The organism is Achromobacter sp. Marseille-Q4954 (genome assembly GCF_943737025.1).
In the GTDB taxonomy this organism is placed as follows: domain Bacteria; phylum Pseudomonadota; class Gammaproteobacteria; order Burkholderiales; family Burkholderiaceae_B; genus Achromobacter; species Achromobacter bronchisepticus_A.
Map to the genome: position 1 here is coordinate 1,755,249 of NZ_CALSFQ010000001.1, position 225,758 is coordinate 1,981,006.

Annotated in this window: 210 protein-coding genes and 3 tRNA genes (2 of these 213 cut by a window edge); 102 read left to right on the forward strand and 111 right to left on the reverse strand. The window is 66.2% G+C overall.

Annotated elements, in window-relative coordinates; all coding sequences use genetic code 11:
- On the reverse strand, positions 1-1,031 hold the 5' portion of the coding sequence (locus tag NGK62_RS08215; RefSeq protein WP_251877982.1) for a succinylglutamate desuccinylase/aspartoacylase family protein. The gene continues 43 nt to the left of window position 1, outside the view; 1,031 of the gene's 1,074 nt are visible here — the first part of the coding sequence; the start codon lies at positions 1,029-1,031; its stop codon lies off the left edge, out of view.
- A 107-nt stretch (positions 1,032-1,138) separates the two neighbouring features.
- Between NGK62_RS08215 and NGK62_RS08220 the strand changes: the two genes are divergently transcribed.
- Positions 1,139-2,035 carry a LysR family transcriptional regulator gene (locus tag NGK62_RS08220; protein WP_165867831.1) on the forward strand — a complete coding sequence of 299 codons (897 nt, stop codon included), beginning with the start codon at positions 1,139-1,141 and terminating at the stop codon, positions 2,033-2,035.
- Between the two features lie 104 nt (positions 2,036-2,139).
- On the forward strand, positions 2,140-2,925 hold the full coding sequence (fabI, locus tag NGK62_RS08225; protein ID WP_013391441.1) for an enoyl-ACP reductase FabI: 786 nt from the start codon (positions 2,140-2,142) through the stop codon (positions 2,923-2,925).
- Between the two features lie 48 nt (positions 2,926-2,973).
- Here fabI and NGK62_RS08230 read toward each other — a convergent pair whose 3' ends face one another.
- Positions 2,974-3,372 (reverse strand): OsmC family protein, encoded by a 399-nt coding sequence (locus NGK62_RS08230; protein ID WP_059372921.1) that lies wholly within the window; start codon positions 3,370-3,372, stop codon positions 2,974-2,976.
- Positions 3,373-3,561: 189 nt separating this feature from the next.
- On the opposite strand from NGK62_RS08230, the gene NGK62_RS08235 reads away from it, so the two are divergent.
- Entirely contained in the window at positions 3,562-4,242 is a 681-nt protein-coding gene (locus NGK62_RS08235) for a tellurite resistance TerB family protein (protein WP_059372919.1), read from the forward strand.
- A gap of 22 nt (positions 4,243-4,264) precedes the next feature.
- On the opposite strand, the gene NGK62_RS08240 is transcribed toward NGK62_RS08235, so the two are convergent.
- Entirely contained in the window at positions 4,265-5,251 is a 987-nt protein-coding gene (locus tag NGK62_RS08240; RefSeq protein WP_118932566.1) for a tripartite tricarboxylate transporter substrate binding protein, read from the reverse strand.
- A 78-nt stretch (positions 5,252-5,329) separates the two neighbouring features.
- A complete protein-coding gene (gene nadC, locus NGK62_RS08245; RefSeq protein ID WP_251877984.1) occupies positions 5,330-6,214 on the reverse strand; it encodes a carboxylating nicotinate-nucleotide diphosphorylase in 885 nt (294 codons plus the stop codon).
- Between the two features lie 247 nt (positions 6,215-6,461).
- Here nadC and NGK62_RS08250 point away from each other — a divergent pair, with 247 nt between their 5' ends.
- Both NGK62_RS08250 and NGK62_RS08255 read left to right on the forward strand, forming a co-directional pair.
- Entirely contained in the window at positions 6,462-6,728 is a 267-nt protein-coding gene (locus NGK62_RS08250; RefSeq protein WP_118932565.1) for a CopG family ribbon-helix-helix protein, read from the forward strand.
- Positions 6,728-7,003 (forward strand): type II toxin-antitoxin system RelE/ParE family toxin, encoded by a 276-nt coding sequence (locus tag NGK62_RS08255; protein ID WP_118932564.1) that lies wholly within the window; start codon positions 6,728-6,730, stop codon positions 7,001-7,003. The genes NGK62_RS08250 and NGK62_RS08255 overlap by 1 nt, the downstream gene beginning before the upstream one ends.
- A 44-nt stretch (positions 7,004-7,047) precedes the next feature.
- Here the strand turns inward: NGK62_RS08255 and NGK62_RS08260 are convergent, their stop codons facing one another.
- Entirely contained in the window at positions 7,048-7,977 is a 930-nt protein-coding gene (locus NGK62_RS08260; protein ID WP_118932595.1) for an NUDIX hydrolase, read from the reverse strand.
- Between the two features lie 199 nt (positions 7,978-8,176).
- Between NGK62_RS08260 and NGK62_RS08265 the strand changes: the two genes are divergently transcribed.
- Positions 8,177-8,404: a hypothetical protein gene (locus NGK62_RS08265; protein ID WP_059372911.1), complete on the forward strand. Its 228-nt coding sequence runs from the start codon at positions 8,177-8,179 to the stop codon at positions 8,402-8,404.
- A gap of 51 nt (positions 8,405-8,455) precedes the next feature.
- On the opposite strand, the gene NGK62_RS08270 is transcribed toward NGK62_RS08265, so the two are convergent.
- Entirely contained in the window at positions 8,456-9,361 is a 906-nt protein-coding gene (locus tag NGK62_RS08270; protein WP_118932563.1) for a LysR substrate-binding domain-containing protein, read from the reverse strand.
- Between the two features lie 141 nt (positions 9,362-9,502).
- Here NGK62_RS08270 and NGK62_RS08275 point away from each other — a divergent pair, with 141 nt between their 5' ends.
- From NGK62_RS08275 to NGK62_RS08285, 3 genes are all read left to right on the forward strand, one after another.
- On the forward strand, positions 9,503-10,492 hold the full coding sequence (locus NGK62_RS08275; RefSeq protein WP_059372906.1) for a Bug family tripartite tricarboxylate transporter substrate binding protein: 990 nt from the start codon (positions 9,503-9,505) through the stop codon (positions 10,490-10,492).
- A gap of 63 nt (positions 10,493-10,555) precedes the next feature.
- A complete protein-coding gene (locus NGK62_RS08280) occupies positions 10,556-11,836 on the forward strand; it encodes a hypothetical protein (RefSeq protein WP_251877987.1) in 1,281 nt (426 codons plus the stop codon).
- Positions 11,837-12,017: 181 nt separating this feature from the next.
- Positions 12,018-13,895 carry a PhoX family protein gene (locus tag NGK62_RS08285; protein WP_251877989.1) on the forward strand — a complete coding sequence of 626 codons (1,878 nt, stop codon included), beginning with the start codon at positions 12,018-12,020 and terminating at the stop codon, positions 13,893-13,895.
- 132 nt (positions 13,896-14,027) lie between these two features.
- Here NGK62_RS08285 and NGK62_RS08290 read toward each other — a convergent pair.
- From NGK62_RS08290 to NGK62_RS08305, 4 genes are all read right to left on the reverse strand, one after another.
- Positions 14,028-14,118 (reverse strand) — tRNA-Ser (locus NGK62_RS08290).
- 133 nt (positions 14,119-14,251) lie between these two features.
- A complete protein-coding gene (locus tag NGK62_RS08295; protein ID WP_118932560.1) occupies positions 14,252-15,808 on the reverse strand; it encodes a SpoVR family protein in 1,557 nt (518 codons plus the stop codon).
- Entirely contained in the window at positions 15,805-17,064 is a 1,260-nt protein-coding gene (locus tag NGK62_RS08300) for a YeaH/YhbH family protein (protein WP_059372901.1), read from the reverse strand. The genes NGK62_RS08295 and NGK62_RS08300 overlap by 4 nt, the downstream gene beginning before the upstream one ends.
- Positions 17,065-17,076: 12 nt before the next feature.
- Positions 17,077-18,993: a PrkA family serine protein kinase gene (locus NGK62_RS08305; RefSeq protein ID WP_410469191.1), complete on the reverse strand. Its 1,917-nt coding sequence runs from the start codon at positions 18,991-18,993 to the stop codon at positions 17,077-17,079.
- A gap of 870 nt (positions 18,994-19,863) precedes the next feature.
- Between NGK62_RS08305 and NGK62_RS08310 the strand changes: the two genes are divergently transcribed.
- Together NGK62_RS08310 and NGK62_RS08315 are read left to right on the forward strand one after the other, a co-directional pair.
- A complete protein-coding gene (locus NGK62_RS08310) occupies positions 19,864-21,069 on the forward strand; it encodes a DUF3142 domain-containing protein (RefSeq protein ID WP_251877991.1) in 1,206 nt (401 codons plus the stop codon).
- Positions 21,056-23,536 (forward strand): hypothetical protein, encoded by a 2,481-nt coding sequence (locus NGK62_RS08315; RefSeq protein WP_251877993.1) that lies wholly within the window; start codon positions 21,056-21,058, stop codon positions 23,534-23,536. Before NGK62_RS08310 ends, NGK62_RS08315 begins: the two co-directional genes overlap by 14 nt.
- On the opposite strand, the gene ribD is transcribed toward NGK62_RS08315, so the two are convergent.
- Entirely contained in the window at positions 23,533-24,684 is a 1,152-nt protein-coding gene (gene ribD, locus NGK62_RS08320; protein ID WP_353506916.1) for a bifunctional diaminohydroxyphosphoribosylaminopyrimidine deaminase/5-amino-6-(5-phosphoribosylamino)uracil reductase RibD, read from the reverse strand. The two genes, NGK62_RS08315 and ribD, sit on opposite strands and share 4 nt — an antisense overlap.
- 178 nt (positions 24,685-24,862) lie before the next feature.
- Here ribD and NGK62_RS08325 point away from each other — a divergent pair, with 178 nt between their 5' ends.
- Complete coding sequence (locus tag NGK62_RS08325) at positions 24,863-25,426, forward strand: cysteine hydrolase family protein (RefSeq protein ID WP_118932557.1); 564 nt, start codon at positions 24,863-24,865, stop codon at positions 25,424-25,426.
- Positions 25,427-25,443: 17 nt separating this feature from the next.
- Positions 25,444-26,409: a GlxA family transcriptional regulator gene (locus NGK62_RS08330; protein WP_251877995.1), complete on the forward strand. Its 966-nt coding sequence runs from the start codon at positions 25,444-25,446 to the stop codon at positions 26,407-26,409.
- 49 nt (positions 26,410-26,458) lie between these two features.
- Here the strand turns inward: NGK62_RS08330 and nrdR are convergent, their stop codons facing one another.
- Positions 26,459-26,938, reverse strand: a complete 480-nt coding sequence (gene nrdR / locus NGK62_RS08335; RefSeq protein WP_013391422.1) for a transcriptional regulator NrdR — start codon at positions 26,936-26,938, stop codon at positions 26,459-26,461.
- A gap of 207 nt (positions 26,939-27,145) precedes the next feature.
- The gene (gene glyA, locus NGK62_RS08340; RefSeq protein ID WP_059372890.1) at positions 27,146-28,396 is read right to left on the reverse strand and encodes a serine hydroxymethyltransferase; all 1,251 of its coding nucleotides are present in this window, start codon (positions 28,394-28,396) and stop codon (positions 27,146-27,148) included.
- Between the two features lie 205 nt (positions 28,397-28,601).
- Here glyA and NGK62_RS08345 point away from each other — a divergent pair, with 205 nt between their 5' ends.
- On the forward strand, positions 28,602-29,237 hold the full coding sequence (locus NGK62_RS08345; protein WP_118932555.1) for a LysE family translocator: 636 nt from the start codon (positions 28,602-28,604) through the stop codon (positions 29,235-29,237).
- 55 nt (positions 29,238-29,292) lie between these two features.
- Here NGK62_RS08345 and NGK62_RS08350 read toward each other — a convergent pair whose 3' ends face one another.
- Entirely contained in the window at positions 29,293-29,946 is a 654-nt protein-coding gene (locus NGK62_RS08350) for a YbhB/YbcL family Raf kinase inhibitor-like protein (RefSeq protein WP_059372885.1), read from the reverse strand.
- Positions 29,947-30,018: 72 nt separating this feature from the next.
- A complete protein-coding gene (gene tyrS / locus NGK62_RS08355; RefSeq protein WP_251877997.1) occupies positions 30,019-31,248 on the reverse strand; it encodes a tyrosine--tRNA ligase in 1,230 nt (409 codons plus the stop codon).
- A gap of 255 nt (positions 31,249-31,503) precedes the next feature.
- On the opposite strand from tyrS, the gene NGK62_RS08360 reads away from it, so the two are divergent.
- Together NGK62_RS08360 and NGK62_RS08365 are read left to right on the forward strand one after the other, a co-directional pair.
- Positions 31,504-32,913, forward strand: coding sequence for a M23 family metallopeptidase (locus tag NGK62_RS08360; RefSeq protein WP_059372880.1), 1,410 nt, complete (start codon positions 31,504-31,506; stop codon positions 32,911-32,913).
- A gap of 75 nt (positions 32,914-32,988) precedes the next feature.
- Positions 32,989-34,110, forward strand: coding sequence for an anhydro-N-acetylmuramic acid kinase (locus NGK62_RS08365; protein ID WP_286012351.1), 1,122 nt, complete (start codon positions 32,989-32,991; stop codon positions 34,108-34,110).
- Between the two features lie 69 nt (positions 34,111-34,179).
- Here NGK62_RS08365 and erpA read toward each other — a convergent pair whose 3' ends face one another.
- The 12 genes from erpA to pmbA form a co-directional block, all read right to left on the reverse strand.
- Entirely contained in the window at positions 34,180-34,551 is a 372-nt protein-coding gene (gene erpA / locus NGK62_RS08370) for an iron-sulfur cluster insertion protein ErpA (RefSeq protein WP_013391415.1), read from the reverse strand.
- 86 nt (positions 34,552-34,637) lie between these two features.
- A complete protein-coding gene (locus tag NGK62_RS08375; protein ID WP_251877999.1) occupies positions 34,638-35,384 on the reverse strand; it encodes a DUF6776 family protein in 747 nt (248 codons plus the stop codon).
- A 44-nt stretch (positions 35,385-35,428) separates the two neighbouring features.
- Entirely contained in the window at positions 35,429-36,493 is a 1,065-nt protein-coding gene (gene argC, locus NGK62_RS08380; protein WP_054458385.1) for an N-acetyl-gamma-glutamyl-phosphate reductase, read from the reverse strand.
- A 215-nt stretch (positions 36,494-36,708) separates the two neighbouring features.
- Complete coding sequence (rpsI, locus tag NGK62_RS08385; protein ID WP_006217310.1) at positions 36,709-37,101, reverse strand: 30S ribosomal protein S9; 393 nt, start codon at positions 37,099-37,101, stop codon at positions 36,709-36,711.
- A 9-nt stretch (positions 37,102-37,110) separates the two neighbouring features.
- Positions 37,111-37,539, reverse strand: coding sequence for a 50S ribosomal protein L13 (rplM, locus tag NGK62_RS08390; RefSeq protein WP_013391412.1), 429 nt, complete (start codon positions 37,537-37,539; stop codon positions 37,111-37,113).
- A 299-nt stretch (positions 37,540-37,838) separates the two neighbouring features.
- Positions 37,839-38,549 carry an ABC transporter ATP-binding protein gene (locus NGK62_RS08395; RefSeq protein ID WP_054458384.1) on the reverse strand — a complete coding sequence of 237 codons (711 nt, stop codon included), beginning with the start codon at positions 38,547-38,549 and terminating at the stop codon, positions 37,839-37,841.
- Between the two features lie 55 nt (positions 38,550-38,604).
- Complete coding sequence (locus tag NGK62_RS08400) at positions 38,605-39,393, reverse strand: ABC transporter ATP-binding protein (protein WP_059372876.1); 789 nt, start codon at positions 39,391-39,393, stop codon at positions 38,605-38,607.
- The gene (locus NGK62_RS08405; protein WP_013391409.1) at positions 39,386-40,261 is read right to left on the reverse strand and encodes a branched-chain amino acid ABC transporter permease; all 876 of its coding nucleotides are present in this window, start codon (positions 40,259-40,261) and stop codon (positions 39,386-39,388) included. The genes NGK62_RS08400 and NGK62_RS08405 overlap by 8 nt, the downstream gene beginning before the upstream one ends.
- 3 nt (positions 40,262-40,264) lie before the next feature.
- Positions 40,265-41,146 (reverse strand): branched-chain amino acid ABC transporter permease, encoded by an 882-nt coding sequence (locus tag NGK62_RS08410; RefSeq protein WP_059372875.1) that lies wholly within the window; start codon positions 41,144-41,146, stop codon positions 40,265-40,267.
- Between the two features lie 169 nt (positions 41,147-41,315).
- Entirely contained in the window at positions 41,316-42,470 is a 1,155-nt protein-coding gene (locus NGK62_RS08415; RefSeq protein ID WP_118932553.1) for an ABC transporter substrate-binding protein, read from the reverse strand.
- Positions 42,471-42,726: 256 nt separating this feature from the next.
- A complete protein-coding gene (locus tag NGK62_RS08420) occupies positions 42,727-43,824 on the reverse strand; it encodes a TRAP transporter substrate-binding protein (RefSeq protein WP_251878001.1) in 1,098 nt (365 codons plus the stop codon).
- A gap of 171 nt (positions 43,825-43,995) precedes the next feature.
- Entirely contained in the window at positions 43,996-45,360 is a 1,365-nt protein-coding gene (pmbA, locus tag NGK62_RS08425; RefSeq protein ID WP_059372869.1) for a metalloprotease PmbA, read from the reverse strand.
- 58 nt (positions 45,361-45,418) lie between these two features.
- Here pmbA and yjgA point away from each other — a divergent pair, with 58 nt between their 5' ends.
- The 6 genes from yjgA to NGK62_RS08455 all read left to right on the forward strand — a co-directional run bounded on the left by yjgA (position 45,419) and on the right by NGK62_RS08455 (position 50,365).
- Positions 45,419-45,970, forward strand: a complete 552-nt coding sequence (gene yjgA / locus NGK62_RS08430; RefSeq protein ID WP_059372867.1) for a ribosome biogenesis factor YjgA — start codon at positions 45,419-45,421, stop codon at positions 45,968-45,970.
- A gap of 19 nt (positions 45,971-45,989) precedes the next feature.
- Positions 45,990-46,667: an alpha/beta hydrolase gene (locus NGK62_RS08435; protein WP_059372865.1), complete on the forward strand. Its 678-nt coding sequence runs from the start codon at positions 45,990-45,992 to the stop codon at positions 46,665-46,667.
- A gap of 336 nt (positions 46,668-47,003) precedes the next feature.
- Positions 47,004-48,008 (forward strand): ABC transporter substrate-binding protein, encoded by a 1,005-nt coding sequence (locus NGK62_RS08440; RefSeq protein WP_059372863.1) that lies wholly within the window; start codon positions 47,004-47,006, stop codon positions 48,006-48,008.
- Positions 48,008-48,823 carry an ABC transporter ATP-binding protein gene (locus tag NGK62_RS08445; RefSeq protein WP_059373042.1) on the forward strand — a complete coding sequence of 272 codons (816 nt, stop codon included), beginning with the start codon at positions 48,008-48,010 and terminating at the stop codon, positions 48,821-48,823. The genes NGK62_RS08440 and NGK62_RS08445 overlap by 1 nt, the downstream gene beginning before the upstream one ends.
- A gap of 3 nt (positions 48,824-48,826) precedes the next feature.
- Complete coding sequence (locus NGK62_RS08450; protein ID WP_251878003.1) at positions 48,827-49,663, forward strand: ABC transporter permease; 837 nt, start codon at positions 48,827-48,829, stop codon at positions 49,661-49,663.
- 9 nt (positions 49,664-49,672) lie between these two features.
- A complete protein-coding gene (locus NGK62_RS08455) occupies positions 49,673-50,365 on the forward strand; it encodes a cysteine hydrolase family protein (protein WP_251878005.1) in 693 nt (230 codons plus the stop codon).
- A gap of 12 nt (positions 50,366-50,377) precedes the next feature.
- Here NGK62_RS08455 and NGK62_RS08460 read toward each other — a convergent pair whose 3' ends face one another.
- Positions 50,378-52,819, reverse strand: a complete 2,442-nt coding sequence (locus NGK62_RS08460) for a bifunctional acetate--CoA ligase family protein/GNAT family N-acetyltransferase (protein ID WP_059372856.1) — start codon at positions 52,817-52,819, stop codon at positions 50,378-50,380.
- A 120-nt stretch (positions 52,820-52,939) separates the two neighbouring features.
- Between NGK62_RS08460 and gltX the strand changes: the two genes are divergently transcribed.
- Positions 52,940-54,346 (forward strand): glutamate--tRNA ligase, encoded by a 1,407-nt coding sequence (gltX, locus tag NGK62_RS08465; protein WP_059372855.1) that lies wholly within the window; start codon positions 52,940-52,942, stop codon positions 54,344-54,346.
- A gap of 75 nt (positions 54,347-54,421) precedes the next feature.
- Here gltX and NGK62_RS08470 read toward each other — a convergent pair whose 3' ends face one another.
- The 3 genes from NGK62_RS08470 to NGK62_RS08480 all read right to left on the reverse strand — a co-directional run bounded on the left by NGK62_RS08470 (position 54,422) and on the right by NGK62_RS08480 (position 57,314).
- Positions 54,422-55,621 (reverse strand): MFS transporter, encoded by a 1,200-nt coding sequence (locus NGK62_RS08470; RefSeq protein ID WP_118932549.1) that lies wholly within the window; start codon positions 55,619-55,621, stop codon positions 54,422-54,424.
- A gap of 97 nt (positions 55,622-55,718) precedes the next feature.
- Positions 55,719-56,225, reverse strand: a complete 507-nt coding sequence (locus NGK62_RS08475) for a hypothetical protein (RefSeq protein ID WP_054458355.1) — start codon at positions 56,223-56,225, stop codon at positions 55,719-55,721.
- Between the two features lie 189 nt (positions 56,226-56,414).
- A complete protein-coding gene (locus NGK62_RS08480; RefSeq protein WP_059379045.1) occupies positions 56,415-57,314 on the reverse strand; it encodes a LysR family transcriptional regulator in 900 nt (299 codons plus the stop codon).
- Between the two features lie 85 nt (positions 57,315-57,399).
- Between NGK62_RS08480 and NGK62_RS08485 the strand changes: the two genes are divergently transcribed.
- Together NGK62_RS08485 and NGK62_RS08490 are read left to right on the forward strand one after the other, a co-directional pair.
- The gene (locus tag NGK62_RS08485) at positions 57,400-58,245 is read left to right on the forward strand and encodes an alpha/beta hydrolase (protein WP_251878007.1); all 846 of its coding nucleotides are present in this window, start codon (positions 57,400-57,402) and stop codon (positions 58,243-58,245) included.
- Positions 58,246-58,310: 65 nt separating this feature from the next.
- A complete protein-coding gene (locus NGK62_RS08490; RefSeq protein WP_059379048.1) occupies positions 58,311-59,276 on the forward strand; it encodes a Bug family tripartite tricarboxylate transporter substrate binding protein in 966 nt (321 codons plus the stop codon).
- Between the two features lie 43 nt (positions 59,277-59,319).
- On the opposite strand, the gene NGK62_RS08495 is transcribed toward NGK62_RS08490, so the two are convergent.
- On the reverse strand, positions 59,320-59,769 hold the full coding sequence (locus NGK62_RS08495; protein WP_008159001.1) for an Lrp/AsnC family transcriptional regulator: 450 nt from the start codon (positions 59,767-59,769) through the stop codon (positions 59,320-59,322).
- Between the two features lie 129 nt (positions 59,770-59,898).
- On the opposite strand from NGK62_RS08495, the gene NGK62_RS08500 reads away from it, so the two are divergent.
- From NGK62_RS08500 to NGK62_RS08520, 5 genes are all read left to right on the forward strand, one after another.
- Entirely contained in the window at positions 59,899-63,405 is a 3,507-nt protein-coding gene (locus NGK62_RS08500) for an indolepyruvate ferredoxin oxidoreductase family protein (RefSeq protein WP_251878009.1), read from the forward strand.
- Positions 63,406-63,707: 302 nt separating this feature from the next.
- The gene (locus NGK62_RS08505) at positions 63,708-66,638 is read left to right on the forward strand and encodes a ribonucleoside-diphosphate reductase subunit alpha (RefSeq protein WP_059379050.1); all 2,931 of its coding nucleotides are present in this window, start codon (positions 63,708-63,710) and stop codon (positions 66,636-66,638) included.
- A 20-nt stretch (positions 66,639-66,658) separates the two neighbouring features.
- The gene (locus tag NGK62_RS08510) at positions 66,659-67,858 is read left to right on the forward strand and encodes a ribonucleotide-diphosphate reductase subunit beta (protein WP_054458346.1); all 1,200 of its coding nucleotides are present in this window, start codon (positions 66,659-66,661) and stop codon (positions 67,856-67,858) included.
- A gap of 422 nt (positions 67,859-68,280) precedes the next feature.
- On the forward strand, positions 68,281-68,964 hold the full coding sequence (locus tag NGK62_RS08515) for a histone H1-like repetitive region-containing protein (RefSeq protein ID WP_118934848.1): 684 nt from the start codon (positions 68,281-68,283) through the stop codon (positions 68,962-68,964).
- Positions 68,965-69,145: 181 nt separating this feature from the next.
- Positions 69,146-69,706, forward strand: coding sequence for a YggT family protein (locus NGK62_RS08520; protein WP_054458342.1), 561 nt, complete (start codon positions 69,146-69,148; stop codon positions 69,704-69,706).
- Between the two features lie 27 nt (positions 69,707-69,733).
- Here the strand turns inward: NGK62_RS08520 and NGK62_RS08525 are convergent, their stop codons facing one another.
- From NGK62_RS08525 to NGK62_RS08585, 13 genes are all read right to left on the reverse strand, one after another.
- On the reverse strand, positions 69,734-71,179 hold the full coding sequence (locus NGK62_RS08525) for a D-alanine--poly(phosphoribitol) ligase (protein WP_251878011.1): 1,446 nt from the start codon (positions 71,177-71,179) through the stop codon (positions 69,734-69,736).
- 16 nt (positions 71,180-71,195) lie between these two features.
- Positions 71,196-72,323 carry an MBOAT family O-acyltransferase gene (locus tag NGK62_RS08530; RefSeq protein WP_251878013.1) on the reverse strand — a complete coding sequence of 376 codons (1,128 nt, stop codon included), beginning with the start codon at positions 72,321-72,323 and terminating at the stop codon, positions 71,196-71,198.
- 7 nt (positions 72,324-72,330) lie between these two features.
- Positions 72,331-72,540 (reverse strand): hypothetical protein, encoded by a 210-nt coding sequence (locus tag NGK62_RS08535; RefSeq protein ID WP_059379055.1) that lies wholly within the window; start codon positions 72,538-72,540, stop codon positions 72,331-72,333.
- Positions 72,537-73,724, reverse strand: coding sequence for a D-alanyl-lipoteichoic acid biosynthesis protein DltD (locus NGK62_RS08540; protein ID WP_059379057.1), 1,188 nt, complete (start codon positions 73,722-73,724; stop codon positions 72,537-72,539). Before NGK62_RS08540 ends, NGK62_RS08535 begins: the two co-directional genes overlap by 4 nt.
- Entirely contained in the window at positions 73,702-73,941 is a 240-nt protein-coding gene (locus tag NGK62_RS08545; RefSeq protein ID WP_006226661.1) for an acyl carrier protein, read from the reverse strand. Before NGK62_RS08545 ends, NGK62_RS08540 begins: the two co-directional genes overlap by 23 nt.
- 417 nt (positions 73,942-74,358) lie before the next feature.
- Entirely contained in the window at positions 74,359-74,862 is a 504-nt protein-coding gene (locus NGK62_RS08550; RefSeq protein ID WP_059379058.1) for an outer membrane lipoprotein, read from the reverse strand.
- A gap of 207 nt (positions 74,863-75,069) precedes the next feature.
- Positions 75,070-76,011: a carbohydrate kinase family protein gene (locus NGK62_RS08555; protein WP_118934846.1), complete on the reverse strand. Its 942-nt coding sequence runs from the start codon at positions 76,009-76,011 to the stop codon at positions 75,070-75,072.
- Positions 76,012-76,023: 12 nt separating this feature from the next.
- A complete protein-coding gene (locus NGK62_RS08560) occupies positions 76,024-77,385 on the reverse strand; it encodes a DUF3426 domain-containing protein (RefSeq protein ID WP_251878015.1) in 1,362 nt (453 codons plus the stop codon).
- A gap of 24 nt (positions 77,386-77,409) precedes the next feature.
- Positions 77,410-78,339, reverse strand: coding sequence for a 50S ribosomal protein L11 methyltransferase (gene prmA, locus NGK62_RS08565; RefSeq protein ID WP_059379066.1), 930 nt, complete (start codon positions 78,337-78,339; stop codon positions 77,410-77,412).
- Between the two features lie 103 nt (positions 78,340-78,442).
- Complete coding sequence (gene accC / locus NGK62_RS08570; RefSeq protein WP_059379067.1) at positions 78,443-79,789, reverse strand: acetyl-CoA carboxylase biotin carboxylase subunit; 1,347 nt, start codon at positions 79,787-79,789, stop codon at positions 78,443-78,445.
- 9 nt (positions 79,790-79,798) lie between these two features.
- Positions 79,799-80,257 carry an acetyl-CoA carboxylase biotin carboxyl carrier protein gene (gene accB, locus NGK62_RS08575; protein WP_118933903.1) on the reverse strand — a complete coding sequence of 153 codons (459 nt, stop codon included), beginning with the start codon at positions 80,255-80,257 and terminating at the stop codon, positions 79,799-79,801.
- Positions 80,258-80,344: 87 nt separating this feature from the next.
- The gene (aroQ, locus tag NGK62_RS08580) at positions 80,345-80,779 is read right to left on the reverse strand and encodes a type II 3-dehydroquinate dehydratase (protein WP_013391376.1); all 435 of its coding nucleotides are present in this window, start codon (positions 80,777-80,779) and stop codon (positions 80,345-80,347) included.
- Between the two features lie 89 nt (positions 80,780-80,868).
- Positions 80,869-81,402, reverse strand: coding sequence for a TlpA family protein disulfide reductase (locus tag NGK62_RS08585; RefSeq protein WP_118933904.1), 534 nt, complete (start codon positions 81,400-81,402; stop codon positions 80,869-80,871).
- 127 nt (positions 81,403-81,529) lie between these two features.
- Here NGK62_RS08585 and mpl point away from each other — a divergent pair, with 127 nt between their 5' ends.
- The 3 genes from mpl to NGK62_RS08600 all read left to right on the forward strand — a co-directional run bounded on the left by mpl (position 81,530) and on the right by NGK62_RS08600 (position 85,509).
- A complete protein-coding gene (gene mpl, locus NGK62_RS08590) occupies positions 81,530-82,900 on the forward strand; it encodes a UDP-N-acetylmuramate:L-alanyl-gamma-D-glutamyl-meso-diaminopimelate ligase (protein ID WP_251878017.1) in 1,371 nt (456 codons plus the stop codon).
- Positions 82,901-82,929: 29 nt separating this feature from the next.
- Positions 82,930-83,532: a YqiA/YcfP family alpha/beta fold hydrolase gene (locus NGK62_RS08595; RefSeq protein ID WP_251878019.1), complete on the forward strand. Its 603-nt coding sequence runs from the start codon at positions 82,930-82,932 to the stop codon at positions 83,530-83,532.
- A gap of 72 nt (positions 83,533-83,604) precedes the next feature.
- The gene (locus tag NGK62_RS08600) at positions 83,605-85,509 is read left to right on the forward strand and encodes a ribonuclease catalytic domain-containing protein (protein WP_059379075.1); all 1,905 of its coding nucleotides are present in this window, start codon (positions 83,605-83,607) and stop codon (positions 85,507-85,509) included.
- A gap of 207 nt (positions 85,510-85,716) precedes the next feature.
- Here NGK62_RS08600 and NGK62_RS08605 read toward each other — a convergent pair whose 3' ends face one another.
- Together NGK62_RS08605 and NGK62_RS08610 are read right to left on the reverse strand one after the other, a co-directional pair.
- On the reverse strand, positions 85,717-86,262 hold the full coding sequence (locus NGK62_RS08605) for a hypothetical protein (protein ID WP_251878020.1): 546 nt from the start codon (positions 86,260-86,262) through the stop codon (positions 85,717-85,719).
- A complete protein-coding gene (locus tag NGK62_RS08610) occupies positions 86,262-87,197 on the reverse strand; it encodes a LysR family transcriptional regulator (RefSeq protein ID WP_118933906.1) in 936 nt (311 codons plus the stop codon). The genes NGK62_RS08605 and NGK62_RS08610 overlap by 1 nt, the downstream gene beginning before the upstream one ends.
- A 167-nt stretch (positions 87,198-87,364) precedes the next feature.
- On the opposite strand from NGK62_RS08610, the gene gtdA reads away from it, so the two are divergent.
- The 12 genes from gtdA to NGK62_RS08670 all read left to right on the forward strand — a co-directional run bounded on the left by gtdA (position 87,365) and on the right by NGK62_RS08670 (position 98,439).
- Positions 87,365-88,417 (forward strand): gentisate 1,2-dioxygenase, encoded by a 1,053-nt coding sequence (gene gtdA / locus NGK62_RS08615; protein WP_251878022.1) that lies wholly within the window; start codon positions 87,365-87,367, stop codon positions 88,415-88,417.
- A 78-nt stretch (positions 88,418-88,495) separates the two neighbouring features.
- Positions 88,496-89,194 carry a fumarylacetoacetate hydrolase family protein gene (locus tag NGK62_RS08620; protein ID WP_251878025.1) on the forward strand — a complete coding sequence of 233 codons (699 nt, stop codon included), beginning with the start codon at positions 88,496-88,498 and terminating at the stop codon, positions 89,192-89,194.
- Positions 89,195-89,211: 17 nt separating this feature from the next.
- A complete protein-coding gene (maiA, locus tag NGK62_RS08625) occupies positions 89,212-89,850 on the forward strand; it encodes a maleylacetoacetate isomerase (RefSeq protein ID WP_059379082.1) in 639 nt (212 codons plus the stop codon).
- Complete coding sequence (locus tag NGK62_RS08630; RefSeq protein WP_059379083.1) at positions 89,847-90,230, forward strand: chorismate mutase; 384 nt, start codon at positions 89,847-89,849, stop codon at positions 90,228-90,230. The genes maiA and NGK62_RS08630 overlap by 4 nt, the downstream gene beginning before the upstream one ends.
- Complete coding sequence (locus NGK62_RS08635; RefSeq protein ID WP_059379085.1) at positions 90,223-91,212, forward strand: Bug family tripartite tricarboxylate transporter substrate binding protein; 990 nt, start codon at positions 90,223-90,225, stop codon at positions 91,210-91,212. The genes NGK62_RS08630 and NGK62_RS08635 overlap by 8 nt, the downstream gene beginning before the upstream one ends.
- 46 nt (positions 91,213-91,258) lie before the next feature.
- Positions 91,259-92,611: an FAD-dependent oxidoreductase gene (locus NGK62_RS08640; RefSeq protein ID WP_251878027.1), complete on the forward strand. Its 1,353-nt coding sequence runs from the start codon at positions 91,259-91,261 to the stop codon at positions 92,609-92,611.
- Positions 92,612-92,629: 18 nt separating this feature from the next.
- Positions 92,630-93,841 carry a 3-hydroxybenzoate 6-monooxygenase gene (locus NGK62_RS08645; protein ID WP_118933909.1) on the forward strand — a complete coding sequence of 404 codons (1,212 nt, stop codon included), beginning with the start codon at positions 92,630-92,632 and terminating at the stop codon, positions 93,839-93,841.
- Positions 93,842-93,870: 29 nt separating this feature from the next.
- Positions 93,871-95,046 (forward strand): ABC transporter substrate-binding protein, encoded by a 1,176-nt coding sequence (locus NGK62_RS08650; RefSeq protein ID WP_251878029.1) that lies wholly within the window; start codon positions 93,871-93,873, stop codon positions 95,044-95,046.
- Positions 95,047-95,107: 61 nt separating this feature from the next.
- Complete coding sequence (locus tag NGK62_RS08655) at positions 95,108-96,022, forward strand: branched-chain amino acid ABC transporter permease (RefSeq protein ID WP_082401347.1); 915 nt, start codon at positions 95,108-95,110, stop codon at positions 96,020-96,022.
- Positions 96,023-96,033: 11 nt separating this feature from the next.
- Positions 96,034-97,002 carry a branched-chain amino acid ABC transporter permease gene (locus tag NGK62_RS08660; protein ID WP_251878031.1) on the forward strand — a complete coding sequence of 323 codons (969 nt, stop codon included), beginning with the start codon at positions 96,034-96,036 and terminating at the stop codon, positions 97,000-97,002.
- The gene (locus NGK62_RS08665) at positions 96,995-97,747 is read left to right on the forward strand and encodes an ABC transporter ATP-binding protein (protein WP_059379095.1); all 753 of its coding nucleotides are present in this window, start codon (positions 96,995-96,997) and stop codon (positions 97,745-97,747) included. The genes NGK62_RS08660 and NGK62_RS08665 overlap by 8 nt, the downstream gene beginning before the upstream one ends.
- Positions 97,747-98,439 (forward strand): ABC transporter ATP-binding protein, encoded by a 693-nt coding sequence (locus tag NGK62_RS08670; protein ID WP_059379096.1) that lies wholly within the window; start codon positions 97,747-97,749, stop codon positions 98,437-98,439. Before NGK62_RS08665 ends, NGK62_RS08670 begins: the two co-directional genes overlap by 1 nt.
- Here the strand turns inward: NGK62_RS08670 and NGK62_RS08675 are convergent.
- The 6 genes from NGK62_RS08675 to NGK62_RS08700 form a co-directional block, all read right to left on the reverse strand.
- A complete protein-coding gene (locus tag NGK62_RS08675; protein WP_118933914.1) occupies positions 98,436-98,798 on the reverse strand; it encodes a glyoxalase superfamily protein in 363 nt (120 codons plus the stop codon). The two genes, NGK62_RS08670 and NGK62_RS08675, sit on opposite strands and share 4 nt — an antisense overlap.
- Before the next feature lie 440 nt (positions 98,799-99,238).
- Positions 99,239-100,255, reverse strand: a complete 1,017-nt coding sequence (locus NGK62_RS08680; RefSeq protein WP_059379098.1) for a Bug family tripartite tricarboxylate transporter substrate binding protein — start codon at positions 100,253-100,255, stop codon at positions 99,239-99,241.
- 167 nt (positions 100,256-100,422) lie between these two features.
- A complete protein-coding gene (locus NGK62_RS08685) occupies positions 100,423-101,163 on the reverse strand; it encodes an amino acid ABC transporter ATP-binding protein (RefSeq protein WP_042795434.1) in 741 nt (246 codons plus the stop codon).
- 60 nt (positions 101,164-101,223) lie between these two features.
- The gene (locus NGK62_RS08690; RefSeq protein WP_059379100.1) at positions 101,224-102,324 is read right to left on the reverse strand and encodes an amino acid ABC transporter permease; all 1,101 of its coding nucleotides are present in this window, start codon (positions 102,322-102,324) and stop codon (positions 101,224-101,226) included.
- A gap of 1 nt (position 102,325) precedes the next feature.
- Positions 102,326-103,516 carry an amino acid ABC transporter permease gene (locus tag NGK62_RS08695; protein ID WP_118933915.1) on the reverse strand — a complete coding sequence of 397 codons (1,191 nt, stop codon included), beginning with the start codon at positions 103,514-103,516 and terminating at the stop codon, positions 102,326-102,328.
- A gap of 130 nt (positions 103,517-103,646) precedes the next feature.
- Positions 103,647-104,663, reverse strand: a complete 1,017-nt coding sequence (locus tag NGK62_RS08700) for an amino acid ABC transporter substrate-binding protein (protein ID WP_059379103.1) — start codon at positions 104,661-104,663, stop codon at positions 103,647-103,649.
- Positions 104,664-104,953: 290 nt separating this feature from the next.
- Here NGK62_RS08700 and NGK62_RS08705 point away from each other — a divergent pair, with 290 nt between their 5' ends.
- The 6 genes from NGK62_RS08705 (at position 104,954) to NGK62_RS08730 (ending at position 110,246) form a co-directional block, all read left to right on the forward strand.
- Positions 104,954-105,712 carry a cell division ATP-binding protein FtsE gene (locus NGK62_RS08705; RefSeq protein WP_118933916.1) on the forward strand — a complete coding sequence of 253 codons (759 nt, stop codon included), beginning with the start codon at positions 104,954-104,956 and terminating at the stop codon, positions 105,710-105,712.
- Positions 105,709-106,617: a cell division protein FtsX gene (locus NGK62_RS08710; RefSeq protein ID WP_059379105.1), complete on the forward strand. Its 909-nt coding sequence runs from the start codon at positions 105,709-105,711 to the stop codon at positions 106,615-106,617. Before NGK62_RS08705 ends, NGK62_RS08710 begins: the two co-directional genes overlap by 4 nt.
- Before the next feature lie 288 nt (positions 106,618-106,905).
- Entirely contained in the window at positions 106,906-107,652 is a 747-nt protein-coding gene (gene cheD, locus NGK62_RS08715) for a chemoreceptor glutamine deamidase CheD (RefSeq protein ID WP_059379106.1), read from the forward strand.
- 26 nt (positions 107,653-107,678) lie between these two features.
- Positions 107,679-108,230, forward strand: coding sequence for an RNA 2',3'-cyclic phosphodiesterase (gene thpR, locus NGK62_RS08720; RefSeq protein ID WP_251878034.1), 552 nt, complete (start codon positions 107,679-107,681; stop codon positions 108,228-108,230).
- Positions 108,231-108,277: 47 nt separating this feature from the next.
- The gene (locus NGK62_RS08725; RefSeq protein WP_251878036.1) at positions 108,278-108,838 is read left to right on the forward strand and encodes a 5'-3'-deoxyribonucleotidase; all 561 of its coding nucleotides are present in this window, start codon (positions 108,278-108,280) and stop codon (positions 108,836-108,838) included.
- A gap of 70 nt (positions 108,839-108,908) precedes the next feature.
- Complete coding sequence (locus NGK62_RS08730; protein ID WP_059379109.1) at positions 108,909-110,246, forward strand: NAD(P)H-dependent oxidoreductase; 1,338 nt, start codon at positions 108,909-108,911, stop codon at positions 110,244-110,246.
- 33 nt (positions 110,247-110,279) lie between these two features.
- On the opposite strand, the gene NGK62_RS08735 is transcribed toward NGK62_RS08730, so the two are convergent.
- Together NGK62_RS08735 and NGK62_RS08740 are read right to left on the reverse strand one after the other, a co-directional pair.
- Positions 110,280-111,026, reverse strand: coding sequence for a FadR/GntR family transcriptional regulator (locus NGK62_RS08735; RefSeq protein ID WP_059379110.1), 747 nt, complete (start codon positions 111,024-111,026; stop codon positions 110,280-110,282).
- A gap of 107 nt (positions 111,027-111,133) precedes the next feature.
- Positions 111,134-111,871, reverse strand: coding sequence for an SDR family NAD(P)-dependent oxidoreductase (locus tag NGK62_RS08740; protein WP_059379111.1), 738 nt, complete (start codon positions 111,869-111,871; stop codon positions 111,134-111,136).
- 240 nt (positions 111,872-112,111) lie between these two features.
- On the opposite strand from NGK62_RS08740, the gene NGK62_RS08745 reads away from it, so the two are divergent.
- The 11 genes from NGK62_RS08745 (at position 112,112) to lpdA (ending at position 124,279) form a co-directional block, all read left to right on the forward strand.
- On the forward strand, positions 112,112-112,930 hold the full coding sequence (locus NGK62_RS08745; RefSeq protein WP_118933917.1) for a shikimate dehydrogenase family protein: 819 nt from the start codon (positions 112,112-112,114) through the stop codon (positions 112,928-112,930).
- Between the two features lie 42 nt (positions 112,931-112,972).
- Positions 112,973-114,208, forward strand: coding sequence for a branched-chain amino acid ABC transporter substrate-binding protein (locus tag NGK62_RS08750; RefSeq protein ID WP_059379114.1), 1,236 nt, complete (start codon positions 112,973-112,975; stop codon positions 114,206-114,208).
- Between the two features lie 169 nt (positions 114,209-114,377).
- Positions 114,378-115,319 (forward strand): branched-chain amino acid ABC transporter permease, encoded by a 942-nt coding sequence (locus tag NGK62_RS08755; protein ID WP_054458937.1) that lies wholly within the window; start codon positions 114,378-114,380, stop codon positions 115,317-115,319.
- Positions 115,316-116,584 carry a branched-chain amino acid ABC transporter permease gene (locus tag NGK62_RS08760; RefSeq protein WP_118933919.1) on the forward strand — a complete coding sequence of 423 codons (1,269 nt, stop codon included), beginning with the start codon at positions 115,316-115,318 and terminating at the stop codon, positions 116,582-116,584. Before NGK62_RS08755 ends, NGK62_RS08760 begins: the two co-directional genes overlap by 4 nt.
- The gene (locus NGK62_RS08765) at positions 116,581-117,333 is read left to right on the forward strand and encodes an ABC transporter ATP-binding protein (RefSeq protein WP_059379120.1); all 753 of its coding nucleotides are present in this window, start codon (positions 116,581-116,583) and stop codon (positions 117,331-117,333) included. The genes NGK62_RS08760 and NGK62_RS08765 overlap by 4 nt, the downstream gene beginning before the upstream one ends.
- Positions 117,330-118,049, forward strand: a complete 720-nt coding sequence (locus NGK62_RS08770; protein WP_042795454.1) for an ABC transporter ATP-binding protein — start codon at positions 117,330-117,332, stop codon at positions 118,047-118,049. Before NGK62_RS08765 ends, NGK62_RS08770 begins: the two co-directional genes overlap by 4 nt.
- A 34-nt stretch (positions 118,050-118,083) precedes the next feature.
- Positions 118,084-118,872, forward strand: a complete 789-nt coding sequence (locus NGK62_RS08775) for an SDR family NAD(P)-dependent oxidoreductase (protein WP_059379121.1) — start codon at positions 118,084-118,086, stop codon at positions 118,870-118,872.
- A gap of 38 nt (positions 118,873-118,910) precedes the next feature.
- Positions 118,911-121,094 (forward strand): alpha-ketoacid dehydrogenase subunit alpha/beta, encoded by a 2,184-nt coding sequence (locus NGK62_RS08780; protein WP_251878038.1) that lies wholly within the window; start codon positions 118,911-118,913, stop codon positions 121,092-121,094.
- Positions 121,091-121,576 carry a VOC family protein gene (locus tag NGK62_RS08785; protein WP_251878040.1) on the forward strand — a complete coding sequence of 162 codons (486 nt, stop codon included), beginning with the start codon at positions 121,091-121,093 and terminating at the stop codon, positions 121,574-121,576. Before NGK62_RS08780 ends, NGK62_RS08785 begins: the two co-directional genes overlap by 4 nt.
- Positions 121,577-121,586: 10 nt before the next feature.
- Complete coding sequence (locus NGK62_RS08790) at positions 121,587-122,873, forward strand: pyruvate dehydrogenase complex dihydrolipoamide acetyltransferase (RefSeq protein ID WP_251878042.1); 1,287 nt, start codon at positions 121,587-121,589, stop codon at positions 122,871-122,873.
- An 8-nt stretch (positions 122,874-122,881) separates the two neighbouring features.
- Positions 122,882-124,279, forward strand: a complete 1,398-nt coding sequence (lpdA, locus tag NGK62_RS08795; RefSeq protein WP_251878044.1) for a dihydrolipoyl dehydrogenase — start codon at positions 122,882-122,884, stop codon at positions 124,277-124,279.
- Positions 124,280-124,304: 25 nt separating this feature from the next.
- Here the strand turns inward: lpdA and NGK62_RS08800 are convergent, their stop codons facing one another.
- The 11 genes from NGK62_RS08800 to NGK62_RS08850 form a co-directional block, all read right to left on the reverse strand.
- Positions 124,305-125,186: a LysR family transcriptional regulator gene (locus tag NGK62_RS08800; protein WP_059379131.1), complete on the reverse strand. Its 882-nt coding sequence runs from the start codon at positions 125,184-125,186 to the stop codon at positions 124,305-124,307.
- A gap of 119 nt (positions 125,187-125,305) precedes the next feature.
- A complete protein-coding gene (locus NGK62_RS08805; protein WP_042796274.1) occupies positions 125,306-125,713 on the reverse strand; it encodes a RidA family protein in 408 nt (135 codons plus the stop codon).
- A gap of 42 nt (positions 125,714-125,755) precedes the next feature.
- Positions 125,756-126,181: an acyl-CoA thioesterase gene (locus tag NGK62_RS08810; RefSeq protein ID WP_013391343.1), complete on the reverse strand. Its 426-nt coding sequence runs from the start codon at positions 126,179-126,181 to the stop codon at positions 125,756-125,758.
- 20 nt (positions 126,182-126,201) lie between these two features.
- Positions 126,202-127,842 carry an AMP-binding protein gene (locus NGK62_RS08815; protein WP_251878046.1) on the reverse strand — a complete coding sequence of 547 codons (1,641 nt, stop codon included), beginning with the start codon at positions 127,840-127,842 and terminating at the stop codon, positions 126,202-126,204.
- A gap of 62 nt (positions 127,843-127,904) precedes the next feature.
- Positions 127,905-129,074, reverse strand: coding sequence for an acyl-CoA dehydrogenase family protein (locus tag NGK62_RS08820; RefSeq protein ID WP_251878048.1), 1,170 nt, complete (start codon positions 129,072-129,074; stop codon positions 127,905-127,907).
- A gap of 2 nt (positions 129,075-129,076) precedes the next feature.
- Entirely contained in the window at positions 129,077-129,934 is an 858-nt protein-coding gene (locus NGK62_RS08825) for an enoyl-CoA hydratase family protein (RefSeq protein ID WP_042796271.1), read from the reverse strand.
- 41 nt (positions 129,935-129,975) lie between these two features.
- Positions 129,976-130,767 (reverse strand): SDR family NAD(P)-dependent oxidoreductase, encoded by a 792-nt coding sequence (locus NGK62_RS08830; RefSeq protein ID WP_251878050.1) that lies wholly within the window; start codon positions 130,765-130,767, stop codon positions 129,976-129,978.
- A complete protein-coding gene (locus tag NGK62_RS08835) occupies positions 130,764-133,115 on the reverse strand; it encodes a bifunctional salicylyl-CoA 5-hydroxylase/oxidoreductase (protein WP_059379144.1) in 2,352 nt (783 codons plus the stop codon). The genes NGK62_RS08830 and NGK62_RS08835 overlap by 4 nt, the downstream gene beginning before the upstream one ends.
- 394 nt (positions 133,116-133,509) lie before the next feature.
- On the reverse strand, positions 133,510-135,378 hold the full coding sequence (ilvD, locus tag NGK62_RS08840) for a dihydroxy-acid dehydratase (protein WP_059377972.1): 1,869 nt from the start codon (positions 135,376-135,378) through the stop codon (positions 133,510-133,512).
- 107 nt (positions 135,379-135,485) lie between these two features.
- On the reverse strand, positions 135,486-136,301 hold the full coding sequence (locus tag NGK62_RS08845; protein ID WP_059377979.1) for an AraC family transcriptional regulator: 816 nt from the start codon (positions 136,299-136,301) through the stop codon (positions 135,486-135,488).
- Positions 136,302-136,365: 64 nt separating this feature from the next.
- Positions 136,366-137,256 (reverse strand): LysR family transcriptional regulator, encoded by an 891-nt coding sequence (locus NGK62_RS08850; RefSeq protein ID WP_251878052.1) that lies wholly within the window; start codon positions 137,254-137,256, stop codon positions 136,366-136,368.
- Between the two features lie 113 nt (positions 137,257-137,369).
- Here NGK62_RS08850 and NGK62_RS08855 point away from each other — a divergent pair, with 113 nt between their 5' ends.
- Positions 137,370-137,915, forward strand: coding sequence for a GNAT family N-acetyltransferase (locus tag NGK62_RS08855; protein WP_251878054.1), 546 nt, complete (start codon positions 137,370-137,372; stop codon positions 137,913-137,915).
- The gene (locus NGK62_RS08860) at positions 137,912-139,102 is read left to right on the forward strand and encodes an MFS transporter (protein WP_118931685.1); all 1,191 of its coding nucleotides are present in this window, start codon (positions 137,912-137,914) and stop codon (positions 139,100-139,102) included. The genes NGK62_RS08855 and NGK62_RS08860 overlap by 4 nt, the downstream gene beginning before the upstream one ends.
- Before the next feature lie 33 nt (positions 139,103-139,135).
- Here the strand turns inward: NGK62_RS08860 and queC are convergent, their stop codons facing one another.
- Positions 139,136-139,855 carry a 7-cyano-7-deazaguanine synthase QueC gene (gene queC, locus NGK62_RS08865; RefSeq protein WP_118931684.1) on the reverse strand — a complete coding sequence of 240 codons (720 nt, stop codon included), beginning with the start codon at positions 139,853-139,855 and terminating at the stop codon, positions 139,136-139,138.
- 223 nt (positions 139,856-140,078) lie between these two features.
- On the opposite strand from queC, the gene ppc reads away from it, so the two are divergent.
- The 4 genes from ppc to NGK62_RS08885 all read left to right on the forward strand — a co-directional run bounded on the left by ppc (position 140,079) and on the right by NGK62_RS08885 (position 146,502).
- Positions 140,079-142,928 carry a phosphoenolpyruvate carboxylase gene (ppc, locus tag NGK62_RS08870; RefSeq protein WP_251878056.1) on the forward strand — a complete coding sequence of 950 codons (2,850 nt, stop codon included), beginning with the start codon at positions 140,079-140,081 and terminating at the stop codon, positions 142,926-142,928.
- A gap of 358 nt (positions 142,929-143,286) precedes the next feature.
- Positions 143,287-144,222 (forward strand): 3-hydroxyacyl-CoA dehydrogenase family protein, encoded by a 936-nt coding sequence (locus NGK62_RS08875; RefSeq protein WP_059378003.1) that lies wholly within the window; start codon positions 143,287-143,289, stop codon positions 144,220-144,222.
- Between the two features lie 179 nt (positions 144,223-144,401).
- Positions 144,402-145,742, forward strand: coding sequence for a short-chain fatty acid transporter (locus NGK62_RS08880; protein ID WP_118931682.1), 1,341 nt, complete (start codon positions 144,402-144,404; stop codon positions 145,740-145,742).
- Positions 145,743-145,773: 31 nt separating this feature from the next.
- Positions 145,774-146,502 carry an SDR family NAD(P)-dependent oxidoreductase gene (locus NGK62_RS08885; RefSeq protein WP_042796231.1) on the forward strand — a complete coding sequence of 243 codons (729 nt, stop codon included), beginning with the start codon at positions 145,774-145,776 and terminating at the stop codon, positions 146,500-146,502.
- Between the two features lie 47 nt (positions 146,503-146,549).
- Here the strand turns inward: NGK62_RS08885 and NGK62_RS08890 are convergent, their stop codons facing one another.
- Complete coding sequence (locus NGK62_RS08890) at positions 146,550-147,332, reverse strand: IclR family transcriptional regulator (protein WP_059378008.1); 783 nt, start codon at positions 147,330-147,332, stop codon at positions 146,550-146,552.
- Positions 147,333-147,477: 145 nt separating this feature from the next.
- Between NGK62_RS08890 and NGK62_RS08895 the strand changes: the two genes are divergently transcribed.
- The 6 genes from NGK62_RS08895 to NGK62_RS08920 are packed head-to-tail and all read left to right on the forward strand — an operon-like array spanning position 147,478 to position 151,296.
- Positions 147,478-148,167, forward strand: a complete 690-nt coding sequence (locus NGK62_RS08895; RefSeq protein WP_013396544.1) for a 3-oxoacid CoA-transferase subunit A — start codon at positions 147,478-147,480, stop codon at positions 148,165-148,167.
- A complete protein-coding gene (locus NGK62_RS08900; protein ID WP_013396545.1) occupies positions 148,164-148,808 on the forward strand; it encodes a 3-oxoacid CoA-transferase subunit B in 645 nt (214 codons plus the stop codon). Before NGK62_RS08895 ends, NGK62_RS08900 begins: the two co-directional genes overlap by 4 nt.
- 57 nt (positions 148,809-148,865) lie before the next feature.
- On the forward strand, positions 148,866-149,141 hold the full coding sequence (gene catC / locus NGK62_RS08905; RefSeq protein ID WP_042796227.1) for a muconolactone Delta-isomerase: 276 nt from the start codon (positions 148,866-148,868) through the stop codon (positions 149,139-149,141).
- Positions 149,142-149,154: 13 nt separating this feature from the next.
- The gene (locus NGK62_RS08910; protein WP_251878058.1) at positions 149,155-149,451 is read left to right on the forward strand and encodes a YciI family protein; all 297 of its coding nucleotides are present in this window, start codon (positions 149,155-149,157) and stop codon (positions 149,449-149,451) included.
- A gap of 19 nt (positions 149,452-149,470) precedes the next feature.
- The gene (gene pcaD / locus NGK62_RS08915) at positions 149,471-150,250 is read left to right on the forward strand and encodes a 3-oxoadipate enol-lactonase (RefSeq protein ID WP_118931681.1); all 780 of its coding nucleotides are present in this window, start codon (positions 149,471-149,473) and stop codon (positions 150,248-150,250) included.
- Positions 150,251-150,255: 5 nt separating this feature from the next.
- On the forward strand, positions 150,256-151,296 hold the full coding sequence (locus NGK62_RS08920; RefSeq protein ID WP_251878060.1) for a cyclase family protein: 1,041 nt from the start codon (positions 150,256-150,258) through the stop codon (positions 151,294-151,296).
- Positions 151,297-151,367: 71 nt separating this feature from the next.
- Here NGK62_RS08920 and NGK62_RS08925 read toward each other — a convergent pair whose 3' ends face one another.
- From NGK62_RS08925 to hemA, 5 genes are all read right to left on the reverse strand, one after another.
- Entirely contained in the window at positions 151,368-151,931 is a 564-nt protein-coding gene (locus NGK62_RS08925; protein ID WP_054457626.1) for a UbiX family flavin prenyltransferase, read from the reverse strand.
- 7 nt (positions 151,932-151,938) lie between these two features.
- On the reverse strand, positions 151,939-152,265 hold the full coding sequence (gene grxD, locus NGK62_RS08930; protein ID WP_042797530.1) for a Grx4 family monothiol glutaredoxin: 327 nt from the start codon (positions 152,263-152,265) through the stop codon (positions 151,939-151,941).
- Positions 152,266-152,359: 94 nt separating this feature from the next.
- Entirely contained in the window at positions 152,360-153,184 is an 825-nt protein-coding gene (gene prmC / locus NGK62_RS08935; RefSeq protein WP_251878062.1) for a peptide chain release factor N(5)-glutamine methyltransferase, read from the reverse strand.
- 8 nt (positions 153,185-153,192) lie between these two features.
- The gene (gene prfA, locus NGK62_RS08940) at positions 153,193-154,275 is read right to left on the reverse strand and encodes a peptide chain release factor 1 (protein ID WP_054457628.1); all 1,083 of its coding nucleotides are present in this window, start codon (positions 154,273-154,275) and stop codon (positions 153,193-153,195) included.
- Between the two features lie 90 nt (positions 154,276-154,365).
- Complete coding sequence (gene hemA, locus NGK62_RS08945) at positions 154,366-155,640, reverse strand: glutamyl-tRNA reductase (protein WP_059378015.1); 1,275 nt, start codon at positions 155,638-155,640, stop codon at positions 154,366-154,368.
- Positions 155,641-155,941: 301 nt separating this feature from the next.
- On the opposite strand from hemA, the gene NGK62_RS08950 reads away from it, so the two are divergent.
- The 7 genes from NGK62_RS08950 to NGK62_RS08980 all read left to right on the forward strand — a co-directional run bounded on the left by NGK62_RS08950 (position 155,942) and on the right by NGK62_RS08980 (position 164,474).
- Positions 155,942-156,017: transfer RNA gene (locus NGK62_RS08950), tRNA-Phe, on the forward strand.
- Between the two features lie 169 nt (positions 156,018-156,186).
- Positions 156,187-158,685 (forward strand): mechanosensitive ion channel family protein, encoded by a 2,499-nt coding sequence (locus NGK62_RS08955; protein WP_251878064.1) that lies wholly within the window; start codon positions 156,187-156,189, stop codon positions 158,683-158,685.
- Between the two features lie 35 nt (positions 158,686-158,720).
- Positions 158,721-158,796, forward strand: a tRNA-Phe gene (locus NGK62_RS08960).
- A 112-nt stretch (positions 158,797-158,908) separates the two neighbouring features.
- Complete coding sequence (locus NGK62_RS08965; protein WP_251878066.1) at positions 158,909-160,648, forward strand: ABC transporter ATP-binding protein; 1,740 nt, start codon at positions 158,909-158,911, stop codon at positions 160,646-160,648.
- On the forward strand, positions 160,648-161,457 hold the full coding sequence (locus NGK62_RS08970) for a hypothetical protein (RefSeq protein ID WP_251878068.1): 810 nt from the start codon (positions 160,648-160,650) through the stop codon (positions 161,455-161,457). The genes NGK62_RS08965 and NGK62_RS08970 overlap by 1 nt, the downstream gene beginning before the upstream one ends.
- A 135-nt stretch (positions 161,458-161,592) precedes the next feature.
- On the forward strand, positions 161,593-161,988 hold the full coding sequence (locus NGK62_RS08975) for a hypothetical protein (RefSeq protein WP_251878070.1): 396 nt from the start codon (positions 161,593-161,595) through the stop codon (positions 161,986-161,988).
- 128 nt (positions 161,989-162,116) lie between these two features.
- Positions 162,117-164,474 carry a copper-transporting P-type ATPase gene (locus NGK62_RS08980; RefSeq protein WP_251878071.1) on the forward strand — a complete coding sequence of 786 codons (2,358 nt, stop codon included), beginning with the start codon at positions 162,117-162,119 and terminating at the stop codon, positions 164,472-164,474.
- A gap of 393 nt (positions 164,475-164,867) precedes the next feature.
- Here NGK62_RS08980 and NGK62_RS08985 read toward each other — a convergent pair whose 3' ends face one another.
- From NGK62_RS08985 to NGK62_RS09000, 4 genes are all read right to left on the reverse strand, one after another.
- Positions 164,868-165,560 (reverse strand): RNA polymerase sigma factor, encoded by a 693-nt coding sequence (locus NGK62_RS08985; RefSeq protein ID WP_251878073.1) that lies wholly within the window; start codon positions 165,558-165,560, stop codon positions 164,868-164,870.
- A gap of 21 nt (positions 165,561-165,581) precedes the next feature.
- On the reverse strand, positions 165,582-165,956 hold the full coding sequence (locus NGK62_RS08990; protein WP_240633189.1) for a cupredoxin domain-containing protein: 375 nt from the start codon (positions 165,954-165,956) through the stop codon (positions 165,582-165,584).
- Entirely contained in the window at positions 165,949-166,476 is a 528-nt protein-coding gene (locus NGK62_RS08995) for a DUF4142 domain-containing protein (protein ID WP_251878076.1), read from the reverse strand. Before NGK62_RS08995 ends, NGK62_RS08990 begins: the two co-directional genes overlap by 8 nt.
- Before the next feature lie 116 nt (positions 166,477-166,592).
- A complete protein-coding gene (locus tag NGK62_RS09000; RefSeq protein ID WP_251878078.1) occupies positions 166,593-167,054 on the reverse strand; it encodes an Lrp/AsnC family transcriptional regulator in 462 nt (153 codons plus the stop codon).
- Between the two features lie 194 nt (positions 167,055-167,248).
- Between NGK62_RS09000 and NGK62_RS09005 the strand changes: the two genes are divergently transcribed.
- Positions 167,249-167,893: a LysE family translocator gene (locus NGK62_RS09005; RefSeq protein WP_118931668.1), complete on the forward strand. Its 645-nt coding sequence runs from the start codon at positions 167,249-167,251 to the stop codon at positions 167,891-167,893.
- Positions 167,894-167,936: 43 nt separating this feature from the next.
- Positions 167,937-168,842: an EamA family transporter gene (locus tag NGK62_RS09010; protein ID WP_088143173.1), complete on the forward strand. Its 906-nt coding sequence runs from the start codon at positions 167,937-167,939 to the stop codon at positions 168,840-168,842.
- Positions 168,843-168,879: 37 nt separating this feature from the next.
- Here NGK62_RS09010 and NGK62_RS09015 read toward each other — a convergent pair whose 3' ends face one another.
- The 11 genes from NGK62_RS09015 to NGK62_RS09065 all read right to left on the reverse strand — a co-directional run bounded on the left by NGK62_RS09015 (position 168,880) and on the right by NGK62_RS09065 (position 181,539).
- On the reverse strand, positions 168,880-169,455 hold the full coding sequence (locus tag NGK62_RS09015; RefSeq protein WP_251878080.1) for a hypothetical protein: 576 nt from the start codon (positions 169,453-169,455) through the stop codon (positions 168,880-168,882).
- Between the two features lie 112 nt (positions 169,456-169,567).
- Positions 169,568-170,548, reverse strand: a complete 981-nt coding sequence (locus NGK62_RS09020) for a Bug family tripartite tricarboxylate transporter substrate binding protein (protein WP_251878081.1) — start codon at positions 170,546-170,548, stop codon at positions 169,568-169,570.
- Positions 170,549-170,660: 112 nt separating this feature from the next.
- Positions 170,661-171,446, reverse strand: a complete 786-nt coding sequence (gene otnI / locus NGK62_RS09025; protein ID WP_251878083.1) for a 2-oxo-tetronate isomerase — start codon at positions 171,444-171,446, stop codon at positions 170,661-170,663.
- Between the two features lie 70 nt (positions 171,447-171,516).
- Positions 171,517-172,470 carry a hydroxymethylglutaryl-CoA lyase gene (locus NGK62_RS09030; RefSeq protein ID WP_059378042.1) on the reverse strand — a complete coding sequence of 318 codons (954 nt, stop codon included), beginning with the start codon at positions 172,468-172,470 and terminating at the stop codon, positions 171,517-171,519.
- Between the two features lie 11 nt (positions 172,471-172,481).
- A complete protein-coding gene (locus NGK62_RS09035) occupies positions 172,482-173,672 on the reverse strand; it encodes a CaiB/BaiF CoA transferase family protein (RefSeq protein ID WP_059378044.1) in 1,191 nt (396 codons plus the stop codon).
- A 10-nt stretch (positions 173,673-173,682) separates the two neighbouring features.
- Positions 173,683-174,405: an ABC transporter ATP-binding protein gene (locus tag NGK62_RS09040; protein WP_118931663.1), complete on the reverse strand. Its 723-nt coding sequence runs from the start codon at positions 174,403-174,405 to the stop codon at positions 173,683-173,685.
- 9 nt (positions 174,406-174,414) lie between these two features.
- Entirely contained in the window at positions 174,415-176,181 is a 1,767-nt protein-coding gene (locus NGK62_RS09045) for a branched-chain amino acid ABC transporter ATP-binding protein/permease (protein WP_059378048.1), read from the reverse strand.
- Positions 176,178-177,092 carry a branched-chain amino acid ABC transporter permease gene (locus NGK62_RS09050; RefSeq protein ID WP_118931661.1) on the reverse strand — a complete coding sequence of 305 codons (915 nt, stop codon included), beginning with the start codon at positions 177,090-177,092 and terminating at the stop codon, positions 176,178-176,180. The genes NGK62_RS09045 and NGK62_RS09050 overlap by 4 nt, the downstream gene beginning before the upstream one ends.
- A gap of 78 nt (positions 177,093-177,170) precedes the next feature.
- On the reverse strand, positions 177,171-178,373 hold the full coding sequence (locus NGK62_RS09055; protein WP_118931660.1) for an ABC transporter substrate-binding protein: 1,203 nt from the start codon (positions 178,371-178,373) through the stop codon (positions 177,171-177,173).
- A gap of 43 nt (positions 178,374-178,416) precedes the next feature.
- On the reverse strand, positions 178,417-180,051 hold the full coding sequence (locus NGK62_RS09060) for a GMC family oxidoreductase (protein ID WP_251878085.1): 1,635 nt from the start codon (positions 180,049-180,051) through the stop codon (positions 178,417-178,419).
- A gap of 18 nt (positions 180,052-180,069) precedes the next feature.
- Complete coding sequence (locus NGK62_RS09065) at positions 180,070-181,539, reverse strand: NAD-dependent succinate-semialdehyde dehydrogenase (protein WP_251878088.1); 1,470 nt, start codon at positions 181,537-181,539, stop codon at positions 180,070-180,072.
- Positions 181,540-181,729: 190 nt separating this feature from the next.
- On the opposite strand from NGK62_RS09065, the gene NGK62_RS09070 reads away from it, so the two are divergent.
- Positions 181,730-182,620: a LysR family transcriptional regulator gene (locus tag NGK62_RS09070; RefSeq protein WP_059378055.1), complete on the forward strand. Its 891-nt coding sequence runs from the start codon at positions 181,730-181,732 to the stop codon at positions 182,618-182,620.
- A gap of 95 nt (positions 182,621-182,715) precedes the next feature.
- Here the strand turns inward: NGK62_RS09070 and NGK62_RS09075 are convergent, their stop codons facing one another.
- A complete protein-coding gene (locus NGK62_RS09075; RefSeq protein WP_410469193.1) occupies positions 182,716-184,740 on the reverse strand; it encodes a TonB-dependent receptor domain-containing protein in 2,025 nt (674 codons plus the stop codon).
- A 242-nt stretch (positions 184,741-184,982) separates the two neighbouring features.
- Here NGK62_RS09075 and NGK62_RS09080 point away from each other — a divergent pair, with 242 nt between their 5' ends.
- The gene (locus tag NGK62_RS09080) at positions 184,983-185,690 is read left to right on the forward strand and encodes a FadR/GntR family transcriptional regulator (RefSeq protein ID WP_059378058.1); all 708 of its coding nucleotides are present in this window, start codon (positions 184,983-184,985) and stop codon (positions 185,688-185,690) included.
- A gap of 36 nt (positions 185,691-185,726) precedes the next feature.
- Here NGK62_RS09080 and otnK read toward each other — a convergent pair whose 3' ends face one another.
- The 8 genes from otnK to NGK62_RS09120 all read right to left on the reverse strand — a co-directional run bounded on the left by otnK (position 185,727) and on the right by NGK62_RS09120 (position 192,869).
- A complete protein-coding gene (gene otnK / locus NGK62_RS09085) occupies positions 185,727-186,983 on the reverse strand; it encodes a 3-oxo-tetronate kinase (protein WP_251878091.1) in 1,257 nt (418 codons plus the stop codon).
- On the reverse strand, positions 186,980-187,888 hold the full coding sequence (gene ltnD, locus NGK62_RS09090; protein ID WP_251878093.1) for an L-threonate dehydrogenase: 909 nt from the start codon (positions 187,886-187,888) through the stop codon (positions 186,980-186,982). The genes otnK and ltnD overlap by 4 nt, the downstream gene beginning before the upstream one ends.
- A gap of 46 nt (positions 187,889-187,934) precedes the next feature.
- Positions 187,935-188,909: a D-erythronate dehydrogenase gene (gene denD, locus NGK62_RS09095; protein ID WP_251878095.1), complete on the reverse strand. Its 975-nt coding sequence runs from the start codon at positions 188,907-188,909 to the stop codon at positions 187,935-187,937.
- A complete protein-coding gene (gene otnI / locus NGK62_RS09100; RefSeq protein ID WP_251878097.1) occupies positions 188,906-189,706 on the reverse strand; it encodes a 2-oxo-tetronate isomerase in 801 nt (266 codons plus the stop codon). The genes denD and otnI (NGK62_RS09100) overlap by 4 nt, the downstream gene beginning before the upstream one ends.
- 14 nt (positions 189,707-189,720) lie before the next feature.
- Positions 189,721-190,362 carry a 3-oxo-tetronate 4-phosphate decarboxylase gene (gene otnC / locus NGK62_RS09105; protein ID WP_251878099.1) on the reverse strand — a complete coding sequence of 214 codons (642 nt, stop codon included), beginning with the start codon at positions 190,360-190,362 and terminating at the stop codon, positions 189,721-189,723.
- Between the two features lie 82 nt (positions 190,363-190,444).
- Positions 190,445-191,422 carry a Bug family tripartite tricarboxylate transporter substrate binding protein gene (locus tag NGK62_RS09110; RefSeq protein WP_059378074.1) on the reverse strand — a complete coding sequence of 326 codons (978 nt, stop codon included), beginning with the start codon at positions 191,420-191,422 and terminating at the stop codon, positions 190,445-190,447.
- A 119-nt stretch (positions 191,423-191,541) separates the two neighbouring features.
- Entirely contained in the window at positions 191,542-192,459 is a 918-nt protein-coding gene (locus NGK62_RS09115; protein ID WP_251878101.1) for an NAD(P)-dependent oxidoreductase, read from the reverse strand.
- Positions 192,456-192,869, reverse strand: coding sequence for a carboxymuconolactone decarboxylase family protein (locus NGK62_RS09120; protein WP_059378339.1), 414 nt, complete (start codon positions 192,867-192,869; stop codon positions 192,456-192,458). Before NGK62_RS09120 ends, NGK62_RS09115 begins: the two co-directional genes overlap by 4 nt.
- 209 nt (positions 192,870-193,078) lie before the next feature.
- Here NGK62_RS09120 and NGK62_RS09125 point away from each other — a divergent pair, with 209 nt between their 5' ends.
- The 8 genes from NGK62_RS09125 (at position 193,079) to NGK62_RS09160 (ending at position 200,434) form a co-directional block, all read left to right on the forward strand.
- Positions 193,079-194,296, forward strand: coding sequence for an ABC transporter substrate-binding protein (locus tag NGK62_RS09125; RefSeq protein WP_059378078.1), 1,218 nt, complete (start codon positions 193,079-193,081; stop codon positions 194,294-194,296).
- A 22-nt stretch (positions 194,297-194,318) separates the two neighbouring features.
- On the forward strand, positions 194,319-195,179 hold the full coding sequence (locus NGK62_RS09130) for a branched-chain amino acid ABC transporter permease (protein ID WP_059378080.1): 861 nt from the start codon (positions 194,319-194,321) through the stop codon (positions 195,177-195,179).
- Complete coding sequence (locus NGK62_RS09135) at positions 195,179-196,153, forward strand: branched-chain amino acid ABC transporter permease (protein WP_118931650.1); 975 nt, start codon at positions 195,179-195,181, stop codon at positions 196,151-196,153. Before NGK62_RS09130 ends, NGK62_RS09135 begins: the two co-directional genes overlap by 1 nt.
- Positions 196,146-196,886 carry an ABC transporter ATP-binding protein gene (locus tag NGK62_RS09140; RefSeq protein WP_059378085.1) on the forward strand — a complete coding sequence of 247 codons (741 nt, stop codon included), beginning with the start codon at positions 196,146-196,148 and terminating at the stop codon, positions 196,884-196,886. The genes NGK62_RS09135 and NGK62_RS09140 overlap by 8 nt, the downstream gene beginning before the upstream one ends.
- Positions 196,883-197,596 carry an ABC transporter ATP-binding protein gene (locus tag NGK62_RS09145; RefSeq protein ID WP_251878103.1) on the forward strand — a complete coding sequence of 238 codons (714 nt, stop codon included), beginning with the start codon at positions 196,883-196,885 and terminating at the stop codon, positions 197,594-197,596. Before NGK62_RS09140 ends, NGK62_RS09145 begins: the two co-directional genes overlap by 4 nt.
- A gap of 117 nt (positions 197,597-197,713) precedes the next feature.
- Complete coding sequence (locus tag NGK62_RS09150) at positions 197,714-198,457, forward strand: GntR family transcriptional regulator (RefSeq protein WP_059378088.1); 744 nt, start codon at positions 197,714-197,716, stop codon at positions 198,455-198,457.
- Positions 198,402-199,634 (forward strand): alpha/beta fold hydrolase, encoded by a 1,233-nt coding sequence (locus NGK62_RS09155; RefSeq protein WP_251878105.1) that lies wholly within the window; start codon positions 198,402-198,404, stop codon positions 199,632-199,634. Before NGK62_RS09150 ends, NGK62_RS09155 begins: the two co-directional genes overlap by 56 nt.
- Positions 199,631-200,434, forward strand: a complete 804-nt coding sequence (locus tag NGK62_RS09160; protein WP_251878107.1) for an N-acyl homoserine lactonase family protein — start codon at positions 199,631-199,633, stop codon at positions 200,432-200,434. The genes NGK62_RS09155 and NGK62_RS09160 overlap by 4 nt, the downstream gene beginning before the upstream one ends.
- A gap of 30 nt (positions 200,435-200,464) precedes the next feature.
- Here the strand turns inward: NGK62_RS09160 and NGK62_RS09165 are convergent, their stop codons facing one another.
- Genes NGK62_RS09165 through acnA form a run of 4 tightly spaced genes read right to left on the reverse strand, consistent with a single transcriptional unit; the run spans position 200,465 to position 206,315 of the window.
- Positions 200,465-201,457 (reverse strand): CobW family GTP-binding protein, encoded by a 993-nt coding sequence (locus NGK62_RS09165; RefSeq protein WP_251878109.1) that lies wholly within the window; start codon positions 201,455-201,457, stop codon positions 200,465-200,467.
- A 7-nt stretch (positions 201,458-201,464) separates the two neighbouring features.
- Entirely contained in the window at positions 201,465-202,190 is a 726-nt protein-coding gene (locus tag NGK62_RS09170; protein ID WP_251878111.1) for an isochorismatase family protein, read from the reverse strand.
- A 33-nt stretch (positions 202,191-202,223) separates the two neighbouring features.
- A complete protein-coding gene (locus NGK62_RS09175; RefSeq protein WP_251878113.1) occupies positions 202,224-203,585 on the reverse strand; it encodes a dihydroorotase in 1,362 nt (453 codons plus the stop codon).
- Positions 203,586-203,615: 30 nt separating this feature from the next.
- Positions 203,616-206,315 (reverse strand): aconitate hydratase AcnA, encoded by a 2,700-nt coding sequence (acnA, locus tag NGK62_RS09180; protein ID WP_251878115.1) that lies wholly within the window; start codon positions 206,313-206,315, stop codon positions 203,616-203,618.
- Positions 206,316-206,613: 298 nt separating this feature from the next.
- On the opposite strand from acnA, the gene NGK62_RS09185 reads away from it, so the two are divergent.
- Genes NGK62_RS09185 through NGK62_RS09205 form a run of 5 tightly spaced genes read left to right on the forward strand, consistent with a single transcriptional unit; the run spans position 206,614 to position 210,845 of the window.
- Positions 206,614-207,336 (forward strand): GntR family transcriptional regulator, encoded by a 723-nt coding sequence (locus NGK62_RS09185; protein WP_251878117.1) that lies wholly within the window; start codon positions 206,614-206,616, stop codon positions 207,334-207,336.
- 21 nt (positions 207,337-207,357) lie between these two features.
- Positions 207,358-208,254, forward strand: coding sequence for an isocitrate lyase/PEP mutase family protein (locus tag NGK62_RS09190; protein WP_059378107.1), 897 nt, complete (start codon positions 207,358-207,360; stop codon positions 208,252-208,254).
- Between the two features lie 10 nt (positions 208,255-208,264).
- Complete coding sequence (locus NGK62_RS09195; protein ID WP_251878119.1) at positions 208,265-208,984, forward strand: SDR family NAD(P)-dependent oxidoreductase; 720 nt, start codon at positions 208,265-208,267, stop codon at positions 208,982-208,984.
- Positions 208,981-209,754 carry an SDR family NAD(P)-dependent oxidoreductase gene (locus NGK62_RS09200; protein ID WP_251878122.1) on the forward strand — a complete coding sequence of 258 codons (774 nt, stop codon included), beginning with the start codon at positions 208,981-208,983 and terminating at the stop codon, positions 209,752-209,754. The genes NGK62_RS09195 and NGK62_RS09200 overlap by 4 nt, the downstream gene beginning before the upstream one ends.
- A gap of 59 nt (positions 209,755-209,813) precedes the next feature.
- Entirely contained in the window at positions 209,814-210,845 is a 1,032-nt protein-coding gene (locus tag NGK62_RS09205; protein WP_251878124.1) for a Bug family tripartite tricarboxylate transporter substrate binding protein, read from the forward strand.
- Positions 210,846-210,896: 51 nt separating this feature from the next.
- Here NGK62_RS09205 and NGK62_RS09210 read toward each other — a convergent pair whose 3' ends face one another.
- The 3 genes from NGK62_RS09210 to NGK62_RS09220 form a co-directional block, all read right to left on the reverse strand.
- Complete coding sequence (locus tag NGK62_RS09210) at positions 210,897-213,152, reverse strand: TonB-dependent receptor (RefSeq protein ID WP_059378111.1); 2,256 nt, start codon at positions 213,150-213,152, stop codon at positions 210,897-210,899.
- Between the two features lie 326 nt (positions 213,153-213,478).
- Entirely contained in the window at positions 213,479-213,847 is a 369-nt protein-coding gene (locus tag NGK62_RS09215; protein ID WP_223283298.1) for a hypothetical protein, read from the reverse strand.
- A gap of 128 nt (positions 213,848-213,975) precedes the next feature.
- Complete coding sequence (locus NGK62_RS09220) at positions 213,976-214,458, reverse strand: hypothetical protein (RefSeq protein WP_059378114.1); 483 nt, start codon at positions 214,456-214,458, stop codon at positions 213,976-213,978.
- Positions 214,459-214,654: 196 nt separating this feature from the next.
- Here NGK62_RS09220 and NGK62_RS09225 point away from each other — a divergent pair, with 196 nt between their 5' ends.
- Complete coding sequence (locus NGK62_RS09225; RefSeq protein ID WP_059378115.1) at positions 214,655-215,044, forward strand: SecDF P1 head subdomain-containing protein; 390 nt, start codon at positions 214,655-214,657, stop codon at positions 215,042-215,044.
- A gap of 7 nt (positions 215,045-215,051) precedes the next feature.
- Here the strand turns inward: NGK62_RS09225 and NGK62_RS09230 are convergent, their stop codons facing one another.
- The 7 genes from NGK62_RS09230 to NGK62_RS09260 all read right to left on the reverse strand — a co-directional run bounded on the left by NGK62_RS09230 (position 215,052) and on the right by NGK62_RS09260 (position 223,198).
- Positions 215,052-216,914: a sensor histidine kinase gene (locus NGK62_RS09230; protein WP_251878127.1), complete on the reverse strand. Its 1,863-nt coding sequence runs from the start codon at positions 216,912-216,914 to the stop codon at positions 215,052-215,054.
- Positions 216,911-217,603 (reverse strand): LuxR C-terminal-related transcriptional regulator, encoded by a 693-nt coding sequence (locus NGK62_RS09235; RefSeq protein WP_118931639.1) that lies wholly within the window; start codon positions 217,601-217,603, stop codon positions 216,911-216,913. The genes NGK62_RS09230 and NGK62_RS09235 overlap by 4 nt, the downstream gene beginning before the upstream one ends.
- Before the next feature lie 106 nt (positions 217,604-217,709).
- Positions 217,710-218,495, reverse strand: coding sequence for an EAL domain-containing protein (locus NGK62_RS09240; protein ID WP_059378119.1), 786 nt, complete (start codon positions 218,493-218,495; stop codon positions 217,710-217,712).
- Positions 218,496-218,575: 80 nt separating this feature from the next.
- Positions 218,576-218,950, reverse strand: coding sequence for an Hpt domain-containing protein (locus NGK62_RS09245; RefSeq protein ID WP_118931637.1), 375 nt, complete (start codon positions 218,948-218,950; stop codon positions 218,576-218,578).
- 48 nt (positions 218,951-218,998) lie between these two features.
- The gene (locus tag NGK62_RS09250) at positions 218,999-219,628 is read right to left on the reverse strand and encodes a response regulator transcription factor (RefSeq protein ID WP_118931636.1); all 630 of its coding nucleotides are present in this window, start codon (positions 219,626-219,628) and stop codon (positions 218,999-219,001) included.
- A gap of 13 nt (positions 219,629-219,641) precedes the next feature.
- Positions 219,642-221,321, reverse strand: coding sequence for a PAS domain-containing hybrid sensor histidine kinase/response regulator (locus tag NGK62_RS09255; RefSeq protein ID WP_251878129.1), 1,680 nt, complete (start codon positions 221,319-221,321; stop codon positions 219,642-219,644).
- 23 nt (positions 221,322-221,344) lie between these two features.
- Complete coding sequence (locus NGK62_RS09260; protein ID WP_251878132.1) at positions 221,345-223,198, reverse strand: hybrid sensor histidine kinase/response regulator; 1,854 nt, start codon at positions 223,196-223,198, stop codon at positions 221,345-221,347.
- 522 nt (positions 223,199-223,720) lie between these two features.
- On the opposite strand from NGK62_RS09260, the gene NGK62_RS09265 reads away from it, so the two are divergent.
- The 3 genes from NGK62_RS09265 to NGK62_RS09275 all read left to right on the forward strand — a co-directional run.
- Positions 223,721-224,257, forward strand: coding sequence for a fimbrial protein (locus NGK62_RS09265; RefSeq protein WP_118931633.1), 537 nt, complete (start codon positions 223,721-223,723; stop codon positions 224,255-224,257).
- A gap of 135 nt (positions 224,258-224,392) precedes the next feature.
- Positions 224,393-225,175: a fimbrial biogenesis chaperone gene (locus NGK62_RS09270; protein ID WP_251878134.1), complete on the forward strand. Its 783-nt coding sequence runs from the start codon at positions 224,393-224,395 to the stop codon at positions 225,173-225,175.
- 41 nt (positions 225,176-225,216) lie between these two features.
- Positions 225,217-225,758: the 5' end (the start) of a fimbria/pilus outer membrane usher protein gene (locus tag NGK62_RS09275; RefSeq protein ID WP_251878137.1), read on the forward strand. It continues 1,957 nt past the right edge of the window; 542 of the gene's 2,499 nt are visible here — the first part of the coding sequence; the start codon lies at positions 225,217-225,219; its stop codon lies beyond the right edge, outside the window.

Below are 225,758 nucleotides of genomic sequence, written 5' to 3' on the forward strand. Positions count from 1 at the left end.
ACGATGCCGGGATGGCGCTTGGCGAAGATGACGCCGCTGGTCCCGTAAACCAGTTCAACCGGCGCACGCCGCGGATCGAAGGTCTGGTGGATTCGGCCTGCGGGCTGGCCGGCCTCGACGGCCTCGCCATGCCGATGATAGGCCTCGAACACGCCGCGATCCGAGGCGATGACATAGGACTTCGCGCCGCTGACCTTGCACAGGGGCGCGGGCTGCGCCGCCAGCGGCTGGGCGCAAGCCTGGTCCAGCACACCCCAATGCGCCAGCACTCGCAGCGCGCCGGCGCGGCACAGCGCGAGCGCGCTGTCGGTCACGGTGCCGCGTCCCGCCATCTCGGTGCTGACGCAGGTAAGCCCCGCCGCCACCGCCGAAGCAACGCTGGTGCGCGTGTCTCCCAGCGTGTCCAGCATCACGTTGAAGGGCGCGCCGAAGGCCATCACGGCATCGATGTTGCGCTGGGTTTGCGCGGCATCCTGCGAGGGCTGGACCAGGGCGCTGGGAATGATGTCCAGCGACGAACCGCCGGAATGCAGGCTGAGAAACGCGTCGCCGCGCGAGAACAGTTCGTCGCTGACGTAGGCGGCGATCTGTTCCGTGATGCTGCCCGCATGGTCGCCGGGAAACGTGCGGTTCAGGTTCTTGCCGTCCAGCGGCGAGGTGCGCAGGCCGGCTTCAGCCGCCGGCGCGTTGAGCGCGGGCATGATGATCAGGCGGCCCCGGACGCGGTCCAGCGGCAGGTCGCGGATGAGTTCGCCCAGCACGATCTGGCCTTCGTACTCGTCTCCATGATTGCCGCCTTCCAGAATGACGGTGAGGCCGTCGCCATTGGCCAGCACCGCCATGGGTATGCGCACCGTGCCCCAGGCGTCTTCGTGCGGCGACTGCGGGATGTGCAGGAAGCCCGCCTGGCGTCCAGGCGCGTCGAGATCGATGTCGGTGAACGCCGTCGCGCAGTGCGGGTTGCGCGCCGGCAGATGCGCGACCCGCCGGTCACGCAATAGAGGCGACTCGCGGAATGTCGGTTTCGTCATAGACCTTTTGGGTATACGTTATGGGTTTCGATCGGGAAAATATAGGTATTTGACCGGTCAGCAACAAATACTTTTGATGTTTGCTACATATGCCCAGGAGGCATGGCATGGAGTTGAGACAGTTGCGCTATTTCGCGGCGGTGTGCGCAGCCGGCAGCGTGGCGGGCGCGGCGAAAGCGTTGCATATCGCCCAGCCCGCGCTGTCGCGCCAGATGATGGCGCTGGAAGAGGAGTTCGGCGCGCAACTGCTGGTGCGCTTGCCGCGCGGCGTGGCGCTCACGCGCGCCGGCGAGGCGCTGCTCGCCCAGGCGAAACTGATGCTGGCGGGTTCTGAAACCCTGCGGGCGCAGGTGGCGCTGGCGGCCCACGGCAAGGCGGGCTCGCTGAAGATCGGCATCATGCCCGGCTACAGCTGGCTGCCCGGCCTGGGACAGGCGATCGCCGCCCTGTCGCGCGCCTCGCCCGACACCGACGTGCAGCTGGAATCCGGCCTGTCGGCCTGGCAGCTCGACGCGATCAAGCGCCACGAGCTGGACGCGGGCGTCGTCGCCTGGCGCTCTCCGCTCGACGGCGAAGTGGAAGGAATGAAAATCTATGAAGACCGCATGCTGCTGGCCATGCCCGCGGCGGTGGCGCGCAGCGTCGGCAAGATCCGCACGCTCAAGGACCTGGCGGGCCAGAGATTCATCCTGTTCCCGCGAGCCGGATCGCCCTCGCACTATGACGCGCTGGTCCGCATCCTGAAGGCCGCCGGCATTCCGGTGACACGCCCGGCCGCCGTGGCGACCGATCTTCCCACCATCCTCGGCCTGGTGTCGGCCGGACTGGGCTGCGCCGTCATTCCCGCCTCGTTCCGGCAACACGGCCCGGCCGGCGTCGTCTTCAAGGAAGTCGGCGGCATAGACCTGACGTTCGACCTGGAGCTGGTCTGGCGCGCCGACCAGCGCGATCCCTTGCTCGCCAGTTTCGTACGCCTGTTCCCGCCGCCCGGAAAACCGTCCTGAGGCGCATGCCAGTCGGACGCGCCCCAGGGATTTTCATATCGCGAAACCGCGCAAACTCCTTAAAATAGGCGGATTCCAGAGGGAAAAAATCAAAGGATAGAAATATGGGCTTTCTCGCCGGCAAGCGCATCCTGGTCACCGGGGTGCTTTCCAACCGATCCATCGCCTACGGCATCGCGCGCGCCTGTCACCAACAAGGCGCCGAACTGGCGTTCACCTACGTGGGCGACCGCTTCAAGGACCGCGTAGGCGAATTTGCCGCCGAATTCGGCAGCAAGATCGTGCTGCCCTGCGATGTGGCCGAAGACAGCCAGATCGAAGGCGCCTTCGCCGAACTCGGCCAGCACTGGGACGGCCTGGACGGCCTGGTGCACTCCATCGGCTTCGCCCCGCGCGAAGCCATCGCCGGCAACTTCCTCGACGGCCTGTCGCGCGAAGGCTTCCGCATCGCGCACGACATCTCGGCCTACAGCTTCGCCGCCATGGCCAAGGCCGCCCTGCCGCTGATGGAAGGCCGCAACGGCTCGGTGCTGACGCTGACCTACCTGGGCGCCGAACGCGTGGTTCCGAACTACAACACCATGGGCCTGGCCAAGGCCTCGCTGGAAGCCAGCGTGCGCTACCTGGCGACGGCGCTGGGCCCGCGCGGCATCCGCGCCAACGGCATTTCCGCCGGCCCCATCAAGACGCTGGCCGCCAGCGGCATCAAGGACTTCTCGGCCATCCTGAAGTTCGTGGAAGCCCAGGCTCCCCTGCGCCGCAACGTCACCATCGAAGACGTGGGCAACGTCGCCGCCTTCATGCTGTCGGATCTGGCCGCCGGCGTGACGGGCGAGATCACCCACGTGGACGCCGGTTTCTCGACCATCGTCCCGGGCATGGAAGACTGAGTCCGCGCGCGGCGGGGCCGCCGGCCCCTGCCGCCGCAGCCGGCCTGGTCAGGCCGGCTGCACCACCACGGTCGACACCTGCACGTCCACCGCCGTCATCAGCTTGTGCACCGGGCACTTCTCGGCCACCGCCAGCAATTCGTCTACCTGCGCGTCGGACAACTCGCCGTTCAGCGTCAGCTTGGCCGTCAAGCGGTAGATCCCCTTGCGCTCCTCGCTCGCGTCGCGCACCACCTCCACTCCCACCGACTCCAACGGCAGGCCCTTGCGCTGCGCGTAGACCATCAAAGTCATGGCCTTGCAGCCGCCCAATGCGGTATCGAAGTAGTCGTGAGGATCGGGGCCGGCGCCGGCAGGCTGGGGCATGTCCAGCGGCAGATCGTGGCCTTCGGCCGTGGCGGTGAATTGCAGCGTGTTGGGCGCATTCTGGCGCACGCGGATGCTCATGGGTCCTGTCTCCTGGTAACGGGTCCTGACGGGCGGCCGCCGCGGCCGCCCTCAGACCACGTTGTATCACCTGGCGGGCGCGCCAGGACGACCCAGGCAGAAGCAACTGACTGTAAGCTGAACTTCTGCCGCCCACTCCGGTCGGATATCTCTATCCGCAATACCTGAGCAAACTTTAAAGGGGGCCGCATGAGCGCCAGACAACTCCTCGATCAACTGCTGCAGTCCGGGCAAGGGCTGCTGTCGGACACCACCAGCCGGGTGCAGAACGCCACGGGTGGCAAGGGCTCGTCCTTCCTGACAGGCCTGGGCGGCGGCGCGCTGGGCGCGGGCGCCCTGGGACTGCTGCTGGGGAGCAAGAAGGCCCGCAAGATCGGCGGCAAGGTCGCCATGTACGGCGGCATGGCGGCGCTGGGCGCCCTGGCCTACCGCGCCTATGGCGACTGGCAACGCAGCCAGGCCGGCGCGCCTGCCGCTCCTCCGCAGACGCTGGACCGCCTGCCCGCGCCCCAGGCCGAGCAGCACAGCACGGCGGTGCTGACGGCCATGATCGGCGCGGCCAAGGCCGACGGCCACATCGGCCCGGAAGAACGCGCGCTGCTCGAAACCGAGTTGTCCAAGCTGTCTTCGGACGCGCAAGACCGTCGCTGGCTTGAAGCCGAACTGTCGCGCCCGCTGGATCCGTCCGTGATCGCGCAAGCCGCGCAGACGCCGGAAATGGCGGCCGAGATGTACCTGGCCAGCCTGCTGGTAGTGGACGAGGAAAGCTATATGGAACGCGCCTATCTGGACGAATTGGCGCGCCAGCTCAAGCTGCAGCCGGGCCTGAAGGAACAGCTCGAGCAGCACGCCCGGGCCGCCGCGGCCTGAGGCTGGCCGGCCTGCGCCCCGCTCAGTCGGCGCGTAGGCCGATCGCCTGCGTCAAGGCGGTATAGCGGTCGATATCCGCATCGATCATGGCTTGGAATTCCCGCGGCGTGCTGCTGGCCGGCGTGAAGCCCTGTTCACGCAACGCCGCCTGCACATCGGGGCGCTGGACGATCTTCGCCACCGCCGCATTCAGCTTGGCCACCACCGCGGGCGGCGTGGCCGCCGGCGCCAGCAGGCCGTGCCACTGGTCCAGCGCGTAGCCGGGCACGCCCTGCTCGGCCACCGTCGGCACCGACGGCAACAACGGCGAACGCGCCGGTGAGGTCACGGCCAGCGCCCGCAACTTGCCGGCCGCAATCAAAGGCGCGGCGCTGGACGCGGTGACCACGCCGACCCCGACCTGGCCCGCGGTCACGTCGGTAAGCGCCGGTCCGCAACCCTTGTAAGGCACGTGCTGCAGAGGCGCGCCGGTGGCGCGCGCCAGCATCTCGCCGGCCAGGTGCTGCGGCGTGCCGTTGCCGCAGGACGCGAACGCCAGCGGCCGGTCCGGCGTGGCGGCGGCCAGCGCATCGTCCAGGCTGCGCCAGGGCGAAACCGCCGGCACCACATACACGGACGGCACGAAGGCCACGTTGATGACCGCCGCAAAGTCCCGCTTGGGCGCGAAGCCTAGATTGCTGTAAACCCCGGGATTGATCGCGAAGGAACTGTTGACCATCAGCAGCGTATGGCCGTCGGCAGGGGCTTCCGCCACGGCGCGCGCGCCGATGTTGCCGCTGGCGCCAGGACGGTTTTCCACCACGACCGCCATGCCAAACTGCTCCTGCAGGCTCGCGCCAATGCGGCGCGCCAGCAAGTCGGTGCCGCCGCCCGGCGGAAACGTCACCACGATGGTGATGGGGTGCGAGGGATACGCGGCGTCCTTGGGCGCTTCGCCCGAAGGCGAATTGCCGCAGGCGGCCAGGGGCAAAACCAGGAACGCAAGAACAGAGCTAAGCAGGCGATTCATGATGCGGGCTTGCAAGCGTCCCTGCGCGGCAAGCGCGCGGGGACATGGGCAATGCCGGCCGGCGGCCGGCGGAAAGGCTCAGGCGTCCAGACCGATGTCGAGCACCTTGGCGCTATGGGTGATCCAACCCACCGCGATCTGGTCCACTCCGGTGGCCGCCACCGCGGCGGCGGTTTCGGGCGTGATGCGGCCCGAGGCTTCAGTAATGGCGCGGCCGCGCGCCATGGCCACTGCGCGGCGCAGATCGTCCAGGCTCATGTTGTCCAGCAGCACCACATCCACGCCCAGAGACAGCGCCGTTTCCAGCTGTTCCAGCGTGTCCACTTCCAGTTCGATCTTGACCATGTGGCCGATGCCGGCGCGCGCGCGCTCGACCGCCGTCGCGACCCCGCCCGCCAGCGCGATGTGGTTGTCCTTGATCAGCACCGCGTCGTCCAGGCCGTGGCGGTGATTGCTGCCGCCGCCCACGCGCACCGCGTACTTCTGCACGGCGCGCAGGCCCGGCATGGTCTTGCGGGTGCAGGTGACGCGGGCGCCGTAGCCTTCAATGGCGCGGGCGATGGACGCGGTGGCGCTGGCCACGCCGCTCAGGTGGCACAGGAAGTTCAGCGCCACGCGCTCGGCCGTCAACATGGCGCGCGCGTTGCCGCTGATGCGGGCGATTTCCGTTCCCGGCTGCAGTTCGCTGCCATCGCGCAGCGCGACCTCGAACTTGATGGCGGGGTCCATGGCGCGAAACGCCAGGCGCGCCAGGTCCAGCCCGGCCAGCACGCCTTCCTGGCGCGCGACCAAACGGGTCTGCGCCGTGGCGTCGGCGGGCACGATGGCATCGGTGGTCAGGTCCCCGGCGCGTCCCAGATCCTCGAGCAAGGCCGCGCGCACCAGCGGCTCCAGCATGACTTCCGGCAGAGGGGGAACGGGCAGTCGGGCGGTGGTCTGAGGCGCTTCGGCTTTAATGCTCATTTTGAGTATTTACCAGTTAAAAAAAGGCGCGCGGGGATTGCGCACCACTTATGCTAGAGACGAGCATAAGGCTTGTCAAGCGTCAGCCATTTTCCGTCCAGTTTGAAATGGCTTGCGTGATCGATTAAATTTTAATCACTGTGATTATTTCGAGATCATTAGCGTGTCATCGAGTCCGACATCTGCCTCGCGCTAATCACGGCGTCGCCAGGAGCAGGCAAGATCAAGTTCTTATTAAAGGTGCAACATGACAGCAGCAACCAAAGTTCTAACCACACACGTGCCGCTTCCGCTTGCCGACAAGGTCGATCAGATGGCCACACGGCTTGAACGCTCGCGCGGCTGGATCATGAAACAGGCGCTTTCGGCCTGGATCGCCCAGGAAGAGGAACGCGATCGGCTAACCCAGGAAGCATTGGCCGACGTAGACGCGGGCCGCGTCGTCGACCATCTGGCTGTGCAGGCGTGGGCGGAAAGCCTGGGCACTGACGAGCCGCTGCCGGTGCCACGTTGATGACGCTCAAATGGACCAGCAAAGCGCTGTCCGACTTAGTGCGCTTGTATGAATTCCTGGCCCCAGTAAACAAATCCGCTGCCACCAGGGCTGTGCAGGCGTTGGCCAAAGCGCCAACCATCCTGCAGACCAACCCGCGTATTGGCGAACAACTGTTCCAATTCGAACCACGAGAGGTGAGAAGAATCCTGGTTGGAGAGTACGAGATTCGCTACGAAATCCAGGATGCGGTTGTCCACGTGCTACGGCTGTGGCACACCCGCGAGAGCCGCTAAAACTCTTGGGTGACTTGGACTCTCAAGCGTGACGCATCTCAACGTCACATTGCCCGAGACAACGGCAACTTGCTCCCCGCAATAGCGCGCTCCAGCAGCACGTCACGGCGAAAACGGAACAGCTTGGCCGGCCTGCCGGCCGTGCCCGTGGCCATTTCGCCGGTCTCTTCGACCAGCGCCTGCTGCTCGATGAGGCGGCGGAAATTCTGCTTGTGCAGGCCGCGCCCGGCCAGCGCTTCCACGGCCAGCTGCAATTGCAGCAAGGTGAACTGCGCGGGCATCAATTCGAACACCACGGGCCGGTACTTGATCTTGGCGCGCAGCCGGGCGATGCCGGTGGCCAGGATGCGGCGGTGGTCGTGGCGCATGGGTTCGCCGGGCACCACGGCGCCCTTGCCTCCGCGCCGCGCCGCTTCGGGCACCAGCCCCGCTTCGAACAGCAGCTCGTAGCGCTGCAGCACCATGTCCTCGTTCCAGGGCGAGCCGTCCAGCCCGAAGGTGATGGCGGCGCGTTGGCGGCGGCGTATGCGCACGGCCGCATCGCTACTGTCTTCGCACCAGGCGGCCAGGCGCGGCACGATCATGTCTTCCACCAGCGCGGGCGTGCCTGCGCGCCGGTCCTCCCAGGGGAAGTAGCGGTACCAATCCTGCCAGCCCACTTGCGCCACGCCGGTCTCGCCAGCCTCGCGCGTCAGGCCCAGGTAGCTGACCGACATCACGCGCGCACCCGATTCATCGGAGCGGTCGCCGTCGGCGAAGGTGTAGAGCTGCTCCACGTAACCCAAGGGGTGATGGGTCTGCTCCTCCACCCAGGCGCGCAGGCCGGCCTGCAGCGAACGGTGCGACAGTTCGAAGGGGCCAGCCGGCAAGGCGCGCGCATCGTCGGTCGTCAGCACCCGCGGCTCGCCGTTGGTGACGGCGACCAGCACGGCAACGAGTTCAGCATGGACGGAGCGTTCGACGGATTCAGTCAAGGTAGGCGTATGGAAAGTGAGAAACCGGGCGGCTTGCGGCAAGCCGCGAGGCGTCGGAAATTATAAGGTTCGAGCTCCTGCAACAGCCCCTTGCAAACGTGACAGGCATTCCTGCTCCGGGCAGGCCGCGCGGCCCTAAGATGGAAGTGGCAACCAGGCGCGTCGCCATCCCGGGACGCCCGCAAGCGGAGCAGACATCATGTTGAAAACCGCCCCCGATCCGCAGGCGGCCAAGGCCGCCGAAACGGAACACCCCGTCGCCGTCGACCCGCGCAAAGGCACCGAAATCCTGCCGATGGCGGACCACAGCAAGGAGGTCGCCGGCATGCCGCGGCGCGGACGCGCCGTTGCGGAACCCGGCGAACCCGGCATCATCACCCCGGAAGATGACGTGCTGGATACTTCTTACGAAAACCGCAAGAGCTGAGCCGGCGCGATAGCAAGATGATACGCGAGCCGGGCGCGGCCTCCGCAGCGCTCAGGCCGCGTCGGGCTGCGCCTGGAAGCCGCGCGCCAGGATCTCCACGAAAGCTTCGGTCACCGACGACGGCGCGGTCTGTGCGGGGTAAGCCATGCTGACGCGCACCGGCAGGCGCGGCGTGAACGGCCGTATCGCCAAACGGTCTGCGAACACCTCGGCAATGTAGGGATTGACCACGCCCAATCCGCTGCCGGCGGCAGCCAGCGCGCAGATGGTGGATGAATAGGTGGTCTCGATTTCCGAGGCGGGCTGCGCCCGGTGTTCCTGCATCGCGCCGCGCAGTTGCAGATAGACGTCGTCATCCGCATTGAGCACCAGCAGGCGGCGCCCGTCCAGGTCCATGATGTCGACGGACGGCTGCGCGGCCAGCGGATGGTCCGGCCTCATGACGCAAACCGCCTCGCTTTCATGCAAGACCTGCATTTCCAGCTGCGCGCCGTCCATGGGCGCGGTCGTCACCACCAGATCGTAGGTGCCGTGCAGCAGCCCTTCCCGCAGATACTGGCTGCCCACGGTCTGCATGTTGATGTGGACCTCTGGATAGCGCTGCGCAAAGGTCTCGATCGCGCCGGGCAGCACGCCCAGCCCCAGCGCGGGGGTGCAGGCCAGCCGCAACACGCCGCTGCCGCTGCGCCGCATCGCGGCGACGCGGTCCTCGATGCGCTCCAGCCCCACGAAATGGCGCTGCACGGTATCGAACAAGTCCTTGGCCTCGCGCGTGGGCCGCAAGCGTCCGCGCTCCATGTCGAACAGCTTCAGGCCGCTGGCCTGCTGCACCTGCGCCAGCAGCCGGCTGACCGAGGGCTGGGTGGTGCGCAGCATCTGCGCCGCGCCGGTAGTGGTGCCGGCCAGCATGACCGCGTGGAAGGCTTCGATCTGGCGGAAATTCAGGGGTCGGCTCATGGCGGGGCAATGTATAGCAGACTTGCATAGCCTATGTTGAAAAAAGAATTTTTTCAAATACCCGCCGACTCCTACACTGGTTTTCCCAAGGGCGCCGCCAGATGCGCCCCCCGCGCTACCCAACCTTCCAGGGGAAACCACATGAACCTCCGCCGCTCCTGGCGCCAACTCCTGCAAACGCTGTGCCTGGGCCTGACGGCAGCCGCCCTGCCGCTGGCCGCGCATGCGCAAGCCAACTATCCCGACCGCCCGGTGCGCATCATCGTGCCCTTCACCGCGGGCGGCAGCTCCGACATCCAGGGGCGCCTGCTGGCCGAACACCTGGGCAAGCTCTACGGCCAATCGGTGGTGGTGGAAAACCGCCCCGGCGCCGGCGGCCACATCGGCGGCAAGTTCGTCGCCGACTCGGGGCCGGACGGCTACACCCTGCTGCTCGGCTCCATCGGCCTGCATGCCACCTACGGGGTCTACAAGAACCTCAACTACCAGCCGGCCCGCGATCTGAAGCTGATCACCATCGTGGCCGAAATGCCGCACGTGGTGGTGGCCAACCCCGCGCTGGAAGCCAACACCCTGGCCGAACTCACCGCGCTGGCAAAGGCCAAGCCGGAAACGCTGCACTTCGGCTCGGCCGGCGTGGGTTCGTCCGTGCACATGGTGGGCGAGCTCTACAAGATGGCCGCACAGGCGCCCATCGTGCACATCCCGTACCGCGGCAGTTCCGCCGCCACCAACGACCTGCTGGGCGGCCAGATCCAGCTGCTGTTCGAGAACGTGCCCACCACCATCGGCTACATCCAGGCCAAGAAGCTGAAGGCGCTGGCCATCACCGGCGCCACGCGCTCGCCGGCCCTGCCCGACGTGCCCACCGCCGCCGAAGCCGGCCTGCCCGGCCTGACGGTGACGTCCTGGACCACGCTGGCCGCCAGCAAGGACGTGCCCGATGCGCTGATCGAAAAGATCAGCGCCGACCTGCGCCGCATCTACGCCGACCCGGCATTCCGTGAAGGCCTGGAGCGCCTGGGCATGACCCCGGTGGGCAACAGCCCCGCCGACGCGCGCGCCTTCGTCGAACGCGAACGCGCCCGCTGGAACAAGGTCATCGAGACCGAACACATCACCGCGGGCTGAACGCCCGGGGCGGCGCCTGCGCCGCCCTTTTTTCTTTCCGATTTCATCCTTGCTCCGCCATCCATGAACCGCATGCTCGCCACGCCCATCGCCTGCCGCCGCCTGGGCGCCACGCCGCACCATCATTTCTTCGGCTACTACAACAAGACCGTCTGGCATCGCGACGGCCGCTATCTGCTGGCCAACCGCACGCCGTTCAAGGACGCGCGGCTCACGCCCGAGCTGAGCGCCGAGGTGGGTTACTTCGACCTGCAGGACGGCGACCGCTACCACGCCGTCGGCAGCACCACGGCCTGGAACTGGCAGATGGGCTGCCAGCTGCAATGGCTGGACGGCGAGTCCGAGCCGCAGATGATCTACAACTGCCGCCGCGACGACGACAGCGGCTTCTATCCGGGCTTGCGCTCCGCGGTCCACAACGTCGCCACCGGCCAGACGCGCCACCTGCCGCTGCCCATCTACGTGGCCGCGCCCAACAGCCGCTATGCGCTCTGCGTGGATTACCGCCGCCTCTACATCACGCACGAGACCATCGGCTACAGCGAACACGCGCCCGGCCCGGTATCCAATGCCCCGGCCGACGACGGCATCCATAGCATGGACCTGCAAAGCGGTGCGCATCGCCTGCTGGTCAGCTACGCCGACCTGCGCAACTTCCATCCGCGCGACTCGATGGAACGCGCCATCCACTGGGTCAGCCACATCGAGATCAATCCGTCGTCCTCGCGCATCCTGTTCCTGCACCGCTGGACCGAACGCGTCAAGGACGAGACCTGCTTCCTGCACCGGCTGATCACCATGAATGCCGACGGCAGCGACATGCGCCTGCTGGAATGCTCCGACCATCCGCTGCCGCAACTGGCCAACGACTTCGATCCCAGCGCGGTTGGCACCTTCGACTACGAGAAATCCGAATACCAGATCTCGCATCCGCTGTGGCGCGACGACCAGACCATCATCGTGTGGGGCCCGCATGACGGCAGCATCCACTACCACCTCTACCGCGACGCGCCCGGCGGCGCGGTTCAGGTCGTGGGCGATGGCGTGCTGACCGAGAACGGCCACATGACCTATTCGCCCGTGAACACGCGCTGGCTGCTCAGCGACACCTATCCGGACTCGACCACGCACGAGCGCATCCTGTTCCTCTACGACATGCAGACCGGCCTGCGCCACTCGCTGGGCAGCTTCTACGCCGATCCCGATCTGTCCAAGGAAAACCGCTGCGACCTGCATCCGCGCTGGAGCCGCGATGGCACCCAGGTCTGCATCGACTCCGTGCATGAAGGCGAGCGGCAGATGTATGTGTTGGACGTCACACCCATCGTCGGCACGCGCGGTTAAGCCGTCCTCGACCGCCGCCTCGGCCTTGCGTCGAACCGCAACTCGGCCAGGCGGCGGACTACTCATCCCACCGCAAGGACTTCACACTATCGTCACCCCCTTGTAACGACCGACCTTTAACCTCGCTTTCGTTTTGCTTACAGATAACTGAGCGACTCGTTCGCGACTCTATGAGGTTGGAATGTCCCACTTGACTGATAAATTGCGCGCCCCCTATCGCGAAGCCCAAGGTGAAGTCACCGTCCCCGGGCAGATGTTCGACGAGATCGTCGCCGCGAATCCCCAGCGCCGCACTTTGCTGAAGAACAGCTTCGGCCTGTCAATGTTGTCCGTGTTCGGCGCATCGACCCTGCTGACCGCCTGTGGCGGCAGCGACGATGACGATGACAATGACGCCCCCTCCGGCAACGAACCGGGCGAAGGCGGCTCCAAGCCGACCCCCGGCCCCGACTACTCCGTCACGTTCACCCCGCTGGCCGACAAGATCGTCGCCGACACCGTCACCGTACCCGCGGGCTACGTGGCCGAAGTGCTGTATTCCGCCGGCGACAAGTGCATGATCGGCTCGGTCGGCTACGCCGGCGTGCCGCAGTCCTATCCCGCCACGGAAACCCAATCCGGCGGCCAACACGACGGCATGCACTTCTATGCCCTGCCCGGCGTCGACCCCAACCAGGGCGGCCTGCTGGTGTTGAACCACGAATCACTGGACGACGAGACCCTGGACCAGAGCGTCGAGGGCGTGAAGACCCGCCTGTCCAACGTCGGCGTATCCGTCATCGAAATCGCCCGCGGCGCCAACGGCGCTTGGGCCGTCAAGACCGATTCGCGCTACAACAAGCGCTACACCGGCAACACCGTCTACAACGTCAGCGGCCCGGCCAAGTCGCTGGTCGGCGACACCGTCGTCGGCACGCTGAACAACTGCGCCAGCGGCGACACGCCCTGGGGCACGTACCTGACCTGCGAAGAGACGCTCAACAACTACCACTACAAGACCGGCGACGCCGGCAAGCCGGCCGACCAGGGCTATGGCTGGGTGGTGGAGATCGATCCGCAGAACCCGGACTCGACCGCCGTCAAGCGCACCGCGATGGGCCGCTTCAGCCATGAGAACACGGCCTTCATGCTGGACGAGAACAACCGCGTCGCCTTCTACATGGGCGACGACACCACGCCCGGCTGCATCTACAAGTTCGTGCCCAGCAAACCCTATGACCCGGCCAACCGCGCCGCCAACATGGGCCTGCTGGACGAAGGCACGCTGTACGCCGCGCGCTTCAACGACGACGGCAGCGGCAACTGGGTCGAACTGACGGTAGGCAAGAACAACCTGACCGCCGGCGCCACCGATCCGGGCAACTTCACGCAAGTCGCCAGCGGCACCGTGATCACCGGCAAGCTCGTCAACTTCAATACGCAGGCCGACGTGCTGGTCAACACCGGGGCCGCCGCCCGCGTCGCCGGCGCCACGCTGATGGACCGCCCCGAGTGGATCACGGTGGGCGTGGACAAGACCGTGTACTGCACGCTGACCAACAACGGCAGTCGCAAGCGCACCAGCGCCGCCAACCCGCGCGTCAGCAACTCGCACGGCCACATCATCCGCTGGCACGAGCGCGGCGACTCGCCCCTGGCCACCACCTTCGAGTGGGACCTGCTGCTGCTGGCCGGCCGCGACAAGGCCGACGGCGTTGCCGCCAACCTGACCGGCAACGTCAACGGCGACACCTTCTCCAGTCCCGACGGCATCCGCGTCGACCCCAAGGGCCGCCTGTGGGTCCAGACCGACGCCGGCACCAGCGCCTCGACCACGGACTTCTTCGGCAATAACTCGATGTACTACATCGACCAGAAGACCGGCGAATCCAAGCGCTTCCTGGTCGGCCCGCTGGGCTGCGAGATTACCGGCATCGCCTACACGCCGGACCTGACCACGTTCTTCATCAACATCCAGCACCCGAACCAGGCGTGGAACACCCTGCGCGCCGGCGGCGGCGATGCGCGTTCCGCGACGGTGGTGGTGCGGCGTACTGATGGGAAGCCGGTGGGCGCGTAAGCGTTCCGGTTAAAAACGCCGCCCGGCACGTTGACGCCGGGCGGCGTTTTTTTTATGCCGCGCAAATACAAAAAACCCGCAAGGCTTGGGCGCTTGCGGGTTTTTCGGTGCACGGCATTGCTGTGCGAATCCTGGCGGACAGAGGGGGATTCGAACCCCCGATACGCTTTTGACGTATACACGCTTTCCAGGCGTGCGCCTTCAACCACTCGGCCACCTGTCCTATCTGCGATTTTCGCTGCGGGCAAGCCGCTGCAGAAAATGCGAATCCGCGATTCTAGCAGATTTCGCACAATGCCGACAAGCGCGCAAAGAAAAGGGGACGCTGTAAGCGTCCCCTGCCCCCCGCTCAGCCGTCAGGAGGCCGACGCGGGCGGGTCCTGTTCCCGATAGGAGCTGACGGTGCCGTCCGGCTCGGTTTCCTCCAGCCGCACCCTGAAGCCCCACAACCGGGCCAGGTGCTTCATCACCTGTTCGGCGTCCTCGCCCGCCAGCGGACGGCCGCGGCTCTTCAGATGACGCAGCACCAGCGATCGATCCGAGTCGCGGTTGAACCTCACCACCTGGATGTCCGGCACCATGTTGTCGCGGTTGTGTTGCGCGGCCAGCAGGCGGCGGATGTCGCGGTAGCCTTCGTCGTCGTGGATGGCGGCGACTTCGAGCTTGGGGTTGGCCTGGTGGTCGGAGATCGCGAAGAAACGGAACTCGCGGATCAGGCGCGGCGACAGGTACTGCGAGATGAAGGACTCGTCCTTGAAGTTGCGCATGGCGAAGTCCAGCGTCTTCAGCCAGTCGCCGCCGGCGATGTCGGGGAACCAGCGCCGGTCCTCGGGCGTGGGCGCCTCGCAGATGCGGCGGATGTCGGACATCATCGCGAAGCCCAGCGCGTACGGGTTGATGCCGCCGTAGCCACGCTCGTCGAAGCCGCGCTGGCTGACCACGTTGGTGTGGCTTTGCAGGAACTCCATCATGAAGCCGTCGTTGACCAGGCCCTTTTCGTGCAGCCGGTTCAGGATGGTGTAGTGCCAGAACGTGGCCCAGCCTTCGTTCATGACCTTGGTCTGGGTCTGCGGATAGAAGTACTGCGCGATCTTGCGGACGATGCGCACCAGCTCCTTCTGCCACGGCGCGAGCTTGGGCGAGTACTTCTCGATGAAATACAGCAGGTTCTCTTCGGGCTCCGGCGGGAACACCGAGGCCTCGACGTGCGTGTCCTTGTCGGCCTCCAGGCGCGGCAGGGTGCGCCAGAGGTCGTTGTACTGCAGCCGGGCGTGCTCCTGGCGTTCGGCCTGGCGCGCGGCCTCTTCCTTGTAGGAAATGGGCGTCGGGCGCTTGTAGCGGTCCACGCCGTGGTGCGAGAGCGCGTGGCAGGAGTCGAGCAAGGCTTCGACCGCATCGATGCCGTAGCGGTCCTCGCAGGACATGACGTACTTGCGCGCGAAGACCAGATAGTCCAGCACGCCGTCGGCGTCGGTCCATTGGCGGAACAGGTAATTGCCCTTGAAGAACGAGTTGTGGCCGTAACAGGCGTGGGCGATCACCAGCGCCTGCATCGTCATGGAGTTCTCTTCCATGAGATAGGAGATGCAAGGGTTGGAGTTGATGACGATCTCGTACGCCAGCCCCTGCATGCCGCGGCGGTAGAACTGCTCGTTGCGGATGAATTCCTTGCCGTACGACCAGTGCGGATAGCCGATGGGCAGACCGGCCGACGCGTAGGCGTCCAGCATCTGTTCCGAGGTGATTACCTCGATCTGGTTCGGGTAGGTGTCCAGTCCGTATTCGGCGGCGACCTTGGAGATCGCGTCGTCATAGGACTGGATCAGTTCGAAGGTCCATTCGGAACCCTGGGAGATGGGCCGGGCGCTGCCGGCGGCCTCCGGTTCCACGAGCGCTCCCACGATGGCATTCATGCGGTTTCCTTTTTGAACAGGTCATGGAACACGGGGAAGATCTCGCCGCGTTCGCAGATGCGCCGCATGACGAAATGCGGCTCCAGTTTCTGTTCATATTCCGCCCACAGGCTGCTCTTGCGCGCCTCCTGCGAGTCGGGTACTTCGATGTAGGCAAAGTAGCGCGTGGCCGGCAGCAGGTGCTCGGCCAGGAAGCGCGCGCTCTTGCCCGCGTCGGCGCCGAACGAGTCGCCGTCGCTGGCCTGCGCCGCATACACGTTCCAGGCGGTCGGCGGATAGCGCTTCTCCAGGATCTCGCGCATCAGTTCCAGCGCCGACAGCACGATGGTGCCGCCGCTCTTGGGATCGTAGAAGAAGGTATGTTCGTCGACTTCCTCGGCGTTGTCGGTGTGGCGGATGAAGACCAGGTCCACGTGTTCGTACTTGCGCGACAGGAACAGGTAAAGCAGCGAAAAGAAGCGCTTGGCCAGATCCTTCTTGTTTTCGTCCATGGAGCCCGACACGTCCATCAGGCAGAACATGACGGCGCGCGCCATGGGGATGGCCACCGACACCCGGTTGCGGTAGCGCAGGTCCAGGTCATCCAGGAACGGTACGCGGGCCAGGCGTTCGCGGCAGCCTTCGACATCCTGCTCCAGCGCCTTGATCTCGTCGGCTGGAGCGCCTGCTTCGAGCGCCTTGGCCAGGCGCTCCTCGGCATCCTCGAGATCGGCGCGCGCCTTTACACCCAGCGACACGCGCCGCGCCAGCGAGGACTTGAGCGTGCGGCTGATGCTCAGCATGCTGGGCGAACCCGTGGTCGTGTAGCCGGCGCGTTGCCATTTCTTCTGGCTGACCTCGCCCAGCTGCGTGCGCGCCATGTGCGGCAGCTCCAGGTCCTCGAAGAACAGGTTCAGGAATTCGGCCCGCGACAGGCTGAAGGTGAACTGGTCGACCGATTCGCCTTCGCCCGGCTCGGAGCCGCCTTCCCCCTGCCCGCCCTGCGGCCGGTCGAAGGTGTCGCCCTTGGCAAACTCGCGGTTGCCAGGGTGCACGATCTCACGGTCGCCGCCCTGGCCGTGGTGGAAGGACGGCTCGGAGATGTCGCGGGCGGGCAGGTTGATCTCCCCGCCCTGGTCCATGTCCTGGATGGAGCGGTCACGGATCATCCCGTGTACCGCCTTGCGGATCTGGTTCTTGTAACGCCGGAGAAAACGCTCCCGGTTGACGGCGCTTTTATTGCGCCCGTTAAGACGGCGATCGATGAGTGAATTCATGATTCACCTCGCTCAGGAAGACTTCCTCACACGGAGATACCACTCGCACAGCAGCCTGACCTGCTTTTCCGTGTAGCCCTTTTCGACCATGCGATCGACGAAGCTCTGATGCTTGGATTTGTCCTCGGCCGACGCCTTGGCGTTGAACGAGATCACCGGCAACAGGTCTTCGGTGTTCGAGAACATCTTCTTCTCGATCACTTCGCGCAGCTTTTCATAGCTGGTCCAGGTCGGGTTGCGGCCGTTGTTGTTGGCCCGCGCCCGCAGCACGAAGTTGACGATCTCGTTGCGGAAATCCTTCGGGTTGGCAATGCCAGCCGGCTTCTCGATCTTTTCCAGTTCGTCGTTGAGCGCGCTGCGGTCGAAGCTTTCGCCGGTTTCCGGGTCGCGAAATTCCTCGTCCTGGATCCAGCAGTCGGCAAAGGTCACGTAGCGGTCGAAGATGTTCTGGCCGTATTCCGAGTACGACTCGAGGTAGGCGGTCTGGATTTCCTTGCCGATGAATTCCGCGTAGCGCGGCGCCAGGTAGCCCTTGATGAATTCAAGATAGCGCCGGCGGATTTCCTCGGGATAGTCCTCGCGGCCGATCCGCTGCTCGAGCACGTACATCAGGTGCACCGGGTTGGCGGCGACTTCGGTCTGATCGTAGTTGAAGACGCTGGACAGGATCTTGTACGCAAAACGCGTCGACACCCCGGTCATGCCTTCGTCCGTGCCGGCATAGTCCTTGTATTCCTGCAAGGCCTTGGCCTTGGGATCGACGTCCTTCAGGCTTTCGCCGTCGTAGACGCGCAGCTTCGAATAGATGCTGGAATTCTCGGGTTCCTTCAGGCGCGTCAGGACCGAGAACTGCGCCATCATGTCCAGCGTTCCCGGCGCGCACGGCGCCGTCGACAGCGAACTGTGGTGCAGCAGCTTTTCGTAGATGCGGACCTCTTCCGAGACCTGCAGGCAGTAAGGCACCTTGACGATGTAGATACGGTCGAGGAACGCCTCGTTGTGCTTGTTGTTGCGGAAGGTCTGCCATTCCGATTCGTTCGAGTGGGCCAGGATGGCGCCGTTGAACGGGATCGCGGAAAAGCCCTCGGTGCCCTTGAAGTTGCCTTCCTGGGTCGCCGTCAGCAAGGGGTGCAGCATCTTGATCGGGGCCTTGAACATCTCGACGAATTCCAGCAGCCCCTGATTGGCCAGGCACAGCCCGCCGGAGTAGCTGTAGGCGTCCGGGTCGTCCTGCGAGTGGCGATCGAGCATGCGGATGTCGACCTTGCCCACCAGCGACGAAATGTCCTGGTTGTTCTCGTCGCCGGGTTCGGTCTTGGCGATGGCGATCTGGCGCAGCACCGACGGGTTCAGGCGCACGACGCGGAACTTCGAAATGTCGCCGTCGAACTCCTTCAGGCGCTTCACGGCCCAGGGCGACATGATGCCGCTCAGGTAGCGCCGGGGAATGCCGTATTCCTTTTCAAGCGTGTCGCCGAAACGTTCCGGATGGAACAGTCCGAGCGGCGATTCGTTGACCGGCGAGCCCTTCAAGGCGTAGATGGGATAGGCCTCCATCAGCGACTTGAGTCGCTCCGCGATGGACGACTTGCCGCCGCCCACCGGGCCCAGCAGATAAAGGATTTGCTTGCGCTCTTCCAGTCCCTGCGCGGCATGCTTGAAGAACGCGACGATCTGTCCGATCACGTCCTCCATGCCGTAGAACTCCTGGAACGCCGGGTAGCGTCGGATGGTCCGGTTGGAAAACAAACGGGAAAGACGTGGGTCGTTGCGCGTATCCACGATTTCGGGTTCGCCTATGGCCGCCAGCATGCGTTCTGCGGGGCTGGCGTACGCCATGGGATCGCTTTTGGCGAGGTTGAGGTACTCCTCGAGAGAGAGTTCCGATTCCTGCTCTCTTGCATACTGCGACTTGAAGCCTTCGACGATGTTTTGCACGGAAACCTCCTACAACACGCGAAAAATCCAATACGTCCCTACCTGCCCCCATTGTGCCTCAGCGCTCGCGCATTACTAGACAATCTCGCGATAAGCACTGTCGGCCGGATGGTATGTTGCTTTCGCCACACATCAACCAAAGGCATGATCAGGCCCTTTCCAATTAGGCTGCACTCTTCGGATGCAAGTTCCGTCAGGGAATGCAACTTAAGTGAATAAGTTCACTCGTTCGACTTCAGCATATCGCTGTATGCGTGCGTGCATGATGCGTCCGCACATGAAATGCTCAGCAATGATTTGAAGGGAAGAGCGATGTCCCAGGGATTTTTATGATGCGGGTATAAACCCGATGCGCCCGCTGTGCGATGGCAGCGGACGGTCTGAACGGCGCATGGCGTCTTCGTTCAGCAGCGTGCAGGTTCGGTTGTGAAAAGCACCGATGACACCGCACGAGGATCCGTGGTGACGAGGGCGCGTGGCATTGCACGGTGTAGTCCATCAGTGCGTGGCGCCAAGTCATGTGCCTATGCTAAAGCCAATTGACGTTTTTGTGGCAATTCATTTAGCGCAACGCCAAAAATAGTCATGTCACGCGCTTTCAGATTCATGCAATAGACACGCGCCGCAACTGCGCTGACGTGCGCAAACTTGATGACATATCAATGGCGCCAGCGCATCGCGATTGCCTGCCGGCCGCGGATTACCGACGCCTGCGCGATTGGCAGCCGCAAGCGCAGAGTGCTAATACCCCTTGCGGCGGCGATAGAATCACGCATTCGCAACGCGCCGCGCATCTGGCGCGCATGCTTCCACCACCCGTCGTCGTCGCCGCGTCATGCCTTTCCAATCCTGGCCAGCCGCATGAAAGCCCTCGCCAAACGCTGTTGCGCAGCGCTTTGCAGCGTCTCGCTGCTGCTTCTGGCCGCTTGCGGCAAGCAGACGGATCTGCCGGGTGACGCCTATGTCTGGCAACGCGTCTGGACGCCGCCCGTCAGCCAGGCGCTGGCCGAGAGCGCCGACGTGGTGCGGGCATGGCGCGTGCTGATGGCGGAAATGAACCCGGATGGCAGATGGTTCACTGCTGCGCCCGATCTGGCCGCACTGGCTGCGGCCAGGCGTCCCGTCGTCATGGTTTTCCGCCTGGACGGCCGCGCCGATGCGCTGCCGGCGGCGGACGTGCTTGCGCGGATCAGGGCCGCGCGTCCCGCATGGGAAAGCGCGGGCATCGTCTTGGCCGGCATCGAAATCGATTACGACTGCGCCACCTCCAAATTGCCTGCCTACGCGGCTTTTCTGGAGACCTTGAAGCATGGCCTGGGACCGGACCTGCCTTTGTCGATAACCGCGCTGCCGACCTGGCTTGGCGGGTCCGGGCTCGACGCGCTGCTACGGATTCCCGATGAAGCCGTGTTGCAAGTCCACGCCGTGCTGAGTCCCGAACAGGGGCTGTTCAATGCCAAGCGCGCAAGCGCCTGGCTGGCGGCTTTCGCGGATCGCACCCGGCGGCCGTGGCGCGTGGCGCTGGCCACCTATGGCAGCCGCGTAAGCTGGAACGACGACGGCAGCATCGCGGCGGTCGAAAGCGAGCGCCCCGCCCTGCTGCCAGGCGGCCGCGCCAGCGAACTGGTGGCCACGCCGGCGGCCATGGCGGCCTTCATCGATGAGATCCACCGCTCCCGTCCGCGCGGATTGGCGGGGATCGTCTGGTTCCGCCTGCCCACCGCGCGCGACGAACGCGCCTGGAGCCTGGCCACCTGGCGCGCCGTGATGACGCGCCAGCCCCTGGCGCCGGCGCTGTCCGTCACGGCGCGCGCGGCCGGCGGCAGCGGCGCGCAGGACCTGATACTTGCCAACAGCGGCAACGCCGACGCGGCCCTACCCTTCGTGATCCGCTGGGAAGGCGCTTGCCGCGCGGCCGACGGCATCAATGGCTACACCCTCGAACATGATTCCGGCGGCGCCTTCCTGCGCCGCTCCCAGAATGGCCTGCTGCATGCAGGCGGCCAACGCAACATAGGCTGGATACGCTGTGAAAACGGGCCCACGAGCTTCCATGTACAACCGTAAATCGCTTGCGGCGCTGCTGCTTCTGATGGGCGGCGGCATCGTCATCGCCTGCGGGCCGGAGTTTCCCGCCCAACTGCTCGACGACCGCGCGGCCACGCTGCGCGCGACGCCGGCCAACGCTTTCGGCTATGAAACCGCGCGCCTGGTGGACGCCAGCGATGCGCTGCGGGCCCGCGAAGCCTATGAATTGCCGGACGGCAGCTACCAGCAGAACGCCCTGCCGGAAGACCGCGATCCCGCGCTCACGCCGGCGCAGCGGGCCAGCGCCCGCGCCATGCGCGCGCAGGCCGACGGCGACCGGGCCTATGCGCTGGGCGCCGATTTGCCGGCAGCGGTACGTCTTTACACCGCAGCCGCGGTTGACACGCATGCCGCCCGCGAAGCGCCGGATACCCACCGCCTGCTGGAGCAGGCGCGCGCCCGCTACCGCGCCATCCTCCAACTGCCGCCGCAGCAAGCGGCGGCGCGCAGCGTCTGGGCCGCCTATATGCTGGCGGAAATCGGGGACGAGGCAGAATCGGCCTCTGAAGACGCCGAGGCGCAGCGGCAGGCCGCGGCGCAAGCCTATGGCCGCGTGCGACAGCTGGCGCGCGACGGCGCGCCGGACCCGCTGGGCTTGGCCGTGGCCAGTTACGGCCAGGAGGCGCGCCTGTTCCTCGCCGGGCCGCAAGGACAATGCAGCTATATGGAGCTGGTCAACGCCGAGCCTTGCATGGACGCCATTCCCGCGGCCTCGCTGAAGCATGCGCTGCGCCTCTATGCCGAACAGGCCGCGCGCGACTCCGCGAGCGGCAATGCGTCGCTGCGCATGCTGGCCGAATGGGCCTTGGAAGATCCGGCGCGCACGCGCCGCCTGATCGACGATCCTGTCGCGCAGCGCCTGTTGGTGGCGTACGCGCTGGCCAGGGTCGGCGACATCGTGGATGGCAGGCCGGACAGCGCCAGCGATCCCTACGCCGCCTACGACACGACGGGCCAGGTGGGGTTGGCCGACGCGGCGCAAGGGCACGACGTCACGCCGAATCCGGCGCTGCAATCGCTGGTTGCGGCATTGGAAAGCCAGGATCTGAAGCAGGTGCCGGATGCCGACCGCGTGGCCGCGCTGGCCTACCGCATCGGCCGCTACGAGCTGGCGCAAACGCTGGCAGCGCGGCTGGACACGGCCTTGGCCTGGTGGGTGCGCGCCAAGCTGGCGCTGCGGCAAGGCGACACGTTGGCGGCAGCCCGGGCCTATGCGCAGGCGGCACGCGCGTTTCCGCGCGCCGACGGCAGCCTGGAAGCTGTCGGCGCGGCGCGCCTGCTGGGCGAGCAAGGCGTGTTGACGCTGTCGCGCGGCCAATACGTCGAGGCGCTGGATCAACTGCTGCACGCCACCGTGAAGGACGATCCGGCCAACCCGGCCGAGGGCTTCTGGCTGTCCACCCCGTACTGGAATGATGCGGCCTACGTCGCCGAGCGCGTGCTGACGACCGCCGAACTCAAAGCCTATGTGGACCGGCACGCGCCCGCCACATCGACGCCGGCGGGGTCCGCGCCGCGCGACCCGCAGAATTTCTACGACTGGACAAGACAACACCCCGTCACCGCCTCCGATCGCCTGCGCCTGCTGCTGGCGCGCCGGATGGTGCGCGAAGGTTCGATCGAGCAGGCGCTGCCCTACTTCCCGGCCGATTCGGACGCCCGCTACGCCACACTGGAAAACACCCACGGCAAGTTGGAAGTGCGGCTGCAGGAAACCCGCCGGCTCGCCGCGGAGTATGGCGCGGCCTTGCGCCGTGCCGGCAGCGCCTGGGGCCGCACCGCACGGGCACAAGCCTGGTACGAGGCTTCGCGGCTGGCGCGGCGCGACGGGATGGAAATCATGGGTTTCGAGCAGGAGCCGGATTTCGCAGTCTATGGCGGCAGCACGAGCTATGGCGCGGGGCGCAGCGCGGTCCCAGGCTGGAAGGCGTATGACGGCGATCCCGGCACGCCCGAGACGCCGGCGCTGCGGGCCGCGGCCGCGCTGCCGGGTCCGTTCGTCACCGAAGAGGAACGCCGCCGCTATGCCGCCAGCGAAGCGCAGCCCTACACCCGCTTCCACTACCGCGAGATCGCGGCCAATCATGCGCTGCGCGCGTCCGACGAGCTGCCGCGCCGCTCGCAGGCCTACGCCGCCGTGCTGTGCCAGGGCGCCCGCTACGTCATCGACGATTCCCCGGAACTGGCCGCCACGATCTACCGCCGCTATATAGAACACGGCGCACGGGTCCCGTTCAGCGGCTCTTTCGGCCGCGAATGCGCCGCGCCCGATTTCCAGGCGGCTGCCTGGTTCCATTACACGCAGGCTGGAAAATCGTGGGAACGCCTGCGCCGCGACCATCCCGGCCTGCTGCTGGCGGCCGCGTTGCTGGCCCTGGCCGGCGGCGCCGCTGCGATCCTGGCCTGGCGCTACACCGCGGCGCGTACAGGGCGCCGCCGCCTCTAAGACAACTCAGGGAGCTCCACGCGCCGCGTCAGCTGATTCCAGGTGTCGGCCACCCGGGCGCGCACGCGCAGATCCGCGCCCACCGGGGCGGTCTCGATGAATTCATAGCGCCTGGCGCCGTCCAGGTGCTCCAGCATGGGCAGGCGGACCATGCCGGCGGCGTCGCCCAGCAGCACCGGCGCCAGGTACAGCAGCAACTCATCCACGCAACCCGCGGCGACCAGCGCGCCGCTCAGGCCTGCGCCGGCTTCCACGTGGACCTCGTTGAACTGTTCCTGGGCCAGCCAGCGCATCATTGCCGGCAGGTCGACCCGACCGGGCTCCTCGCCCGGCAGCAGCACCACGCGGGCGTTCCTGGCCTGCAGTCGCGCCGCCTTGGCGGCATCTACACGGGCCGTGAAGATGATGACCTCGGCGCCATCGAACAGCCGTGCGTCCTCGGGGATTTCAAAACGGCCGTCCACCACGGCCTTGCGCGGCTGGCGGGGTGTGTCCACGCCTCTGACATTGAGCTGCGGATCGTCTTTCAGCACGGTACCCATGCCGGTCAGCACCACGCAGGCGCGGGCGCGCCAGCGGTGTCCGTCGGCGCGGGCCTCGGGCCCGGTGATCCATTGCGAGACGCCGTTATGCAGCGCGCTGCGCCCGTCCAGCGAAGCGGCCATCTTCATCCACACCCACGGCAGGCCGCGGCTCATGCGCGAGATGAAACCCGCATTGATCGCCAGCGCCTCGCCACGGCAGACGCCAGTGGTCACCGCGATGCCGGCATCGCGCAGACGCGCCAGCCCCTGGCCGTTGACCAGCGGATTGGGATCGCCCAGGGCCACCACCACCCGCGCCGGCCTGGCCGCGAGCACGGCGTCCACGCAGGGCGGCGTACGGCCGAAATGGCTGCAGGGTTCCAGGGTGACGTAAAGCGTGGCGCCTTCCACCGATTCGCCGCGCGCCTGGACGTCGCGCAAGGCGCAGACTTCCGCGTGCGGACCGCCCGGCGGCTGCGTGGCGCCTTCACCCAGCACGCGGCCGTCGCGCACGATCACGCAGCCAACCCGGGGGTTGGGCGCGGTGGTGTACATGACGGTCTGCGCCAGCGCCAGGGCGCGCCGCATCCAGAAAATGTCGTCGTTGTCGCTGGGAATCATCATGACCAGGATTGTATGTCCGCCGCCGGGCGGGCAGGCGGTTTGGCAGCGGCTCCACGGGGCATCGGCAACCAATGTCCGTTTTAGGCCGATGGCGGTCTTTCGCCGCGCTCGCCGCCGCACCGGATTGCAGTAAAAATAGCTGCACACCCCTACAATTTGCCCTCCAGGAGCGCGGCTCATGAAACAAGCACTGATCGTCATCGACGTACAAGACTCTTTCCGGCAACGTCCGTTTTGGGATGAAGCCGAGTATCCGGCGTTCGTGGAGCAGATCCAGTCCCTGATCGACGCGGCCCAGGCCCGCGACATTCCGGTGCTGCAGGTATTCCACACCAGCGTATCGAACGACCCTGCCAACCCCTTCTCGATGGCCTCCGGCCACGTCAAGACGCTCAAGGAACTGCGCATCGCCCCCACCGCCGTGTTCCACAAGACCGTGCATTCCTCGCTCTATGCCAAGGACGCGGACGGCGCCAGCCTGCAGGACTGGCTGGTGAAGCACGGCATCGAAGGCATCATCGTCAGCGGCATCCGTACTGAACAGTGCTGCGAAACCACTTCGCGCCATGCCAGCGACGCCGGCTACAAGGTGGTGTTCCCCACCGACGCCACCCTGACCTTCGCCATGCAGAGCCCGTCCGGCCAGCACTACACGCCGGCCGAGATCCGCGACCGGACCGAACTGGTGCTGCAAGGGCGTTTTGCCCGCATCGCGCGCGCGGCCGACGCGCTGGCGGCCTGACACTGGCGGGGGGCCGCATGGTTCCGGTGTATTTCGTGCTGACGCGGGGCGTGGTGCTGCTGGACGTGGCAGGCCCCGCGGAGGCCTTCCGCGTGGCCAACAAGCTGGTTCCGAGCGCCTTTGAACAGCATTTCTGCGGCCCGTCCCGGGAGGTCGAAAGCGGCCTGCCCGGCCTGCACCTGGCGCATATCCAGGCCCTGCCGGCCAGTCTGCCGCCCGAGGCCCTGGTCATCATTTCAGGCGTGGTGGGCAAACCCACGCGCCTGGACGACCCCGACTCGCGCGCCATCATCGACTGGCTGGCCGTCCGCCATCCCGCGGACGGCTTCACGCTGATGACGGTATGCGCCGGCGCCCTGTTCGCCGCCGCCGCCGGCCTGACGCGGCAGCGCGACTGCACCACCCACCACACCTGCCTGGAACAGCTGGCCAGCATCGACCCGAGCGCGCGGCTGCATGACAACCGCATCTTCGTCGAGGACGGCAAGCTGGTCAGCAGCGCCGGCATCACGGCCGGCATCGACCTGGCGCTGCACATGGTGTCGCGCCATTGCGGGCCGCGCGTGGCCAGCGAAACGGCGCGCGACATGGTGGTCTACCAGCGGCGCGCCGGCACGGATTCCACGCTGTCGCCCTGGCTGGACCATCGCAGCCACATGCATCCGGGCGTGCACCGGGTGCAGGACGCGGTCATCCGCGATCCGGCAGCGCCCTGGTCGGCCCAATCGCTGGCGGACCAGGCGCACACCAGCGCGCGCCATCTGACGCGGCTGTTCCGCGAACACGCGGGCTGCACGCCGATGGACTACCTGTATCAGATACGCGTGGCGCTGGCGCGCGACCTGCTGCGCGATACCCGGCTGGACCTGGAGCGCGTGGCGGAAAAGTCGGGATTCGGCTCGGCGCAGCACATGCGCCGCGTGTGGCGCAAGTTCCAGCCGCTGACGCCCAGCCTGGCGCGTGCGGCTCCCACCATGCAATGACGGCGCCGCAGCGCCGTCATTTTCCAGCATCGGCTGAACCGCAGCCCTGCTAGTCCTTGCGCAGCTTGCCCGGCAACAGCGGCCCCTGCATCTCGCGGATGGCTTCGACGAATTCGCCGATGTCCTCGAAACTCTTGTAGACCGAAGCGAAGCGCACGTACGCGACCTTGTCGAGCTTGCGCAGTTCGTTCATGACGAGCTCACCGATGTGTTCGCTGGGCACTTCACGCAGTCCGCTGGCCAGCAACTGTTCTTCGATGCGCGCGACCGCGGCGTCCACATCTTCCGTGCTGACGGGGCGCTTGCGCAGCGCCAGGCTCAGGCTGGCGCGCAGCTTGCCGGGATCGTAGTCGCTGCGGCTGCCGTTGCGCTTGACGATGGAGGGCATGGCCAGCTCCACCCGCTCATAAGTGGTGAAGCGCTTGTCACAGGACAGGCAGCGACGGCGACGGCGTATGGCGTCGCCTTCTTCGGAGACCCGGCTGTCTACGACCTGCGTTTCGGCATTGCCGCAAAATGGACACCGCATGTGTGATCCCTAAAGGCACTGAGGGGGGGCAATATTTGAGCATATTGTAACGAGGCGTCCAGCCGCCAGCGCCAATACGGGCTAATCCGCCCCCGTATTTTTTACCAGGACGGCGCCGGCCGCCTGAAAACAAAGGGACGGCGCCTTGCGGGGCCGTCCCTGGTAGACCGCTGCGGCCGGGCCACAGCCCGCCGCAGGGATGCTCGCTTACTTCTTGCCGTAGACCGGCAGGCGCGAGGTCAGTTCGTTGACACGGGCACGCACGGCGGCGATGTTGGCTTCGTCGCGCGGGTTATCCAGCACGTCGGCGATCAGGTTGGCGGTCAGCTCGGCTTCCGCTTCGGTGAAGCCGCGCGTGGTCATGGCCGGCGTGCCCAGGCGGATGCCGCTGGTCACGAAGGGCTTTTCCGGATCGTTCGGGATGGCGTTCTTGTTGACCGTGATGTGGGCCTGGCCCAGCACGGCTTCCGCTTCCTTGCCCGTGATGCCCTTGGAGCGCAGGTCCACCAGCATGACGTGGCTTTCGGTGCGGCCGGAAACGATGCGCAGGCCGCGCTTGACCAGCGTGTCGGCCAGCACCTTGGCGTTCTTGACCACTTGCTGCGCGTAGTCCTTGAAGGCGGGCTCCAGCGCTTCCTTGAAAGCCACCGCCTTGCCGGCGATGACGTGCATCAGCGGACCGCCCTGGATGCCGGGGAAGATTGCCGAGTTGATGATCTTCTCGTGCTCGGCCTTCATCATGATGACGCCGCCGCGCGGGCCGCGCAGCGACTTGTGCGTGGTCGAGGTGACGAAGTCGGCGTGCGGCACCGGGTTGGGGTAGGCGCCGCCGGCGACCAGGCCGGCGTAGTGGGCGATGTCGACCATGAACAGCGCGCCGTTTTCACGGGCGATGCGGGCCATGCGCTCGAAGTCGATATGCAGGGCATAGGCGGAGGCGCCAGCCACGATCAGCTTGGGCTTGTGCTCCTTGGCCAGTTGCTCGACCTGGTCATAGTTCAGGACTTCGTTTTCGTCCAGGCCGTAGGAGATGAAGTTGTACAGCTTGCCCGAAGCGTTGACCGACGCGCCGTGCGTCAGGTGGCCGCCTTCGGCCAGGCTCATGCCCAGCACGGTATCGCCCGGCTTCAGGACGGCCATGTACACGCCCTGGTTGGCTTGCGAACCCGAGTTGGGCTGCACGTTGGCGGCTTCGGCGCCGAAGATCTGCTTCAGGCGGTCGATGGCCAGCTGCTCGACCACGTCCACGTATTCGCAACCGCCGTAGTAGCGCTTGCCCGGGTAGCCTTCGGCGTACTTGTTGGTGAGCTGCGTACCCTGGGCTTCCATGACGGCCGGGCTGGCGTAGTTCTCCGAGGCGATCAGCTCGATGTGCTGTTCCTGGCGGACGTCTTCCTTCTGGATGGCGGCCCAAACGTCCGGGTCAGCCTTGGACAAGGTGAGGTTGCGGTCAAACATGACGGGGGGTTCCTGAGGCGGTAAGAGAGGAGAAAACTGCGCCCGGGTGGGTAAACCCGGAGAATGACGGATAGTTTACCCCGTCGGGCAGGATCAAATGCGCCCAAAATGCAGGGAACCCGGGCAAAATTCCCGGCATGGGCGCGAAAACCACGCCATCCTCCGCGGCCGGAAAAGCCGCCTCAATCCGACTTGAGAAACTTTCATGCAAAGCGCCACACTCATAACCTACTCATTAGTAGCTGCGGTCAGCGTCGTCAGCCCCGGCCCGGCTACCATGCTGGCCATCCGCAACGGCGCGGCGGGCGGGCTGCGGGCCGTCCTTCCGTCCACCCTGGGCAACGTCACCGGACTGTTCCTGCTGTCGGCCGCCGCCATGCTGGGACTGGGCGTGGTGCTGCAATCGTCCGCCATGCTGTTCACACTGCTCAAGCTGGCTGGCGCGGCGTACCTGCTCTACCTCGGCCTGCGCCACCTGCTGGGCCGCTCGACCATCGCACCGCCCGCTGACGCCTCCGCGCCGGCGCCGCGCAGCGCCGGCCGGCTCTATTCGGAAGCCGCGCTCGTTGCCACGCTGAACCCCAAGCCCATCCTGTTCTTCACGGCGCTGTTCCCCCAGTTTCTTAACGCCGCCGAGCCGTTGCTGCCGCAGTTCTTCATCCTGACGGGCATCTTCACGGGCATGTCGCTGGTGTCGCTGCTGGCCTACGGCACCTTGGCTCACCGCGCCCGGCGCCTGCTGCGCCAGCCCCGCATCGTCACCTGGATCAACCGCCTGGTCGGCGCCATCTTCATCACTTTTGGATTGGCGCTGCTGCGGCTCAAGCGCGCAATGGGCTGAGGAAATAGAAAAAGGCCGCAGTCGCAAGACTGCGGCCTTTCGGCGGCGCGGCGGATCAGGCCGAGGTGGCGCCGATCTGCTTGGGAGCCAGTTTCGGATTGAGCGTATACGTGCCGGTCAGCGACGCCTGCGCCAGCACATGCTTCTGGATCGCGCGCAGCGCGTCCTCGCCGGTGAAGGAGCCCTGCAGGTTCAGCGTGGGCACATCCAGCGCATACAGGGTGAAGACGTAGCGGTGCGGGATGGCGTCGTTCCAGGGCGGGCACGGACCGTCATAGCCGAAGTAGTCGCCGCTCATGTCGTGGTCGTTGGCGAACCAGGACGAGTACGAGTTGATGCCCTGGCGCGCATCCATCGGCGCCAACGGGCCGCCCTTGCCGCGCGGCGTGATGCCGCTGGAGAAGGTGCCTTCCTCGATGTCGCGCAGATCGGCCGGCAGATCGACCAGCACCCAGTGGAAGAAGTCCACGCGGGGCAGGCTGGCCGGCACCTCGCGGCCTTCCTGGTTGACGTCGTCGGGCTCGGAGGGCACATCGGGGTCATGGCAGATCAAGGCAAACGACTGCGTGCCCGCCGGAACTTCGTCCCAGGAAAACTGCGGGTTGAAGTTGTCTGCCAGCGCGACGTGCGATTGCGCATCGATCCTGCCGAAGGCATAGCGTTCGGGAATCGACTCGTTATCGGAAAAGGACAAACTCGAAAGTTTCATGTCGTGCTCCTTGATGTGCCGCAAAGGCCCCACTGCCCCTGTCTGTACCCTCAGCGTATCAAAACTTCGCAATCATGGGTTCAAGTTAACACGCGCAAATTTGCGCTTGCCCACCTGAACGACGTAAGTCCCCGCCGGCAATTGCAACGATTTGTCTTCCACGCGATCGCCGTTGACGCGCACGCCGCCCTGCTCCACGTTGCGCTGCGCTTCCGAGCCGGAAGCCACCAGGCCGGCCTCGCGCAGCAGCTTGAGAATGCCCACCGGCGCGCCGCCAATGTTCACTTCGGGAATGTCGTCGGGGATGGCGCCGTCGCGGAACCGGGCTTCGAACGAAGCCAGCGCTTCGTCCGCGGCCTTGGCGGAATGGAAGCGCGCGATGATTTCCTGGGCCAGCATGACCTTGGCGTCGCGCGGATTGCGGCCGCCGTCGATCTCCTGCTTGAGCGCGGCGATGTCTTCCAGCGAGCGGAACGACAGCAGCTCGAAGTAGCGCCACATCAGCGTGTCGGAAATCGACATGAGCTTGCCGAACATCGAATCGGGCGACTCCGAAATGCCGATGTAGTTGCCCTTGGACTTGGACATCTTCTCTACGCCATCCGTCCCGACCAGCAGCGGCATCGTCAAGATGCACTGCGGCTCCTGGCCATACTCCTTCTGCAGATCGCGTCCAACCAGCAGGTTGAACTTCTGATCGGTGCCCCCCAGCTCCAGATCGGACTTCAGCGCCACCGAGTCGTAGCCCTGCATCAGCGGATACAGGAATTCATGCACCGAGATCGGGATGCCGCCGTTGAAGCGCTTGGTGAAATCCTCGCGCTCCATCATGCGCGCGACCGTGTAGCGCGACGCGAGCTGGATCATGCCGCGCGCGCCCAGCGGATCGCACCATTCGGAGTTGTAGCGGATCTCGGTGCGGGCCGGATCCAGCACCAGGCTGGCTTGCGCGTAGTAGGTCTTGGCGTTGGCCTCGATCTGCTCGCGCGTGAGCGGCGGGCGGGTGTTGTTGCGGCCGCTGGGATCGCCGATGGTGGAGGTGAAGTCGCCGATCAGGAAGATGACGTTGTGGCCCATGTCCTGCAGCTGGCGCATCTTGTTCAGCACCACCGTGTGGCCCAGGTGGATGTCCGGCGCGGTCGGATCCAGCCCCAATTTGATGCGCAGGGGCACGCCCGTGGCGCGGCTCCTGGCAAGCTTGCGGGCGAATTCGGACTCGACCAGCAACTCATCGCAGCCGCGCTTCGCTATACGCAGATCTGCTTCGACTTCGGGGGTAATCGGGGCTTCTGAGGGTGACATGGCAGGGGGACCAACTCGGCTTCAGCCGATAAAAAGGTGTAAAAAGTGACGAAAACTATCGAAAATTCTAGCCGAATCAGCTAGGATACCGCCCTAATCATACGCAATTGCCATATATACGCAGTTGTGGTCCGGTTTACACCCCGCTGTTCACAAGATGCGCCCCGCGCCAGCCCTTGCCCCGAAATGTGCGCGCGAGGGCCGTTCGTGTCACGCACCCTGCGAGCTCAAGCCACCTGAGAGGGTATCTTCACGATGAATCGTGGCCTCCACGAACTGGCGAGTAGCATCAAACGCAAAGTTGCTGCCGTGTTTGCGCCCGTCAAGCCCAAGCCTCAGCGCTCGGGACTTTTCCGCCGCACGCTTCTCGTCACCGCAATTGGTCTCTTCGCTGGCGCCGCCGCCCTGGGCATGGTGCAGCAACCCGACCGCACCGAACTCCCCCCTTCGCGCATCATCAGCAGCGTCCTGCCGCTAAGCGCCGAGCAAGTCGAAGTCAGCACCCCCAGCGCCGCCCCCTACATCAGCGAAACCCGGATCCGTGCCGGCGACACGCTGGCCGCCGTGCTGCAACGCCTGGAACTCGACGCGCCCAGCCTGCAGACCTTCCTGACGCACGAAGCCAGCGCCCGCAGCATCTACAAGCTGTACCCCGGCCGCTCCGTGCAGGCCGCGACGGACGAAGCCGGCAACCTGATCTGGCTGCGTTACATCCACACCCCTGGCAACGAGACGGATGGCCAGGTCGTGACGCGCATGCTGCACGTCGCGCCCGCGGGCGACAGCTACAAGGCCGAGGAAATCACCGAAAGCACCGAACGCCAGACCCGCGTCGCCGTGGGCACGATCCGTTCGTCGCTGTTCGGCGCCACCGACGCTGCCGGCATCCCGGACTCGGTCACCATGCAGATGGCCGACATCCTCAGCGCCAAGATCGACTTCCTGCGCGACCTGCGCCAGGGCGATAAATTCCGCGTGGTCTACGAAGTGCGTTCGCACGACGGCCGCTACGCGGGCGCCGGCCGCGTGCTGGCGCTGGAATTCATCAACGGCGACAAGACCTACAACGCCGTCTGGTTCAGCCCCGACGAAAAGAGCGGTTCGTACTACGACTTCGACGGCACCAGCCTGCGCGGCGCGTTCCTGCGCACCGCCCTGAAGTTCAGCCGCATCAGCTCCACCTTCGGCATGCGCATGCACCCCATCCACAAGACCTGGACGGGACACAAGGGCGTGGACTACGCGGCGCCTTCGGGCACGCCGATCCATTCCACCGCCGACGGCACCGTGGAATTCTCCGGCTGGCAGAACGGCTACGGCAACGTCGTCATCGTCAAGCACCACGGCAAGTATTCGACGCTGTACGCCCACCAGAGCCGCATCGCCGAAGGCATCACCAAGGGTTCGAAGATCTCGCAGGGCCAGTTGCTGGGCTATGTCGGCGCCACCGGCTGGGCCACCGGCCCGCACCTGCACTACGAATTCCGCGTGGACAACCAGCCGATCGATCCGCTGTCGGTGGACCTGCCGGTCGCCCGCAGCCTGGAACCCGCCGAAGTCCGCGCCTTCAATCAGGCCGTGGGACCGTACAAGGCGCAGATCCAGCTGCTGACCGAGTTCCAACAGACTCTGCCCGACGCGCTGACCAACGTGGCCAGCCGCTAAAGCCGGTCCAACGTCCCGTCCAAGGCGGCCCCGCACTTTCAGCTGCGCGGCCGCTTTTTTTTTTCGAGGCTCCTCGTGAATCCATCCACCACTAACGCACAGCTCTATATCGGACTGATGTCGGGTACCAGCGTGGACGGCGCGGACGGCGTGCTGGTGCGCCTGGCCGACGGCCAGGCGCCGGCCGTGCTCGCCAGCGCCAGCCTGCCCATGCCGGCGGACCTGCGGCGCGAACTGCTGGCCCTGAACCAATCCGGCGACGACGAGCTGGCCCGCGCAGCGCTGGCCGCCAACGCCCTCGCCCGCCTGTATGCCCAGACCGTGGCGGCCCTGTTGCAGCAAGCCGGCGTCGCGGCCGACGACGTGACCGCCATCGGCGCCCACGGCCAGACGGTCCGGCACCGGCCCGACCTGGGCTACACCGTGCAGCTCAACGCCCCCGCCTTGCTGGCGGAACTGACTGGCATCGACGTGGTGGCGGATTTCCGCAGCCGCGACGTGGCCGCGGGCGGCCAGGGTGCGCCGCTGGTGCCGCCCTTCCATGCCGCCATTTTCGGCTCGCCGCAAGGCCGCGCCGTCCTCAACCTGGGCGGTATCGCCAACGTGACCCTGCTGGAACCGGGGCATGCGCCCCGCGGCTTCGATACGGGGCCCGCCAATGTTCTGCTGGACGGCTGGTGTCAGCGCCACCTGGGCCGGCCTTATGACGCCGACGGCCGCTGGGCGGCGACCGGCCAGGTGCTGGCGCCGCTGCTGGAACAACTGCAGGCCAGTGAACCCTGGTTCGCCCTGCCCCCACCCAAATCCACCGGGCGCGACCTGTTCAACATGCAATGGCTGGACGATCGCCTGGCCGCATTCGACGGCCCCAAGCCTGCGCCGCAAGACGTGCAGGCCACGCTGCAGCGCCTGACGGCGCGCACGGTCGCCAATGCCGTCGATGCGGCCGCGGCGGGCACGCAGGAAGTCTTCGTCTGCGGCGGCGGCGCGCGCAATCCCGGCTTGATGCGCGAACTGGCGTACTGTCTGCAACGGCCGGTGCACGCCACCGATGCGCTGGGCGTGCCGGCGCAAGAAGTCGAGGCCCTGGCGTTCGCCTGGCTGGCGCAGGCCTTCGTGCAGCGCAGGCCTGCGGGCTTGCCGGCCGTCACCGGCGCGCGCGGCGCGCGCATCCTGGGCGCGCTCTATCCGGCCTGAAAGCCGCGCGCCCATGCAAAAAGCCCTTCGGCGCGCCGAAGGGCTTTTTCCTTTTTCCTGCCCGGCTGATTACACCGAGAACGAGGAACCGCAGCCGCAGGTAGTGCTGGCGTTGGGATTGCGGATGACGAACTGCGCGCCTTCCAGGTCTTCCTTGTAGTCGATCTCTGCGCCGACCAGGTACTGGAAGCTCATCGGGTCGACCAGCAGTTGCACGCCGGCCTTGTCCAGCACGGTGTCGTCATCGTTCACGACTTCGTCGAAGGTGAAGCCGTACTGGAAACCCGAACAGCCTCCGCCCTGCACGAAAACGCGCAGCTTCAGCTCAGGATTGCCTTCTTCGGCCAACAGATCCTTCACCTTGGCCGCAGCCGAGTCGGTAAAAACCAGGGGAGCAGGCGGGGCGGCCTGCAGGTCGACGGTTTCGGTCACTGCATTCATGGTTCACTCCTGGCCGGTTCGGCCATATTTCGGTGAGCGGCAACGGCGCTCGCATGGTGTCACTATAGCGCAGGGCTTGCGCAGACTCAAAGTTCGAGCTTGACGCTTCTTGACGCGCGGACGGTATCGCCCTCCAGGACGCTGACCGTCACGCTTTCGGGGACAAATCCCTCGGGTAGTGCCAGGATGCCCTGGCTGCGCTGGTATTGATCGAACTGCAGGGCCAGCGGCGAGGTCGGCGCGCTGTCGCCAGGAATGGCGACAGAGCCGGATTCGGCCTTGACCTGCATGGGCGCCAGATCCACCTTCACGGTTTCGCCCTTCAGGACGCCAGTGGCCTGGAAACGCAAAGCGCCCGAGAATGGAGAGCCGCCATTGCGGCCGCTGCGCATCAACAGGACCTTGTAGCGCAAGCCGCCGCCACTGCGGTCGATCTCGACGCCACGGATGTCCACCGACCCCTCGGGACCCGGCGGCAATAGCTGCTCATAGAACGCCAATTGATCGCGCACCCTGCCGACCTCGGCCTGGACCGTGCGCAGCTGCGCTTCCAGTTCCTGGCGCGCGGCGCGTTCGATGACCAGCTCGCCGTCGGCGGTGTCCAGCTGCCCTTGCGTGTAGCGCAGCTGCGTCGACTGTTGACGCATGGCCTCTTCCTGGACCTCGGCCTGCCGGGCGCTGATCACCACGGCATCCTGCGGCCGGTAGAGCTTGCGGGCGTAGAAGAAGCTGGCGGAACCGCCCAGCAGCACGCCGACCAGCAGGCCCACGAATACGCGCGTCAACCCGCCGGCGGAGCGAGACTGGGGCGTGGTGGAGGAATCGGCGGGCATAAAGAGCGGCGGCTTGCGGCCCTGCGGCCGCAAGCCTGCGTACATCAAGGCAGGATCGCGACCTGATCCAGGCCGGTCGATTCGGGGATGCCGAACATCAGGTTCATGTTCTGCACGGCCTGGCCGGCAGCGCCCTTGACCAGGTTGTCCTGAATCACCAGGACGATCAGTTGGTCGCCATTGCCGGGACGGCTGAGCGCAATCCGCAGGTTGTTGGAGGCGCGCACCGAACGGGTTTCAGGCAGGCTGCCGGCGGGCATGACGTCAACGAAGGGCTCGTCGGCGTAGCGCTGTTCAAACAGGGCCTGGAAGTCGGTATCGCGGGCTTCCGGCAGGATGCGCGCATAGATGGTGGAGAACATGCCGCGGATCATCGGCACCAGATGCGGCACGAAGGTCAGGCCGACCTTGCCGCCGGCGATCTTTTCCAGCTGCGCGACGATTTCCGGGTGGTGGCGGTGGCCAGCCACGCCGTAGGCCTTGAAGTTGTCCGAAGCTTCGGAGAAGAGCGAGCCCACTTCCGCCTTGCGGCCGGCGCCCGACACGCCCGACTTGCAGTCGGCGATCAGGGTTTGCGCATCGATCAGCTTCTTGCCGCCTTCGAGCAGCGGAGCCAGGCCCAGCAGCACGGTGGTGGGATAGCAGCCGGGGTTGCCGATGACGCGGGCCTTGGAGATGGCCTCGCGGTTCAGTTCCACCAGGCCATACTGGGACTCGGCCAGGATGTCCGGGCAGGTATGGGGAATCTTGTACCAGCGTTCGAAGGTGGGGATGTCCTGCAGGCGGAAGTCGGCGGCCAGGTCGATGACCTTGGTGCCGGCATTGATGAGTTCCTGGGCCTGGGCCATGGCCACGCCGTGGGGCGTCGCGAAGAACACGACGTCGCAATCCGTCAGCGTGGCCTTTTCCGGCGCGGAGAAAGCGATATTCACGCGGCCGCGCAGGTTCGGATACATGTCAGCCACCGGCAGCCCGTCTTCCTTGCGGGACGTGATGGCGGTCAATTCCACATTGGGATGCTGCGACAGCAAGCGCAGCAGCTCGACGCCGGTGTAACCGGTGCCGCCGACGATACCAACCTTGATGCGGGTGTTCGATGCTTGGGCCATGATGTGTGCTCTTCGTAGAACGAGGATCGATTGTATCGCTCGGGAAAGCGGGTGTTGCGGCTAAGAGCCCGAAATGGCACCGCAGTCCTTCTTTCCGACCGGAGGGAATGCGCGGAGTTCCGCGCGGGGCGCACAGCGGCCGGACGGGGTCCGGCGCTGGTACAAATAGTGCGAAAAAAAGCCCGCCGAAGCGGGCTTTTTCGTGCAGCAGCGTATTAACGCTTGCTGAACTGCTTGCGCCGACGTGCCTTGCGGAAGCCGACCTTCTTGCGTTCGACTTCGCGGGCATCGCGGGTGACAAAGCCAGCTTGCGACAGTGCGGGCTTCAGGGTCGCGTCGTAGTCGATCAGGGCACGCGTGATGCCGTGACGAACTGCGCCGGCCTGGCCGGTTTCACCGCCGCCGTGCACGTTGACCTTGATGTCGAACGATTCCAGGTGGCCGGTCAGTTCCAGCGGCTGGCGCACGATCATGCGGCCGGTTTCGCGGGCGAAAAAGTCGTCGACGGGCTTGCCGTTGACAACGATCTTACCCGTGCCCTTCTTGATGAAAACGCGAGCCACCGAGGTTTTGCGACGGCCGGTTCCGTAATTCCAGTTACCGATCATGGCGTTTCCTTAGATATCCAGCGTCTTGGGCTGCTGGGCGGTGTGCGGGTGCTCGGCACCGGCGTACACCTTCAGTTTCTTGATCATGGCGTAGCCCAGAGGACCCTTGGGCAGCATGCCCTTGACAGCCTTCTGGATGGCGCGGCCGGGAAAACGCTCTTGCATCTTCTCGAAGTTCGTTTCACGGATACCGCCCGGGTACGTCGTGTGGCGGAAGTACTTCTTGTCCTTCGCCTTGGCGCCCGTAACAACGATATCGGCAGCGTTGACGATGACGATGTAGTCACCGGTATCAACGTGCGGCGTGAATTCAGGTTTGTGCTTGCCACGCAGACGACGTGCGACTTCGCTGGCCACACGACCGAGGACTTTGCCCTTGGCGTCGATCACAAACCAGTCACGTTGGACTTCATGCGGCTTGGCCACAAAGGTCTTCATGATGGTTCCTAAGAATAAAAATTTTCCTGGCTGGACCATCCAGCCAGTTTTTTTTCCCCGAACTAGACCAAAATCGCGGAAAAAACCCAGCGGGTTTTCCAAAAATTCAGTCGATATCAGCGTCTTGCCTAAGCGTTATTACCCGCCCGTGCATTAGCCAAAATGAGGGAAAGCCTGCGATTCTAACACAGCTGCTCAAAAAGTGGGCAACTTAATCCTCGTCGGAAATACGCCAACGGCGCCCTGAGGCGCCGCCGGCACATCCAGACAATCAGGGACGCACGCCCTGGAACGCCGGCTCAGGCGCCCAGGTAGGCTTCCAGAACGCGGGGATGGCCCAGCAGTTCGCGGCCGGTGCCGGTCAGCGCCATGGCGCCGTTCTCCAGCACGTAACCGTGCTGGGCAATCTTCAGCGCCTGGCGCACGTTCTGCTCGACCAGGAACAGGGTCAGGCCATCGGCGTTGATCGCGCGCAGGGAGCGGAAGATCTCCTGCACCACGATGGGCGCCAGGCCCATGGAGGGTTCGTCCAGCAGCAGCAGGCGCGGCTTGGCCATCAGTGCCCGGCCGATGGCCAGCATCTGCTGCTCGCCGCCGGACAGGTTGCCGGCGATGCCGGTGATCCGTTCCTTCAGGCGCGGGAACAGGTTGAACACGTATTCCAGGTCCGAGTCGACGTTCTTGAGGCCGCGGCGGTAGGCGCCCAGCTCCAGGTTTTCGAGCACGGTCATGGTGGTGAGGATGGCCCGCCCTTCCGGCACCTGGACGATGCCTCGCGCCACGAGTTGATGCGGCGGCAGGTTGGTGATGTCCTCGCCTTCGAAGGTGATCTTGCCGCGCGCCTTGGGCAGCAGGCCCGACAGCGCCAGCAGCGTGGTCGACTTGCCGGCGCCGTTGGCGCCGACCAGGGCGGTGATTTCCTTGGCGTTCAGGTCCAGGTCGATGCCGCGGACGGCTTCGATGTGGCCGTAATTGACCTCGAGTCCGCGGACTTCCAGCATGGCGCTCATTGTGCAGCCTCCGCGCAATGCGCTACGGTATTCGTCTTGGGAGCGGCCCGGCGACTCATTTGGCGGCCCCCGCTTGTTCGGTGTCTTCGTCGTCTTCGCGGCCCAGATAGGCTTCGATGACCTGTTCGTTGTTGCGGATCTCGTCAGGCCCGCCGCAAGCGATGATCTTGCCGAAGTTCAGCACCGCGATGCGCTCGCACAAGCCCATGACGAAGCGCATGTCGTGCTCGATCATGAGGATGGTGTAGCCGCGGTCGCGGATGGCCAGGATCTCGCGCATGAGCTCGGCGCGCTCGCCGGTGTTCATGCCGGCGACCGGCTCGTCCAGCAGCAGCAGCTTGGGCTCGGTGGCCAGCGCGCGCGCCAGCTCCAGGCGGCGCTGCTCGCCGTAGGACAGGTTGTCCGCCAGGTCGTTGGCCTTATGGTCCAGGCGCATCCAGGTGAGCAGTTCATGCGCGCGCTCGCGGGCGCGCTTTTCGTGCTCGCGGTAGCCCGGCAGGCCCAGCAGCAGGCTGGGGAAGCCGTAGTTCATGTGGCGGTAGGCGCCCACCACCACGTTTTCCAGCAGCGTCATCTCCTTGAAGAGACGGATGTTCTGGAACGTGCGGGCGATGCCCATGCGCGTGATGCGGTGCGGCTTCTTGTCCAGGACGCTCTGGCCGTTGAACGTGATGGTGCCGCCGCTGGGCGGCAACAGGCCGGTGATGAGGTTGAACACCGTGGTCTTGCCGGCGCCGTTGGGGCCGATCAAGCCGAAGATGGCGCCTTCGGGGACCGACAGGCTGACGTCATGCAGCACATGCAGACCGCCGAAGCTCTTGGAGACGGAAGAAAGCTCAAGCATGGCGCTTGCCTCCCTGGCGTCCTTGGCGCATCCAGCGCTTGAAGCGCGCCGGATCCCAGATGCCTTGCGGCAGGAACAACACAATCACCACCAGAATCACTCCGTTCGCGACCAGGCGCAGATCGGCAAAACCGCGCAGCATTTCGGGCAACACGGTAATGATGAAGCTGCCCAGCACGGGACCGGCCAGGCCGCCGATGCCGCCCAGGATCGCCATGGTCAGGATTTCCACGCCACGGTCGAAACCGTATTCGTTGGGGCCGATGAAGAAGGTCAGGTGTGCGTTCAGGGCGCCGGCCAGACCCGCGATCATCGCGCCGGCCACGAAGGCCAGCATCTTGTTGGCGCGCACGTCGATGCCCATCAGGCCGGCGGCGGTTTCGTCACCGCGGATGGCATCGAACGAGCGTCCGATCTTAGAGGCGCGCACGCGCCACAGCACGAACAGCACGATGACGACGGCCAGCACCACATGCCACCACTGCGTCAGCTGCGGGATGCCGTTAAGGCCCAGCGCGCCGCCGGTGATGGATTCGGTGTTGAGAATGGTCACGCGGACCACTTCGCCAAAGCCCAGCGTGGCCATGGCGAGGTAGACCCCGGACAGCCGCAAGGTGGGCAAGCCGATCAACGCCGCCACCAGCGCGGGCGCGGCCATGCCGCCGGCAAGCGCAACCGAGAACGGCGCGTCGTAGTTCATGGTGAGCAGCGCGGCGGTGTACGCCCCGATGCCCATGAAGGCTGCGTTGGCCATGGCCAGCATGCCGCAAGCCAGGGTCAGCCAGATGGAGAGGGCCAGCAACGCATTGGTGCCCAGCGTGAGCACCAAGTTGCCGTAGATGGCCCAGAAGTTTTCGAATCCGCTCATTCTTTAAGCCTTGCGTTGAACCACTTTGCCGAACAGACCTTGCGGGCGCACCAGCAGGATCAGGAACAGCAGGCCGAAAGCCACCGCATCGCGCATGGTGGAGCCGATGTAGGCCACCGACAGCACCTCGGCGAAGCCCAGGAACAGGCCGCCCAGCATGGCGCCGCGGATGTCGCCCATGCCGCCCAGGATGATGACCGCGATGCCCTTGTGCAGCATCGGCTGGCCCATCAGGGGGAACAGCGCGTTGGAGTACAGCCCGATCAGCACGCCGGCCACGCCGCCCAGGGCGGCCGCGGCGAACGAAGTGGTGACGAACAGTTTTTCGACGTTGATGCCCAGCAGCCACGCGGCCTTGGGCGATTCGGCGATGGCGCGCAGGGCGCGGCCGAATTGCGTGCGGCGCATGACGTACATCAGCACGGCCATCAGCGCGAAAGACAGGAAGATGATGCCCAGTTCAATGACGGTCAGGTGCAGGCCGGCGACCTCGATCACTTCCTCGGGCACGGTGCCGTGCGGGAAGCGCAGGTTGCTCGCGCCAAAGATGCTCTGGGCGGTGTTGTTCAGGATGATGCCCACGCCGATGGTGGCGATCATGGGGATCAGGTGGGGCGCGTTGCGCTTGCGCAGCGGCTTGAGCACCAGGTAGTCGATGATGACCCCGGTGAAGCCGGCGACGAAGAACGCTGCCATCAGGCCGGCCCACAGGGGCAGGCTGAATTGCTGCACCACGAACAGTGCCGCGTAGGCGCCAACCATGAAGACGGCGCCATGCGCCAGGTTGATCACCCCGAGCACGCCGAAGATCAGCGTGAAGCCCAGCGCGAACAGTGCATACACACAGCCCAGCGACAAGGCATTGACGAATTGTTGTTCGAACATGATGGGACTTTCCAAAGCTGTGAGGGCCCCATGCAGCGCCCACTGCATGGCCTTGAGCCTCCCGGCGGGGAGGCATTTCTTTTAGGGTGACGGCCCTGCGATAAAAAGCGCCTTGCGGACGACTCAGCCGCCCGCAAGGCGCATCCCCCCGCGCGGGGATGCGCAGCGCTTACTTTTCGATGACGTACTTGCCGTCCTTCGTCACGCTGACGATGGGGGCCTGGTCGGCATCGTAGCCGGCGGGCTTGCCGGCGCGGTCGTTGGCCTGACGGAACTTGAACGGGCCAGTGGCGCCGGTCCAGGTGACCGCGGGCAGCGCGTCGCGCAGGGCTGCGCGATCCTTGGGCAGGTCGCCCGAGATCTTGACGTTCTTCAGGGCCTGGGCCGCGATGTACATGGCGTCATACGACTGGGCCGCGAACTGGTCGGGCGCGCCGTTGAACTTGGCCTTGTAGGCGTCGATGAACTTGACGTTCTCGGGGGCCTTGTTCTCGATCGACCAGGGGCTGCCGATCCACAGATTGTTCGACGCGCCGCCAGGGGCCAGGTCGAAAATCTTGACCGAGTTCATGCCGTTGCCGCCGATGACGGGCACGTTCAGGCCCAGTTGGCGGGCCTGCACCATGATCGGAGCGCCTTCGGCCAGCAGTGCGGACAGCACGATGGCATCGGGGTTGGTGCCCTTGATCTTGGTCAGCTGGGCCTTGAAGTCCACGTCGCCCTTGGCGAACGTTTCGGTCGTCGTGACCGGGATCTTCTGGTCTTCCAGGGCCTTCTTGAAGTTGTCGTAGCCGCTCTTGGTGAAGACGTCGTCGTTGCCGTAGAGCACCGCCACGTTCTTCAGGCCGGTCTTGGCCTTGACGGTGGAGATGGTGGCCGGCAGCACGTCGGCTTCGGTGACCGAGTTGCGGAACACATAGTTGCCGATGGAGGTGATGCCGTCGGCGGTATTGGAGGTGCCGAAGGCGACCGTCTTGGCGGCCTGGGCGATCGGGTCGGCGGCCTGGGCCGAGTTCGACAGCGTCGGGCCGAAGACCATCAGGACGTTGTCCTTGAAGATCAGCTTCTTGAAGACGTTGATCGCTTCTTCTTTCTTGCCTTGTTCGTCCTCGACCACGAGCACGATCTTGTTGCCGTTGATGCCGCCGGCGGCGTTGATTTCATCAGCGGCCAGCTGGAAACCATTGCGGATCGACACGCCGTACTGGGCAGCGCCGCCCGACAGGGCTTCGGCCACGCCGATCTTGATGTCGGCCGCATGGGCAGCCGGGACGATACCGGCAGCGATCAGCGCGGCCAGCAGCTTCTTGGTCTTGGATTGCATGGTTGTTACCACCTTAAAGTCTGTCTCGGAATATTGGTAATCCGGGCTGATGTAATCCTGCCGGATTGACGTCGGATGCCGCCTAAAGGCGCCATGTTTGCGCGTCAAGACCCGGGATATTACTCCTTTGTATCAGGCGGCTACTCGAACGCCATTCAACAAAAGCCTACAAACCGCCCATTTTTTTGTAAAAAACGTGTGGTTACTAGCAAAAACCCTAACGCCGGCCGAATGTTATTCGGCAGGCGTAAGTGTCCTACGTTCTGGCCGATAGCGCTACGCCCAGGTATTGGTCGTAGGCGCTTTCGGTCAGACGGAACCATGGCATTTCGCTGTCGCGAAAACCCATGTAACTATCGTGCATCGCCTTGAATCTGGGGTCTTTGGCGCCCAAGTCCTTATAGAGCTGCTGCGTGGCCTCGAACGCCAGGTCCATGATGGACCGCGGGAATGTACGGATTTGAGCGCCGTTTGCCGTCAATTGGGCCAGCGCGGCCGCGTTGCGGGCATCGTAGCGGGCGACGGCGGCGGCATGCGCGGCCTGGGCGGCCGCGTCCACCACGGCCTGGTAGTTCTTGGGCAACGCATTCCAGGCTTCGTCGTTGATATACAGCGACAGCTGTTCGCCGGGCGCCCACCAGCCGGGTGCGTAGTAATACTTAGCAACCTTATTAAGACCGAGCTTGTCGTCATCGTAGGGGCCCGCGCCCGCCACCGCCTGCAGGCCGTCTTTCTCGAAGGCCTCGGCCAGCTTGGCGGGATCGGCCTGCTGCGGCGCCACGCCCAGCTTGGCCAGCACGTCGCCGGCCAGGCCGCCCACCCGCATTTTCAGGTCTTTCAGGTCGCCGGCGCGCTTGATTTCCTTGGTGTACCAGCCGCCCATCTGGGCGCCGGTGTTGCCCAGCGGAAAGTTGATGATTTTTTCAGGCTTGAAGAGTTCGCGGGTCAGCCGCAGGCCGCCGCCTTCGCTCATCCAGGCGTTCATCTGCCTGGCGTTCAGGCCGAAGGGCACTGCGGCGTCGAAGCAGAAGACGGGGTTCTTGGCGTAGTAGGCGCGGGACGAGGCATGGCCGCATTCCACCTTCTTGGTGGAGACCGCTTCCATCAGGTCCGCGGCGGGCACGATCTCGCCCTCGGGGAAATGGCGGATGTTGAACTTTCCGCCCGTGGCTTCAGAGACGAACTTGCAGAAGCTTTCGCCAGCGCCAATGCGCAGATCCAGGGTGCTGGGGAAGCCGGAAGACAGGCGCCAGCTCAATGAGGGCATGTCCTGCGCGAACGCGGGCGCGCTGACGGCGGCTCCGGTGGCGACAGCGCCGAGACCGGCGTGCTTCAAGAACGAACGTCGTTGCATCTCTTTGCTCCTTTACAGCAACACCTGGGACATCAAGCGATACCCGGCGGATATTACACGCTGATATCGGCCTGCCTGGCCACACTATCAGGTAAGGGATTGCAAAGACCGGAACGACTGCCGGGTCTGCGTGGCGGCCGCGGCGCATCATGCCGCGGCCAATACGCAGGATCAGATTCCGGCGATCGCCATCTGCTCGATCAGGATCGAGCCGGTGGTCTTGGTGCCGCGCGAAATCGTGTCGGCGCCGACCGCCACGATCTGCTTGAACATATCGGCCAGATTGCCGGCAATGGTGATTTCCTGCACCGCGTGCTGGATCTGGCCGTTTTCCACCCAGTAGCCGAACGCGCCGCGCGAGTAGTCGCCGGTGACGTAGTTGACGCCCTGGCCGATCAGCTCCGTGACGAGAAAGCCCGTGCCCATCTTCTTGAGCATGGCTTCGAAGTCGTCGCCGCGGCGGGTCTGAGTGGAGCTGAACACCAGGTTATGCGAACCGCCGGCATTGCCGGTGGTGGTCATGCCCAATTTGCGAGCGGTGTAGGACGACAGGAAATAGCCTTCCAGCACCCCGGCCGACACCACGCTGCGGCGGCGCGTGCGCACGCCTTCGTCGTCGAAGGGCGAGCTGCCCATCGCGCCGCGGATGTGCGGATCTTCGGTCAGGTTGATATGTTCGGGGAAGATGGGCTTGCCCAGCGCGTCCAGCAGGAAGCTGGCCTTGCGGTACAGCGCGCCGCCGTTGGCGGCCTGGGTCAAGGCGCCCACCAGCCCCAACGCCAGGGGCGCTTCGAACAGGACGGGGAACTTGCCGGTGCGGATGCGGCGAGCCGACAGCCGCGACAGCGTGCGCTCGGCGGCGTAGCGGCCGATGGCTTCGGGCGAAGCCAGCTTGGCGGGATCGCGTTCGGAGCTGTACCAGTAGTCGCGCTGCATGCCGTTGCCGCGGCCGGCGATGGGCGCGACCGACAGGCTGTGGCGCGAGTACGGGTAGCCGCCCAGGAAGCCGCGCGTGTTGCCCATCACGAACTGGCCTTCGTAGGTGCCCACGGTGGCGCCATCGGTATTGGTGATGCGCGGATCGACCTCGCGCGCTGCGCGCTCGGCGCGCAGCGCCAGCTCGGCGGCCTCTTCGGTGGACACGCCCCAGGCGCGGTGCAGGTCCAGGTCGGGGAATTCGGTGGCCAGCTGGTCGGCGTCGGGCAGGCCGGCGGCCGGATCGGCGGCGGTATGGCGCGCGATGTGCCAGGCGGCTTCGACCGTCTGGCGCAGCGCCGCTTCGGAAAAGTCGGAGGTGGAAGCGGAGCCGCGGCTCTGGCCGGCGTAGACCGTCAGGTCCAGCGAACGGTCGCGGGTCTGTTCGACGGTTTCGATGTCGTTCTTGCGTACGGAGACCGACAGGCCCAGGCTTTCCGAGACTTCCGCCGCTGCGTCGGAGGCGCCGATCTGGCGCGCATAGGCGAGGGTTTGTTCGACGAGTTCAGAAAAACGCGCGTGATTCGCCGCCAGCGGCAAGGATGAGGAGGTTTTAACCATTGCTGTCCAATTTGCAGAGACGGTTATCATAGCCAAGTCTGTCATTGCGCAGTTTTCCATGAATTCCCATATTGAAGAAGAATCCGTCGACGACGGTTACGACGAGAACGGCTACGACCGTCCCAGCAAGTCCCAGGTCAAGCGCGAAATGCACGCGCTGCTGGACCTGGGCAAGCAGCTGATCGAACTGTCCCCCGAACGCCTCAAGCAATTGCCGCTGGCCGAGCGTCTCTATGAGGCGATCCGCACGGCGCAGCGCACCACCGGGCGCGAGGGCAAGCGGCGCCAGGTTCACTTCGTGGGCAAGCTGATGCGCGACGCGCCGGCCGACGAGATCCGCGCCCAGCTCGACGTCTGGGAAAACGGCTCGCGCGAGGAAACCGCCGCCATGCACCGGCTGGAGACGCTGCGCGACCGCCTGCTGGACGACGACGAGGCCCTGACCAAGCTGCTCAACAGCAATCCGCAAGCCGACGTGCAGCAGCTGCGCGCGCTGATCCGCGCCGCCCGCAAGGAAAAGCTGGCCAACGCCGCCCTGCTGCAAGGCCAGGAACCGCAGAAGAAGCACTACCGCGCGCTGTTCCAGGCCCTGAAGACCCTTACCCTTTGATTTTCATCGCCCGCCGTCCATGAACGCTCCGACCGACCTGCTCGATTGCATCGAGATCGAAACCGCCCCCAATCCCACGCACGCCGTGATCTGGCTGCATGGCCTGGGCGCCGACGGCAACGACTTCGCGCCCATCGTGCCGGAGCTGGACCTGCCGGCCGGCGCGTCGGTGCGCTTCGTGTTCCCGAACGCGCCGGTGCAGCGCGTGACGATCAATAACGGCATGTCGATGCGCTCCTGGTACGACATCCTGGTCATGGACCTGGTACGCGTCGAGGACGCCCGCGGCATCCGCGCCTCCGAAGCCGCGATCCACAAGCTGATCGCGCGCGAGAACGCCCGCGGCATCCCGACCTCGAAGATCGTGCTGGCAGGCTTTTCGCAGGGCTGCGCCATGACCCTGCACACGGGCATCCGCCTGCCGGAAAAGCTGGCGGGCATGATGGGCCTGTCGGGCTATCTGCCGCTGCTGGACACGGCCGAAGCCGAGCGCAACAGCGCCAACCAGGACACGCCCATCTTCCTGGCCCATGGCCAGTACGACCCGGTGGTGTCGCTGCCGCGCGCCCAGGCCTCGCTGGCCGAGCTGCGGCGGCTGGGCTACGACGTGCAATGGCACACCTACCCGATGCCGCACTCGGTCTGCGCCGAGGAAGTAGCGGATATCTCCAAGTTCCTGAACCAGGTTCTGGTCTGAGGACCATGCAGGGCCGCGCCCGGCGGCCCTGATCGCGGCAGATGGGCGTCCTGCGCCCTGCCCGCCCGCTCGCAGGCCCTGGCGGCCTGCGATTTCATTTTGTATACCAAGTGGTATCCCAGCCTGGAATTTTCCTGGGCTGACTTTCTCTCGTCCATAGAGAAAAACGCCAACTGCAAAAAGCTTGTCGCCTATTTGTATTGAATATAGTATTCGATCCAAGCCTTACCGGCCCGGGCGAGCAGTTCGGGCTTCCCTGTTGTTGTTGTCGATCCATCCCATTGGCCGTGTCGCGCCGGGTTTCGGCGTGGCATTCAAGACGCAGGAGAAAGTCCCGTGAAATCCTTGCCATCGCCCCGTCTGGCGGCTGCGGCGCTGCTCGCGCTGTTCGCCCCCTTGGCCGCCCAGGCCGAAGCCCTCAATCCCCCCGTGAAGGTCCGCTACGAAGAAGTGGTGCGGTCCATTCTTTACGTGCCCAAGTACGTGGCCCTGTCGCAGGGCTATTTCAAGGACGCGGGCCTGGACGTGTCCATGAAGACCTCGCAAGGCACCGACAAGGGCATGACCGCCCTGCTGTCCGGCAGCGCCGACATCGTGCTGATCGGGCCCGAGGCGTCCATCTACGTCCACAACAGCGAATCCCCGGTCAAGCCCAAGATCTTCGCCGGGCTGACCGCCACCGACGGATTCTTCCTTTTGGCGCGCAAGCCGGTGGAGAAGTTCGACTGGTCCATGCTCAAGGGCAAGGAGGTCATCGGCTTCCGGCCGGGCTCCAATCCCATCGTGTTCCTGGAAACGGCGCTGCGCAAGCATGGCGTGGATCCCCAAAAGGACGTGAAGCTGCTGAACAACATCGGCATTCCCGCGCGCGCGGGCGCCTGGATGGCCGGCCAGGGCGAATATGGCATTTTTCTTGAACCCGAGGCCGGCGAATTGGTGCGCAACGGCAAGGGCTACATCGTCGCCTCGGTGGGCCACGAAGTCGGCCAGGTGGACTACACGGTCTTCACCGCCACCGACAAGTACATCCGCGACAACCCCAAGGTCATCCAGGCCTGGACCGACGTGGTGGCGCGCGCCGAAAAATACGTGAAGGACACGCCCGCGGCCACGCTGACGCCGCAGATCATGACGTACTTCCCCGGCATGGACCAGGCTGCGGTGACAGAGGCCATCGAGCGCTACAAGAAGTACCAGATCTGGAAGACCACGCCGCTGGTGACGGCCGAAGCCATGAACCAGTTGCAGGACATGCTGATCGCCAGCGCGGTCATGAAGGACAACGCCCGCGTGAAGTACGAGGACGTGGTGGTGACCGACTTCGCGAAGAAGGCCCAATGATGGGCGCCGTCGTCCACAACCTGAAGCCGGACACCGCCACGGCGAAGATCGAACTGCGCGAGGTCTGTCTTTCCTATTTCACCCAGGAAGGCGAGACGGAGGCGCTGTCGAACGTGTCGTTCACGCTGGCGGCGGGCGAATTCGTCAGCCTGATCGGGCAAAGCGGCTGCGGCAAGAGCACGCTGCTGTCGCTGATCGCCGGCCTGATTCCGCCGACCTCGGGCGCCGTGATGATAGACGGCCAGGCCGTGACCAAGCCCAATCCGCGCATCGGCTACATGCTGCAGCAGGACTACCTGTTCGAATGGCGCACCATCCTGGACAACGTCATGCTGGGCGCGGAGATCCAGGGCCGGCGCGATGCGCGCAGCGAGGCGCGCGCCGTGCATCTGCTGGAGAAATGCGGACTGGGCGCCTTCCTGTCGCACACGCCGCGCCAGTTGTCGGGCGGCATGCGGCAGCGCGCCGCGCTGGCCCGCACCCTGGTCACCGAGCCGGACGTGATCCTGCTGGACGAGCCCTTCTCGGCGCTGGATTCGCAGACCCGGCTGGCAATCTCCGACGAAGTGGTGGACATCCTGCGGCGCGAAGGCAAGACCGTGGTGCTGGTGACGCACGACATCGGCGAAGCCATCGCCATGACGGACCGCGTGATCGTGCTGTCGCGCCGGCCCGGCCGCCTCAAGAGCCAGTACCGCATCCATTACGGCGACGGCCAGGCCCGGCCCACGCCGTTCCAGGCTCGCTCGCGGCCCGAATTCAATACCTACTTCAAACAGCTGTGGGACGAGCTCGATGTCCACGTGGAGGGTTGACCCATGAACGCGCCCGTCGCCAACACCGTTCCGCTGCGTGCCGTGCGCGCGCCCAGCGAGAAGTACCTGAACTACCTGCGGCGCGACCGCACCCGCCGCCGGCACATCCGCATCGCGCAGGCGCTGCTCTTGGCCGTGTTCCTGTGCGCCTGGGAAATCCTGCCGCGCATGCATATCCTCAACCCGCTCCTGACCAGCTACCCCAGCGCGCTGTGGCCAACCTTCATCGAGCTCTGGAACAACGGCAACCTGGGCAAGCACATCATGACCACGCTGAGCGCCACGCTGGTGGGCTTCGGCCTGAGCATGGCGATCGGCATCGTGGTGGCGGCTGCGCTGTGGTGGTCGGACTTCCTGTACAAGGTGCTGGACCCCTTCCTGGTGGTGGCCAACGCCATGCCCAAGATCGCCTTCGTGCCGATCTTCTACCTGTGGCTGGGTTCGGACTACGCGGTGTACGGCATGGCCGTGGCGATCGCGGTGTTCGTGACCATCATGGTGGTGTATGCGGGGTTTCGCGGCATAGACCTGAACAAGGTGAAGCTCGCCCACACCTTCGGCGCCAGCCGCTGGCAGGTGCTGACCAAGGTGGTGCTGCCGGGCAGCGTGCCCACGCTGATCGCGGCGGTGAAGATGAACATCGGCCTGGCGCTGGTGGGGGTGATCGTGGGCGAGTTCCAGTCGGCGGATTCCGGCCTGGGCTTTCTCATCATGAACGGCAGCCAGGTGTTCAAGCTGAACATCGTCATGACCGCCATCGCCATCCTGGCCCTGATCTCCAGCGTGATGTACCTGATCGTCTACCGCATCGAAGCCGCGATCGCGCGGCGCTACGGATAAGGAACCGCCATGGAATTCCCGCAATGGGTAAAGGATCGCGTGATCGCCCGCCAGGGCCGCCTGCACCCCTATGACGAACTGCCCGCCGCGCGCCTCGCGGTGGTAGTGGTGGACATGCAGCAGTACTTCACGCTGCCCGGCTACCAGGGCGAATGCGCGCCGGCGCGCGAGATCATCGCCCCCATCAACCGCCTGTGCGACGCGGCGCGCGCCGCCGGCGGCACCATCGTGTGGGTGCAGACCGCCTCCGATAACGCCGACTCGTTCTGGTCGCACCATCACGGCGTGATGCTGACGCCGGAGCGCAGCGCCAGGCGTCTGGAAACGCTGCGCCGCGATGCTCCGGGGTATGCGCTGCATCAGGACCTGCATGCGCACGACACCGACCTGCGCGTGACCAAACGCTTCTACAGCGCGATGGCGCCGGGCTCGTCCGAACTGGAGCCGCTGTTGCGCGGGCGCGGCGTGGACACGCTGCTGATCGCCGGCACCGTCACCAACGTGTGCTGCGAATCCACGGCGCGCGACGCGATGATGCGCGACTTCCGCACCATCATGGTGGACGACGCGCTGGCCGCCGTCACGCCTGCCGAGCATGAACACGCGCTGCACGGCTGGATGCTGTTCTTCGGCGACGTGCTGTCGGTGGACGAATCGATCGCGCGGCTCAAGCCCGCCCAGGCAGTCAGGAAGACCGCCTGAACGGGCCTGATATCAGGACAGGTTCAGCCAGACCCGGCGCATCGTCGGGTCTTCCGGATCCGCGTCGTTGGTGAAGCCCAGGCTGGTCATCAGCGACAGCATGGGCCGGTTGGTCGACAGCACCAGGCCGTCGATGTATTCCAGCCCCTGCTCGCGCGCCGCGTCGATCAGCGCCGACATCAGCTGGCGGCCCAGGCCGCGGCGTTGCCAGTCGTCGCCGATCACCAGGGCGTACTCGGCACCCCTGCCGTCGGGGTTGCGCAGGTAATGCGCGAAGCCCACCAGCACCTCGCGCGGATGGCCGCGGTTGGCGGGGTTGGGCACCTGCGTGGCGGCCACCAGGGCCAGCTCGCGGTGGTAGTCCACCTGCGTGTAGCGCGACACCATGCGCGGGGTCAGCTCGCGCATCATGGACACGAAGCGCATGTAGCGCGAACGCTCGGACAGGCCGCGGATGAATTCCTGCAGCGGTTCGGCATCCTCGGGGCGGATGGGACGCAACACCCAGGGGATGCCGTCGGCGAAGCGGCGCACCTGCACCAGCCGGGCCGGATACGGGTGGATCGCCATATGCGGGTAGCCCGCCGTCTGCGGCGTTGCGCAGCCGGGCTTCTCCGTCAGCGTCATGCGCAGCCCGCCGGCGCGCAGATGGGTTTCGCCGGCGTATAGCGGATCGATGTCCAGGGATTCGATATCCGGCAACTCCGACACCAGCTCGGACACCAGCACTACCGCCTGCTGCAAGGCCTCGGCGGCCATGTGGCCGATGCGCGGCGCCAGCACCCGGCGCCACAGCCGGCTGCGTTCGATCAGTTGGCGGGCCAGGAAGCCGTTGAGCGGCGGCAGATCGACGCCGCGGTCGGATTGCGACAGCACCGCGTCCGGGCCGCCCGCGCCGAAGCGGATGACAGGGCCGAACTGCGGGTCGCGCCGCACCCGGATCGCCATGGGGCGGGACTCCGGCTCTGCAGCCGCCACGTCCATCGGCGTGTCGCGCAGCGGCACGTAGAACAGCGCCAGCAGGCTGCGGATTTCGGAGGTATTCAGTTCGCGCCGGCATTCGGCGCGCACGCGCGCCAGGATCTCGCGCGCAGCGGCCAGGTCCGGCACGTGGCTGGCCGGCTCCGGCGGCTGCGTCTGCAACAACAGCTGCTGGTTGTAGTGATGGGTCGCCAGCACGCCGAAAGCGTCGGCGGCCGATTCGGGCGTGCGGAAAGCCGAGGTCCCCGCGTCATCCAGCATGCGCCGCAGCGGCCGCATGCCGGCGTCGCCCATGAAGCAGGTGACGACCGGCTTTTTCGCCTTCGGCGCGATCTGCGCCAGTTCGCGCGCCACCGCCTGCATGTCGGCCAGCGCGTCGGGCGCCAGCAGCACCAGCACGCCGTCCACGCCGGCATCGTCCAGCACCGCGTCCAGCATGGCGCGGATGCGCTCCGGGGTCAGCGGCGTGAAGGTGATGACGGGATTGGCGGTGGCGGCGTCGGGCTCCAGCATGGCCGCCAGCGTCCGCTGGGTCGCGGGCGCGAGCTCCGCGCGCAGCACGGCGGCATCGGGGCCGATCAGGTCCATGGCCAGTTGGGGAGGCCCGCTGCCGTTGGAGATCAGCGCCACGCGCCGGCCCTTGGGACGGCGCGTGTAGCCCAGCACCTTGACCGCCGAGAACAGCTGCACGAAGTAGCGCACGCGGACCGCGCCGGCGCGGCGCAAGGCGGCGTCGAAGATGGCGTCGGCGCTGTCGGTATCCGCGCGGCCGGCCTTCAGCACGATCACGGGCTTGATCGAGGCCGCGGCGCGCAAGGTGCTCATGAATTCGCGGGCCGGCCCCACGTCTTCCAGATAGAGCACGATGCTGTCCGTGCGCGGATCGCTGGCAAGATAGTCCAGCACCTTGGACAGGCCCACCACCGCCTCGTCGCCCAGCGACACGGCGGTGGAAAAGCCGATGTGCACATCCTCGGCCCAGTCCATGACCGCGGCCATGATGGAGCGCGACTGCGCCAGCAGCGCCACGCGGCCGGCGCGCGCCAGCACGGGGTGCTGGCTCAGGTTCAGGCCGGCGTGCGGCCGCTGTGCGCCGAAAGAGCGCGGACCGAGCAATTCGCAACGGTTTTCCTCGGCCCAGGCGCGGCACAGCGCCAGCGTGCCGCGCGGATACGGGTCGGGCAGTTCGTGCGGCAGCAGGATTACCGAGCGCGGCGCCAGCGGCGACAGCCGGCGCAGCGTTTCCGGCAGGACGGCGGGCGAAACGCAAACCAGGGCCAGATCAGGCCGTTCGCCCTGGGCCAGGCCCTGCAGCGTGTCCGGCAGGTCCGGCGCGGCGCCGACTTCGCAGGCCACCACCGTGGTCTTGCCCTTGAGCGCGGGCGGCAACGAGGCCGCCGCCGGCAGCGGCCGGTCGGCGACGATCACCAGCGAGGCGGGCTCGAACATCGGGGCGAGAGCGTGTCGCAACATGGTGTTAGCAGGCCCTAATCTAAAATACCCCTCATCGTAACAAGACAACCCTGCCCTACGATTGACATGGGCCCAGCCTGACGCCGATTTGTGGCGCCGCAGCCGCTATCATTGCCACCTATGACTTCCAACGCCTCTACCCCCATTCGTACCCGTTTCGCGCCTTCGCCCACGGGCTTCCTGCATCTGGGCGGCGCCCGCACCGCGCTGTTCTCCTGGGCCTTCGCGCGCCATCACAAGGGCACCTTCGTGCTGCGCATCGAAGACACGGACGTCGAACGCTCCACGCCGGAAGCGGTGCAGGCCATCCTGGACAGCATGGACTGGCTGGGCATGCAGCCCGATGAAGGCCCCTTCTATCAGATGCAGCGCATGGACCGCTACCGCGAAGTGGTCGCGCAGATGCTGGCCGCCGGCACCGCCTACCACTGCTACAGCTCGCCCGAGGAAGTGGAAGCCATGCGCGAAGCCGCCCGCGCCCGCGGCGACAAGCCGCGCTACGACGGCACCTGGCGCCCCGAGCCCGGCAAGACCCTGCCGGCCATCCCGGAAGGCCGCAAGCCCGTGGTGCGCTTCAAGAACCCGCAGGAAGGCGCGACCTCCTGGAACGACATGGTCAAGGGCACCATCAGCTTCGACAACACCGAACTCGACGACCTGATCATCGCGCGCCCGGACGGCACGCCCACCTACAACTTCTGCGTCGTGGTCGACGACTGGGACATGGGCATCACCCATGTGCTGCGCGGCGATGACCACGTCAACAACACCCCGCGCCAGATCAACATCCTGCGTGCGCTGGGCGCCACGCTGCCCGAGTACGGCCATGTACCCATGATCCTGGGTCCGGACGGCGAAAAGCTGTCCAAGCGCCACGGCGCCGTCAACGTCATGGAGTACGACAACGAAGGCTATCTGCCGGAAGCCATGGTCAACTACCTGGCGCGCCTGGGCTGGAGCCACGGCGACGACGAGCTCTTCTCGCGCGACCAGCTGGTGTCGTGGTTCGACACCAAGCACCTGTCGAAGTCGGCCTCGCAGTGGGATCCGAAGAAGCTGAACTGGGTCAACGCCCACTACATCAAGCAGATGGACAACGCCGAACTGGCCGAGCGCGTGGCGCCGCGCGTGGCGAACCGCGGCGGCCATCCGGAAAAGATCGATCTGCCGGGCGTCATGGGCCTCTTGAAGGACCGCGCTGAAACGCTGGAGCAGCTGGCCGACGGCGCCATGCTGTTCTGCGCCGAATTCAAGGGCGCGCCCGCCGAGCTGGCCGAGCAGCACCTGACCGCGCCCGCGCGCGAAGCGCTGGCCGACTTCGCGCAGCGCGCCCAGGACGCCGACTGGACCCGCGAAGCCCTGTCCGCCCTGATCAAGGCCGTGCTGGCCGACCGCGGCATGAAGATGCCGCAGCTCGCCATCCCCCTGCGCGTCGCCGTCACCGGCCAGACCCAGACCCCGGCCGTGGACGCCGTGCTGGCCCTGCTGGGCAAGCAGACCGTGCTCAAGCGCCTGGCCGCAATCTAAGCGCCTGTCCCAAAAACACCGCGGGCCTTGCTCATTCCAGGATGAGCAAGGCCCGCGGTGTTTTCAGCCGTTCCCTCAGGCTTGCTGGATGGCCGCGCGCACCTTCAATGCACGCGCGAAGAACGCCCCCAGCAAGGGCAACAACGCCGCCGAGCCGCCGAACAGCGCGCCCGGCCCGATCTCGTCGACCACCGCGCCCGCCACGGCCACGCCCACCGCCTGGCCCATGAACAGGCAGGATGCGAACCACGCCACCGCCGTGCCGCGCGCCGACGGCACCATCTGCGTCGCATTCGTCTGCAAGGTGGCATGCAGCAGGTAGTAGCCGAAACCGGCCAGCACGCTGGCCAGCAAGCTCCACATCCAAACGGGACCTAGCAAATACGACAGGAACGCCACGCCCAGTACCAGTCCGCCGGCGATCGCCAGCCCGCGTTCGCCCAGGCGTTTCAGGATGCGGCCGGCCACCACCGTATACAGCAAGCCGCCCACGGCATACACGGCCACCAGCGCGCCCGCGGCGGTCAGCGAGATATCGAAGCGTTCGTGCAGGTAGGAAGGCGCGAAGGCCAGTGCGCCGAAAACCAGCAGGCCTTCGACGAATACCGTCGCCAGCACGATGCGCGCCCAGGGCGTGCCCAGCACCAGCCGCGCCTGCGCCACGAAGCCCTGGCGCACCGCGCCCGGGTCCACCTGGCCCAGGCCCGAGGCCTGCTGGCGGCGCACTTCCAGCAACAGCAGCACGCCCACTATCAGGTAGCCGCAGACCAGCGCGGCAAATGCCCAGCGCCAGCCCACCGTGTCGGCAAACAGGCCGCCGGCCAGCTGGCCCGCCGACATGCCGAGAATGGTCCCGGTCAGGAAGCGCGCCAAGGTGGCCTGGCGGCGTTCATAAGGTACGTTGTCGCCGATCCAGGCCATCGACAACGGCACGATGCCCGCCCCCGCCGCGCCCGACAGGACGCGGCAGAACACCAGCACGTCCAGCGACCCTGCGGCCACCGCGCCCGCGCTGCCCAGCGCGCAGGCAAAGGTCGCGATGCTGACGACGCGGTACTTGCCGTAGCGGTCGCCCAGGGGACCGAAGAACATCTGCAACACGCCGTAGGCCACGGCGAACGCGGTCACGGCGCGCGCGGCCTGGCCCGTGGTGGTGCCGAATTCCGCCGCGAGCTGCGGCAACATGGGATCACAGATGCGGAAGGCGCTGGCGCTGACGAAAGCGGCCAGGGCAAGCAGCGCGATGGCGCGCGCTTCGGAGGACAGGGCAGGCATGGATGACCGGCTGCGGGCGATGGGTGAAGACCGCACCTTACCGCAGCCCGGCCATCTTGGCTTTGTCGCGGGGCGGAATGTCCGCCCCGCGCAACGCTCAATAGGGCAGGCGATAGCCCGTGGGCATGCGGCGCGCGGTCATGACCTGGCCGCCGTTTTTCAGCTCGCGCATCGTCAGACGGGTCTTCTCGACCTTTTCGACGCGGTAGCGGTTCAGGTAGATCGGATCGTTGGCGTCCACCAGTTCGCCGGCGGACTTGGTGGTCTGCATCGTGTAGATGCCGTCCGCCACGCTCCAGCAGCCGGTCTCGCGCAACGCGGGACGCGTCTTGCGGCCGATCTTCAGCAGGGATTCATAGGCCATGGTGCCATCGGCGGACAGCACGATCAGCGATTGCAGATCGCCGCTGACGTCGCGCGGGCGGCTGTTCGACAGCCAGGTGCCTATCATGGGATCGCCGGCCTTGGCGGGTACGCAGGCCACCGGCTTGGGTGGTTCCGCGGGCTGGGCTTCGGTGATGGTGGCGGGCTTTCTGGCGGCGCAGCCGGCCAGGATCAGAACGGCGCAGGCGACGCCCGCCGTACGCAAATACACACTGCTCATGACTTCCTCAACACGTCTGTCGACGCGCCGCACCGAGCACCCCGGCGCATCCCTCGCGCAGCAAACATCACGCACTCTAAAGAGGCGTTTGCGAAGAATCAACGGCGATCCGCGACCAGTGCAATTGCGCAACAGTAGGCCCCGGAATTGGCCTGTTTTATGGCCGCAAATCGCAAAAATGCGTTGGTTTCAAGCGACAGTGCGGCCGCGTTTCGCGGCCTTCGCGCGCAGCATTTCCTCCATGCGCGCCGCGGCTGGAGACAGGCTGCGGCCGGCCAGCCGGGTGATGCCCAGTTCACGCTCGATGCGCGGGGCGGACAGCGGCACAAAGGCCAGGCCGCGCGAATCCGGCGGCACGCCCAGCCGCGCCAGCACCGTGACGCCGACGCCGCGTTCCAGCATGGCCAGAAGCGACATCATGTTGGACACGAAGACCTGCCGGTCCAGCATGAAGGCCGCCTGCGGATAGCCCGCAAGCTGGCGATGGGCGATGGTGCCGACCAGAGGCAGGTCCTCGATCTCGCGCCAGCTCACCGATTTGCGCCTGGCCAGCGGATGGCCGCGATGGCAAACCAGGCCGAAGGCGTCGCGCAGCAAGGGCTCGAAGGACAGCCGCCGGTCCTGTGACACCGGGCTGCACACGCCCAGCTCCGCCTCCCCTGCCAGCACCATGCGCTCCACGCCTTCCGAGTTGTCGTCGAACAGGCGCAGCGCCACCGCCGGATAGCGCTCGCGGTATGTCGCCACCAGTTCCGGCAGCCAGTGCGTGGCCACCGTGGCAACCGACGCCATGGTCAAGGTGCCGGCCTCGTTGCTGGCCAGCCCCGACAGCGCGCCCGCCACGCGGTCGTGGTGCTGCACCAGTTCGCGCGCCAGCGGCAGGCAGTCCTGGCCGAAACGCGTGAGCGTGCCGCGGTTGCCTGGTTCGAACAGCGGCTGCCCCAGGCGCTGCTCCATCTCGCGGATGGACAGCGACAACGCCGGCTGCGAGCGGAAGGCTCGCGCCGCGGCCGCGCGGAAGCTGCGCAGCTCGGCCACCAGCAGGAAGTGGCGGTAGTGCGTGATGGAAATTTCAGGCAACGGGCGCATGACTGACTTCGATTAGTGAAACTTATCCAATCATATGAAAAATAAAGTTTTCTGATAGCACCAGCCCACCTAAGATGGCCGCACCATGAATGCCGACTCGCTGCTCCCGCCTCTTTCCACCCGCGCCGATCCGCTGGATTTCAGCCGCATCGACCAATTGCCCGCGCGCCTCGCCGGTCAGGGCCGCCTGATAGTCGGCGCCGATCCCCAGGACGACAGGCCCGGCCTGCTGTTCGTGCCCGGCGCTTATCACGGCGCCTGGTGCTACGCGCACTATCTGGATTTCTTCGCCCGCGCCGGCCTGGCCTGCGCGGCGCTGGACCTGCGCGGCCACGGCGCCCTGCCCCAGGACGCGGCGTTTACGTCGGTTGGCATCGCCGACCTGGGCCAGGATGTCATCAGCGCGCTGGACGCGCTGGCGCGCCCCACGGTCGTCATCGGCCACAGCATGGGCGCGCTGCCCGCGCTGCTGGCCGCCAGCCAGCGGACGGTGGCGGGCGTGGTCCTGCTGGCGCCGTCGCCGCCCGGCGACCTGCCCGGCGCGCAAGCGCTGCCGCCCGTCCCTGAAGGCCTGCCGCGGCGCGCGCCGAACGACGCCGAAATCCGCGCACGCTTTCTGGCGACCTCGCCAGACCGCGACGTCGCCTCGGTATCGCAGCGCCTGTGCCCCGAAAGTCCGCAAGTGCTCAACGACCGTTATCTGCTGCGCGTGCCCGTCGACGCCGCCGCCATCCGCGCTCCGGGCCTGTGCCTGGAAGCCGGCCTGGACACGCATGACCGCCACCCGCCCGGCCAGGACCTGGCGATCGCGCGCCGCTTCGGTTTTTCCCACGCCGTGCTTGCCGGCCAGCCGCATTGCATGATGTACGCGAACCAGTGGCAAGTCAGCGCCGCCGCCATCCTGGTGTGGCACCGCGGCCAGTTCGACTGATCGCCCCCCCGAATACCAACGACAACAACGACAACGACGCGCAACCGCGCCATCAGGAGACAACCATGTTCATACCCCGTTATATCCGTCCGGCCCTGATCGGCGCCGGCCTGCTGCTGGCCGCGGCCTCGCACGCCGCCGGCTGGCCCGAGAAACCCGTGACCCTGATCGTGCCGTCCGCCGCGGGCGGCGCGGCCGACCTCACCGCGCGCACCCTGGCGCAGTACCTGGGCGAAAAGACCGGCCAGACCGTGGTGGTCGAGGACCGGCCCGGCGCGGGCGGCATCGTCGGCACCAACGCGGCCAAGAACGCGGCGGCGGACGGCTACACCTTCCTGCTGTCCACCAACTCCACCCACTCGGCCAATCAGTTCCTCTACAAGAGCCTGCCCTACGACGCGCAAAAGGACTTCCGCCAGGTCGGCATGCTGGGCACCTTCGGCACGGTCGGCGTGGTGTCGCCTGACAGCCCGTACCGCACGGTGCCGGACCTGGTCGCGTACGCCAAGCAACATCCCGGACAGGTCTTCTTCGGCTACTACAGCTCGTCCTCGCAAGTGCCGTCCGAACTGCTGAAGCAGCGCGCCGGCATCGAGATCACCGGCGCGGCCTACAAGAACATCACGCAGATCATCACCGACCTGCGCGGCAAGCAGATCAACTTCGCCTTCGTCGACTACCTGACCGCCATGGGCCAGATCGACGGCAAGGGGCTGATTCCCATCGCCGTCACCGGCGCCCAGCCGCAGCCGGCCTGGCCCACCGTGCCGACCATGGCCACCTACTATCCGGACTTCATCGTCGCTGGCTGGCTGGGGCTGTCGGCCCCGGCAGGCACGCCGCAGGACATCGTGGAAAAAATGAACGCCCACATGCAGGCGGCGGTGAAGGACGAAGCCACCGCCGGCAAGCTGCGCGCCCTGGGCCTGACGCCGGAATCCATGGACGTGGCGCGCTTTGACGCCTTCGTGAAGGAAGACACCGCACGCTGGAAGGAATGGATCCGGATCTCGGGCATCCAACCCCAATAAATCCGCGGCCCTCCCTATATCTATATAGAGAGGGCCCGTTTATCTACAGCGGCAGGCGCTGCTCGTGCTTGATTTCACGCAGCGCGACAATGGTGCGCGTCTGCCGTATGCCCGGCATGTTGAACAGGAAGCGGTGCAGGAAACGATCGTAGGCCTCCGGGCTTTCGACCAGGATCTTCAGCAGGAAGTCCGAATCCCCCGTCACCGCGTAGCACTCCAGGATTTCGGGCGCGTCGCGCACCGAGCGCTCGAAGTTCTCGACCGTATTGGCGGAGTGCCGCTCCAGGCTGATCTGCGCGAACATGCAGCCCAGCCCCACCTTGCTGCGGTCCACCTGGGCGCTATACCCCTGGATCACCCCGCTGGCCTCCATCGCCTTCACCCGCCGCCACACCGGCGCGGCCGACAGCCCCACCTTCTCTGAAAGCTGCTGCGCCGAGGCCCGGCCGTCCTCCTGCAAGGCCTTGAGGATGCCGATATCGGTCTTGTCCATCGCTTAGTCTCCTGGTTTTTGTCGAACACGAAACGTTCATTGCGAATTATAGGGATAGCACGATCCAAAAACGCAATAAACCTGATGGCTCGCGAACCTATCATGGTGCCGAAACCAGGAGTATTCACCATGGACGGTACCCCCGCCGCCGAACCCCAGCTGGACCTCGAGTACCAGCTCGCCGACAACCTCACGCGCAGCTCCGGCCGCATCTTCATGACCGGCACCCAGGCGCTGGTGCGCATCATGCTCACCCAGGCCCGGATGGACCGCGAACGCGGCCTGAACACGGCCGGCTTCGTCTCGGGCTACCGCGGCTCGCCGCTGGGCGGCGTGGACATGGCCATGTGGAAGGCGCAGAAGGCGCTGGACGCCAACCAGATCACCTTCCTGCCCGCCATCAATGAAGACATGGCGGCCACCGCCGTCATGGGCACCCAGCAGGCCGGCGTGCGCGCCGACCGCAACGTCGATGGCGTCTACGCCATGTGGTACGGCAAGGGCCCCGGCGTGGACCGCGCCGGCGACGCCCTGCATCACGGCAACGCCGCGGGCGCATCGCGCAACGGTGGCGTGCTGGTGGTGGTGGGCGACGACCACACCGCCGTCTCGTCCTCCATCCCGCATTCCAGCGAGGCCTCGCTGATCGGCTGGCAGATGCCCATCGTGCACCCGGCCTCCATCGACGAATACGAAACCTTCGCGCTGTGGGGCTGGGCCCTGTCGCGCTACTCGGGCACCTGGGTCGCCTTCAAGGCCGTGTCCGAAACCATCGAATGCGGACACTCGTTCGTTCCCGCCCCTGCCCAGCGCTACGACATGCCCGCGGACCCGGACATGCCGCCCGAATCGCTGGAGTATTCCGCACGCGACTTCCTGTCGCTGGCGATCGAGACGCGCATGAACCTGCGCATGAAGGCCGTGGCCGCGTTCGCGCGCCGCCACAGCATCGACCGCCTGACCTGTCCGGCGCCCAAGGCCACTGTCGGCATCGTCACGGTGGGCAAGGCGCATCTGGACACCATGGAAGCGCTATCGCGCCTGGGCGTGGACACCGTCACCGCCAATGCGCCGGTGCGCATCTACAAGCCCGGCCTGACCTGGCCGCTGGATAGCGAACGTCTGCTGGAATTCGCGCGCGGCCTGTCGCACATCCTCGTGATCGAGGAAAAGGGCGCGGTGGTCGAAAGCCAGATCAAGGACCTGCTGTTCAACCTGCCGGACCGCCCCACCGTCATCGGCAAGAAGGGCTTCGACGGCGAAGCGCTGGTGCCCTCGGCCGGCCAGTTGCGCCCCTCGCTGCTGGCGCAGCCGCTGGCCAATTGGCTCAGCCGCGCCGCCGGCCTGCCGCTGGCGGCGGACCTGTCCGTGTTCGCGTGCCAGGCGCCGCTGTCCAACGACGCCGACGGCATGCGCCGCCGCCCCTACTTCTGTTCGGGCTGCCCGCACAGCACCTCGACCAAGGTGCCGGAAGGCAGCCAGGCGCTGTCCGGTGTGGGCTGCCACTACATGGCCGCCTGGATGGACCGCGACACCGGCGGCCTGACGCAGATGGGCGGCGAAGGCGTGGACTGGATCGGCCTGTCGCGCTACACCAAGATGCCGCACATCTTCCAGAACATGGGAGAAGGCACCTATTACCACTCGGGCTATCTCGCCATCCGCCAGGCCGTGGCCGCCAAGGCCAACATCACCTACAAGATCCTGTTCAACGACGCCACGGCCATGACCGGCGGCCAGCCCATCGACGGCCCGATCTCGGTGCCCAGCATCTGCCAGCAACTGCGCGGCGAGAACGTGGCCCGCATCGTCGTCACCACCGACGAACCCGAGAAGTATCAGGGCGTGGACCTGGGCGCCGGCATCAAGGTGCACCACCGCCGTGAACTGGACGCGCTGCAGCGCGAGCTGCGCGAGATCCCCGGCGTGACCGTGCTGATCCACGACCAGACCTGTGCCGCCGAGAAGCGCCGCCGCCGCAAGAAGAACCAGTTCCCCGACCCGGCGCGCCGCATGCTGATCAACAGCGCCGTCTGCGAAGGCTGCGGCGACTGCGGCGTGCAATCGAACTGCCTGTCGGTGGTGCCGCTGGAAACGCCTTATGGCCGCAAGCGCGCCATTGACCAGTCCAGCTGCAACAAGGACTATTCCTGCGCCGAAGGCTTCTGCCCCAGCTTCGTCTCCGTGATGGGCGGCAAGCCCAAGAAAAGCGCGGCGCCCAAGGCCGACCAGGAACGCCTGCAGAAACTGATCGCGCAGTTGCCCCTGCCGGCCATGCCTGCGCTGGACCATCCCTATCGTCTGCTGGTCGCCGGCATGGGCGGCACCGGCGTCATCACCATCGGCGCCATCGTGTCGATGGCGGCGCACCTGGAAGGCCTGTCCGCCGCGGTGCTGGACCTGACCGGCCTGGCTCAGAAAGGCGGCACGGTGGTCAGCCATATCCGCCTGGCGCCTGCCGGCGCCCCCGCCGGCCCGGTGCGCCTGGACTGGCAGCAGGCCGACGCCGCGATCCTGTGCGACCCGGTCGCCTCCGTGGCGCCGGACTCGCTGGGCGCGCTGCGCCGCGGCCACACCCAGGTCACGGTCAACAGCTACGTCGCGCCGGTCTCCGACTTCACCCGCAACCCGGACGCGGCCATGCGGCCCGAAGCGCTGCTGGCCAAGATCCGCCACGCCGCGGGCGAGTCCAACACCGTCGCGATCGACGCGCACGAAGCCGCGCTGGCGCTGTTCGGCGACAGCATCCTGTCCAATATGTTCATGCTGGGCTATGCCTGGCAGCGCGGCGGCGTGCCGCTGTCGCAGGCCGCCATCAACCGCGCCATCGAACTCAACGGCGTAGCGGTGGCCGCCAACCGTGCCGCCTTCGACAGCGGCCGTCTGGCGGCGCACCAGCCCGACGCGCTGGAAGGCGCGCTGCGCCCGCGCGCCCAGGTCGTGCAACTGCACGTGCCCGAATCGTTCGAGCGCGCCGTCGCCCGCCGCGTCGAAGACCTGACCGCCTATCAAAACGCCGACTACGCCCGCCAGTTCCAGGACGTGGTCGAGGCCGTCGCCGCGCGCGAGCGCGAATTGGCACCCGACGCCAAGACGCCGCGCCTGGCGCTGGCGGTCGCGCGCGGCCTGTTCAAGCTCATGGCCTACAAGGACGAATACGAAGTCGCGCGGCTCTACACGGGCGCCTCCTTCCAGGCGCAGTTGCAGGGCCAGTTCGAAGGCGACTACAGCCTGCGCTTCCACATGGCCCCGCCCATCTTCGCCCGCAAGGACCCGCGCACCGGCGTGCCGCGCAAGATGACGCTGGGCCCGCGCACCATGACCGCGCTGAAAATGCTGGCGCGCCTGAAGGGCTTGCGCGGCACCTGGTTCGATCCCTTCGGCCATACCGCCGAGCGCAAGATGGAACGGGAGCTGGTGCGCGAGTACCGCCAGGCCATAGACCAGTTGCTGGCAGGGTTGACCCGCGACAAGCTGGCCCAAGCGGCTACAATCGCCGGCCTTGCAGAAACCATCCGCGGCTTCGGTCACGTGAAGGCTGCAAACGTCGAGAAGTATCGGACGGAGTTGGGCCGCTTGATGCAAACCTATACGGCGCCTGCCCCGCGCGATATGCCCCTGCGGAAGACCGCATAAACATTCGCTCCGAGCGGCACCTTCCTGGGCGCGCCTTGCTGGGCGCGCCTAGTGCATTTGGTAACAACCTTTTGTGAACTTCGTCTTATTTTTTTCTTGTCCCTGTCGTACTCGATCACTAGAATTAGTGTCCAACGAGGGGTGCTACACTATATGTTGTGGTCGCCTAAGAGCTGATTCCCGTCGGCCACGCCTTTTGGACTAAGCCGTCCTAGCGTTACGACCCCCTCAAAAGATCCGATTTTGTACCTGACATGACGCCGTCATGTCGCTATCTACGCGCTTTTCGCACAGGAGCTTCCATGCAGACTACGATCGCCTCTGTGACCCGGCCCTCGGCCGTGCCGCCCTCCCAAACCGATTCCCCTGCTGACGCCAACGGCGGGCAATGGGCCAGCTACAACATCATTCGCCGCAATGGCTCGGTGGTCGGGTTCGAACCCAACAAGATCGCCATCGCCATGACCAAGGCCTTCCTGGCCGTCAACGGCGGCCAGGGCGCGGCCTCCGCGCGCGTGCGTGAGCTGGTCGAGAACCTGACCGGCCAGGCCGTCAACGCGCTGGTGCGCAACCGCCCCAACGGCGGCACCTTCCATATTGAAGACATCCAGGACCAGGTCGAACTGGCCCTGATGCGCTCGGGCGAACACGACGTCGCCCGCGCCTACGTGCTGTACCGCGAAAAGCGCACGCAGGAACGCGCGGCCGCCGCTGCCGCCGCCGACAACCAGGAAAAGGCCGCCGCCCCGCAGGAACACGTGCTGAACGTGACCGACGCCGGCGTGCGCCGCCCGCTGGACCTGGCTGAACTGCGCGCCACCATCGAAGCCGCCGGCGAAGGCCTGGCCGAATTCATCGACACGGAAGCGATCCTGAAGGAAACGGTCAAGAACCTGTACGACGGCATCCCCGTCGACGAAGTGTTCAAGTCCGCCATCCTGTCCGCGCGCGCGCTGGTCGAAAAGGACCCGGCCTACAGCCAGGTCACCGCCCGTCTGCTGCTGCACACGATCCGCAAGGAAGTGCTGGGCGAAGAAGTCTCGCAGGACGGCATGGCCGCCCGCTACGCCGAGTACTTCCCCACCTTCATCGCCCGCGGCATCGAAGGCGGCCTGCTGTCGCCCGAGCTGGCCAGCTATGACCTGACCAAGCTGGGCCACGCCCTGAACGCCAAGCGCGACCTGCAGTTCGGCTACCTCGGCCTGCAGACCCTGTACGACCGCTACTTCCTGCACATCCGCGGCACGCGCATCGAACTGCCGCAGGTGTTCTTCATGCGCGTGGCCATGGGCCTGGCGCTGCGCGAAACCGACCGCGAAACCCGCGCCATCGAGTTCTACGAGATCCTGTCCTCGTTCGACTTCATGAGCTCGACGCCGACGCTGTTCAACTCGGGCACGCTGCACTCGCAGCTGTCGTCGTGCTACCTGACCACCGTCTCCGACGACCTGGAAGGCATCTACGACGCCATCAAGGAAAACGCGCTGCTGGCCAAGTACGCCGGCGGCCTGGGCAACGACTGGACCCCGGTGCGCGCGCTGCGCAGCCACATCAAGGGCACCAACGGCGAAAGCCAGGGCGTCGTGCCGTTCCTGAAGGTCGTCAACGACACCGCCGTCGCGGTCAACCAGGGCGGCAAGCGCAAGGGCGCTGTCTGCACGTACCTGGAATCGTGGCACCTGGACATCGAAGAATTCCTGGAACTGCGCAAGAACACCGGCGACGAGCGCCGCCGCACGCACGACATGAACACGGCGAACTGGATTCCCGACCTGTTCATGAAGCGCGTCATGGAAGGCGGCGAATGGACGCTGTTCTCGCCGTCCGACTGCCCCGACCTGCACGACAAGTACGGCCGCGCCTTTGAAGAAGCCTACGTGGGCTACGAAGCGCGCGTGGCCAGCGGCGAACTGAAGCTCTTCAAGAAGATGCCGGCGCTGAATCTGTGGCGCAAGATGCTGTCGATGCTGTTCGAAACCGGCCACCCCTGGATCACGTTCAAGGATCCTTGCAACATCCGTTCGCCGCAGCAGCACGTCGGCGTCGTGCACAGCTCGAACCTGTGCACCGAGATCACGCTGAACACCAACGAATCCGAAATCGCGGTGTGCAACCTGGGTTCCGTGAACCTGGTCGCGCACATGAAGCCGGCTGCCGGCGGCGGTTTCGAACTCGACCACGACAAGATCAAGCGCACGGTCAGCATCGCCATGCGCATGCTCGACAACGTGATCGACATCAACTACTACGCCGTCGACAAGGCCCGCAATTCCAACGCGCGCCATCGTCCGGTGGGCATGGGCATCATGGGCTTCCAGGACTGCCTGCAGATGATGCGCGTGCCTTACGCATCGCAGTCCGCCGTCGAATTCGCCGACCGTTCGATGGAAGCCGTGTGCTATCACGCGTACTGGGCCTCGAGCCTGCTCGCTGAAGAGCGCGGCCGTTATCAATCGTATGAAGGCTCACTGTGGTCGCGTGGCATCTTGCCGCAAGACACGTTGAAGATGCTGCGCGATGAACGCGGTGGTCACGTTGAAGTTGATGAGTCGAGCACGCTCGATTGGGATACGTTGCGCGCGCGCATCAAACAACATGGCATGCGCAACTCCAATTGCATCGCAATCGCCCCAACCGCGACTATTTCCAATATCATTGGTGTATCTGCGTGCATCGAACCCACTTTCCAGAACTTGTACGTCAAATCGAATCTCTCCGGCGAGTTCACGGTCGTTAACGATTACCTCGTGCGTGACCTGAAGAAACTCGGTCTCTGGGACGAAGTCATGGTCGCCGACCTCAAGTACTTCGACGGCAGCCTGTCCCGCATCGATCGCGTACCTTCCGAACTCCGCGACCTCTACGCCACCGCGTTCGAAGTCGAACCGAGCTGGCTGGTTGAATGCGCGTCGCGTCGCCAGAAGTGGATCGATCAAGCACAGTCGCTGAACATCTACATGTCGGGCGCGTCGGGCAAGAAGCTGGACGACACCTACAAGCTGGCCTGGAAGCGCGGCCTGAAGACGACCTACTACCTGCGTACGCTTGGCGCCACCAGCGCCGAGAAGTCCACGGGACGCGGCGGCGAATTGAATGCCGTCTCGGCGGGCGCACCGTCCGCGGGTCCTGCTGTCGCTGCTGCACCTGTTTTGCCGGAACCCGAAGTTCTCGGGGCGGTTTGCACCATGCGGCCGGGCGACCCCGGCTTCGAAGAGTGCGAAGCCTGCCAATAACCGCCTCCGGAGAATGAATCATGATTAATTGGGAAGACGACACCATCGCCACGCAACCTGCACAATCGCCCGCACCCGCGGCGGGCGGGCAGGCTGCGCCCGCCGTCCGGGCGGCGACCGGTGTTTTCGGCGACACCGCCATGCCCACGCCTGCCGCGCCTGAACACGCGGCTGGCTTGGCCGCCAGCGGCTCCGCCACCTCGCAACGCGTGAAGGTTGCCGACAAGCGCATCATCAACGGCCAGACCGACGTCAATCAGCTCGTGCCCTTCAAGTACAAGTGGGCATGGGAGAAGTACCTGGCGACTTGCGCCAACCACTGGATGCCGCAAGAGATCAACATGTCGCGCGACATCGCCCTCTGGAAGAACCCGAACGGGCTCACCGAGGACGAGCGCCGCATCGTCAAGCGCAACCTGGGCTTCTTCGTCACCGCCGACTCGCTGGCCGCGAACAACATCGTGCTGGGCACCTACCGCCACATCACGGCGCCCGAGTGCCGCCAGTTCCTGCTGCGCCAGGCGTTTGAAGAAGCGATCCACACGCACGCCTATCAATACATCGTCGAAAGCCTGGACCTGGACGAAGCGGAGATCTTCAACGCTTACAACGAAGTGCCGTCCATCCGCGCCAAGGACGAGTTCCTGATCCCGTTCATCGACGCGATCGCGGACCCCAACTTCAAGACGGGCACGCCCGAAGCCGATCAGACGCTGCTGAAGTCGCTGATCGTTTTCGCTTGCCTGATGGAAGGCCTGTTCTTCTACGTTGGCTTCACGCAGATCCTGGCGCTGGGCCGCCAGAACAAGATGACCGGCGCCGCCGAGCAGTACATGTACATCCTGCGCGATGAATCCATGCACTGCAATTTCGGCATCGACCTGATCAACACCGTCAAACTGGAAAATCCGCATCTGTGGACGCCGGAATTCCGCGAAGAAATTCGAGAACTCTTCCGCAAAGCGGTCGAACTCGAATACGCTTACGCCGAAGACACGATGCCGCGCGGCGTGTTGGGCTTGAACGCACCTATGTTCAAATCCTACCTGCGCTTCATCGCCAACCGTCGTTGCCAGCAAATCGGTATCGAACCGCTGTACCCGCAGGAAGAAAATCCCTTCCCGTGGATGGCGGAAATGATCGATCTTAAAAAGGAACGCAACTTTTTTGAAACTCGCGTGATCGAATACCAAACCGGTGGCACGCTGAGCTGGGAGTAAAAGCAGTACGTCATCAGGCCCGGCGCGGGCACGCTCCAGATGCAAGGAGCGTCGCGTTCGCGACAGGCTTGATGATGTTCTCCCTGGTCAGGGTGTTTTGCCGCCGGGCCGCCCCAAGGCAAAACGCGCCCCCTCGGGGGCAGCAAGCCGAAGGCGCGGCGTGGGGCATTCGAACACACGTAGAACAAGCGGTCGGCGGTCTGTGATCAGGTCGCCTGCCGGCGCCATTTGAAATGGCTCGCGCCAAAGGAGCGGGGGCCATATCAAATGGCTGTGCCGAATTCATTAGCGCAAACCGTAGTAGCTGTTGCTCGCACAGAACAGCGGCTTGCGCCGATGAATAGCCCGGGCACGATGCGCCTTGTTGGCGGATCGGGGCACGGGTTTAAGTTCTGGGACCCCTGAACCTAAGGAGCATGACCATGGCAACAGCCAAGAAAGCCGTAAAGAAAGCGGTGAAGAAGCCCGCCGCCAAGAAGGCAGTAGCGAAGAAGGCCGCACCGGCCAAGAAAGCTGCCGTCAAGAAGGTAGCCGTCAAGAAAGTCGCTGCCAAGAAGCCGGCAGTGAAGAAGGTTGCCGCCAAGAAGCCGGCAGTCAAGAAGGTCGCCGCCAAGAAAGCGGTAGCCAAGAAGGCCGTCGCCAAGAAGGCCGTCGCCAAGAAAGCGGTAGCCAAGAAGGTTGTCGCCAAGAAGGCCGTGGCCAAGAAAGCTGTCGCCAAGAAGGCGGTTGCCAAGAAAGCCGTAGCCAAGAAGGCGGTTGCCAAGAAAGCCGTCGCCAAGAAGGCCGTCGCCAAGAAAGCGGTAGCCAAGAAGGCCGTCGCCAAGAAGGCTCCTGCTGCCAAGAAGGCGGTTGCCAAGAAGGCCGTAGCCAAGAAGGCGCCTGCCGCCAAGAAGGCTGTTGCCAAGAAGGCCCCCGCTGCCAAGAAGGCTCCTGCCGCAGCCAAGCCTGCTGCTGCCAAGAAGCCTGCTGCCGCCAAGAAGCCCGCTGCGAAGAAAGCCGCTCCGAAGAAGCCCGCAACGCCGCCGTCCACGGCTGCTGCTCCGGGCGCGAAGACCGCGCTGAACCCCGCCGCGTCGTGGCCGTTCCCGACGGGTGGCCGTCCTTAATCCGGACGGTTCGAAGCACTAGCTTCGCAGAGCCGCCTGGCCTAGGCCGGGCGGCTTTTTCGTGTCCGCGCGGCCCGGCATCGGCCAGCCTCGTCCAGAACGGCGAGCCAGCGCGGCCCGCAGGCGATTTTTCGCCTGGGCATGCGACAATTGACTCCTCTTTTTCAGGGTGACCGTGTCCATGCTCGATGAAATCTTGCGCTTCCTTCTCGAAATCGTGTTCACGCTGTTCGGCGCGGCGCTGATTGCGCGCGCCTGGATGCACGCGATACGGCTGCACCCGTTCAACCCGTTGTCGCGCTTCATCTACCAGGTCACCAACTGGCTGGTGATGCCCTTGCGCAAGATCATTCCCGCCGGCAACAAGATCGATTGGACCAGCCTGGTCGCCGTGTGGCTATCCGCGCTGGTCTATCTGGTGCTGATCTGGCTGGTGGTGATCGGCGCGCTGATTCCGCTGGATTACCTGCCCAGGGTCATGGGCTCGGCGTTGATCATGGCCGTCAAATGGGCGCTGAATCTGGTGGTGTGGCTGACGCTGATCCAGGCCGTGCTGTCTTGGGTGAATCCGATGGCGCCCATGATGCCGCTGCTGCAGGCGCTGACCGCGCCCATGCTGGACCCCATCCGCCGCCTGCTGCCGCGCACCGCGATCGACTTTTCGCCGCTGGTGCTGCTGATCGTCGCGCAGGTGCTGTTGATGGTGCTGTCCAACATCAGCCAGCGCATGGTGGGCCTGTAAAGCGGCGGGGCCGCGCCCCGCCAGACCTTACGCCGGAATGCCGGCGTAGATCTCGACCAGCTTCTTGCGGTCGATCTTGTGATTGTTCGACATCGGCAGCGCCGGGCAGGCCACCAGTTCGGACGGCACCATGTAAGGCGGCAGGCGCTGTGCCAGCCGCTCTTTCCAGCCCGCCAGCGCCTCAGGCGCCAAAATGCGCGGCGCCTGTTCCGCTTCCGCTCCCGCCACGAATCCGATCAAGCGCACCGCGGTGCCGTCAGGCCGGCGCAACACCGCGCAGGCGCCGCCCTCCACGCCCGGCAGACCATGCAACGCTTCGTCGATCTCCGCCAACTCGATGCGATAGCCGTTCAGCTTGATCTGGTCGTCCATGCGGCCGCGGCAGAACAGCAGGCCGTCGCCCTCCATCTGCCCCAGGTCGCCCGTGCGGAAGGCGCGGCGGCCATCGGCATAGGTGTAGAGCTTGGCTTCGTTCAGGTCCGGGCGATTCAGATAACCGCGCATGACGTGGTCGCCCACGATGCAGATCTCGCCTTCGTCCACGATCAGCACGCTATCCGGCTTGGCATGTCCCACGGGCAGCGGATCGTGCGCGGCCAGGACCGCGTCGGTGACTTCGATCCAGGTGGTCGCCACGGTGGCTTCCGTGGGGCCATAGGTATTGAGGATGACGGCATCCGGGAAACGCTGGCGCAGCTTCTTGGCCAGCGCCGAAGGCAGCGGCTCGCCGCAGAACAGGAAGGTGCGCAGCTTGGGCAAAGAGGCCGGCGAGAAGTCGCGATTGGCCAACTGCTGGTGCGCGAACGACGGCGTGGAGACCCAGACCGTCACGCCGTGTTCGGCCAAACGGGCCATCCAGGCGGCAGGCGCGGCGATCTGCTCGCGTGCGTTCAGCACGCAGCAACCGCCCGCGGCCAAGGTGGCGAAAACTTCGTACATGGACAGGTCAAAGCTGAACGGCGCCTGGTTCATGAACACGGGCGCCTCGCCCAGGCCGAAGCTGCCCAGCATCCAGTCGCCCAGCAGACCCACGCTTTCGCGGCCGATCTGCACGCCCTTCGGGTCGCCCGTGCTGCCGGACGTGAACATGACGTAGGCCAGGCCGCGCTCTTCCAGCATGGCGCCCTCGCCCGCCGTGAAGCGGCCGCTGGCCGCATCGAACACGGCGGCGGCGCGCACGATCTCGACGATGCGGCGCAAACGCTCTTGCGGATAGATGGTGTCCACCGGCACAAACGGCGCCCCGATCAGCAAGGCGCCCACCATGGCGACGAAGAACGCAGCTTCCTTGTGGCCATAAATGGCCACCGGCACGTCCGGCGCCACGCCATGCCTGCGCGCCTCGTCGGCCCAGGCGCCGGCCTCGGCGCGCAATTGCGACCAGCTCAGGCTGCGGTCTGCGGCGACGACCGCAGGCGCGTCAGGCGCATATTCGGTATCCGTGAACAGGAAAGACTTCAGATCGAAACGCATGCCGAAACTCCCGGCGTCAGATGGGACTGCGGCCGCTGAACACATATAGCGCCAGCGCAGCAAGAATCAGGGTGAGCACGCGCCCGAGAAAGCGCATGACGGGTTGCGCCAGCGCAGCCTGCAAGGCCGGACGGGTGCGCGCCGCGTTGATCAGCAGGTTGTGGCCCACCGAGTACGCGCCGAACATCAGGCCGCTGACGATGTAGTGCAGCGACAGGCCGTTCCAGACGCCCATGGCCAGCAAGGTCGCGAAGATGCCGATGTTCTGCGCCGCCATGCGGTGGCGTCCGAAGAACTTGGTCTTGCTCAGCGCCTTGTAGATGGGCATGAACACCACGTCGCGCAGCCACTCCGACAGGCTGATGTGCCAGCGGCGCCAGAAGTCCTGCGGATTGAGCGTGGCCAGCGGATTGCGGAAGTTGATCGGCAAAGTGAAGCCGAACAGCATGCCGATGCCGATCGCCATGGTGGAATAGCCGGCGAAGTCGAAGAACAGATAGGCGCTGTAGAACGAGGCGTTGAGCGCCACGCCGGTGAATGAGTAATCATGCGCGTCGAGCGTCGCCAGGCCGTAACGCCAGATGAGTTCGGCCACGCCGAACTTCTGGATCACGCCCAGCATGATGAGCTCCAGGCCGCTGAGCCAGGTGTTCAGGTTCACGCCTTCATAGCCGCGCTTCAGGTCCGCCTGGAAATTGCGCCAGCGGTACATGGGACCGGCCAGCAGCGTCAGCGGGAAAAACAGGTAGATGAAGTAGTCCAGCGGCGACACGCGCTCGTTGCGCTGCGCGAACAGCAGCACGTCGATGGCGCGGAACGTGGCAAACGACAGTCCCAGCATGGCGCCCAGGTGCGAGACGCCCGTCTTCACCAGCAGCAGCGGCGTCATGGTGATGATCACGGCCAGCCAGGTGGGGATGTAGTTGCGCCGCACCGCCCACAGCGCGCTGCCGGAAATGGCCAGCAAGGCGATGGGTTGATACGGACGCGCCCAGAACACCGCCATCCACACGCCCAGGCAGATCACGCCGATGATGTGGCGGTAGCCGATACGGAACGGCATGCCGAAGGAACGGTAGGCCAACAGTCCCAGGCCACCGCACAGGGCGCCGCCGAAAAAGCTCAAGCTTGCGAACAATTCCATGGCGGGCTCAGAACTGTTGGTATTGGAATTCGACCTTGATCGGCCCGCCGCTGCCCGTGGTGGGCTGCGCCTGCAGCACGAACACCAGGATCACGCCGATATACAGGCACAGGTGCCAGAGAAAGCGGCGGCCCCAGGCGGCAGCCGCCTTGCGGCTTTCCTGCCCTTCAACAGCGCGGCCGGCCTCTGGCGCGGCCGCGGGAAGAATCTTGCTCATCGGGAAAAGTACTCCGCAATACCTTGATCGGCCATGGCCCAGCCGAGTTCGGCCAGGTGCATGTCGTCGCGCAGCATGCCCGGCTCGAAGGGGATGCTGTAGAGATCCAGGCAGCCCATCTGGTAGCGCTCGCACATGCCCGTGATGGCGGCCACCACCGGGTCGAAGCGCTCCACGTCCAGGATGAGCTTGGGATTGAAGGGCTGGATGACGAAGTAGGCGTGGACCTTGCGCTGCTGCAGCAAGGCCATCACGCGCGACAGATCGCCGAGTTCCGTGCGGGTGATCGGGTCAACGTCGGCAAACTCGTTGCGGGCGGGCGAGTACAGCGGCGCCAGGTACTGCTTGTAGTAGTCGTCGCGCACGTCGTAGGGGTTGTGCCCGCCCAGATCCTGCTCGACCGCGCGCGCCTGATGCGTCAAACGCCCCCACTCGCCCTGGTCAAGGCGGGCGGCCGACGGCCACGACACGTAGCGGTGCGCCGGCACGGATAGCTTGGTACGCGGGCGGTCGGGCGCGGGTTCCTTGCGCGCGTGCCACCACAGCGCCAGCTTGTCCTTCAGCTCTGCGACCTGACCGTTGGCGATGAGCCACAACAGGCCCCAGTTGGCGTTGTCGCTGATCCAGGTCTGCATCTGCTCGCGCGTATTGGGCTTGTCCCAAAGGCGATCCCAGACCGGGCCTGTGACATGCTCGGCGAATGCGCTGCGCGGCAACTGTCCGCCCGAAGCGAACCAGGCCGGCGACAGCATGATCACCAGCCGCGTGTTGGGCGTGAGCGAGTCCGCCACCGACTCCAGCACGCTGACGATGCCGTAGGACTGGAACATGGCGTGGCCATAGGCCAGCGTCGGCACCTTCAGTTCTTCGGGGAAGAAGCGGTAAGGCACGAAGCGCAGGTCGTGGCTGGACAGTTCGGACGAGCCGAGCACGACCAGCGTGCCATCGCTCAGGGCGTTGCCCAGGCGGTTCAGGTTGACGTGCTGGGTGCCCCAGTCCGGTCCCAGGTTGGGCAGGTAGTTGCTCTTGGCGGCGGCCGCGGCCGAAGGCGACGACATGGGATTCACGATGCGGCTCAGCAGATCGTCCGCGCCGCAATACGTACCCACCGCCAGAGCCACCGCCGTCGCGGCTGCCGCGACGTGAGACAACAGCCGGGTATTACGAAGTATGGGCAGCGACATAGCCGGCAAGCGTGCGGACCGACTGTAGGTGCTCCGCGATCTCGGGAGCCGGGATGCTGCAGCCGTACTCCGACTCGACCGCCAGCGTGATGTCCACGGCGGCGAGCGAATCGACCAGGCCGGTAGCAATCAACTGCGTATCGGGGGTGACTTTCTTCATGACGATCGACTCGACGATCTCGCCGATCTTGGTGTGGAGTTCTTGCTCGGTATGCATAGATAGTGCGGCGTTACAGGCCTGATCGGCCAACAATCCCCCGCCCCGGGATTCAGGACGATGAGATTACAAAGAAACTGCTGAAACCAGGCTGAACATCCAGCCCCCCGACAAACGACGTTCCGATGCACTCAGTTACATGATTTTCGCAATGCGACGTCGTTCGCAGGCGCAATCATGGCACTACGTTCGTCAAATCTCCATGACGCTTTTGGAGGAAATCGCGAGAAAACGCTGGCAAACGTAACGTTCGCGGGTAAGTCCCTGGGCGCGGCGTTGCGGCCGAGCGACAGATTTTTACGCTTGCGCGGCTTCTACCACCTTGCCCCCGTTTTCGCCCAATGTCGCCGGCAACAAAAAAGCCCCCTGACGGGGGCTTTCTTGCCTGGCCGCGCCGCAAGCGGCGCTGGACAGTAATTACATCGGCGTGACGCGGGTCGGGCCGGCGCCGCTGATCACCTGCACGCGCTGGCCCACGCTGATGGGCACATCGGCTTCCTGCGCGACCACGCGGGTTTCGCCGTTGTCCAGGCGCACGGTGATTTCGTAGCCGGAATTCTTGCCGGTCTGGTTCTCGATGGCATTGCCTGCCAGCGCGCCCAGGATCACGCCACCCACGGTGGCGATGGTGCGGCCGGTGCCGCCGCCGACGGCGTTGCCCGCCACGCCGCCCAGCGCGCCGCCGGCCACCATGCCGACGCCGCTGGACTTGTCGTTCTGGATCACGATGGGACGCACGCCAGTGACCGTGCCGGTACGGACGATCTGCTCGCGCTGCGCCTGGTCATAGCTGTAGACGCCGCTGGACGCGCTGCGGTTGGCGCAGCCACCCAGGACCGCCATCGAGGTCACGACGGCGGCGATCGCGAGCCAGCGCCCCGCGCGCGGCGTCACCAGGGAAAAAGTTTTGCTTTGATTCATTTGGACTCCTCGATCGGCCGTTGCCGACGATGTACTCATCATACCCTGACCCCGAATTGGGGCCAGCGATGCTGCAACACACTGAAACGCACCGCCAGAAGCTGAAAAACCCGGCGAAAAGCTCGGCTGGTCAAGACGCCGGAACAGCGCGTCTTCATCCCTTCCCAACGCTTCGACCTCAGCTCAACTGCCGGGTTCCCGAGGGTCTCAGAGCGGCAGATGAATGCCGTAAGTCGCGTGCAGCACGGCGTCGATCTCGGCGCGCGAGGGTGCATGATTCTGCGGTCCGCGCGAAGCGATCTTGATGGCGCCCATGACGTTGCCCAGACGGCAGCTGTCTTCCCAGCCCCAGCCGCTGGTCAGGCCGTAAAGCAGGCCGCCGCGTTGCGCGTCGCCGCAGCCGGTCGGGTCGACCACCTGCGCCGCGCGCACCGGCGGGATCAGGATGGTCTTGCCTTCGGTCAGCAACGTGGCGCCTTCCGCGCCGCGCGTCACCACCACCGCCTGCAAGCTGCGGGCGATGTCGTCCATGCTGCGACCCGTGCGCTGCTCCACCACGCCGGCTTCGTAATCGTTCACCGTCAACGCCTGCGCCAGCTTGAGCATGCGCTCCAGGTCTGCCCCGTCGAACAGCGGCATGGCCTGGCCCAGGTCGAAGATGAACGGAATGCCGCGCTTATGCAGGCGCTCGGCATGGGCGAACATGCCTTCCTTGGCGTCGGGCGCAACGATGGCCCAGGCCGCATCGGCGTCGCTCAGATCGTTTTCCGCCGCGTGCGACATGGCGCCCGGATGGAAGGCGGTGATCTGGTTGTCGTCCAGATCGGTGGTAATGAAGCACTGCGCGGTGAACGTTTCCGGAATCACCTTCACGCGGCTGACATCGATGCCCAGGCCCGCCATGCGCTCCATGTACTCGCCCGCGTCTTCGCCCACGGTCGCGACGGGCACGGGCTTGCCGCCCAGCAGGTTCATGTTGTAGGCGATGTTGCCCGAGCAGCCGCCGTATTCCTTGCGCATGCTGGGCACCAGGAACGACACGCTCAACGACTGGATGCGGTCGGCGAGAATGTGTTCCTTGAAACGCCCTTCGAACACCGCGATGGTGTCGAACGCCATCGAACCGCAAACCAGAACTGGGGTAGCCATGCGAGTCATCCCTTAAGGAAAGAATTTATTGATTTGAAAGCCATTGACCTGGACGCCAGTCACTTCGATCGGCACGGAAATCTTCAATTCGCCCTGAGGCGCGAAAGGACCGCGCAGCTGCTCGGGCGTCAGATAATCTTCGGGCTTGAGCGCGCGGCGCACCACCACCGTATCCGACAGGTCGTTCAGGTCCAGCATCAGGGCGGGCCAGTGCTGCGGCTTGTCGTGACGGTTGCGCATCACCACCGTCAGCACCAAGCGGCTGCGGCCGTCATCGATTGCTGCCGCGCCGGTCGGCGGCTGCAGCGACGAGGAGGTGATGTGAATGAGTTCCAGGCGGCGCGCGTATCCCACGGTGCAGCCCAGCGGCTGGCACGCCATCTCCAGCGCCGGCCGCAGAATGGGCACGGAATTGGCGATATCGGTGCGGTACGCGTACACCAGCTGCAGGCCCAGCGCGATCAGGCCGACCAGGCAGGCATAGCCCCAGACCTTGCGCAACAGGCCTTGCCGCTCCTCGCGGTCCTGATCCAGGAATTCGGGCGGCGCGCGGCCCACGTCGGTGGCGCTGGAATAACGCGTGCGGGTGTCGCCCAGCACGGGCTCGCCAGCGTCTTCGCGGCCGGGGCCGTGATCGTCGCGGTAGTCTTCCCGGTAATCGCCGGGGTCCTCGTCGCGATGCTCGTCGGCGTATTCGTTGTCGTATTCGTCGTCGCGCGCTTCGTCGCGCACATCGGCGCGAGCGCGGCCTATGGTGAAGGACGGCTCAGCGAGCGGGCCGCGCGCGGCCGTATCGGCATGATGCCCCGCCCTCGAAACGGCGGGCGCAGTCCAGCGCAGCGGATCCTCGTCAGCGTCGATGTCGTCGTCGGCCAGGTCGTCCGACTCATGACGCCCCGCATCTTCCTCGCCTGGTATCGGTTCGGCGCGCCGGCGGATATCGTCGCGGCCGCGCAGCACGGCAGGCGGCACCGCGGGCGCACCATAGGGCGCCGCCACGGGCGCGCGCGGCGGTTCCGGCTCGTCGTCCCAGGGCGGGATCTGTGAAAAATCCACCGCGGGCGCGGGACGCGCAGCCGGCGGCGCGGCGGGAGGCACAGGTGCAATGGGGGCTGCCGGCACCTGCGGCGCAACAGCCGCTGCCGGCGTCGCCAGGACCGGTGCGGCCTGGCTGGCGGCGGGTGTCACCGGCATCGGCGGCGCGGCGGGCGGCACGGCTTGCGGCGCCGCTCCGGCGGCCGGCAATAGGCAGGCGCGCCCGTCGAACACGGTCGAGCAGGCGCCGCAGCGCACCAGGCCATTGCGGACCCGTAGCTGGTCAGGCACCACCTTGAAGGTGGTGCCGCACTGCGGGCAACGGGTGGTCAGGGCCATGGCGCGATCCAGCAGCGGCAGCGCTCAGGCCTTCTGGCCGTGCAAGCACACCCAGCCGTCGCGCGCGCGCCAGACCGACATGGCGATCCAGGGCGCGTAGGCGGCGGCCACTTCCTCGGCCTGCCGCTCCAGCACGCCGGACAGCACCAGATGACCGCCCGCGGCGACGCGTCCGGCCAGCATGGGCGCCAGCACCTTCAGAGGGTTGGACAGGATGTTGGCCACCACCACTTCGAAAGTGCCTTCCGCCAGTCCATCGGGCAGCATGGCTTGCAGCTCGACATGGTTGACCTCGGCATTGAAGATGGTGCTCTGCACCGCCTGGGCATCGATGTCCACCGCCTGGGTCGGGCCCGCGCCCAGCTTGCGCGCTGCGATCGCCAGGATGCCCGAGCCGCAGCCGTAGTCCAGCAGCGTGGCGCCGGCCGGCAACTCGGCTTCCAGCCAGGCCAGGCACAGATGCGTCGTGGGATGGCTGCCGGTGCCGAAAGCCAGGCCCGGATCCAGCTCGATGTGGATCGCGCCTTCCTGGGTGGCGGCGTCCGGCTCGAAGGCCGGCACATCGGGGTTGTCGCGGTGCCAGCTGGGCACGATCCACAGGCGTTCGGCGATATGGATGGGGCCGAACTGCGACTGCGTCAGGCGCACCCAGTCGGCGTCGGGTACGTCGCGCAGGCTCCAGCCCTCGAACACGGCGGGATCGAGTTCGCCCGCGGCGGCGGCTTCTTCCATGATCTGCGCGGGATCGGCTCCGTCGGGCAGCAGGGCGACGACGCGATTGCGGTCCCAGGCCTGCACGTCGGGCTCGGTGCCCGGCTCGCCGAACAAGGGGCGTTCGTCATCGGTGCCCAGGTCGGCATCTTCGACGGATACCGACAGCACGCCTGCTTCCAGCAAGGCGTCCGAGAGGGCTTCGGCCTGCGCCTCCAGGCAATGGAGCACGAGTTCACGCATGATGATTCTTCCATCTGGTCAACGGGCCGCGGCTTGCGCCGCGGCCCGTTGACCGTAAAACAAAACAGGAGCGGCCCGGGAGCGGAAAGCCCCCGGATCGCGGTCAGGGACGCTGAGCCAACTTGTGTTCCAGGTAATGGATGCTGGTGCCGCCTTCGATGAAGCGGGCGTCCTGCAGCATTTCACGATGCAGCGGGATGTTGGTGGAAATGCCTTCCACCACCATTTCCGACAGCGCGGTGCGCATGCGGGCCAGCGCCTGGTCGCGCGTGTCGCCGTAGGTAATGACCTTGGCGATCATCGAGTCGTAGTTCGGCGGCACGAAATAGCCGTTGAACGCATGCGAATCGATACGCACGCCCGGGCCGCCCGGCGTATGCCAGTTGGTGATACGGCCAGGGCTGGGCACGAAGCGGAACGGATCTTCCGCGTTGATGCGGCATTCGATCGCGTGGCCCTTGAATTCGATGTCGCGCTGGCGCAGCGTGAACTTTTCGCCGGCGGCGATCAGGATCTGCTGCTGGACCAGATCGATGCCGGTGATCAGCTCGGTGACCGGGTGTTCGACCTGGATGCGGGTGTTCATTTCGATGAAATAGAACTCGCCGTTTTCATACAGGAACTCGAACGTACCCGCGCCGCGGTAGCCCATCTTGCGGCAGGCGTCGGCGCAGCGGTCGCCGATGCGCTCGATCAGGCGGCGCGCGATGCCGGGCGCCGGCGCTTCTTCGATGACCTTCTGGTGGCGGCGCTGCATGGAGCAATCGCGCTCGCCCAGCCAGACCGCGTTGCGGCCGCCGTCGGCGAGCACCTGGATTTCCACGTGGCGCGGATTCTCCAGGAACTTCTCCATATAGACTTCGGGGTTGTTGAACGCGGCGCCCGCTTCGGAACGCGTCATGGTGACGGCGTTCAGCAGCGCGGCCTCGGTGTACACCACGCGCATGCCGCGGCCACCGCCGCCGCCTGCCGCCTTGATGATGACCGGATACCCGACTTCGCGCGCAATGCGGACGATTTCCTGCGGATCGTCGGGCAACGCGCCCTCCGAACCCGGCACCACCGGCACGCCGGCTTCGATCATGGCGCGCTTGGCGCTGACCTTGTCGCCCATCAGGCGGATGGTGTCGGGACGCGGACCGATGAAGACGAAGCCGCTCTTTTCGACGCGATCGGCGAAGTCGGCATTTTCGGACAAGAACCCGTAACCCGGGTGGATTGCCTCGGAATCCGTGACTTCGGCCGCCGAAATGATGGCCGGCATGTTCAGGTAGCTTTCACGCGACGGCGCGGGCCCGATGCACACCGATTCATCGGCCAGGCGCACGTACTTGGCTTCGCGGTCGGCCTCGGAGTGCACCACCACGGTCTTGATGCCCAGCTCGCGGCAAGCGCGCTGAATGCGCAGGGCGATTTCGCCCCGATTGGCGATCAGGATTTTTTCGAACATTTTCAGCTATCAGCCAATGACGAACAGGGGTTGACCGTACTCGACGGGCTCGCCGTTTTCGACCAGGATTTCTTTGATGACGCCGGACTTGTCGGCTTCGATTTCATTGAGCAGCTTCATGGCTTCAATGATGCACAGCGGATCGCCTTCCTTGACGGTGGCGCCCACGTCGATGAACGGCGCGGCGCCCGGGTTCGGCGCGCGGTAGAACGTGCCGACCATCGGAGCCTTCACGACATGGCCCTGGATCACCGGCGCAGCTTCGGCGGCGGCGGGCGCGGCCGGAGCGACGGCCTGGGCCGCTGGCGCAACCGGCACGCCGGCTTCGGGGTGGTGGTAGGCGACCGGTTGCAAGGTCTGCGAGAACTTGACGATCCTCACCTTGCCTTCGCCTTCGGTGATTTCCAGCTCGGCGATGCCCGATTCAGCCACCAGGTCGATCAGGGTTTTGAGTTTTCGGAGGTCCATAGAAGCTGCTTCCCGAGATAGTGTCGGCGACGTCCCTGCGTCGGGTCCGCGCCGTATAAGATGTAAATGCTGTGGTTTGGTGCGAGATCAGTGCCGCACTGCGTAACGCAGAGCCGCCTCGTAGCCGTCCGCGCCCAGGCCGCTGATGAGGCCTACCGCCAAGTCGGACAGATACGAGTGATGCCTGAAGGGCTCTCGCTTATACAGATTGGACAAATGTACTTCAATAAATGGGATCGCGACCCCAGCCAGCGCATCGCGAATTGCGACGCTGGTGTGCGTATATGCCGCCGCGTTGATGATGATGAAGTCGGTGCCGTCTTGCCGGGCCGCCTGGATGCGGTCAACCAATGCGCCTTCGTGATTGCCTTGCCACGCTGTCAGCGTGGCGCCCAGTTCGCCTGCGAGCAGCTCAAGACCCTCGTTGATCTGTTGCAGCGTGAGGCTGCCGTAGATGTGAGGTTCTCGGGTGCCGAGCAGGTTCAGGTTCGGGCCATGCAATACCAGTATGTTTTGCGCCATGCGCTTGCCAATGAGTGGTTTGCCAATTGTTGGCAAAACAGCCGATAAACCAGCTTTTTACGCCAATTCCTACTATTTGTCCAACAGACTTACGCCTTTAAACCAGACAGGGTGCGATCCAGGTCATCGGGCTGAATTTCACCCAATATCTTCCGGTTAATTCCGCCATCTGCGTTGAAAACAATAGTAAAAGGCAGGCCGCCGCTGGGGTTTCCCAGCTTGCGCAATGTATCGATAGCGCCGGCGCCTATCACCCACAAGGGGTAGGAAACCTGTACTTTCTCGACAAATTTTTGCATATTCGCAGCCGAATCGACGCCAATGCCGACAAACCGTACATGCGGGTATTTTTTCTGCAAGACGTCGAGTTCGGGCATTTCTCGGACGCAAGGCGCGCACCAGGTTGCCCAGAAATTGACCACGATGGGCTGGCCTTTCCAGCCTGCCAGCGTATGGGACGCCCCGTTCAAGTCAGGCAGCGGCATCTGCATCAGTGCGGCGACGGGATCGCCGGCATCGGCAGTAGCCGAGGGCGTCGAGGTCTTACGGCCCATCAGGGTATAGCCGCCCGCAACCGTGGCGGCTATGGCCACGCCGGCGGAAAGAAGTAGGCGTCGATTCATGGCGCGATCATAACCGCTGCCGCCGTTTTGCGCCGCGCAGGTTTTGCGCCGCGCAGGTTTCGCGCCATGCGGGCCGCGGCGGGTCGCCACTCTATATATATACAATGCAGGACAGGAGAGTTTTTCAATGCACCTGCATATTCTTGGCATCTGCGGTACGTTCATGGGCGGCTTGGCGCTGATCGCGCGCGCTGCCGGCCACAAGGTCACTGGTTGCGACGCGGGCGTGTACCCGCCCATGAGCACGCAACTGTCCGAACAAGGCATCGAGCTGATCGAAGGCTTCGGCGCGGAACAGCTGGCGCTCAAGCCCGATCTCTATGTGATCGGCAACGTAGTCAGCCGCGGCAATCCGCTGATGGAGGCCATCCTGGACTCCGGCGCGCGCTACGTGTCCGGCCCGCAATGGCTGGGCGACAACATCCTGCCCGGGCAGCACGTGCTGGCGGTGGCCGGCACCCACGGCAAGACCACCACCAGCTCGATGCTGGCCTGGGTGCTGGAAGCCGCGGGCATGGCGCCCAATTTTCTGATCGGCGGGGTGGCGCAGGACCTGCACGTGTCGGCGCGCTTCGATCCGTCGCGTCGTCCCTTCGTGATCGAGGCGGACGAGTACGACACGGCCTTCTTCGACAAGCGCTCCAAATTCGTGCATTACCGTCCGCGCACGGCCATCCTGAACAATCTTGAATACGATCACGCCGACATCTTCCCCGATCTGGCGGCGATCGAGACCCAGTTCCATCACCTGGTGCGCACCATTCCCGGATCGGGCCGCATCGTGCGCCCGGCGCGCTGCGCCGCGCTGGACCGCGTGATTGCGCGCGGATGCTGGTCCGAAACCGTCACGTTCGGCGCCGATGGCGCCTGGCAGGCAACGGCGCCGGATGCCGAAGGCGCGTTCAGCGTGCTGCGCGGCGGCGTGACTGCCGGCACCGTGCGCTGGAACCTAACGGGCGAACACAACCGCATGAACGCGCTGGCGGCGCTGGCCGCCGCCGAACACGTGGGCGTGCCGGCAGCCCAGGGCATCGAGGCCTTGAGCCGCTTCGCGGGCGTGAAGCGCCGCATGGAGCTGCGCGGCACGGTAAACGGCATCAAGGTCTATGACGATTTCGCGCACCACCCCACCGCCATCGCCACCACCCTGGAAGGCCTGCGCCGCCAGGTCGGGCCGGCCCGTATCCTGGCAGTGCTGGAGCCGCGCTCCAACACAATGAAGCTGGGCACCATGGCCGCCCGCCTGCCCGCAGCCCTGGCCGACGCCGACCTGGTGTTCTGCTTCGGCGCGCACGCGGGCAAGCACGCCCTGGGCTGGAATCCGGCGGAAGTGCTGGCGCCCCTGGGCGACCGGGCTTCCAGCTACGATGACATCGGCGCGCTGGTCGTCGCCGTGGCCGGCGCCGCGCGTCCGGGCGACCAGGTGCTGGTCATGAGCAACGGCGGCTTCGGCGGTGTGCACGGCAAGCTGCTGGACGCCCTGCAGGCGCGCGGCTGATTCCGCCAAAGACACCGCAAAGGCGAGCAATGATTCTTTATCTGCACGGTTTCCGTTCCTCGCCGACCTCGCTCAAGGCCCGCATGATGGCCGACGCCATGGCCGAACGCGGCCTGTCGGCGGCCTGGGCCTGCCCGCAACTGCCCGCCAGCCCGCGCGAGGCCATCGCCTTGGCGATGGAGATCGCCCGGCGCCAGCTGGAAGGCGCGGATTCTCCCCGCGCGCTGACCGTCATCGGCTCTTCGCTGGGCGGTTTCTACGCCACCTGGCTGGCCGAACAGCTGGGCTGCAAGGCGGTGCTGCTGAATCCGGCGGTCGAGGCCGCCCGCGACCTCGCCACCCAGATCGGCGAGCACCGCATGTATCATTCCGACGCGCCGTTCGTCTTCCTGCCCGAATACGTGGACGAACTGGCCGCCATCCATGTCCCCCGCATCACCCACCCCGACCGCTACTTCCTGGTGGCGGCCACCGGCGACGAGGTGCTGGATTGGCGCGAAATGCGCGACCGTTACGCGGGCTGCCGCCAGCGCATCGTGCAAGGCAGCGACCACGGTTTGTCCGATTTTGCGGAATGGATGCCCGAAGTGCTTGAATTCGCCCTTGGCGACAAGCAGGTTCGCCCCCAATAATCAGTATCAGACTTCACCACTCTATAAGCAGCGCAAGGCGGCGCGTGCGCGCCGCCCAGGACGATCCCCACCATGTATGTGTTTTACGAAGACGACGGCAGCTTCAAGGCCGGCAATATCCTGTCCGAGACCGACGCCAGCCTGCAGGTGGAATCGGAATCGGGCAAGCGCAGCAAGATCAAGCGCGCCAATACCTTGTTCACCTTCGCCTCGCCCGAACCGGCCGCGCTGATGAGCCAGGCGGCCGCGACCGCCGAAACCCTGGACCTGCAATTCCTGTGGGAATGCGCGCCGCAGGATGAATTCGATTCCCCCGCGCTGGCCGCCGACTATTTCGGCCACGCGCCCACGCCGGTGGAACAGGCCGCGCTGCTGATGCGCCTGCACGGCGCGCCGGCGTACTTCCATCGTCGCGGCAAGGGCCGTTACCGCCCCGCCCCGCCGGACATCCTGGCCGCCGCGCTGGCCGCCCTGGAGAAAAAGCAGCGCCAGGCCGAGCAGCAGCAGGAATGGGTCGATGAAATGGCTGCCGGACGCCTGCCCGAGCCCATCGCCCAGGCCGCGGAATCGCTGCTGATCCGCCCCGACAAGAATTCGCAGCAGTGGAAGGCGCTGGATGCAGCCTGCGCCAAGCTGGGCAAGAGCCCCGACCGCCTGCTGCTGGAGCTGGGCGCCTGGCCGCACGCGCTGGCGCTGCACAAGCGCCGCTTCCTGGCGGTGAACTTCCCGCGCGGGCTGGCGTTCCCGGATCTGGAACTGCCTGCCATCGACCGCGAGCTGCCGTTATCCGACGCCGAAATCTATTCGGTGGACGACGTCACCACCACGGAAATCGACGACGCGCTGTCCGTCTCCACCTTGCCCGACGGCCGCCTGCGCGTCGGCGTGCACGTGGCGGCGCCGGGCATCACCGTGACCCGCGACAGCGATTTCGACAAGCTGGCGCGCGCGCGCCTGTCCACCGTCTACATGCCGGGCGACAAGATCCCGATGCAGCCGGACAGCATCATCCAGGCGTTCTCGCTGGACGCCGGCCGCGAAGTGCCGGCGCTGTCCCTGTACGTCGTGGCCGATCCGGAAACCGGCGAGATCATCGAATCGGAAACCCGCCTGGAACGTATCGTGGTGCGCGAGAACCTGCGCCACAACATGCTGGACGCCCAGGTCACGGAAGCCAGCCTGTCCGATCCGTCGGCCGACCTGCCCTATGGTCATTGGCTGCGCCCGCTGTGGAAGCTGGCGCAGGCCCTGTCGGCGCAACGCGAAAACGTGCGCGGCAAGCCGGAAAACAATTCGCGGGTGGAGTACAGCTTCTACCTGGACGGCAACCCCGACGATCCCGACACGCCGGTACGCCTGGTGCCGCGCCAGCGCAACGCGCCGCTGGACCGCATGGTGGCGGAATACATGATCCTGGCGAACAACCTCTGGGGCGGCCTGCTGCACCAGCACGGCGTGCCGGGCATCTACCGTTCGCAACAGGCGGGCCGCGTGCGCATGAGCACCCAGGCTTTGCCGCACGAGGCCATCGGCGTGCCGCAATACGCCTGGAGCACCTCACCGCTACGCCGCTACGTGGACCTGGTGAACCAGTGGCAGTTGATCGCTGCGGTCGAACACGGCGTGTCCGCCCGCCTGGTCGCCCCTTTCAAGCCGCGCGACGCGGACCTGTTCGCCATCATCGGCGCGTTCGATGCGCAATACGCGGCCTGGGCGGAGTTCCAGAGCGCAATGGAACGCTACTGGTGCCTGCGCTGGCTGAAACAGCACAACGTGACCCGCACCGTGGCGCACGTGCTGCGCGAGGATCTGGTGCGGTTCGCGAATGCGCCGCTGGTGACTCGGGTGGGCGGGATGCCGGAGCTGGAGCGGGGGACTGCGGTGGAGATCGATATTCTGGGGATGGATGAGTTGTCTCTGGAGCTGGATTGCCGGTATATCGGGGAGATTAGTCCGGCTGTGGGCGGGCAGGAGTAGAGCCTTCTGCTCTGGCGGCAGCCCGGGGGCAGCGAACAGGGAGAGGTCAGTTTTTTTGTGTTTAAGGCGTTGGAAGCCTGATCGTTGTTCAGATCAGGCCTGTTGATGCTATTTAAGCGATAAAAAAATTGATCCTCCAGTTCGGCTGGCATAAACGGCAGGTCTGAGCCTGTCCGTATTTTTGTGGGCGAGGCGTTTTGAAAGTTGTTATCCCCGCCGCTCCATATACCTCCGCGCCATCTGATACCCCGCGAACACATAAAACCCGTTGCTATTGAGCACCAGCCAAGCTCCCAGCCCGCCGAGCAGGGCAACCACCGGCCCCACCGCCCGAACATCCCCTTGCGTCCACGCGATCAAGCCCAGGAAGCCGACAGCTATCAAGCCCAAGGACAGCCGCTTCAGCACCACCAGCCCGAATGCGTGCCCGCCCATGAAGGCGACCACGCCGATGGCCAACGCCAGGGCCGTCGCCGCACAGACCAGCACCAGCGCGAACGCCGCCAATGCCGGCCCCGCGCCACGCAGCAACAGGCTCAGCAGGCCTATCCCTACACCCAACCCGCCTGTCATCACCAGCACCGCCAACACCAGCGGCGACCACATCCCCGGTGGCGCGCGACGCGCATCCATCTCTGCCACGAAGCGATGCATCGCCGCCGACATGGCTAGCTGGTCCCGCTGCGGCAGCGCCGCCTCCAGTTTGCGGCACTGCGCGATCAACGCGCTCAGCCCCGCTCGCGGCGCATCCATCACGCCCTCGCCGCGCCCGGCGCGTGTTCCGCCACCGTGCTGCGCAAAGCCGCCATTGCCTCCTGCACCGCGATCGGACGGAACGGGTCCTCGCGCCAGTACATCGCCACCGACCCGAAGCCGGATAGCCGCACCGGAATGATCCGCATCGCCCGCATCTGCGAAAACCGCAGCGCCGCCCGGTGCGAAGCCACGCCGATCATGTCGCTGTTGTTGATCAACGTGAGATTGATGGTCACCGAATTCGATTCGACGTGGTCCGGCGGCGGCGCCTGGCCCGCCGCCGCCAGCGCCGCGTCCACCGCATTGCGGATGGGCGTGCCCTTGGGCCACAGGATCCAGCGGTAAGACAGCAAGTCCGGCCAAGAGGGCTGCTCGATCGCGAACAGCGGATGGCGCGGCCGCGCAACCAGATGGATGGGTTCCAGGTACAGGGCCTCGAAGCGGATCGCCGGGTCGTGATGCTCCGGCGCCGAACGTCCCACCACGATGTCCAGGTCGCCCTGCGCCAACTGCGCCAGCAGTTGGTCGGTCGTGCCCTCCACCAGCTTGACGCGGGCCTGTGGCATGCGCTCGAGCAGCTTCATCACCGCCAGCGGCACCGTGTCCGACGCCGACGCGCCCGACGCGCCTATCACCACCCGGCCGCCGCCGCCCTCGCGCAAGGCCGCCATGTCCGCGCTGGCGCGATCCAGTTGCGCCTCCACCCGCTGGGCATGCGCGATCAGCACGTCGCCGTGCGGCGTGGGCCGCAGGCCGCGCGCATGCCGTTCGAACAACGGCAGCCCGATGTCGTCTTCCAGATCCTTCAGCCACTTGGACAAGCCCGGCTGCGTCGTATTGAGCATCGCGGCCGAGTGGCTGATGTTGCGGGTCTGGGCCAGGCTGAGCAGCATTTTCAGATTGCGCAGGCGTAACCGGTGGGTCCAGTCCATGCAGGCCCTCGTCTCGTCTATGTATATTCTTATTGGTATGGATAATAAGATAAATTCATTTCAAAACACATAGCTCCTTACGCATAATCGTCTCCATATCAGGACCAGCCGCGAACCACGCGGCGGCCACGCGAAGCCGGCGCCAGCCGGACATTCCGGAGACAAGCATGCCCGACGGTCACCCCCCCGGCGCGGACCGCGCCGCCTATTACGCACGCATTGCCAGAAAACACATGGCGCCCCTGTGGGAGTCGCTGCACAACCTGGTGCCGCGCGAACCCGCGCCGCGTTGCGTCCCCGCCATCTGGAAGTACGAAGACGTGCGCGACGACGTCATGGCGTCCGGTTCGCTCATCACGGCGGAAGAAGCCGTGCGGCGCGTGCTCATCCTGGAGAATCCCGGCCTGCCCGGCCAGGCCAGCATCACGCAGAGCCTGTACGCGGGCCTGCAACTGATCCTGCCCGGCGAGATCGCGCCCAGCCACCGCCACACGCAGTCGGCCCTGCGCTTCATCGTCGAAGGCCGCGGCGCCTACACCGCGGTCAACGGCGAACGCACCACCATGCACCCTGGCGACTTCATCATCACCCCGTCATGGACCTGGCACGACCATGGCAACGCCGAAACCGCCGAAGGCGGCGAGCCCGTGGTCTGGCTGGACGGTCTGGACATTCCGCTGCTGCGCTTCCTGGACGCGGGTTTCGCCGAAAACTATCCCTCGGCCACACAACCCGTGACCCGCCCCGAGGGCGACAGCATGGCGCGCTACGGCCACAACATGGCGCCGGTGCGCCACCAGACCGCCAGCGGCACCTCGCCCATCTTCAACTATCCCTATGAACGCAGCCGCGAGGCGCTGGACCAGCTCTACCGCCACGGCGAGCTGGATCCCTGGGACGGCGTGAAGCTGCGCTACCTGAATCCGGCCACCGGCGGCTACCCCATGCCGACCATGGCCACCTTCATGCAATTCCTGCCTGCCGGATTCCAGGGCAAGACCTGCCGCAGCACCGACTCCACGGTCTACAGCGTGGTCGAAGGCCGCGGCACCGCGCGCATCGGCGACCAGGAATTCCACTTCGGGCCGCGCGACGTCTTCGTCGCGCCGTCCTGGCAGCCGGTGCAGTTGGCCGCGCTGGACGACGCCACCCTGTTCAGCTATTCCGACCGCCCCGTGCAGGACGCGCTGGGCGTGTGGCGCGAAGCGCGCATCGGCTAGAAGCCGGCGCGCTCCCTCCGCTTCCGTTTCAGGCCGGGGCCGCGCCAGGCCCCGCTCCGCATTCCTTAAAGGTGACCCATGTCTTTCGTCTTCGACCCCCCAGCCCCCATCGCCGTGCCCGTTGCCGGCAGCCAGGACAGCTTCCCCGTGCGCCGCGTCTATTGCGTCGGCCGCAACTACGCCGCCCATGCCCGCGAAATGGGCTTCGACCCCGACCGCGAACCGCCGTTCTTCTTCTGCAAGCCGGCCGACGCCGTGGTGCCGGTGGCTGAAGGCAGCACCCTGTCGCTGCCCTATCCTTCCGAGACCGCCAATCTGCACTACGAGATCGAACTGGTGGCGGCCATTGGCAAGGGCGGCGCCAACATCTCCGTCGACGAGGCCCTGCAACACGTCTGGGGCTATGCCGTGGGCCTGGACATGACCCGCCGCGACCTGCAGATGAAGATGCGCGAGGCCGGCCGCCCGTGGGAACTGGGCAAGGCCTTCGACCAGAGCGCGCCCATCGGCCCCCTGCATCCTGCTGGCGCAGTCAAGAACATCGACCAGGCCGCCATCTGGCTGCAGGTCAACGGCGCCGACAAACAAAGAAGCGACATCGGCAAGCTGATCTGGTCAGTCGCCGAAACCGTCGCCTACCTGTCCAAGTACTTCCGCCTGGAAGCCGGCGACCTGATCTACACCGGCACGCCCGAAGGCGTAGGCCCGGTGGTGCGCGGCGACAAGATGGTCGGCGGCGTGGACGGCCTGGGCACGCTCAGCGTGCAGATGGCGTGAACCCTCCGGAAATCCGCATGCAACTGCACAGCTTCTTCAATAGTTCCACCTCTTATCGCGTGCGCATCGCGCTGGCGCTCAAGGGTTTGCCGTACGAGTACCTGCCCGTGAACCTGCGCAAGCAGGAGCAGCGCGCCGCGGATTACGTGGCCAAGAATCCCTCGGCGGGCGTACCCCTGTTGATCGATGGCGACACCCAGCTGTCGCAGTCGCTGGCCATCATCGACTACCTGGACGCCACCCATCCCGAGCCGCGCCTGATCCCGGCCGGCACGCTGGAACGCGCCCGCGTGCTGGAGCTTTCCGACGCCATTTCCTGCGACATCCACCCCGTCAACAACATGCGCATCCTGCGCTATCTGCAGGACGTGCTGGGCGCCAGCGAAGAACAGAAGAACGCCTGGTACCACCACTGGATCCGCGAAGGCATGACGGCCGTGGAAGCGCTGTTGGCGCGCCACGGCCACGGCGCCTATTGCTACGGCGACGCGCCCACGCTGGCGGACTGCTGCCTGGTGCCGCAGATGGCCAATGCCCAGCGCATGGGCTGCGACCTGTCGGCCTATCCGCGCGCCATGCGCGTCTATGAGTACTGCAATGCGCAGCCCGCCTTCCAGCAGGCGGCCCCCACCCAGCAACCGGACTACACCAAGTGAGCAACCAGGAACCCGACACCCAGGGCGCGCCGCTGCGCGAATACACCGATCCCGCCTACCGCCCTCTATGCGCCACCCTGGCGGACGTGCGCGCCAACATCGACCGGTTGGACGACGAGATCGTGCGCCTGATCGCCGAGCGCGCCATGTACGTGAAGGACGCCGCGCGCTTCAAGCGCGACGCCTTCCAGGTCAGCGCCCCGGCCCGCCAGGCCCAGGTCTTCGAAAAGGCGCGCCTGCTGGCCGAACGCCACAACCAGGGCTTCGCCAATCTGGACCAGGTCGTGGACGCCACCTATCGCGCCATGGTCGCGGCCTTCATCGCCAACGAACAAACCTATTTCAACACCATGAAAGATCTCGGAGACACCCATGCATAAGCCCTACGCGCGCCGTATCGCCGCCCATGCGCTGATCCTGGGATTGGCCGCGCTTGCGCCGCTGGCCGCCGCGCAAGCCCAGGCCTGGCCGGCCCAGCCGCTCAAGGCCATCGTGCCCTTCGGCCCGGGCTCCAGCCCCGACCAGGTGGCGCGCATCGTCGGCGAAAAGGCCGGCGCCATCCTGGGCCAGAGCATCGTCATCGAGAACAAGCCGGGCGCCAGCGGCAACATCGGCACCTATGCCATCGCCAACGCCAAGCCCGACGGCTACACCTTCGGCGTGTCCATTACCGGCCCGCTGGTCAACAACACGCTGCTGTTCGACAAGCTGCCCTATGCGCCGGCTACCGACCTGGCGCCGCTGACGCTGGCGGTGCACCAGCCCAATGTGCTGGTCGTGCCCGCCTCGGCCGGCATCGACAACATCGGCCAGTTGCTGGAAGCGCTGAAGAAAAATTCAGACAAGTACAACTTCCCGTCCACGGGCGCCGGCACGGTGTCGCACCTGGCCGTGGAACTGATGCTGCAGCAGACCGGCGCGCGCGCCACCCACGTGCCCTATCCCTCGTCGCCCGCGGCGCTGACCTCGCTGTTGTCCGGCGACACACAGTTCGCCGCGCTGCCGCCCATCGCCGTCATGCCCATGGTGAAGGACGGACGCCTGAAGGCGCTGGCCGTCACCTCTTCCAGGCGCTCGGCCCTGCTGCCCGACATCCCGACGCTGGCCGAAGTCGGCGTGCCGGGAATCGAAGGCTCGGCGTGGATCGGCTTTGTGATCTCGTCCAAGGTTCCCGCCGACATCCAGAAGAAGCTGTCCGACGCACTGATCCAGGCCATACGCGATCCCGAGGTCACCAAGCGCCTGCAGGCCCAGTTCATGGATCCCGCCGGCACCACGCCCGCCGAATTCCGCGCCTATATGGATGACGAACTCAAGCGCTGGGAGCCGCTCATCAAGAAACTGGGCATCAAGGGCCAGTAAGCCGGCGCCCGGCCACGCCTCGCAATCCACACAAGGAGAACTCGGGATGCTCATCACCGAACCCGCCCGCCAGGTTCCGCTCTACGGCGAATATGACGTTGTCGTGCTGGGCGGCGGCCCCGCCGGCCTGCTGGCCGCCGCCAGCGCCGCGCGCAACGGCGCCAGCGTGCTGCTGGTGGAACGTTACGGCTTCCTGGGAGGGATGGGCACGGCGGCCGGCGTATCCAACTTCTGCGGCCTGCACGCGAACGTCCGCGGCAATATCCGCCAGGTGGTCCACGGCATGACGGAGGACTTGCTGGACCGCATGCGGGCCTTGGACGGCCTCAACGAGCCGCATCTGATCCTGGGCAAGATCCACGCCCAGGCCTACGACATCTCGGCCTTCAAGTGCGCCGCCGACGGGCTGGTCCAGGCCAGCGGCGCGCAGGTGCTGTTCCATGCGCTGGCCACCGGCCTGGCGCGCGGCGCCGACGGCAGCGTGGATGCGCTGTTCCTGGAAACCAAGTCCGGCCGCCGCGCCGTGCGCGCCAAGGTCTATATCGATTGCTCGGGCGACGCCGACATCGCCCAATGGGGCGGCCTGCCCTTCGAAAAGGGCGACGAGCACGGCGGCATGCTTTACCCCACGCTGATGTTCAAGGTCGGCAATGTCGACGGCGCCCGCGCCCAGGAAGCCTGGAAGACCATTCCGCAGCTGATGGACCAGGCCGCGGCCAGCGGCGAATTCACCTTCCCGCGCCGCGGCGCCATCGTGCGCCCGCAAAAACATGACTACGAATGGCGGGTCAACGTCACCCAGCTGGCCAACGCCGACGGCAGCGCGGCCGACGGCACCGACGCCGATTCCCTGTCGGCCGGCGAACTCGAAGGCCGCCGCCAGATCGTGCAATACCTCGCCTTCCTGCGCGCCAAGGTGCCGGGTTTCGAGAACGCCTATGTGCTGGACATCGCACCGCAGTTGGGCATCCGCGAAACGCGCCGCATCGTGGGCGAGGCCGTCCTGAGCAAGGAAGACGTGCTGGGCTGCGCCGACTTTCCGGACAGCATCGGCGTCAACGGCTGGCCGCTGGAAATGCACACGGCCGGCGACGTGCAATGGCTCTGGCCGCCTATCCCCGAGTCCCGCGGCTATAACCAGCTGCCATTCCGCATGATGGTCCCCAAACGCGCCCCGGGCGTGGCGGGCAACGTGCTGGTGGCCGGACGCTGCGCCTCCATGACGCACGAAGGCCAGTCGGCCGCGCGCGTAAGCGGCAGCTGCTTCGTCATGGGCGAGGCCGCGGGCACGGCGGCCGCCATGGCGCTGCGCGCCGGCATCGCACCGGGCGACGTGCCCATTTCCGCCTTGCAGGCGCAGCTGTTGAAACAAGGCGTGTTCCTGGGCGGCCAGGACTGAACGGCGCGGAGGCCACATATGAACGCAACGCAAACCGATAAATCCGTGATCGTGGTGGGCGGCGGCATCGGCGGCCTGGCCGCCGCGCTGGCGCTGACCCGGCAAGGCATCGCCGTGCAGTTGCTGGAGCAGGCCGCGCACATCGGCGAAATCGGCGCCGGCATCCAGCTGGGCCCCAACGCCTTCGCGGCGCTGGACGCCCTGGGCGTGGGCCAGACCGCGCGCGCCCGCGCCGTCTTCACCGACCACATCATCATGATGGACGCGGTCGACGCCAAAGAGGTCGTGCGCATCGATACAGGCGAGGCCTTCCGCGAGCGCTTCGGCGGCCCCTACGCCGTGATCCACCGCGCCGACATCCACCTGTCCATCCTGGAGGCCGTGCAGCAGAATCCGCTGATCAGCTTTCGCACCTCCACCCAGATCGCCTCCATGTCGCAGGACGACAAGGGCGTGGAGGCCGTGGACACGCAGGGCAACCGCTATCGCGCCGACGCCGTAGTGGGCGCGGACGGCGTGAAGTCCGTGATCCGCGAACGCATGGTGGGCGACCCGGCGCGCGTGACCGGCCACGTGGTCTACCGCGCCGTGGTCGAACGCGAGAACATGCCCGAGGAGCTGCGCATCAACGCGCCGGTGCTGTGGGCCGGCCCGCACTGCCATCTGGTGCACTACCCCTTGCGCGGCGGCCAGCAATACAACCTGGTGGTGACTTTCCACAGCCGCGAACAAGAAGAATGGGGCGTGCGCGAGGGCAGCAAGGAAGAAGTGCTTTCCTACTTCCAGGGCATCCACCCGCGTCCGCACCAGATGCTGGACCGCCCCACTTCCTGGAAGCGCTGGGCCACCGCCGACCGCGAACCCGTGGAGCGCTGGGGCCAGGGCCGCGTGACCATTCTGGGCGATGCCGCCCATCCCATGACCCAATACATGGCCCAGGGCGCCTGCATGGCGCTGGAGGATGCGGTGACATTGGGCGAGGCCGTGAAGCAGTGCGGCCACGACCTGGAGGCCGCATTCCGCCTGTACGAATCCGTCCGCATCCCGCGCAGCGCGCGGGTGGTGTGGTCCACGCGCGAAATGGGCAGGCTCTATCACGCGCGGGGCGTCGAACGCACCGTGCGCAACATGCTGTGGACTGGCCGCAGCCAGTCCCAGTTCTACGACGCGTTGCAGTGGCTGTACGGCTGGAAGGTGGAAAACTGCCTCGCGGGGCATTCCTCTCAATAGAAAAAATGCAGGCACCCAAGGAGACAACCATGAGAAAAACCGCAATCCGCGGCAGCGCCGCCCTCGCGCTTGCGCTGACCGCGTTCGCGGCCGCCGCGCAGCAGAAGCCGGTCGACATCGGCTTCATCGGCACCCTGTCCACGCCCGCCGGCTACATCGGCGAAGACGAGCGCGACGCCTTCATGCTGGCCGTGAAGGAAGGCGGGGGCAAGCTGGGCGGCGTGCCGGTCAATGTGCGCGTGGAGGACGATGCGCTCAAACCCGCCAACGCCAAGCAGATCGCCGACAAGATGGTGCAGGGCGGCGTGCGGTTGTTCACCGGCATCAATTTCTCCAACGTCATGGCGGCCGTGGGGCCCACGGTGCTGAACGCGGGCGGCTTCTATGTCAGCCTGAACGCAGGCCCCTCCAACTACGCCGGCAAGGCCTGCAACCCGAACTACTTCTCGGTGGCGTTCCAGAACGACTCCTACGCCGACACCGCGGGCCTGGCCGCCAACGAGCTGGGCGCCAAGCGCGTGGTCATCATGGCGCCCAACTACCAGGCCGGACGCGATGCCGTCGCAGGCTTCAAGCGCACCTACAAAGGCGAAATCGCCGACGAGATCTACACCAAGCTGGAACAGGCCGACTTCTCGGTGGAACTGGCGCGCATCCGCTCGCTCAATCCCGACGCCATCTTCCAGTTCCACCCTGGCGGCGCCGGCATCAACCTGACCAAGCAATTCGCCAACTCCGGCCTGGCCGACAAGATCCGCATGATCACGCCCATCTACTCGATGGACGACCGCATGCTGGCCGCCACCGGCAACGCCGGCAAGGGCTTCTACCTGAGCTCGCTGTGGAGCGCTGATCTCGACAACCCGCAGAGCAAGCATTTCGTCGAAGCCTTCACCAAAGCCTACAACCGCGCGCCCACCGCCTACGCGGCGCAGGCCTACGACACCGCCAACCTGATCGGCTCCGCGCTCAAGGCGGTGGACGGCGACATCACCGGCCGCGCCGACGACTTCCGCAACGCGCTGCGCCGCGCCGACTTCCCCAGCGTGCGCGGCAAGTTCAAGTTCGGCTCCAACCAGCATCCGATCCAGGACTGGTACCTGTTGCATATTGAAGATGGCCCGGACGGCAAGCTGGTCTACAAGAACCTGAAGGTCATCGCCCGCGACCATACCGACGTGCACGCCGCCGACTGCAAGATGTAAGTCCGCACGACGCCCGGCGGATTGCGCGCAGTCCCCCGGGCCCACTCCACAAGGAGTCCCCATGCTGATGTTCCTGGAGCAGGTCTTGAATGGCCTGCAGTACAGCGCATTACTGTTCCTGCTGTCGGCGGGCTTGACGCTGGTGTTCGGCATCATGAACGTCATCAACCTGACGCACGGTTCGTTCTACATGGTCGGCGCGTTCTGCGCGGCCAGCGCGGCGGCGGCCACCGGATCGTTCCTGGCCGCGCTGCTGGCGGCGCTGGCGGGCGCGGCGCTCTATGGGCTGGTGGTGGAGCTGCTGGTGATCCGCCATCTGTACCGCCGCGACCACCTGGACCAGGTGCTGGCCACACTGGGCCTGACGCTGTTCACCAACGAGATGGTGACGGTTCTGTTCGGCCGCAGCCCGCCTTTCATGGACATTCCGCCCTTCCTGTCAGGTTCCGTGGAGATTCTGCCCGGCCTTAACTATCCCCTCATGCGGCTGGCTTTCATCGGCGCCGGCGTGCTGGTGGCGCTGGGGCTGTGGTTGCTGATCTCGCGCACGCGCGTCGGCATGCTGGTGCGCGCCGGCGCCGACGACGGCGAAATGGTCGACGCGCTGGGCGTGAACATCCAGCGCCTGTTCACGCTGATCTTCACGCTGGGCGCCCTGCTCTGCGGCTTTGCCGGCGTGATGGCGGCGCCGCTCCTGGCGGTGGAAATCGGCATGGGCGAGCGCATCCTCATCACCACCTTCGTCGTCATCGTGGTGGGCGGAGTGGGTTCGGTGCGCGGCGCGCTGGTCGGCTCGCTCATGATAGGCATGACCGATGCGCTGGGGCGCGCCTACATCCCGTTCTGGATGTCGCGGCTGCTGCCGCCAGAGCTGTCGGACTCGGCGAGTTCCAGCCTGGTCTCGGCCAGCATCTACATCCTGATGGCCATCGTGCTGCTGTTCAAGCCGCGCGGCCTGGTACCCGCGCAGCGATAGGAACGATATCCATGACCAGAAAAACACTCGTCAACATGATCGGGCTGCTGCTGTTCGCCCTGGTGCCGGCCATCGCGTCGGCCACCGGCGAAAGCTTCCTGGTCAACCTGATGACCCGCTTTCTCATCTACGCCATCGCCGCCGTCAGCCTGGACCTGATCCTGGGCTACGGCGCCATGGTCAGCTTCGGCCATGCCGCCTTCTTCGGACTGGGCGGCTACGTGATCGGCATCGCCGGCTTTCACCTGGCCCAGGGCGACACGCTGTTCGGCTGGAGCGGCAGCAACGCGGCGCTGGTGATGTGGCCCCTGGCCATCGCTGCCGCCGCGCTGGCCGGCCTGGTGGTGGGCTTCCTGTCGCTGCGCACCTCCGGCGTGCAGTTCATCATGATCACCCTGGCCTTTGGACAGATGCTGTACTTCATCCTGGTCGGCCTGATGGTCTATGGCGGCGATGATGGCCTGTCCATCGACGTGCGCAACACCCTGCCCGGCATGGACATGAACCGTCCCGCGACCTTCTATTACGTCTGCCTGGCGCTCATGACGGCATGGATCCTGGCCTGCCGCCGCATCGTCAACTCGCCCTTCGGCATGGCGCTGCAAAGCATCAAGCAGAATCCGCGCCGCAGCATCGGCCTGGGCTTGGCGCCCCTGCGCTACCGGCTCACCGCCTTCGTGCTGTCGGCCGCGGGCACCGGGCTGGCGGGCGCGCTATGGGCCAACTATGCGCTCTTCGTCAGCCCCGACATGACTTCCTGGCAGAAGTCCGGCGAACTCATGGCCATGGTGATCCTGGGCGGCATGGGCTCCATCTTCGGTCCCGTTCTGGGCGTGGCCGTGTACCTGGGCCTGGAACAGATCGCCACCGCCTGGACCGAGCACTGGATGCTGATCCTGGGCCCGGTGCTGGTGCTGGTGGTGCTGTTCGGCAAGCGCGGCGTCTATGGCTGGCTGGTGGGAGGCAAGCACCATGACTGATCATCCCAAACTGGAAATCCGCGACCTGCAGAAATCCTTCGGCGCCGTGCGTGCGACGCAAGGCGTCAACCTGCAGGTCCGGCCCGGCGAACTGCATGCGCTCATTGGCCCCAACGGCGCGGGCAAGACCACGCTGCTGTCGCAGATCAGCGGCGAGATCCTGCCGGACGCGGGCGGCATCCTGCTGGACGGCCGCGACATCACCCGCATGCCGGCCCACAAGCGGCCCGCGGCGGGTCTGGCGCGCTCGTTCCAGATCAGCCAGCTCTATCCCGCCTTCAGCGCCGAGGACAACGTCGCCATGGCGGTGCAGGCGCGCAGCCCGGGCGGCTTCAACCTGTGGAAGAACGCCCGCAGCCTGCCGCAACTGCGCCAACCTGCCAGAGAGGCGCTGGAACGCGTCGGCCTAGGCGGCCGCACCCACGTGCGAGTTTCAGAACTGGCCCACGGCGAGAAACGCCAGCTGGAACTGGCGATGGCCTTGTCGCTGGATGCCTCGCTGTTGCTGCTGGACGAACCCATGGCCGGCATGGGCGCCGAGGAATCCCAGCGCATGACCGCGCTGCTGCAGGAACTGAAGGGCCGCTACGCCATCCTGCTGGTCGAACACGACATGGACGCCGTCTTCGCCCTGGCCGACCGCATCACCGTGCTGGTTTATGGCAAGACCATCTTCACCGGCACGCCCGACGAGGTGCGCCATCACCCCGACGTGCGCGCCGCCTATCTGGGCGAGGAGGACTGATGCTGCAACTCAAGCAACTGCAGGCCGGCTACGGCGCAAGCAAAGTGCTGTTCGGCGTGGACTTGGACATCGCCGCGCGCCAGGTCGTATCCCTGATCGGCCGCAACGGCATGGGCAAGACCACCACCGTGAAAACCATCATGGGCATGCTGCCCGCCCAAGGCGGCAGCATCCTGCTCGACGGCCAACCCATCGCGGGCCAGGCGCCGCACCGCATCGCCCAACTGGGCATAGGCCTGGTGCCCGAAGGCCGCCGCGTCTTCGGCTCGCTGTCGGTGGAAGAAAACCTGATCGCCACCGCCCGCAACACCCGCGCCGGCTGGCACGTCGGCCGCGTCTTCGACCTGTTCCCGCGCCTGAAGGAACGCCGCGCCCAATCCGCTCGCACCCTGTCCGGCGGCGAACAGCAAATGCTCGCCGTCGGCCGCGCCCTCCTCATCAACCCGCGCCTGCTCATCCTGGACGAAGCCACCGAAGGCCTGGCGCCGCTGATCCGTCACGAAATCTGGAACTGCCTGCGCCGCCTGAAGGAAGAAGGCCAGACCATCCTGGTGATAGACAAGAACCTGAAGGAAATGGCGACGCTCGTCGACCGCCACCACGTTCTCGAAAAAGGCCGCGTCGTCTGGCAAGGCAGCCCCACGGAACTCGCCGCGCAGCCCGAACTGGCGCAGCGCTACCTGGGCGTCTAATCGGATGATTCGCAGAAGCTCAGCCGATTCCCGAACGGATCGATGACCGCCATCACCCGCCCCCACGGCATCTCTTCCACGCCGGGCCGCATATAGCCATAGCCCTTGGCGTTCACCTCGGCCTGGAACTCGTCCACGCCCCGCATCCGCACGAACACCGCGGACCCGGGCGTGGCATCGCCGTGGTGCTCGCTCAGGTGCAGCACCAGGTCGCCGCGATGCACTTGCGCATACAGCGGCATGCCCGGCTCGAAGCGATGCTCCCAGTCCCACTCGAACCCCAGGAAGTCCAGATAGAACTCGCGCGCCTTCTCCACGGAGAAAATGCGCAAAATGGGAATGGCAGCTTGCAGATGCATGACGGCCCCAGATAAAAAAGCAAGGACGCTCAGCATAGATCACAAGCCGCACCGCAAAGCGCAAAGCACAAGGCACAAGGCACACAGCATCACGACGCAAGACACCGCGTAAGCCCCAAAAGGCCGCCCGCGCGGCCGGCCTGGGGCGGGCCCCGCAAGACACGCCCCCCAACACAGATGTCGGCAAGAACCAGAAGAACGCCAATCGCCCCAGCTGACGTCAAGTTTCAACCGCCAGAGCCCGGTGCGTCGGTGGCCCGGGAGGCGCGGGGCGTCGATAAGCCCGACGGAATCCGTAGGGAAGGCCGAAGGCCTGGACGAGGATGAGGACGGGGAAGTCCGGAGCGAAGGCTCCGGACCGCAATCGTTGACCCGCGCCTCCCGGGCCACCGACGCACCGGGCGTCTTAAGAACCAACGACGCCCATCAAGACAAACCAATCAATTCAAACTAGCACCCGAGATCTTCACAATCTCCTGATACTTCGCCTTCTCGCTCTTGACGAACTCGGCAAACGCCTCAGGCGTCATCGGCGCAGCCTCAGACCCCATCGTCAGCAAGCGCTGCTTCACATCCGCCTGCTGCATCGCCTCCGAGTAAGCCTTGTTCAGCTTCGCCACCACCGGCGCCGGCGTACCGCCCGTCGTGAACACTCCGAACCAGGTCCCCAGGTCAAAACCCTTGATCCCCGACTCTTCCACCGTAGGCACATCCGCCAGCAGCGACGAACGCTTGGCGGTGGTCACGGCCAATGCCTTGACCTTGCCGTCCTTGATCAGCGGCGCCGAAGCCGCCAGGTTATCGAACATGAAATCCGACTGGCCCGACAGCAACGCCAGCTGCGCAGGCGCCGCGCCCTGGTAAGGAATGTGCTCGACATTGATCCCCGCGCGCGCCTTCAACAGCTCGCCCGACAGATGGCCCGCGCTGCCGTTGCCGCCCGAACCGTAGTTCAGCTTGCCCGGATTCTTCTTGGCGTAGTCGATCAGATCGGCCAGCTTCTCGATCTTGTTCTTCTGCGCGAACTCGACGTTCATCACCAGCACATTGGGCACCGAGGCCACGATGGTCACCGGCGCGAAATCCTTCACCGGGTCATACGGCAGATTGGCGAACAGCCAGGGATTGATGGCGTGGGTCGCGACCGCGCCCATCACCAGCGTATAGCCGTCGGCCGGCGCCTTGGCCACCAGGTCGGCGCCGATGTTGCCACCCGCGCCCGAACGGTTTTCCACGATGACAGGCTGCCCCAGCGAGCCGCGCACCTTCTCGGCCAGCATGCGGGCCATGGTGTCCAGCGGGCCGCCGGGCGGGTAAGGCACGACGAAGCGCAGCGGCTTGGTCGGGAAATCGGTGGCCTGGGCCAGCGCCGGAGCGCCGAAAGGCAGGGTGGCGGCCAGCGCCACGGCGCCTTGCAACAGGGCGCGGCGCACAGCGCTGCGGGGGGTCTGCGTCATGATGTTGTTCTCCTCGCTTCGGATCAATAGCGGTCAGTAGCATACCGCAGCGAGGAATCAGGCGTAACAAAGAGATACCAGCACAACCCCCGGCTGTTCACGCCGCTGCCCCCGCCGCGGCAACAGGCCGCCCCAAGAAAAAACCGCCCGAAGGCGGTTTTGCAGCATCAGTGCAGGATCTGGCTCAAGAAGAGCTTGGTCCGGTCGTTCTGCGGATTGTCGAAGAATTCATCCGGGCTGTTCTGCTCGATGATCTCGCCGCGGTCCATGAAGATCACGCGGTTGGCGACCTTGCGCGCGAAGCCCATTTCGTGGGTCACGCAGATCATGGTCATGCCGCTTTCCTGCGCCAGGTTGACCATCACGTCCAGCACTTCCTTGACCATTTCCGGGTCCAGCGCCGAGGTCGGCTCATCGAACAGCATGATCTTGGGGCTCATGCACAGCGAACGCGCAATCGCCACGCGCTGCTGCTGGCCGCCCGACAGCTGGCCGGGGAATTTCTTGGCCTGGTCCGGAATGCGCACGCGCTCCAGGTACTTCATGGCCGTGGCCTCGGCTTCGGCGCGCGGCTTCTTCAGCACCCACATGGGTCCCAGCGTCAGGTTCTCCAGCACCGTCAGGTGCGGGAACAGGTTGAAGTGCTGGAACACCATGCCGACGTCCTTGCGGATGGTTTCGATGTGCTTGAGGTCGTTGGTGAGTTCCGTACCGTCCACGATGATGTGGCCCTTCTGGTGCTCTTCCAGGCGGTTGATGCAGCGGATCATGGTGGACTTGCCCGAGCCCGACGGCCCGCACACCACGATGCGCTCACCCGGCGCGACGTCCAGGTTGATGTTGCGCAGCACGTGGAACTGCCCGTACCACTTGTTCACGTCCTGCAATTTGATGATGGCATCAGACATGCCTGTACTCCCGTAAGTATCGCGGTGCGCGTCCGCCCGGGGCGGACGCGCTGCAAAGTTCTAGCGTGCGTGTCCCGTGGCCAGGCGTTTTTCCAGCGCCTGGCTGTACTTGGACATGGAGAAGCAGAAGACGAAGTAGATGAGCGAAATGAACAGGTACGCCTCCACCCCGAATCCGCGCCATGCCGCATCGGACAAGGCCGCCTTGGCCGCCAGCGTCAGGTCGAAGATGCCGATGATCACCACCAGCGAGGTGTCCTTGAACAGCGCGATGAAAATGCTGACCAGCGGCGGAATCACGATCTTCAGCGCCTGCGGCAGGATGATCTTGCGCATCTGCTGCCAGTAGTTCAGGCCCAGCGAATCCGCGCCCTCGTACTGGCCCTTGGGAATCGCCTGCAGGCCGCCGCGCACCGTTTCGGCGATGTACGCCGCCGCGAACATGATGATCGCGATCTGCGCGCGCAACAGCTTGTCGATGGAGAAGCCTTCAGGCAAGAACAGCGGCAACATCACCGACGACATGAACAGCAGACTGATCAGCGGCACGCCGCGGATCAGCTCGATGTACACGACGCACAGCGCCTTGATGGCAGGCATCTTGGAGCGCCGGCCCAGGGCCAGCAGCACGCCGATGGGGAAGGCGAAGGCAATGCCGAACGTGGACAGGATCAGCGTCAGCGGCAGGCCGCCCCAACGCGCGTTTTCCACGTAGGTCAGGCCGAACACGCCGCCCCACATCAGGAGCGCCACGGCCGTCAGGCCCACGGTCCAGATGACGGCGAGCTTCCAGTTCCAGAAGCGGCGGATGCCGCTGCAGACGATCACAGCCACCAGGATGATGGTTGCGATCAGCGGACGCCATTGCTCGTCGTAGGGATAGGTGCCGAACAGGATCAGCCGGTGCTTCTCGATGATGAACGCCCAGCAGGCGCCCCCGGAAGCGCGGCATTCCTGCGCGTTGGCCGCGGAGAAGTTCGCCTTGATGAAGGCCCATTCCACCAACGCCGGCACTGCCATCAGCAGGAACCAGGCCAGCAGCACCGTGATGAGGATGTTCAGCGGCGACGAGAACAGGCGCGACTTGATCCAGACCCAGGCGCCCACGTGGGTGCTGGGCGGCGGCAGGCCTTCGGCGGGGATATGCGAAGTGCTGCTCATATCAACGCTCCACCAGCGCGATGCGCTTGTTGTACCAGTTCATGAATATCGAGATCGACAGGCTGACCGTCAGGTACGCGGCCATGATGATGAGGATGCCCTCGATGGCCTGGCCGGTCTGGTTCAGCGTGGTGTTCACCACCGACACGATGTCGGGGTAGCCGATGGCCACCGCCAGCGAGCTGTTCTTGGTCAGGTTCAGGTACTGGCTGGTCATCGGCGGGATGATCACGCGCAGCGCCTGCGGCAGCACCACCAGGCGCAGCACCTGCTTGCGGCGCAGGCCCAGCGAGCCGGCAGCTTCCCACTGGCCATTGTTGACCGCCTGGATGCCCGAACGCACCACCTCGGCGATGAAGGCCGAGGTGTAGATCACCAGGCCCGCCATCAGGGCGGCGAATTCCGGCGACAAGGTCAGGCCGCCCGAGAAGTTGAAGCCCTTGAGCTCCGGCATGTCCAGGGTCAGCGAAGCGCCGCTGACCAGCCAGCCGACGATGGGCAAGCCGATGAGCAGGCCGATCGCGGCGCGGCCCAGCGGAAACACGCGGCCGGTCGCCTCCTGGCGCTTCTTGCCCCAGTGGCCCAGCAGGATGATCGCCACGATGGCCAGGCCCAGTCCGGCCAGCATCCAGTCCAGCGAATTGCCTTCCAGCCCCGGCACCTTCAAGCCGCGGTTGGAGATGAAGACGCCGGGCAGCGGATTGTGCGCCTGGCGCGGACCCGGCATGTTTTCCGTGATCAGCGCGTACCAGAAGAACAGCTGCAGCAGCAGCGGCACATTGCGCATTATCTCGACGTAGACCGAGGTGATCTTGGCGACCAGCCAGTTCTTGGACAGGCGGCCGATGCCAATGAGCGTACCGAGGATGGTCGCCAGCACGATGCCGATGACCGCCACGCGCAGCGTGTTGAGCAGGCCCACCAGGATGGCGCGGCCATAGGTGTCCGCAGGGGTATAGGCGATGGGCGTTTCGCCGATCGCGAAGCCGGCCTCGCGGTCCAGAAAGCCGAAGCCCGTGGCGATGTTGCGCACGGACAGGTTGTGCAGCGTGTTTGAAACCAGGAACCACACGGCCCAGGCCACCGCGGCCAGCGCCAGGACTTGATAGACCACGGAGCGCACCCCGGGATCGTTCCAGTTCAGACGCCGGGGAGGTGCCGATGCAGGCGCGCTTTTATTGGGAGTATTCATGAGTAAATCTACAGAAGTCGGACACCGGGCGGCGAAGCCGGTAGGGCCGCGCCACCCACTCCTGCCACCCGCCCGAGGGCGGGAGAGGAAAAACGGAGCGCGGGGCTCCGTTTTTCCAGGCAGCCGTGTGTTAGCGCACCGGCCAGCCGTACATCAAGCCACCTTGCTTGTAGGAAGCATTAAGACCGCGCTCCAGCTTCATCGCGCTGCTCTTGCCCAGCGTGTTTTCGAAGCTCTCGCCGTAGTTGCCCACGTTCTTGATGATGTTGTAGGCCCACTTGTCATCCACGCCCAGGTTCTTGCCCATGCCCGGGGTCACGCCCAGGATGCGCTGGATGTTGGGGTTCGGGCTCTTGGCCATTTCATCGACGTTGGCCTTGGTGATGCCGTATTCCTCGGCTTCGAGCATGGCGTTGAGCGACCAGCGCACGATGTTGAACCATTGCTCGTCGCCCTGGCGGACCATGGGGCCCAGCGGCTCCTTGGAGAAGTCTTCCGGCAGGATGATGAACTTGTCCGGGTTCTCGAGCGTGGTGCGGGTGGAAGCCAGCTGCGACTTGTCGGTGGTGAAGGCGTCGCAGCGGCCGGCCGAGAAGGCACGGATGATTTCGTCGTACTTGTCGATCACGACCGGCTTGAATTCGATCTTCTGGCCGCGGAACCAGTCAGCCAGGTTCAGTTCGGTGGTGGTGCCGGGCTGCACGCAGATGGTGGCGCCGTTCAGTTCCTTGGCGCTCTTGACGTTCAGGTCCTTGGAGACCATGACGCCCTGGCTGTCGTAGTAGTTCACGCCCACGCCGATCAGGCCCAGCGTCGTGTCGCGCGTCAGCGTGACGGTGGTGTTGCGGGTGAGGACGTCGACTTCGCCGGACTGCAGCGCAGTGAAGCGTTGTTGCGTGTTCAGCGGGGTGAACTTGACCTTGGTGGCGTCGCCGAACATGGTCGAGGCGATGGCGCGGCACAGGTCCACGTCGATGCCCTTGTATTCGCCCTTGCTGTCAGCGATGGAGAACCCCGGAATGCCCGTCGAAACCCCGCACTGGACAAACCCTTTTTTCTTGACGTTATCGAAGGTTGCGCCCGCATTGGCAGCCGTGGATGCAGCAAACAAAGCGGCGCCGATCGCAGCGAGTTTCAGTACTTTCATCGTGTTCTCCGTGTGGGATAAAGCGAAGTAGCACGCAGGCCGGGTTGGGTCCACGTATGGGGCGGATGGTAGCGTCCGCGCAGCACGCGGCGCATCCGGGAATTCCCTTGAAATATAGGGACACTGGGTGAAATGAAACGCTGTTTTCTACCAAAAATGGGGGCACTGTTTGAGCGGGGACAAACGCGCCCGGACGCCTTGCGCGCAAATATTTGTCCGCCCCTCGTCCAGGCGGTTTAGGCCACCTTAGTGTCCCCGAGTTACTATTGCGGCTTCATCTGACAGCCGCCATGATCGAATTCCAGCACGTATTCAAATCATATGGTCGCGGCCGCAATATCCTGGCCGACATCAACTTCCGCGTGAGCGCGGGAGAATTCGTTTTCGTATCCGGGCCGTCCGGCGCCGGCAAGTCCACCTTGCTCAAGCTGATCGGCGGGCTGGAGCCCGCCAGCCGGGGTTCGATCCAGGTCAACGGCCAGCGGCTGGACAAGCTGCCCGCCCGCGCCCGGCCGTACCTGCGCCGCGCCGTGGGCGTGATTCTTCAGGACACGCATCTGCTGTTCGATCGAAGCGCGTTCGAAAATGTCATGCTGCCGCTGGCGGTTACCGGCCACGCCTGGGACTCGGCCGCGGCACGCGCCCGCGCCGCCCTGGACAAGGTGGGACTGTCCGGCAAGGAAGACCTGAATCCGATCGAACTGTCCGGCGGCGAACAGCAGCGCCTGGCGATCGCGCGGGCCATCGTGAACCGGCCCGCCATCCTGATTGCCGACGAACCCACCGCCAACCTCGACCACGACAACGCGCAGCGCATCATGAATGTGTTCCGCGACTTCAACCGCGTCGGCGTGACCACGCTGATCGCCTCGCACGACCAGGACCTCATGGCGCGCTACGCCACCCGCACCTTGCGCATCGACCCGGGCAAGTTCGCCGACTCCCAGGGTTCCGCAACGCCGCCGCCTGAGGCCGGCGCGGGACAACCCGGTATCGGACAGCAGCCGGGCGCCGCGCCCGGCCGCGCCTACCCGGGAGAGTCCGCATGAACGCCTGGCTGCGGCAACATCGCTACGCGCTGCTGGTCACCCTGCGCCGGCTGATCAAGCAACCGTTCTCCTCCCTGGCCAACCTGCTGGTCATGGCCTTGGCGCTGGCGCTGCCGCTATTGGGCAGCGCCATCCTGGTTTCGGTCCAGCCGGTGGCGCGCCAGATGTCGGTCACCCCCGAAGTCACCGTCTTCATGCGCGTGGACGCCCCCGCGGGCGCCGCCGCGGACGTGGCCAAACGCATCCAGGACGAATTCAAGGACGACATCCGAGCCGTGCGCGTGGTTGGCCGCGAGGACGCCTTGGCGGATCTGCGCGCCAACCCGGCCTGGCAGCAGGCGCTGGCCGTGCTGCCGGGCAATCCGCTGCCGGACGCGGTGGTGGTGACGCTGGCCGATGGCGACAACCTCGCCGGCCGGGCCGACAAGCTGGCCGCCTCCTGGAAACAATGGAACCACGTCGACCTGGTGCAGCTGGACAGCGCCTGGGTGCAGCGCCTGGAGGCGATCCTGCGCTTTGCCCGCATCGGCCTGGCCTTCCTGGCCGCCTGCGTGGCGGTGGTGGTGCTGGCGACGGTCTTCAACACCGTGCGTATGCAGGCGCTCTCGCAACGCGAGGAGATCGGCGTGGCGCGGCTGGTGGGCGCCACCGAATCCTTCGTGCGCCGCCCCTTCCTCTACCTGGGCGCGCTATCGGGCGCGGTGGCCTCGCTTCTGGCCATCGGCGTGGCGGCGGTCGCGCTGTCGCCGCTGAACGACGCCCTGGTCGGGCTGGCCCGCAGCTACGGGGCCGAATTCGCCCTGCACCTGCCAGGCCCGGCCGTGCTGATCGGCGCGGTGGTGGCTTCGGCCGCCCTGGGCGCCCTGTCGGCCCGCTGGTCGGTTACCCGCAGCACGCGCTTCTGACGCGCGGCGCCTAAAGCTCCGTATAAAGCCCCTTCTCCCCCGTGATCCGGGGAACGACTTCCGCCCGCCTGTGTAGGATGCTTGCATGCCTGCCCGCGGGCGTCTTCGGCTTTGGGCCGCGCTGCAAAAACAGGACACATTACTGCGCCCGTTACATAGCAATTCACCCGCTGGAAGCTTGAGTATGCAAGAATAAAGCGACATTTTCTTACATATTTTGATACATACCTGATTTCCGAGCTGCCAACTTCGTGTCCCAATCGTTGTTCTTGCCCTTAATCGAGTCCCATGGCCGCCCGTCTTGAAGCCCGTGCGACGCGCCACTATTTCGACAGCGCGTTCCAGTGTCAGGCGGTGAAAGTACTGCCCAACGAGTACTACGTCACCAACGAAGACCTGATGATCTCGACCGTCCTGGGATCGTGCGTCGCCGCCTGTATCCACGACCCGGTCACGGGCGTGGGCGGCATGAACCATTTCATGTTGCCGGAGGGCGACATGCAGTCGCCCGCCTCGGCCACCATGCGCTATGGCGCCTTCGCCATGGAAGTGCTGATCAACGAACTGCTGAAGGCCGGCGCGGTGCGCGACCGGCTCGAAGCCAAGGTGTTCGGCGGCGGCGCCGTGCTGTCCGCCATGCAGCAGATGAACATCGGCGAACGCAACGGCCAGTTCGTGCTGAGCTATCTCAAGACCGAAGGCATCCCCGTCAAGGCGCAAGACCTGGGCGACGTGCACGCGCGCCGCATCAACTACTTCCCGCGCGACGGCCGGGTGATGGTCCGCAAGATGGCGCCGCACCACCAGCGCGCCGAGGAAATCATCGCCAAGCGCGAACAGGCGGCCGCCCAGAGCGTGCAGGCCAAGACCGAAACCCCGCAGCGCGTCGAGCGCTTCACCCGCCCCGGCGTGGAACGTTTCGACCGCCCGGCCCGTCCGGGCGTGGAACGCTTCGATCGTCCCGCCCGCCCAGGCGTGGAACGCTTCGACACCGCCCTGACCCGCCGGCGCCGCACCGAGACCACAAGCGACTGAAGGGCCGCGCACGCGCATCGCGCCGCATGCGCCCCTACAATCAGCGCATGTCCACCGTCCGCCTGTTCTACGCCCTGTGGCCTGCCCCCTCGCTGGCCTCCCAGCTCGCGACCTGGGCGGAGCAGGCGCGTCCCGGCTGCGGCGGGCGCGCCATGCGCACGGAAACCCTGCACCTGACCCTGGCCTTCCTGGGGCCGGTGGACGCGGCGCTCGCCGACGAGCTGGCCGCGGCGACTCCTGAACGCCGCCTCGCCCCCGACGACATCCTGCTGGACCGCTACGGCGTCTTCGGCCGCCAGCGCATCCTGTGGGCCGGCCCCGGCGACACGCCCGCGGGCCTGCAGGCCGCCCACGATGAGCTCTGGCTGTGGCTGTCCGGCTTCGGCCTGGCCGCGCCGCCCCAGCCTTTCCGCCCGCATGTCACCCTGCTGCGCAACATCGAGCGCGCCAGCCCCCCTGCCGAGGCCCCCGTCCCCCTGCCCTGGCGCTACGACCGCATGGTGCTGGTCGCCTCCGAATCGCAATCGGGCGGCAGCCGCTACCGCATCGTGACGCAGTCCCGGCCGCAAGCCTCCTGACCTCCCGCTCTGGCACAATCAGCCGGTTGCCACCCCCCGGGACCGCCATGATCATCCTGCTGGACCAAGACGGCGTGCTCGCCGATTTCGAACACGCCTTCATCGATGCCTGGCGCGCGCGCCATCCTGACATCCCGCCAGTGGCGTTCGAGGACCGCAAGTCCTTCTACATCCGCCAGGATTACGCCCCTGAGCTGCGCGGCATGGCCGAAGCCATCTACACGGCGCCCGGCTTCATCCGCGACCTGCCACCGGTGCCCGGCGCGCTGGAAGCCATCAAGGAATTGCTGGCGCTGGGCATGGACGTGCGCATCTGCTCCTCGCCCCTGTCGCAGTTCGAGAACTGCGTGGCGGAAAAGTATCTGTGGGTGGAAAAGCACCTGGGCCGCGAAGCGACCAACCGCCTGATCCTGACCAAGGACAAGACCCTGGTGCACGGCCACCTGCTGATCGACGACAAGCCGCTGATCGAAGGCGCGGTCAAGCCGCGCTGGAAGCACATCCTGTTCGACGCGCCCTACAACCGCGAGGTGTCGGACCGCCCCCGCATCAGCTGGCAGAACTGGCGCAGCGTACTGGCCGGAGAGCTGTATACGGCAGATGAGTGAGTCCTGTTCAGCAGCCGCGATTTGGGACTATTCTGTGTTGCTGTAGCCCCACCCCGGAGGAGCCTGCGCCATGAATCTGTACCGTCTTCTGAAGCAGCGTGAAGCCGATCACAAGCCCTTGCGTGTTGCATTGCTGGGCGCCGGAAAGTTCGGCGCAATGTTCATGAGCCAGGCCCCGCGCACGCCCGGTATGAGGCTGGTCGCGGTCGCCGATCTGGTACCCGACCGGGCCCGCGCGGCGCTTACCCGCGTCGGCTGGCCCGCCACGGCACTCAATGCCGCCAGCACCAATGATGCGCTGAAGAACGGCAAGGTCTATTTCTGCGACGACCCCCACGCCGTGATCGCCAGCCCCGATGTCGATATCGTCATCGACGCCACCGGCCAGGCCGCCGCCGGCATCAGCCATGTGCTGGCCTGCTGCGAATACGGCAAGCACATCATCATGGTCAACGTCGAGGCCGACGCGCTGGCCGGCCCGCTGCTGGCGCGGCGCGCACGCGAAGCCGGCATTGTCTATTCGCTGGCCTACGGCGACCAGCCCGCCCTGATCTGCGAAATGGTGGACTGGGCCCGCGCCAGCGGTTTCGAGGTCATGGCCGCGGGCAAGGGCACCAAGTACCTGCCGGAATTCCATACCTCCACGCCGGACACCGTCTGGCCCTATTACGGCTTCACCGCCGAGATGGTCGCGGCCGGCGACTTCAACGCGCAGATGTTCAACAGCTTCCTCGATGGCACCAAGAGCGCCATCGAGATGGCCGCGGTTTCCAACGCCACCGGGCTGCTGCCCTCGCCGTCCGGCCTGCACTTCCCGCCCTGCGGCGTGGACGATCTGGCGCGCGTGCTGCGGCCGCGCGAAAGCGGCGGCATCCTGCACCACCGCGGTCAGGTCGAGGTGATTTCCTCGCTGGAACGCGACGGCCGCCCGGTGTTCCGCGACCTGCGTTGGGGCGTGTACGTGACACTGGCCGCCGACAGCGATTACGTGCGCCGCTGCTTCAAGGAATACGGCCTGGTCACGGATCCCAGCGGCAACTACACCGCCATGTACAAGCCCTATCACCTGATCGGGCTGGAGTTGGGCATCAGCGTGGCCAGCGTCGGTTTGCGGCGCGAACCCACCGGCGCGCCCGCCGGCTGGCATGGCGACGTCGTCGCCACCGCCAAGCGCGACCTGCCGGCCGGACAGATCCTGGACGGCGAAGGCGGCTACACGGTGTACGGCCGGCTGATGCCGGCGCGCGATTCGGTCGATGAAGGCTATCTGCCGCTGGGCCTGTCGCACCAGGTCAAGCTGAAGAACCCGGTGCGTCAGTCCCAGGCGATCCGCTGGGCCGACGTGGAGTACGACGAAAGGTCCACGGCGGTGCAGTTCCGCCGCGAAATGGAACAGACCTTCGCCTAGAGTCCGCCCGCGCGGCGGGCAGTCCCCGGCGCCCTAGACCGGCGCCGGCCGCTCCGCCTGGAACAGGCGCAGACGATCCGCGGCGTTGCGCAGGTGCTGGTCGGCGGCGCGGCCAGCGGCGTCCGGATCGCCCGCGTCGATGGCGGCGAAGATCGCCTGATGCTCGCTTTGCACTGCGGCCATGCGTTCGGTGTACATGCGCGCCGTGTTGTTGCGCGCGCTGCGGATGACCCGGCGCACATTGGCTTCCAGGTAATCGTTCAGGGCCACCAAGTGCGGATTATGGGTGGCCTGCACGATGGCGTGGTGGAACTGGTAGTCCTCTTCGTCGCCCAGCTTGTCGTTGAGCAGCGCATATTCCATGCCCACCAGCGCCTGGCGCATCTTCTTCAGGTCCGCATCGGTGCGGCGCTGCGCGGCATAGCGCGCGGCGGTGACTTCGATGGACAGCATCAGCTCCAGGATGTGTTCCAGTTCCTGGTTGTCGCCCGGCGTGGGCGCGGCAATGCGGAAGGCATTCTTCTGGAAGTTCGGGTCGACGAACACTCCGCTGCCTTGCTGCGACGTGATCAGGCCTTCGGACTTCAGGCGCGCCAGCGCTTCGCGCACGACGGCGCGGCTGACCGAATAGGTTTCCGTCAGCTGCTTTTCCGTGGGCAGGCGATCGCCGGGCGCGAGCACGCCCTGGCGGATCTGCTCCGCCAGCGCGTCGCCCAGCGCCGCCGAAAGCGAACTCTTGGGCGCGGCGCGCGGCGGATCCTGTTCTTGGTTGGGCTGCATGGTCGAATGGTGGAAACTTGCGGGCGGCGCGCAGGCGCGCCGCCTCTTGTTTATGGGAATGCCCGGAAGAGCGGCCGCGGCATGGACAGCCGCGCCATCCTGGGACTTTACGCGATATAGATGCCGCCGTTGACCTGCATGACCTCGCCCGTGACGAAACCGGCCAGCGGCGAGCACAGGAACGCGATGGAGCCGGCGATTTCCTCGGCCGTGCCGTAGCGGCGCAGCGGCGTGCTTTCCAGCAGCTGCGCGCCCTTTTGCCCGATCAGGTCCTGGGTCATGGAGGTGGCGATGATGCCCGGCGCCACCGCGTTCACGCGGATCTGCGGCGCCAGTTCCAGCGCCAGGCTGCGCGTGAAGCTCTGCACCGCGCCCTTGGACGCGGAGTAGGCCGCGTGCGCATAGCTGCCGCGCTGGGCAGCCAGCGAGGTCAGCAGCACGATGGCGCCGTCGTGGCGCAAATGGCGCTGGGCGGCACGGCATACATAGAAGGTGCCGTCCAGGTTCACGCGCATCAGCGTGCGCCAGGCCTCGTCGCTGGTGTCCTTGACCAGCTGCTCCGGGTAGATGCCGGCGCAATGCACCAGATGGTCCAGCCCGCCGAAATGCTTGGCCGCGGCCTCGAACACGCGTTCGCAGTCGGCCGATGCCGACACGTCCAGCGCGTGCGTGTAGACGCGCTGCCCGCTGGGATCCAGCTCGGCCGCCACCTCTTCCAGACGCGCGTTGTCGATATCGGTCAGCACCAGCCGGGCGCCATGCGCCGCCATCAGCCGCGCCGTCGCCAAGCCGATGCCATTGCCCGCGCCGGTGATGGCGGCAACCTTTCCTTCGAACGAAATCATTCTGTCTCCTGTAGCACGCTCGTACGCGGGCTGAGCGCCGTTCCAGCGGCCGCGGAAATTCCGATTGGACTCCCGAAACCGCCGCTTGACACGGGAAAAACGCTTGCCCTATGATTTATCGGACAACTTAATAAAGTTGCCTGACAACTTATTCCGAAAGCGTAAAGCAACTGACGCTTTCAGGCAAGAGAGTCGGGAACGACACAGCGGCAAACCGCTACCCAGGCAGGGGACAAACAGGTGGAAATCACCGGCAGCACTACCGTTTTCGCGATCGCGGCGGACCCGATCGCGCACGTCAAGACGCCCCAGCGGCTCAACAACCTGCTGCGCGAGCGTGGCGTGGACGCGGTCATGGTCCCGTTCCATGTGGCCCCCGACGCCTTGCCCGGCCTGTTCGCCGGCATCCGCGGGCTGGCCAATCTGGGCGGCATCGTCGTGACGGTGCCCCACAAGGAACATGCCGCCACCCTGTGCGACGCGCTGACGCCCTCGGCCCAATTGAGCGGCGCGGTCAACGCGGTGCGCCTGCGCGACGGCGTGCTCACCGGCGGCAACTTCGACGGACTGGGCTTCGTCGCTGGCCTGCGCAGCCAGGGCCACGATCCCGCCGGCCGCCACGTTTACCTGGCCGGCCTGGGCGGCGCCGGCAAGGCCATCGCCTGTGCCGTGGCCGACGCCGGCCCCGCCAGCCTGCGCCTGTACAACCGCAGCGCCGACAAGGCGCTGTCCTTCGCCGCCCATCTGGGCCGCCAATATCCCGGCCTGGCCATCAGCGTGGCCAGCGCCACGCCCGAGGCTTGCGACATCGCCATCAATGCGACCTCGCTGGGCCTGAACGACACCGATCCCCTGCCCTTCCAGCTGGACGCGCTTGCCGCCGGCACCGTCATCGCCGACGCCGTCATGAGCCGCGTCGATACGCCCTTGCTGCGCGCCGCCGCCGCGCGCGGCTGCCGCACGCATCCGGGCCTGTACATGCTGGAAGGACAGATTGCCGAAATTGCCCGGTTCCTGGGCATAGAAGAGCCGCGCAAGCCCGCCCGCGCGCTTGCCTGATCAACACATTCACCACACTCCCGTCCCACGGAGGAGACACGCATGAAATTGGCTTTCACCACCGGCCTGCTGTGCCTGGCCGGCATCGCCGCATCGGCCCAGGCCGCGCCCGTCAAGATCGGCCTGATCGAGACGCTGTCCGGCCCGCAGGCCTCGACCGGCCTGATGTTCCGCGCCGCGGTCAAATATGAGCTGGACCGCATCAACGCCGCCGGCGGCTGGAACGGCCAGCCGCTGGAACTGGTCGAGTTCGACAACCAGGGCGGCCCGGTGGGCGCGTCCGACCGCTTCCGCGCGGCCGCCGCCGAAGGCGTGCAGATCCTGGTGCAGGGTTCGTCGTCCGCCATTTCCGGCCAGCTGACCGAAGACGTGCGCAAGCACAACCTGCGCAACCCGGGCAAGGAAGTCGTGTTCCTGAACGTGGGCGGCGAGGCGCTGGAACTGACCGGCCAGAAATGCCACTTCTATCATTTCCGCTTCACCACCAACGCAGACCTGCGCGTGAAGGCGCTGGCCTCGGTCATGTCGGCCGACGGCACGCTGGGCAAGCGCGTGTACGCCATCAACCAGAACTACTCCTGGGGCCAGGACATGGAAGGCGCCACCGAGCGCTTCGCCAAGCAGTACGGCTATGAAGTGGTCGGCAAGACGCTGCACGAAGTCAACAAGATCCAGGACTTCGCGCCCTACGTCGCGCGCATCCGCTCGTCCAACCCCGACACCGTCATCACCGGCAACTGGTCCAACGACCTGCTGCTGCTGATGAAGGCCACGCAGGCCGCGGGTCTGAAGGTCCGCTTCGCCACCGTGTTCCTGGACCAGGTGGGCAACCTGGCCAACGCCGGTGAAGTCGCGCTGGGCCATTACATCGCCCACCCCTACAACATCGAAGCCGCGGGCGAGGAAGGCGCCAAGTTCGCCGAGGACTACAAGTCCAAGACCGGCCACTATCCCAGCTATACCGAGCCGCAGACCGTGATCGGCATCCGCTTCCTGGGCGAAGCGCTCAAGCAAGTGCAGCCGCAGGACGGCAAGCTGTCCGTGCCGCAACTGGCCGGCGCGCTGGAGAAGGTCACCTACACCTCGTCGTTGGGCACCTACACGATGCGCGCGGAAGACCACCAGGTGCAGCTGCCGATGGTGGTGTCCAAGGTCGGCAAGAACGCCAAGTACAAGGCCGACGGCACCGACATGGGCTTCGAGCCGGTCAAGGTGCTGGCCGCGGCCGACGTGTCGGCGCCGCCGCAAGCCACCTGCAAGATGCAGCGGCCGAACTGATGGGTTGCGCGGCCGGACCGTCAGCTTGCGCGTGACGGCCCGGCCGCGCACACCCCCTCATTGCCCCTGGCAACCCCAATAAGCGCACCCCCGGCGCGGGCCGGAAAAACCTGGTGCGCAATCGCTCGCAAGACGTCCGTCGTCTTAGCGCAAGAATCCTGGAGCGGACATGGAATACTTTACCGTCTCGCTGTTGAACGGCGTGATTTACGGCCTGCTGCTATTCATGGTGTCGGCAGGCCTGACACTGATTTTCGGAATGATGGGCGTGCTCAACTTCGCGCACGCCTCGTTCTACATGATAGGCGCGTACGCCGCCTACACCCTGACGCCCGTCACCGGCTTCTGGACCGCGCTGGTCCTGGCCACCATCATCGCCGGCCTGCTCGGCATGGGCGTTGAGCGCTATTTCCTGCGCCGCGTCCACAAGTTCGGCCATGCGCAGGAACTGCTGGTGACCTTCGGTCTGGCCTTCATCGTGGCGGAGCTGATCAAGCTGTTCTACGGCGACTTCCCGGTTGACTACCGCGTGCCGCAGTTCCTCAACTTCGCGGCCTTCCGCGTGTTCGACGCGGACTATCCGTTCTACCGCCTGCTGATGGGCGGCGTGTCGCTGGCGATGTTCGCCGTGATCTATCTGTTGCTGTCGCGCACCCGCGTGGGCATCGTGGTGCGTTCGGCCATCTACCGTCCGCGCATGGCCGAGGCGCTGGGCCATAACGTGCCGCTGGTGTTCATGAGCGTGTTCGGCGTGGGCGCGGCCATGGCCGGCCTGGCCGGCGCGGTCGCAGGCGCTTTCTACACCACCAACCCCAACATGGCGCTGGAACTGGGCGTGCTGGTGTTCGTGGTGGTGGTGGTGGGCGGCCTGGGCTCGCTCGAAGGCGCGATGATCGCCTCGCTGCTGATCGGCCTGATCAGCTCGTTCTCGGTCGGCATCGACGCCAGCCTGGCGACCCTGTTCGGCCTGTTCGGCGCCGGCGAATGGGCCGAAAGCGTGGGCGGCCTGATGACCGTGAAGATTTCCAGTCTGGCCGCGACCCTGCCCTTCCTGCTGATGCTGGTGGTGCTGCTGGTCAAGCCTTCGGGCCTGAAGGGAGAACAGGCATGAGCCAGACCCGCCGTACTTCCGCCCTGCTGCTCCTCGTCCTGTGCGTGGCCGCGCTCTGCGCGCTGCCCTGGCTGCTGCCCCCGGGCCAGCTGGTGGCAGCCGTGCAGATGCTGATCGCCGCGCTGTTCGCCTGCGCCTTCAACCTGCTGGCCGGCCAGGGCGGAATGCTGTCCTTCGGCCACGCCGCCTACTTCGGCGTGGGCACCTTCGCCACCATCCACGCCATGAATGCGCTGGGCGGCGCGGGCCTCTTGCCCACGCCGCTGATGCCGTTGGCGGGCGGCGTGGCCGGCCTGCTGTTCGGCCTGGTCGCGGGCTGGTTCGCCACCATGCGCGCCGGCGTCTACTTCGCCATGATCACGCTGGCGCTGGCCGAGCTGCTGCATGCGCTGGCGCCGCACCTGAAAGGCGTGTTCGGCGGCGAAGCGGGCGTATCCGCCATGCGCATGCCGGCCTGGGGCTTCACCTTCGGTTCCGACATCGAGGTCTATTTCCTGGTGCTGGCCTGGGTGCTGGTGTCGCTGGCCGCGCTTTATGGCCTGACGCGCACGCCGCTGGGCCGGCTGACGCTGGGCCTGCGCGAGAACGCCAACCGCCTGCGCTACCTGGGCTATCGGCCGCACACGCTCAAGACCCTGGTGTTCGCGCTGTCCGCCATGTTCGCCGGCATCGCCGGCGGCCTGCAGGCGCTGAACATCGAGGCCGGCAACTACGTGCTGTTCGACGTCAAGCTGTCCACCGACGCGGTGCTGTTCGCCTACATCGGCGGCGTCAACGCCTTCCTCGGCCCGGTGCTGGGCGCCTCCATCCTGACCTTCCTGTCGCAGACGCTGGCCGACATCACGCGCTCCTGGCTGCTGTACCAGGGCATCCTGTTCGTGCTGGTGATGCTGTTCGTGCCGGACGGCCTGGTCGGCCTGGTGCAGGGCGCCGCCCGCTCGCTGCGCGAGCGCGGCCTGGCCAACTGGCTGCCGCGCGCCGCGGTATCCGTGGCGGGCGGCCTGCTGCTGACCTGCGCCACGGTCTTCACGGTTGAGCTGCTGCAACGCATGTTCGCCCGCGACTACCGCTCGCTGCTGGCCATGAACCCCGAGGCCGGCTGGCCCGAGATTCCGCTGTTCGGCCACGACTGGGCGCCGCTGGCGCTGTCGACCTGGCTGATTCCGCTGGCGCTGTTCGTGGCGGGCCTGGCGGCCTGCCGCTGGGCGCTGGCCCTGTGGCGCGACGACGAACAAGCCGCTCCCGCGCTGGAGGCTGCACAATGAGCCACGAAATCCTGACCCTGACCGACGTGCGCAAGTCCTTTGGCGACGCGCAGATCATCCGCGGCGTGAACCTGAAGGTCGAGGCCGGCGAACGCCATGCCGTCATCGGCCCGAACGGCGCCGGCAAGTCCACGCTGTTCCACCTGATGTCGGGCTCGTTCGCGCCGACCTCGGGTGACATCAGCCTGCGTTCGCGCTCCATCGGCGGCCTGCCGCCGGAGCGCATCAACCGCCTGGGGCTGGCGCGCTCGTTCCAGATCACCAACGTGTTCCCGCGCCTGTCGGTGCGCGAGAACCTGCGGCTGGCGGTGCTGCGCATGCACGGCCTGGTCTACAACTTCTGGCGCCCCATCGCCCGCAACCGCGCCGTCAACGAAGACGTCGACCGCCTGCTGGAGAAAGTGCGCCTGGCCGCCAAGCAGCACACCGCCGCCGGCGACCTGAACTATTCGGAACAGCGTTCGCTGGAAATCGGCATGACGCTGGCCTCGCGCCCCAAGGTCATCCTGCTGGACGAGCCCATGGCGGGCATGTCCCAGCACGAGGTGGACTACACGGTCGAGCTCATCAAGGACGTGACCCGCGACTGCACGCTGCTGATCGTGGAGCACGACATGCAGGTGGTGTTCTCGCTGGCCGACCGCATCAGCGTGCTGGTCTATGGCGAGATCCTCGCCACCGGCACGCCGGCCGACATCCGCGGCGACGCCCGCGTGCGCGAAGCCTACCTGGGAGAGGAAACGGTATGACGACGCAATCCCCCTTGCTGAGCCTGCAAGGCGTGCATGCCCACTACGGCAAGAGCCACATCCTGCACGGCATCGACCTGACGGTCGGCCGCGGCGAAGTCGTAAGCCTGCTGGGCCGCAACGGCGCGGGCCGCTCCACCACCATGAAGAGCATCATGGGCCTGGTGGACGTGACCGGCGGCAGCATCGCCATCGAAGGCCGCGACATCACCAACAAGCGCCCCTTCGAGATCGCCCGCGCCGGCCTGGGCTTCGTGCCGGAAGAGCGCGAGGTGTTCGCCAACCTGACCGTGGACGAAAACCTGCGCATGGGCGAACAGCCCAGGCGCGACGACGCGCCCTATTGGTCGACCGAGCAGATGTTCGACTACTTCCCGCGTCTGAAGGAACGTCGCGGCACCAAGGCAGGCAACCTGTCGGGCGGCGAACAGCAGATGCTGACCATGTGCCGTTCGCTCTTGGGCAACCCCAAGGTCATGCTGATCGACGAACCCACCGAAGGGCTGGCGCCGAAGATCGTGGAAGTGATCGCCGACGTGATCCGCGACATCCACAAGCGCGGCGTGTCCGTGGTGCTGGTGGAGCAGAAGCTGACCATCGCGCTGAAGGTCTCCACCCGCGTCAGCGTGATGGGCCACGGCCGCATCGTTTTCGAAGGACCGCCCGCGCAGCTGCATGAGCGCCAGGACGTGGTCCAGGAATGGCTGGCGGTCTGAGCGCCGGCAAATACATCGCTAAGAGGCAAACATCTTGGACCAAACTCCGGAAGTCATCCACCCCGACCTGCGCGGCCAGAGCGTCGTCATCACCGGCGGCGCCAAGGGCATAGGCCTGGCCACGGCGCAGGCCTTCGCGCGCCAGGGCGCGCGCGTGGCGTTGCTGGACATGGACGCCGCTGCGCTGGACGAAGCCGTCGCCGGCCTGGCCGCGCTGGGTGGCGAAGCGCTGGCCGTGCAGGCCTCGGTCACCGACGCCGACGCGGTCGAGCAGGCTTTCGCACAGGTCGAAAAGGCCTGGGGCCGCATCGACGTGCTGGTCAACAACGCCGGCGTCTCCGCCAACAAGCCCACGCTGGAAGTCACCGTGGACGAATGGCGCCGCGCCGTGGACATCAACCTGACCGGCGTGTTCCTGTGCGCCCAGGCCGCCGGCCGCCGCATGGTGCCCGCTGGCGCGGGCGCCATCATCAACCTGGCCTCCATGTACGGCGTGGTGGCGGCGCCCGACCGCGCCGCCTATTGCGCCACCAAGGGCGCGGTGGTGCTGCTGACCGAGACCCTGGCCGTGGAATGGGGCCCGATGGGCGTGCGCGTGAACGCGCTGGCGCCGGGCTACGTGGAAACGGACCTGGTGCGCGACCTGGCCGCGCGCGGCCGCCTCGACCCCGAGCGCCTCAAGCAGCGCACGCCGCTGCGCCGGCTGGCGCAACCCGCCGAAATGGCCGACCTGGCGGTGTTCCTGGCCTCGCGCCAGGCCGCCTACGTCAACGGACACACCCTGGTGGCCGACGGCGGCTGGAGCCGCTACAGCTACCTCTAATCGCAAGAACGCATACACACATCTCTGGAGATTCACTCATGGCCACCCACCAACCGCTTGAGCCCCAAGCGCCCTGGCGGCAACTGACGGTAGACGCCAAGGACTGGCAACAGGCGGACCCGGCCCTGCTGGGCACCATGCTGACCCAGCTGCACTGGATCCGCGCCTTTGAAGAAGCCGTGCTCGACCTGGCCGCCGAAGGCCTGGTGCACGGCCCCGCGCATTCGTCCGTGGGCCAGGAAGGCGGCGCGGTCGGCTCGGTGCTGGCGCTGGGCGCCGGCGACCAGATCAACGGTTCGCACCGCGGCCACCACCAGTTCCTGGCCAAGGCGCTGCAGCACGTCGCGCCGCTGGGCCTGGACCCGCGCAATCCGCTCACGCCCGCCATCGATGAGGTCCTGCAGAAGACGCTGGCCGAGATCATGGGCCTGGCCCAGGGCTACTGCCGCGGCCGCGGCGGCAGCATGCACCTGCGCTGGCTCGAAGCCGGCGCGCTGGGCACCAACGCCATCGTCGGCGGTGGCGTGCCGCTGGCCGCCGGCGCGGGCTGGGCGCACAAGCACGCCGGCACCGACCGTGTCGCCGTGACCTATTTCGGCGACGGCGCGGTGAACATCGGCTCGGTGCTGGAAACCATGAACCTGACCGCGGCCTGGAAGACGCCGCTGTGCTTCTTCATCGAGAACAACCGCTACGCCGTGTCCACCACCGTGGAAGAGTCCACCGCCGAACCGCGCCTGTCGGCGCGCGGCCTGGCCTTCAACATCCCGTCGTGGAAGGTGGACGGCATGGATCCGCTGGCGGTTCACCTGGCCATGTCCGAAGCCGTGGCGCACATGCGCGCCGGCAACGGTCCCACCATCGTCGAAGTGGACGTGTACCGCTTTTTCCACCAGAACGGCCCGTTCCCCGGCAGCGCCTTCGGCTACCGCAGCAAGGACGAGGAAGCGCAATGGCGCCGCCGCGATCCGCTGGACAAGATCGCCGCGGAAATGATCGCCCGCCAACTGATCACGCAAGCCGAAGTCGACGCCCTGCGCCAGCGCTGCAAGGACGTGATGAAGGACGTGACCGGCCGCCTGACCGAAGCCGCCGACGGCGGCAAGCGCCGCGTGCGCGCCGACCTCTGGCCCAGCCCGGACTTCCGCGACGTGGGCCTGCGCAGCGACGGCTCGGAACTGGCCGGCCTGCGCTACCAGGAAGCCGCCGACTACGCCGGCCAATCCGCCGAGCGCAAGTTCGTCGACGCGGTGGCCGACGTGCTGGACCGCCGCATGGAAACCGACCCCGGCGTGGTGGTGCTGGGCGAAGACGTGCACCGCCTGAAGGGCGGCACCAACGGCGCCACGCGCGGCCTGAAGGACAAGTATCCGGACCGGGTGCTGGGCACCCCCATTTCCGAGAACGCCTTCGCCGGCCTGGGCGGCGGCCTGGCCATGGACGGCCGCTACCGGCCCATCGTGGAGTTCATGTACCCCGACTTCATGTGGGTCGCGGCCGACCAGATCTTCAACCAGATCGGCAAGGCCCGCCACATGTTCGGCGGCGACATCGACGTGCCCTTCGTGCTGCGCACCAAGGTCGCCATGGGCACGGGCTACGGCTCGCAGCACTCGATGGATCCGGCCGGCATCTTCGCCACCGCGCCCGGCTGGCGCGTGGTCGCGCCGTCCACGCCTTACGAGTACGTCGGCCTGATGAACACCGCGCTGGCCTCCAAGGACCCGGTGCTGGTGATCGAGCACGTGGACCTGTACGCCTCCTCGGGCGAAGTGCCCGCGGACGACCTCGACTATGCGATCCCGTTTGGCAAGGCCCGCATGCGCCGCGAGGGCGGCAAGGTCACCATCCTGACCTATCTGTCCATGGTCAGCCGCGCGCTCAAGGCGGCTGAAGCAGCCGGCGTGGACGCCGAGGTCATCGACCTGCGCACGCTGGACCGCGCCAGCCTGGACTGGGACACCATCGGCGCCAGCATCATGAAGACCAACAACGTGCTGATCGTGGAGCAAGGCGCGCGCGGCACCTCCTACGGCGCCATGCTGGCCGACGAGATCCAGCGCCGCTACTTCGATTGGCTGGACCAGCCGGTCAAGCGCGTGACCGGCGGCGAAGCCTCGCCCAGCATCTCCAAGGTGCTCGAGCGCGCGGCCTTCGCCGACACCGAGGAAGTCATGGCCGGCCTGGCCGACGTGCTGGCCGATCTGGGAGAACAGGCATGACCCTGCACATGACCGTGCCGATGGAAGTCGGCATCTGCTGCGCCGACCTGGACGCGCAGCTGGCCTTCTACACCGGCATCCTGGGCCTGAAGCTCGTCAACCGCGTGCACGTGCCGGCCGACAAGGCGCAGGCCACCGGCCTCACGCGCCATGGCTACGACGTGGCGCGCCTGCAGACCAGCTACGGCGAACGCATCAAGCTGCTGCAACCCGCCGCCGCACCCGAGGCCGCTGCGCGCGGCGCGGCCATCCTGGACCGCCAGGGCGCAACCTACCTGACCTTCATCGTGCGGGACCTGCCCGGCGTGGTCCGCGGCCTGGAAGCCCGGGGCGTGGTCTTCGACAGCAAGCCCGCGCCGATGGAAGTGCGCCCCGGCACCTGGCTGGCGTTCTTCCGCGACCCTGAAGGCAATGTGCTGGAACTGGTCGAATACGACGATCCCGCCACCTACCGGCCGGACCTGGCTGGCGCCGCTGAATAGGACGAACATCGTGGCACACCTTATCAAGCTCCCCTCCGTTGCCGCCGACACCTCGGGCGGCACGCTGCACCAGTGGCTCAAGAAAGAAGGCGACGTGGTCGCCGTGGGCGATGCGCTGGCGGAAATCGAAACCGAAAAGGCCATTGTCGAGATCAATGCCGAGCAGGCCGGCGTGCTGGGCCGCATCGTGGTCCAGGCAGGCGCGGCCTCCGTGCCGGTGAACACCGTGATCGGCGTGCTGCTGGCGCAGGGCGAAGACGCCTCGGCCATCGACCGCGCGCTGGCCGAAGCCGGCGCGGCCGTGCAGCCGGCAGCCGCTGCCGCTGCTTCGGCTCCCGCCGGCAATGCCGCCGCCGCTTGCCCCCCGGCCAACTGCGCTGCCGCCCCTGCCGGCGCCGCAGCCGCGCCCAAGGCGCCGGCCGCCGCCAGCAACGCTCCGGTCCCCGGCGGGCGCCTGTTCGCCAGCCCGCTGGCGCGCCGCCTGGCCGCGCAATGGCATGTGGATCTGCTCGGCGTGACCGGCACCGGTCCGCACGGCCGCATCGTGCGCCGCGACGTGGAAGCGGCGCGCGACCGCGCCCCGGCCGCAGCGCCCGCAGCGCTGGCCGGCCGTCCCGCCGCGCGCCGCGTGCCGCATACCGGCATGCGCCGCGCCATCGCCCGCCGTCTCACCGAGAGCAAGCAGAACGTGCCGCACTTCTACCTGACGGTGGATTGCCGGATGGACGCGCTGCTGGCGCTGCGCGCCCAGGCCAACCAGGGCGGCGCGGTGAAACTGTCGGTCAATGACTTCATCGTGCGCGCGGCCGCCCTGGCCCTGCGCGAAGTGCCGGAGGTCAATGCCAGCTGGCACGAGGACGCGGTCGAATACCATGCCGGCGCCGACATCTCGGTGGCGGTGGCGACCGACGGCGGCCTGGTCACGCCCATCGTGCGCGATGCCGACGTGAAATCCTTGTCCGCCATTGCAGGCGAAATCGTCGAGCTGGCCGGACGCGCCAAGATCAACCGGCTCAAGCCCGAGGAATTCACCGGCGGCTCGCTGACCGTCAGCAACCTGGGCATGTACGGCATCAGCCAGTTCGCCGCCATCATCAATCCGCCGCAGGCCGCCATCCTCGCGGTGGGCGCGGCAGAAAAGCGTCCGGTGGTGGACAGCGACGGCCAATTGGCCGCCGCCACCGTCATGACCGTTACCCTGTCCGCGGACCACCGCGTGGTGGACGGCGCGGTGGGCGCGCGCTGGCTGGCCGCCTTCCGCACGCTGATCGAAAACCCCGTGCGCATCCTGCTGTGAGCCCCGCCATGACCAAGACTACGTTTGATCTCGTCGTGGTGGGCGGCGGCCCCGGCGGCTATGTCGCGGCCATCCGTGCGGCCCAGCTGGGCATGTCGGTCGCGCTGGTGGAACGCGCCGAACTCGGCGGCATCTGCCTGAACTGGGGCTGCATCCCCACCAAGGCGCTGTTGCACAGCGCCACCGTGCTGCGCGCCTGCCGCGAGGCGGCGCACTACGGCGTCGCGGGCGCGGGCGAAGCGCGTCCGGACCTGGCCGCCATGGTGGCGCGTTCACGCAAGGTGGCGGGCCGCCTGGGCCAGGGCGTGGCGCACCTGATGAAGAAGAACGGCGTGACCGTGTTCGCCGCCAGCGCCAAGCTGGCGGGCGGCGGCCGCCTGGTGCTGGACAACGGCAGCACGCTGTCGGCCAAGCACATCATCCTGGCCACGGGCGCGCGCGCCCGCGAGCTGCCGGCGCTGCCCCTGGGTGAACGCGTCTGGGCCTACCGCCAGGCGCTGGTCCCAGCCGAGATTCCGAAGTCGCTGCTGGTGGTGGGCGCGGGCGCCATTGGCGCGGAGTTCGCCAGCTTCTACCGCGCCGTGGGCGCGGAAGTCACGCTGATCGACATGACTGCGGAAATCCTGCCGCAGGAAGACGCCGAGATCTCGGCGCTGGCGCGCAAGGCCTTCGAAAAGCAAGGCATCCGGGTACTGACGCAGTGCGCCGTGGCCTCGTCCTCGCTGACCGCGAGCGGCGTGAAGGTGACGCTGGACCAGCAAGGCAAGCGCAGCGAGCTGGAAGTGGACCGCGTCATCGTCGCCGCCGGCATCGTCGGCAACGTCGAGAACCTGGGCCTGGAGCAGACCCGCGTCAAGGTGGAGAAGACCCACATCGTCACCGACGGCCTGTGCCGCACGGGCGAGCCCGGCGTCTATGCCATCGGCGACGTGGCGGGCGCGCCGTGGCTTGCCCACAAGGCCAGCCACGAAGCCGTGCTGTGCGTGGAAGCCATCGCCGGCAGGCCCGCGCATCCCATCGATCCGTTGCGCATCCCGGCCTGCACCTACTCGTACCCGCAGGTCGCCAGCATCGGCATGAGCGAAGCCCGCGCCCGCGAACACGCCGCCAAGACCGGCGGCGACATCCGCGTGGGCAAATTCACCTTCGCCGGCAACGGCAAGGCGATCGCCATGGGCGAGGACCAGGGACTGGTGAAGACGGTGTTCGACGCCAAGAGCGGCGAGCTGCTGGGTGCGCACATCATCCACCCCGAAGCGTCCGAGCTGATCACGGGCTACGGCGTGGCGGCCTCGCTGGAAGCCACGGAAGAAGACCTGATGCACACCGTGTTCGCGCACCCGACCCTGTCGGAAACGCTGCACGAATCGGTGCTGTCGGCCTTTGGCCGCGCCTTGCACGCCTAGGCGCCATGCCAAGCGCGGCGCGGGTTCAGATCCGCGCCGCGAAGAAATCCAGGAAGCAGGCGATGCGCCGCGAGAGCTGCGTGTTGCGGTGATACACCGCGTGCATGGGCTGCAGATAGTCCGTGTGCGCGGCTTCCATCAGCTTCACCAGCCGGCCGGCCTTGACGTCCTCGCGCACCACGAAGTCAGACAGGCAGGCGATGCCCACGCCGCGCACCGCCAGTTGCCGCTGCGTCTCGCCGCTGGACGTCGCCAGCGTCGGCACCGCCAGATAGCTGGACCCGCCCGCGTGGCGCAAGGGCCAGACGTTCAGGCTCTCAGGCTGGGTGAAACCCAGCACTTCATGCGCCGCCAGGTCCTCCACCGTCTGCGGCGCGCCGCGCCGGGCCACGTAGTCCGGGCTGGCCATCACCCAGCGCGGCGACGGCCGCAGCGTGCGCGCATGCAGGGTGGAATCCGTCAGCGGCCCCATGCGCAGCGCCACGTCGGTGCGGTGTTCCATGAGGTCCACGATGCGGTCGTTGCTGGTGAGTTCGAGCGTGATCGCCGGATACTCGTGCCGGAACTCCGCCACCAGCGGCACCACGCAATGCAGCATGACGGGCACCGACGCATCCACCCGCAAGCGGCCCGCCGGGCGCTGATGCACCATGCGCATGCAATCCTCGGCTTCGTCCAGCGACGCGACGATGTGCCGGGCCTTGGGCAGGAAATGCTTGCCCTCCTCGGTCAGTTCCATGCGCCGGGTGGTGCGGTTGATCAGGATGACGCCGAGCTCTTCCTCAAGCCGCGACAGGCCGCGGCTGACGCCCGACGCAGTATGGCCCAGAAGCTCGGCGGCGGCGCTGAGGGATCCGGCATCCACCACGCCCAGGAACAGGCGTACCGCGTCAGAGTTCAGGGACATGAGGCAGGCTCCTTGGTTGATGGATCGATTGTATCGAGCCCCAGCGCTCAAGAAGCCTGCAAAAAAAACGCCGAAGGCCAGGCGATAGCCGGCCCTCGGCGCTCAGGAGCAACCGGCGATTACTGCGCCGGCACCACGGCAGTCACCTCAATCTCCACCTTGGCGCGGTCCTCGACCAGGTCCGCCACCTCCACGGCCGTCATCGCCGGGAAATGCCGGCCGATGTACTCACGATAGTGCTTGCCGATGGCGGGATAAGCCGCCACATACTCGTTCTTGTCCGTCACGTACCACGTCATCCGGACGATATGCTCAGGCTTGGCGCCGCCCTCGGCCAGAATCGCGACGATGTTCGCCAGCGTCTGGCGCACCTGCTCCGCCAGATCGTCGGTCTCGAACTGCTGCTGGCCATTCCACCCCACCTGCCCGCCCACAAATACGAGCTTGCTGCCCACCTGCATCTCGGTGAGCACGCCATTCGAATAGCCCCGGGGCGCCATCCAATCCGGCGGTTGCAGAATTTTCATAACGTCATCCTATATTTAAGAAAAGCAAACGATCCCCGCCGCTTACGCTGCGGGAACCAGATAAGCCTGCATGCGTTCCCGCAGATCCGCAGGCAGCGGCATGGACTTCATCGTCCGCAAATCCACCGTTACGATCGTCAGCGTCGCCGACAAGCGCAACTGGCCATCCGGCCCCTCGAAGCGCACCAGCGCCTTGAACGACGCGCCGCCGATGCGCTGTACTTCCAGCACCTGGCGCAGACGCTCGTGCCAGCGGCTGGGCGCGCTGAAATCGCACTGCACCGACGCCATCGGCGTGCCGATGTGCCGCTCCACGTGCAGCGCATGAAACGGCAACCCCATGCCCTTGTCGAACCATTCCTCGACAAAGTCATTGATCATCTCGAAGTAGCGAGGGTAGAAAACGATGCCCGCCGGATCGCAATGACGGAAGCGGACTTCGACCTGGCTGATGAAAGGGGCTGCCATGGAATTTCCTTGTTGCCGGTTCAGGCCATCTTGCGCAGCGCGAAACGCTGCAGCTTGCCGGTTTCGGTGCGCGGCAGCGCGTCGACAAACTCGATGGCACGGGGATACTTGTAGGGCGCGATATTGGCCTTCACGAACTGCTGCAGCGCCGCGACTAGCTCACTGCCGGCTTCATAGCCCGGCTTGAGCACCACGAAGGCCTTGACCACCTGGCCGCGCTCGTCGTCCGCCGCGCCCACCACGCCGCACTCCGCCACGGCCTCGTGACGCAGCAGCGCGTCCTCGACCTCGGGTCCGGCAATGTTGTAGCCCGCCGAAACAATCATGTCGTCATTGCGCGCCTGATAGAAGAAATAGCCGTCGTCATCCTGCAGGAACGTATCGCCCGGCAGGTTCCAACCGTTCTGCACGAAGCGCCGCTGGCGTTCGTCCGCCAGATAGCGGCAGCCGGTAGGCCCCTTGATCGCCAACCGGCCCACCGTGCCGTTGGGCACGGGATTCATATCGTCATCGACGATCTGCGCCACATAACCCGGCACCACGCGGCCGATGGCGCCGGCCTTGACCGACTCCGGCGGGCTGGACACGAACACGTGGATCATTTCCGTGCCGCCGATGCCGTCGATCATCTCGATGCCGCTGGCTTTTTTCCAGAGCTGGCGCGTCGCATCCGGCAGCGCCTCGCCCGCCGACACGCTCTTCTTCAGCGACGACAGATCGAACTTGCCCACCAATGCCGCCATCTGGCGGTAGAACGTGGGCGCCGTGAACACGATGGTGGCGCGGAAATCCTGGATCAGCTGCAGCAGGCTTTCCGGCGACAGCTTCTCGGCCAGCACCGTGCTCGCGCCCACGCGCAGCGGGAAGCACAGCAGGCCGCCCAGGCCGAAGGTAAATGCCAGCGGCGGCGTGCCGCAGAAAATGTCGTCCGGACCCGGCTTGATGACGTGCTTGGGGAACAGGTCGCACATCGCCAGGACGTCGCGATGGAAGTGCATGCAGCCCTTGGGCGCGCCGGTGGTGCCGCTGGTGAAGGCGATCAGGCACACGTCGTCGGCCGCGGTATCGCAGGCCTTGAAATCATCCGGCTTGGCCGCTGCCAACGCATCCAGCGCGTCGGGCGCCTTGTCGTTGAAGTACATGACCTTGGTCAGGCCAGGACAATAATGCTCATGGCTGGGCTGGGTGCAGAACTCCGCCTCGTCTTTCAGGCGGGCATCGCACAGCACGGCCTGGATCTGCGCCTTGTCGATGATCTGCTTGAGTTCCTTGGCGCGCAACAGCGGCATCGTCGGCACCGTCACCAGCCCGGCCTTGATCGCTGCCAGCCACGAGGCCGCCATCATGGGGTTGTTCGGTCCGCGCAGCAGCAGGCGGTTGCCCGGCACCAGGCCCATATCTTCCGCCAACACCCGGGCGATACGGTTGGTCAGCGCGGCCAGTTCGCGGTAGGTCATCGTGGCCTGCTTGCCGTCCTGGCTCCAGCGCAGCGCGACGCGCTCGCCGTGACCGCGCTCGACCATGGCGTCCACCAGTTCGACCGCGCAGTTCAAACGTTTCGGATAGGCCACGTCGGGGCCGTCGAGCAGGAACTCTGGCCATTGTTCGCCCGGGGGCAGATTGTCCCGGGCGAAAGTGTCGATGTGGGCGGATGCTTCCATGGAATTCCCCTTGCTATTGCGGTGTAGTTGCTGTGCCGGGACGACGGAGCTCGATGGCTGCCTTACGCCTTCAGCAGTTCACGGGCAATGATCAACTTCTGCACTTCTGTCGCGCCTTCGTAGATCCGCAGCGCGCGTATTTCCCTGTAAAGCTTCTCCACCGGCATCCCCGACACCACGCCCGCGCCGCCGAACATCTGCAGCGCGCGGTCGATCACGGTCTGCGCCGATTCCGTGGCGGTCATCTTGGCCATGGCCGCTTCGCGCGTGGTGCGCTGCTTCAGCACGTCGCGCATCCAGGCCGCGCGGTATGTCAGGAGCGCCGAGGCGTCGATGGCGGTCGCCATGTCGCCCAGCGCGGCCTGCGTCAGCTGCAGGTCCGACAGCGTCTGGCCGAACATGCGGCGCGACTTGGAACGCGCCAGCCCTTCGTCCAGCGCGCGGCGCGCGAAACCCAGCGCGGCGGCCGCTACCGAGGCGCGGAAGATGTCCAGCGTCATCATGGCCAGCTTGAAGCCCTGGCCCGCGTCGCCCAGCCGGTGCGACGCCGGAATGCGGCAGTTGTCGAACGTGATGGTCGCCAGCGGGTGCGGAGCGATCAGGTCGATGCGTTCGCTGACCTCGAAGCCCGGCGTATCGGCATCCACCACGAAGGCGCTGATGCCGCGCGCGCCGGGCGCTTCGCCCGTGCGCGCGAACACGCAATAGAAGTCCGCGATGCCGCCGTTGGAAATCCAGGTCTTGGCGCCGTTCAACACATAATGGTCACCGTCCAGCGTGGCCTCGCAGGCCAGCGCGGCCACGTCCGAGCCGGCGTCGGGCTCCGACAGCGCAAAGGCGGCGATGGCTTCGCCGCGCGCCACGCGCGGCAGATAGCGCTGACGCAGTTCGTCCGAGCCCATCAGCGAAATGGCGCCGCTGCCCAGGCCCTGCATGGCAAAGGCGAAATCGGCCAGCCCTTCATGGCGCGCCAGGGTTTCGCGCAGGATGCACACCGCGCGGGAATCCACTTCCGGCAGCGCGCCGCCCCAGGCGCCGCCGGGGCCGCCCGCGACCGCGTAGCGCAGCCAGCCGGCCTCGCCCATGGCGCGCACCAGCTTCTTGCAGGCCGCGTCGGCGTCATGGTGATCCACGTCCCCCAGGGACGCTTCGCACCAGGCGTCGACCTCGCGCGCCAGCTTGCGGTGCGCATCGTCGAAAAACGGCCAATCCAGCCAGCTTGCGTCGCGCATGCTCAGTCCCCTTGGAACACCGGTTTTTGCTTGGCCACGAAGGCCTCGTAGGCGCGACGGAAATCGCGCGTCTGCATGCAGATGGCCTGGGCCTCGGCTTCGGCCTCGATGGCCTCGTCCACCCCCATGTTCCATTCCTGGTGCAGCAGCTTCTTGGTCACGCCGTGGGCGAAGGTCGGACCCGCCGCCAGCTGCGCGGCCAGCGTCTGCGCGGCGTCGGCCAGCGCGCCGGGTTCATGCAGGGCATTGAAGAAGCCCCAGCTGGCGCCTTCTTCCGCCGTCATGGCGCGGCCCGTGTAGAGCAGTTCGGACGCGCGGCCCTGGCCGATCATGCGCGGCAGCAAGGTGCATGCGCCCATGTCGGCGCCGGCCAGGCCGACTCGCGTGAACAGGAAGGCGGTGCGCGCGGCGGGCGTGCCCAGGCGCATGTCCGAGGCCAGCGCCACCATGGCGCCGGCGCCGGCGCAGATGCCGTCGACCGCCGCCACGATGGGCTGCGGGCAAGCGCGCATGGCCTTGACCAGATCGCCCGTCATGCGGGTGAAGTCCAGCAGCTCGGGCATGCTCATCTTGGTCAGCGGACCGATGATCTCGTGCACGTCGCCGCCCGAGCAGAAGTTGCCGCCCGCGCCCGTCACCACCACGACCTTGATGTCGGTGGCGTACACCAGCGCGCGGAACAGGTCGCGCAACTCGGCGTAGGAATCGAACGTCAGCGGGTTCTTGCGCTCGGGGCGATTCAGCGTCACCGTGCCGATCTTGCCGTCGGCCGACACCTGCCACAGGAACGTCTTGGCCTGGTAGCCGGCGAACGGACGCTTGTGGTGTTTCATGGTGTGCTCTTCGGGCTGGGTGCTCATGGTGTCTCCGTTCGTGAATTGGGGTGGATGGGGCGCCGGCTTCAGCCGGTCATCACTTCGCCGCCGTCTACGGCGATGGCCTGGCCGTTGACCGAGGCCGAAGCCGGCAAGGCCAGCCAGGCGACCGTCTCGGCCACTTCCTCGGGCTGCACCAGGCGGCCCTGGGGGTTGCGCTCGGCCAGCTTGGCGCGCGCGGCGTCCGGCGTCATGCCGGTCTTGTCGACGATGTTCGACACCGCGCCGCGCACGATGTCGGTTTCCGTGTAGCCAGGGCATACGGCGTTGACCGTGACGCCCTTCTGCGCCGTTTCCAGCGCCAGCGAACGGGTCAGGCCGATCACGCCGTGCTTGGCCGCGCAATAGGCGGTGACATAGCCGTAGCCGATCAGGCCCGCCGTGCTGGCCACGTTGATTACGCGGCCCCATTTTTCCTGCAGCATGCCGGGCAAGGCCGCCTGGATGCAGTGGAAGGTCCCGGTCAGATTGACGTCCAGCATCGACTGCCACAGCGCCGCGTCGGTGCGGTCAAAGCGCTGGCTGACGGCCTGGCCGGCGTTGTTCACCAGCACCAGTACCGGACCGAACTCGGCCTCGGCCTGGGCGAAGGCCGCCCGCACCGAGGCTTCGTTGGCGATGTCGGCGCTGACGGCCTGCACCTGGCCCAGGCTGGCCAGGCTGTCGGCCGCGGCGTCCAGCGCGGCGCCGTCGCGGCCCAGCAGCGTGACGCGCGCGCCGCGCTGCAAGAGCGCCCGGGCGCAGGCCAGCCCGATGCCGCGGGCGCCGCCCGTCACCAGGGCGTGGCGTCCGGCCAGCGGGAGCGGAGTTGCGTTCATTTGATATCCAGTTGCGCCATCGCGGCGGCGCGTTCGAAGTTGGTTTCCAGTTGGCGCTTGCCGGCGAAGTACTGGCTCGGCCACGAAACATCACGGTAGCCCACTCGCGCGGCTTCGCGTAGCGTCCAGGAGGCGTCAGCCAAATGGGGACGCGCCAGCGCGCAAAGGTCGGCGCGGCCCGAGGCGATGATGCCGTTGGCGTGGTCGGCCTCGAAGATGGCGCCCACCGCGATGGTCGGGATGCCGGCCTCGTTGCGCACGCGGTCCGCGAACGGGGTCTGGAACATGCGGCCGTAGACCGGCTTTTCTTCCTTGCTGACCTGGCCGGACGAGCAATCGATCATGTCGGCGCCGGCAGCCTTGAAGTGGCGCGCGATCTCCACCGCGTCATCGGCCGTGATGCCGCCTTCGACCCAGTCGCTGGCGGAAATCCGCACCGACATGGGCTTGTTCTCGGGCCATACCGCGCGCACGGCATGGAACACCTCCAGCGGGAAGCGCAGGCGGTTCTCCAGGCTGCCGCCGTATTCGTCGGTGCGATGGTTCGTGAGCGGCGAAATGAAGCTGGACAGCAGGTAGCCGTGCGCGCAGTGCAGCTCCAGCCAGTCGAAGCCGGCCTGCTCGGCGCGGCGGGCGGCGGCCACGAAGTTGTCGCGCACGTCGTCCATGTCGGCGCGCGTCATGGCGCGCGGCGTCTGCGACACGCCTTCGATGTAAGGCAGGGCCGACGCCGACAAGAGCGGCCAGTTGCCTTCGGCCAGCGGATGATCGATCTTCTGCCAGCCCAGCTGCGTGGAACCCTTGCGACCGGCGTGGCCCAGCTGCAGGCCGATGCGGGCATCGCTGTTGCCATGCACGAAGCCGACAATGCGGGCAAACGCGTCGCGCTGCTCGTCGTTCCAGAGGCCCGGGCAGCCCGGGGTGATGCGGCCGTCCGGCGACACGCAGGTCATCTCGACCATGACGAGGCCCGCGCCGCCCATGGCGCGCGCGCCCAGGTGCACCAGGTGGAAGTCGCCCGGCACGCCATCGGTGCAGGAATACATGGCCATCGGCGACACCAGAATGCGGTTCTTCAGCCGCACGCCGCGCGCCTGATAGGGCGTCAGCATGGGGATCGCGGGCCGCTGGCCAGGCGCGGCGGCAGCGCCGGCGCGTTCCGCGATCCAGCGCTCGAAGCCTTCCAGCCAGGCCGGGTCGCGCAGGCGCAGGTTTTCGTGCGAGATCCGCTGCGAACGGGTCAACAGCGAATAGGCGAACTGTTCAGGCTCCAGGTCGGCATAGCGCTCGACGTTCTCGAACCATTCGGTGGAGTTGCGGGCGGCGTTCTGGATCTTCAGCACTTCGACGCTGCGCACTTCCTCGTAGTGCTTCAGGCCGGCTTCGACGCTGCCTTCGGCGCCGCTCAGGCAGCGCGCCAACTCGATCGCGTCTTCCAGGGCCAGCTTGGTGCCGGAGCCGATCGAGAAGTGGGCGGTGTGGGCGGCGTCGCCCATCAGCACCACGGGCACGCGGCGCTCGCCGCGGGCGGTATCCAGCTTGTTCCAGTGCACCCAGGTATTGCAGATGACGCGCGGGAAGCGGATCCAGATGGCCGAGCCGCGCAGGTGCGTGGCGTTGCTGATCAGCGGATTGCCGTCCAGCCAGGGCGCGAACAGCTTTTCGCAGTAGGCGATGCCCTCTTCCTGGCTCATCTGCTCGATACCGGCGGCCTGCCAGGTTTCCTCGGGCGTTTCCACGATGAAGGTGGACATGCCGTCTTCGTAGCGGTAGGCGTGCGCCTGGAACCAGCCGTGCTCGGTCTGGACAAAGGCGAAGGTGAAGGCGTCGAACACCTTCTTGGTGCCCAGCCACACGAAGCGGCAGCGGCGCTGGTCGATGTCCGGATGGAAAGTGTCGGCGTAGCGGGTCCGGACCTGGCTGTTGATGCCGTCCGAGGCGATGACCAGGTCGGCGTCGTATTCGCGGGCGATGGCCTGGTCGTCCTGGATGAACTGTTCGAACACCAGCTTCACGCCCACGTCCTCGCAGCGCGCCTGCAGGATGTTCAGCAGCTTCTTGCGGCCGATGCCGATGAAGCCGTGGCCGCCGCTGCGAATGCTGCGGCCCTTGAAGTTGATGTCGATGTCGTCCCAGTGGTTGAAGGCGTCGCCGATGGTCTGGGCGGAAACGGGGTCGGCTTCACGCAAGTTCTGCATGGTGGCGTCGGAGAACACCACCCCCCAGCCGAAGGTGTCGTAAGGGCGGTTGCGCTCGATCACGGTGACTTCGTTGGCGGGGTCTTGCAGCTTCATGAGCAGACCGAAATACAGGCCGGCGGGGCCCCCGCCGATGCAGACTATTTTCATTGCCGTAGCGCTCCGTGGTAAGCGACATCCGCTCTGAATTCCTGGAGCTGGCGGCCGCAGATATTTAAACCTGGATAGTTTAGGCTTGAAATATATACCTGAAGGTCCCGAGGCGCAAATGGGGAAAGTATCTAGATACTTTGAGCCCCTAAATAGGGACGCGCTTGCCGCCTCCGCTACGGCATTCGCGCCAGCGAACACAATAGAAATGAAAGAAATCACGTATGTCATTATTGGCCGCCCGCGCGGCCAATAATGACGGGCACCAAAAGCCCCGCCCCCGACGGCACCCACACCGGCACCCACACGGCGTCAACACCAACCAGCACTCACCAAACGACCAAAAAAAAGCGGCGCTAAAAAGCGCCGCCCTCTTACCAACCAGCAAGCAAAATCAACGCTTGCCCTTCTGCTTCAGCTGCGACAAATCCCGCACAGCCCCGCGATCCGCCGAAGTCGCCAACGCCGCATACGCCTGCAGCGCCTGCGACACGACACGTTCGCGGCCGACCGGCTCCCAGCCGTCAGCACGAGCATCCATGGCCGCCCGGCGGCGCGCCAGTTCCTCGTCGGACACCGCCAGATGCATCTTGCGGTTCGGGATATCGATCTCGATCACGTCACCCTCTTCCACCAGGCCGATCGTGCCGCCTTCCGCCGCTTCCGGCGAAGCATGGCCGATCACCAGACCCGACGAACCGCCCGAGAAACGGCCATCCGTGAACAGCGCGCAAGTCTTGCCCAGGCCCTTGGACTTCAGGTACGACGTCGGATACAGCATTTCCTGCATGCCCGGACCGCCCTTCGGGCCTTCATAGCGGATCACCACCACGTCGCCCGGAACGATCTGGTCGCCCAGGATGCCTTCCACCGCATCGTCCTGGCTTTCGAAGACGCGCGCGCGGCCGGTGAAGACCCATTGCGACTCGTCCACGCCCGCCGTCTTGACGATGCAGCCTTTCTCAGCCAGATTGCCGTACAGCACGGCCAGGCCGCCATCCTTGGAATAGGCGCTTTCCTTGCTGCGGATGCAGCCCGTCTTGCGGTCGGTATCCAGCGTCAGGAAGGTTGCGTCCTGGCTGAACGCCACCGTGGTCGGAATGCCGCCCGGAGCCGCACGGTAGAACTTCTGCGCCTCTTCGCCAGCGCCGCCGGCCACGTCCCATTGCTTGATTGCGTTGCCCAGCGTGCCGCTGTGCACGTTGCCGCAGGACAGGTCCAGCAGGTCCGCGCGCGCCAGTTCACCCAGGATGCCCAGGATGCCGCCAGCGCGGTGCACGTCTTCGATGTGGTACTTGTCGGTGGCGGGCGCCGCCTTGCACAGGCAGGGCACCTTGCGCGAAATGCGGTCGATGTCGGCCATGGTGAAGTCCACGCCCGCTTCCTGCGCCGCGGCCAGCAAGTGCAGCACGGTGTTGGTCGAGCCGCCCATGGCCACGTCCAACGCCATCGCGTTCTGGAACGCGCTCTTGGTGGCGATGCTGCGCGGCAGGACCGACTCGTCTTCTTCCTGGTAGTAGCGGCGGCACAGGTCCACCACCAGGCGGCCGGCCTGTTCGAACAGCCCCTTGCGCCAGGCGTGCGTGGCGACGATGGTGCCGTTGCCCGGCAACGCCAGGCCGATGGCCTCGGTCAGACAGTTCATCGAGTTGGCGGTGAACATGCCGGAACAGGAGCCGCAGGTCGGGCAGGCGCTGCGTTCGACTTCGGCCACTTCGGCATCCGACACCTTGGGGTCGGCGGCCTTGATCATGGCGTCGATCAGGTCGATCTTGGCGATGACCTTGCCATCGGTGGGCGACTTGACCTTGCCCGCTTCCATCGGACCGCCCGACACGAACACGACCGGGATGTTCAGGCGCATCGCGGCCATCAGCATCCCCGGGGTGATCTTGTCGCAATTCGAGATGCAGACCATGGCGTCGGCGCAATGCGCGTTGACCATGTATTCGACCGAGTCGGCGATCAGTTCGCGCGAGGGCAGCGAATACAGCATGCCGCCGTGGCCCATCGCGATGCCGTCGTCCACGGCGATGGTGTTGAATTCCTTGGCGACGCCGCCTGCGGCCTCGATTTCCTTGGCGACCAGTGCGCCCAGGTCGCGCAGGTGCACGTGGCCCGGCACGAACTGCGTGAACGAGTTCACTACCGCGATGATCGGCTTGCCGAAGTCGCCGTCCTTCATGCCGGTGGCGCGCCACAAGGCGCGGGCGCCGGCCATGTTGCGGCCGTGGGTCGAGGTGCGGGAGCGGTAGTGCGGCATGGTTTGTCTCTGGCTGTAGCTGTTAGCGTAGGCGGCAAAACGTTAAATAATACGCTGGTTCGGGCCGCGCCCGCCCGCTGGCCGCCCCCGGGCCGCGGCCGCGGCCATCAGGCGGACGCCATGCCACGGGCCGCAAAGGCGCTGGGCGGCTCGCCCACGGCCTTGCGGAACATGGCCGCGAAGGCGCTGGGGCTTTCGTAGCCCAGGTCCAGCGCCACCTCCAGCACGCGCTCGCCGCGCGCCAGCCGCTCCATCGCCGCCAGGAGCCGCGCCTGCTGGCGCCAGCGGCCGAAAGTCATGCCCGTATGCCGCAGGAACAGGCGGTGCACGGTCTTCGGGTCCACCCCCAGCGCGCGCGCCCAATCGGCCGCGCCGTCCTGGCGTTCCGGGTGGCGCACGATGGCCCGGCAGATGCGCGCCAGGCGGGGCTCGGCGGGCTGCGGCAGATGCAGCGGCAGCACCGGCTCCTGGCGCAATTCATCCAGCAGCAGCATCATCAGCCGGCCGTCGCGCGTGTCGGGCGCCCAGTCCAGCGGCACCTCGGCGGCCGCGACCATCAGCTCCCGCAACAGGGGGGAAATCGACAACACACAGCAGCTGGACGGCAAGTGCGCGGCCGCGCCGGGCTCGACGAACACGGTGCGCATGCGCGGCTCGCCGCTCATGCGCAAGCCGTGCGATACCCAGGCCGGCACCCAGACGCCGCGCGTGGGCGGCACCACCCAGATCCCGGCGTCGGTATCCACCACCATCACGCCGGAGATCGCATAGAGCAATTGGGCGCGGCGGTGGCGGTGCCGGCGGACGCGATGGCCGTCTTCGTAATCCACTGCCAGCCCGGCCACCGGACGCCGCGAGGACTCATAGGGAAACAGGTCCAGCTCTGCGGGCTTGTAGGGCTTGCGGGCAGCAGGCTTGTCCATTTTGCGATGATTACGATTCAAGTGGCGTGGAATGGTCTGCGCCAGTGTACCCACGTCCTCGGATTCATCCACGCAACGCCAGCAGCGACTCCTGCAGATGCCGCAACCCCCGGCTGAGCGGTTTGTCCCGCCGCAGCACGATGGCCAGGCTGCGCGCCAGGCGCGGCGCCAGCGAGCGCACCTCCAGCGCCTGGCGCCGGCCCGCGCCCGACACCGCCAGCCTGGGCAGGATCGCGCAGCCCAGGCCGGCGGCGACGATCTCCTTCATGGCTTCGGTGCTGCCCAGCTCCATCACGGGCTTGGCGGCCAGCCCGGCGTCCTCGAACCAGTCGTCCACCAGGCGGCGGGTGCGCGCGCCCGGTTCGAACAGCACCAGCGGCAGCTGCGCCAGCGCCTGCGGCGTGGCGGCCGCGGGAATGGCGGCAGCATCGCCGGCGGGAAAGATCGCCACGAACTCGTCATCCAGCACCGGCGTGACCTGGAACATGCGTCCCGGCGCGGGCAAGGTGACCAGGCCGATATCGAGCGTGTTGTTCTCCAGCCCGCGCAGCATGTCCGCCGTATTGCCGGTGCTGGCCACGATGTCCAATGCCGGAAAGCGCCGCCGCAGATCCGCCAGGATAGGCGGCAGCAGATAGGTGCAGGCGGTAGCGCCCGTGCCCAGCCGGACCCGGCCGGACACCTGCGACGCATGCGCGGTCATGGCAAGTTCGGCCTGCGCCAGCGCCGCGTCGATGACGCGCACGTGCGACAGCAGCTCCAGCCCTGCCGCTGTCGGCCCGGCGCGGCGGCCGATGCGTTCCACCAGCTTCATGCCGAAGCGCCGCTCCAACTGGCGGATTTGCAGGCTGACGGCGGGCTGCGTCACGCCGCCCCGCTCCGCGGCGGCGGAAAAACTGCCCAGTTCGATCACCTGCGCAAAGGTGCGCAGGTGGTCCAGGTTGAGACCGCGCATCGCTCAATCCAAAGTTTTACTTATACAAATCATAATGGACCAAAGCTTTATTAATAAATAAGCTTGCGCGACACTGGCGGCTTCTATTTTTCTTTCCTGCTCACGGCCCGCCCATGTCGTCCCCCGCTCCCACCGTCCTCATCCGCGACAGCGCGGAAGCCGACCTTCCCGCCATCAAGACCATCTACGCCCACCACGTGCTGCACGGCACGGCCTCGTTCGAGCTGGAGCCGCCGTCCATCCAGGAAATGCGCCAGCGCCGCGGCGCCGTACTGGAAAAGGAAATGCCCTATCTGGTGGCCGAGATCAACGGCGAGGTCGTGGGTTATGCCTACGTCACGCCTTACCGCCCGCGCCCGGCCTACCGCCACACGGTCGAAGATTCGGTGTACGTGAAGGCGGGCCGCTCCGGACTGGGCATCGGCGGCAAGTTGCTGGCCGCGCTGATCGAACGCTGCACCGCCGCCGGCTGGCGCCAGATGCTGGCCGTGGTGGGCGACAGCCGCAACGCCGCGTCGCTGGCGCTGCACGCCAGCCAGGGCTTCCATCCCGCCGGCACCCTGCGTTCGGTGGGGCATAAGCACGGCGAATGGCGCGACACGGTGCTGATGCAGCGCGGGCTGGGCGAAGGCGACAACACGCCGCCGCAACGGCCGTGATTGCGCCGCGCGCCATCGTCTGCCTGGGGCTGACGCAACTGGTCGGCTGGGGCGTGACGTACTACCTGATCGGCGCTCTGGGACCCGCCATGGCCGCCGACCTGGGCTGGAACGCCGCCACCGTCTACGGCGGCTTTTCGGCGGCCATCGTGGTGATGGCCCTGGTGTCGCCGCTGGCCGGCATGGCCGTGGACCGCTGGGGCGGACATCGCGTCATGCCGCTGGGCGCGGTACTGGGCGCGCTGGGCTGCGCGGGCCTGTCGATCGCGCACGCCATCCCTTGGTACTTCCTGTCCTGGGCCGTGCTGGGCGTCGGCATGCGGCTGAGCCTGTACGACGCGGCTTTCGCCTCGCTGGCGCGCGCGGCCGGACCGTCGGCGCGGCGGCCCATGTCGCAGATCACGTTGTTCGGCGGACTGGCGTCCACGGTGATGTGGCCGGTAGGTCATGCGCTGTCGGGCTGGCTGGGCTGGCGCGGCGCGGCGTTGGCCTATGCCGGTCTGGCGCTGGCCACGGTGCCGCTTTACCTGGCGCTGCCGCGTGAACGCTATGCCGCGGCGCCCGGCAGCAAGGACAAGGCGCCCGCCGGCCTCACCCGCAACGCCGCCGAGCGCCGCCTGGCGGGCGCGCTGTACGCGCTGGTCGCCATGCTGACCAACTTCCTGGCGGCGGGCAACGCGGCCCATCTGATTTCATTGCTGTCGGGCCTGGGCTTGGCCGCGGCCGCCGCGGTCAGCGTCGCGGCCCTGTGGGGCGTCGGCCAGTTCGCGGCCCGTCTGGCCGATGTGGCGTTGGGCTCGCGCCTGCATCCGCTGACCTTGACCCTGGCGGTCGGCGCGATGCTGCCCCTGTGTTTCCTGCTGGCGCTGCTGTCCGGCGGCAACCTCTATGCCACCGCCGCCTACGCGCTGCTTTATGGCGCCTGCAACGGCCTCTTGACCATTACCCGCGGCACCCTGCCGCTGGCGCTCTTCGACTTCCGCAGCTATGGCACGCTGGTAGGTTCATTGCTGATCCCCAGCTTTCTGCTTACCGCCGCCTCGCCGGTCGCCTATGCCTACATCGTGGACAGCTACGGCGCGCGCGGCGCGATGGCGCTGTCGCTGGGCCTGGCCGCGGCTATCGGTGCGGCGGCGTTCGCGCTAAGGTGGAAGTTCATCGCCAGGACGCGCGCGGCATTAGCCTGAAGCGCCCGCCGCGCGATGGCGGCGGCCGGCGTTTCAGCCTTCGGCGGCGGAAGCCACCACCCATTTTTCCCAACCGATCTTGCGCAGCTTGCAGGCGGGACACTCGCCGCAACCGTAGCCCCAGTCATGGCGCGCGCCGCGCTCGCCCAGGTAGCAGGTGTGGCTTTCCTCGACGATGGTTTCCACCAGCGCGTCGCCGCCCAGCTGATGCGCCAGCGCCCAGGTCTCGGACTTGTCGATCCACATCAGCGGCGTCTCGATCGTGATCCGCGAGCCCAGTCCCAGGCCCAGCGCCACCTGCTGCGCCTTGATGGTGTCGTCGCGGCAGTCGGGATAGCCAGAGAAATCGGTTTCGCACATGCCGCCCACCAGCACGTCCAGCTGGCGCCGGTAGCCCAGCGCGGCGGCCAGCGTCAGGAACAGCAGGTTGCGCCCAGGCACGAACGTGTTGGGCAGGCCGTTGGCCTGCATCTCGATGGCGCGGTCGCTGGTCATGGCGGTGTCGCCCACCTGGCCCAGCACCTTCAGGTCCAGCAGGTGGTCCTCGCCCAGGCGCGGCGCCCAGTCAGGGAAGTTGCTGCGGATCTCGCGCAGCACGTTCAGCCGCGCGGTCAGTTCGATGTGATGGCGCTGCCCGTAATCGAACGCCACGGTTTCCACATGGGCATAGCGGTCCAGCGCCCAGGCCAGGCAGGTAGTGGAATCCTGGCCGCCCGAAAACAGCACGAGCGCGCGACGTTGATGATTTTGCATAAATGGGGGCTTCTGGAAAGACGAAGGGACTGAAGGCTTGTACGCACAGGTGACGGCCTGCCTTTAGTGTAAACATGCTGCTGGCGGACTTTAAACCGACGCCGGCGGCTGGCGTAAAAAGTCTGCGTAAAATCTTCCTGGTTCTTTTTCCCGGTTTACCTGCAACGCCTCTTCTTTCCCACCCCTTCCCCCTCTCTCAGCAGCCTCGACGGATCCCCGCCAGATGAATGCCATGCGCCCGCAGTCCGATTCAGCAGAACCCTTGCGTCACGATATCCGGCTATTAGGCCGATTACTGGGCACCGTCATCGAGGAATGTGAGGGCAAACGCGTCTTCGACACCATCGAAACCCTGCGCCGCACGGCCGTGAAGTTCCGCCGCGAAGGCAACGACGCCGACGGCAAATTGCTGGAGCAACGCGTCAAGCGCCTGCAAGGCAGCGACCCCAACTCGGTGGCGCGCGCCTTCAGCTACTTCCTGCACCTTTCCAATATCGCCGAAGACCGCGACCAGAACCGCCGCCAGCGCGCCCGCGCCATCGCCAGCGGCGCGCCCGAGCGCGGCAGCCTGCGCGACGCCGTGCAGACCCTGGGCCGCCAGGGCGTGGGCGTGGCCCGCATCCGCCGCCTGTTGGCCGAGGCCTGCGTGATGCCGGTGCTGACCGCGCACCCCACCGAAGTGCAGCGCAAGAGCACGCTGGACGTGCACCGCGAGATCGCCAGCGCGCTGACGCAGCGCGAAGGCACGCTGACGCCGGAAGAGCTGGCCGACCTGGACGCCTCCCTGCTCGGCCGTGTGGCCACGCTGTGGCAGACCCGCATGCTGCGCTACACGCGCCTCACGGTGGCCGACGAAATCGAGAACGCGCTGTCGTACTACCGCAGCACCTTCCTGCAAGTCATTCCCCGCGTGTACGGCGACCTGTCCAAGCTGCTGAGCCGCGAATCCGCCAAGCCCTTCGCCGCTCCGCCCGCGCCGCTGGAGCCCTTCCTGCGCATGGGCAGCTGGATCGGCGGCGACCGCGACGGCAACCCCAACGTCGACGCCAGCACCCTGGAACGCGCGCTGCTGCGCCAGGCCACCGTACTGTTCGAACACTATCTGCAAGAGGTCCACGCGCTGGGCGCGGAGCTGTCCGTCACCACCTTGCTGATCGGCGTGGATGCCGAACTGCTGGCGCTGGCCGACGCCAGCGGCGACGATTCGCCGCACCGCCGCGATGAGCCCTACCGCCGCGCGCTGGTCGGCGTGTACGCCCGCCTGGCCGCCACCGCGCAGCGCCTGACGGGCCAGGACCTGGCCCGCCGCAGCACCGTCGCAGCAAGCGCCTACGAAGGTCCGGAAGAGCTGTCCGCCGACCTGGCCGTGATCGCCGCGTCGCTGGCCGCCCACCATGGCTCGCCCATCGCCAAGCTGCGTCTGGCCGGCCTGCAGCAGGCCGTGGAAGTGTTCGGCTTCCATCTGGCTACGGTGGACCTGCGCCAGAGTTCCGACGTGCACGAGCGCGCGCTGGCCGAGCTGTTCGCCCTCGCGGGCACGCAGCGCGACGGCAAGCCGCTGGACTACCTGGCGCTTACCGAAGAAGAACGCGTCGAACTGCTGCGCGCCGAACTGGCGCAGGCGCGTCCGCTGGCTTCGCCCTGGATCGCCTATAGCGAAGACACCACGCGCGAACTGGCCGTGCTGCGCGCCGCCGCCGCCGGCCGCGCGCGCTACGGCAAGCAAGCCGTGCGCCAGACCATCGTGTCGCACACCGAAACCCTGAGCGACCTGCTGGAAGTGATGGTGCTGCAGAAGGAAGCCGGTCTCATCGCCCCCGCCGGCCAGGAGATCCTGCCCGAAGACGGCCTGATGGTGGTGCCGCTGTTCGAGACCATTCCCGACTTGCAGCGCGGCGCCGAGATCATGGCCGCCTGGCTGGACCTGCCCGAAGTCCGCCAGCGCGTGAAGCTGGCGCAGAACGGCGCGCAGGAGGTCATGCTGGGCTATTCAGACAGCAACAAGGACGGCGGCTTCCTCACGTCCAACTGGTCGCTCTACCAGGCCGAACGCGCGCTGGTCGACGTGTTCTCGGCCCGCAACGTGCGCCTGCGCCTGTTCCACGGCCGCGGCGGCTCGGTCGGACGCGGCGGCGGCTCCAGCTTCGACGCCATCCTGGCGCAGCCCCCGGGCACCGTGGCCGGCCAGATCCGCCTGACCGAACAGGGCGAAGTCATCCAGAGCAAGTACAAGGACGCCGAGGTCGGCCGCTGGCACCTGGAACTGCTGGTCGCCGCCACGCTGGAATCCAGCCTGGCGCCGCGCGCCGAAGCCACCAGCGCCGAAGACGCGCACATGGCCCAGCACGGCCCCGCCATGTCCTTCATGTCCGAAACCGCGCAGCGCACCTACCGCGGCCTGGTCTACGACACCCCGCGCTTCGCCGACTACTTCTTCGCCGCCACGCCCATCAGCGAAATCGCCGGCCTGAATATCGGCTCGCGTCCCGCCTCGCGCAAGAAGGGCCAGCGCATCGAAGACCTGCGCGCCATTCCCTGGGGCTTCTCCTGGGCGCAATGCCGCCTGATGCTGACCGGCTGGTACGGCATGGGCTCGGCCATCGAGGCCTATCTGGAAACCGGCGCCCCCGACGCGCCCCGCTCGCGCCGCGGCCGCCTGGCCCAGTTGCGCGAAATGGCGCGCGACTGGCCCGCCTTCCGCACGCTGCTGTCCAACATGGAAATGGTGCTGGCCAAGTCCGACCTGGCGATCGCCGCGCGCTACGCGCAGCTGGTGCCGCAGCGCGGCGTGCGCGAGCGCATCTTCGGCGCCATCAGCGCCGAGCACGGCCGCACGCTGGCCATGCTCAAGCTGCTGACCCAGCGCGAACTGCTGGCCGACAATCCCACGCTGCAGGCTTCGCTGCGCGAGCGCTTCGCCTACATCGATCCGCTCAATTACCTGCAGATCGACCTGATCCGCCGCCACCGCGCGGCGCAGAAGCATCCCGAGGCCGAAGTGGACAAGCGTGTGCAGCGCGCCATCCACCTGACCATCAACGGGATTGCGGCGGGGCTGCGCAACTCGGGCTGAGCCCGATCATTCCCGGGGATGGGGCCGCGCGCCGCGACACCCATCCCTTTCGCGCCCTTCCTTTGCGGCATCCCTCTTGCCGCCCCCTGCTGCCGTAGCCACCGCGTTCACTCCCGCCGGTGGCTTCCGTCCGCCGCCGTCCACCAGACGGACACCAAAAATTCCCCATTTGTCCGCCCCCCGCGACTTTTAGTACTATCTCTTTCAGAAATTCTATATACGCACAAATGTTCGTATATAGAACAAAACGATTTTTCTGGCCAGGCGCACAGGAAGGCACCCCGGAAGAGACAGAAAGCACCCTGGTTCCGCCCGTGCCCGCCCGCAAGCCCGGCGTGTCAGCATCGAGCGAACCATCATGGATACTCCCCTCAAGAATCTCGCCATCGTCGGCGCAGGCGCCATGGGCAGCGGCATCGCCGCGCTGTTCGCCTCGAAGGGCTTGAACGTCGTCCTGATCGACCCGATGGAAGGCGCGCTGGACCGCGCGCTGCAGACCATAGACCGCCAGCTGAATGTGTACGCCCCGGGCAACGTCCAGGAAGCGATGCAGCGCATTCAAGTCGCGCCCGGGCTGGAAGCAGCCTGCAACAGCGACCTGGTGATCGAGGCCGTGCCAGAAAACCTGGAACTCAAGCGCGGCATCTTCGCCAAGCTCGATTCCCTGTGCCCCGCGCACACCCTCTTCGCCACCAACACTTCCGGCCTGTCCATCAACGCCATCGCCAGCGCGGTGGTGCGCCGCGACCGTTTCGTCGGCACCCATTTCTTCACGCCCGCGGACGTGATTCCGCTGGTGGAAGTGGTGCGCAACGACGGTACGTCTGAAGACACCGTCGCCCGGGTGATGGCCACGCTGCGCTACGCGGGCAAGCGTCCGGTGCTGGTGCGCCAGGACATCCCCGGCTTCATCGCCAACCGCATCCAGCACGCCCTGGCCCGCGAAGCCATCTCGCTGCTGGAGAAAGGCGTGGCCAGCGCCGAGGACATCGACGAAGTGGTCAAGTGGAGCCTGGGCATCCGCCTGGCCCTGTCGGGACCGCTGGAACAACGCGACATGAACGGCATCGACGTGCACTACGCGATCGCCAGCTATCTCTACAAAGACCTCGAAAACCGTACCGAACCCTCCGAACTCCTGAAGAGCAAGGTCGAAAGCGGCCAGATCGGCGCCAAGAGCGGCCAGGGCTTCTATACCTGGAGCCCCGAACGCCGCGAGCGCGTGCTGCGCGAGAAAAGCGCCGCGCTGGGCGAACTGGCTGAGTGGCTCAACGGCAAGGCCAGCGGCTCCTGACGGCCGAGCAAGCAAAGCATTCACACCATAAGGCGCGGGGCATCCCGCCACCAGCGCCAGTGGGCCACAAGCCCAACCACACAAAGAAAGCAATCGTCCCACCCGCCCCCGCCGACACCCGGCGCCGGGCGGCGCAAGACGCAAGAAAACCAGCCTGACCGGAGTTTGTAGGAAGCATCATGAATAAACTGGCTTCATTCTTTACGGAGCTGATGCGCAAGTATCTGCCCGACCCCTTCGTCTTCGCGATCGCGCTGACCCTGCTTACCGTGCTGCTGGCCATGGGCGTCGAGGGCAAGGGCATCGGCGACATCACGCGCGCCTGGGGCAACGGCTTCTGGAGCCTGCTGGCCTTCACGACCCAGATGGCCGTGATCCTGGCGATGGGCTACGTGCTGGCTACCGCGCCGCTCACCGACCGCATGCTCAACCGCATCGTCAGCCACGTGCACAAGCCGCACACCGCCATCATCGTGGCAACGCTGGTCGGCGGCATCGGCAGCTACCTGAACTGGGGCTTCGGCCTGGTCATCGGCGGCATCGTCGCCAAGAAGCTGGCCTTGAAGGTCAAGGGCGTGCACTACCCCCTGATCATCGCCGCGGCCTACAGCGGCTTCACCATGTACGGCCTGGGCCTGTCGGCCAGCATCCCCGTGCTGGTCGCCACCCCCAACCACCCCACCGCCAAGCAGATGGGCACCATCCCGCTGTCGGAGACCATTTTCTCGGTGCCGATGCTGATCACCAGCCTGGTGATCATCGTGACGCTACCGCTGCTCAATGCCTGGCTGCACCCCAAGAAGGGCGAGAAGATCGTTGAAGTGGACCCGGCCATCGACCGCGACGCCAATACGTCCAACGCCGCCGAAGACATGCTGGAAAAAGGCACCATCGCCTCCAAGCTGAACAACAGCCGCATCCTGAGCCTGCTGATCGGCGCGCTGGGCATCGCCTACGTGACCTTCCACTTCATGGACGGCGGCTCGCTGGACCTGAACCTGATCAACTTCATCATCCTGTTCCTGGGCATCATCCTGCTGGGCACGCCGGCCGCCTACGTGGCCAAGCTGACCGAAGGCATCAAGACGATCTCCGGCATCATCCTGCAATACCCCTTCTATGCCGGCATCATGGCCATCATGGCCGCCTCTGGCCTGGTCACCACGATCTCGCAAGTGTTCGTCGACGTGGCCACGCCCGAGTCGCTGCCGTTCTGGGGCCTGATCAGCTCGTTCGTCATCAACTTCTTCGCGCCGTCGGCCGGTGGCCACTGGGTCATCCAGGGTCCGTTCATGATCGACGCCGCCAAGGAAATCGGCAGCGCGCTCAACCAGACCACCATGGCCGTCATGCTGGGCAATGCCTGGAACGACCTGGTGCAGCCCTTCTGGATCCTGCCCGCGCTGGCGCTGTCCAAGCTCAAGCTGCGCGACGTGATGGGCTATACCGTCATCATGATGCTGTGGGTCGGCGTGATCCACATCACTGCGGTCCTGCTCTGGGGTTATCTCACCCACTGATCGAAGCGCTTACTTTAGGAACGGAACCGATATGAGCAAACCTACTGCGTATCTCGTGACCGGCGGCAGCGCCGGTATCGGGGCGGCGATCATCCGCATGCTGCTGGATGCGGGACACAAGGTCGTCAACATCGACTACAAGCTGCCCGAGAATCCGCCCGCGGGACTGGTGTCGTATCAGGCCGACCTGACCGACGAAGCGCGCACCAAGGAAGTCGCCCGCGAGGTGACCGAGGCCTACAACATCGTGGGCCTGGTCAACAACGCTGGCGCGACCCGCCCCGGCACGGCCGACACGGCCACGCTGGCGGATCTGGACTACGTGGTCAACCTGCATCTGCGCACCGCGCTGATCCTGGTGCAGGCGGCGCTGCCCGCCATGCGCGAAGCCGGCTTCGGCCGCATCGTGAACATGTCGTCGCGGGCCGCGCTGGGCAAGCCTGACCGCGTGGTCTATTCGGCCACCAAGGCCGGCCTGGTGGGCCTGACCCGCACGCTGGCCATGGAGCTGGGCGGCGACGGCATCACCGTCAACGCCATCGGTCCCGGCCCCATCGCCACCGACCTGTTCACCAAGAGCAACCCGGCAGGCGCGCCGCAGACCGAACGCATCATCAACAGCATCGTGGTCAAGCGCCTGGGCACGCCCGAAGACGTGGCGCGCGCCGCGATGTTCTTCCTGTCGCCGGACAACGGCTTCGTCACCGGCCAGATGCTGTACGTCTGCGGCGGCACGACGCTGGGCGTCGCGCCCATCTGAGGCCCGCCATGCGCCTGTCCGCCGCCCTCCTCCATCCCCTGCGCCGCCTAGCGGCGCAGCAGGGCGTGGTTGATCTGGTCAGCCGCGCGGCGCAAGGGCGGCAGGAACGCCGCCAGCATTTCCTCACGCGTAAAGCGGTTGGCATGGCCGCTGACGTTCATCGCGGCGATCACGCGGCCGCTGCGGTCCATGATGGGCACGGCAACCGACTGCAGCCCCGGCTCCAGCTCCTGCGCGACGCAGGCGTAGCCGTCGGCGCGCACGCCAGCCAGCACCCGCTTCAACTCCGCGATGTCGGTGATGGTGTGCGGGGTGTAGGACTGGATCTGGCTCAGCGCCAGCACCCGGTCCAGCTCCGGCTCCGTCAGGCCCGCCAGCAGCACGCGGCCCATCGACGTCACCCAGGCCGGCAGGCGGCTGCCCACGGCCAGGTTGATGGTCATGACCTTGTGCGTGGACAGGCGCAGGATGTAGACGATGTCCGCGCCTTCCAGTACCGACACGGAACACGACTCCCGCGTCTGCTCGGCCACTTCTTCCATGTACGGCAACGCCAGGTTCCACAGCGGCGTGCCGGACAGGTAGGCGTAGCCCAGCTCCAGGATGCGCGGGGTCAGCGAAAACTTGCGGTCGTCGACGGTGACATAGCCCAGGTGCTCCAGCGTCAGCAGGATGCGGCGCGCGCCGGCACGGGTCAGCCCGGTCACCGCCGCAACCTCGGACAAGGTCATCTGCGAACGGTCGGGGCCGAAGGCCCGGATCACGGACAAGCCGCGCGCGAAGGACTGCACGTAGCTGTCGCTGGGTTGCTGGGTATCTTGCTCGGCCATCCGTCTACCGCAAAAAGAGTAAATGGGGATGACGCCGCGCCGGCTCGCCTTGACGCTCGGCTCGTCCCCATGAAACGATGTTCTTCAGAAGAACGAAAGTTCTAATTAAGAACAAATTATGACACGCCACCTATGAGCAAACATCATGATTTCTAAGCTTGTTGCAAGCGCGGCGGCCGCCCTGGCGGACGTACCCGACGGCGCCACCGTCATGATCGGCGGCTTCGGCACCGCCGGCCAGCCCATGGAACTGATCGACGCCCTGCTGGAGCAGGGCGCGAAGGACCTGGTCATCATCAACAACAACGCCGGCAACGGCACCACCGGCCTGGCCGCCCTGCTGGGCGCGAACCGCGTGCGCAAGATCATCTGCTCGTTCCCGCGCCAGGTGGATTCGCAGATCTTCGACGGCCTGTACCGCAGCGGCAAGATCGAGCTGGAACTGGTGCCGCAGGGCAACCTGGCCGAGCGCATCCGCGCCGCCGGCGCCGGCATCGGCGCATTCTTCACGCCCACCGGCTACGGCACCCCGCTGGCCGACGGCAAGGAAATCCGCGAGATCAACGGCCGCCAGTATGTGCTGGAGTATCCGCTGCACGCCGACTACGCGCTCATCAAGGCCGAACGCGGCGACCGCTGGGGCAACCTGGTCTACCGCAAGACCGCCCGCAACTTCGGCCCCATCATGGCCAGCGCGGCGCGCGTGGCCGTGGCGCAGGTGCGCGAAGTGGTTGAACTGGGCGAGCTGGACCCCGAAACCGTCGTGACCCCCGGCATCTTCGTGAAACGCGTCGTGCAGATCGCAGCCACCCCGGCCGCCAAGGAGCAGCAATGAGCACCAAACTGACCCGCGACCAGATCGCCGCCCGCGTGGCGCAGGACATTCCTGAAGGCGCCTACGTGAACCTGGGCATCGGCCTGCCCACGCTCGTCGCCAACCATCTGCCGGCGGACCGCGAAGTCATCCTGCACACCGAAAACGGCATGCTGGGCATGGGCCCCGCCCCCGCCAAGGGCGAGGAAGACTACGACCTGATCAACGCCGGCAAGCAGCCCGTGACCGAACTTCCGGGCTGCTCGTTCTTCCATCACGCCGACTCGTTCGCGATGATGCGCGGCGGCCACCTGGACATCTGCGTGCTGGGCGCCTTCCAGGTGTCGCAGCACGGCGACCTGGCCAACTGGCATACGGGTGCGCCCGACGCGATTCCCGCCGTGGGCGGCGCGATGGACCTGGCGATCGGCGCCAAGGACGTCTTCGTGATGATGGAACTGCAAACCCGCGAAGGCCAGAGCAAGCTGGTCGAGGCCTGCACCTATCCGCTGACCGGCGTGCGCTGCGTGTCTCGCGTGTACACCGACGTGGCGGTATTCGACATCCGCGCCGACGGCGTGACCGTCATCGACATGTTCGGCGACACCACCGCCGACGAGCTGCTGCGCCTGACCGGCCTGCCACTGAAGTTTTCCCGCTGAGTTTTCATGATCCCGCGCTCCGGCTCCGCCGGAGCGGCATTCCTGGAGAGAGTCATCATGTTGTTCATGGTTCAAATGCAAGTCAATCTTCCCGTCGACATGCCCGCCGAGCGCGCCGACAAACTGAAGGCCGACGAAAAGGCCCTGGCGCAGCAGCTGCAACGCGACGGCAAATGGAAGAACCTGTGGCGCGTGGCCGGCCGCTACGCCAACGTCAGCATCTTCGACGTCGAAAGCAACGACGAACTGCACACGCTACTGTCCTCGCTGCCGCTGTTCCCGTACATGGACATCAACGTCACGGCGCTGGCGCGCCACCCCTCGGCAATCTGACCAGGAGCGGCTGATGCCCTACATCATCGAAACCTTCGACAAGCCCGGCCACCAGGCAGTGCGCCAGCAGCATCGCGCCGCGCACCTGGAATACCTGGACGCCAACAAGCAGCTGCTGCTGGCCTGCGGCGCCAAGCTGCAGGACGACGGCAAGGACGCCGGCGGCGGCCTATATATCGTGGCCCTGGAAACGCGCGAAGCCGCGCAGCAGTTCATCGACGCCGACCCGTTCTCCCAGGCCGACCTGTTCGAGCGCGTGACCATCACGCGCTGGCGCAAGGCCTACGTCGACGGCGTCTGCCATCTGTAATCGCAAGGAATAAACCCGCATGTCTTACGCCGATCTCAGCCAGGCACGGCTGTACTACGTCATCGATGGCCCCGCCGACGCGCCGGTGCTCGTGCTCTCCAACTCGCTGGGCACCTGCTCCGACATGTGGGCCCGCCAGATTCCCGAACTCAGCAAGCACTTCCGCGTGCTGCGCTACGACACCCGCGGCCACGGCAAGTCGTCGATCCCCGAAGGCGAATACAGCTTCGAACAACTGGGCAACGACGTCGCCGAGCTGCTGGCGCACCTGAACATCAAGCGCGCGCACTTCTGCGGCCTGTCGATGGGCGGCCCCACCGGCCTGTGGCTGGCGCTCGCGCGTCCCGAACTGCTGGACAAGCTGATCCTGTGCAACACCGCCGCGCGCATCGGCTCGGCCGAAGGCTGGAGCGCCCGCATCGCCGCGGTCGCCGAGCAGACCCTGGAAAAGATGGCGCCCACGCTGGTCGAACGCTGGCTCACCGACAGCTACCGCGCGGCCGAGCCGGGCCTGACCCAGGTGCTGATCGACATGCTGCGCCGCACGCCGGACGCCGGCTACTCGGGCAACTGCGCCGCGCTGCGCGACGCCGATTTCCGCGAACAGGTGGCCTCGATCAAGGCGCCCACGCTGGTCATCAGCAGCACGCACGACCTGGCCGCCACCCCGGCCCAGGGCCGCGAACTGGCCGCAGCCATTCCCGGCGCGCGTTACTTCGAAATGAACACCTCCCATATCTCGAACTGGGAACAACCGGAAGTCTTCACCCGCACGGTCGTCGACTTCCTGAAGGGGTAAGCGGCATGCAGCGCTGGAAAAACCGGCCGGAAGGCTCCAACTGGGGCGACTTCGGACCCGACGACCAACTCGGCCGCCTGAACCTCATCACCGAAGAACAGGTCTTGAAGGGCGCACGCGAGATCCGCGCCGGCAAGACCTTCTGCCTGTCGCTGCCGCTGGACCTGCCCGGCGGCAACGTGCTCAACCCGCGGCGCCATCCGCCGCAGTTGAGCCCCACGCGCCTGGCGGACACGCCGTACTTGAACTTCCCGCTGCGCAACGTCAACCCGGACGCGGTGGACGTGCTGAGCGATGACCAGGTGCTGCTGTCGATGCAGTATTCGACGCAATGGGACGCGCTGGCCCACGTGGGCGCCCTGTTCGACGCCGACGGCGACGGCAAGCCCGAACTGCGCTACTACAACGGCTACCAGGCTGGCGTGGACGTCATCGGTCCGGCTGATGGCGACCATACCGGCTGCGGCTGCAACAGCGGCGGCCCGTCGGCGGCGCTGAAGCTGGGCGTGGAAAACCTGGCGCAGAAGGGCATGCAGGGCCGCGGCGTGCTGGTGGACCTGTTGCGCCACTACGGCCCCGGCCGCACGCTGATCGGCCACGCCGAACTGATGCATGTGCTGGCGACGGACGGCATCAGCGTCGAAGCCGGCGACATGCTGGTGCTGCGCACCGGCTACGCCGAAGCGGTGGTCGCCATGAACGGCAAGCCCGACGCCGAAACGCTGCACACCTACGGCGCCGCGCTGGACGGCACCGACCAGGCGCTGCTGCAATGGATCACGGACAGCGGCATCGCCGCCATCTGCGCCGACAACTACGCCGTGGAAGCCTACCCCGCGCGCGAGCAGACTGGCCCGCGCGCCATGCTGCCGCTGCATCACCATTGCCTGTTCAAGCTGGGATTGCCGCTGGCGGAACTCTGGTACCTGAAGGACCTGGCGGACTGGCTGCACGCCAACGGCCGCCACCACTTCATGCTGACCGCTCCGCCCCTGCGCCTGCCGCATGCCATTGGATCGCCGGTCACGCCGATCGCAACGGTGTAGTCGTCCGCGACCAAGCGCCAGCGCGCAAATGAAAAGAGCTCCAGACTGGAGCTCTTTTCATGCAGCAACCGCTACTTCATGCCTTCCCAATGCGGTCCGGGCACGATGATATCGAACAGTTCCAGCACCCGCGCCACGGTGTGGTCCACCATCTCTTCGATGGAGGCGGGCCGGTGATAGAACGCGGGCAGCGGCGGAAACACGATGCCGCCCATTTCGGTGACGGCCGTCATGTTGCGCAGATGCGCCAGATTGAACGGCGTCTCGCGCACCATCATCACCAGGCGCCGGCGTTCCTTGAGGGTGACGTCGGCAGCGCGGGTAATCAGGTTATCCGACAGGCCATGGGCCACCGCCGCCAGCGTGCGCATGGAGCACGGCACGATCACCATGCCGGCCGTCTGGAACGCGCCGCTGGCCAGCGTGGCGCCCACGTCGCGCACGCTGTGCACGTGGTCGGCCAGGGCATAGACATCGTGGCGGCTGACGTCCAGCTCGTGCTTGATGTTCAGCACGCCCGAGGCCGACACCACCAGATGCGTTTCGACATCGTCCACGCCGCGCAATGCCTGCAGCATGCGCACGGCGTACAGGGAGCCCGTGGCGCCCGTGATGCCGATGACCAATCGCCGCATGGGCTGATCAGGCCGTTGCGCCGGACTGGTCCAGCAGCGTCTTCAGTTCGCCGGACTCGTTCATCTCGTTCATGATGTCCGAGCCGCCGATGAATTCACCGGCCACGTACAGCTGCGGAATCGTGGGCCAGTTGGAGAATTCCTTGATGCCCTGGCGGACTTCGTCGTCCTCCAGCACATTGACGGTGACCAGCTTCTTCACGCCACAGCCCTTCAGGATCTGAATGGCCTTGCCGGAAAAGCCGCATTGCGGGAACTGGGCGGTGCCCTTCATGAACAGCACGACGGGGTGCTGGGTCACGGTTTCGCGGATGAATTCTTGAACGTCGCTCATGGTGGTCTCTTGGACAGGCATAACGGAATACGCCAATTATAGGTACAGCAGGAAAATCCGCCCGGATACCCCGGGCGTCCCGCCGGGAATGCGGTCAGGCGGACTGGCGCCCCCCGGAAATACGCTCGATGCCGGCCAGGTCCTGGCGGCTGTGCACGTCCTGGAATCCAGCCGCGGCCAGCAGGTCCCGCACGGCCTGCGCCTGGTCCCAACCGTGCTCCAGCCACAGGGAGCCGCCCCGTTTCAGGTGGCGGCCGGCGCCCTGGACGATGCGGGCCAGGTCTTCCAGCCCGCCCGCGCCGTCGGTCAGCGCGCCGCGCGGCTCGAAACGCACGTCGCCCTGGTCCAGGTGCGGGTCGTCGCAGGCCACGTAGGGCGGATTGGACACGATCAGGTCGAAGCCCTCCCCGGCCGGCACGGCCTCGTACCAACTGCCTTCGACCAGGCGCACGGAGGCGGCCAGGTCCCAGGCGTTGCCGGCGGCGACCGCCAGCGCGGCCGCGCTGACGTCGGACGCCATCACCCGGGCGTCGCGGCGCGCCAGCGCAATCGAAATGGCGATCGCGCCGCTGCCGGTGCCCAGATCCAGCACCGCGGGCGCGGCCAGGCCGGCCAGGCATTCCAGCGCGGTCTCCACCAGCACCTCGGTGTCCGGGCGCGGAATCAGCACGTCCGGGGTCACGCGGAAGCGGTGGCCCATGAATTCGCGGTGGCCCAGCAGATAGGCCATGGGTTCCCCGGCCAGGCGCCGCTGGGCCAGGGCCTCGTAGGCCGCGGCCGTTTCGGGCAGCAAGGGATCGGTATCGTGCGCCAGCAGCCAGGCGCGCGGCTTGGCCAGCACGTGCTCCAGCAGCATGCGCACCTCCAGGCGGGGCAGGCGGGTGTCGAGCAGCAGGCTTTTCAGCTGGGGCGGCGTCATGGCCGGTCTCAGATGTCGTCGCCCAGGGCCGCCAGCTGCTCGGCCTGGTGTTCGGAGATCAAGGCGCCGGTCAGCTCTTCCAGGTCGCCTTCCATGATCTGCTGCAGCTTGTACAGCGTCAGGTTGATGCGGTGGTCGGTCACGCGGCCTTGCGGGAAGTTGTAGGTGCGGATGCGCTCGGAGCGGTCGCCCGAACCGATCAGGCTCTTGCGTTCGGCGGCCTCCTTGCTCTGCCGTTCGCGGGTTTCCTTGTCCTTCAGGCGAGCGGCCAGCACCTGCATGGCCTTGTCCTTGTTGCGGTGCTGCGAGCGGTCGTCCTGGCATTCCACCACCAGCCCGGTCGGCAGGTGGGTGATGCGCACGGCCGAATCGGTCTTGTTGATGTGCTGGCCGCCCGCGCCGCTGGCGCGGAAAGTGTCGATGCGCAAATCGCTGGGATTGATGACGATTTCGGACATCTCGTCCGCTTCGGCCATGATGGCCACCGTGCAGGCCGAGGTATGGATGCGGCCCTGCGCCTCGGTGGCTGGCACGCGCTGCACGCGGTGCGCGCCGGACTCGAACTTGAGGCGGCCATAGGCGCCGTCGCCGTCGATGCGCGCGATCACTTCCTTGTAGCCGCCGAGCTCAGAGGCGCTTTCAGACATCAGCTCCACGCGCCAGCCGCGCTGCTCCGCGTAGCGCGTGTACATGCGCAGCAGGTCGCCCGAGAACAGCGCGCTTTCGTCGCCGCCCGTGCCGGCGCGGATTTCCAGGAACACGCTGCGTCCATCGTTGGGATCGCGCGGCAGCAGCAGCAACTGCAATGCGCCTTCCAGCTCCTCGAGCTTGACGCGGCCGGACTTGATCTCGTCCTCGGCCATGGATTTCAGGTCCGGGTCGGACAGCATTTCTTGCGCCGCGGCCAGATCATCCTCGGTGCGGGCAAAGGCGGTGAACGCCTCGACCACGGGCTCCAGTTCCGCGCGTTCACGCGAGAGCTTGCGGAAACGGTCCATGTCGGACGCGGTTTCCGGTTCGGCGAGCAATGCGTCGACCTCAATGAGGCGGTGGCACAGGTGCTCCAGCCGGCTGCGCATGGAAGATTTCATGGGGAATGACCAAAAAGAAAAGCGGGAAAGCGGATAGCGGGCGCCCAAAAGACGAACGCCCGCCAGGAGGCGGGACGTGGGGCAGAGTCGCTAACGGCGGGAGTCGCGGCCGGGGAACAGGCGCGGCATCCAGGCAAGCAGCTGCTTGCGGTCCTCGCCTTCGCTGCGGTTCAGGGCCGCCAGCGGGCCGTGCAGGTACTTCTGCGTCAAGCCGTGGGCCAGTTGTTCCAACACGGCTTCCGGCGATTCGCCCCGCGCCAGCAGGCGGCGGGCGCGTTCCAGCTCGGCGCTGCGCACGTCTTCGGCGGCCTGGTGCAGGTCGCGGATGACGGGCACCACTTCGCGGGACTGCATCCAGTGCATGAAGCCCTGGACGCGGGTTTCGATGATGGCTTCGGCCTGCACCACGGCCGCGCGGCGCGCGTCGGTGCCGGTCTGCACCAGGCGGCCCAGGTCGTCCACCGAATACAGGTAGACGTCGTCCAGGCGGCCGACCTCGGGTTCGATGTCGCGCGGCACGGCCAGGTCGATCATGACCATGGGGCGGTGGCGGCGCAGGCGCGTGGCCCGCTCCACCATCCCCAAACCGAGGATGGGCAGGGAGCTTGCCGTACAGGAGACGATGACGTCGAACTCGGACAGGCGGTCCGTCAGGTCCGACAGCTTCATGGTGCTGGCCGCAAAGCGGTTGGCCAGGACCTCAGCGCGTTCGGCCGTGCGGTTGGCCACCACCATGCTGCGCGGACGCTGCGCGGCGAAGTGCGTGGCGCACAATTCGATCATTTCGCCCGCGCCGATGAACAGCGTGCGGGCCTGGTCCAGGTTGCCGAACACACGCTCGGCCAGACGCACCGCGGCCGCGGCCATGGATACCGACTGCGCGCCGATGGCGGTTTGCGACCGCACTTCCTTGGCCACCGAGAAGGTGCGCTGGAACATCTGGTGCAGCAAGGTGCCCAGCGACCCGGCTTCGCCGGCCGCGCGCACGGCGTCCTTCATCTGGCCCACGATCTGGGTTTCGCCCAGCACCATGGAGTCCAGGCCGCTGGCCACGCGGAAGGCGTGGCGCACGGCGTCGTCCTGATGATGGCGGTAGAGATGCGGGCGCAGCGTGCCGGCGTCCAGGCGGTTGTAGTCAGCCAGCCAGGCCGGCAGCTGATCGGCCACGTGGCCGTCGGCAGCGCAATAGATTTCGGTGCGGTTACAGGTGGACAGGATGGCGGCTTCGCGGACCGAGCCGCCGAACGCCGAACGCAGGCCTTCCAGCGCGGGCTTCACCAGATCGACGGGCATGGAAACGCGTTCGCGGACCGAAACCGGCGCGGACGTGTGATTCAGACCGAAGGCAAGGACAGCTACCGACATGTGGGAAGGATGGCCGGGCCATCCGCGCGTAAGCGTTAAGTACTGCCACTAAGAACGAGGCGCCGCACCGGGGATATACAAACCTGGATGCAGCGTCAGACCGCTAATCATTATACCCCTGCGGGTAATCCCCAGGCCATTTCACCCCCGGGCCGCGACCCTGGGTCGCACCTTTCGTGCCGTCCGCCCAACAATTCGGCCCTTGATTCAGGCGACGCCCCGGCAGGGCGGCGAAATATCCAGGGATTTTCTCCCCGACTGGCGCAAGCCTCAAAAATTGTGTATAGTTGCGGACTTCGTTGGCCTGGTAGCTCAGTCGGTAGAGCAGAGGATTGAAAATCCTTGTGTCGGTGGTTCGATTCCGCCCCAGGCCACCAGAATTATTGGAAAGGGCCCCGAATCTTCGGGTTCCTTCCCAAAAAAAGCCCAGCCCTTACCGGCTGGGCTTTTTGCTTTCCGGACGCCCCTTTCCCTCAAGCGCGCTTCCGCGATATCGTAAGACGCCATTTTTCGTAGCCCGCCGCATCCATCCACCGGAGCCGCGACATGCGCGCCCAAGCAACGGCAAGAGCAAAAGCGCTTTTCGGTCTGATTGCACTGCTGGCCAGCCTGCTCGGCCCCGCCTACGCCCAGGGCACCGCGACGGAGCCGGCCCGCCCCGTCCCGGCTTCCACGCAGGCCCACGCGATCCTGGTGGCAGAGATCCCGCTGCGCGCGGACACCGATCACCGCTATGCCGAAAGCGTCATGGAGCGCATCACGGGGGCCGACCCCACCGACTCGCTGGCGCCGCGCCTGGAATCGATTTCCCGGTCCGTGGACGAAAAGCTCCAGCAGTTCCAGCCGGCTCAATTGCGCACCCTGCCCATCATGCGGCTGGAAAGCCTGGAGCGGCACTGGATGTTCGATGCGAGGCGTTTCGCCGACTGGCAGGCGGACATGCGCCAGGCGACCGCCGCCTACGCCAGCGATGCCGCCGAGCTGGCGCGCCGCCGCGAAGCATGGCAAGTGCTCAAGGGCGCGCCCGGCGCCGCCGATCTGCCGCCTGCCCTGACCGCGCGGATGGATTCAGTCATCGCGCAACTGGCCCGGGCCGAACAAGCCTTGTCGGTGCCGCTGAGCCGCCAGATCGCGCTGGGCCAGCGCGCCAACTCCGTCGAAGAACGCATCCAGGCCGGACAGCGCTCGGTAGCGGACGCCATCAGCTACATCGACGCCCGCCTGCTCGAACTGGACGGACCGCCGCTGTGGGCCGCCACCTTCACGCCCACCGCCCGCAGCGATGCAAGGGCCTATCTGCGCAGCGGCCTGGACATGGAAATGCGCTTCGCCCGTCAATACGCGGCGGCCGATACCGGCAACCAACTTGCCCTGCACGTGCTGCAAGTGGTGCTGCTGCCCCTGCTGCTGTGGCTGGCCTGGCACAGCCGCCACGCCATCCGGGCCGGCGAAATGAGCGAGACAGCCGCGCGAGTGCTTGGGCGCCCGCTGTCAGCCTGGCTGCTGCTAGCCATGATGGGCGTGCAACTGCTGGAGTCGGACGCGCCACTGATCGTGCTGCAGATCGCCCTGCTGCTGGCGGTCGTCCCCGTGCTGCGCCTGCTGCCGCCAACCGCGCGCGAGCAACTCGACCTGTGGCCCTACGCCATCACCGGGCTGTATCTGGCGGAGCGGCTGGGCATCTTCTTCCTGGCCAGCGAAACGCTGTACCGGCTGCACAACCTCGTCATCACCCTGCTGGCCCTGGCCACGGCGCTGTGGCTGCATGCCCGGGCCAAGCGCCGCGGCAGCGCGGCCCAGGCGCCCGGCCGGCTGCACCAGGCCGTGCGCATCGGCGCCTGGGCCGCGGTGGCGCTGCTGGCCATTGCCGGCATCGCCAACCTCGTCGGCAACCTGTCGATGGCCGAGATGCTGACCAGCGCCGTCATCAGCAGCGGCTATTTCGGCCTGATGCTCTACGCCGGGGTCACCATCATCGTCACCCTGCTGCAACTGATGCTGGCGCGGCCCGGGGTGTCGCGCTTTCGCATCGCGCGCGAGCATGCTCCGCCTCTGGTGCAATTGCTGATCCGCCTGGTGATGGCCAGCGCGGTCGCGGGCTGGGCCATCTACACGATGGACCGCTTCCGCATCCTGCGCGCCACCTACGCCTTCACCACGAAGGTGCTTTCGTACACGCTGGCGCTCGGCGACATCACCATCAGCCTGGGCAACATCCTGGTGTTCGCGATCTCGGTGCTGATCGCGTTCTGGGCCGCGCGCGCGATCCGCCTGGTACTGCACGACGAAGTGCTGGCCCGCATGCCGCTGCCGCGCGGCGTGGGCAACAGCATCGCCTCGCTGACCTACTACTCGGTGCTGCTGCTGGGCCTGGCGGTGGCGCTGTCGGCCGCCGGCGTCAGGACCAGCCAATTGGCCCTGGTGCTCGGCGCCCTGGGCGTGGGCATCGGCTTCGGCCTGCAGAACGTGGTCAACAACTTCGTGTCGGGCCTCATCCTGATGTTCGAGCGCCCGATCCAGCCCGGCGACGTGGTGGAAATCGGCGAAACCTCCGGCCAGGTGCGCGAGATCGGCATGCGCGCCACCCGCATCCGGACCTTCGAGGGCGCCGACGTGGTGGTCCCGAACGGCACCCTGCTGTCGGAGAAGCTGACCAACTGGACCATGCTGGACCGCAACCGCCGCATCGAAATCAACCTTGGCCTGGCCTACGGCACGGACCCCGCGCAGGCCATCGAACTGCTGGGCTCGGTGGCACGCGGCACGCTGGGCGTCTCCACCCAGCCGGCGCCCATCGCGCTCTTCATGGGCTTTGGCGCAAGCTCCCTGGATTTCAGCGTCCGCGCCTGGACGCCGGACTTCGACCAATGGATGTCCATCCGCAGCGACATGCTGTCGCGGATGTACGAGGCGCTGACGCGGGCCGGCATCGAGATCCCCTATCCGCAGACCGATCTGCACCTGCGCAGCATTTCCCCGGAAGCCGGCGCCGTCCTAGCGCAAGCCCGCCGCGCGGCGCCGGATGGCGGGCCGCCGCCCACATGACGCGGATATTGTGTATAGTGGCGGACTTTCGCGTTGGCCTGGTAGCTCAGTCGGTAGAGCAGAGGATTGAAAATCCTTGTGTCGGTGGTTCGATTCCGCCCCAGGCCACCAATGAATTCAAGCACTTGGCCCCGCCTTTGGCGGGGCTTTTTGCTTTGGGGCGCGGCGGCGCATGTCGGATAGCATAGTCATGCCGTGCCATCCCTGACTTCCCCCCTACGCGATGAAGCCTGACTCCACCTCCCCCTCTTCCTCCATCGGCATGGGCCGCGCGGCGCTCGTGCTGTATCGCGCGCTCTGGCACTACGCCGAAGGCGCCCGGCGGCAGCTGATGGGCGCCATCGCGCTGCTGTCCGGCGCACAACTGGTCAAGCTGACCCTGCCCTGGCTGGCCTCGCACGCCATCAATGCCTTGCAGCAGAACGACATGCCCACCGCCGGCCTGTGGATCCTGTTCCTGGTCGGCAGCTACATGATGTCCTGGGTGTTCCACGGGCCGGGACGCGTCCTGGAAGGCAATGTGGGCGTGCATGTCCGCGAACGGCAGGCCGACGATCTCTATGCCCGCATCGCCGCCGCCCCGCTGACCTGGCGCGACGGCCGCCACTCCGGCGATCTGCAACACCGCGTGCTGCAATCCAGCCGCGCCTTGTCGACGTTCGCCCGCAGCATGTACGGCTACCTGCACAGCGCCTTGAATTTCATCGGCCCGCTGGTGGCGCTGACCTTGCTGTCCCACGTCAGCGGCATCATCGCCGTAAGCGGCTACCTGATCATCGCCCTGGTCACCTTGCGCTTCGACCTCGCGCTGATGCGGCTGGCCCGCGACGAAAACGACCAGGAACGCCGCTACGTCGCGGCGCTGCTCGATTTCGTCAGCAATGCCGGCACTGTAATCGGCCTGCGGCTGCAAGCCGCCTCGCGCAAGATCCTGGGCCGCCGCCTGCAGGCGGTCATGAAGCCCTTGCGCCGCGCCCTGTGGGTCAACGAAGTGAAATGGTGCGTGGTGGACCTGGCGGGCATGTGTCTTACCTGGATCCTCGTCGTGGAGTATGTGCTGCGGCACCGCGAACCCGGGCAGGCGCTATTGCTGGGCACCATCTTCATGATCTATCAATACGCCCAACAGGCCGCGTCCGTGGTCAGCGCCATCGCTTCCAACTTCCAGAGCTTTGCGCGCATGCACACCGACTACAGCAGCGCCGAACCCATCTGGCAGGCGCCTGGCAACCCCAATGCCGCCGTCCCCGCGGTCCAAGCCGACGCGCCATGGCAGACCCTGGAGTTGCGCGGCGCGACCTGGCGCTATTCGGATGAAGGCCGCGGCGGCCTGCATGGCGTCGACCTGGTGCTGCGGCGCGGTTCGCGCGTCGCGCTGATCGGCGCCAGCGGCGGCGGCAAGAGCACCCTGCTGCGCACCCTTGCCGGACTCTATCCGCCGCAGCAGGGCGAGCTGCTGCTCGACGGCAAGCCGGTGGACTGGGCCGAACTGCGCACGTTGGCCACGCTGATTCCGCAGGAAGCCGAAGTCTTCGAAGCCAGCGTGCAGGAAAATCTCACCTTCGGCGAACCTGCCGAAGCGGCCGCGCTGCAAGCCGCCGTGCACACCGGCGTGTTCGACGAAGTGCTGCAACGCATGCCCGACGGCCTGGCCAGTCCGATGAATGAACGGGGCAGCAACCTGTCCGGCGGGCAACGCCAACGCCTGGCCCTGTCGCGCGGGGCGCTGGCCGCGCACGGCAGTTCCCTGCTGCTGCTGGACGAGCCCACCAGCGCGCTCGACCCGCAAGCCGAAGGCCGGGTGTTCGACCGCATGTACGCCGCGTTCCCCACGGCTTGCATCGTGGCCTCGGTGCACCGGCCCAGCCTGCTCAACCGCTTCGACACCATCGTGGTGATGGACGCGGGGCGCGTGGTCGATGCGGGACCGCGCGACGAAGTGCTGGCCCGGCATCATCCTTGATGGGCGACAACGGCCGCCTGGGACCAATACACTCACCATCCATGACACAGCCGCCCACCCTCCATACCGCGCAGCGCCCTCCCCGCCGAAAGCGGACCAGCCTGCTCGTCTACGTCTGCCTGATCATCAGCCTGGTGTTTGTCTACCTGGGCACGGAAATGATCCGAGACGGCGCCGAGGCGGGCATTCCCGTCACGCTGTTCTTCGGCATCTGCGCGGCGACCGGTGTTCTACAGATATGGCCGCAACTGCTGCAGCGCGACTCGCGCTCGGCCGCAACGATGCTGGTGCGGTATCCAGGCCCCCTGGAGCTCAAGGCAGCGAAAGGCAAGCTGCTGGTGTTCTCCCTGCTGTCGGCGGGCTTCGGCGGCGTGATCCTGTGGATGCTGCTGCACGAATCGCTGCCGCCGCTGAAGCAATTGATCCTGTGGCCGGGCGCCGCGTTCTTTCTGTTTGGCGCAGTCATGCTGCTGGTTCGCGCCGCCAAGAACGGCACCAGCCTGCGCCTGGGCCGCGATGGCTTCGAAACACAACAGGTATGGAACGGCAGGACGATACGCTGGCAAGACACCAGCGAGTTCAGCGTGATCAACGTCAGCCGCGCGGTGTCCAAGCTCATTGTTTTCGACGACGCGGCGGTCGAGCGGGCGGGCACGATGGGGCTCAACCGGCATTTCGTCGGCCGCAATTCCAGCCTGGGTGAGACTTACGGGCTGACCCACGAAGCGTTGGCCGAACTGCTCAATGCGTGGCGCAAGCGCGCGCTGGAGCAGGATGCGATTTTTACGCGGTGGCCTGATAACCAATGACCGGCGCATCGTGTCGGATGTACGCCCACCTGTGCCGCAACATTACAGAAAAGTAATCCCCACGTAACCTCCCCGCCCCCGTCAGCCCCCCACACTGGGGTCCATGCACTTCCAGACCACAGAAAGGAGCTGAACATGAAGACCCTGACCACCTTTTTCAGCGCATGCGCGTTGAGCCTGGGCTTGATCGGCGCGGCCCACGCGCAGGCCGCGGGCGGCGAGCATTCCACGCATCAGGCCACTCCCGCCGCGGCGAGCGAGCCGGCCTCGAAGCCGCAAATGGCGCCGGGCGGCGGCATGATGAAGAACATGGAGGCGCACATGCAGGCCATGAATGGCATGCATCAGAAAATGGCTGCGGCCCAGACGCCGGAAGAGCGCCAGGCCTTGATGGCCGACCACATGAAGTCCATGCCCGCCAATGGCGCCCGCATGCAGGGCTGCCAAGAGATGATGGGATCGATGATGAACCCGGCGGGCGATGCGCCGTCGGCGGCGGAACCCGCAACTTCCCCGGCGGCCAAGGGCTGACCGCCATGAGTCATCGCTGCGGCCGGCCCCGCAGCGATACCACTGCGGCAAGTCTGTTGCGCCGCAGGCGTCCGGCCTGGGCATAATAGGCGCACGAAGGATCACACCGGCACTCGAAAGGGATGGGTATGAATCACTCTCGTCACGGCGACGCTGCATCGAAGGACGGCACGCTCTATGTGTGCCCCATGCACCCGGAAATCCGCCAGGACCACCCGGGACGCTGCCCCAAGTGCCAGATGCATCTGGTGCCAGAAGGACAGGTACAGGATCAGGCTGCGCATGCACACGGCGACCATGAAGCGCACCAGCATCACGGCCCCGACCACGGTAGCCGCCACGCAGGCCACGACGCCGCCGCCCAGCCTGCCGCGCCCCCCGAGATCCCCCCCGGCACCATCTACACCTGCCCCATGCACCCGGAGATCCGCCAGGATCACCCCGGAAACTGCCCCAAATGCGGCATGACGCTGGAGCCGCTCATCCCGTTGGACGAGGAAGACAACAGCGAACTCAAGGATTTCCAGCGCCGTTTCTGGTGGACGCTGCCCCTGACCCTCATCGTGGCCGTCATGGCCATGCTCGGCCATCGCCTGGGCTGGTTCGACATGGCGACCCAGAGCTGGCTGGAGTTGGCGCTGTCCCTGCCGGTGGTGTTTTGGACGGGCTGGCCGTTCTTCGTGCGCGGCTGGCAATCCCTGGTGCATCGCAGCCCGAACATGTGGACGCTGATCAGCCTGGGCACGGCGGCCGCGTTCATCTACAGCGTGGTCGCCACGCTGGCGCCTGGCGTGTTCCCGGATTCCTTTGTCTCGATGGGCCGCGTGGCTGTGTACTTCGAGGCCGCCGTGGTCATCATCTCGCTGACCATGCTGGGACAGATCCTGGAACTGAAGGCGCGTTCGCAAACGTCCGCCGCGATCAAGGCCCTGCTCGGCCTGGCGCCCAAGACGGCGCGGCGCATCAACGCCGACGGCAGCGAGGAAGACGTGCCGCTGAATCACGTGCACGTGGGCGACCTGCTGCGCGTGCGCCCCGGCGAGAAAATCCCGGTGGACGGCGTCGTCACCGAGGGCCGCAGCGCCGTGGACGAGTCCATGCTTACCGGCGAGCCCGTACCCGTCAGCAAGCGCGAAGGCGACAAGCTGATCGGCGCCACGCTCAACACCAGCGGCACCCTGGTGATGCGGTCAGAAAAGGTCGGCGCGGCCACCATGCTGGCGCAAATCGTGCAGATGGTCGCCAACGCCCAGCGTTCCAAGGCGCCCATGCAGCGCATGGCGGACGTGGTGGCGGGCAAATTCGTCATTGGCGTGGTGCTGGTGGCGATCTCCACGCTGCTGGTATGGGGCTTTTTCGGGCCGGAGCCCAGCTGGGTGTATGGCCTGATCAACGCAGTCGCGGTGCTCATCATTGCCTGCCCCTGCGCGCTGGGACTGGCGACACCCATGTCGGTCATGGTGGCCACGGGCCGCGGCGCCGCACAGGGCGTGCTGTTCCGCGACGCCGGCGCCATCGAAAAGATGCGCGAGGTGGACACGCTGATCGTGGACAAGACCGGCACCCTGACCGAAGGCAAACCCGCCTTCGACACCGCGGTCGCCGCGCCCGGATACACGCGCGACGAGGTGCTGCGCCTGGCCGCCAGCCTGGACCAGGGCAGCGAACATCCGCTGGCCGACGCCATCGTCAGCGCGGCGCGCGCGCAGGGCCTGACGCTGGCCAAGGCCGAGGACTTCGACTCCGGCAGCGGCATCGGCGTGCGCGGCATGGTGGAAGGCAAGCGCCTGGCGCTGGGCAACACCGCCCTGATGGAACAGGAAGGCGTGCAGGTCGACGCGCTGCGCGCTGACGGCGAACGCCTGCGCGGCGAAGGCGCCAGCATCATGCACCTGGCCGTGGACGGCCAGTTCGCCGGGATCCTGGCCGTGACCGACCCGATCAAGCCCAGCACGCATGAGGCCATCCAGAACCTGCACGGCAGCGGTCTGCGCATCGTGATGGCGACAGGCGACGGCCTGACCACCGCCCGCGCCGTCGGCGCCGCGCTGCGCATCGACGAGGTGCACGGCGAGGTCAAGCCGGCCGACAAGCTGGCGCTGGTGGAAAAGCTGCAACAGGACGGCCATGTGGTGGCGATGGCGGGCGATGGCATCAACGACGCGCCGGCACTGGCGCGCGCCGACGTGGGCGTGGCCATGGGCACGGGCACCGATGTGGCAATGAACAGCGGCCAGGTGACGCTGGTCAAGGGCGACCTGCGCGGCATCGCCGCCTCGCGCCAGATCTCCATCGACACCGTGCGCAACATGCGGCAGAACCTGATGTTCGCCTTCGTCTACAACGGCATCGGCGTGCCGATAGCGGCGGGTGTGCTGTATCCGTTCACGGGCTGGCTGCTGTCACCGATGATTGCGGCGCTGGCGATGAGCCTGAGTTCGGCTTCGGTGATATTCAATGCGTTGAGGTTGCGGGGCGAAAAATAAACGCCCCATACTGCATGGACGTCCATTACTTGGGGTAGTACGAACGGCCACGTCAATGCGCTCGCACTGGCCAAACTCGATTCATCGCAGAAATGAGAAACCCGCCCTGGCAGCACTGTGCCTGCGCTCGTGCACTGGCCTGAAGTGTGGCGGGTGTTGTTAAGCGCAGTATACCCAGAGGCTCGGTAATGGAAACGCCCGTTCTTGCACTATAAGACTGACACACAGACCATTGCTTCGTCGATTGCATGCGCTTCTCTCTTCGTTGCGGATTCCTGCAATTCTGGCGCTGCATCGACAATGCACACAACGGCGTATGGGACATTTCCAGCCAATAAGATGCCTCCGCTCAGATGCTTTTGTTCCTGTAAGTAGGTACATATCAACATTTACCTAGTTTTTGGAACACTCGCCCAACCGCGCCAGCGTCCCCGCCACCACCCTGTCGCAATCATCCCCATCGAACTCAAACAAACTTTTCTCCACCACCCCCACATCCCGCGCCAGCGCTTCGCGCAGCAGCGCATTGGCGCGGAAGTGGCGGCTGCGGACGGTGGCCTCGGGGATGCCCAGGCAATGCGCCGTTTCCTCGACGGAAAGCTCCTCGACCGAGCGCAGCACGAACACGGTCCGGAACGAGACCGGCAAGGCGTCCAGCCGCGCTTCGAGCAGGCCCCTGAGCTCGGCTCGAGCAGCGGCATGGTAAGGCGGGTTGAAGTCGTTGATGGTCATCGCATCAACCTCTTTCTCTATGTCGTCGGCGATGGGCAACAGCGCCTCGCGCCGGCTGTGCTTGCGCAGCCGGCCGTAGCATTCGTTGAGCAAGAGCCGCGTCAGCCAGGTGAACAGCGTCGATTCGCCGCGGAACGCGGCCATGTTCCGGTATGCCGCCAGGTAGGCTTCCTGCAAGGCATCCTCGGCGTCGGCGTCGTTGCGCAGGGTGGCTCGCGCCAGGCGGTAGAGCCGCCGGTTGTGCCGCCGCATCATCAATTCGAACGCGGTCTGCTCGCCCGCCACGATGCGATGCGCGAGCGCCAGGTCTTCATCTTCGGCCAGCGGTGCCGCCAGCGCCGCAAGTGCAGTCATGGGTCTGACCTCCGCCATGCGTCATTGCGCAATCAACGTGCCCTGCATCGTCGGATGGAACAGGCAGACATAAGCGCTGCTGCCCGCCTCCCGCACAGTGTAGGTCCATGAGGCGCCGGCTGCGATAACCCCTGAGTCGAACGCCTTGGATACCGCGGAGGCGGTATGCGGGACCAGGTCCTTGTTGATCCAAGTAACCTTTTCGCCCGGCTTCAGCGTCAGCGTCGCAGGCGTGAACTGCATCCCTTCGATGGTCACCACATGTTCGGCCTGCTGAGTGGCGGGCGGGATCTGTTGGGCGGTGGCCAAGCCGCCCGCCAGCAACAGGCCCGCAGCCAGCGCGGCCAGACTTGCGCGTCCGGACCCGCGCGCGCCGGGGATCGTTCTTTCAGCCACCGTTGAGCCTCTTTTGCAGGGATTTGGCATGCTCCAGGTGCGCGATGAACGCGGGCCGCACCTTGACCAGCAAGGCCTTCAACTCCGCGTTGGCCGCGCCCGGAATCAGGGTCGTATCCAACGCCTGGATCACGGCCTCGTGATAGGCCACCTCGTGATCCACATAAGCCTTGTCGAACGCGGCGCCGCTCATGCCCTTGAGCGCGGCGAGGTTCTTGTCGCCGCCTTGCTGCAGGTTGTCGCTGGTCGGATTGGGTTCGGGCGTGACCTTCAGCTTTTGCACCAGTTCGCCGGCCGACTGGTTGACGGCGCCATGGTCGGTCACCATCAACGCGGCGAACTCGCGCACATCCTTGTTGCCGGTCTTGTCCTGCGCCAGTTTGCCGGCGTCGATGTCGACCTGGTTGGCAACCACGACTATGGCCGCGATCTGCGGATCCGTCGGCCCGTTGCCATGGGCAAACACGCCGCAGCTCACCAGGGCCAGCGCATGGAACCATCTTGCTTGAATCGCTTTCATCTCATCCCCCAAACCATGAATGCAGGCGCGGCCGGAATGGCCAGGAACCTTGCCTGCTTATGGGGTTGGATGTCGCGAAAACGCGCCGCGTTCCGGCGCGGACTGCACGGGGGGAATCAGCCCACCGGCACCGCCATGCCGTACTTGGCGCGGTTCAGCACCACCAGCGTGGAAAAGCGCTTGACGTTGGGGTTGCCCCAGAAATTGCGCTGGGCGAAGGTCTCGTATTCGGCCATGTCGCGCATGGTGATGGTCAGGACGAAGTCCACCTCGCCCGTCACCGACAGGCACTGCATGATTTCCGGCGCGGACTGCATGGCGCGCTTGAACTGGTCGAGCTTGTCGGCGCGTTCGCTTTCCAGCGTCACCAGCACGACCATCATGATGCCGCGGCCCACGGCGCCCGGATCGACCACGGAAACGTCCCCCAGCACCACCTTGGATTCGCGCAGCCGCTTCATGCGGCGCAGGCAGGACACCGGCGACAGGTTCACGCGCTGCGCGACTTCCTGGCTGGTGCGCTGGTTGTCTTCCTGCAGGCTTTGCAGGATCTGAAGGTCAAAATCGTCTAGTTCCATAAGGGTCTCGGAACGGCTGGAAACGGGCTGGAAAGGGCTCGCCAACAGATTCTAAGCCCGGCCGCGCCGGAATCCGGCCCCATTTTGACGGGAAACTTCATTTCCGCGTCCCGCGATGCAGGAATTATTCAGCAGGCTTGCTTACACTGGGAGCCCTCTGCCCGCGCCGCGGGTACGTCCGTCCCCCCCGTATCATGCCGTCACTCCAGCTTTTCCTGCTGTTCCTCGCTGCCGACGCGGCGCTCAAACTCACGCCCGGCCCCGATATGGCGCTGACCCTTTCCCGGGGCATGACGCAGGGGTTCCGGCCCGCTTTCCATAGCGTCCTGGGCAACGTCGCCGCCGGATTCATCCAGGTGCCGGCGGTGGTGCTGGGCCTCGCCTCGGTGCTGCAGGCGTTCCCGTCGCTGTTCATGGGGATCAAGGCGGCCGGCGGCATGTACCTGGGCTACCTGGGCGTCAAGGCCATCGTCCGCTGCGCGCGCTCGGCCGACGTGTCGCTGGCCGCGCGCCCCGGGGATGCGCGCGACGCCTTCTGGCAGGGCTTCACGACCAATCTGCTGAATCCCAAGGTGCTGTTGTTCATGATCGCCTTCCTGCCGCAGTTCACCACGCCGGACAATGGGCCGGTGTGGATCCAGATGCTGGTGCTGGGCGTGACGATGAAAGTCTTGAGCCTGCCCTACGGCAGTTTCTTCGCCTACGGCGCTTCGCGCATCCGCGGCTGGGTGGGGCGCAATCCCTGGTTCCTGCGCATGCAGCAAGGCCTGCTGGGCGCCGTCATGCTCGGCCTGGCGCTGTATGTGCTTTACTCCACCGCCGCAAATCTGACGCCCTGAGCCGTCCGCCGTCCTGTACGTATCCAGCCTTTCCGCCATTGCCATGACCGCCGCAACCCTGAACACCGGACGCAACGCGTCGTCCTCCACCCTGCTCCCCATCCTGTCGTTGATCGGCGCGATGGCCTCGCTATGCGTTGGCACGTCGTTCGCCAAGTCGCTCTTCCCGATGGTGGGCGCGCAGGGCACCACCGCCTACCGCATCGCCATCGGCGCGCTGATACTGGTGGCGATCTGGCGCCCGTGGCGCTTTCCGCTGACGCGCCAGGCCGCGGCCAAGATCGCGCTGTACGGCGTGACGCTGGCCTGCATGAACCTGCTGTTCTACATGGCCTTGCGCACGCTGCCGCTGGGCGTGGCCATCGCCATCGAATTCATCGGCCCGCTGACCCTGGCGGTGGCGCTGTCGCGGCGCGCCATCGACTTCGTCTGGATCGGCTGCGCCATCGCCGGGCTGGTGCTGCTGATTCCCACTGGGCAATCGGTGCATGACCTGGATCCCGTCGGCATCGCCTTTGCGCTGGGCGCGGCGGTGTGCTGGGCGCTCTACATCATCTTCGGCAAGATGGCCGGCAACGTGCATGGCGGACAGGCCACCTCGCTGGGACTGACCGCGGCAACGCTGGTGGCGCTACCCATAGGCGCTGCGCACGCCGGCACGGCCCTGCTGGACCCGACCCTGATCCTGGCCGGCATCGCGGTGGGCGTGCTGTCCAGCGCCTTGCCCTATTCGCTGGAAATGGTGGCGCTGCGCCGCCTGCCGCAGAAGACCTTCGGCGTGCTGCTCAGCATGGAACCCGCCATGGGCGCGCTGGCTGGCGTGATCGTGTTGAACGAGCAACTGTCGCAGACGCAATGGCTGGCCATCTGCGGGATCATCGTCGCTTCCGCAGGCTGCGCGGCGACCGCCCGGCGGCAAAATACCGCCCCCACGCCCGCGCCGGACTGAGCGCGGACGCGCGCCGCCGCCGCGGCCAAGGGCCGCTTCAGCCGAATCCGATCTCGCGCTGGGGCGGCGCCAGCGGGTCGAAGTCTTCCCAGTGGTTGTTGCGCCAGCGGCCGTTGGCGTGCTCCACGTCCACACCGCCGGCATCGCGCAGGATGCGGCACGCCAGCATTTCGCGCTGCGGCCGCGTGCGTACCGCGACCATCACGCCGGCCTGCCGGATCTCGGCATGGGAATCGGGATTGAAATGGCCATGCTGGGTGCTGCCGTGGCCCGTCACCCAAAGGGCGCCAAAGAGCGATCCCAGATAGGCGCCGACGCCGGCCGCGGCCAGGATCAGCGGCGTGGAATCGCTGATCTCGGACATCACGAACCCGCCAAACACCGCAAAACCTGCGCCCACCCCGCCCGCGCCCAGAAATGCGCCGATGTCGGCGCGTCCCGAGTCCGGGTCGGAGTGGCGGTCGCCGCCCAAGGGGTAGCGGCCATGCTCGCCGGCCGGATTGACGTAAAACGTATTGATGTCCCAGTCGGGAAAACCGCTGGCGGACAGGCGCTCGGCCGCGGCGTTCGCCGCTTCGAAACCCTCGAACCGGGCTGCTACGATCAGAGACATGATGTGCTCCTTGCCCGGGCTGCCGGGCAGGATGTACGTGTCTTTATCGTACGCCCGCGCCGCCTGCGCGCGCGCGCCGGTTACACCTTGCGGCGGCTGTTACCGGCCGCCGTCAGTTGGCGGAAATGTTCTTGCTCCGGATCACCGCCCCCCAGCGCTCGTATTCCTTGCGCGCATAGTCCGCGAAGGCCTGCGGCGTGCTGCCCGTGGGTTCCATGCCCTGCAGCTTCAACTGCTCGGCCACCTCCGGCGAACGCAAGGCCTGCGCGATGGCCAGGCTGAGCTTCTCCACCACTGGCGCTGGCGTGCCAGCGGGTGCCACCACGCCCTGCCAGGCGGCCGCCTCGAACGCCGGACCACCCGCCTCGGCGAAGGTCGGCACCTGCGGCAATTGCCCGGAACGCTGCGCCGCCGGCACCGCAATGGCGCGCAGCTTGCCCGCCTGGATCAAGGGCCGGGCGGCGGCCAGGTCGGCCATCATCATCGGCACCACGCCGGAAGCCACGTCCTGCAGGGCGGGCGGCGTGCCCTTGTAGGGAATGGCCGTGGCGCGGCCCTGGACGGTATCCAGGAACAGCTCCATGGCCAGGTGATGGGGGCTGCCCACGCCCAGGGACGCATAGCTGCCCGGCTGATCGCGCTTGAGGTAAGCCTTCACGTCGGCCAGCGTATGCATCTGGGAATCGGGCGACACCACCAGCACAATGGGCAGCGACACCAGCGTGGAAACCGGGGTCAGGTCCTTCCCCGGATCGTAGGGCAGCTTCTGGTACAGCCAGGGGTTCAGCGCCAGCGTGCTCATGCCGGCCGTCAGCAGGGTGTAGCCATCAGGCGCCGCGCGGGCGGTTTCCTGCGCGGCAACGATGGTGGCCGCGCCCGGACGATTTTCCACCACCACCGGCTGTCCCAGCGCGTCACCCACATGCTTGGCGACGATGCGGGTGGCGATGTCGCTGCCCCCGCCCGCGCTGAACGGCACCAGCCAGCGGATCGGATGATCGGGAAACCCTGCCGCCGCAGCCTGGCCCGGGACGATCGCAGCCCCTGCCAGCACCGCGGCCAGCAAGGCGCGATGCAGTGTGCCTTTGAACATGACGCGCTCTCCTCGCCTGCTTATTTATTTAACATATTAATGATTTATTATCGGGCCCGGCACGCAGGTACACACCACGGGAGAAACCCGAAGTCCGTGGACGCGGCACGGGTCAGGTGCGCGCGGCGGCAAGCCAGCGCAGGCCCGCCGACGTGCCGGCGGCCGGCCGATACTCGCAGCCTATCCAGCCGCCGTATTCCAGTTCGCGCAGCACGTTGAACACCCAGCCATAGTCCAGTTCGCCGCGGTCGGGCTCCTGGCGCAGCGGCACGCCGGCAATCTGCAGATGGCCGACCCGCCCGGTAGGCAGGTATTCGCGCAGCTTCATGGTGACGTCGCCCTCGACGATCTGGCAGTGGTAGAGATCCATCTGCACTTTCAGGTTGGACGCATTGACCGTCTGCACCACGGCATGCGCCTCGTCCTGGCGATTCAGGAAATAGCCGGGTATGTCGCGGGTATTGATGGGTTCGATCAGCACGGTGACCCCGGCCGAACGCGCCTGGCGCGCGGCCCAGTCCAGGTTCTCGCGATAGCAGTCCAGCATGGCCTCGCGCGACGCGCCGGGCTGGACCAGCCCCGCCATCACATGGAGATTCGGACAGGCCAGCGCCGTGGCGTAGGACAGCGCCTGTTCAATGCCCGCCTGGAATTCCGCCTGCCGGCCCGGCTGCGCGGCCAGTCCACGATCGCCGCGAGCGGCCACGCCAGGCGGCGCGTTGAAGAGCACCTGCGTCACGCCCGCCGCGTCCATGCGCTCGCGCACGAAGGCGGCCGGGGCCTCGTAGGGAAACATGCATTCCACGCCGGCGTACCCGTCCGCCGCGGCGGCCGCGTAGCGGTCCAGGAACGCGTGTTCCGTGTACATCATCGAAAGATTGGCGGCGAACTTCAACATGGCGGAGGCTCCGGACCGGACGGCATGCATGGAAATTAGCACAACCGCCCGCCCCGCCATCGCCGCGGCGCTAGGCGCCGAAGTCCGGCGCCGGGTGCAGGGTCAGCCGCGGTCCCGCCTTGAGCAGCTGGCTGGGAATGTCGTGCCCCACCAGCGCGGGCAAGGTCGCCGATACGCCAAGTATGGCGTCCAGGTCCACGCCGGTGTCATAGCCCATCAGTTCCAGCATGTGCACCAGTTCTTCAGTGCAGACGTTGCCGCTGGCGCCAGGCGCGTAGGGGCAGCCGCCCAACCCGCCCAGCGACGCGTCGAAGCGGTCGATGCCCGCCTCGATGGCCATCAGCGTATTGGCCAGCGCCATGCCGCGCGTATTGTGGAAGTGCATGGTGGTGATCAATCCCGGGAACAGCTTGCGAACCTCGCGCCCGATCTTGCCGACCTGCGTGGGAAAGGCCATGCCGGTGGTATCGCACAGCGTCACCCCGTCCACGCCTAACGCCGCGAAGCGCCCCACCAGTTCGAACACCTCGAAGGCATTGATGTCGCCTTCCATGGGGCAACCGAACACGGTGGACAGCGACACGTTGATGGCGACGCGGCTGCCGCGCACCGCATTGACCACATCGCTCAATTGCTCGAACGACTGCTCCCGCGTCATGCGCAGGTTGGCGCGGTTATGGGTCTCGCTGACCGACATCACCAGATTGACCTCGTCCACCTTGCACTCCAGCGCCCGCTGCGCGCCGCGCACGTTAGGCACCAGCACCGTGTAGACGACGTCCGGATTGCGCTCGATCTCGTGCATCACGATCTCGGCGTCGCGCAGGGCCGGAATGGCCTTGGGCGACGTAAACGACGTAGCTTCGATCTTGGCGAATCCGCTGGCGGACAGCCGGTTGATGAAGGCGATCTTGTCCTGCGTTTCGATGAACTGCTTTTCGTTCTGGAAGCCGTCGCGCGGCGCGACTTCCTGGATGTACAGCCGCGGGCGGCTGGCAGTGGTTTCGGGGTTGGTCATATTCATGGCCGCTATCCTCAGATGATGCCGCGCGTGCGCCAGTCCTGGCGCTGCGTCTCGCCGATGCCCAGGCCAGCCAGCACCTCGTCGGTGTCCTGGCCCAGGGCGGGCGCCGGGCTGCGCACTTCGCCCGGGGTTTCCGACAGCTTGGGCACGATGCCCGGCACCTGCACGGGCGTGCCGTCGGGCAGCGCGCCGTCCAGGATCATGCCGCGCGCCTGGTAATGCGGGTCGGCCGCGATGTCGGCCACGTCATAGATCTTGCCCGCGGGAATCTGCCCGTCATTCAGGCGCTCCAGCACCAGGTCCAGCGGATGCTGTCCGGTCCATTGCGAAATCGCGTCGTCCAGCATGACCACGTGCTTCACGCGTCCGGCGTTGTTTGCCAGTTCCGGCGCTTCGGCCAGGTCGGGCCGGCCGATCACGCCCATCAGGCGCTTGAAGATGCTGTCGCCATTGCCGGCAATCAGCACGTACTTGTTGTCCTGACAGCGGTAAGCATTGCTGGGCGCGATGCCCGGCAGGCTGCTGCCGGCCGGCTGGCGGATCTCGCCGAACACCGAATACTCGGGCAGCAGGCTCTCCATCATGTTGAAGACGGATTCATACAACGCCACGTCGATCATCTGGCCCGTGCCATTCTGGTCGCGCGCGCGCAGCGCCAGCAGGATGCCGATGACGCCGTGCAACGCTGACAACGAATCGCCGATGGACACGCCCACGCGCACCGGCGTGCGGTCGGGCTCGCCGCTCAGGTGGCGCAGTCCGCCCATGGCCTCGCCGATAGCGCCGAATCCGGGCAGATCGCGGTACGGACCGGTCTGACCGTAGCCGGACACGCGCAGCATCACCAGCCGCGGGTTGATGGCGCGCAGTTCTTCCCAGCCCAGGCCCCAACCTTCCATGGTGCCGGGCTTGAAGTTCTCGACCACCACGTCGATGTCCTTGACCAAGGCTCGGATCAGGTCCTGCGCTTCGGGCTTGCGCAGGTCCAGGCTGACCGATTTCTTGTTGCGCGACTGCACCTGCCACCAGACGGAAGTGCCGTCGTGGATCAGGCGCCAGTTGCGCAGCGGATCGCCCTTGCCGGGCGGTTCGATCTTGATGACCTCGGCGCCGAATTCGCCCAGCATCTTGGCGGCGAACGGTCCGGCGATCAGCTGGCCCAACTCCAGCACTCGGATACCGCTCAATGGTTTGGATGACATGATTGCCTCGTCAGCTCTTGTGTTTGCCCAGATAGGCCTCGCGCACGCGCTCGCTGGCCAACAACTCCTGGCCCGTGCCCTCCATCACAATGGAGCCCACTTCCAGGACATATGCGCGGTCGGAGATAGCCAACGCCTGGTTGGCCATCTGCTCGACCAGCAGGATCGTCATGCCGCGCTCTTTCAACGACTTGATGATCTTGAAGATCTCGGCCACGATCAGCGGCGCCAGTCCGAGCGACGGCTCGTCCAGCATCAGGATGCGCGGCTTGCTCATCAGGGCCCGGCAGATGGCCAGCATCTGCTGTTCGCCGCCAGAAAGCGTGCCCGCGTACTGCGCGCGGCGCTCTTTCAGGCGCGGGAACATCGCAAAGCACTGCTCGATCTCCGCAGCCAGTTCAGCGGGCGATTCCTTGCGCAGGAACGCGCCCAGCATCAGGTTGTCGTGGACGGTCTGGTCGGGGAATACCTGGCGCCCTTCCGGCACGTGGGCGATACCCAGCCCCACGCGCTTGTGCGCGCTGATCCCGCCCAGGTCCTGCCCGGCGAACGCGATGTCGCCGGTGGATTTCTCGATGCCCGACAGCGCGCGCATCATGGTGCTCTTGCCCGCGCCGTTGCCGCCGATGATGGTCACGATCTCGTTCGTGTCCACATGCAGCGACACCTGCTTCAGGGCATTGACGGCGCCATAGCTGACCGCCAGGTTCTTGATGTCGAGTAAACGGCTCATTGCGGTCTCCTATGCCGGCGCGCCCAGGTAGGCTTCGATGACTTTCGGATTCTCCTGGATGTGGTTCGGCAGGCCTGAGGCGATCTTCACGCCGTAATCCAGCACCACGATATGGTCGGAAATCGCCATGACCAGATCCATGTGATGCTCGATCAACAGGATGGTCAGGCCCATGTTCTTCAGCTTCACGATCAGGTCCGTCAGCTGGTCGGTTTCCGCGGGATTCAGGCCGGCGGCAGGCTCGTCCAGCAGCAACAGGTCCGGCATGGCCGCCACCGCGCGGGCGATTTCCAGGCGGCGTTGCAGGCCGTAGGGCAGGCTGTTGGCGGCCTCGTCCGCGTAGCGGTCCAGTTCGAAGAACTTGAGGATGGCGTAGGCCTGGCGGCGGATGCGTCGCTCTTCCGCCAGGCTGCCGGGCAGGCCCAGCAGGTTGGAGAAGAAGCTGGATTGCTGCACCCGATAGAAGCCCACCATCACGTTCTGCAGGGCGCTCAGCCCGTCGAACAGCTTCAGGTTCTGGAACGTGCGGCCGATGCCCGACGCAGCAATCTCATTGGGCGACAGGCCCACCATCTGGCGGTTCTTGAAGCGGATGCTGCCGGCGTCCGGCGCCACCAGGCCCGACAGCAGGTTCAGCGTGGTGGTCTTGCCGGCGCCGTTGGGACCGATCAGCGACACGACGGAACCGCGCTCCAGCGAGAACGACACCTTGTTGGTCGGCACCACGCCGCCGAAGGCCTTGTACAGGTCCTTCACTTCCAGGAAGCCGGACGCCGCGCCGCCATGGTCGGCAGGAGGCGCCGGCGTCCAATCGGCCGCGCCCGCCTCGGCGGCCAGCGCCTCGCGCTGGCCGCGCTTGGGCAGCACCTTGGCCAACAGGCCAGCCAGTCCTTCCGGCATGGCGTACAGCGCGAACAGCAGGATCAGGCCGTAGGCGAAATGCTGCACTTCCGGCCAGCGCGCCAGCATGGCGTCGATCACCGTCAGCACCACGGCGCCCAGGAAGGAGCCCGCCGGCGTACGGCCGCCGAACAGCACCAGCACCAGGAAAAACACCGACAAGTTGAAATTGACGAAGTCCGAATTGATGTACTGGTTCTGCTGCGCCACCAGGCCGCCCGCGATGCCGCAGGTGATGGCGCTGATGGCGAAGGCCAGGATCTTGAAGCGGTAGACGCTGATGCCCACGCTCTCGGCCGCAATTTCAGAGGTGCGCACCGCAGCAAAGCCGCGGCCGAAACGGCCGTTCAACAGCAGCGAGGTCATGGCGTGCAGCGCCAGGCCCAACACCACGACCACCACCACCCACTGGCGGCTGTCCAGCGTGGCGCCGCCGAAGGTCAGGCCGGTGATGCCGTAGAAGCCTTCCTGGCCCTTGAACACGTCGGTCCATTCGGACACGATCTTCTCGATCAGCAGGCCGAAGGCGATGGTCACCATCGCCAGGCTCGGCCCCTTGACCTTCAGCGCCGGGATGGCGATCACCACGCCGAAGACCGCGGACACAACCGCGGCGCAGCCCAGCGCCAGCCAGGGATCGACCTGGTAATTCACGGTCAGGAGCGCCACCGTATAGGCGCCCACGCCGAACAGGCCGGCATGGCCCAGCGATTTCTGGCCGGTCTGGCCGACCAGGATGTTGAAACCGGTGGCAGCGATGTAATAGACCCCGATGTTGAACAGGATCAACAGATAGAAGTCATTCAGGCCCGAATAGGCGTAGCCGATGGCAAGCGCCGCGATGACCAGCGGAATGAGAATCTTGGAGAGCTTCATACTTTCTCCGCGTGCACGCGGCCGAGGATGCCGGCCGGGCGGAAATACAGCACCACGATGATCAGCGCGAACACGGCGATTTCGCGCAGGTTCGAATACCAGAGGCCGATCAGCGATTCCAGCAACCCGATCAGAAAGCCGCCAAAAATGCAGCCGCGCGGATTCTCCAGCCCACCCAGGATCGCGGCCGAAAAGGCCTTGAGCGACAACAGCGTGCCCACGAATACCGAGGCGGTCGCAATCGGCGCCACCATCACGCCGGCGATCGCGGCCAATGCCGAACTGATCGCGAACACGGCGATCGCCACCGCGTTGGCATTAATGCCCATCAAGCTCGCGGCGGTCTTGCTGAACGCCACCGCGCGCACTGCCTTGCCCATCTTGGTCTTGTGCAAGACCCAATCGAACACGATCATCAGCGCCAGCGTGGTGCCGAAAACCAGGATCTCCTGCGGCCGCACGCCGGTCCCCAGGACCGTGATGATGCCCTCGCCCAGCGGCGAAGCCACTGCTATCGGCGCCGGTCCCCAGACCAGCAGCGCCAGGTTCTGGATGATGATGCCAAAGCCGATGGTGCTCATCACCCAGGACAGGCCCGCCTCGCCCACGAAGTGGCGGATGGCGGTGATGTAGAGCACGTAGCCGAGCAAGCTCAGGACCAGCATGGCGGCCAGCAGGGCGAACAGGAACGTGCCCCAGGTCACGTCCTCCGGATTTGGAAAGCCGATCAGCTTGCCCTGGCTGACCAGCAGGATGGCGCTGATGCCGATCAGGCCGGCCAGCGCCAGGAACGCACCCTGTCCGAAGTTGAAGGTCTTGGTCGTGGTGTACGTGATGCTGAACCCGAATGCGACCAGGGCATAGACGCTGCCCATGGCCAACCCGCTCAAGATGGCTTGTAGTATTTGCATGCTGGATGCCCCCCTATTGACGACTCCCCGGCGCGCCGCGGCGCACCGGGGAGAGATCTTTCTCGTTGCCGCGCCGTCTTACAGCTTCAGGTCTTCCGGCTTGATCGCGCGGGTGTATTCGTCATCCACCGACACCACCTTGCCGTCGATCCAGCGCACCAGGCGGAAGTCCTTCACCGACAGGGCTTCGTGGTTTTCCGCGGTGAACGGCTTCTCGTAGGTCTTGATGACGCCCTTGGCCTGCGCCAGGTTCTGCAGCGCGGCCTGCACGGCTTCGCCTTCGGTCGACTTGGCCTGCTCCATGGCCGCGGCGATCAGCTTGACGGAGTCATAGGCCTGCGCGGCCATGACGTAGGTCGGCACGCGGCCGTCGCGCTTCATCAGCGTGTCGTACAGCGCCTTGGACTCGGGCGAGGAGTCTTCGGTGATCGACGCCGTGAAGATCATCTTGCTGGCCAGCTCGGGGCCGGCGATGCGCAGGAACGGCGAGCTCAGGTTGGCCCAGGAGGCCAGCGTGGTCGGGAAGTAGCTGATCTTCTCCAGGCTGCGCATGACGTGCGCGTTGGAATCCGCCAGCGCATAGACGATCAGCGTGTCGGCGCCCGAGCTCTTGATCTTGTTCAGCTGCGACGACATGTCCGTGTCCTTGGGACCGAACTTCTCGTTGGCCACGGGCGTGATCTTGTGCAGGGCCAGGATCTCGACCGCGTCCTTGGCGCCTTGCTGGCCGTAGCCGGTGGTGTCGGCAATGATGGCGACCTTGCCGTTCTTGCTGGCGCGGGCGGCGTAAGCCGCCAGCAGCGCGATCTGGTCGCGATCGCGCATGGACACGCGGAACACGTAGTTCGGCGGCGACTTGGCATAGCGGCCGGTGATGTCGGTGGCAGTGGCTACCGGCGAGATCGTCGGGATCTTCTTCTGCTGCACCAGATGCAGCCAGGCCAGCATATTGCCGGAGTTGACCCCGCCCAGCATGGCGTTGACCTTGACGTTGTCGACCAGTTCGTTGGTGTTCTGGATGGCCTTGGGCGGCGCGCCCACGTCGTCGCGCTCAACGATGACGACCTTCTTGCCCAGCACGCCGCCGGCCGCGTTCAGCTCGTCGGCCGCTTGACGCGCGCCGGCCAGGGCCGAAATGCCGAAGTCCGCCGAGCCAGTGGCCGACATGTCGCTGTTGAAGCCGATCTTGATGTCGTCGGCCAGCGCGGCGCCGCTGGCGCCCGCCAACGCCGCCGCCAGCAGCAGGGATTTCATGGTCTTGGGGAAATGTTTGAAGTACATCTTGTCTCCTTCTGGATCACTCTGGTGACCGCTGATTGGCAATTCAGGATTGTTTGATGAGGTCGGCGGCCTTGTTGCCGATCATCATGGTGGCCGCGCAGATATTGGCGGACGGCATGGCCGGCATCACCGAGGAATCGATGACGCGCAGGTTGCCCACGCCATGCACCCGCAGCTGAGGGTCGACCACCGCGTACTTGTCATCGGCCCGGCCCATGCGGGCCGTGCCGTTGACGTGATAAGACGACACGCCATAGCGGCGCGCGAAGTCCAGCAATTCGGAATCGGATTCGCACAGCGGGCCGGGCAGCACCTCGCTGTCGAAGTAAGGCGCCAGGGCCTGTGAACGCAGCAGCTGGCGCGCCAGCCGGATACCGCGCACCAACGTCATCTGGTCGCGCTCGTTCTCCAGGTAGTTGGCCAGGATCACGGGGTCCTGCAGCGGGTCCGCCGAACGGATGCGCACCTGGCCGCGGCTTTCGGGCCGGTGCTGCCAGACGCCCGCTGTCATGCCGGGGAAGTCATCCAGCATGCCCACATAGCCTTCCTTGTAGCTGGCCGGCGTGAACACGCCCTGCAGGTCGGGCAAGACGAGGTCAGGCGTGGACTTCCAGAAGTAATGCAGCAGCGACGGACTCAGGGCCATGATGCTGGGACGCTTCATCATCCAGCGGCTGATCTGGCCGGCCAGGCTCAGACCCTTGACCAGCTGGTTCATGGTCTGGCTGTTCTTCACGCGCGCCACGACCCGCACCGAATAATGGTCACTCAGGTTCTCGCCCACGCCCGGCAGGTCGCACACCACGTCGATATTGTGCTGGCGCAGCAGGTCCGCCGGCCCCAGGCCCGACAGCTGCAGCAGCTTGGGCGTGTTGATCGCGCCGCAGGACACGATCACTTCCCGACGAGCACGCACCGCGCGGACCTGCGAAGGACGCGCCGGGTGGCAATAGGCCACGCCGGCAGCTTTGCCGCCATCGAACAGGATGCGCGTCGCCTGCGCGTAGGTACGCACTTCCAGGTTCTTGCGGCCCATGGCGGGCTTGAGGAAGCACTTGGCCGTGCTCATGCGCCAACCGCGGTCGATGGTGCGCTGGAAGTAGCCCACGCCGGCCTGATCCGCGCCGTTGTAATCGGGGTTGCGCGGGATGCCCTGTTCCACCGCGCCGGCAATGAAGGCCTCGCAAAGCGGATGGATCCAGTCTATGTCCGTGACCGGCAGCTCGCCCTTGCGGCCGCGGTAGCGGTCGTCGCCGCCCACGCGCCGTTCCATGGACTTGAAGTACGGCAGCACTTCGTCGTAGGACCAGCCGCTGTTGCCCAGCGCGGCCCAGTGGTCGAAGTCGGCCGCCTGGCCGCGGTTGTAGACCAGGCCGTTGATGGAAGTCGACCCGCCCAGGGTTCGGCCCTGCGGAATCGGCACGCGCCGTCCGTTGGTCTGCGCCGTACCTTCGCTGGAGAACTGCCAGGCGTACTTCTTGTTGAATACCGCCTTGATGAAGCCTGCGGGTATGTGCAGGTAGGGACTGCGGTCCGGCGGGCCGGCCTCCAGCACGCAGACCGTCGAGCCGTCCGCGCTCAGGCGGTTGGCCAGGATGGAACCGGCCGCGCCGGATCCCACGATCACATAATCGAACTGATCCGCGTCGCGGAGGGAGGGCTGCTGTGCTTGGCTCATGTCTGGAATCCGCGGGCGTCAGGGAATCGCGTTGAACGACTTGCCGGCAAGGCAGACGTACTTGATTTCCAGGAACTCTTCGATGCCGTACTTGGAGCCCTCGCGGCCCACGCCCGACTCCTTGATGCCGCCAAAGGGCCCGACCTCGTTGGACACGGCGCCGGTGTTCACGCCGACGATGCCGTACTCCAGCCCTTCCATCATGCGCCAGACCCGTTCCAGGTTGGCGGTGTAGAAATAGGCGGCCAGGCCCGAGGCGCTATCGTTGGCCCGCGCCAGCACGGCGGCTTCGGACTCGAAGGTGCTGATACCCACCACCGGGCCGAAGATCTCTTCGTGCGCCAGTTCCATGGCGTCCGTGATGCCGGCCAGCAGGGTCGGCTCATACAGCAGCGAGCCGGGCTCGCGCAGCTTGCCGCCTGCCAAGAGGTGTGCGCCGCGCGCCGTGGCGTCGTCCACCAGGCGGGCCACCTTGTCCACGGCGCGCTGGTCGATCAGCGGCCCCTGGGTAACGCCCTCTTCCAGCCCGCCGCCCACCTTCATGCGGCGCATTTCCGCCAGCAGCTTGTCATTGAAGGCGTCGGCGACCCTGGCGTGGACATAGACGCGGTTGGCGCAGACGCAGGTCTGGCCCGCGTTACGGAACTTGGAAAGGACCAGGCCTTGCACGGCCTCGTCCAGGTCGGCATCCTCGAACACGATGAAGGGCGCGTTGCCGCCCAGTTCCAGCGACAGCTTCTTGATGTTGGAGGCGCTCTGCTGCATCAGCAGCCGACCCGTCTGGGTGGACCCGGTGAAGGTCAGCTTGCGCACCGTGGGGTTCTGCGTCAGTTCCGTGCCGATTGGCGCGGGGTCTCCAATGACCACGTTGAGCACGCCGGGCGGTATGCCGGCCAGCTCGCCCAGCCAGGCCAGCGCCAGCGCGGTGAACGGCGTCAGTTCGGATGGCTTGAGCACCACCGTGCAGCCGGCGGCCAGCGCCGGGCTGACCTTGCGCGTGACCAGGGCCGACGGAAAGTTCCAGGCGATGATGGCCGCGCATACGCCCACGGGCTGGCGGATGGCCAGCATGCGCTGGTCGCCTCGCGTATGCGGCAGCACGTCGCCGTAGACGCGCTTGGCCTCTTCCGCGAACCATTCGACGAAGGACAAGGCGTAATTCAGTTCGCCGCGGGCCTCGGCCAGCGGCTTGCCCTGCTCCAGCGTCAGCAGCAGCGCCAGGTCGTCGGCATGCGCCTCGATCAGGGCATGCCATTTGCGCAGGATGGCACCGCGCTCCTTGCCCGTCCTGGCCCGCCAGGCCGGCAGGGCGTCATCGGCGGCCGCGATGGCGCGGGCCGTCTCGGCCTGGCCCAGATTGGGCACCGTGCCCAGTACGCTGGCGTCAAAGGGATTGCGCACCGTGATGGTGGCGCCGTTGTCGGCGTCGCACCAGGCGCCGCCGATGTAGGCCTGCTGCCGCAGCAGCTGGCTATTCTGCAGATTCATTTGTCTCGCGCTCCATCCATCATGCTCCGCACCGTCCGCGCTTGGGCCGTGCGAAATTTTTTGGGGAGGATAGCCCTGGCGCCCGCCTGCGCAACAGCAGTCATTAGCGATGCCGCCATCACCATCCGCGATGACAAGCCCGCCCATGGCTACAATGGAACCTCTCGTCCGCTTTCCCGCCCGTCCCGCCATGCGTCTCGACCCCACCTCCCTCAAGCTCTTCATCAGCGTGGTCGAGCAAGGCACCATCGCCGCGGCGGCCGAACACGAGCACATCGCCGCGGCCGCCATCAGCAAGCGCATCAGCGAACTGGAAGAGAACCTCAAGATCCGGCTGCTCATCCGCACCAACAAGGGCATCCGCCCCACGCCGGCCGGCGTCGCGCTGTCCACCATGGCGCGGCGCGCGCTGCATGAACTCGATGAAATCTCGGTGCACATGCGCGACTACTCGCGCGGCCTGCGGGGCTTCATCCGGGTACACGCCAATATTTCCGCGATCACCCAGTTCCTGCCTCAGGACATCAAGCTCTTCCTGAACGACTACCCCAACGTGCAAGTCGATCTGGAAGAAAAGATCACCTCGACCATCATCAAATCGGTCGCCGAGAACGCGGCGGACGTGGGCATCTTTTCGGGCACCGCGCCGGACCACGACGTCGAGATCCACCCCTACCGCGAAGACACGCTGGCGCTGGTGGTGCCCGCTGACCACCCGCTGCAGGACAGGCCCGGCTTTCGTTTCGCCGACGCGCTGGAATACGACTTCGTGGGGCTGCACCGCGGCAGCGCCATCAACCGCATCCTCTCCAACGCCGCCAGCGATGAAAAGCGCAACATCCAGCTCAAGGTGCAGGTCACTGGCTTCGACGCGCTGTGCTTCATGGTGAACTCTGGGCTGGGCATAGGCGTGCTGCCGCTGGACATCGCGCGCCGCTACTCGGCCATGTTCGACATCCGCATCATTCCCCTGACCGAACCCTGGGCACGACGGCAGATCCAGATCTGCGTGCGCTCCTTCGACGCCCTGCCGACCGCCGCCAAGCTCTTCGTAAACCATCTGAGCAAGCGCCAGCCCTGAGCGGACGCCGTGGAACCGGTCCCTGCATCGGCGCGCGTGCAAAAAAAAACGGAGACGGGGTTGCCGTCTCCGCTGCTGCTGTGTGTTTCCGAGCCTCAGTACGTCATGCGCACGCCCAGCAGCACACTGCGCCCGGGCAGCGGCGCCACCGTCGAAATGAAGGAGGCATGGTTGTACGCCAGCTTGTTCAGCAGGTTGGTGCCGCGCAGGTAGACCTCATAGCCCGTGGCGCCATACTGGCCGCGATAGGCCACCACCGCATTGACCATGTTGTAGCCAGGCGTGCTTTCCTCGTAGGCGGCGATGTCCTTCTGCGCAAACACGCGCGCGTATTCGACGCCGCCCGACCACTGCTGCCACTTCATATCGGCGCGCACACCGGCGCGCGCTGCCGGGATGCGCGGCAGGTTGCCGTCGCCGCCCGTCAGTTTGCCGCGCACATAGTCGCCGAACACCGCGGCCGAGAACACCGGGGTGAACTGGTGGCGCAGTTCGCCTTCCACGCCCGTGAACTCCGCGTCGCGCTGGGTGTACTCGATCAGGCGGAAATCCTCGTAGCGGTCCAGCGTGTTGGCGTAGATGTAGTTCTTCACCCGGTTATGGAACACGCTGGCCGAGAACGTCGTGTCGCCGGAATGCTTGCGCAGGGTCAGGTCGATGTTGTGCGAGGTCTCGCGGCCCAGGTCCGGATTGCCCAGTTCGTAGGTGTTGGTGGCCAGGTGCACGCCGTCCGCATACAGTTCCTGCGCGGTGGGCAGGCGCTGCGAGCGCGACAACGACAGGGCCACGGAATACTGCGGCGCGAAGTCCCAGATGGCCGCGGCCGACAATGACGTACCGGACAGGCTGCTGCGTTGCGCGCCGCCCGTGGGCGAGATGCGCTGCCAGTCCTGCCGCGCGCCCAGCTCGAAGCGCCAGTCGTTCAGTTGGTACTCCTCCAGCACGAACAGGCCGTAAGAGCGCGTCTTGCTGCGCGGCAGGAAGGCCTCTTCGCCATCGGCGCGGAAATCGCTATAGGCATTCTGCACGCCCACCACCCCGCGCCAGCCTGCGATGGGCTTGTGCTGCATTTCCACGCGCAGGTCGTAGCCCTTGTTCTTGAAGCGGGTACCCACCTCGCCGCCTTCGATTTCGTCATGCTGGTAGTCGGTCAGGCCGCCACGCACGCGGATTTTCTCGAAGCCAGCGAACGGATCCTGGTACTCGGCGCGCAGATCGAGGCGGTTGCTGCGCAGCTTCACGTAAGGCACGCCGCCGTGTTCGTGCTCGTGGTCGTGATCGTGGCCGTCTTCGTCGTGGCCATGATCATGGCCGCCGCAATGCAAGTGCGTGCCATGCGGGTGGCACCCTTCGTATTCGTGGTTGTGTCCGGGCAGGCCGTACTTGCTTTCCAGATGCGTGAACGCCAGGCCGACGTAGCCGCGCGGCGTAATCCAGGACATGCCCACCGTGCCCTGCGTCGACTCGCTGTACGAGCCCTCCAGCTTGCCGCCCGGCCAGTCGGGCACGTCGTAGTCGCTGGTGCGGCGCTTCAGGCCCTCCACGCGCACGGCGAACTGCCCCTCGCCCGCGGTAATGCCGACCGCGCCCGCACGTTCCTTGGTGCCCGTGGCGCCGCGCAGTTCGGCCTCGGCCTCGATGCCCTTCTCCGGCACCGCCGTCGGGATCTTCTTGTCCACCACATTGACCACGCCGCCGATCGCGCCGCCGCCATACAGCAGCGTAGCCGGACCGCGCAGCACTTCGATGCGTTCGGCCAGCAGCGGCTCCACGGTCACGGCATGGTCGGGAGAAATGCTGGACGCGTCCATGACCTCGGAACCGTCGGACAGCACCTTCACGCGCGGCGCGGTCTGCCCGCGGATCACGGGGCGGCTGGCGCCGCCGCCGAAGGTGTCGCTGTTAACGCCGGGCAGATTCTTCAGCGTGTCGCCCAGGGTGCCGTTGCGCTGTTCGATCAGCGCGTCGCCTTCCAGCACCGAAGCCGGCAAGGTGGTGCTGTTCAGGTCCAGCCCCAGCGGGTTGGCGGAAACCGTGATCGGCGCCAGGGTTCTGGCGGCCGAACGTTCCGCGGCGGCTTCCGCAGCTTCGTCGGCCTGCGCGGCGGGCGCGGCCAGCATCAACGCGCAGACCAGAGGCTTCAGCGCGCCCCGGCGCCCCGCCCGCAGGGCAACCCTGCCGCCGCGTTCTCTCTGCCACCCCAGTTTCTTGCCATTCATCATCGCCCTCTTTCAAATGTTATAACGTACCAAATAATTGGCGAATGATATAACATTTCGAAAATGGCGCAAGCTTGGGGACGCCGTGAATCCGCCGCCGCGGCTCATGGCCGGGCCGGCGCGGGCGCGCGTATCATAGGGCGATGGTGTTCCCCCGACTCCCGACTCCTCCCACGCTGACCGACACGGTCGCCAAGCGCCTGCTCGCCGAGATTGACGAGGGTCGCGTGCCGCCCGGGGAAAAATTGCCCACGGAGACCGCGTTGGCCGAACAATTCGGCGTCAGCCGCACGGTCATCCGCGAAGCGGTTTCGCGGCTGCGGCAGGACGGTATCGTCGAAGCGCGGCAAGGCAGCGGCGTGTACGTCACCGGCCACGCCGGCAACCGCGCCCTGCGCATCGATGCGGCCGACCTGTCCTCGCTGGACGCCGTGCTGCATATCGTGGACCTGCGCCGCGCGCTGGAAACCGAGATCGCCGCGCAAGCCGCGGCAGTGCGGAAAAAGCAGGACATGGCGGAGATCGACGCCGCGCTGGCCGCCATTTCGCAGGCGGTGGAAAACGGCGGCGACGGCGTGCAGGAAGACGTGGCCTTCCATCGCAGCATCGCCCGCGCCACCGGCAATCCCTATTTCCTGACGACCCTGGCCTTCGTCAGCCAGTTCCTGGAAGCGGCCACACGCGTCACGCGCGCCAACGAGGCCCGCCACGCCAGCCTGATGCGCGACGTGCTGCAGGAACACGTCGCCATCGTCGAAGCCATACGCAGCAAGGACGTGGACGGCGCGCGCGAGGCCGCACGCATCCATATGGTGAACGCGGCCAAGCGCTTGAGCCAGGCGCACCGCTAGGCGGGAAAGCCGCGGCGCGCGCGCTGCGGCCGGCGCCTAGCCGAATGCCTTGATGAAGAAATCCCGCGTGCCGAAATTGCCTGATTTCAGCGCGATGCTGATGTCGCCTTGCGCCGCGGGCGCATGGCCGGAACACCAGGGCACGCCGGGATCGATCTGCTCGCCAATGACGATCTGCTGCAATCCCAAGGCCTGTACCACCGCCCCCGAGGTCTCGCCGCCCGCCACGATCAGTTGCCGCACGCCGCGTTCGACCAGGCCCGCCGCGATGCGCGCAATGGCGTCCTCGATCATGGCGCCCGCGCGCGCGGCGCCGAGTTCGCTCTGCGCCTGCCGCACCTGCCCGGGCTGAGCGGTGGAGTAGATCAGCACCGGGCCGTCATGCATGCGCGCATCGGCCCAGGCCAGCGCCTCTCCCACGACGTCGTGGCCCGCCGCCAGCCGCAACGGATCCAGCGCCAGCGCCGGCCGGCCGCTTTCCATGAACGCGGCCACCTGGCCATTGGTCGCCGCCGAGCAACTACCCGCGACCACTGCCTGCAAACCGGGCGCGCGCGGTTGCCGCGCGTCTGCGGACGCCGCCGTCAGACCCCAGTTTCCGGGCAGTCCGATCGCCACGCCCGAACCCGCCGTCACCAGCGGCATGCCGGCAAGCGCGGGTCCCAAAGCCAGCAGGTCGGCATTGGACACGGCATCCACGATCGCGATCTCCACCCCCTGCGCCCGCAACTCCCGGATGCGGGCGCGGATGGCCTCGCTGCCGCGCGCCACGACGCTGTAGTCGATCAGCCCGACGCGGCGCGAAGTCTGCGCGGACAACACGCGCACCAGATTGGGATCGGTCATGGGCGTCAGCGGATGGTGCTGCATCCCCGATTCGTTCAGCAGCACGTCGCCCGCGAACAGATAGCCCTTGAACACCGTGCGCTTGTTGTCCGGAAAGGCCGGCGTGGCGATGGTGAAATCCGTGTCCAGCCGCGTCATCAGCGCATCCGCGACCGGTCCGATGTTGCCCTCGGGCGTGCTGTCGAAGGTGGAGCAATACTTGAAGTAGATCTGTTCCGCACCCTGCGCCAGCAACCAGTCCAGCGCCGCCAGCGACTGCGCCACGGCCTCGGCCGCGGGCAGCGTGCGGGTCTTGAGCGCGACCACCACCGCATCCGCCTCGCCGCGCAGGGGTTCGCCAGGAACGCCTATGGTCTGCACCGTGCGCATGCCGGCGCGCACGAGGTTGTTGGCCAGATCGGTGGCGCCGGTGAAGTCATCGGCGATGCAGCCCAGTTTGATGCTCATGTGGCCTCCGGCAAGGCGATGCCCGGGAATATCTTGATGACCGCGCTGTCGTCCTCGCGGCCGTGGCCGGCGCTGGAGGCCTGCATGAACATCTGATGCGCGGTGGAAGCCAGCGGCAAGGGAAAGCGGGTATGCCGGGCGGTGTCCAGCACCAGTCCCAAGTCCTTGACGAAGATGTCGACCGCGGACAGCGGCGTATAGTCGCCCGCCAGCACATGGGCCATGCGGTTCTCGAACATCCAGCTGTTGCCCGCGCTGTGCGTGATCACTTCATACAGGGCGTCCGCGTCCACGCCCTCGCGCAGGCCCAGCGCCATGGCTTCCGCCGCAGCGGCGATGTGCACGCCCGCCAGCAGCTGGTTGATGATCTTGACCTTGCTGCCCGCGCCGGCGCGATCGCCCAGGCGGTAGACCTTGCCGGCCATGGATTCCAGCACCGCGCCGCAGGCGGCGTAAGCCGCCGCGCGGCCCGCAGTCATCATGGTCATCTCGCCGGAGGCCGCGCGCGCGGCCCCGCCCGAGATGGGCGCATCCAAGTACAGGATGCCCTGCGTTTCGAGCCGCGCCTCCAGCGCGATGGACCAGTTGGGATCCACGGTGGAACACATCACGAACACCGCCCCCGGGCGCAGCGCGGCGGCCAGGCCGCCGTCCCCGTACAGCACCTCCTCGGTCTGCTGGGCATTGACGACCACACTGATGACGATGTCGCAGGCGGCCGCCATGTCGGCCAGGGTGGCGCAGGCCACGCCGCCCTGCGCCGCGAACGCCGCGCAAGCTTCCTGGCGGACGTCGAACACGTGCACGTCGTGGCCGGCCCGGCGCAGGCTTTGCGCGATGCCCGCGCCCATGGCGCCGAGGCCGATGACGCCGACGCGGCGGGAGGGGGTTTGAGGATTGCTCATATCGTTGGCGGTCCCGGCTACGGTAGGAATGGAGAGCAGCCTGCGCTCAGCGCGGCAGGTCGTCGGCCATGTAGGCGCGGATGATGTCCGCGAAATCGGCGTCGCCGCGCAAGCCCAGGCGCTCGGCCCGAGCAGTGTCCCAGCGGCCAGGCCAGCTGCCCACGATGCGCTCGACGCGCTCGTCAGGCTGCCAGCCGACACGGCCGGCGACCTCCTCGCCCGCGACCTGGCGCAGCGCCTGCACCATCTCGCTTGCCGTGACCGAAACCCCTGGCAGATTGATGGGCGCACGGTCCGCGACGGCGGCCGCTTCCAGTTCGCAGCCGGCGATCAGGGCCTGGATCGCGCCGCGCGGCGACAGCAGCCACAGGCGCGTGTCGGCGCTCACCGGGCAGGCGGCCTCCAGGCCGTTCAAGGGTTCGCGGATGATGCCGCTGGCGAACGAGGAAGCCGCCGCATTGGGCCGCCCCGGACGTACGCTGATGGTGGGCAGGCGCAGCACGCGCCCGTCCACATAGCCGCGCCGCGTGTAGTCCGCCAGCAGCAGTTCGGCAATGGCCTTCTGCGTGCCGTAGGACGATTGGGGATTGAGCGCGGTATCGTCGCGCACGGTGTCGGGCAGCGCGCCGCCGTACACCGCGACCGAACTGGTGAAGATCACCCGCGGCTTGTGGCCCAGCGCGCGGCAGGTCTCCAGCAGCGCGCGCGATGCGTCCAGGTTAATGCGCATGCCCAGATCGAAATCGGCCTCCGCCTGCCCGCTGACGATGGCCGCCAGATGGAAGATGGCGCGAGTCTCGGCGTCGATGGCCTGCCGCAACACTGCGGGATCGGCGATATCGCCGACCTGCGCATGGATGCGCGGATCGTCCGGCCCCGGAGCCAGCGCCACGTCCAGCAGGTCGATCCGCGTGATGGCTTCAGGCTTGCCGCCATCCAATGCCAGCGTGCCGCGCTCCAGCAGCTTGCGGGCCAGGCGCTGCCCCAGGAATCCGGCGCCGCCGGTGATGAGTATCTTCATATCGCGGTATGCCCCGTGTGCGTCAGATAGGACCGGGCCCAGCCCAGCCCGGCGGAGGTGCCGGCCCGGGGCCGGTATTCGCAACCGATCCAGCCGGCATAGCCCAGCGCATCGATCTGTTCGAACAGATAGGGATAGTTCAGCTCGCCCTGGTCCGGCTCGTGGCGGTCCGGCACGCCAGCGATCTGGATGTGGCCAATGCCCGCCATGTCCCGCTTGAGCTTGACCGCGATATCGCCTTCCACGATCTGGCAGTGATAGATGTCGAACTGCACCTTCAGGTTATCGGCGCCGACCTCGGCGCATATGGCCTGGGCCTCGTCCTGACGGTTGAGGAAAAAGCCCGGAATGTCGCGCGTGTTGATCGGCTCTATCACCACTGTCACCCCGGCGGATGCTGCGGCGCGCGCGGCCCAGGCGAGGTTCTCCAGATAGACCGCGCGATGCGCTGCGCGGTCCTGCCCGTGCTGTATCAGCCCGGCCATGAGATGCAGCTTGCGGTTGCCCAGCGCAGCGGCATATTCCAAGGCCAGGTCGACCCCGCGCCGGAACTCGCTGGCGCGGCCCGGCAGCGAGGCCGTGCCGCGCTCGCCTGCGGCCCAATCGCCGGGCGGCGCGTTGAACAGCGCCTGGGTCAGCCCCTGCCCCTGCAGCCGCGCCTGGAGCTCGGCCGCCGGATACTCATAGGGAAACAGGAACTCCACACCCGCGAACCCGTCCCTCGCAGCCGCCGCAAAGCGGTCCAGGAAGGGATGCTCGGTGTACATCATGCTGAGATTGGCGGCCAGGCGCGGCATCGCGGTTCCTTGATTCAGTAGCGCGCGCCGAACACGACCCGCAGTTCATCGATGGCCGCGGCGCTCAATGGCGCCGGCCGGGGATTGCTCATCAGCCACAGGCGGGCGGTTTCTTCCAGTTCTTCCAGCGCGTAGGAGGCATGCGCCACGGAGCGTTCCCATACCACCGGCCCCAGGCGCTCGAACAGCGCCCCCCGCACCTCGCCGGCCACCGCGGCGACCTCGGCCGCGGCTTGCGGATCGCCGGGACGGCGATAGGGGATCAGCGGAATCCGGCCGACCTTCATGACCTGATAGGGCGTGATGGGCGGCAGCACTTCATCGGGCCGCCAGACGCTCGCCAACGTCAGCGCCACCAGATGCGTGGAATGCGTGTGCACGATGCCGCGGGCGCCGGGACTGGCCTGGTAGATGCCGCGATGCAGCTCCAGCGTCTTGGACGGCTTGCTGCCCGACACGTGCCTGCCCGCCGCATCGACCTTGGACAGTTCGGCGGGATCCAGCCGTCCGAGGCAGGCGTCGGTCGGCGTGATCAGCCAGCCGTCGTCCAGGCGCGCGCTGATGTTGCCGGCGGCGCCCACGGTATAGCCGCGGTTGTAGAGACTGGCGCCGACGGCGCAGATCTCTTCGCGAATGCGGGATTCTTCAGAATTCATAAGGTCATCATACAAATTCTGGCGAAAAAAGACACCCAGGGTAAGTCCCGGGCAGGAATCCGCGATCCCTGCCCGACCAGCCTCAGTTCACCGTTATCCCGGCATCCCGGATCAGTTCGGCGAAACGCGGCACGTCGCGCGCGATCAAGGCCTGGAAGGCCGCGGAGCCCTGCTCCTGCGTCCCCGGCGCCTGCGCCGCCAGCTTGTCGAGCGACTCGCGCACATTCGGGCTCTTCAGCGCCGCCGCCAGCGCCTCCTCCAGCCGCGCCACCACAGCCGGCGGCGTGCCCGCCGGCGCGGCAATGCCATTCCAGACGCTCATATTGAATTGCGGCACGCCGCCTTCCGCGAACGTAGGCACATCGGGGATCTGCGGCAGCCGGCTCGGGCTGGCCACGGCCAGCGCCGTGACGCGCTTGCCTTCATGGATGGGAATCATGGTGACCGTCTGGTCGATCACGGCTTCCACGGTGCCCGCCATCAGGTCGCTGATCGCCGGCCCCGCGCCCCGATACGGAATCTGCATGCCCTGGGTCCCGGTGACGTGCAGGAAATAGGCCGCCGCGATATGGCTGGTGGAACCCGAGCCGGCGTTGCCGAAGTTCACGTCCTTGCCTTGCTTGCGCAGGCGTTCGACGAAATCGGACAGCTTGGTGATGCCGCTGGCCTTGCTGACGGAAAGCACCATCGGCACGGTCGCCACCAGTCCGATCGCGGTCATGTCGCGGCGCGGATCGAACTTGCTTGCGGGATAGAGCGACGGCGCGATCGCCAGCGATCCCATATTGCCGAAGGTGATGGTGTAGCCGTCCGGCGCCGCGCGCGCCACGCGCTGGTTGCCGATCATCGTGCCGCCGCCGCCCTGGTTTTCCACCACGACGGGTTGCCCCAGATTCTCGCCCATGGCTTGCGCCACGATGCGGGCCAGGCCGTCCGTGGACCCGCCGGGCGCATAAGGCACCACCATCGAAATGGCGCGGGCGGGATAGCCCTGCGCCCCCGCCAGGGCGCTGAATGCAAACAGGCAGGCGCCAGCAGACGCCAGTATGGTCTTCCTCATGGTTTTGCTCCTCGGTTTTCATAGTTGCCGGCAACAGCCGGCCCTCCGCCTTGTGCCGGCGGATTCTTGCGCTACGTTGGAAGGGAAGCGGCGCGGGCGACAGCCCGGCCGCGGCTTGCTCAGCCTTTGGGCTTGGCGCCCAGCTCCACGCCTGCGAGCTGTTCGGACAGGCGCGCAACGGCGGTATGGTCCTGGCCCTTGCCCAGCGTCTTGCCGGCCGAGGCCCACAGTTCGCGGCACAGCGAGGCGAACGGCGTGGGCGTGCCGGTATCGGTCGCGATACCCAGCGCGATGCCCAGGTCCTTGACCATCAGGTCCAGGCCGAATCCCGAGTTGAACTGGCGCGACAGCACGAATTGCTTGAACTTCTTCTGGGTCGAATTGTTCATGCCGGTCGACGCGTTGAGCACGTCGACGATCACGTTCGGATCCAGGCCGAACTGCTGGCCGATCAGCATCGCCTCCACCCCGATCAGGAAGCCGCCGGCCGACACCAGGTTGTTCAAGGCCTTCATGGCGTGGGCGCTGCCGACCTCGCCCACCGGCGTAATCGTCGTGCCCATGCTGGACAGGGCCGGGCGCACCCGCTCCAGCGTCGCGGCGGGTCCGCCGTACATGATGGCCAGCTCACCCGTACGTGCGCGCGGCACGCCGCCGGACACCGGGGCGTCGACCATGACGCCGCCGGCGGCGGCAACGGCCTGCGCCAGGCGCTGCGTATGCGCCGGCACGCCGGAACTCATGTCGACCACCACGCTGCCCGGGCGCAGGCCCGCCAGCACGCCTTGTTGGCCGTTGAGCACCTGCTCGACGATCGCGCTGGTGGGCAGCATGGTGAAGACGATGTCGGACTGAGCCGCCAATTCCGCGCAGGTGGCGGCGGCCTGGCCGCCCACTTCCTGGGCGAACTTGTCCGCCTGGCCCGGCACGGCGTCGAACACCGTGACGGCAAAGCCGGCCTGTACCAGACGGGCCGCCATGGGCCAGCCCATGCTGCCGATGCCGATCAGGCCCACGCGCTCCTGCGCGGCGCTCATGCCTTGGACTCCTTGAAGGCGCCCTCTTCTTCCAGCACCTGGTTGGCGACCTTGAATGCATCCAGCCCCGCCGGAATGCCGCAGTAGACCGTGGCCTGCAGCAGGATTTCCTTGATCTCCTCGACCGTCACGCCGTTGTTCAACGCGCCCTTGACGTGCAACTTGATCTCGGCGGGACGGTTCAGTGCCGTGAGCATGGCCAGGTTAAGCATGCTGCGCGTCTTCTTCTCCAGCCCCGGGCGGCCCCAGGTGTAGCCCCAGCACCACTCGGTGGTGATGTGCTGGAAGGCCATCATGAATTCATTGGCGCGGGCCAGCGAGCCGTCCACGTATTCGGTGCCCAGCACTTCGCGGCGCAGGTTCAGGCCTTGGTCGAACAGGGCCTGGGTTTCGGATTTGGTGTCTGCCATGAGTTCCTCTTGCGTGATGGGGTGAGGGGTTGTGGAGCAGGCGTCCGCCTGATCCATTTTGTCTGATTGTCCGGCAACTTTCCCGCAATCGTCAATAGTCAGATTGTCAGACAATCTTCTTGACTGCTTAAGATTTGAGCAGAATAATGTGCCGCAGAGCGCCGGGCCGGCAGCCTTGCGCCACACCCGAAAAAAGCCAGGAGACAGACATGACAAAACCCCAACAGGCCATGCGCCGCGGGCGCAGGGAATTCGTCGCTGGATTGGGCGCGGCCGCGCTGGCCGCCAGCTTGCCCGGCCGCGCGCTGGCCGCGCCGGCGGAAATCAACGTCGGCGTGATCCTGCCGCTGTCGGGCGCCAACGCCCAGTTCGGCATCAATTCGCGCCAGGGACTGGAGCTGGCCGCCGACGAGATCAACGCAGCCGGCGGCATCAAGGCCATGGGTGGGGCCAAGCTCAAGCTCATCATTGCCGACGCCACTTCCCAGCCCACCACCGCGGCCACCGTGGCGCAGCGCCTGATCACGCAGAACCGCTGCGTGGCCATCATCGGCGCCTACGCCTCGTCGCTGACGCTGGCAATCTCGGAAGTGACCGAGCGCCGCGGCATCCCCCTGCTCACCATGTCGTTCTCCGACGTGCTCACCGAGCGCGGCTTCAAGCACATCTTCCAGGTGGTATCCAAAGGCTCGGTGCTGGGCCGCGCCCAGTATGACTATGCGGCCTCGGTGGTGGCGGGCGCTTCGGACATCAAGAAGATCGCGCTGCTGTACGAGGACACCGCCTACGGCACCTCGCAGGCGGTCGGCGTGCGCAATGCGGCCAAGGCGGCGGGCGCGCAGGTCGTGCTGGACGAGGCCTATCCGCTGGGCATCACCGACGTCACGCCGCTGATCAGCAAGCTGCGCGGATCGGACGCCCAGATCGTGTTCCCGATCTCGTACCTGAACGACAGCCTGCTGATCATCCGCGTCATGCGGCAGCAGCGCCTGACCGTGCCCATCGTGGGCGGAGCCGCGGGCTACGTCATTCCCGACTTCGCCAAGGCCCTGGGGCAGTACTCCGAGGCGGTGCTGTCGATCGCCCCCGCCAACTACGACCAGGCGCCCGAATACACCGAGCGCTACCGCAAGCGCTTCGGCACCTTCATGCCGCACGAGGCGCTGGAACATGCGGTGTGCGCGGGCGTGCTGGCCCAGGCGCTGGAAGTCGCCGCGTCCGACAAGCCGGAAGCGGTCTCCCAGGCGCTGCGCGCGCAAAAGTACGACCAGGGCTGGGCCGGCGTGATGTCGGGCGGTGGCGTGCATTTCGACGCCAACGGCCTGAACACCATGGCGCAGCCCATCATGGTCCAGTGGCAAAAGGGCGAACTGGTCTCGGTCTGGCCGCAGGCGCTGGCCAAGGGCCGCGTCATCACGGCCTCCTGAACCCCACGCGCGGAGCACGGTCATGCAATTCCTGCAGGCACTGGTGGACGGCATTCTGCTGGGCGGGGTCTACGCGGTCATCTCCATCGGACTCACGCTCGTCTTCGGCGTGGTGTCCATCGTCAACTTCGCCCAGGCCGAATTCTTGATGGTGGGCATGTTCGTGGCGTACTTCGCCTGGAAGCTGCTCGGCCTGGACCCCCTGCTGGGGTCGCTGCTGTCGTTCGCGGTGGCCTTTGCGCTGGGCGTGCTGACGCAGAAGTACCTGATCAACCGGGTACTGAAGGCGCCGGCGGTCGCGCAGATCTTCCTGACGGTGGGCCTGCTCATCGTCATGGAGAACCTGGCGCTGATCCTGTTCGGATCCGAGTTCCGCTCGGTACAGACGCCCTACCAGATGACCGCGCTGGCCGTGGGCCCCATCCTGCTCAGCGCCCCCTACCTGCTGGCCTTCGCGGTCGCGTCGGTGGCGGGCCTGGCCCTGTGGTGGGTGCTGAAGAAAACCTGGTGGGGCATGGCGGTGCGGGCCACCGCCCAGGATCCCATGGCCGCCAGGCTGTCCGGCATCTCCACGCACCGCGTGCACCAACTGGCTTTCGGGCTGGGCGTTGGCATGACGGCGCTGGGCGGCGGCATCATCCTGCCCTACTTGACCGCCTCGACCACCGTCGGCGCGCAGTTCAGCGTGCTGATGTTCACGGCGGTGGTGCTGGGCGGGCTGGGCAGCGTGATAGGCGCGGTGGTGGGCGGCGTGGCGGTCGGCGTGATCCAGTCGCTGTCGTCGCTGGTGCTGCCGATGCAGCTGCAGAACCTGGCGCTGTTCGCCATCTTCATCCTGGTGCTGGCCGTGCGCCCGGAAGGTCTTCTGAAAAGGGCGGGCTGATGACCAAGAACCGACAACTCCTGCTGTGGGCGCTGCCGCTGGCGGCCGCCCTGATCGTGCCGTGGCTGATGGAAGACCAGGGTTACGGTATCCGCGTGCTGACGCTGGTGCTGCTGTTTGCCGCCATGGGCCAGTCCTGGAACATCGTGGGCGGCCTGGCCAACCAGATCTCGCTGGGCCATGCGGCCTTCTTCGGACTAGGCGCCTACACCTCGACCCTGCTGCTCATGCGCTACGGGATCTCGCCCTGGCTGGGCATCGTCGCCGCCATGGCGGTGGCCGCGGCCGCGGGCGCGCTGCTCAGCCTGCCCACCATGCGGCTGCGCGGACATTACTTCGCGCTGGCCACGCTGGCCTTCGGCGAAGTGCTGCGCGCCATCGCCAACACCTGGGCCTCCGTAACGGGCGGGCCGGTCGGCGTGTCCATCCCGTTCTCGGAAGGACTGGCCCAGATGCAGTTCAAGTCCAGCATCCCCTACTACTACCTGATGCTGGCGGCCGCGGTGATTACCTCGATCGTGTTCGCGCTGATCAGCCATTCGCGCCTGGGCTACCGCCTGCGCGCGGTCAAGGCCAACCCGCAGGCCGCCGAAGTCATCGGCGTCGACACCGCCCGCACCCGCATCCTTGCCGCCGTCATCTCGGCCGCGCTGATGGGCGCCTGCGGCACGCTGTACGCGCAGTTCATCTACTTCTTCGACCCGGACACGGTCTTCTCGCTGGTCGGCATCTCGGTGCGCGTGGCGCTGATCTGCATCATCGGCGGCGTGGGCACGGTAGCCGGCCCGCTGATCGGCGCGCTGGTCATCATCCCGCTGGAAGAGACGTTCAACGACTGGCTGTCGGGCCACACCGCGGGCGTATCGCAGCTGGCCTTCGGGCTGATCCTGATCGCCATCATCCTGATCGAGCCGCGCGGCCTGTCGGCGCTGTGGACCCGGCTGCGCAACCTGACGCGAGGCCAGCATGCCTGACATCCTCAAGGTCTCACGCATCCAGCGCCGCTTCGGCGGCCTGAAAGCCGTGGACGACGTGTCGTTCACCGTGGCCCGCGGCGACATCCTGGGCCTCATCGGCCCCAATGGCGCCGGCAAGACCACCCTGTTCAACCTGCTGGTCGGGCTGTACCGCGGCAATGGCGGCAGCATCGAACTGGAAGGGCGCGACATCAGCGGCCTGCGGCCCCACCAGATCGCGGCGCTGGGCATGACCAAGACCTTCCAGAACGTGGCGCTGTTTCCCGAGATGACGGTGCTGGACAACGTGCTGGTCGGCGGGCTGCTGCGCCACGACGTCGGCCGGGCGCGCCGGCTTGCGCTGGAAAATCTCGACCGCGTCGGCCTGTCCGGCATCGCCGCCAAGCCCGCCGGCGAACTGTCGTTTCCCGAGCAGGCGCGGGTGGAACTGGCGCGCGCGCTGTGCACCGACCCCAAGGTATTCCTGCTGGACGAGGTCATGGCGGCGCTGAACGAATCCGAGATGGACGCCCTGCTGGACCTGATCCGCACCCTGCGCGACGAGTCCGGCATCACCTTCATCGTGGTGGAACACCATATGCGCGCCATCATGCGCCTGTGCAACCGGATCCTGGTGCTGTCCTTCGGCCAGAAGATCGCCGAGGGCAGCCCGGCGCAGATCGCGGCCGATCCCACGGTGATCGAGGTCTACCTGGGCAAGTCGCTGGAGCAGTTGGAGGTGCCGGCATGAGCCTGCTGCAGATCCAGGGGCTGACCGCCGCCTACGACCGCAGCCCGGTGCTGCGCGACATCACGCTGGACGTGCCCGCGGGCGGCTTCGTCGCGGTGGTCGGCGCCAACACGGCTGGCAAGAGCACGCTGCTGCGCTGCATCTCCGGCCTGCTCGACAAGGTCGGCGGCAGCATCAGGTTCGACGGGCAGGAGATCCTGCGCCTGGCGCCGCACCGCGTCCCCGAGCTAGGCATCGCCCACGTGCCGGAAGGCCGTCACGTCTTTCCGGAAATGACGGTCGAGGAAAACCTGTACCTGGGCGGCTACACCCGCCGCCGCGACATGGCGGCGGTCAGGCGCGGCTGCGAGCGGATCTACGCGCTGTTTCCACGGTTGCGGGAACGGCGCCGCCAGCAGGCCGGCACGCTATCCGGCGGCGAGCAGCAGATGGTGGCCTTCGGCCGCGCCTTGATGCTGGAGCCGCGGCTGTTGCTGCTGGACGAGCCCAGCCACGGCCTGGCACCCAAAATCGTCGAGGAGATGCACCAGGCCATGATAGACATCCACCGCAGCGGCCTGACCATCTTGCTGGTGGAGCAGAACACGCGCCTGGCGCTATCGGTGGCCGAGTACGCGTACGTGCTGCAGTCGGGTTCCCTGGTGCTGTCCGGCCCCAGCGCCGAACTGCTGGAAGACGGCCGCGTGCGGGCGGCCTACCTCGGTTTGTAGCCATGGCCCGCCGACGGGATATATTGCGTCTTTACGTAGACACGGCGGTTCGCCGCGGCGCGGCCATGAGCCTGCGCCGGCGCGCCGGCCCGCCGCCAGCTTAAGCGAGAGACAGCCATGGCCAGCCCGACAGGCGCGGTATTCGAAAAACCCGGCACCCTGCGCACCCGCGTGGAGGAATTCCTGCGCGCGTCCATCATGGACGGACGGATCAAGGGCGGAGAACGCCTGCGCGAACAGGAACTGTGCGATCAGCTCGGCATCAGCCGCAGCACGCTGCGCGAGGCGCTGCGCACCCTGGAGGCCGAGCGCCTGATTTCCATCGAACCGCACCGCGGCCCCACCGTGGTGCGCATCACCGAAAAAGCGGCCCGCGACCTCTATGCCCTGCGCGCCCTGCTGGAAGGCTATGCCGCGCATGAATTCGCCAGGCTGGCAAGCGATGCCGACGTCGAACGCCTGCGCAAGGCGGTGGACGCCCTGCACCGCCAGGCCAAGGGCAGCAACAAGGCGGCCCTGCTGGCGGCCAAGCGCGACTTCTACGACGTGCTGCTGAGCGGCTGCGACAACGACCTGGTCAAGGACATGCTGCCGGGCCTGCTGTCGCGCATCAATCTGCTGCGCGCCACCTCGTTCGCGCGCGCCGACCGCCTGCCGGAAAGCATGGCCGAAATCGACCTGATCTTCGAGCGCATCCGGGCTCGGGATCCGCAAGGCGCGCAGAGCGCGGCGCAGAGCCATATCGTGAACGCGGAACGCACCGCGCTCGAAGTGCTCAAGCGCCAGCAACAGGAGACATCCGACAGTGAAGGCGATCGTCCAGAAACTAAAGGCCGGGGCAGCCCTGGCTCAGCAGGATAGCGAATTCATCCTGGCCGCGCGCGGCCTGCCCTGCGCCATCTGGCTGCAAGCAGGACCCGCGCCCGATGAAAGAATCGCGGCCTGGGCAGGCCAGCCCGCCGCCCCCTCGCAATGCATTGTCGTCAGCGCGCCGCCCGAAACCTGGCACAAGCTGCTCTGCGACACCCCGCCCCCGGGCTACCACTCCTTCACCGCGGCCCGCCGCCAGGCGCACGGCCTGCGCGTCAGCGGCGACGCGCTAGCCGTCGCCCAGGCCCTGCACCCGCTGGAACGGCTGTTCGAGATCCTGCGCGGCCAGCTCGCCGCCACTCCCGAATGGCTGGACCGCAGCCCGATTTCCGGCGCCTACGCCACCCTCGATATCGGCCCGGCCCGGACCTCTCTCTACTATGAAACCAGCGGCCTCGACGCCGGCCCCCCACTGCTGATGCTGCACACGGCGGGCGCGGACTCCCGCCAGTACCATGCGCTGATGGCCGATCCCGAACTGCGACGGCAATGGCGCATGATCGCCTTCGACATGCCCGGGCACGGGCGCAGCATGCCCCTGTCCGGCCAAGCCTGGACCGCTGAAGGTCTCACGCGCGACGCCTATCTGCAGACCTGCCTGGCGGTGATCCGCCAGATCGCGGGCGCGCCGGCGGCGCTGCTGGGCTGCTCGATGGGCGCGGCGATGGCGCTGGTGGTCGCGGCAAGCAGCCCCGCCGACGTGGCCGGCGTGGTCGCGCTGGAGGCTCCTTATAAGGCCGCTGGACGGCGCACCCCCATGCTGTGCCACCCCCAGGTCAACCAGGCGGCGCACAACCCCGCCTACGTGCGCGGCCTGATGGGACCGGCTTCCACCCTGCAGGCGCGGCGCGACGCGGCCTGGATCTACTCGCAGGGCGGCTTCAATGTCTATGCCAACGATCTCTGGTTCTACAGCGAAGATTTCAACGCCGCCGAGCACCTGGCCGGCCTCAACGCCGATGCCTTCGGCATATCGCTGCTGACTGGCGCCTACGATTATTCGGCCAGCCCCGAGGATTCCCGCCGGGTCGCGGCCCTGATTCCCGGCGCGCGCTTTCAGGCCATGCCGGAACTGGGACATTTCCCCATGGTCGAGAACCCGCAACGCCTCATGGACTATCTGCGGCCCGAGCTGGACCGCCTGCGCAAACACGGAGCCATCGCATGACGCTGCCCAACTACGAGGTCTACGCCCTGCGCTACGCCACGGTGGCGCGGCAGCGCAGCCAGAACTTCATCACGCCGCCCGACCCGCACGACGGCCCCATGCCGATGGACTATTTCGTCTGGGTCATCCGCGACGGCGCGCGCGCCTACCTGGTGGACACGGGATTCAATGAAGAGGCTGCGCGCGCCCGTGGCCGCGAGTTCCTGCGCTGCCCAATAGAGGCGCTGGCGAAACTTGGCATCGCGCCCGCCGACATCCGCGACGTCATCGTCACGCATCTGCACTACGACCATGCCGGCAACATCCGCAAGCTGCCGCAAGCCCGTCTGCATCTGCAGGAAAGCGAGCTGCATTACGCCTGCGGCTGCAATATGCGCTTCGACATGCTGCGCCACGCCTATTCGGTGGAAGACGTGGTGGACGTGGTGCGGGGCGTGTACGACAAGCGCGTGGCCTTCTACCACGGCCACGACGAGATCGCGCCCGGCCTGCAGTTGCTGCACATCGGCGGCCACACCCGCGGGCTGCAGGCGGTGCGCGTGCACACCGCGCGCGGCTGGATGGTGCTGGCCTCCGACGCCAGCCACTACTACGACAACATGGGCCGCGATGCGCCCTTTCCCATCGTCGACAACGTGGCCGACATGCTGGCCGGCTACGAGATCCTGCTGAAATTCGCGGAATCTCCCGACCACATCGTGCCAGGACACGATCCTCTGGTCAGGACGCGGCATCCGGGCCTGAGCGGCGCGGATACCGAAGTGGTGGCGCTGCACCTGGGCCACGGCGCGCGCCCCTGAATGCTGGCGTTTCGCGCCAGCGGCGCGGCATCACAAGCCCAGCGGCCGGATCGCCTCGTCCACGTCTTCCGCCGACATGTCCTGCACGATGAGGACCATGGCGCCCGCCCGCTGCGCGCCATCCGCTCCTTCCACAGGCTCGGGCACCGAGAAGACATGGCGCACGCCGTGGACGGCCCGCAGGGTCCCGTCCGTCCAGAGCAAGAGCCCCTTCGCGCGCAATAGCCGGTCGCCGACCTGGCGCTGCATGTGCCGGGTCCAGCGCGCATAGTCCTCCCAACCCACCGGCCGGCTCTGGGTAAAGGCGTAGGACACGATGCCGTAGCGCAACACGTGCGCCAGCGGCCCCGCGATTGGCGCCGCGTGCAGCGCCGCAACATCCAGATGCTCGGCGCGCAGTCCGTCGAACAGCGCGGGCGCGTCCTCATCCACGGTGTCCGGCGACACGGGGCGAATGGGCGCGCTGGCGTTGTAGCCGCGCAGCGCAACGCGCAGTGCGCCCACGGCGGCCTCATCGGCCAGATCGGTCTTGGTCAGCGCGATGCGGTCGGCGATGGCGATCTGGGTGCTGGCTTCGCGGTAGGCGTCCAGCGTCGGCAGGCCATGCAGCGCGTCCGCCGTCGCCACCACGCCGCCGAAGCGGTAGTGGCGGGCAATGAGCGGATCCGCCGCCAGCGTGTTGATGACCGGGCAGGGATCCGCCAGCCCCGAGGTTTCCACCACCACCCGCGTAAACGCGGGGATCTCGCCGCGCTGGCGCCGGTAATAGAGCGACTCCAGCGTATCCTGCAGCGAACTGGTCGCCGCGCAGCACAGGCAGCCGGAATCCAGCAGCACCACGTCGGTATCGTCGGCGCGGCCCACCAGCATGTGGTCCAGGCCGATCTCGCCAAACTCGTTGATGACCACCGCCGTGTCGGCAAAGCGCGGGCTGCGCACCAGGCGCGACAGCAGCGTGGTCTTGCCGCTGCCCAGGAAGCCCGTCAGCAGGTAGACCGGCAACGGTCCGGCGGTCGTGGGCATGGGAAGCTCAGGCCTGTTCCGCGGCGGGCGCGGGCAGGTTGCGCAGATAGTCCTGCACTTCGCGCGACGGAATCACGTCGGCGTACTTGCAGTTCAGGTCGAACAGGCTCATCGCGTGGCTGGCCTGGAAGCGGTCGAACGCAGCCTCTTCGGGAATGATGACCTTGAAGTTGTACGAGTAGGCATCCACCGTGGTGGCGCGCAGGCATCCCGAAGACGTGCAGCCCACCAGGATGAGGGTGTCCACGTCCAGGAAGTTCAGGTGGCTCATGAAGATGGTGCCGAAGAAGCAGGACGGCTTCTGCTTGGTGATGCGGATGTCCTGCGGCCGCGGCGCCAGCGGCTCCACGGTCTGCGTGGCGCGGGTATTGGCGAGCACGGTCTTCTCGCCGCCGCGATGGTTCTTGCCCACTTGCACGCCGCTGTCCAGCAGATCGGCGCGGCGGCCGCTTTCGGTATAGAAGACCGGTATGTTCTTGTCGCGCGCCAGCTCCAGCAGCGGCACGATGTGCGCCACCGCGTCCCAGGCCTCGCGGCCGCAATGGGTGCGGTACTGCTTCAGTCCTTCCAGGATGTCCTGGGGCGTGTCGCCGCAGAAGTTGTACTGCACGTCGATGATGAACAGGGCCGGACGTTTGCCGAAGCCGCCGCGCTTGCCATAGCCGGCCTGCGCCAGCACCTGCTTGTCGCGCTCGGTCAGAAAATCGTCCCAGATTCGCTTGGTTTCGCTCATGGTAATGCCTGCCAGAAAGAGAGTAGGTTCAGTTCAAAGACGCTTGAGATAGCGGCCGCCCGGATTGCTGCGCGCGGCGTCGGTAATGCGGCCGTCCAGTGCCACGGTGCGCCCGCGCACCAACGTGCGCACGGGCCAACCCTTCAGGGTCATGCCCTCGTAGGGCGAGTAATCGGAATTGGATTCGAGCGCAGCGGGATCGACGGTGCGCTCCAGGTCCGGATCCACCAGCACCAGGTCGGCATCCTTGCCGATCTCGATGCTGCCCTTGGCCGGCATGCGATAGATGCGGGCGGAGTTCTCCGTGCCGACCTTCATCAGCGTTTCCAGCGGCACGCCACGGCGGTGATAGCCCTCGTGCAGCAAAATCGGCAGCATCAGGCCGGTGCCGGGAAAACCGTTGCTGGCCGCCCAGATGTCGGTGTCCTTGGTGGCGCGCTTGCGCGGCACGTGGTCGGTGCCGATGGTGGTGATGGAACCGTCCAGCACGCCCTCCCACATCGCGTCCACATCGGCCTGGCCGCGCACCGGCGGATTGACCTTGGCATAAGTCCCGGCGGGCGATTCGTCATTCAGGAACAGGTAGTGCGGGCAGGTCTCGACGTAGATCGGCGGCGCGTCGGGCGTGCGGCGGTGGCGCCGCGCCTCGTCCAGCGCCTCGCGGCTGCTCAGGTGCACGATGTTGACCGCGGCGCCGGTCTTGGATGCGAAGTAGCAGACGCGGTGCACGTTCTCCGCTTCCAGGAAGTCCGGGCTCTGTTCGTTCCAGGCCTTCAGGTCGTCGCGGCCGGCGGCGCGCAGCGGGTCCCGCAGGACCGGAATCACTTCTACGTTTTCACAATGCACGCCCATGATCGCGCCCGGGATCGCCGCAGTGGCGCGCAGCGCTGAATACAGCAGACCGTCGTCGATATCGGTGAAGCCCTTGGACAGCCCTGCGGCGCCCTTGTACATCATGTAGAGCTTGTAGGAATTCACGTTGAAGCGGCGCGAGATGTCCTCCAGCGTCTCCACGTGCAGATTGCTGGTGATGCCGAAATGGAAGCCGAAATCCACGCAGCTCTGCGACAAGGCGCGATCGCGCACCTTATCGAAGGATTCGCGGATATCCGCCGAGCGATGAAACGACAGCACGGAGGTTGTGCCGCCCAGGGCGGCGAAGCGCGACTCGGTTTCGAAGTCGGTCTCTGGCGAGCCGAAGCCGAAATGCACGTGCGGATCGATCAGTCCGGGCAGTACCCACAAGCCCTGGCAATCTATGGTCTCACGGGACTCGAACTGCGCGCCCGGCTCGGCAATGATGGCAATCCGGCCGTCGATGACGCCGAGCACGCCTTCGGTCAGCCCCTGCTGAGGCAAGTACAGTCTGGCGTTGGTAAGTAGCAGATCCAGCATGATGTGGTTTTTCCCGATAGATGCGTGTTTTCAGCAATGGGCCGCGTCCGCGGCCTGCGTGTCGTTCAAGAATCCGTTGAGGACGCTGGCGGGGATGCCGCCCTCCGCCATGAGTTTGCGTTCGGCGCGAGTGAGCACCTGGGCATAGGCCTGGAAGACGATGCGGCGCTCGCCGTCTTCGGCGACGACGGTGATGGGCTCGCCCTTGCGCACACCATTAGCTACGTTGTCGAAACGCAGGGTTTCCGCCCCCGTCAGGCCCAACTGACGCCAACCCTCGCCCGGGGCGAAAGCCAGCGGCAACACCCCCATGCCCACCAGATTCGCCCGGTGGATGCGTTCGAACGATTCCGCGATCACGGCGCGCACGCCCAGCAGCGCCGAACCCTTGGCGGCCCAGTCGCGGCTGCTGCCCATGCCGTAGTCCTTGCCGCCCAGGATCACGCTGGCCACACCCTCGGCGCGGTAAGCCTCGGCCGCGTCGACCACCGCCATGCGCTGTCCGCTGGGAAAATGGCGAGTCACGCCGCCCTCCATGTCCGGTACCAGTGCGTTCTTGATGCGGATGTTGGCAAAGGTGGCGCGGGTCATCACATGGTGATTGCAGCGGCGTGCCACATAGGTATTGAAATCGCGCGGCGCCACGCCCTTGCCGATCAGGTACGCGCCAGCCGGCGTATCCGTCGGGATCTCACCGCTGGGCGAGATGTGGTCGGTCGTCAGCGAATCGCCGAACGCGGCCAGCACACGGCCGTGCGTCAGGCTGGATTCCAGGTCGGCCAGGGCATCGCGGCCGGGCTCGGTCCTGAAGAATGGCGGCTCGACCAGGTATTGCGATTCCGGGTCCCAGGGAAAGCGCAGCCCCGAGGGTGCCGGCAGGTCGCGCCAGATCGCGCTGTCCAGGCTCGCCGGGTCATAGACCTCGGCGAACAAGACCGGATCCGCGGCCAGCGGCAGCAGGGCCGCGATCTCTTCCTGGCTGGGCCAGACATCGCGCAGATAGATGGGTGCGCCATCGGCGCCCGGCCCCAGCGGTTCGCGTTCGAAGTCCAGGTCTATCCTGCCGGCCAGCGCGTACAGCACCACCATGGCGGGAGAGCCAATGTAGTTGGCGCGCAGCAGCTTGTGAATGCGGCCTTCGAAATTGCGGTTGCCGGACAGCACGGCCGCCGCCACCAGGCCGCCCTCGGTGATGGCATCGGCCGCCGTCGTCTCCAAAGGACCGGACTTGCCGCCGCAAGTGGTGCAGCCGTAGCCGATCACGTGGAAACCTTGCGCCTGCAAGGCTTGCAGCAAGCCGGCCGATTCCAGGTAGCGCGTCACCGCGCGCGAACCCGGCGCCAGCGAACGCTTCACCCAGGCGGGCGGCGTCAGGCCCAGCGCCAGCGCTTTTTTTGCGACCAGGCCGGCGGCCAGCATCACGCCTGGATTGGACGTATTGGTGCAGGAGGTGATGGCCGCCAGCGCCACCGAGCCATGGCCCAGGGAAGCGCGGCTGGGCGGGTACGCGACCAACGCGTCGGCGTCCACGCCGAATCCGCCCTCGGCCAGGGGCTGGCCCAGGCGGTGGCGGAAGTCCGCCGCGACCTCGCCCACGTCCATGCGGTCTTGCGGCCGTCGCGGACCCGCCACGCTGGGACGCGCGGCCGACAGGTCGATCTCTATCACCCGGCTATAGACGGGTACGACCTCGCCGGCATCGCGCCACAGGCTGTTGGCGCGGGCATAGGCTTCGATCAGCGCCAGCTGCTCGTCGCTGCGCCCGGTCATGCGGGCATAGTCCAGCGTGCGGGCGTCTATCGGGAAAAAGCCGCAAGTGGCGCCGTACTCGGGCGCCATGTTGGCGATGGTGGCGCGTTCCGGCACGCCGAGCGCCTGTGCCGCAGGGCCGAAGAATTCGACCATGCAGCCCACCACGCCCGCCGCGCGCAACTGCTGCGTGATCAGCAGGGCGGCGTCGGTGGTGAGCGCGGGCGCCTCGATGGCGCCGCGCAGCCGCACCCCCACGACCTCCGGGATCGGAAACGTATAGGCATGCCCCAGCAGGGCCGCCTCGGCGTCGATGCCGCCTACGCCCCAGCCCAACACGCCCAGGGCGTTGACCATCGGCGTGTGCGAGTCGCCGCCGATGACGAAATCGGGATAGGCCCAGTCGCCATCCGACCGTGACTGGCGCGCGACCACGGGCGCCAGGTACTCCAGGTTGACCTGATGGATGATGCCGATGCCCGGCGTGATGACCCGCAGTCCCTTGTAGGCCTGTTGCGCCCATTTCAGGAAGCGGTAGCGCTCGTCGTTGCGCTCGAACTCGCGGCGCAGGTTGCGCTGCACCGCGCCCTCGTCGCCCCAATGGTCGACCTGCAGGGAATGGTCCACGATCAGGTCCACGGGAATCCGGGTGTCCACCCGCGCCGCGTCCCCGCCCGCCTGGGCCACCGCGTCGCGCAACGCCGCCAGGTCCTGCAGCACCGGCAGGCCGCTGGAATCCGGCAGGATCACACGCGCCACGTGCAGCGGCAGGTCGGCGCCGGCATGCTCGCGCCAATCCCAGAGCCTGCCGATCTCTTCGTCGGACACGGCGGCGCCCCAGGCGCGATGACGCAGCAGATTCTCAAGCAGCACGCGGATGACATAGGGATATGCGTGAATGTCACGCCCCGCGGCTTGGGCCGCGGCGGACAGGTCCGCGTAGCGCAGCGTCCTGCCGCAACAGGAGAAAGACTGGATCATGGCAGCGGTAATCGGGAAAATCTCAACTGAGGCCATCTTACGGCTTACGAAAGAATAGTGTCAACACTATCGCATTATTCAAAATCAGATAGAGACCCATCAAAAACAGTTTTTGCCTTACGCAAGTGAAGTGTAAATAGATGGGGCCTCATCGGAGGCCTAGGGATAACCCCTTACCACATCGGTAAAATAGCCAAAACATCCATGGCGATGCCGCCGACCTGACATCGATTTCACCCCCAAGCCAACTCCAAAAGAGTTGACACTTTTTAAATTCCTTTGATAGGCTGTCAACACTATGAACATCGCCACGACCTCCATCGCCATCAAGGACGACGCCTCCGGCCCGCTGGCCGACGTCGTTTTCGACCAGGTGCTGGACGCGATCTACCAGGGCCGGCTGGCCCCGGGCAGCGTCATCAATGAAGTCGCGCTGGCGCAGGAATTCGGCGTCAGCCGCGGTCCGGTGCGTGAGGCCGTGCGCCGCCTGCAAGGGATCCAGCTGATCACGCGCGAGCCCTACATCAAGGCGCGCGTGGTGACGCTGTCGGCGGAATCCGCGCTGGAACTGTTCCAGATGCGCATGGCACTGGAAGGCGTGGCCTGCAATCTGGCCACCCGCCGCATGAGCGACGAAGAAATCGCGCAGCTGCTGGCCGAGCTGGAACAGGACCGTCAGCGGCGCCTGGCAGCGGTCAATGGCGGCGCCCCCGCGCCGCGGGTCTTCGACTTCCATGAGCGCATCGTGCGGGCCAGCGGCAACAACCGCATCATCAACGCCCTTTGCGGCGACCTCTATCACCTGCTGCGCGTCTACCGCCGGCACTCCGGCACCGTGCTGGAGCGCAAGGACGACGCCTATGCCGAACACTGGCAGATCCTGCGCGCGATCCGCGCACGCGACGCCGAATTGGCGGAATCGCTCATGCGCTCGCACATCGAACGCGCGGCGCAACACCTTTTTGAACATCTGGCGGAAGGGGCGTCCGGCATCGCCGGGCACCCCGTCTCCGCTGCCTGACACTCTTTGGAGCAGTACGACATGCACAACCCGCGCCACCAGTTCCGGCAATTGCTGAAGAACGAACCCTTCATCGTCTCCCCCGGCGTGTACGATGGATACAGCATCCGCCTGGTCGAGGCCGCGGGTTTCAAGACCGCCTGCACCAGCGGTGCGGCAGTGTCCAACGCACTGCTGGGCATCGCCGACATCGGCGTGATGGGCCTGTCGGAAAACGTCACCCACTGCCGTCATCTGGCACGCTCCGTTTCCATTCCCCTCACGGCTGACGCCGACACCGGCTACGGCAACCCGGTGAACGTCTACCACACGGTGCAGATGTTCGAGGAAGCCGGCGTCGCCGGCATCAACCTCGAAGACCAGGTCAGCCCCAAGCGCTGCGGCCACATGCCCGGCAAGGACGTGGTGAGCGAAGCGGAAATGGTCAAGAAGATCGAAGCCGCCTGCCTGGCGCGGCGCGACGATGACTTCGTCATCATCGCCCGCACCGACTCGCTCGCGATCGAGGGCATCGAAGGCGCGGTCAAGCGCGCCCGCGCCTACGCTCAGGCCGGCGCCGACATGCTGTTCCCAGACGCCGTGCGCACCGAGGACGACATCAAGCGCCTGGTGGACGCCGCCGGCATTCCGGTCAGCATCAACATGGGATTCGGCATCCGCAACCGTCCCACCACGCCGCTGATTCCCCTGCCGCGCCTGAAGGAAATCGGCGTCAAGCGCATCAGCCTGCCGCGCATGCTGCCGGCCGCCGCCATTTACGGCATGCGCCAGGCGCTGCAGGTGATGCAGGGCGTGATCGCCAGCGGCGAGCCGGCCGACCGTCCCGACCTGCTGGTTGGCATCGAAGACATCATGCAATTGATGGGCTACGAGCAGATGCGCGCCATGGAAAAACGCCTGACGACACTGGCCGACTGAGCGCATCGCCATGACTGAGCGGAATGCGCAGGCGCATTGCGTCCTGACGGGCGCGTCGTCGGGCATCGGCCTGGCGCTGGCTGAACTGCTGCTCGCGTCCGGCTGGCAGGTGACGGGCGTGGACATCGCGCCGGCGGCAATCAAAGGCCATGGACAGTATCGCCATCTGGTGTGCGATCTGACCGACGCCGCCGCCTTGCGCGGTCTATGCGCGCTGCTGGACGGCTGCGCCCCGACGGCGCTGGCGCATTGCGCCGGCGCCGTGCGCACCGGCGGCGCGCTGGACACGCGCCCGGAAGACGCGGACTGGCTTTGGCAACTGCACGGAGCGGCGCCGATGGCGCTGGTCCGCGCCTTGACGCCACAACTGCCGGACAGCCGCGGCCGCATCGTGCTGGTGTCCAGCCGCGCCGTGCTGGGCCGCGCGCAGCGCCTGGCCTATGCCGCGACCAAATCCGCCCAGATCGGCCTGGCGCGCAGCCTGGCCGCCGAACTCATCGTGCGCGGCATCACCGTCAACGTCGTCGCGCCCGGCGCGGTCGACACGCCCATGCTGCGCGATCCCAAGCGCGGCGCTCCGCCGCAGGTGCAGCTGCCGCTGGGCCGCCTGATCGACGCGGGCGAAGTCGCCGCGGCCATTGCCTTCTTCCTGGGCGCGCAGGCAGGCGCCATCACCGGACAGACGCTCTACGTCTGCGGCGGCGCCTCGCTGGGAGCGATGCCGCTATGACGCAGGCGAACGCACCCACGCTGCATGGCAAGGTCGTGATCCTGACCGGCGCGGCCGGCGGATTGGGCCAGGCGATCGCGGCGCAATGCCTGCTTGCCGGCGCCCGCGTGGCCTTGCTGGACCGCGACTCGGAACTGCTCGCGCAAACCCGCCAGACCCTCGCTGCACCTGACACCCAGATGCTGGCGATCGCCTGCGACGTGACGGACGCGCAAGCGACGCGCGAAGCCGTCGAAAAAACCGCCACGCATTGGGGCGCGATCCACGCCCTGGTGAACAACGCCGCCACCGTCACGCCGGGCAACAAGATCGCGGACCTGACGCTTGAACAATGGCGCCAGGCGCTGGACGTGAACCTGACGGGCGCGTGGCTGATGAGCAGATGCGCCATCCCCCACATGGCGCGGGCGGGCGGCGGCGTCGTGTTGAACATCGCCTCGCAGCTGGGCAGCGTGGCCGCGCCGGGCCGTGGCGCGTATGGCGCCAGCAAGGCCGGTCTGATCGCGCTGGCGCGCGCCATCGCCGTGGATCACGCGGCCGATGGCATCCGCGCCTTGAGCCTGTCGCCGGGCGCGGTCCTGACCAGCAGGCTGGTCGCGCGCTATGGCAGCGCACAGGCCGCCGGCGCCGCCTTGGCGGCCAAGTACCCAGCCGGACGCCTCGGCATGGCCGAGGAGATCGCACAGACCGCAGTTTTCCTGATCAGCGACGCCGCCTCGTTCATCACGGGCACGGACATACGCGCGGACGGCGGCTACACCGCGCTATAGCTCCCGCCGCCACCATCGACTTCACACAAGACTTACATCACACAGCAAGGGGTAGAACCATGAAGCACATCACCACCACCTCCGCAACGCACGAACGCCCGGCGCGTCCGGCCCTGCGCCGCAGCATGCTGGCGCTGCTTGCCGGTGCCTTCGGGCTGGCCGCCGCCCCCGTCTTTGCGCAGGGCACGGACAACTTTCCCAACCGTGCGGTCACCATCGTCGTGCCCTTCCCGGCCGGCGGCGCCACCGACATCACCGCTCGTCTGGTGGCCGAAGGCCTGTCCAAGAAGTGGGGACAACCCGTGGTGGTGGAAAACAAGCCCGGCGCAGGCGGCAACGTCGGTTCGGAATACGTGGCGCGCGCCGCGCCCGACGGCTACACCCTGGTGCTGGGCGTGACGGGTTCGCACGGCATCAATACGTCGCTCTACAAGAACATGCGCTATGACCCGGTCAAGGATTTCGAGGCCATCACGCAGGCAACGCTGTATCCCAATGCCATCATCGTCAACAACGATGTGCCGGCCAACAATCTCCAGGAACTCATCGCGCTGTTGAAAAAGCCCGATGCGCACTACTCGTACGGCTCGGACGGCAACGGCACGGCATCGCACCTGGGCATGGAGCTGATCAAGAACCAGGGCAAGTTCGAGATTTCCCACATTCCCTACCGCGGCAGCGCGCCGATGGTGACCGACCTGCTGGGCGGCCAGATCCAGGTAGGCGTCACCGGCCTGCCCGCGGTGCAGGCCTATGCCAAGAGCGGCAAGCTGAAGATCGTGGCGCTGACCACGGCGGGACGCTTCGCCAGCGCGCCCGACTATCCCACGGTGGCCGAACAAGGCTTCCCCGGCTACGCCGCTCCGCCCTGGTCGGGCTTCTTCGCCCCCAAGGGTACGCCCAAGCCGCTGGTGGAGAAGATATCGGCGGACATGCGCGAAGTCATGGCCGATCCCAAGACCAAGGAGAAGCTCGCCGCTTCCGGCAGTGAATTCACGCCTTCCACGCCCGAACAGTTCCAGGCTTTTGTGCGGCAGGAAATCGCGAAGTGGGCCGAGGCCGTCAAGATCTCCGGCGCGCGCATCGACTAAGGCGGCATGCACGACGCCAGCGCCGCGGCTGCGGCGCTGGCGTGATGCGCATCAGTTGTAGCGGAACGTGGCGGTCAGCATCGCCGAACGGCCGGGCGCCACGTAGCTGAACAGGCCCACGTGCGAAGCCTCGTAGATGGTCTCGTCGGTCAGGTTGTTCAGGTTCAGCTGCAGGCCAAAGTTCTTGTTGAACTGATAGGCCGCCATCGCGTCGTAGCGCCAGTAGGACGGCAGCTGATAAACGTTGGCATCGTCCACATAGCGCTTGCCCGTGTAGGTGGCGCCCGCGCCCACCGTCAGCTCCGGCAGGAACTTGTAGGTAGTCCACAGGCTGGCGCTCTGGCGGGCAATGAACTTCATCTGATTGCCGCTGTAGTCGGTGCCGCCGCTCTGGTAGCTGGTGACCTTGGGGTCCATGTAGCTGTAGCCGCCCCAGACCTGCCACTTGGGCGTGATGGATCCCGCCACGCCCAGCTCGATGCCGCGCACGCGGTTGCTGCCGGACAGCGTCACATCGCCCGTGATGGGATCGGAGCTGCGGGCATCGGTCTTGCGGGTTTCGAACACCGCCGCCGTCAGCGACAGGCGCTCGTCGAACACGTCCCACTTGGTGCCCAGCTCGATGCTGCGGCTCTTTTCAGGCGCCAACGCCGCGGTGCCCGCGGTCAGGCGGCCGCCTGCCGCGCCGTCCGCGCCGCCGGACTGGCCCGCCGTTTCACCGGACGGGTTGGACGAGGTGCCGTAGGACACGTAGATGCTGCCGTTGGGCGCGGGCTTGTAGACCAGACCCAGCTGGTAGTTCCACATGTTGTCGGTGCGCTCGACGTTGCCGCTGGTCACGCGGTAGTTGTCATAGCGCAGGCCGGCGTTGGCTTCCCATTGCTCGCTGAACTTGACCGTGTCGAACACGTAGGCCGCGCGCGTAATGGTCTTGGCGGCGTCGTAGCGCGGCCCCCAGCGCAGGCTGCCGGTATACGGCTGGCGGGGATTGGGGTTGTACAGGTCGTCCTGCAGGGTCTTGTCGAAGCCGCCCGAGGGCACGCCGTCGCGCTTGCTGATCGTCTCGGTGCTGAACTCCAGGCCGGCCACATAGCTGTGCCGCAGGCCGCCGGCGGTAAATTCGCCGAACATGTCGGTCTGGTTGATGAAGGAGCGGTTGGTCTGGTTCAGGCTGCGCAGCGCCTTGCTCATCTTCACGCCGTCCGCCTCGTTCGAGCACGGCGCCACGCCATAGGCGGGGTTGGGCCTGCCGCCCACGCGCGCCGCGCAATTGTCGAAGGACGGGCGCGTCATCACGTATTCGTTGGTGGACTCGCTATAGCGCGTGCCGTTGCGCAGTTTCAGCTTGTCGCTGAACTTGTGCTCGACCATCAGGGTGGTCATGTCGGCCTGGTTCTTGCGGTAGTCGCGGCCGATCAGGCCGTAGTAGTTGTTGCGGTCCACCTTGGGCGGCGTGACGCGATCCGGGCGCGACTCGTTCTTGAACGGAATGCCCAGGTCGGGCGTGTCGTCGTTCTGCAGATGGTAGTAGCTGAGCGTGACTTGCGTCGGCGTGCCCAGCCCCCACGAGAACGAGGGCGCCACGCCCCAGCGGTCGGTCTCGACGTGGTCGCGGCCCGGGATGTCGCCGCCCTGCTTCATGAAATTCAGGCGGAATGCCGAGCTTTCGCCCAGCGCCCAGTTACCGTCGCCGGTCAGGCGCCAGTTGTCGTCGGTGCCCACGCCGACGGTGCCTTCCGCGAAGTTCTCCAGCTTGGGGCTCTTGCTGACCAGGTTGATGCTGCCGCCGGTCGAACCGCGGCCGGAGTATGCGGAACTTGGCCCCTTCAGGATCTCGACCGACTCCAGGTTGAAGGTCTCGTGCGAGAAACGGCCCAGGTCGCGCATGCCGTCGACCATCATGTCGGTACTCGCTTCGTAGCCGCGCACGAAGGGCCGGTCGCCGGTGGGCGTGCCGCCCTCGCCGGCGCCGAAGGTAATGCCCGGGGCGGTGCGCAACACATCCATGAGCGAGGTCGCGGCCCGGTCGCGCATCAGCTGTTCGGTGATCACGGTGACCGAACGCGGCGTGTCCAGCAGGGGCGCCGTCATCTTGGGCGACGAGGCGATGTTGGCTTCGTAGCCATCGCTGACCGCTTGCCCCTGCACGTGCACCGGCGACAGTTCGTGCACGGCGCCTGGCGCCACGCTGCCCTGCGCCAGGGCCAGGCCCGGCGACATCAGCGCGCCGCACACCGCTGCATAGATGGAGGTCGAAGTGTTCCCACCGGCCTTGGCATGGGCCGTCGATGTATCTGCTTTGTTCATTGGACTCTGTCAGAAACCGCCCCGCGGCGGCTGCGCTATCAGCGCGGTCTTGGTTTTTTAAGAGTGCCAATGATATTCATTCTTATTTTTACATTCAACAAATAGTCAGGATTTATTCAGAAAATTGTCAATTTTGGGGAATTTGGCAGGATCAAAAGACCATAATGCGGCGCGATAGCAACAACCCGTGCGCATCAATCTGTTCACAGCACGCGCGCATTGGCGCTCATCCTCAGGCTTTGCGCATGAAAAAGGCCCCTTTCTCCAGAGATCGAATCCTCTGGGGAAAGGGGCTGGACAGACTCCCAGCCACGCGTCGCCCAACCTTACAGCGAGTACCGGTACTCGCAGTTGAGGGTGGCCTTCAGCGGCGTATCGGCCTGCACGCCCGACACGCTGCGCGGCCGCGGCGCCATCAGCTTGGCCTGAAACTTGCCGGCGGCGTCGCCATTGCTTTCCCGCTTCACCGTCAGGCTGGACGGCATGGCGTACAGCGTGAGCGGCTGGCCCTGGGCCGCGATCACCAGCGTGAATACGGACTGCGGAAAGTCCGCCACCACGAAACCCTGGGTCGCATCCGAGTCGAACGTCAGGCTGCCGTCCGCGTAGCTCAGCTTCAGCTTCATTTCCTCGGACGATGGTGATGGGATCGCGCCTTCCAGTTTGACCTTGCCGCTTTCGGATACGCAGTTCAATTCGGCGGGTGCAGATCCCGCATGGACAACGCCGCTCAACGACAAGCAGGCCGCAAACCAAATTCCTCGCACCGCCATGAGACTCTCCTTCGTGGGACCCGGTCTTGATCCGGGATCATTACGCAGCATCAGTGCGCGCTTTCGTCCGCCGGCTTCAGCACGCCAGCTTCCCGCAGCGTCTCGGCGGCGCTATGGCGGATCGCCGACAGGCAACGCGCGACGATGCCGCGCAGCAAGGCCTCCGAGGGCAGCGCGTCGGGTGCCGCCACAAAGCTCTCGATCGCAGCCGAAACGCGGTTCGTCACCGGGTCTCCGCTACCCTGCGTGATGTACAGCTTCACCGCCTTGCAGCGGTTGTTGACCGTATTGATGATCTCCAGCAGCTCGGCGCGGCCCAGGCCTATGTCGGCCGCATCCACAAAAGACGGATAGACCAGGCGCAGAAACTCCGGATCATCGGCGGTCAGGCTGAAATACAGGGTGCCCAGTTCGGGATGGCGGAACAGGACATCGCCCTCTTCGTCGACCCGGGCGACCAGGCCCAACTCTTCCTGAACCACATGTTGGTAAAGCGCGGCAAGCGGCGTCGCGCCGGCAGTGATGTTCGACATGTTTCGACTCTCTTCGTATGGATCGCACGGCGGATGCCGCGCTGAACCTTGCGCCGCGAAGCATAGCGCCCATTGCGTGCTCGCGCTGGTCAGATTTGCGCCAGAGATCAGCCCGCGATACATGCGCTAGGATGTAGGAACCCGCCCGAGCCCTCAAATGGGGCCAGGCCAGGATGTCCATCAGAAGGAGCTTGCCATGCCATCAATGAGACAACTCGCCCGCGCGGCCGCACTTGCGCTGCTGCTGCCCTGCGCGGCCTACGCGGAAACGGTCGTGCTGCAGGTGGCGCGGGCCACCGCCGGCGCCGACCCGCAAACCTCCGCCCGGACAGTGGACGTCGAGCTGAAACCCGAAAGCCGCCAGGCCCTGGCCGACTTCACCCGCGACCGCGTGGGCAAGCGCATCCAGCTGCGTTCAGGCGGCGTGTTGCTGTCGTCCGCCACGCTGCAAAGCCCCCTTGAGGGCGACAGCTTCCGCATCACAGCGGGGGAACATGGCTTTGCCGGCAAGTCCGCGGAGGAAATCGCCCAGAGCATCATGAAAAGCGGTGGCCTGACGGTGGACGACGAAAACACCGCGAAGTGACCAGCCATCAAGCCTGAGGCGCGCGCAGCCCCAGCGTGGCGGTCAGCGCGGTCCGTCCCGGCTGCGACGCAACCTCCAGCGCGCCCCCTACCCTGGCGATGCGGGTATGCATGCTGCGCATGCCCACGCTGATGCCCGCGCGCAGCACCGCGGCCACGTCAAAGCCGACGCCGTCATCCTCGATGCGCAGTTCGAGGTGGTCGGATTCGGACTGCCGCAGCTCCAGCTCCACGCGCCGGGCGCGGCTGTGCTTGAGCACATTCACCAGCGATTCCTCAACCAGCCGCGTCAACGCCATGCATTGCAGGGCGCTGGGCGGCGTGCGCCATAGTTCCGGCACCCGCCAGGTGGCGCTTATGTCCAGCTCGTCGAACAGCTGCATGAAGCGGTGGCGCAACGGCGCTATCCATTCCCGCGGCGTGGCCGGCACCGTGACGCCCGCGCTGGAACCGCTGTCTATGGTCTGCCGCAGGTCATCGCGCAACAGCTTGAGCATGGAAAGAAACTGCTGGCTGTGCAGCGGTGCGCTGGCCTGCTCCACCACGGCCATCATGCGGACCAAGGAGCCGCCCAGCCCATCGTGCAGATCGTGCGCGATCTGCAGCCGGTCCTGAAGCCGGGCGTTCGTCAGCGCCAACGCATGTTCGCGTTCCAGCGTGGTGGCGAGTTCGGTGCGCGCCTGCTCGATGCCGCTGGCCAGCTCCTGGTTGAAGCGCTCGATGCGGCGCACGCTGCGCGCATGGCGCAGCCCCAGCACCGCGGACATGCATAGCATGACCACCACGCTGGTGAAAGGCGTATAGGTTGTATCGCTGTCGATGAGCCTCAGCACCCGCAGCAGATCGTGGGCGCAGGCTGCAACGAAAACCAGCAGGCAAGCCGCCAGCATGGCGTGCTCGGGTCGGCGGGTACGCCACGCGTGCACCGGGAATTGCAGGCAATTGGCGAAGAAGATCGCGGACACGATCAGCACCACGCCCAGTTGCACCTCCGCCAGATGCCGCTGCGGCACGAAGGCCATCGCCGCCAGCAGCACGGCCGCCAGCAGCCACAGCGCCGGCTCGATGCGCGGCACGGACTGCCCGCCAAAGCGCCACGTAAAGACACAGAAGCAGGCGACGTACAGCACCAACACCATGATGTTGGCCCGGGCCGCCGTCAGGCTGTCGGAGAACGGCCAGGGACTGGTCACAAGCACGTTGGCGATGAACAGCACCCAGAACAGGGCCATCAGCGCGTACCAGCCAAAGGCGCGCTGTTCGCGCCGCATGAGCCAGATGAAGAAGCACAAGCCGCCCAGGACGGCCGAGACGATCAGGTTGAGCGTGAACAGCGTGCGGTTGCGCCACCACAGGTCTTCGTACTGCCGCAACACCGTCCACTGCCCGCCCAGATGCACCGGCCCCAGGCCGGGCGTCTGCCCCGCCACGCCGACCACGCGGATCCACAAGGTGTTCTCGCCCGGATGCAGCAAGGCATCGGGAATCACCCAGTAACGCGGCATGTTCCAGCTGCGCGACAGCGGTTCCGTCAGGTGCGGATCGCTCCAGATCCGTTCGTCGTTGATATAGGCCTCGCCCGCCATGACGACGGATTCCAGCGCCAGGGCCACCTGGCCGGGCGCCGCGCCGGCGCAACTGCGGGTCCAACCGATCCGGTACCAGGCGGTGCCGCTATATCCCGGCCAACGGGCGCTCCAATCGTCGGGCAGCTCCACCGCCTGCCATTGCGCCGACTCCGGACGCCGGCCATCGTCGCCGCCCTTGGCGACCTGCACCGACAGTACCTGCGCCGTACAGGCGTCAGCAGGCTGCTGGGCCCACGCCGGCGCCAGCCATAGCGCCAACCACAGGACGGCCAGCCACTTCAATCGAGCAAGCCGCGCGTGCGCGCCGCGTGTATGGCCCGCGTCCGCGAGGAGACCGCGAGCTTGCGGTAGATGTGCTTGACGTGGCATTCGACGGTGTAGCGCGACAGATGCAGCTCCTCGGCGATCTCGCGGTTTCCCAGTCCCTCGGAGACCAACCGCAGGATCTGGCTTTCGCGCGGACTCAGGGTTTCGACGGATTCGTCCGCAGCCTCGTCGGCACGTTCGGCCCGTCTGGGGCGCAGTTCTTCGATGATGCGCCTGGCCACGAAAGGATCGATCGGCGCCCCGCCCCGCAGCACGCTGCGGATGGACAGGGACACCTCCAGGTCGTCGCGCTCCTTGAGCACATAGCCCGTGGCGCCCGCGCGCAGCGCGGCAAGAATTGCGTCTTCCGTGCTCCATGCTGAAATCACCAGGATCGCCAGGCTGGAGTCCTCCGCGTGCATCTCGGCGATCAGATCGGTGCCATTGCCGTCGGGCAGGCCCAGGTCGACCAGCGCCAGCGCAAACGGCTGGCTGGCGAGCTGCTCGCGCGCCTGCGCCAGCGTGGCGGCAAACACCAGCGCCTCCGGCGCATAGCCAAGCTGCAGCAGCAGGCCTTCCAGCCGGCGGCAGATCAGGGGTTCGTCCTCCACCAGCAGCACCGGGGCAGGCAGGGTCGACTCGGAAGCAAGCATGTGGGCGGTCATCGGATGAGGGCGGGCGGAATTGCCCAGCCTGAACTATGTCTCAGCCGCGCGAAACCGGATATCCCTGGAAGTTGGTATTTTCACAGGAATTTCGCGCCAGGCGTGGCTACCGCTTCCGGCTTTCGATGAACTCGGACAATACGACGGGCGGCGACAGCACATAGCCCTGCCCGTGGCTGCACCCCATGGACTGGAGCAAAGCGATGTCCGGCGCGCTTTCGATGCCTTCGGCGATCACGCGCAGGCCGAGCCGTTCCCCCAGCAACACCGACAGCCGCGTGATTTCCCGCGCTTTCCGGTCGCGGCGGATGCGGCGCACGAAGCGTCCGTCGATCTTCAGCTCGGCGATGGGCAGGGCGTTCAATAGCTGCAAGGAAGCATAGCCGGTTCCGAAATCGTCCATGCTGACCTGGCAGCCGGCCTTCGCGAATTTCTTCAAGGACTTGCGCAGCAGTTCGAGGCGGGTGATGGGCTGGTCTTCGGTCAGCTCGATCCGGAAGCGCGTCATTGGGATGTTTGCCGCGGCGGCATAGCCCGTCAGGACGTCGACCGCATCATGGCTGACCAAGGTTGAGGCCGACGCGTTGATCGCCAGCGGCACGTCGATTCCCTGCTCCTGCAGCGCCTGCGCCGCGTCCACCGCCAGCCGGCAGATCTGCTCGAAGAAAAACAGATCCAGGCCCAGCCGATGGACGGCGGGCACGAAATCAGCCGGGCTGATATCGCCCATGGTCGGGTGTTTCCAACGAGCCAGACATTCCGCGGCGACCATTTCGCCATTCAGCAGGTTGAATTGCGGCTGTAGGGCGACGCTCAAGCCGTTGCCTCGCCATGCCATCAACATGACTTCGTGGTCGCCAAGTTGCTGGCATTGCGCTGCAGCGCGTTTCATACATCATTCCTGGTGGACAGGGGAGGAAATTCACATACAGCCACTCTAAGGCGCTTCGGGAACGAAAAATGTAGGAGGATTCAGAATGTGCGGCTCACGCGCTCCAGAACCGCGCTCAGATTCTTGACGACCGGGACGTAGTCCGCCAAAAGCTCCTCACGCGCCTGCCCAGGCTCCCTGACTAGCATGGTCTCAACGCGCAGACAAAGTTCAACCAGGGCGCTGCAGCCCAGCAATTGCGCGGTATTCAGAATTCGATGCGCATATCGTTTGACGTCTAACCACTGCTCCTGTCCGATCGCCAGCTGCAAGGCATCGACGTCCTTCCTGTGGTTGACGTGCAGGCTATGCGCCAGCTCCGCCGCGATGCTCCGGTCGTTACCGACCTTGGAAAGCAGTTCATCGCGCAGCGCCGCCACCGCCTGGTCCTGTGAGCTTTCCTGGTCGGGATGCATGGCCGAAGCCGCGGGGTTGTTCACTCGGAAATAAGTCCTATAAGGTTTTCACATCGATATTTTCGATTTTCTGGCGAAATCGACCAATTCAACCAAGGAACCGATCTGCAATTTGGTCATTATCCTGGTCTTGTGCGTGCTGACCGTTTTATTGCTGATGAATAGCGCGTCACCGATTTCCTTGTTGCTCAATCCTTGGGCCAGCATCTGCGTGACGACCATTTCCTTGTTGGAAAGCAGCTCGAGTTTCTTCTGATACGCGTCTGCCACATCCGCCTGGTTGGCCGTCTTGGCCGCGTTCGGAAACACGCGGTAGCCCGCCAGCACGGACTCGATGCAGCGGACCAGTTCCTTGATCTCCAGGCGCTTGCTGGCGTAACCACAGGCGCCGAGCTCGGCCACGCGCAAGGCGAAGACCGAAGGATCATGCGCCGACACCACCAATATCCGCAAGTCCGGATTGACGGCGAGGATTCTGGAAATGGCTTCCAGGCCGCCCATTTTGGGCATATCCAGATCAAGCACGATCAGATCCGGGCGTTCGCTGCGGGCCAGCGCCAGCGTATCGACCCCGTTGTCCGCTTCCAGTATCCGGCTGGCGCTGGGCAATAGGGCGATTTGCGTCCTGAGCACCAGACGAAACGCTGGATGATCATCCACAATCAAGACTGTCGACATGCTGCCCCTCCCTTCAATGTATCTTAGGTGTGCCGCCCGGCGGCCGCTTGGCATGCGCGAGGATGAAGGACTGCAGCGTCTGCAGATCCACCGGCTTGATCAGCACGGCGTTCATGCTGGCACGCGCGCCCGAAGCCAGATCGAGCTCAAGTTCGCTGGCGGTATAGCCCAGCACCGGCGTGGCCGCATTCATGCCGCCGCCGGCTCTCAAGGCGGCAGTGAAAGCGGTGCCGTCCATGACGGGCATGACGCAGTCGCAGATGATCAGATCAAACTCCAGCCGTTCCGCCAATGCCAGACCGGCCGCGCCATTCTGCGCGAATTGCGCGGAATGCTTCAACATCCGCAATTGATGCTTGAGCAGCAACCGGTTGGCTTCATGGTCGTCGATGACGAGCAAGCGCAAGCCGCCGGCATCGGCCGCAGTTGGCGCAGTAGCCGCCGCCACAGTGGCGCTTTCCGAAGGCGGCAGCGCCAAGGGCAAGCGCACCGTTACCCTGGCGCCCTGCCCGGCCGTGCTGGATACTTCCATGGAACCGCCCATCAGACGCGTCAGTTCGCTGCATATGGACAGCCCCAGTCCGATGCCTGCGCCTTGTTCCCGAACCATGGGTTCAAAGTGCGGCACTGCCAGTCTGGCCTGCACCTCCTCGGCAATCCCGGGGCCGGTGTCCGCGACGCACAGCGCAATCCACTGCACCTCCTCCGTCGCGCGCGTGGCGCTCAGCGAGACATCGATGCGGCCATGATCCGTAAAGCGGACCGAATTGGATAACAAGTTATCCAGCAGTTGCTTCAAGCGGATCGGATCCGAAAAATGACGCTCGGCAAGGTCGCTGCCGATGTCCAGTGTTAGCTGCAGGCCCTTTGCCTGCGCTGCGGCCCGAAACGGCGCCAGCGTGTCCGCCGCCAGCGCGCGCAGGTCGACATTCTGCCGCCGCAGCTGCAAGTGACCGGTTTCCAGCTTGGATATGTCGATCAGGCCACCGATCAGCGACAGCAGCGATTGGGCCGACTGGCGCGACATGGCAAGCCGCTCGCGCACCGTGCCAGAAAGTCCATCACGCGACAGGATCAGTTCAAGCATGCCGATGATCGCATTCAGAGGAGTACGGAGCTCATGGCTGATGAACCCTAGATACGTCGACTTCATCAAATTGGCCCTTTCCATGTTCAGCCGGGTTTCGGACACGTCACGCAACATGTCGGGAAAACCGCGAAAACGCGCGCTACCCCCAATCAAGCCGATGAGGGTGCCGTCCTCCCCTCGCAACGGCGCGGCCCACGCGGCCACCCCGCAAGTGGAATCATGCTGGAACGGATGTTCGCGGACCAAGGTTTCGCCGCTCGCCAGCACTTGGCGATAGTCGCGGATTATTTCGTTCAGATTGGCCGGCAGATCGCTGCCGGAAGCCGGCGCGGACAAGGAGTCCTGCGGAGCATGCAGAGGGCGGTTCCAACCCTCGCGGCGGCAGATAGCTGCGTACTCCTTGAGCGCGTCGTTGCGCGTCACCAGATTCAGGTCGAGATCCCGGATGAATATCCCGGCGGGCAGCGTATCCGCCAAGCTCGCAAGCTCGGCCAGCTCGCGGCGCGGCGACCTGGCGCCGAGAATGCGCAGCGCGATCCAGACCAGCATGACCACCAGCGCCGCGACCAACGCCATGTTCAGGAACACGGAAAGCGTGAGCATGGCGCCAGGCTCGCGATGAACCACTATGCCGCTCCGTCCCGCGCCAGTGCGCTTGCGCCGAGCGCCGCCGGCAGACAGGAATCAATGGCGTCTGCCAACGCCCGCAGACCGGCGGGCTTGACCAACACCTCGTTCATGCCGGCCCGCAGGCCCGTCTCGCGATCCTCTGGACGCGCACCGGCCGTGTATCCCAGTACGGGAATGGCCGCGCTTTCGCCCGCGCCTGCGCGCAACGTCCGCGTGAACTCGGCTCCGTCCATGTCCGGCATCTCACCAGCGCAGACGACCAGATCGAACCCGCTTCCCCTGATCAACGCCAAGCCCTGCGCGCCATCAATCGCCATCTGCACGGCATGGCCGAGGAATTCCAACTGGCTTTTCAACAGCAGGCGGTTGCCGGCCTCGCTTTCAACCACAAGCATCCGCAGCCCGGTGGCGGGCCGCTGCGTCATTCCGAGCATGATCTCTTGCGGCGGGTCGGGCTGCTCGCCGGATCCAAGCATCAGCGGCACGCGGACATAGACGTGCGTACCCTCGCCCACGACGCTGGAGATGCGGATGGTTCCTCCAACACGATCCACTATCTGCCGGCAATAGTGCAAGCCCAGTCCGGCGCCATCGGGCGAGGCGCTCAACCCCGCTTCGTAGCGGGACGCCGACAGCTTCTGCTGTATGTAAGGGTCTATGCCGCTACCGGTATCGATCACCGACAGCGTGAGCCATTGCCGGCCATCCTCCACCGGGGCGCCGTCCAGATGTATCCGGACGCCACCCCGTTCCGTGTACCGGATGGCGTTGGAAAGAAAGTTGTTGAGCAACTGATTCAGCCCCTGAACGTCCATCATGTGGCTGGCGGCAACCCCGGGAGCCACTTCGACCGTCAGGCTTATGCCCTTCTCGTAGGCGCTAGGCGCGAACAACGAAACCACGTCGGCCAAGACCCTGGGCACCGAATTGGATACGCGCGCGCTCGCCAGATCGCCGGTCTCCATCCTGCGCGTATCGACGATGGACGGAATCAACTGGAGCAGAGACTGGGTGGACAAACGCACGGTCGCCAACATTTCTTTCGACTGCCGCGGCATCGCGGCGTCAAAGGACGCCATTTCCAACAGGCCCGCCATGGCGTTCAAGGGATTGCGCACATCTCGGCTGACCGCAGCCAGGAATCGGGTCTTCATGTTGTTGATGCGCTCTGCCCTGCGGTGTGCGCCTGCCGAGTCGTCCAGCGACTGGCTATGACCCAGGAAGTAGCTGCCCACGCATAGCACGCCGATGACGTGGCCATCCAACCCACGTATAGGCGCGGCCAGCCCTTGGTATGGCGCCCTGATGCCGACAGCCTCCAGCACATTGTAAAAATCGAACGCACAAGTTTCCCCCGTGGCCACTGCGGCGCGATACACCTGCACGACCTCGGCCGTGTTGCGCGGCAACGGAATCTGGTCTTTCTCCTCGCCGGACAAGAACCCCAGATCGATGTACTCGGGTCTCGACCACCCATTCCTGATGACAATGTCTGCAAAGCGCTGCATACCCGCGCTGGATCCGACCATGCGCAGCGACTTTTCGCGGACGGACATATCCACGGGGGCCGCAGCGATCAGATGCACGGCTTGCTGCAAGCGCCGCTGCGGATCGCGGTCTTGTGCCGTGGTGCGTTTCAGTATCAGCCCGACCCACAGAAGGGCAAGAAGCAATACGCCGTTTAGCGCCCAGGACAGGGGCTCGGCCAATGCGAACCGCTGCCAGAACGCGGCAGCAGTCGGTGCGCCCAGTGCGCATAGGGAGACAAGAATGGCGGCCGCCCCAACCGCCGACCGGGCGCGGACGACGCCGCTGCGCTGCATGGCGCTCGCAAGAACTTCCGGCTTCATCTGGAGAGTGTCGGTGGTCGTGCCTGTGGCTGGATTTGGTATGCGCTGCGCACCGGCGATTTTATCGCAGAAGGCCTGCCGTCATCCTATTGCACACGTCCGCGCGTCAGTAAAACCGTTGAAACGTTGCTTTCAAATCACGATCCAGAAGAGCCCAAAAAATACCAATCAAGACGCCTTATTCGGACAATATTGGCAATTATTGGCAAGAATCGCCAATCATCTTTTTCATATGAAATTTCATACAACAAGAAGGGAGGATTCCTACACTATCAGAATCCTGATTCCATTAATTTTCAGTCACCGACGAAATGCAGGCAGCGGGATTCGGAGGAGCAGAAAAATGGATTATTTGACTGCGCCCTTTCATCGATATTCGAATTGAATTTCGATAATAGCCGGATCGCACGGAAGTTAATTCCTGAAAACCGAAAGACAGCATTTCGAAAGTCGGTCGCCCCCTGTTTTCAATAACCCCAGGCGGCGCTTTTGATTATTAATCGACTCAGGATATTTACTTCCATGAACAAGAATACGATTGCCAAGTTTGCCCTGCTCGCCACGGCGGCAGCGGTTTCCCAAGCCGCCCTGGCCGAAGACGGACGTGTCCAATTCAACGGCGAAATCGTCGATGCGCCTTGCTCGGTCTCCCCTGGCGCGACGAATCTGGTCGTCCCCCTCGGCAAGGTTTCGCGCGCCAGCATGGACGGCGCCGCGGGCAAGCATTCGACTCCCGCCCAATTCGAGATCCAGCTGACCGATTGCAGCGCATCGGCCAAGGGCGCGAGCATCACGTTCAGCGGCACGCCGGACAGCATCAGCACCGACGTGCTTGCCATCTCGAATTCGGGCGGCCTGACCGCCAGCGCCTCCGGCGTCGCCGTCGAACTGCGTGACGCTTCACGCGCCAAGATCGCGTTGGGTTCGCCCTCTCCGAAGTATGTACTCGGCGTCGGCACCAACAACCTGAAGTTCGAGGCCGCCTACGTTTCGACCGCCGCCACCGTCACCCCCGGCCCGGCCAACGCCACCGCGCAGTTCACGGTGAACTACAACTGACGCCGTTTTGCCCGACCGCCGGCCCCGCGCGGGGCCGGCGCCAAGCCTCCACACAGCAGACGGCTCCAACGGAACCGCGACCTGAATCGCCGCCAAAGCCCATGGAAGGCTTGCGAGCAAGACATCGAGATCCTCATGCTGAAAGACATCGCGCAACAGTTCGTGCTCAAGGCGCGACCCTTCATGATTTTCGCCCTGGCGGCCACGCTGGCCCACGCCAATGCAATGGCTGGCGTACTGGTCGGCGGCACCCGCGTCATTTTCAACGAGAAGGACCGCGAGTCCTCCATTCCCGTCAAGAACACCGGCACGTCCCCTTACGTCGTGCAGGCCTGGATCGATAGCGGCGAAGGCAATACCAAAACGCCGTTCGTGGCCAGCCCGCCGCTGTCGCGGCTGGACCCCGGCCAGGAAAACGTGCTGCGCATACTGCGCTTGGCCGGCAATCTGCCTCTCGACCGCGAATCGGTGTTCTGGTTGAACGTCAAGGAAATCCCGGAAAAGAGCCCGGACGAGAACGTGCTGCAGATCGCAGTGCGCACCCGCATCAAACTGTTCTACCGGCCTGCGGGCCTGTCGGGCAAACCTGGCGAACAGCGTCAGCAGCTGCAATGGGCTGTCGCCTCCGGCGGCAACGGCGCGGTGCTGAAGATCGCCAATCCTTCCGCCTATCACGTCACCTTCGCCACGCTGAACATCAACAACGGCCAACAGCAGATCAACGGCGGAATGGTGTCGCCCGGCGCCGTGCTGGAGTACCCCTTGTCCGGACTGTCCGCGCCTGGAGACCTGGACGTCGTGTTCACGACCATCAACGACTACGGCGCCGAGACTCCCGAGGAAAAAGTCCGCGTGCCCAGCGCGCAGGTCCCGGTTCACGTCAAGGCCGAACCCATCGCGCCTGCCGCAAGCCGCTAACGCCCGGAGCTCAAGCAATGAAAGGCGTATCGCAGGGTCGCATGCCCCCTTCCGCGGCATTGGCATCGCTGTTGCTGGGCCTGGCCTCCTTTTCAGGCCAGGCCGCCGAGCCGGCGGGCGCTGTCTTCAATCAGGAATTCCTCGGCACGGGTGGCGACCAGCCGCAGGCAGACCTGTCCATCTTCAGTTTCGGCAATAGCGTGCTGCCGGGCGAGTACCTGGCCGACGCAATCGTCAACGACCAGTCGCTGGGCAAGAGCAGAATCATCATCCAAGCCCAGGAAGGCCAGCAGCAGCCCTCGGTCTGTCTGACCCGAAACCAGCTGGAAACCTGGGGCGTCAATATGGCCGCACTGCCCGAATCGGCAGGCGCGGACGGCTCCTGCGTGGACCTGGCTGCGCTGATACAGGATGCGACGGTGAGCTTCGACGGAGGAAAACAGCGGCTGCTCCTGAGCATTCCGCAGGCCGCAGTCAAACGCACGGCCCGCGATTCTGTCGATCCGACCCGCTGGGATAGAGGCATCACCGCGGCCTTGCTGGACTATCAGCTCAACATGTCCCGCCAAGGCGGTGGTTCATC

What these genes read in the sequence shown, in the direction of transcription:
- NGK62_RS08220 (WP_165867831.1), top strand. Translation starts at nt 1,139, where the DNA reads ATGGAGTTGAGACAGTTGCGCTATTTCGCGGCGGTGTGCGCAGCCGGC.
- fabI (WP_013391441.1), top strand. Translation starts at nt 2,140, where the DNA reads ATGGGCTTTCTCGCCGGCAAGCGCATCCTGGTCACCGGGGTGCTTTCC.
- NGK62_RS08230 (WP_059372921.1), bottom strand. Translation starts at nt 3,372, where the DNA reads ATGAGCATCCGCGTGCGCCAGAATGCGCCCAACACGCTGCAATTCACC.
- NGK62_RS08235 (WP_059372919.1), top strand. Translation starts at nt 3,562, where the DNA reads ATGAGCGCCAGACAACTCCTCGATCAACTGCTGCAGTCCGGGCAAGGG.
- NGK62_RS08240 (WP_118932566.1), bottom strand. Translation starts at nt 5,251, where the DNA reads ATGAATCGCCTGCTTAGCTCTGTTCTTGCGTTCCTGGTTTTGCCCCTG.
- nadC (WP_251877984.1), bottom strand. Translation starts at nt 6,214, where the DNA reads ATGAGCATTAAAGCCGAAGCGCCTCAGACCACCGCCCGACTGCCCGTT.
- NGK62_RS08250 (WP_118932565.1), top strand. Translation starts at nt 6,462, where the DNA reads ATGACAGCAGCAACCAAAGTTCTAACCACACACGTGCCGCTTCCGCTT.
- NGK62_RS08255 (WP_118932564.1), top strand. Translation starts at nt 6,728, where the DNA reads ATGACGCTCAAATGGACCAGCAAAGCGCTGTCCGACTTAGTGCGCTTG.
- NGK62_RS08265 (WP_059372911.1), top strand. Translation starts at nt 8,177, where the DNA reads ATGTTGAAAACCGCCCCCGATCCGCAGGCGGCCAAGGCCGCCGAAACG.
- NGK62_RS08270 (WP_118932563.1), bottom strand. Translation starts at nt 9,361, where the DNA reads ATGAGCCGACCCCTGAATTTCCGCCAGATCGAAGCCTTCCACGCGGTC.
- NGK62_RS08275 (WP_059372906.1), top strand. Translation starts at nt 9,503, where the DNA reads ATGAACCTCCGCCGCTCCTGGCGCCAACTCCTGCAAACGCTGTGCCTG.
- NGK62_RS08280 (WP_251877987.1), top strand. Translation starts at nt 10,556, where the DNA reads ATGAACCGCATGCTCGCCACGCCCATCGCCTGCCGCCGCCTGGGCGCC.
- NGK62_RS08285 (WP_251877989.1), top strand. Translation starts at nt 12,018, where the DNA reads ATGTCCCACTTGACTGATAAATTGCGCGCCCCCTATCGCGAAGCCCAA.
- NGK62_RS08295 (WP_118932560.1), bottom strand. Translation starts at nt 15,808, where the DNA reads ATGAATGCCATCGTGGGAGCGCTCGTGGAACCGGAGGCCGCCGGCAGC.
- NGK62_RS08300 (WP_059372901.1), bottom strand. Translation starts at nt 17,064, where the DNA reads ATGAATTCACTCATCGATCGCCGTCTTAACGGGCGCAATAAAAGCGCC.
- NGK62_RS08310 (WP_251877991.1), top strand. Translation starts at nt 19,864, where the DNA reads ATGAAAGCCCTCGCCAAACGCTGTTGCGCAGCGCTTTGCAGCGTCTCG.
- NGK62_RS08315 (WP_251877993.1), top strand. Translation starts at nt 21,056, where the DNA reads ATGTACAACCGTAAATCGCTTGCGGCGCTGCTGCTTCTGATGGGCGGC.
- ribD (WP_353506916.1), bottom strand. Translation starts at nt 24,684, where the DNA reads ATGATGATTCCCAGCGACAACGACGACATTTTCTGGATGCGGCGCGCC.
- NGK62_RS08325 (WP_118932557.1), top strand. Translation starts at nt 24,863, where the DNA reads ATGAAACAAGCACTGATCGTCATCGACGTACAAGACTCTTTCCGGCAA.
- NGK62_RS08330 (WP_251877995.1), top strand. Translation starts at nt 25,444, where the DNA reads ATGGTTCCGGTGTATTTCGTGCTGACGCGGGGCGTGGTGCTGCTGGAC.
- nrdR (WP_013391422.1), bottom strand. Translation starts at nt 26,938, where the DNA reads ATGCGGTGTCCATTTTGCGGCAATGCCGAAACGCAGGTCGTAGACAGC.
- glyA (WP_059372890.1), bottom strand. Translation starts at nt 28,396, where the DNA reads ATGTTTGACCGCAACCTCACCTTGTCCAAGGCTGACCCGGACGTTTGG.
- NGK62_RS08345 (WP_118932555.1), top strand. Translation starts at nt 28,602, where the DNA reads ATGCAAAGCGCCACACTCATAACCTACTCATTAGTAGCTGCGGTCAGC.
- NGK62_RS08350 (WP_059372885.1), bottom strand. Translation starts at nt 29,946, where the DNA reads ATGAAACTTTCGAGTTTGTCCTTTTCCGATAACGAGTCGATTCCCGAA.
- tyrS (WP_251877997.1), bottom strand. Translation starts at nt 31,248, where the DNA reads ATGTCACCCTCAGAAGCCCCGATTACCCCCGAAGTCGAAGCAGATCTG.
- NGK62_RS08360 (WP_059372880.1), top strand. Translation starts at nt 31,504, where the DNA reads ATGAATCGTGGCCTCCACGAACTGGCGAGTAGCATCAAACGCAAAGTT.
- erpA (WP_013391415.1), bottom strand. Translation starts at nt 34,551, where the DNA reads ATGAATGCAGTGACCGAAACCGTCGACCTGCAGGCCGCCCCGCCTGCT.
- NGK62_RS08375 (WP_251877999.1), bottom strand. Translation starts at nt 35,384, where the DNA reads ATGCCCGCCGATTCCTCCACCACGCCCCAGTCTCGCTCCGCCGGCGGG.
- argC (WP_054458385.1), bottom strand. Translation starts at nt 36,493, where the DNA reads ATGGCCCAAGCATCGAACACCCGCATCAAGGTTGGTATCGTCGGCGGC.
- rpsI (WP_006217310.1), bottom strand. Translation starts at nt 37,101, where the DNA reads ATGATCGGTAACTGGAATTACGGAACCGGCCGTCGCAAAACCTCGGTG.
- rplM (WP_013391412.1), bottom strand. Translation starts at nt 37,539, where the DNA reads ATGAAGACCTTTGTGGCCAAGCCGCATGAAGTCCAACGTGACTGGTTT.
- NGK62_RS08395 (WP_054458384.1), bottom strand. Translation starts at nt 38,549, where the DNA reads ATGAGCGCCATGCTGGAAGTCCGCGGACTCGAGGTCAATTACGGCCAC.
- NGK62_RS08400 (WP_059372876.1), bottom strand. Translation starts at nt 39,393, where the DNA reads ATGCTTGAGCTTTCTTCCGTCTCCAAGAGCTTCGGCGGTCTGCATGTG.
- NGK62_RS08405 (WP_013391409.1), bottom strand. Translation starts at nt 40,261, where the DNA reads ATGAGCGGATTCGAAAACTTCTGGGCCATCTACGGCAACTTGGTGCTC.
- NGK62_RS08410 (WP_059372875.1), bottom strand. Translation starts at nt 41,146, where the DNA reads ATGTTCGAACAACAATTCGTCAATGCCTTGTCGCTGGGCTGTGTGTAT.
- NGK62_RS08415 (WP_118932553.1), bottom strand. Translation starts at nt 42,470, where the DNA reads ATGCAATCCAAGACCAAGAAGCTGCTGGCCGCGCTGATCGCTGCCGGT.
- NGK62_RS08420 (WP_251878001.1), bottom strand. Translation starts at nt 43,824, where the DNA reads ATGCAACGACGTTCGTTCTTGAAGCACGCCGGTCTCGGCGCTGTCGCC.
- pmbA (WP_059372869.1), bottom strand. Translation starts at nt 45,360, where the DNA reads ATGGTTAAAACCTCCTCATCCTTGCCGCTGGCGGCGAATCACGCGCGT.
- yjgA (WP_059372867.1), top strand. Translation starts at nt 45,419, where the DNA reads ATGAATTCCCATATTGAAGAAGAATCCGTCGACGACGGTTACGACGAG.
- NGK62_RS08435 (WP_059372865.1), top strand. Translation starts at nt 45,990, where the DNA reads ATGAACGCTCCGACCGACCTGCTCGATTGCATCGAGATCGAAACCGCC.
- NGK62_RS08445 (WP_059373042.1), top strand. Translation starts at nt 48,008, where the DNA reads ATGGGCGCCGTCGTCCACAACCTGAAGCCGGACACCGCCACGGCGAAG.
- NGK62_RS08450 (WP_251878003.1), top strand. Translation starts at nt 48,827, where the DNA reads ATGAACGCGCCCGTCGCCAACACCGTTCCGCTGCGTGCCGTGCGCGCG.
- NGK62_RS08455 (WP_251878005.1), top strand. Translation starts at nt 49,673, where the DNA reads ATGGAATTCCCGCAATGGGTAAAGGATCGCGTGATCGCCCGCCAGGGC.
- NGK62_RS08460 (WP_059372856.1), bottom strand. Translation starts at nt 52,819, where the DNA reads ATGTTGCGACACGCTCTCGCCCCGATGTTCGAGCCCGCCTCGCTGGTG.
- gltX (WP_059372855.1), top strand. Translation starts at nt 52,940, where the DNA reads ATGACTTCCAACGCCTCTACCCCCATTCGTACCCGTTTCGCGCCTTCG.
- NGK62_RS08470 (WP_118932549.1), bottom strand. Translation starts at nt 55,621, where the DNA reads ATGCCTGCCCTGTCCTCCGAAGCGCGCGCCATCGCGCTGCTTGCCCTG.
- NGK62_RS08475 (WP_054458355.1), bottom strand. Translation starts at nt 56,225, where the DNA reads ATGAGCAGTGTGTATTTGCGTACGGCGGGCGTCGCCTGCGCCGTTCTG.
- NGK62_RS08480 (WP_059379045.1), bottom strand. Translation starts at nt 57,314, where the DNA reads ATGCGCCCGTTGCCTGAAATTTCCATCACGCACTACCGCCACTTCCTG.
- NGK62_RS08485 (WP_251878007.1), top strand. Translation starts at nt 57,400, where the DNA reads ATGAATGCCGACTCGCTGCTCCCGCCTCTTTCCACCCGCGCCGATCCG.
- NGK62_RS08490 (WP_059379048.1), top strand. Translation starts at nt 58,311, where the DNA reads ATGTTCATACCCCGTTATATCCGTCCGGCCCTGATCGGCGCCGGCCTG.
- NGK62_RS08495 (WP_008159001.1), bottom strand. Translation starts at nt 59,769, where the DNA reads ATGGACAAGACCGATATCGGCATCCTCAAGGCCTTGCAGGAGGACGGC.
- NGK62_RS08500 (WP_251878009.1), top strand. Translation starts at nt 59,899, where the DNA reads ATGGACGGTACCCCCGCCGCCGAACCCCAGCTGGACCTCGAGTACCAG.
- NGK62_RS08505 (WP_059379050.1), top strand. Translation starts at nt 63,708, where the DNA reads ATGCAGACTACGATCGCCTCTGTGACCCGGCCCTCGGCCGTGCCGCCC.
- NGK62_RS08510 (WP_054458346.1), top strand. Translation starts at nt 66,659, where the DNA reads ATGATTAATTGGGAAGACGACACCATCGCCACGCAACCTGCACAATCG.
- NGK62_RS08515 (WP_118934848.1), top strand. Translation starts at nt 68,281, where the DNA reads ATGGCAACAGCCAAGAAAGCCGTAAAGAAAGCGGTGAAGAAGCCCGCC.
- NGK62_RS08520 (WP_054458342.1), top strand. Translation starts at nt 69,146, where the DNA reads ATGCTCGATGAAATCTTGCGCTTCCTTCTCGAAATCGTGTTCACGCTG.
- NGK62_RS08525 (WP_251878011.1), bottom strand. Translation starts at nt 71,179, where the DNA reads ATGCGTTTCGATCTGAAGTCTTTCCTGTTCACGGATACCGAATATGCG.
- NGK62_RS08530 (WP_251878013.1), bottom strand. Translation starts at nt 72,323, where the DNA reads ATGGAATTGTTCGCAAGCTTGAGCTTTTTCGGCGGCGCCCTGTGCGGT.
- NGK62_RS08535 (WP_059379055.1), bottom strand. Translation starts at nt 72,540, where the DNA reads ATGAGCAAGATTCTTCCCGCGGCCGCGCCAGAGGCCGGCCGCGCTGTT.
- NGK62_RS08540 (WP_059379057.1), bottom strand. Translation starts at nt 73,724, where the DNA reads ATGTCGCTGCCCATACTTCGTAATACCCGGCTGTTGTCTCACGTCGCG.
- NGK62_RS08545 (WP_006226661.1), bottom strand. Translation starts at nt 73,941, where the DNA reads ATGCATACCGAGCAAGAACTCCACACCAAGATCGGCGAGATCGTCGAG.
- NGK62_RS08550 (WP_059379058.1), bottom strand. Translation starts at nt 74,862, where the DNA reads ATGAATCAAAGCAAAACTTTTTCCCTGGTGACGCCGCGCGCGGGGCGC.
- NGK62_RS08555 (WP_118934846.1), bottom strand. Translation starts at nt 76,011, where the DNA reads ATGGCTACCCCAGTTCTGGTTTGCGGTTCGATGGCGTTCGACACCATC.
- NGK62_RS08560 (WP_251878015.1), bottom strand. Translation starts at nt 77,385, where the DNA reads ATGGCCCTGACCACCCGTTGCCCGCAGTGCGGCACCACCTTCAAGGTG.
- prmA (WP_059379066.1), bottom strand. Translation starts at nt 78,339, where the DNA reads ATGCGTGAACTCGTGCTCCATTGCCTGGAGGCGCAGGCCGAAGCCCTC.
- accC (WP_059379067.1), bottom strand. Translation starts at nt 79,789, where the DNA reads ATGTTCGAAAAAATCCTGATCGCCAATCGGGGCGAAATCGCCCTGCGC.
- accB (WP_118933903.1), bottom strand. Translation starts at nt 80,257, where the DNA reads ATGGACCTCCGAAAACTCAAAACCCTGATCGACCTGGTGGCTGAATCG.
- aroQ (WP_013391376.1), bottom strand. Translation starts at nt 80,779, where the DNA reads ATGGCGCAAAACATACTGGTATTGCATGGCCCGAACCTGAACCTGCTC.
- NGK62_RS08585 (WP_118933904.1), bottom strand. Translation starts at nt 81,402, where the DNA reads ATGAATCGACGCCTACTTCTTTCCGCCGGCGTGGCCATAGCCGCCACG.
- mpl (WP_251878017.1), top strand. Translation starts at nt 81,530, where the DNA reads ATGCACCTGCATATTCTTGGCATCTGCGGTACGTTCATGGGCGGCTTG.
- NGK62_RS08595 (WP_251878019.1), top strand. Translation starts at nt 82,930, where the DNA reads ATGATTCTTTATCTGCACGGTTTCCGTTCCTCGCCGACCTCGCTCAAG.
- NGK62_RS08600 (WP_059379075.1), top strand. Translation starts at nt 83,605, where the DNA reads ATGTATGTGTTTTACGAAGACGACGGCAGCTTCAAGGCCGGCAATATC.
- NGK62_RS08605 (WP_251878020.1), bottom strand. Translation starts at nt 86,262, where the DNA reads ATGGATGCGCCGCGAGCGGGGCTGAGCGCGTTGATCGCGCAGTGCCGC.
- NGK62_RS08610 (WP_118933906.1), bottom strand. Translation starts at nt 87,197, where the DNA reads ATGGACTGGACCCACCGGTTACGCCTGCGCAATCTGAAAATGCTGCTC.
- gtdA (WP_251878022.1), top strand. Translation starts at nt 87,365, where the DNA reads ATGCCCGACGGTCACCCCCCCGGCGCGGACCGCGCCGCCTATTACGCA.
- NGK62_RS08620 (WP_251878025.1), top strand. Translation starts at nt 88,496, where the DNA reads ATGTCTTTCGTCTTCGACCCCCCAGCCCCCATCGCCGTGCCCGTTGCC.
- maiA (WP_059379082.1), top strand. Translation starts at nt 89,212, where the DNA reads ATGCAACTGCACAGCTTCTTCAATAGTTCCACCTCTTATCGCGTGCGC.
- NGK62_RS08635 (WP_059379085.1), top strand. Translation starts at nt 90,223, where the DNA reads ATGCATAAGCCCTACGCGCGCCGTATCGCCGCCCATGCGCTGATCCTG.
- NGK62_RS08640 (WP_251878027.1), top strand. Translation starts at nt 91,259, where the DNA reads ATGCTCATCACCGAACCCGCCCGCCAGGTTCCGCTCTACGGCGAATAT.
- NGK62_RS08645 (WP_118933909.1), top strand. Translation starts at nt 92,630, where the DNA reads ATGAACGCAACGCAAACCGATAAATCCGTGATCGTGGTGGGCGGCGGC.
- NGK62_RS08650 (WP_251878029.1), top strand. Translation starts at nt 93,871, where the DNA reads ATGAGAAAAACCGCAATCCGCGGCAGCGCCGCCCTCGCGCTTGCGCTG.
- NGK62_RS08655 (WP_082401347.1), top strand. Translation starts at nt 95,108, where the DNA reads ATGCTGATGTTCCTGGAGCAGGTCTTGAATGGCCTGCAGTACAGCGCA.
- NGK62_RS08660 (WP_251878031.1), top strand. Translation starts at nt 96,034, where the DNA reads ATGACCAGAAAAACACTCGTCAACATGATCGGGCTGCTGCTGTTCGCC.
- NGK62_RS08665 (WP_059379095.1), top strand. Translation starts at nt 96,995, where the DNA reads ATGACTGATCATCCCAAACTGGAAATCCGCGACCTGCAGAAATCCTTC.
- NGK62_RS08670 (WP_059379096.1), top strand. Translation starts at nt 97,747, where the DNA reads ATGCTGCAACTCAAGCAACTGCAGGCCGGCTACGGCGCAAGCAAAGTG.
- NGK62_RS08675 (WP_118933914.1), bottom strand. Translation starts at nt 98,798, where the DNA reads ATGCATCTGCAAGCTGCCATTCCCATTTTGCGCATTTTCTCCGTGGAG.
- NGK62_RS08680 (WP_059379098.1), bottom strand. Translation starts at nt 100,255, where the DNA reads ATGACGCAGACCCCCCGCAGCGCTGTGCGCCGCGCCCTGTTGCAAGGC.
- NGK62_RS08685 (WP_042795434.1), bottom strand. Translation starts at nt 101,163, where the DNA reads ATGTCTGATGCCATCATCAAATTGCAGGACGTGAACAAGTGGTACGGG.
- NGK62_RS08690 (WP_059379100.1), bottom strand. Translation starts at nt 102,324, where the DNA reads ATGAGCAGCACTTCGCATATCCCCGCCGAAGGCCTGCCGCCGCCCAGC.
- NGK62_RS08695 (WP_118933915.1), bottom strand. Translation starts at nt 103,516, where the DNA reads ATGAATACTCCCAATAAAAGCGCGCCTGCATCGGCACCTCCCCGGCGT.
- NGK62_RS08700 (WP_059379103.1), bottom strand. Translation starts at nt 104,663, where the DNA reads ATGAAAGTACTGAAACTCGCTGCGATCGGCGCCGCTTTGTTTGCTGCA.
- NGK62_RS08705 (WP_118933916.1), top strand. Translation starts at nt 104,954, where the DNA reads ATGATCGAATTCCAGCACGTATTCAAATCATATGGTCGCGGCCGCAAT.
- NGK62_RS08710 (WP_059379105.1), top strand. Translation starts at nt 105,709, where the DNA reads ATGAACGCCTGGCTGCGGCAACATCGCTACGCGCTGCTGGTCACCCTG.
- cheD (WP_059379106.1), top strand. Translation starts at nt 106,906, where the DNA reads ATGGCCGCCCGTCTTGAAGCCCGTGCGACGCGCCACTATTTCGACAGC.
- thpR (WP_251878034.1), top strand. Translation starts at nt 107,679, where the DNA reads ATGCGCCCCTACAATCAGCGCATGTCCACCGTCCGCCTGTTCTACGCC.
- NGK62_RS08725 (WP_251878036.1), top strand. Translation starts at nt 108,278, where the DNA reads ATGATCATCCTGCTGGACCAAGACGGCGTGCTCGCCGATTTCGAACAC.
- NGK62_RS08730 (WP_059379109.1), top strand. Translation starts at nt 108,909, where the DNA reads ATGAATCTGTACCGTCTTCTGAAGCAGCGTGAAGCCGATCACAAGCCC.
- NGK62_RS08735 (WP_059379110.1), bottom strand. Translation starts at nt 111,026, where the DNA reads ATGCAGCCCAACCAAGAACAGGATCCGCCGCGCGCCGCGCCCAAGAGT.
- NGK62_RS08740 (WP_059379111.1), bottom strand. Translation starts at nt 111,871, where the DNA reads ATGATTTCGTTCGAAGGAAAGGTTGCCGCCATCACCGGCGCGGGCAAT.
- NGK62_RS08750 (WP_059379114.1), top strand. Translation starts at nt 112,973, where the DNA reads ATGAAATTGGCTTTCACCACCGGCCTGCTGTGCCTGGCCGGCATCGCC.
- NGK62_RS08755 (WP_054458937.1), top strand. Translation starts at nt 114,378, where the DNA reads ATGGAATACTTTACCGTCTCGCTGTTGAACGGCGTGATTTACGGCCTG.
- NGK62_RS08760 (WP_118933919.1), top strand. Translation starts at nt 115,316, where the DNA reads ATGAGCCAGACCCGCCGTACTTCCGCCCTGCTGCTCCTCGTCCTGTGC.
- NGK62_RS08765 (WP_059379120.1), top strand. Translation starts at nt 116,581, where the DNA reads ATGAGCCACGAAATCCTGACCCTGACCGACGTGCGCAAGTCCTTTGGC.
- NGK62_RS08770 (WP_042795454.1), top strand. Translation starts at nt 117,330, where the DNA reads ATGACGACGCAATCCCCCTTGCTGAGCCTGCAAGGCGTGCATGCCCAC.
- NGK62_RS08780 (WP_251878038.1), top strand. Translation starts at nt 118,911, where the DNA reads ATGGCCACCCACCAACCGCTTGAGCCCCAAGCGCCCTGGCGGCAACTG.
- NGK62_RS08785 (WP_251878040.1), top strand. Translation starts at nt 121,091, where the DNA reads ATGACCCTGCACATGACCGTGCCGATGGAAGTCGGCATCTGCTGCGCC.
- lpdA (WP_251878044.1), top strand. Translation starts at nt 122,882, where the DNA reads ATGACCAAGACTACGTTTGATCTCGTCGTGGTGGGCGGCGGCCCCGGC.
- NGK62_RS08800 (WP_059379131.1), bottom strand. Translation starts at nt 125,186, where the DNA reads ATGTCCCTGAACTCTGACGCGGTACGCCTGTTCCTGGGCGTGGTGGAT.
- NGK62_RS08805 (WP_042796274.1), bottom strand. Translation starts at nt 125,713, where the DNA reads ATGAAAATTCTGCAACCGCCGGATTGGATGGCGCCCCGGGGCTATTCG.
- NGK62_RS08810 (WP_013391343.1), bottom strand. Translation starts at nt 126,181, where the DNA reads ATGGCAGCCCCTTTCATCAGCCAGGTCGAAGTCCGCTTCCGTCATTGC.
- NGK62_RS08815 (WP_251878046.1), bottom strand. Translation starts at nt 127,842, where the DNA reads ATGGAAGCATCCGCCCACATCGACACTTTCGCCCGGGACAATCTGCCC.
- NGK62_RS08820 (WP_251878048.1), bottom strand. Translation starts at nt 129,074, where the DNA reads ATGCGCGACGCAAGCTGGCTGGATTGGCCGTTTTTCGACGATGCGCAC.
- NGK62_RS08825 (WP_042796271.1), bottom strand. Translation starts at nt 129,934, where the DNA reads ATGAGCACCCAGCCCGAAGAGCACACCATGAAACACCACAAGCGTCCG.
- NGK62_RS08830 (WP_251878050.1), bottom strand. Translation starts at nt 130,767, where the DNA reads ATGAACGCAACTCCGCTCCCGCTGGCCGGACGCCACGCCCTGGTGACG.
- NGK62_RS08835 (WP_059379144.1), bottom strand. Translation starts at nt 133,115, where the DNA reads ATGAAAATAGTCTGCATCGGCGGGGGCCCCGCCGGCCTGTATTTCGGT.
- ilvD (WP_059377972.1), bottom strand. Translation starts at nt 135,378, where the DNA reads ATGCCGCACTACCGCTCCCGCACCTCGACCCACGGCCGCAACATGGCC.
- NGK62_RS08845 (WP_059377979.1), bottom strand. Translation starts at nt 136,301, where the DNA reads ATGGACAAGCCTGCTGCCCGCAAGCCCTACAAGCCCGCAGAGCTGGAC.
- NGK62_RS08850 (WP_251878052.1), bottom strand. Translation starts at nt 137,256, where the DNA reads ATGCGCGGTCTCAACCTGGACCACCTGCGCACCTTTGCGCAGGTGATC.
- NGK62_RS08855 (WP_251878054.1), top strand. Translation starts at nt 137,370, where the DNA reads ATGTCGTCCCCCGCTCCCACCGTCCTCATCCGCGACAGCGCGGAAGCC.
- queC (WP_118931684.1), bottom strand. Translation starts at nt 139,855, where the DNA reads ATGCAAAATCATCAACGTCGCGCGCTCGTGCTGTTTTCGGGCGGCCAG.
- ppc (WP_251878056.1), top strand. Translation starts at nt 140,079, where the DNA reads ATGAATGCCATGCGCCCGCAGTCCGATTCAGCAGAACCCTTGCGTCAC.
- NGK62_RS08875 (WP_059378003.1), top strand. Translation starts at nt 143,287, where the DNA reads ATGGATACTCCCCTCAAGAATCTCGCCATCGTCGGCGCAGGCGCCATG.
- NGK62_RS08880 (WP_118931682.1), top strand. Translation starts at nt 144,402, where the DNA reads ATGAATAAACTGGCTTCATTCTTTACGGAGCTGATGCGCAAGTATCTG.
- NGK62_RS08885 (WP_042796231.1), top strand. Translation starts at nt 145,774, where the DNA reads ATGAGCAAACCTACTGCGTATCTCGTGACCGGCGGCAGCGCCGGTATC.
- NGK62_RS08890 (WP_059378008.1), bottom strand. Translation starts at nt 147,332, where the DNA reads ATGGCCGAGCAAGATACCCAGCAACCCAGCGACAGCTACGTGCAGTCC.
- NGK62_RS08895 (WP_013396544.1), top strand. Translation starts at nt 147,478, where the DNA reads ATGATTTCTAAGCTTGTTGCAAGCGCGGCGGCCGCCCTGGCGGACGTA.
- NGK62_RS08900 (WP_013396545.1), top strand. Translation starts at nt 148,164, where the DNA reads ATGAGCACCAAACTGACCCGCGACCAGATCGCCGCCCGCGTGGCGCAG.
- catC (WP_042796227.1), top strand. Translation starts at nt 148,866, where the DNA reads ATGTTGTTCATGGTTCAAATGCAAGTCAATCTTCCCGTCGACATGCCC.
- NGK62_RS08910 (WP_251878058.1), top strand. Translation starts at nt 149,155, where the DNA reads ATGCCCTACATCATCGAAACCTTCGACAAGCCCGGCCACCAGGCAGTG.
- pcaD (WP_118931681.1), top strand. Translation starts at nt 149,471, where the DNA reads ATGTCTTACGCCGATCTCAGCCAGGCACGGCTGTACTACGTCATCGAT.
- NGK62_RS08920 (WP_251878060.1), top strand. Translation starts at nt 150,256, where the DNA reads ATGCAGCGCTGGAAAAACCGGCCGGAAGGCTCCAACTGGGGCGACTTC.
- NGK62_RS08925 (WP_054457626.1), bottom strand. Translation starts at nt 151,931, where the DNA reads ATGCGGCGATTGGTCATCGGCATCACGGGCGCCACGGGCTCCCTGTAC.
- grxD (WP_042797530.1), bottom strand. Translation starts at nt 152,265, where the DNA reads ATGAGCGACGTTCAAGAATTCATCCGCGAAACCGTGACCCAGCACCCC.
- prmC (WP_251878062.1), bottom strand. Translation starts at nt 153,184, where the DNA reads ATGACGCCGCCCCAGCTGAAAAGCCTGCTGCTCGACACCCGCCTGCCC.
- prfA (WP_054457628.1), bottom strand. Translation starts at nt 154,275, where the DNA reads ATGAAATCTTCCATGCGCAGCCGGCTGGAGCACCTGTGCCACCGCCTC.
- hemA (WP_059378015.1), bottom strand. Translation starts at nt 155,640, where the DNA reads ATGTCGGTAGCTGTCCTTGCCTTCGGTCTGAATCACACGTCCGCGCCG.
- NGK62_RS08955 (WP_251878064.1), top strand. Translation starts at nt 156,187, where the DNA reads ATGCGCGCCCAAGCAACGGCAAGAGCAAAAGCGCTTTTCGGTCTGATT.
- NGK62_RS08965 (WP_251878066.1), top strand. Translation starts at nt 158,909, where the DNA reads ATGAAGCCTGACTCCACCTCCCCCTCTTCCTCCATCGGCATGGGCCGC.
- NGK62_RS08970 (WP_251878068.1), top strand. Translation starts at nt 160,648, where the DNA reads ATGGGCGACAACGGCCGCCTGGGACCAATACACTCACCATCCATGACA.
- NGK62_RS08975 (WP_251878070.1), top strand. Translation starts at nt 161,593, where the DNA reads ATGAAGACCCTGACCACCTTTTTCAGCGCATGCGCGTTGAGCCTGGGC.
- NGK62_RS08980 (WP_251878071.1), top strand. Translation starts at nt 162,117, where the DNA reads ATGAATCACTCTCGTCACGGCGACGCTGCATCGAAGGACGGCACGCTC.
- NGK62_RS08985 (WP_251878073.1), bottom strand. Translation starts at nt 165,560, where the DNA reads ATGACTGCACTTGCGGCGCTGGCGGCACCGCTGGCCGAAGATGAAGAC.
- NGK62_RS08995 (WP_251878076.1), bottom strand. Translation starts at nt 166,476, where the DNA reads ATGAAAGCGATTCAAGCAAGATGGTTCCATGCGCTGGCCCTGGTGAGC.
- NGK62_RS09000 (WP_251878078.1), bottom strand. Translation starts at nt 167,054, where the DNA reads ATGGAACTAGACGATTTTGACCTTCAGATCCTGCAAAGCCTGCAGGAA.
- NGK62_RS09005 (WP_118931668.1), top strand. Translation starts at nt 167,249, where the DNA reads ATGCCGTCACTCCAGCTTTTCCTGCTGTTCCTCGCTGCCGACGCGGCG.
- NGK62_RS09010 (WP_088143173.1), top strand. Translation starts at nt 167,937, where the DNA reads ATGACCGCCGCAACCCTGAACACCGGACGCAACGCGTCGTCCTCCACC.
- NGK62_RS09015 (WP_251878080.1), bottom strand. Translation starts at nt 169,455, where the DNA reads ATGTCTCTGATCGTAGCAGCCCGGTTCGAGGGTTTCGAAGCGGCGAAC.
- NGK62_RS09020 (WP_251878081.1), bottom strand. Translation starts at nt 170,548, where the DNA reads ATGTTCAAAGGCACACTGCATCGCGCCTTGCTGGCCGCGGTGCTGGCA.
- otnI (WP_251878083.1), bottom strand. Translation starts at nt 171,446, where the DNA reads ATGTTGAAGTTCGCCGCCAATCTTTCGATGATGTACACGGAACACGCG.
- NGK62_RS09030 (WP_059378042.1), bottom strand. Translation starts at nt 172,470, where the DNA reads ATGAATATGACCAACCCCGAAACCACTGCCAGCCGCCCGCGGCTGTAC.
- NGK62_RS09035 (WP_059378044.1), bottom strand. Translation starts at nt 173,672, where the DNA reads ATGTCATCCAAACCATTGAGCGGTATCCGAGTGCTGGAGTTGGGCCAG.
- NGK62_RS09040 (WP_118931663.1), bottom strand. Translation starts at nt 174,405, where the DNA reads ATGAGCCGTTTACTCGACATCAAGAACCTGGCGGTCAGCTATGGCGCC.
- NGK62_RS09045 (WP_059378048.1), bottom strand. Translation starts at nt 176,181, where the DNA reads ATGAAGCTCTCCAAGATTCTCATTCCGCTGGTCATCGCGGCGCTTGCC.
- NGK62_RS09050 (WP_118931661.1), bottom strand. Translation starts at nt 177,092, where the DNA reads ATGCAAATACTACAAGCCATCTTGAGCGGGTTGGCCATGGGCAGCGTC.
- NGK62_RS09055 (WP_118931660.1), bottom strand. Translation starts at nt 178,373, where the DNA reads ATGTACTTCAAACATTTCCCCAAGACCATGAAATCCCTGCTGCTGGCG.
- NGK62_RS09060 (WP_251878085.1), bottom strand. Translation starts at nt 180,051, where the DNA reads ATGAGCCAAGCACAGCAGCCCTCCCTCCGCGACGCGGATCAGTTCGAT.
- NGK62_RS09065 (WP_251878088.1), bottom strand. Translation starts at nt 181,539, where the DNA reads ATGAATCTGCAGAATAGCCAGCTGCTGCGGCAGCAGGCCTACATCGGC.
- NGK62_RS09070 (WP_059378055.1), top strand. Translation starts at nt 181,730, where the DNA reads ATGCGTCTCGACCCCACCTCCCTCAAGCTCTTCATCAGCGTGGTCGAG.
- NGK62_RS09075 (WP_410469193.1), bottom strand. Translation starts at nt 184,740, where the DNA reads ATGCTGGCCGCGCCCGCCGCGCAGGCCGACGAAGCTGCGGAAGCCGCC.
- NGK62_RS09080 (WP_059378058.1), top strand. Translation starts at nt 184,983, where the DNA reads ATGGTGTTCCCCCGACTCCCGACTCCTCCCACGCTGACCGACACGGTC.
- otnK (WP_251878091.1), bottom strand. Translation starts at nt 186,983, where the DNA reads ATGAGCATCAAACTGGGCTGCATCGCCGATGACTTCACCGGCGCCACC.
- ltnD (WP_251878093.1), bottom strand. Translation starts at nt 187,888, where the DNA reads ATGAGCAATCCTCAAACCCCCTCCCGCCGCGTCGGCGTCATCGGCCTC.
- denD (WP_251878095.1), bottom strand. Translation starts at nt 188,909, where the DNA reads ATGAAGATACTCATCACCGGCGGCGCCGGATTCCTGGGGCAGCGCCTG.
- otnI (WP_251878097.1), bottom strand. Translation starts at nt 189,706, where the DNA reads ATGCCGCGCCTGGCCGCCAATCTCAGCATGATGTACACCGAGCATCCC.
- otnC (WP_251878099.1), bottom strand. Translation starts at nt 190,362, where the DNA reads ATGAATTCTGAAGAATCCCGCATTCGCGAAGAGATCTGCGCCGTCGGC.
- NGK62_RS09110 (WP_059378074.1), bottom strand. Translation starts at nt 191,422, where the DNA reads ATGAGGAAGACCATACTGGCGTCTGCTGGCGCCTGCCTGTTTGCATTC.
- NGK62_RS09115 (WP_251878101.1), bottom strand. Translation starts at nt 192,459, where the DNA reads ATGAGCGCCGCGCAGGAGCGCGTGGGCCTGATCGGCATCGGCAGCATG.
- NGK62_RS09120 (WP_059378339.1), bottom strand. Translation starts at nt 192,869, where the DNA reads ATGGCAGACACCAAATCCGAAACCCAGGCCCTGTTCGACCAAGGCCTG.
- NGK62_RS09125 (WP_059378078.1), top strand. Translation starts at nt 193,079, where the DNA reads ATGACAAAACCCCAACAGGCCATGCGCCGCGGGCGCAGGGAATTCGTC.
- NGK62_RS09130 (WP_059378080.1), top strand. Translation starts at nt 194,319, where the DNA reads ATGCAATTCCTGCAGGCACTGGTGGACGGCATTCTGCTGGGCGGGGTC.
- NGK62_RS09135 (WP_118931650.1), top strand. Translation starts at nt 195,179, where the DNA reads ATGACCAAGAACCGACAACTCCTGCTGTGGGCGCTGCCGCTGGCGGCC.
- NGK62_RS09140 (WP_059378085.1), top strand. Translation starts at nt 196,146, where the DNA reads ATGCCTGACATCCTCAAGGTCTCACGCATCCAGCGCCGCTTCGGCGGC.
- NGK62_RS09145 (WP_251878103.1), top strand. Translation starts at nt 196,883, where the DNA reads ATGAGCCTGCTGCAGATCCAGGGGCTGACCGCCGCCTACGACCGCAGC.
- NGK62_RS09150 (WP_059378088.1), top strand. Translation starts at nt 197,714, where the DNA reads ATGGCCAGCCCGACAGGCGCGGTATTCGAAAAACCCGGCACCCTGCGC.
- NGK62_RS09160 (WP_251878107.1), top strand. Translation starts at nt 199,631, where the DNA reads ATGACGCTGCCCAACTACGAGGTCTACGCCCTGCGCTACGCCACGGTG.
- NGK62_RS09165 (WP_251878109.1), bottom strand. Translation starts at nt 201,457, where the DNA reads ATGCCCACGACCGCCGGACCGTTGCCGGTCTACCTGCTGACGGGCTTC.
- NGK62_RS09170 (WP_251878111.1), bottom strand. Translation starts at nt 202,190, where the DNA reads ATGAGCGAAACCAAGCGAATCTGGGACGATTTTCTGACCGAGCGCGAC.
- NGK62_RS09175 (WP_251878113.1), bottom strand. Translation starts at nt 203,585, where the DNA reads ATGCTGGATCTGCTACTTACCAACGCCAGACTGTACTTGCCTCAGCAG.
- acnA (WP_251878115.1), bottom strand. Translation starts at nt 206,315, where the DNA reads ATGATCCAGTCTTTCTCCTGTTGCGGCAGGACGCTGCGCTACGCGGAC.
- NGK62_RS09185 (WP_251878117.1), top strand. Translation starts at nt 206,614, where the DNA reads ATGAACATCGCCACGACCTCCATCGCCATCAAGGACGACGCCTCCGGC.
- NGK62_RS09190 (WP_059378107.1), top strand. Translation starts at nt 207,358, where the DNA reads ATGCACAACCCGCGCCACCAGTTCCGGCAATTGCTGAAGAACGAACCC.
- NGK62_RS09195 (WP_251878119.1), top strand. Translation starts at nt 208,265, where the DNA reads ATGACTGAGCGGAATGCGCAGGCGCATTGCGTCCTGACGGGCGCGTCG.
- NGK62_RS09200 (WP_251878122.1), top strand. Translation starts at nt 208,981, where the DNA reads ATGACGCAGGCGAACGCACCCACGCTGCATGGCAAGGTCGTGATCCTG.
- NGK62_RS09205 (WP_251878124.1), top strand. Translation starts at nt 209,814, where the DNA reads ATGAAGCACATCACCACCACCTCCGCAACGCACGAACGCCCGGCGCGT.
- NGK62_RS09210 (WP_059378111.1), bottom strand. Translation starts at nt 213,152, where the DNA reads ATGAACAAAGCAGATACATCGACGGCCCATGCCAAGGCCGGTGGGAAC.
- NGK62_RS09220 (WP_059378114.1), bottom strand. Translation starts at nt 214,458, where the DNA reads ATGTCGAACATCACTGCCGGCGCGACGCCGCTTGCCGCGCTTTACCAA.
- NGK62_RS09225 (WP_059378115.1), top strand. Translation starts at nt 214,655, where the DNA reads ATGCCATCAATGAGACAACTCGCCCGCGCGGCCGCACTTGCGCTGCTG.
- NGK62_RS09235 (WP_118931639.1), bottom strand. Translation starts at nt 217,603, where the DNA reads ATGACCGCCCACATGCTTGCTTCCGAGTCGACCCTGCCTGCCCCGGTG.
- NGK62_RS09240 (WP_059378119.1), bottom strand. Translation starts at nt 218,495, where the DNA reads ATGAAACGCGCTGCAGCGCAATGCCAGCAACTTGGCGACCACGAAGTC.
- NGK62_RS09245 (WP_118931637.1), bottom strand. Translation starts at nt 218,950, where the DNA reads ATGCATCCCGACCAGGAAAGCTCACAGGACCAGGCGGTGGCGGCGCTG.
- NGK62_RS09250 (WP_118931636.1), bottom strand. Translation starts at nt 219,628, where the DNA reads ATGTCGACAGTCTTGATTGTGGATGATCATCCAGCGTTTCGTCTGGTG.
- NGK62_RS09255 (WP_251878129.1), bottom strand. Translation starts at nt 221,321, where the DNA reads ATGCTCACGCTTTCCGTGTTCCTGAACATGGCGTTGGTCGCGGCGCTG.
- NGK62_RS09260 (WP_251878132.1), bottom strand. Translation starts at nt 223,198, where the DNA reads ATGAAGCCGGAAGTTCTTGCGAGCGCCATGCAGCGCAGCGGCGTCGTC.
- NGK62_RS09265 (WP_118931633.1), top strand. Translation starts at nt 223,721, where the DNA reads ATGAACAAGAATACGATTGCCAAGTTTGCCCTGCTCGCCACGGCGGCA.
- NGK62_RS09270 (WP_251878134.1), top strand. Translation starts at nt 224,393, where the DNA reads ATGCTGAAAGACATCGCGCAACAGTTCGTGCTCAAGGCGCGACCCTTC.